Below are 223079 nucleotides of genomic sequence, written 5' to 3'. Positions count from 1 at the left end.
TTTGAGGGCATACCAGGGCTTCCCGAGGCCGGTGCCGACGCCGCGATCGGCGGGCCCGTCGACTTCGAGGCCGTAGTACTCACCGACCCGCTCGAGCAGCAGTGCCCGTTCGGCACGGTCGTAGGCGCGGCGTTCTCGGGTGAAGGCGATCACCGTGGACCAACAGGTCAGCAGCAGCACAAGGCTGAACGGCAGCGCCGTGGTGATCGCTGCGGTCTTCAACGCGTTGAGGCCACCGGTGAGCAGCAGCGCCACGGCCAGGAGCGCGGAGACGCCGGCGAAGAACACGCGGAGCCAGTTCTTTGGCTCGATATCACCGCCGGAGGCGATCATCGCCATCACCAGCGACCCGGAGTCGGACGAGGTAACGAAGAAGACCCCGATGAGCAGGATCGCGCCGAAGGTCAGCACGGTCCCTGCCGGCAGGTCACTGAGGAGAGTGAAGAGCGAGCCTTCGACGTCGACGGTTCCGTCCGCGCCGATCAGTCCGCCGCCACCACCGATCTGCCGGTGGATTGCGGCGCCGCCGAGGACGGCGAACCACAGCATGGTGAGGGCGGTCGGGACCAGGAGCACACCGAACACGAACTGGCGGACGGTGCGGCCCTTGGAGATGCGGGCGATGAAGATGCCGACGAATGGCGCCCAGGACATCCACCAGCCCCAGTAGAACGTCGTCCACGCGGCCTGCCACGCTTCACCGGCGGCGCCCTGCTGGGCGCTGACGGTGAAGGAGAGCCCGACGAGGTTCTGCAGGTACGCGCCGATCGATTGGACGAAGTCGCGGAGGAGGTACTGCGTGGGACCGACGACGAGGATGAACAGCAGCAACGCCGCGGCGAGGATCAGGTTGAAGTTCGACAGGATCTTCATGCCCTTCGTCACACCGGTGACGAGCGACACGATGGTGAGCGCGGTGATGACGGCGATGATCGCGATCTGGCTGACCGTGCTGCTGTCTGCGATGCCGGCGCTCTCCAGTCCCGCGCCGATCTGGATGACGCCGAGGCCGAGGGACGTGGCGACACCGAACAGGGTGCCGATGAGGGCGATGACGTCGATGGTGTTGCCCCAGCCACCCTCGACACGCTTGCCGAGGAGAGGCTCCAGCGCCCACCGGATGGAGACGGGGCGGCCGCGGCGGTGGATTGCGTAGGCGAGTGCGAGTCCGAGGACGACGTAGATCGCCCAGGCGTGCAGGCCCCAGTGCAGGAAGGTCTGGGTCATCGCCTGCTGCGCGAGGGACGCCTCGTTGCCGGTGACGCCCGGACGAGGATCGGCAAAGTGGCTAAGCGGTTCGGAGACGCCGTAGAACACCAGGCCGATGCCCATGCCTGCGGCGAAGAGGAGCGCGAACCAGGAGCCGGTGGAGAACTCGGGTTCGTCTTGGTCCTTGCCGAGCTTGATGTCGCCGAACTTGCTGAAGCCGACGAAGATCGAGAAGGCGACGAAGAACGCGGCGATGAGCACGTAGTACCAGCTGAAGTTGCTGACGATGCCGCTCTGCAGGGCGTTGAACGCTGATTCGGCGGATCCGGGTGCGATCAGGGTCCAGACGACGAAGCCGAGCACGATGACCGCTGCGGGCCAGAACACCCAGGTTTTCAGCCGTGGTGTGGTGGTGACGGGGACGCCGAGGGGTTCGCCGTCCGCGGTGCGCGGGGTGGTGGTGTCGGGTGTAGCCATTCATCCATGGTGCCCGGGAGCGCTACAGCGTGACCAATCCGGGTCAGGCGTCACATGCTTGCGGTTAGGCGTAGTAGCGGAGCCACAGGTAGGGGAAGCAGAGCCCGACGGTGACGACGGTCACGACGATGCCGTACTTCGTGAACTCCCAGAACGACACCGCGTGCCCGTTGCGCTTGGCGATGCCGGTCATGACGACGTTGGCGCTCGCACCGACCGCGGTGAGGTTCCCACCGAGGTCGGCGCCGAGTGCGAGGGCCCACCAGAGTGGCTGCGCGTCGGTGCCGCCGGATTGGACGATGTCGGAGGTCAGCGGTGCCATCGTCGCCACGAACGGGATGTTGTCGACAATGCCGGAAAACAGTGCCGACCCGAACAGCAGAACGCCGCTCGCTGCGAAGTAGTGGTCACCGACCGCACCCTTCGCCGCCTGCCCGATCGCCTCGATCACCCCCAGGTTCACCAGCGACCCGACCATGACGAAGAGCCCGGCGAAGAACAACAGGGTCTCCCACTCGACATCGCCGAAGACACGCTTCGGTTCCAGTCGTGCCAGCAGGACCAGCAGTCCCGCTCCGAGCAGCGCCACGATGGCCGGTTCGAGCCCGGTGAAGGTCGACGTCACGAAGCCCGCGAGGACCAGACCCACCACGACGAGCGACTTGACGAGCAAGCGAGGATCGCGGATGGCCTCGCGCTCGTCGAGCGCCAACACCCGTTCCGCGCGCTCCGCGTCGTACGTGAACGTCGATCGGAAGAGCAGCCGGCAGAGACCAATGAGGACTGCGATGAGGACCACGATGATCGGTGCGAGCTCGACGATGAAGTCGTTGAACCCGAGACCGCCGCGACTGGCGATGATGAGGTTCGGCGGATCCCCGATAAGGGTGGCGGTTCCGCCGATGTTCGACGCGAAGACCTCGGCGAGCAGGTAGGGGACCGGCGACTTCCCAAGGCGCTGTGCGACGAGGAGCGACACGGGCGCGATGAGCAAGATCGTCGTGACGTTGTCGAGGAACGCCGAGAGCACCGCGGTGATGACGACCAGCATCACCATGATCCGGAAGGGTCTGCCCTTCGCGAGCTTCGCCGCCCAGATCGCCAGGTATTCGAACACCCCGGTCTGACGCAGGATCCCGACGATGATCATCATGCCGAGGAGGAGGAAGACGACGTTCCAGTCGATTCCGGTTTCCTCCGAGAAGAAGGCCGCCGCGTCGTCGGTGGCGCCGATGAGCACCATCAGCGCCGCACCGCCGAGTGCGACGAGCACTCGGGGCAGTTTCTCGGTGGCGATGAAGACGTACGCGACGACGAAGACCGCGATCGCGAGGACGATCTGGACGCTCACGCGGTCGCACCGTCCGAGCCGTTCGAGTTCCAGTGCGCGACGATCGCGTCGAGCAGGCCCGGCAGGGTGACGAAGACCGGCTCCGTCGCGTCGGCGACCTCGACGAGTGCCACCTGGGTTCGCGCATCGACCATGCGGGCCGCGATCTCGACCGGTCCGGCAACGTCGGGGACGACGAGCACGGACCGGACGGTGATCTCGGCGTCGTTGACCAGGTCGCCGATGGTGCGGTGCTTGATCCCAAGCCGGAGGTCCTCGAGGCCGACGTCGCCGACGGTGTTGGTCAGCGAGAGGTCGTCGAGCAGGTACCCGGGCAGCAGGTACCGGACGACGTCGACACTCGACACGACCGAGGAGGGATGTCCGTCGGTCTCGGCGACGACGAGTCCGACGAGGTCGCGCTCCGCGATGAGTCGGATCGCGTCGAGTGCCGGCGTCGACCGGCTGACGATCGTCAGGGGTGTCGCGATGTCTCGTGCGTGCACGGTGGGTCTCCATTCAGAAGTCGCGGGCGGATTCGTTCGTCCGGCCCGGCGCGATGCGTCCGAGGTGGATCCGTCGGGTCAGCCGGATCACGGGGCGGATCAGTAGCTGCACGCTGCCGATGAGGAAGAACCAGGTTCCGACGGTGGTGGTTGCCTCGGAGAAGAACAGGACGCTGCCGACGACGAACCAGAGCGCGACCATGATGTCGTTGATGATGCTGACCGTCTCGTAGACGCCTCGGATTCGGAGCTCGTCCGACCCGAGGTGGATGGTCAGGTCGTGTTGATCGCCGCTCATCAGTGCATCCAACCAGCGGGCCGCAGGGGATGGTGTCGGGCGAGTAGAGCGCGGAGATTCGGGGCTGGTGCAGTGCCGTGATGGTGGCGGTCCGGCGGTCTGACGTCAGCCCACGAGCCCATCGGTGTCGTACGGTCTGCACGACGGAACAGTGCGCCCTGCCAGCTACATGGCTTCCTTGACACCGCGGCGGATGAGCCACCAGTTGACGGGGTAGGAGCAGACGAATCCGGCCGCCATCGCGAGCTGCATGAGGACCCAGAACTCGGGGGTGAGGACCGATGCACGACCGCCGAGCAAAGCGGGAAGCACAGCGAACTGGCCGATCGCCATCAGACCGTACATGCCGACCTGCCACGCGATGATCGACAGCGTGTCCGCCTTCAACGCAGCCATGAGCCCCTCGCGCAGAGACAGGCCGCGCATCGGCGCGATCGAGAAGTACTGGAAGAGGATCCCGACAGCGAAGGCGATCACGAAGTCGATGATCCACGCCGCGAACATCCGCTCCTGGTAGAGCGTGCCGAGGCCGACGACTGCTCCGAGCGTCGGGACCGCGACGAGCGTGAACTCGCCGACGAGGTCACCGACCGCGCAGCCGGCACCACAATGGCTCGTCCCCGTGGCGACGCTCGCCCACCGCCCATGATTCGGGGCGGAGGTGTCTGCACCGCGGCGGGGTGCCCGTCCGACGCGCAGGTAGAACACGAGCCACACCACGCTGCCGAACAGCATCGTCAGCGGCCAGACCGCGTTCATGACGGCCATGTGCTGCGGCCGCCGAAACAGGTCCGCGGCGACGATCAAGGTGCACGCGATCGCGACTGCCAGCAGGACGACGCACACCGCGGTGAGCAGCGGCGGGAAGTCGCCGGTCGTGAGTTCCTTCGCGTCCATCCGTCCAGATAACCAGCCCGCGCCGTCCAGGTTTTTCAATGCCCGGAAGCGGCTGTCCGCTGCGCGTCGCGGGCGGCACGTCGGGCGAAGGCGTCCGCGATGGGGACGTCGGTCGAGGAGTGCGCGATGATCGAGAGCACGACGGCGACGACGATCACGTGGAAGAGCCGATCGGCGTCGGGTACCGCGCTGCCGAGCACGAGCAGCCCGTACAGCACGCTCGCGAACCCCTTCGGGCCGAACCACGCCGCCGTCAACCGCTCCCACCGGTCCAGACCGCTGCGTGCGAGCGCGACCTCGACCGCGAGCGGCCGCGCCAGCAGGAGCAGCAGCACGGCGAACACGTAGCCGAGCACGCCCACGTCGGCGAGCAGGGACGGGCTGATCAGCGTCCCGAACACCAGGATCGCGAGGAGCTTCACGACCTCGCTGACGAGCTCGCCGAACTCCCGGAACGCATCGCGCGTCTGCGGCGCGATGCTCGCGATCGTGATGCCGCACGCGAACGCCGCCAGGTACAGGTTCGCGTCCAGCACCTGCGCCAGCCCGAAGGTGAGCAGTCCGACGGCGACGGGCGTCAGGGTCGCGTAGAGCGGGGTGGCGCGGAAGAACGGCAGCGCGAACAGCAGACGCACGGCGACGGGCACCGCGACGCCGAGCACGACGCCGAGCAGGAGCTCGACGGCGAGCACCCCCACCTCGGCGTGCTCCCCCGACGCCACCGCCAGGAACACGAGCACGAGCGGCAGCGCCAGGCCGTCGTTCAGGCCCGACTCGACGTTCAGCAGACCGCGCGTGCGCTGCGGGATCTCCTCCCGCCCCACGATCGCCGACGCGAAGACCGGGTCCGTCGGCGCCAGGACGGCCGCGACGAGCAGCGCGCTCGCCCAGTCGAGGCCGAGCAGCCAGACCCCGAGCACCGCGCTGATCACGAGCGTCAACGGCAACCCCAGCAGGAGCGCACGGCCCGGCAGCCGCCAGGCGTGCCGCAGCTGCCTGATCCCGATCTGTTGCCCGTCGGTGAACAGCACGGTGAACAGGGCGATCTCGGAGACCGTGTTCACCAGCGCGTCGTCGGGCGTCAGGTGGACCAGGTCCGTCACGCCGTCACCCAGGACGAACCCGGCGACGAGGAACAGCACGGTCGTCGACACGATCGTCCGCTTCGCGATCGCCGAGATCCCGACGGCGAGGACCAACACCACCGCGAACGCGACGAGGAGGCCCATACGTCACCGCCGCCAGGGGAGGTCGACGACGTCGAGTGGACCACCAGCTGCCACGCCGCCCGCCGGCACGAAAGCCAGGTGATCGGCGTGAACAGCTCCCGAGACGACTGACGGCCCCTGCTCGAGCGCCCGCATGCCGTCGTCCGCCTCGCATACCGGTACGACGCGCGCACCGTCAGCGCCGGGAGTGAACGGTTCTGCCGCGATCCGGCGCCGTCGCTGCGGAGCGGCGGCGCCCAGCGCCCCGGCGAGGAGTGGGAGTCCGAGTACGGTCAGCGCCACGATGGCGGCGAACGGGTTGCCCGGTAAGCCGAGGACCGGGACGCCGTCCGGTCGGCAGGCGAGGAGCGTGGGGTGCCCGGGTCTCATCGCGACGCCGCGGAACTCGACGTGAGCAGACGCCGCATCGAGCGCGCGGGTGAGGTGGTCTCCGGCTCCGTGTCCCGTGGCAGCGGCGGTGACGACCAGGTGGACACCCCTGCGGTCGATCGCCTGCCGGAGCGCGTCCGGGTCGTCGGTGACGTGTTCGACGCTCTCGACAAGGGCGCCACCAGCCCGGAGCAGGTCCGGCACGGCGATCCCGAGGGCGTCGCGCACCTGCCCGGGGCCGGGGACACCTCGCTGGACGATCTCGTCCCCGACGAGCACGACGGCCACGCGTGGCTGGGCGACGACCTCGAGCGAGTCCACCCCGGTGGCGGCCGATGCTGCGATCACCGCCGGCGTCACACGCGCTCCCTTCGAGGCGACGACGGCGCCGACCCTCACCGTTTCACCGGCACGGCGGACGTCGGTCCATGGCGCCAGTGCCGTCGAGGGGTCCGCGGTGAGGACGCCGTCACGTTCCCGACCGCGTTCCGAGCGGAGCACCGCGCTCGTGCCCGTCGGGACGGCACCACCGGTGGGGACGACGCGAGCTTCCCCCGCCGAGAGCACCCCGGGTGGTGCGCCCATGTGGACGAACCCCTTGATACACCACGGACCGTCGCCAGCCACCGCCCATCCGTCCATCGCGGACGTGTCGGTGACGGGCAGGTGGGTCGCGGCGATGACGTTCGCTGCAAGGACTCTCCCGTCCGCGGCGCCGAGTCCGACGGTCTCCGCCGGCAGGGACACGGCGGCCCCGACGGTGTGCACGAGACGCAGGGCCTCATCGAGGTTCACCGTCACCCGTGCTCCTCGATGCAGCGCTGCACGACGGCGATCGCGTCCGGGAGCGCCATGCCACGGCCGACGGCGACGCCGACGAGGTAGGCGGTGAGGGGTGCTGCGGCGCGGGTCACCCCGTGCGCGGTGTCGCGCGCCAGGTCCAGCACGGCGCCGATGTCGACGACGCTCGCGGGGAGCTCGAGTGCTTCGGCCACCCGACCGGCCCAACCGTCGAGTGCTGCCGGTTCCGTCATCTCGTGTCCCCCGTCCGTTCCGCCCGAGCGATCGGACCGCCCGCGCGCCGTCCCCCGGTGCCGACAGCGGCGTCACGCTGCGCCGGGGTGTCGATGTCCGCCGTCAGCGCGCCCGGCAGGGGCACGTCCACGAGCCGCAACCCCGCCAGCAGTTCCCGCATCGACGCGCCGTCCAGACCGTGCCGGCTGCCGTGCAGCACCGCGACCACTGCCGCCAGCGCTGCCGTGCGGTACACGGCGAGCAGTGGCTGCCGGCGGCCGTCTGGGTCGACGGCCACCCACCCGTCGATGGCCGCCGTGTCGCTCGGACCGCTTCCGCAGGGATCGTCGGGGGGACGGAGCGCCGCCCGGATAGCGTCCACGGCGGCCCCGACCGCGGGCAGGTCGGTGGCGACCACGACGACGAGCGGAGCCGGTGCGCCGGACGAGGACAGCGCCTCCAGGCCGGCGGCGAGGGCTGCGACCGGTCCGCCGAACGGCGGGTGCTCCTGTGTCCACAGGACGTCGGCGGGCAGACCGTCGCGGACCGGTCCGACGACGACCCGGCGGCGGGCGGTCGCGACGGCACCGAGGGCGTGTGCGAGCAGCGGCCGGCCGTCGAGCACCAGCATCGCCTTGTCGGTGCCGTGCAACCGTCTGGCACGTCCTCCGGCGAGGAGGACGGCGTCCACGTCGCTCACGAGCGCCCGGGCACGAGCCGCTGCAGTGCCCATCCGGCGGCGGTCACGAGGAGGACGGCTCCGACCATGTCGAGCAGCTGCACCGGGGCGCTCAGGATGCCCAGGCTCACGATCAGCGTCGACGCTCCGGCCGGCGGGTGCGGGAGACGGACGAGTTGCAGCACGACGGTGGTCACCGCGACGGACAGTGCACCGGCGGCGACGTAGGGCACGGTGAGGCCGCCGGTCGGCGCCGGCGCTGCACCGGAGAGCCCGAACACGAGGAGACACCCGTAGCCGACGGTGATGGCCACCAGGTGACCGACGAGGGTGTTGAGCGGGCGGGACGACGGCTGCCGGGGCGCGGTGAAGAACAGCATCACGGTCGGGCCGAGGCTCGGGAACAGCCATGGTTGGCGTGTGGCGAGGCCCACGGCGCCGGCCAGGACGAGCACGACCAGGCACAGCAGTCCGGCCCGGATCGCTCCGGAGGTCGAGCGACCACGGTCGGGCGCTCCCGCGGCGGGCCGGGAGGCGGTCACGACGCCACGACGAGCGCCTGTGGCGCCGCCTGCTTCATCCGGGTGCGGAGCCATGACAGCTGCAGCTCCGTCTCCTGCGCGCACCCGGCGACGACGGCGAGGAGCTCCTCGTCACGGAGCCCCTGACCCGCCTGTCGGACGACCGTCCACGTGATGTCCACGAGGGAGGCCAGCACGTACACGTCCTGGAGGTCGCGGAGGAGCCCCACCGGACCCGACCGGGTGGTCGGGAGCGCCTCGGCGTGGAGACGCTCGGGCTCGTCCTCCGTGTCCGCCTCCCCGTACCGCTCGATGACGGGGTCCAGCCGCTCAGCGTGGCCGTCGCACTGCGCCGCGAGCGTATGGCACAGGTGGAACACGTCCGGCTCGGCTGCGTGTCCCTCGGCGACCTGTCGGAACGACTCGGCGAGCAGCTGTTCCGACCGACGCAGGAGTCCCAGGTACACGGGGAGCAGCATCATCGTCCTCCTTGGTCCTCGGCGCGGGGAGGCGCGGCGGCGCGGACGCGTTCCTCGACCTCGGCATCGGGTCCGCCGACGGTCGCGGGGACACGGTCCGGCCGGGCCGGCCGGGAGGCCGCGGTCGTGGGGGCCGCGGACGGCCCGTCACCGTCCGCGACCTTCTCGACGTGCACGGCCGCGACCTTGAAGAGGGGTTGCTTGGACACCGGGTCCCACTCCGTCGCGGTCAGCTCGTTCGCCGCGGTCGGGCGGCCGTCCGGTCCGACGTCGCCTCGATCCCAGTAGCCGTAGTGGAACGGGGCGAACACGGTCCCCTCGCGGACGTCCCCGACCCGTGCAGCGACGACGATCTCACCGCGCGGGGACCGCACGCGGACGACGTCCCCCTCCTCGATGCCGAGTCGGGCGGCGTCCGGGACGGACAGTTCGACCCACGCGCTCGGCGCCGCTCCGCGGAGCTGCCGCGCGCGACCGGTGCGCGTGCGCGTGTGGAACTGGTACACCGTACGGCCGGTCGTGTACCGGAACGGGTACTCGTCGCTCGGCTCCTCGTGCGGCGGCTGGTACGCAGCCGGCTTGAGGATCGCTCTTCCGTCGACGCGCATCGCGGAGTAAGCCGTCGGTCCGACGGTGGCCCCGGTGAGCAGGTCGTGGCCGTACGTCTCGGCGTCCGCCATGCCGGTGCGGAACACGCCATCGGCGTACAGTCGCGAGGTGCCGTCCGGGTGCTCGTCGTTGCACGGCCAGGGGATCCCGCTGCCCCCGCGCAGGCGCTCGTAGGTGATCCCGGTGTAGTCGCAGAGCTTCCCGCGAGTGCACTCCTGCCACGCGCGGAACCCGTCCTCCGGACCCTCCCAGTCCAGCAACGGCGAGCCGTCGTTCCGGCGGAAGTCCATCCTCCGGGCGTAGTCCAGGAAGATGTCGAGGTCGCCGCGCGCCTCCCCCGGCGGGTCGACCGCCTTGTCCGCCAGGTGCACGGTGCGGTTGACGTTCGTGAACGCGCCCTGCTTCTCACCCCACCCGGCAGCGGGCAGCACGACGTCGGCCAGCATCGCCGTCTCGGTCAGGTAGAGGTCCTGCACCACGAGGAACAGGCCCTCCTTCGCCAGGACCTCGCGGATCCTGGCCGACTGTGGCATCGAGACGGCCGGGTTCGTCGCCGACACCCAGAGGAACTCGATGCTCCCCTGCTCCACGTACCGGAAGATCTGCATGGCGTGGGTGGGCGGCGACCAGTGCGGGATCCGGTCGACGTCGACGCCCCACAGCTCGGCGAGCTCGGCGACGTGGTCCGGGTTCTCCCAGTTCCGGAACCCGGGCAGGTCGCCGTCGGCGCCGGTCTCGCGGGTGTTCTGTGCCGTCGGCTGCCCGTTCATCTGCAGGATCCCGCAGCCGGGCCTGCCGAGCATGCCCCGCAACAGGTGCAGGTTGTTCACCTGACAGGCCGCTGCCGTCGCCTGCGACGCCTGGTAGAAGCCCTGCAACACCGTGGACAGCACGCGCTCACTGGTGCCGATGATCTGCGCGGCGCGGCGGACGTCGTCGGCGTCCACCCCGCACGTCTCCGCGACCGCCTCAGGTGTCCACTGCTCGACGGTCTGCCGGAGCTCGTCGACGCCGACCGTGTGGGCAACGACGTAGTCCTCGTCGACCCAACCGTTGCGGAACAGCTCGCGGACGAGCCCGTTCATCAGCGCCAGGTTCGTGCCGGGACGGACGGGCAGGTGGACGTCGGCGTGCCGCGCGACCTCGGTCTCACGCGGGTCGACGCAGATGACGAGCGGGCGATCGGGGCCGGCGATCCGGTCGAGGACCCGCGTCCAGAGCACCGTCTGGGTCTCGGCCATGTTGTGCCCGTAGAGCACGATCGCGTCGCAGGAGTCGATGTCCTCGTAGCTGCCCGGCTGCCCGTCCGACCCGAAGCTCTCCTTCATGGCGGCGGCGGCCGTCGCCGTGCACAGACGGGTGTTGCCGTCCATGTGCGGGGTGCCGAGCCCCGCCTTGCCGATGATGCCAAGCGCGTAGTACTCCTCGAGGTACAGCTGCCCGCTCGTGTAGAACCCGTGCGACAGGGGCCCCTTCTCGTCCAGGAGCTCACGACTCCGCGTGACGACCGTGTCCATAGCGGTGTCCCAGTCCGTCTCGACGAGTTCACCGTCGACCCGGATCAGGGGACGGGTGAGGCGGTCCTGCCCCTGCATGCCCTGCCACGAGCCGAACAGGCCCTTCGGCCCGAGCCGCCCGTGGTTCACCACGTCCGCGGTTCGCCCGCGGACGCCGACCATCCGGTCCCCCAGCACGGCGATGTCGCACGCGCAGCCGTTGCTGCAGAGGGTGCACGCCGACTGCACCCACCGGTCGACGTCGGCTTCCGTGACGCCGTCCGCGAGCTTCTGGTCGAGGCGGACCGGCCACAGCTCGTCACGCCGGAACGGGGTCCTGGTCCCCCAGATGTCTGCGATCCTGTCGGGCATACGTGGGCCTCCGTGCCTCGTTACCGCCGGAAGCTACCTCGCCACCTGTGCACGCACCCCCAGGGAACGGATGTCGCGATCATGGGTTGTCGTCGTCCGGATCGCTCGGTGCCCGGGCACCCGTTCTCACTCGAGGAGGATGTTCGCGGAACAGAGGTGCTCGATCTAGCCGAACCGCTTCCGGTGCACGCGTGGTTCCAGCTGCCCGACCGTCTGATCCGGCGAAGTGACACCCACGCCTACCGCCTCACCCGAGACGCCGTCTGGGTAGAAGCCGGTCGTGGTGAGACCAAGCTGGCTGCTTGGCTTTGACGCAGCTCAGTGAAGCACCGGCGCCAGGTCGCTGTGACGCCGACCTGATCGATTGCTCCCTGTCGCATGCGCCAGGTATAGGCGCATCGACACGAGCGTTGACACGAGCATTCGCATTGTGTCATCCTCTCCACGCCCGACCATGTGACTTGTGTCATCCGGTCGGTGGGCGTGACGACGGCCGTTGCGTCCGAGGAAGGCGACGCGATGAAGCTCGAGAGCATCCTGCTGGGTGTCCTGGCTCGGCACCCCATGACCGGGTACGACCTGAAGAAGTACCTCGACACCCACGGACGGTTCGTCCGCTCGAACACCCAGATGAGCCAGGTCTACCGGTCGCTCTCCGCCATGGAGGACCGCGGCTGGGTCACCCACGCGGTCGAGGTCCGTCCCGGGGCCACCGACGCGAAGACCTACCGGGTCACGGACGAGGGCATCACGGTCTTCCTCGACTGGTTGACCAGCCCGTACCAACCACCGACCCGCTTCCAGGACCCGGACTTCGCGGCCCGGCTCGCGTTCGCCGGTTTCATGCGCCGCGAGGAGCTGCTCCGCCTGGTCGACGTCGAGCTGGAGACCCGTCGCGACGAGGTGGCCCGGTACCGCTACCGCGACCGCCGCGAGTCCATCGAGACCTCTGCCCCCTTCGACGTCGAGCTCGCCGACTTCGTGGGCGAGTGGGCGCACGACACCGGTGCCGCCGCCATGGACGCGCACATCGCCTCGCTCGAGCGTCTGCGCGCCGCGGTCCTCGACGCCCCGGAGGGTGCCGATGCGGCGGGCCTCCGCGCACACCTCGGCACCGGGGAGGCGACCCGGTGAAGGCGATCATGGTCATGTTCGACAGCCTCAACCGCCACATGCTGTCGACGTACAAGGACACCGTCGTCGACGCGCCGAACTTCGCGCGGCTCGCGAAGCGCGCGGTCACGTTCGACGCGTTCTACGCCGGTTCGATGCCGTGCATGCCAGCTCGCCGCGAACTCCACACCGGCCGGCACAACTTCCTGCACCGCTCGTGGGGCCCGCTCGAGCCGTTCGACGACTCGATGCCGCAGATGCTGCGGGACGCGGGTGTCCACACGCACCTGGCGTCGGACCACCCGCACTACTGGGAGGACGGCGGCGCGACCTACCACACGCGCTACACGACCTGGGAGTTCTTCCGCGGGCAGGAGGGCGACCCCTGGAAGGGCGTCGTCGCACCGGGGAGCGCCGTCGGGGGAGCGGCCGGCATGAAACGGCAGGACCAGGTCAACCGGTCCTACATGCCGACCGAGGCCGAGCACACCCAGACCCGCACCGTCGACGCCGGGATCGAGTTCATCGACACGAACGCCGCGGCGGACGACTGGTTCCTGCAGCTCGAGCTCTTCGACCCGCACGAGCCGTTCTTCACGCACCAGCTCTACAAGGACAAGTACCCGCACGACTACGACGGTCCCGAGTTCGACTGGCCCGGCTACCAGAAGGTCACCGAGCCGGAACAGCAGGTCGAGCACGCACGCCTGGAGTACGCGGCGCTGGTGTCGATGTGCGACACGTCGCTCGGCCGGGTCCTCGACGCGATGGACGAGCACGGCCTGTGGGAGGACACGATGCTCATCGTGAACACCGACCACGGCTTCCTGCTCGGCGAGCACGGCTGGTGGGCGAAGTCGGTGCAGCCCTGGTTCAACGAGCTCGTGCACCTGCCGATGTTCATGTGGGACCCGCGGAACGCCGCCCGCGACACCCGTCGCGGCGACCTCGCACAGACGATCGACATCGCGCCGACCCTGCTGCGCTGGTTCGGGCAGGAGCCGACGGCCGATATGCAGGGTCACGACCTCGCGCTGCCGACGGCCGATGCCACGCACGCCGGGCACGACGGGGCGCTGTTCGGCATCCACGGCGGCCACGTCAACGTCACCGACGGCCGGTACGTGTACATGCGCGGCGCCGTCGACGGGTCGAACGCCCCGCTCGAGGAGTACACGCTCATGCCGACCCACATGCGGTCGCGCTTCGCGGTGTCCGAGCTCACCGAGTGGGAGCCGTCCGAGCCGCTGCCCTTCACCAAGGGCATCCGCACGATGCGCGTGCCGGCGACGCCGACCTGGATGAACCCCTGGCAGCACGGCACGCTGCTGTTCGACCTCGAGACCGACCCCGAGCAGGAGCACCCGCTCCGTGACGACGACGTCGAACTGCGGATGCTGCGTCTGCTGGCGAAGCGGATGCACGAGTCCGACGCGCCCCGGAGCCAGTTCGACCGCCTCGGCATCCCGTTCGACGGCGAACCCACCACGGCCCACCTGCTCGTCGCGGAGCAGGCCGGCCGGGCTGCCGAGGTCGGCGAGGCCCTGCCGCGCCTCGAGGACCTGCCCGCCCAGGACCTCCTCACGATGCCGCTCCTGGAGCTGCTGCAGGTCGACGGCGTCCGCGCCGTCGTCGAGCGGCACCTGCCCGGGCTGGTGTCGACCGAGCTCGTCTCCGTCCCATCGCAGGCCACGCTCCTCGGCCTCGCCTCGCTCGCCGTCGTGACCGCGGAGCAGCTCCGCGCACTCGCGACGGAGCTGGCCGGTCAGCCGGTCGCCTGACCGGCGCACGACACCCACCCACACCCTCACCGGACGGGAGGCGCGGCACCGACCCGCACCGCGCCTCCCGTCCGTCTCCTCACCCGACCCCACTGCCACCTGGCAACGACGACAGGAACCCACCATGAGCAGCACCCGGACCACACCGCCGACGGCGACGGAGGCCGTCGCCACGCAGAAAGCGGGCCGCGTCCCGCACCGTTGGCGCAACCTCGTCACCATCACCGGAGCGGAGGTCGTCGACAACACCGAGGCGGGCCTGCTCTCGACGCTCTTCCCGTCGATCGCAGCGGCGCTGAAGCTCGACAACGGGCACCTCGGCCTGCTCTCCGCACTCGGCAAGTTCGCGACGATCCCGCTCGGCCCGTTCTGGGTGTGGATCGCCGACCGATTCGGCCGCAAGCAGGCCCTCATCGCGAACAACCTCGTCGGCGCGATCCTCGGCATCATGGCGGGCACGTCGCAGGACTTCGTGCAGCTGCTCATCTGGAACACGCTGCTCGCCGGTGTGGTCGCCTGCGGGCAGCCGATCACCAACTCGGTGATCGCCGACTCGTTCGACGACCGGAGCCGTGCCAAGGCGACGGGCGTCTACTACGGCATCCTCACCGCGGTGTCGTCCTTCATCGGCCCGCTCCTCGCGCTCTTCACTGGCACGGAGGACGGCTGGCGGTACGGCATGTGGGTCATCGGCGGGATCTGCTTCCTGTCGTCGTTCCTGATCACCGCCTTCTACGTCGACCCGGGCGTCGGCGCGTCGGAGCGCCAGCTCGCCGACCTCGACCAGGAGAAGCGGTCGAACCGCGTCACCGTCGCCGGTGTCGTCTCGCTGTTCAAGGTCCCAACGTTCTCGATCATGATGCTGTCGCGCCTGCTCTCGGGGCACCTGCTCATCACCGTCTTCGGCATCCAGTTCCTCGTCACCGAGCGCGGCTTCGACAACGCGGTCGCCGCGACGGTGCTCATCCCCTTCGGCCTCGGCTACGTCATCGTCACCTTCGCCAGCGGGCTCGCTGTCGCGTGGTTGGACAAGGTGTGGCCGTTCCGCGGCCGCGTCACGTTCAACATGGCGGCCCAGCTGCTCTTCGGGCTCGCAGCGTTCTTCGGAACGCAGTTCGACTACGGCAACATCGGCATCTACATGGTGTTTTGGGCACTCTTCGGCGCCTTCCAGGGCATGAACCCGCCGGTGAACCGCCCGATCATCATGTCCGTGGTGCTGCCCGAACTCCGCGGCCAGGCCTTCGCGATCTTCCTGACGTTCTTCCAGACGATCGGCTGGGCGGTCTTCTCGCTGACCGCCGGATACCTCGCCGACCAGCTCGGGATCCAGGGCGTGTTCTTCTGGGTGCTCTTCGTCCTCATGATGGTCAACGGCCTCGTGCTCGCGACCCTCTACTTCACGTACCCGAAGGACGTGCGTCGCGTCACGGACGAGCTCAACGCTCGTCGCGCGGTCGCCAAGGGCCGCGCATGAGCCCGGCGGAGTCCGCACCGCGGCGGCCGAACATCCTCTGGATCACGACGCACGACATCAACCCGCACCTCGGCGCCTACGCGGGCGTCTACGCGGGAGCCGAGTACGCGGTCACTCCGAATCTCGACCGGCTCGCTGCCGAGGGGATCCGCTTCGACAACGCGTTCGCCGCTGCCCCGATCTGCGCGCCGTCGCGCTCGGCGATCATCACCGGCCGATTCCCGACCTCCATCGGGACCATGCACATGCGGACGAAGGCGGTTCCGCCGGCCGACGTGCGCATGTTCACGGAGTACCTCCGCGAGGCGGGGTACTACGTGACGAACAACGTGTTCACGGACTTCCAGATGCCGACCCCGGTGAGTGCGTTCGACGACTGCAGCGACACCGCGCACTGGCGGAACCGGGACGACCCCGACCAGCCGTTCTTCGCCACGTTCCACGGGATGACCACGCACGAGTCGCAGATCGCGCTCGATGGCGACGCCTTCGCCGAGCGCACCGCCCACGTGACGCCCGAGCAGCGGCACGACCCGGCGGCGGCTCCGTTGCCGCCCTACTACCCGGACACCGACGTGTTCCGCACCGCGTGGGCTCGGTACAACGACCTGATCACGGAGATGGACCACTGGGTGGGCGATCTCCTGGCGCAACTCGAAGAGGACGGTCTCGCCGAGGACACCATCGTCGTGTTCTGGAGCGACCACGGACTCGGCATGCCGCGTGCGAAGCGTTGGACGAACGACTCCGGCCTGCACGAGCCGCTCATCATCCGCTGGCCGGGGAGGATCGCACCGGGGTCGACGACGGACACGCTCGTGCACCTGATGGACCTCGCGCCGAGCATGCTCGCCGCGGCCGGCGTGCCGGTCCCGGCGCAGATGGACGCGGTGCCGTTCCTCACCGCCGACGGCACCGTCGTCGAGGACACGAACGAGTACCTCTTCGCGGGACGGGACCGGCAGGGCGAGGTCGAGGACACCAGCCGTTCCGTCCGGGACCGCCGCTACCGTTACATTCGCCATCACCACCCGGACCGCTCTCCGATGCAGCACTCGGACTACCCCGACCACCTGCCGACGTGGAGCGCGTTCCGGCGTCTCGTCACGCAGGAGACCGGGCAGCGTGCGCTCGGGCACCGCCGTTCCCTCCTCACGCCCCTCCAACGACAGGTCGTGGCGCCGACGAAACCCGCCGCCGAGCTCTACGACATGCAGGAGGACCCGTACGAGGAGCGGAACCTCGCGGCTGACCCCGCGTACGCCGACGTCGTCGAACGGATGTCGGGCGCCATCGACCGGTGGCAGGAACGGTACGGCGACCTCGGTCTGCTCGACGAAGACGACCTCGTCGAGCAGTGGCGGCCGGGTGGCGTGTGGCAGACCACCCCGTCGCCGACGGTCTCGGTCTCCCCAGACGGCGAGGTGCTCGTCGACGGGCCGCCGGGCGCGAGCTTGGTCTGGACGACCGACCCGCCGGCACTGGAACGGGACGGCGCGGGTGTGGCGGCGATGGGTTCGCCGGGGCCCGCCATCGGCGCCCCACCGCAGGACGGTCGTCGATGGCGGCTGGTCTGTGCGGCGACGCCGGTGCCGTCCGATGTCGCGGTCTGGGTCCGCGCCGTACGGTTGGGACACCTGCCGAGCGCGGACGTGGTCCACATGCCCGACGTCGCTCGCGCGCGGACACATCGCATGTGATGACGGAGACACGAGCTGTCTCGGCGGAGAACGCGGCACGTGGAAGGTACGCCAAGAGCACCGCTACGCGAGCCAGAGCGATCAGAGCAGCCATCGCGGCGGCAACGGCACCCGACGGACAGACGACGCTCCGCGCACTCGCCGAAGCCGCGGGCCTGACCGACGCCGGCCTCCTGCACCACTACGGGAGCCGGGACGGCCTGCTCCTCGCCGCAGCCGTGGACCTCGTGCAGACCGGACGCGGACGCAGGACCGAGCTCGCGGCGCTCACCCGCGAAGTGGTGCGGATCGCCTGCGACCGACGCAGCCCAGCGCGAGCGGAAGCGTTGATGGAACTCGACCGCCAACGAGCCGCAGGCGGTCTCGGGAGGCTCGGGCTCGTCCTCGACGCCGCGATGGGCGCGGGGACCCGGTGAGACCATCGACGACGGACAACGAGGAAGGAAGACGACGATGACGGATCACACCGCGCACGATTGCTGCGCGCCGACAGGTCGCACACGGTCCGGGGAGGACACGCGTGCGACCGCCGTCCCGGTCGCCGCCACCGAGGCGGTGCTCGTGCCCGGACACGTGGTCGAGCAGGCCCGTGTGCCGGGTCAGACGTTCCTGATGGGGGACGGGCTCGGTGACGGGACCTGGGGCGACGGCGAGACTCCGGTGCACCCGGTCACGGTGTCCGCGTTCGAGATCGACGCCACGAGCGTCACGAACGACGACTTCGCGCGGTTCGTGGCCGCGACGGGGTACCGGACCGAGGCCGAGGTGTTCGGTGACTCGGCGGTGTTCCACCTGGCGCTGGACGCGGACGAGGCGGACGTCGTGGGGCAACCACCGCAGACACCGTGGTGGTTCGGCGTCCGTGGCGCCGACTGGCGGCACCCGGGCGGGCCGCGGTCCTCGATCGAGGGCATGGGGGACCATCCCGTCGTGCACGTGTCGTGGAACGACGCGCAGGCGTACTGCGACTGGGCGGGCCGAGCGCTCCCGACCGAGGCCCAGTGGGAGGCAGCGTCCCGTGGTGGGCTCGAGCAGGCCCGGTACCCGTGGGGCGACGACCTCGGCGCTGCCGACGGCGACGGCCGGCCCTGGCGGGTGAACATCTTCCAGGGCACGTTCCCGACGGAGAACACCACGGAGGACGGCTTCCTCACCACGGCGCCGGTGCGCACCTTCGAGCCGAACGGGTACGGGGTGTGGCAGACCGTCGGCAACGTGTGGGAGTGGTGCGCCGACGTGTTCGACGTGCGGACGTACGCCCGCGACGCCGCGGCGGGCACCGTCACCGACCCGACGGGCCCGAACGTGGTCACCCCTGACGCGCCCCGGGTCATGCGCGGCGGCTCTTACCTCTGCCACGACTCGTACTGCAACCGGTACCGCAACGCGGCGCGGTCGCAGAACACGCCGGACTCGTCGATGGGCAACGCCGGCTTCCGCACGGTGTCGCGTCCTGCCAGCGGCGCGGCTGCCGACATGGCGGCGGTCCGATCTGGAGGCGCGGGGTGACGAACACCGACGGCACGCGTCCGGCGGACCGCCGCTTCCCGCGGCACGTCTACCGACACGGCTCGGAACCGGATGCCCGGTTCAGCCTTGCGAACGAGCGGACGTTCCTGGCGTGGATCCGGACGGCGCTGGCGCTGCTCGCCGGCGGGGTTGCCCTGGAGGCGCTCGGCCTGGGCATCCATCCCGGGTTCCGGCTCGCAGCGTCGCTGGTGCTGATCGCGACCGGGATCCTCACGCCGCTCCAGGCGTGGTTCGGGTGGGCCGGGTCGGAGCGATCACTGCGGAACGGGGATCCGTTGCCGTCTGCGGTGCTCGCGCTGCCGATCGGCATCGCGGTGATCGCTGTCGGGGTGCTCGTGTTCCTCGGAGTGCTGTACCGGTGACGGAACGGCGGCTGTTCGATGCGGGACTGCAGCCCGAGCGGACAGCGTTGGCGTGGCGGCGAACCGCGTTGGCGCTCGTGGTCGCGTCGCTCGTCGCGGTGCGGATCCTGCCCGAGCTCCTCGGAACCTGGGCGATCCTGCTCGCCGGGCTCGGCTTGATCGCATCGGTCGCGGTCCTCGTCGCCGCGCACCGCCGATACCGCATCGTGCACCGCACCCTGACCCGCTCTGACACCGACCGAGTCCCGCTGCCATCTGGATGGCTACCGCTCGCCGTCGCCGCTGGCGTTGTCGCCAGCGGGGTGGCAGCCGCAGTGGTGGTCACTGTGAAGGCGAGTGGCCGGTAAGTCCTGGTCGAGAGACCCGCTTGACGTGATGTGGTGCCGCGGTGGATATGGTCGGCAGGTGATCCGCCCCCTGACGCGGGTGTCCGAGAGCGGATCGGCTATCGGGACAGCGGAAGCGGTGTGTCCGTGGCTACGATCCGAGCATGAGTACGCGGGGGATCGTCTTCTTCGATATCGATGGCACGTTGGTCCCATCCATGTCGAGCAGCAGCTTTCTCGCCAAGCGCTTCGGACATGCACCTGCGCTCGATGCAGCTGAGCAGCGGTACGCCGAGGGCGAGCTGACGAACGAGGAAGTCAGCGTCATCGACGCTGAGGGATGGCGCGAAATCCCGACGCGAACCGTTGCCGCATGGCTTGAGGAGCTTCCGCTCATCGCCGGAATCGACGCTGTCGTTGCCTGGTGCGTCGAGCACGACGTCGAGCCGATCCTCGCGTCACTCGCCTGGCAGCCCGTCGCGGAAGCGATCGCAAAACGTCACGGACTCACCGCAAATGGCGGCCCGCGAGTTCAGGTCGTCGGGACTGACTACGACGGCACCGTGGCGGAGCACTTCAACGAGTACGACAAGCGAGACCGCGCCCTCCAGCTCGCCGCGGAGCGCGGTGTCTCGATCGATCACTGCTGTGCCATCGGAGACAGTCGGTCAGACCTTCCCCTGTTCGACGCCCTGCCGGCATCGCTCGCTCTGAACGCCAGCGGCCCGGCTCGGGCGGCCGCGTCCGCCGCCATCGACACAGATGACCTGCGAGATGTCATCCCCTGGCTCGAGGCATGGAAGGCCACCCTGCACTGACCCCGGGCCCTCACCGGCACAGGCGCCCGGTAGCGGACCGGCTATCGGACACAAACGCGCACGGCCCCGGGCAGTGAGTTGCTGTCCGGGGCCGTGCGGGCGTCAGAGGTGACCGTCGTCAATCGATGCTCTGTTTCCGTGGGCGGCGGGCGAGGGCTGCTGCTTGGTCGTCGCGGACGTAGTCGAGTGCGTGGATGGCGTGTTCGACGCGGGCCCTTGTGGTGGGGCGGACGTTGGTGGCGCCGTTGAGGACGCGGGAGACGGTCTGGTGGGAGACGTGCGCGGCGGCGGCGACGTCGTGGATGGTGGGTGCTTTGGTCACGGCTGGCTCCTCATGGGTGCTGAGGTGCGGGCACCGTCCATGGACGACATGACGGTGCCCGCGAGGGCCGGCGGAAAGGGGGACGCCGGCCCCGGTGCTCCGCCCGTTCACTCGGTGCCCCGGGTTGGGGCCGGGCGGAGGTGGGATGGGCTCAGTGACCGGAGCCGAGGTTGCCGGCGAGGCGGCCGTGGAAGGCCTGGCTGGCGTCGTTCATGCCGCGGATCTCGACGCGCTTGCCGTGCTGGTGGTACTTCGTCTCGATGCCGTCGAGCGCTGCGACGGTGGAGGCGTCCCACACGTGCGACTTCGTCATGTCGATGACCACGAGTTCCGGGTCGCCGGAGTAGTCGAACTGGGTAGTGAGGTCGTTGCTCGAGGCGAAGAACAGTTCACCCTCGACGGTGTAGAGCGCGTGCTGTTCACCGTCCGGCAGCGTCTCGATGGACCGCTCGACGTTGGTGAAGTGGGAGACGCGGCGGGCGAAGACGATCATCGCGGCGATGACACCGATGATGACGCCGATGGCGAGGTTGTCGGTGGCGACGACGATCACGACGGTGAGGACCATGACGATCGTCTCCCCGACGGGCATCCGCTTCAGCGTGGAGGGCGTGATGCTGTGCCAGTCGAAGGTGCCGACGGAGACCATCACCATCACGGCGACCAGGGCTGCCATCGGGATGATCGCGACGATGTCGCCGAGCCCGACCACGAGGACCAGCAGGAACACGCCGGACAGGAACGTCGAGATGCGGGTGCGGGCACCGGAGGCCTTGACGTTGATCATCGTCTGGCCGATCATCGCGCAGCCACCCATCCCACCGAACAGGCCGGAGGCGACGTTCGCGACGCCCTGGCCGAGGGCTTCGCGGGTCTTCGGGGAGCCGGTGTCGGTGACCTCGTCGACGAGCTTCGCCGTCATCAGCGACTCGAGCAGCCCGACGAGGGCCATCGCGAGCGCGTAGGGGGCGATGATCGTGAGGGTCTCGAGGTTCACCGGAACGTTCGGGATGAACAAGGTGGGGAGGCTGTCGGGCAGCTTGCCCTCGTCGCCGACGGTCGGGATTGCGATCGACGCGAACACGGTCACCAGGGTCAAGACGACGATCGCGACCAGCGGTGCGGGGATCGCCTTGGTGAGGCGGGGCAGCAGGACGATGATCGCGATGCCGGCGGCAGCGATCGGCCAGACGAGCCAGTCGACGCCGATGATGTTCGGCAGCTGCGCGGTGAAGATCAGGATCGCGAGCGCGTTCACGAACCCGACCATCACGGACCGGGGCACGAACCGCATGAGCTTCGCCGCGCCCAGCCCGCCGAGGATGAGCTGGAAGATCCCACCGAGGAGGACGGTCGCGATGAGGTAGTCGAGGCCGTGTTCCTTGACCACCGGGGCGACGACGAGCGCGATCGCGCCGGTGGCGCCGGTGATCATCGCCGCGCGGCCGCCGACGAACGAGATGACGACAGCCATCACGAACGCCGAGAACAGGCCGACGCGAGGGTCGACACCGGCGATGATCGAGAACGAGATCGCCTCGGGGATGAGGGCGAGGGCGACGACGAGCCCGGCGAGGACCTCGCGGAGCAGGATCTTCGGGTTCCGCACTGCGGACAGGACGGTGGGACTGTGGTGCGCCTGGACGGGCACGGACTGCGTGACGGTCGTCACGGTTCTCCTTCGGTGGACGGGTGCGGGCGCTGCGCCCGCGAGAGCTGTCGTGGGGCGCGTCATCGCGCACGGCCGGCGGCGTCAGAGCGACCGGCACATTCCAACCTTTCCGCTGCGGGAGGGTTGGTATGGTTCGACTCTAACGCAACGGAAGGGTTGGTGCGCAAGTGGGCAAGGATGAACGGTCGACGTCGACGGAGTACCTGATGCAGATCGGCGAGGTCGCCGAGCGGACCGGATTGAGCGTGAAGACGATCCGGGACTACGACGCCGCGGAGGTCCTGCACCCATCGGGTCGGACCGATGGCGGGTTCCGGCTGTACTCCGAGGACGACGTCGCCCGGCTGCTGATGGTGCGGCGGATGAAGCCGCTCGGGTTCAGCCTCGGTGAGGCGGGCATCCTCGTTGATGCGGTGAAGATGCTCGACGAAGCCCAGCCCGACGTCGATCTGACGGCGGTCCGGTCCCGGGTGGCGGCGTTCATCCGCGACGCCGAGACCCGCCGGGACGTCCTCGGGGAGCAGCTCGGGATGGTCGACGAGTTCCTTGAGGAACTCCGCGCCCACTGACCCGTTGCATCACGGCAGTGACAGGCCCTGCCGGGCTCAGTGCCGGAGCGATGGGTGCCGTGGTGCCCGGGCGAACACGGACACCACCGCGACGACGGCCGGCAGGACTGCGAAGAGCAGTACCGGGGCCGTGTAGTTGCCGGCGACGTCGTGGCCGAGCGCGAGGAGCAGGGGGCCGAACGCGGTGGAGGCGAGGTTTGTGCCGGTCGCGACGCCACGGATGACGCCGATGTTCGCCGTTCCGTAGTAGCGGACGTATGCGGCGGCTTCGATGCCGCGGAGCGCTCCGCCGGCGGCGCCGAGGACGAGTCCGTAGAGGATGGCGGTCCACCCTGGGTGCACGACCGGCAGGAGCAGGAGCGCACCGGCGAGGGTCGTCATCGCGATCGTGACCCCGAACTTCGGCGGGATCCGGTCCGACAGCGCCCCGGTGATGAGGGTCGCGGCGATCCCGGTGACGGTCTGCGGGAGGAAGTTCGCGGCCGCTTCCGCCGGGGTGAGGCTTTGCTCGCCAAGGACGGCGACCTGGTGGAACGCCAGTGCGGTGCTGAGCATCCCCGACACCGCAAGTCCCGCGGCGATGGTCCAGAACATGCCGGTCGACGCCGCTTCTCGGAGGGTCCACACCGGCCCGTCACCGGCCGCACTCGCGAAGGTTCCGCTCTGCGCGGTCGTGGCGGTTCGGCGGGGCAGGAGGAATCCGATCGGGACCACGACGGCAGCGACGACGATCGCCTCGACCCGCCACGCGACATGAATGTCCGAACCGGCGATCAGGCTTTCCACGAACACCGGCACCAGGGAGATCCCGCCGGAACCGATCCCGGACGCGATACCGAGCGCCAACCCTCGCCGGTTGGTGATGCTGCGGGCGACGAGCGTCGTCGCGGCGAGCGAGAGCGCGCCCTGCCCGGCCATCCGCACGCCGACGAACCCGGCGGTCAGGCCGACGATCCCGGCGACGAAGCTCAACGCGGCGAGGAACACGGCGAACGCGATCCCGATGATGATCGTCATCCGTCGGACGCCCCACCGGTCCAGCGCCCGACCCGTCAGCGGCAGAACGCACGCACCGAGCAGCGTGCCGATGAGGTAGCTCGTCGACACCTCCGTCCGTGAGATCCCGAGTTCCTGGATCAGCGGGTCCGTGAACACCGACAGCCCAGCGGTCTGCCCTGGTGCGCTCATCACCGACAGGACGCCACCAGCAGAGACGACCACTACCCACGGCAGCCAGCCACGCACCCGGGTCGAACTCGACCCGGTCGGAGTGGGTGTCAGGTCCGCCGGCGGGGCGGCGTCGGTGGTTGGGAGGGTGATCTCGGAGGTATTCGGGGAGGACGTGATGCCACGCTCGCTTTCACTAGGAACCCACCGAACCCTACCGTCGCGGAAAGGTTGAGCGGTTCAGGTGCAGGGAGCGCTGATCGGACGGCGCTACGCTCGCCACGACGCAGCAGCACTACAGGGAGGGCACTCGGGATGACGGACGACGCGGTACCGACGACGATGCACATCGGTGAGCTCGCCGACCGCACCGGACTGTCGAACCGCACGATCCGTCACTACGACGAGGTCGGCCTGCTGCACCCGTCAGGCCGGACCGAGGGCGGTTTCCGCCTCTACACCGACACTGACCTCACCCGGCTGCTCATCATCCGACGTATGAAGCCTCTCGGGTTCACGCTCGAGCAGATGGCCGAACTCCTCGCCGTCGTCGACGCACTCGAAGCTGCCGACGACGACGCAGACCGCGCGCGGCTCCGCGGGCAGCTGGACGAATACATCCGCGACACCGAGGAACGCCGCGCAAAGCTCGAACAGCACCTCGGCATGGCCGACGAGTTCCTCGGCATCCTCCGCGACCGATAGGAGCTCAATAGTCCGGTAGACCATCGGTCAATGAGACGATTCGCTACTCACGGACGGCCCTCGCCGCTGCCCTCTCCGACGTCCGCTTGCCGACCGCGGAGCGGTCAGTTTACGGGCGTCTGTAGTGCCTCGGTTTTGACACCCGTCAGGTCCCCCGCGGAGGCAGCATGGGAGGCCGAAGGCGGCAGCCGCCTGATCCGGGGGCCGGGACCGACCCGATCCCGCAACGACATTCGAGCACGTCACCCGTTGTGGGGGCAACCCGTGGTCGCGTGCGAGTCGTCCACATGAAATCCTGAGGAACCGTTCTACAACTCGTGCAGGGGGATTGACTTGGGAGGTTTGGCTTGAGTGCGCGGCTCGATGGGGGTTCGACGAGCCAGAGCGCTGCTCGCCTCTTGATCATCGTTGAGCGGCTCGGGAAGGTCGTACAGGGCCATGTCGCCGTTCCCGACACCGTCCGATGGCTTCCCTCGTTGACGAAGCTCGAGAAGCTTGACTTCTGGGTGCGCAACCCGGACTACCTCGCAGACGAGTTGCTTTCTGAATACGAAGCAGGGGATCGCAGTTTCGATGAGGTCGCCCCGGACCTGCACCGTATGCTCGGCGGCACCGCGCCAGAGTTCCACTCCTACCCCATGTCGCGTTACCTGTATGGAGCGTATGAGGTGGTCGACAACCCGTTGGCGATTTTGAAGTCTTATGGTCATCTCGCTCATCGTCGAGTCGATCCGACGAATTCGAAGTCGCGGCGAGATTACTTCCTGCTCCCGGCCGGATTGGCGGCCGTGACCGCGCTCCGAGCCGCGGTCCCAAGCGTGTCCTGGTATGACGCGCAATGTGACGCGATCGGGCTGCTCACGGGTGTGCAAACTGGGGCAGACGCGAGGCGGCGGCAATACCAGCAACCGGAGTACAAAGCCACGACACTCGGCGCTGCGATCCCATCGATCGTAGAACGGGTCCGCCGTCGTGCAACAGATCTCGGCTTCGACATTGGAGAGACCGTATGACCTCGGAAGATGACTGGGTAGCCGAGATTGCTGCGAAGACGGCGGTCGACGACGATACTGTGCGCCACACCCTGTCCCGGTACGGAATCTCCGGACGGCGCCCGACGGTTTCGAGGCGGCAACTCCGGCTGGAAGGAGTGCACTTCGCCGGCGTGAAGGACATCGCCGTGTCCAAGGAGACGCTGGATCGGGCGCTCGTGCCGTTCACGTTCACGCACCGCTTTGATCAGCTACTGACCGCGTTCGCGACTGCGAGCAGGAACGATGCAGGGAAGACGTCCGTCGTGAACGTCACGGAATGGGGGCTCAGAGGCAACAGCGGCGGTCTGCAGGCGGACGTCCGCGGCTGGATTCGTCAGGCGGTCGTCGGCTTCCGGATCGCCGACGAACGGCTTCTAGTTGCTTGGAACGTCAGGGGCGGTGCACCGTCCGGAGCGGTCGTACGTGTCACGGACGACCATGGTTTCGACTGGGGCACAGCTGACGAGCGTGCCCTGCCGGTCGTAGCCGGCGACGACACCTTCGTTGCGGCGGAAGTGGCGGAGCTTCTTGCTCATGGAGCGGAGCTGCTCAGCCACTTTGATGGCGCTGACGAGTTTCAGGCAGTCATGGGCGAGATCATGGGCCCACGGGTTGGGTTTGACGAGCGGACGATCTGGCAGCGCTTCCCGAAGGGCCGCGACGAGGATGACGGTGGCCTCGCGTCGCAGGGGTGGCCGCTGTGGTCCCAGGCGCTGGTGATCTCCGACGCAGAGAAAGCCGTCGTGCTGGGCGAGACGGCAGTTGCAGCGACGGCTGTGCTGTCGATGTACCTCGGCACCGGTTGGGGTGCGTCAGCTTCGGCTGCGGCAGCGCAGATGCGCGTCGTGCGCGGGCAACTTGCGCCCTTCAACCGACGTAGTACCCGTCAGGAGGAGTCATCCTCTGGCAGCACCGCTGAACTGGAACAGCTGTTGACGGTGCTGACCGATCGTTTAGCTGCACTACCAGAAGCGGACTCGATCGAGCAGATCCAACGGGACCTTGATCGGACCCGTGCACTCGGTGCGACGCTTGCCGCGGCGGAGCAGAGCGTAGCGGAGGCGGCCGCTTCACGGGACGAGTACGAGGTGCAACTTGTCGCAGCTGGCGCTGAACTTGCTGCACTCCGTGAAGCGGCGCAGACAAGCCGATTTTGGAACTCCCTCACCCCAACCTGCTGCCCTCGGTGCGATGCGAAGGTCGACCAGCAGCAGCTGCTTCGCGAAGCGGAGGGTCACTGCTCCCTCTGCAACTCCGAACTCGACGACGAAGGGACGTCTGCCTACGATGCTGGAAACGGGGCGGGCGTTGATGACGAGGACGAGGAGCCGGACAGCCTCACCGCGACGTCGGACCGGGTTCGCACCCTCGAGTTGGAATTGGCGACCGCGCGAGTTGCGCTCACCGTTGCTGAAGAACGCCGCGATGCAGCGCAACAGGATTACTCAGCCGCCGCGCAGGCGCTACCGATACCTACGGAGACGGTACGGCGCCGCCGGGACCTTGAACTGGAGATCGCCACCCTCCGCGGGCAGCTATCGGAGCGGCACGCGAACGCAGTTGAGGACGAGCAAGTTACCGCGCTTCGCACCGACTTCGCCGTCCTTGAGGCCGCTCAGAAGGTCATCAACGAGTGGAAGCTCGATGACCAGCGGGAGCTGCTCGTGCAGGTCAGTACGCAGGTGACCGACATCGCGCGTCGTCTCGGCGTGCTGCAGCTGGAGTCGGTGGAGCTGCGCTCAAACGCGACCCTCGTCATCCGCAAGGGTGGTGAACGAGCGACGTTCAGTGCGGTCAACGCCGGCGAGCAGCTACGGTTCAAAATCGCCGTCGTCATCGCGCTGATGCGTATCGGCGGACGGGCTGGGGTGAGCCGCCATCCTGGAGTGCTGTTCATCGACTCGTTCGCCAGGGAGGAGATGAGCGCGGACAACGCCGTCTCCGTGCTGCAAGCGCTGCAGAGCGTCGCCAAGGAGTTTGACATTCAGGTTGTCACGTCGTCGGCGAATGGGTTGCTGCTGCAGACGGTGCTCCCGGCGGGAGCGGTCAGGATGGCGACCGCGGCAGACGACGCCATGTGGTGATCGCCGCATCTGAAGCAATTCGGGAGGTTCACATGGGCGCTGTCACTGAGTTGTTAGGCAACTCCGCCGGGCTCACCGTTGCGGAGCTGGGCGGGGTCGCCGCGATCGTCGGCGACCAGGATCTCCTCAACGATGACCGCGCTCGCCTCGTCGTCGGCGCCATCTGCGATGAGTGGGACTCGCTTGCTGACGATGTACGCGGTGACGCATCCACGTTCATCGTCAACGCGGCGACCACAACAGACCCGTTCCTGATGAACGACGCCATCGACATCGCCCTGAGTTCGCTTGCCGTTCTCCCCGCGGTGTCCTCCACGTTGGAGGCCCGTTTCAAGACGGTCGTAAACGAACCCGGTATCCGAGCCGAAATCGCCCTAGAGGGATGGGTTCGACTCTGTATCGGAGGATGGGGCCGACCGTTGGCCGTCCGTGCAGCCCTCGACACTCATGTCAGCAATCTGCTGCAAGCCGGCGGCGAACCATCGCCGTATTTGATCCGCGCGTTGGGTGCGGCATTGGACGTCTGGGACGACGTCGACCTCGAGTCGTCGATGCGACGTCTCGCCGATACCGGCGAGGCCCCCGACGCTGCAGTTGAGTTGGCGTTCCGCAGTGTTCGCAACGCAGTCGAGGCGGCCGAACCTGAGACGGCCACGAGCGCGTTGCAGACCGCCATCGAGTGGTTCGATACCGCACTCGCGGATGAAGAGCGACCCGATGCGCGTGCCTTCCGGCATGCAAGCATGCTCGTGCAAGAGTTCTCCCGAGGCCGAACGATTAACTCATCGGATGCTTCATCTCTGCGCTCGGCGGTGGGCGATTACCTGACCGGGTTCGTCGGCACAGTTCCGACATGGCGCCAGCCGCGCGCGGACACCGCCCTCAGATGGCTCTCCCTGATCGAGGAGCTCGAAGGGTTGCGCGACCTCGACGACGTATGGCTCAACGCCGGTGCCGTCATCTCGTCCGTAGGACGCGTGATGCAGGCGAGCCGCACGATGCGGATCGTTGCACGCGCAGACTCGAACGCCTCTGCGACCGGGAATCGCGGACTGGTCGAGTTGGTGCGGCCTCACCTGGTTGCAGGTTTCTCAGCAGCTGCAGATGTCTCTCGGCAGCTCGACCGATGGATTCAAGACGCAACTGATGCCGCCCTCATCGAGGAGATCGCTGCGCTCCGCGAAGAGCTACGAGGCGGTGGCGACCCAAAAGCGTCACGCGGGCTTGACCGCCCGCGAGTCGGCTCGACGGCCCCCATCTCCCCTCACGTGCGGGACGTCCTCAACCTCGACGAGCCAACCTTCGCTCGCATGCAAGCCGCCGCCGCCGGACACGCCGACCTCATCGACGTGTTCGACAAGATCGCAGCACGAAATGCTGGCCTCACCGTCACGGAGGAACAGCAGGTGCAGAAGCTGCTGGATGCCATCGAGGCGATCATCGAGCAACTGGAACCGTGTCGCCTCGCGCTGTATACCATCTGCGCGGCCCTGGTTCGCTTCGCGTCAACGCACATCAACGTGAGCCAGTCCGGTGAGACCCGTCCGCAGTGGCTCGGCGAGAACGGCAAAGCGCAACCGGAAGCGAGCTTCTCGAACGCGCTTCGAGACTGGTTCCGCGCCGGAGGAATCAATGCGTTGCGGGAGGTCCCAGACACTGCCGGGGGTCGCTCGGACGTACTTCTCCTGGTCGACGGACACCAATTCGTCATCGAGTCCAAACGCGTGCAGCAGCCGCGAACGTTCGACCAGCTCACCAAAAAGTACGGCACGCAAGCCGTGCAGTATCAGGCGACTCATGCGCCGATCGCGTTCCTCGCCGTCGTCGACTACGGCCACAGAACGATTCGCACTGATCTGGCTGGCAGCTTCGATGTCCGACCCTGGACTCTGCCGCGAGCTGCCCGGACTTACGCGCTTGTCACTCTCCAAGTGCTTGGCAACGTCGCTACCCCGAGCGAGTCCAGCCGGTAACACCCTCACGAGGCCGAAGGTTGGGAACCTGACGAGGACTGGTTGCGGAGACGCTGAGCAGCGCCGTAGAGACCGCTGGCGCTGCTAACCCGCCCGAGATGCATCGCCCTGCGGGACGCGCCCACGACACAGAGCACCGCGAAAAGGACGACACCGGGCGAAGCTGCTCACACCCTTGCCCTAGGTTGCCCATCTCCGCAGTCTGCGTGAGATGCTCTCGCAATGATGGAACGCCGAGCCGGGCGGAAAGAGGTCTATACCGAGGTCGACATGCTCGCACAGTGGACGGATTGGGTGCCGTTCTTCGACGGAGCGAGGTCGATCGATCGACTTCCCGGCGTGTACTCCATGCGCAGCGGCGACCGCATCATCTATGTGGGCATGGCCGGTGAGCGCGCCGGGAGTGGCAAGAGCAAGCCCAGCGGGTTGCGCGGCCGGCTTGCCAGATACACGAGCGGCAAAGCCGCCGCATCGGGGTTCGGTGAAGCGGCCCTGGATCACGCTCTCGCTGACGTTGCGTTCGTCAAGCAGCAGCTCGCCACTCTCGAAGGCGGAGAACCCCGCCGGACGACCGAGTGGGCGAAGGAAGCGATCAGATGGCACAGAGTCGAACTCCGATGGACGATCTGCTCGGACGCCGACACAGCCAGAACCCTCGAGGACCAGGTCGTCAACTTGCTACGGCCGTACGGGATTTGGAACCGCTAGCGAAGCCAGTCCCCGCAACCGTAGGCTGAGCCAAAATCATTGAAGGGACACCGAGGGTGGCGCGACTCAGTAAGGCAGAGCAGGACAACATGGTCGTCGACCTCACCGTGTCGATGGACGGCGACTACGACGAGGAAGCGTTCGAGGCCACCTACGACAAGCTTGACGACAAGCACAAGGTCCAGGTCGACGAGGCGGCGCGGCAATTCGAAGCGAACGCCGTGGGCTGGGACGACGACGACGAATGACTGGCCGGACGCTGTGCGCCGTCAGTACGGTCGGTCGGCGCTCACGCGGTGAACGTCATCGCCACCGGTTGGTTCACCATTAGCGACGTCGGTCGAGGCCCGGAAGACCACCTCGAAGAGCACGGACGCTGCGCCGACGTGCCTCCAAATACGGACCGGCAATGCGAGGCTTGAGTTTCGAACGTCGCGCAGCAGGTTCCTGCGCGCCGAGAAGCAAGTAGCCGCCTCCGGCACTTACTTGTCGAGCAGACCCGGCACACCACTCCGTCCGCCCGGGTTCCTTGTGGGCGTGAAGCCGTCCTGTCCGAAGGCTGAACTGAGTCTCCGCGCGACATTCGGCGCAACACACCCTTGGCTGGTCGTTGCCTCGCGGCACGACTGCTTTCCTGCCGGACGCCGGACACTTCCCTTCACCCGCGGCGAGTGCGTGATCGTCGTACACCCCGTCGCGGAGCTCAACCGGCTTGTGACAAGTCCCGCAAAAAAGCGCGAAGGCCGCGAGGCGTTTCTCACATCCCTGGCCCACGGAAGCACGCTAGCTAAGCGGTAGAACGTGCGGGAGTTCTCGGCGCCCCCAAAGCGCTCGACGTCCCTATAGCCGATCGGCTATCGAGACGATTCCAAGAGCTGCTCTCATGCCAAGCTTGGGCGCGCAGGTCAGGGTTCGGAGTGGCTGAAGGCGTGCGGATGGGTCACTCGTCCGGCCCCAAGAGCTCACCACGCCTTCCGACACATTCGCCCCCGCACGACGTGGTCCCTGCGTCATCTTCTTCGTACCCTCGTGCGATGGCAGACGACCCGTTGCATGGCCTCCTTGAGGAGCCGACTACCACCATCGCAACCGGCGGCGCCTTGAGGCAAGCGGTCGGCCTCGTGAGCCTGCTGTCCGTCGTCACGACGAGTGTTGCCGCGGTCACGGCTGCCATCATCGCCCTCGTCGTGTTCCTCTTCGTACTGTCGCCGTTCGCCTTCCTGCTCGGATTCGGACTACTGCTCGGATGAACCGCGTGCCGACCCGCGATCGCCATGCGGTACGGGTCCGGATTTCGAGCCAGGTGTCACACGCGGCTGCTGTGGGCGGGGCGCACTAGTGCTGCAAACGCTGCTCGCGCCGCCGACCTTCACGGTTGGACGTTGACCACGAACCCGAGCGCCTTGCTCAATGGGCCTTTCGCTCAGCTGGTCGTCACGTAACGACGTTCGCAATACATACGCCGCCGCGCACTTCCGCTTCCTCCGCGTCCATAGGAAGTGGCACGAATCCTACGGTGCACGGCCAGCCCTGCGCCTCTGACTGGTCACGCGATAACCGGCGGGCCCGAGCATGAGTGTCAACGAACAGTCGGCTACTGGGTTGCTTTGTCTTTTGAAGGCCAGATCGCCTCGCTGAGCGGATCGAGCGCGGCCGCCGCTCGCTGGGATGACGCTCGGAGCAGATCAATGTGACGTGGTTGATCGCCAAAGAACCGACAAAGATCCGCCGTCGTCTCGTGGAGGGTAGCGACAAGCTGTCCGACCATGTCAGCGACGACGTTGCGGGGTGCCCGAAGGCCGACGATCAAGCCGGTCTCGTTCGTCGCAACGAACGTGTTGATGCCGATCCGTTGGCCATGCGCGATCGATGACAGCGCTGAGTATCGCAATCTTCCGTCATCCTCGCCGGTCGCAGCGTCGAGGAGGCCGGCGACCAGGTCGCTGAGATCGATCTTGCTCGGCGCTGGTAACCCAAGTCTCGTGAGTTCCGCCAAGTAAAACCGTCGCTGCTCGGCGGCATCGACAGGATCGCCGTTGCGGTTCCAGATCGGTTCCTCGAGCAACTCCGAGTAGCGCAGGTCAGAACGTAGAAAAGACAGCACTGTGTGAAGGAACTGTTCCGACTCCGGGCGCTGGAGAAGATGCCACGTACGAGCGAGTGACTCCAGGGCGCCGCGAGCCACGGTCGCCAAAGCGGTTGACCGCACAGTCGGGGTTCGAAGCAGCGCCACGAACCCTCGCACATGATCGAAGGCGGACATGTTTGCGTACTGCATGAGCAGGAAGCCATCGATGGCGAATTGTGGTTCAGCGCCCTGCCAAAGCTCGCTCGCAATGGACCCGGCTGGCGGCTGACGATCCGCAGTCTCGTTGGTGATCGTCTCCGAGGCCCGCACAAGTAGGAGTAATGCCTGGCTGATGGCTTGGATGTCGGCCGCGGTCGGGACGTCAACCCGCAGGCCGGCCTGCAGTTGCAAGGGTGGTGACGCCGGTCCAGCTGAGTGGCTTCGGTCCATGGAGACAGCCTGACACCTCACTCTGTCATTGCGGCGCCCGGTCGAACCGCCTGTCGAGCTCAGCGCGCCCTTCCGTGAAGACGCGGGCACTTGCGAGGCCGTTAGGACTTGGACGTCCGCCCGAACAGCGGCACCACAGTCGAGCGGTCCCGGCTGAGCTCGCTCACGGCGGCGTCGCTGAGCGCTAGATGGTGCATCGCCTTGTCTCGTTCTCTCTCGGCGAGCTTCCTCTTTTCTCGCTCCTTCTCCAACTTCCGCTTTGCGTCGTCACGCTGGCGCGTCATTTCGGCGAGTTCGCCCGACTTGGGTGGCTCCCACGACGCACGAAGCAGACGCACTAGCTCAATGACCGGCTTGTGGTGCGCGTAGAGGTTTTGGCGAGTGGTGCCTGCGATCTCAGCGACTCGTTCGACGCTTGGGCGCTGCCCGCTCAACATCATGGCGAACGCGGCAGCCGCCGCGCGGAGACTTGTTGGATGCTCGAGGAGGGCCTCGGCGTCGAAGTTGGGCAGTGGGGTACTCACGCGGTGACCAATCCGGGCAGAGCCTCGCGAATCTCTGCTGCTTGCGCGCGCATCTTCTCTCGTCCCAAATCAGGTAGCTTTCGGTCTCGAGCGCCCTCGATGAGGCGGTCATGACTGACTTGGAATCCTTGAATACCAAAGATAGTGGTTGTGTGGTTCAGGCACTCCAACGGGTCACACTGCTCGACGTTCGGCGCACCGATGCCCCCGCAGCGGGCCTGGTCTTCGTCGAAGTCACAGAAGCCGAAGACGGTCATGAACATGGACTCTGCATGCGGACGGAAAAGTTCCCGCAGCCGTCGGGAATCTTCCTCGATGCGCGGATCCGCGAGAGTCTCCGCGCGCACCGATGCGAAAACATCTATCTTCCGGCGTGCATCTTTGCCCGCGGGTAGTGACGGCACCTGGTGAGCCTCGATTGCCCGTTCCCAGACTGCGTATTCGTTTCGAAGGGCGTCAATGACGACCTCTGTTTGTAGACCTCGGACTTCTGCGTACAGTTCTCGTTGGCCAGTCGCGACGGCATCTGGGTCGACACGGAAGTAGCCGGCAGCTGTCTTGGCGTCCATCCACTTGAACTGGTCCATCGCAGAGATCGCGCCGTTCGCACGGCCCGAGATGACGACCGCGAGGTTCCGTCGCAGGGCGCGGTCGTTGGGCTCCACCTCCCCCCGTGTCGGACCCACGCCTGCCCGACTGAGGCGGTCAATGTGTGCTCCGATACGGTCGACCACTCGATCGAATCGCATCGCACTGGGCCCGTTCTGGCGGCGAAGATGCGCGAGGAGCCGCCGGTCGAACAACGGACTCTGTCCGGTGCGCAGGTCCACAGCATCGTCGGAGAGGTTCGTCTGCTGCAGCATGAACTCCATGACGCCCACCGCCTCGGCGACGATCGGTGGGATCAGCCAGTTCTCCCGTCGCGGCTGTTCCCGTTTCTTGATGAGAAAGCTCCGCAGAAGCGCGCGCCGTGCACCACGCAGGGCGATTTCATCAAGAGGCTGACGTCGCGGAATCACCTCGAATTCAGAGGTCCGCATCCCACTCATCGCAACCGTGATGAACGCACATGCTGCGGCGACGTCCCCAATCGCGCGCTGGCGGTCAAGCTTCAGATCGTCAGTAGCGATGAAGTCCATGGGCCCGGAAGATGTCGAAAGGGTCGCTACCTCACGAGGAGGGACGATGCGGGTCCGAGCGTTGCGCCACCTCCCCTTCGAATCAGCTAACGCCTCTGGCGGCTCATCGAGCGTCGCCACACGAACGATTTCCCGCCCCGAACGGACGAGGGCTGAGCATGCCGATATCCATGGCGCGAGGTCCTCGATTAGGAATAGATCGGTCGTGTTTACGCCGTCGTTGTCCGGCAACCCTCCGCCGACCGCGAGGCCTGACATACCTTCCCACGGCTCGATCGACAGCTTGTCAACCTCGGGTGACATCGCCGTCCGGTACGTGGCAAAGAGCTTGAGGGCTCCTGCTCTACGATAGTCCGGCTTGTGGTCCCGTCGGAACGTGTCGAACGCTTCCTCGTCAACTGACGACAGCCCCAAGCCCGCACTCAGGCTCGTGACTGTGATCAGGTCGACGATGAGGTTCGGGAGCGCGCGGTGCAGCGTACTGAGATTTTTACGCCGCAGCCCAAGGAAGGACGGATCAACGTCGGTTCCGAGCGCGGGTCGCGACGCGACCAGGACAAACTCCTTGATGGCGTCTCGTAGCCACGTCGGCACGTCAGTGAAGTCGAAGCTGCTTTTGCTATTCGGACTAGCCGAATCCGGGTGCCGCCGTACGTCCCAGCGATTGTCCTCGTACCGGCCAGGGATCTGCTCGTAGCCGAAGAGATCGGACAGCGTCTTCCCTCGGAATCGGCTCCTACTCGGGGGAGAGAGTGTCAGCGGCATGCTCATCGGCCGTAAGCCTCCTCAAGGGATCGAAGACGTTCTCGCGCGATTTCGAGGTCGCGAATGGCCTCATCAATAGCGTCTTGCGAAAAGACCCCGAGGATTTGGTCAACCCGTGCGGCGACTCCCGCCCAGGTCGAGATGAAAACCTCGGCGACTTGTTCCTCGCGATCATGGTCGATCCGATCAGCGAGCGCGAGGATGATCGGCAAGTGGATTTTGGTGAAGACGGCGTTCGGCAAAGCAGGCACGCGAAAGGGGTCTTGCGGCACAGAGTGCCGCGCTTCTGACCGGGCGCGGCACGCGGGTCGACACAACCCGCGGTACCGGTATCGTCCAGCGCCTCAGTCAAGACTTTGTCGATCGTGGCATTCGAGAGCCCCTCCTCTCGTAGGCGATGTCGAATCTCTTCAGGGCTCTCTGAGTCCGCGATGACATATCCGGTGGCAAGAATGCTCGCGTAATACTCATCTTGCCCCTCTGCAATGATCTCGAGTCGCTCCTCCTTGGAGAGACCGGCACCTCGATAGAAGGTCCAACTCACACGTGCAGAGTGATTCGGGTCGATCGCCCCCCGCACCCCACCCCCGACCACGCGATCGGCCCGAGCAGCCCACGTCTTTCGCATGCGCCGCGTGCTCATGCGCACGGACCCTCCCGAAGGCAGCGAAACCACGCTTGAATCGCCCTCGAGGACGATGGGCCTCGCTGGAATGGCAGTGGCGACCGGGCCTCGGAGCGTCTTGTCGGATTGTTCCGATTGCACCCAAATGAGAAGATGATCGGTTCCCGTGAAGAGCCGCAGGTGCGCCGTAGCTGCAATCCATCGTTCGATCACGCGACCGCCGCTCCACATGCTGACGCCATTACCTTTCCTGCTAACGGCCTTGTCGGCTCGCGATTTGAGGCCCCTGATCCGCGTCAGCGAGGAGTTGTCCGAAGCGCGCTCGACATCTGCGGTGTCCATGCTGATCAGCACGGATGTCTCTGCGCCGAATTCATTGACGATGAGCAGCGCCGCCGCCTGCGCATCCAGAACCGATGGGCTCAAGAGCCGCACAGCCTCGCCGTACTGGCCAGTCAAAGGCCTATCCGGCTCGAGCCCAACGACAAGCAGCCATGCCACCCAATCATGCACCGTCGCCGCATGATCACGCAGAGCTACGATCTGCCGTGCGATTTCAAATGCACGTTGTGTCGAGTTCTCGGACGCGTCCTCATCAAGCATCCGGAAGGCGGACAGTCGTCGAAGGAACAGATCATTCAGGCGACCCTTGCACCAGTCGATGATCGCTTCCAGCTCCTCGGACGTGTAGGGTCGCGATGGTTCCGAGAAGCCATGGAGCGTCAGGCGGTTGAGATAAGCGACGCTTGCATCAGCGTTCGCGGCCTTCGCCGCATCCAGTAGGAGACGCCGCGCTAAAGTGGTCCGCACGGATGCAGGAGAGCTCCTTCCCTCGAACAAAGCAGTGTGCAAAGTGGCTGGAGTCACAGTTTTGATGTCCAGCGGCTGTTCTTCCGGTAACAGGCGCGGCCGCAGCAGCCTCACTGCGTAATCGGCTGCGTCCTGATAGGCGGCGGCGCTTCCGGCTGCTCTTACGCCCCCTCCACGATCTCCCATCACGCCGAGCGCAGCGTCCCGGAGCTGCCTTGCGATAGGAGCCTCTCCGATCTTGTGGAAGTTCAGGAAATACGTACGTCCGTCCTGGAGGATCTCAATCCCGAGCGGCACATCGACGGGTTCTGATCGGATAGCGCTGCGGTGATCCCTCATTCGGGGCCACCTCGAAGAGCCGGATTGTGTTCCGGGTTGGCGGATACGGATGCGAGTAGACTCCAGAAGGCGTCCTCTGTGTACTTCAGAGTCGTTTCAAAGCTCTTATGGCCCATCGAGTCCTGCACTATCCTGAGCGGGTCGCTGCGCTCGACAAGGAGATGCCAGGCCGGCTTTCGCCCGTGTTCCTCTTCAAACTTGCGAGAAAGACTTTCCCGATTCTCGAGCCGGTTCAGGAGCGTGTGGCCGAAGGTGTGCCGGTACGAGTGCACTGTGTAATCCCACCCCTCCTCCGGCCAGAACCTGCGACAGCGCTCCCGAGCGTTGCGCGTTGCGTCGCCGATCACATCTTTGCTGAGCAACGGCGCCCCAGACCTAGTCTTGTGATCAAGCAGCACGAGCGCTGATCCTCCTCCTGGCATCACCAGCCGCGTCCGATCTTCGCGCTCAAGCTTGTTCCAGGGGACAAGCATGACTTTTCCGAGGCCTCCAACGACACCTGCGGCGGTCGAGTCGGTGGCCTGAAGGTCGAGCTCGAGGGGCCTAGACGGCTGCCAGGTTGCCCGCCTCTGAATAAGGCGCCGATCACCTTTGATGTATCGCTGGATCGACACCATCCAGTCAGAAAGGGCGACAACCCTTCGGCTTCGCCCCCGCTTCGCGATCGTCCCCGCAACTCGAACCGGGGTGAAACCGTCAGGATGCGGACTCGGCACCTCGAAGATAGTGGTGAGCAGGAGCTCCTTGTGACGAAGCCCTATGCCGACGCCGAGCCCCATGGCCGCCGCGTTGCGCTGAATCGTGCTGTACCCCTGGAAGTCAGGATCCGGTGCTCCACTCGGGACTTGTCCAAGGAGGCCAACTTGCAGGAATCGATCAAGTTGTGTGGCGAGGATCGGGCGCCCTCCGCCTTCCGTCAAGCGTCCGCCTTGCAGAAACGCGAGCGTCTCGATCGTGCCCTTTCGAGTGCTCTTCTTGATTAACGTGAACGGGAAATCTCGCAACCATCCCGTTGCCACAGCGAACTGGTAGAAGCTGAAGACTGCCGCACGAGTTTTTCCGATCGCCTCGCGGGTGGCACCAACGACCACGGTGTCATCTTCATCGTCGGGATCAGTCCTCGATCTCGCGTACCTCCGAAGCGCTTCGTCTCCGTCCTCAATGACGAACGAACCGAACAAATGCTGGCCGTAGCGCTTTTGGAGGAAGCTTTCGAACCGGGCGATCTCGCGACTGTAGTCATTGAGCGTGGTCACGGTGTACTGACCGAGACAGAAGGATACGTACTGCTGCAGAGGACGGTGCGGGCGCAACTCCTCGTCGAACCACAGAAGAAGGCCGGGCGGGTACTCCGAAGAGCCGCCGCTGGGAAGAGTTACGGCATCCGCCGCGAGCGCAGGGCGCCAGGTCATCGATCTCAGGGCCATCGTCTGCCTCCTAGGCTAGGATTCTAGTTGACAGCGCCCTCTTCCCCGCTAGAAGTGGTTGCCGGACCCGAGCGTGCCGAGCTGGTTGCGCCAGCCGCCGTGCACACCGTCGGGGTCGAACCCGGCGGTCTCGGCCATCGCCTCGAGCTCGGCGATACGGGGTGCGGCGGTCGCCACGATCTTCCGGTTCGACGCTCCGGCCGACAGCGGGATCGCGCGCTCGATCTGCTCGCGCAGCCCCTGCAGGTCGGCGGGCAGGTCGCTCGCGGTGAACTGCGTGCGGACCGCGATCATGCCGCAGCCGATGTCCACGCCGACGGCCGCCGGCATGATCGCGCCGAGGGTCGGGATGACGGACCCGACGGTGGCCCCGAGGCCGAGGTGTGCGTCGGGCATGAGGGCCAGGTGCGGGAACACGAACGGCATGCGCGCGGTCGTACGGGCCTGCTGCTCGGTGTTGTCCTCGAGCATCGAGGCCCAGCTGAGCAATCGGTCGTTGATCTTCTTCATGGAGTCGTCTCGCTTTCGTGACGGTCGAGGTGACGGTCCGAGACGGTCGTACGCCGGGCCTCCTGGTCGTCGCCGGACGTGGCGGACGGAAGGAAGCGGTGCTGACGAACGCCCCGGGCCGGGTGGGCACGGGGCGTCGTGGGACGTCGCGTGCCTACGCGGGATAGCGGAGGGACCACTGCTGCTCGGGCAGCACGGCGGCCGCGGCGAGCTGGAGCTCGACGCGTTCCTCGTTGTGCTGCACGGCGCGCATGCGCGGTCCTTCCGGTGTGCCCGGGGCGGGCGGTCTGCCGATCGGCAGGAGCACGACGCTAGTGCGACACGCCCGGGATGCGCAAGTCGCGCTGGCGTGTCGGCTGGGTGCCGGGGGTTCGCCGGCGGTTGTCCGGGGGTGCTCCGGCGGTTGGTCGGCGGTTGGTCGGCGGTTGGTCGGCGGTTGGTCGGCGGTTGGTCGGCGGTTCTCCACAGGCGGGAGGCCCGGCGTGCGTTCTCCACGAGGGGTACGCCCGCCTGATGGTCGCCACCGGGACCGGGGCAGGCTGGACGCATGACCGAGCGCACGCGAGACACCCCCGACGCGACCGAGAACGAGGAACGGACCAACGGGTACGTCCCGCTCCGTTCGTACGGCGCGATCGGCGACGGGCGGACGGTCGCCCTCATCGCGCTCGACGGCCGGATCGACTGGCTGCCGATCCCGTCGATGGACTCGCCGCCGGTGTTCGCGAGCATCGTCGACGCCGAGCACGGCGGACACGTCGCCCTGCGGCCGGTGGACGACCAGGCGCAGGTGTCCCGCGCCTACCTGCCGGGCACGAACGTGCTCGTGACGACGTGGACGACCCCGTCCGGCACCGCCACCGTGACCGACGCCATGGTCACCGGTGTGGCCGGACGCCTGCCGTGGGCCGAGATCGGCCGCTGCGTGCAGGGGATCGACGGTTCGGTCGAGATGGAGTGGGCGGTCGTGCCCGGCACGATCCTGAACACCGCAGAACCGCGCCGACTCGACACCGCGAACGGCACGGTGATCGGCGTCGACGGCGTGACCATCGCGATCGTCGAGCAGGGCTTCGATCCGGTGCACGACGACGGGCCCCGGTTCTCGGGGCGGTTCTCGACGACCGAGGGCTCGAAGTCGATCCTGACCATCGTCGGCACGTACGACGAGCCGATCTTCCTGCCCGAGCCGGAGCGCACGCTCGAAGGGGTCGACCGCACGATCGAGAACTGGTCGACCTGGTCGAAGGAGTTCAGCTACGACGGCCCCTGGTCGGACGCCGTCCAGCGCAGCGCCCTCGCCCTGAAGCTCCTGATCTTCGCCCCCACCGGCGCCATCGCCGCGGCCCCGACGACGAGCCTGCCCGAGGACCGCACCGGCGGGAAGAACTGGGACTACCGGTTCGCCTGGGTGCGCGACCTGGCGTACACGGTGCACGCGCTCACCCGCTTCGGCCTGCGCGAGGAGACGCACGCCGCCGTGTCGTGGGTGATGCGCACGATCGCCGAGCACGACGAGACGATGCCGATCTTCTACGGACTCGACGGGTCGAAGAGCGACACCGTCGAGGAGCGCGACGTCCCGGGCTGGAACGGCATCGGGCCGGTCACGATCGGCAACCGCGCCGGTGACCAGCTGCAGCTCGGGGTCTGGGGCGACGTGTTCGAGATCATGCGCCAGTACGTCCGAGCCGGCAACGTGCTCGACCGCAAGACGGCCTCGGTGCTGCAGGACCTGGCCGACGACGCGTGCCACCGCTGGGTGGAGCCCGACTCGGGCATGTGGGAGCTGCAGGAGGCGCAGCACTACACGACGAGCAAGATCGGCTGCTGGCAGGCGCTCGACGCGGCAGTCGAGCTGCACGACGCGGGGATGATCGACGGCCCACGCGAGAAGTGGATCGAGAACCGCGAGCTCATCGAGGACTGGGTCGCCGAGAACGGGTGGAACGAGGAGCTCGGCCACTACGTCATGTACCCGGGCACCGACGCGCTCGACTGCTCGATCCTGCTGCACGCGATGTCGGCGTTCGACCGCGGACCGCGCATGGAGTCCACGATCCGGGCGATCGAGGAGCAGCTGCAGCACGGCCCGCTCGTGTACCGGTACTCCGGCATCCAGGACGAGGAGTCCCCCTTCGTGGCGTGCTCGTTCTGGCTCGCCGCCGCGCTCGCGTGCGTCGGACGCATCGACGACGCGAAGCAGCTGATGGACGACATGGTCGCGCAGGCGAACGACGTCGGTCTGTTCAGCGAGATGCTCAGCGCCGTCGACGGGGACTTCATGGGCAACATCCCCCAGGGCCTGTCGCACCTGGCGCTCATCCAGGCCGCGCTGACCATCGAAGAAGTCTCAGCGGAGTCCTGACCGGGCTGGACGGCCCGTCGGGGGCGCGGGGCATCATGGTCTGACGATGAACGACGTCGATGCACGGATGGACCGGCTCCGCAGGGCCGCCCGCTACCGCTACCAGCAGCTCGTCGACCAGGAGATCGAGCGGGGGTCGCTCGATCCCGACGAGGTTCGCTCGGAACGTGAGGATCGTCGGCTGCTCAAGGCCGCCGACGTCGCCGCGCACGCCCGGGCTCAGATCGAGGAGGCCGAGCGACGCGGGGTCTTCGAGGGCAACCCGTACCACGGCAAGCCGCTGCCGGGCCTCGACGGGCAGCACGATCCGGACTGGTGGATCAAGTCGAAGATCGAGCGTGAGGACATCCGGGGCATCGCGCCGCCGGCCCTGGCGCTGCGGACCGAGGACGCCGAACTCGACGACGCCCTCGACGCGCTGTCGCTCGAGTCCGACGTGCGCGACGTCCTGGTGGACTTCAACGCGCGGGTGAAGGAGGCCCGACGGCAGCTGCTCGGCGGGCCGCCGGTGGTGACGCCGATGCGCGACGTCGAGGCTGAGGTGCTCGCCTGGCGGGAGCGCCGCGAGGTGCGCATGGCTTCGGCCGCGCGGGCTGCGGAGCAGGCGCGGCTCGAGGCGAAGCCGCGGCGGTGGTGGCGGCGGCGCTGAGCGGTGGCGCGGTGCGGTCCGGTGCGGTCCGGTGGGGTCCGGGGCGCTCCGGGGGCGGGACTTCGCGCTGAGCGACAGCTCACGCGAACGTGAGCGCGTGAGGTGTCGCCCGGCCCGTGACGACGGCGGCCGCCGGCCCGGCGTCCGCACACGTCCGTCTGTACGCCCGTTCTTTCCCATCGCGCGCGGGTTGGTTCGCAAGAACGGGCGTACCTGGTCGGAAGAACTCACCAGGTACGCCCGGTTCTGCTCGGTATGCCCGGTTCCACCAGGTACGCCCGGTTCCGCTCGGGATGCCCGGTTCTGCCCGGCACACAACGCAAGTCGGCCCGGACCGCGCTGCTGCGTGGTCCGGGCCGATCGTGGTGGTGCGGGGTGTTACTTGATCTGTGCGGTGATGGTGGCGGTGCCGACGAGCAGGCCGCGCTTGACGGCGTCGGTGCCGAAGGTCTTGTTCAGCAGGCCGGCGGCGTCTTCGGAGATGTGGACGGTGGTGCCGGTGAGGATGGCGTTGTCGCCCTCGAGCTGGAGGGGCTTGAGGGAGCCGCCGTGCAGTTCGAACAGGAACGCGTTGGCCGCGGCGACCTTGCCGTTGACGAGGACGTCGCCGTAGAGCTTGGACGAGCCCGGGTTCACGACGAAGTTCTCCAGCGTGACGGTGGTGTCGCCGGCCTTCAGGGTCAGACCCGAGTCGTCGTGGTTCAGCAGGCCCTGCACGTACGGGCGGTAGTTGCCGTCCGGCGACCAGTAGGTGACCGACCCGGCGGTGATCGGGAACGACACCGACCCGTCAGCCAGGGTCGCATCTCCCGAGACGCCGGGGGTGAGCTTCAGGGCGGTGAGGGCGTCGGTGAAGCCGGAGTCGAGCTTCACGGCGGTGGAGCCACCGAGGACCTCGGGGACCGAGGCGACGGGTGCGGGGATCTTCGACTCGGACGACGAGGACACCGTGTGCACGTTCGGGGTCGCGGCCTGGGCGGAGGAGATCCCGAACGCGGCACCGCCGAGGACGAGGGCGCCGGTCGTGGCGAGGGTGATGGAGGTCTTGAGGCTCTTACGCATCGTGATCAGTCCTTTGCTCTGGAGGCGCTCCGGCCGGTGGCCGAATGTGCACTGTGCACATACTGAGTACCGGCCAACTGTGACCGGAGAGCGCCCTGGGCTTTTGCCCTGTGCAAGTGATTCGGCACCCCCGCCCGAACGGTTTGGGACGAGTTTCCTGAGGTGCCGCAACCCGGTGTTTCGTACCGTGTACCCATGGCTCCAGTACACATCTCCACCACCGACCGGCTCCGGGCGGTCGACGCCTGGTGGCGCGCCGCCAACTACCTGACGGTCGGGCAGATCTACCTGCTGGACAACCCGTTGCTCACCAGGCCGATCGAACCCGACGACGTCAAGCCGCGGCTGCTCGGCCACTGGGGCACCTCCCCCGCACTGAACCTCGTGTACGCACACTGCAACGCGCTGATCACGGAGACCGGGCGCGAGTTCCTGTACATCTGCGGCCCGGGGCACGGCGGCCCGGCGATGAACGCGAACGCCTGGCTGGACGGCACGTGGAACGAGCTGTACCAGGACGTCGACCTGCAGCGGTTCTTCCGCCAGTTCTCGTTCCCCGGGGGCATCCCCTCGCACGCCGCCCCGGAGACCCCCGGCTCCATCAACGAGGGCGGTGAGCTCGGCTACTCGCTGTCGCACGCCTACGGTGCGGCGCTCGACAACCCGGACCTCGTCGTCGCGTGCGTGGTCGGTGACGGTGAGGCGGAGACCGGTCCGCTCGCCGGGTCGTGGCAGGCGCACACGTTCCTCGACCCGGTCTCCGACGGTGCCGTGCTGCCGATCCTCAACCTCAACGGCTGGAAGATCGCGAACCCGACCGTCCTGGCCCGCATCCCCGACGAGGACCTCACCGCGTACTTCCGCGGGCTCGGCTACGACCCGATCGTGGTCGACTCCCGCCGCGTCGACGACGACCCGTACGCGGTGCACGCCCTGTTCGACGGTGCCCTGCGACGCGCACTCGCCGGCATCGACGACATCCAGGCCGCTGCCCGCGCTCAGGCCGCCCGCGCCGCCGCGGGGCAGCCCGCCGGTGCCGCGGACCTGCGTCCGCGCTGGCCGATGATCGTGCTGCGCACCCCGAAGGGCTGGACCGGCCCGAAGGAGGTCGACGGCGAACAGGTCGAAGGGACCTTCCGGGCACACCAGGTGCCGCTGCCCGCGGTGCGCGAGGACGACGGCCACCGCGCCCAGCTCGAGGAGTGGATGCGCTCGTACCGCCCCGAGGAGCTCTTCGACGAGGACGGCCACCCGGTCGGCATCATGACCACGATCCGCCCGACCGGTGACGAGCGGATGAGCGCCACCCCGCACGGCAACGGCGGTCGGCTGCGGACCGCGCTCGATCGGCCGCCGCTCGAGCCGTACGCGGTCGAGGCCGGTTCCACGGCATCCGCCACGGGCACGCTCGGCCCCTGGCTCGCCGCACTCATCGAGAAGAACGCCTCGACCTTCCGGCTGTTCGGGCCGGACGAGACGATCTCGAACAAGCTCGACGCCGTCTTCGACGTGACCTCGCGCGTCTGGCGGGCCCAGCGCGCCGCAGGCGACGAGCACCTCGCCGCACGCGGACGGGTCACCGAGGTCCTGTCCGAGCACCTGCTGGAGGGGATGCTCGAGGGGTACGTGCTGTCCGGTCGGCACGGGATGCTCAACACCTACGAGGCGTTCGCCCACATCATCGACTCGATGGTCGGGCAGTACGCCAAGTGGCTGGAGTCGTCGACCGACATCGACTGGCGGGTGCCGGTGTCCAACCTGTCGCTCCTGCTCTCGTCGCACGTCTGGCGACAGGACCACAACGGGTTCTCCCACCAGGACCCCGGGTTCCTCGACGTCGTCGCGTCGAAGCAGCAGGACCTCGTCCGGATCAAGCTGCCGGCCGACGCCAACACGCTGCTCGCCGTCGCCGCGCACGCGATGGAGACCACGGACCGCATCGAGGTGATCGTCGCGGGCAAGCACCCGGAGCCGGTCTTCCTGTCCCTCGACGACGCGGTCGCGCACGCGCAGGCCGGACTCGGCGTGTGGGACTTCGCCGGCACGGAGCAGGCCGTCGGGAAGGTCGACGTCGTGCTCGCCTGCGCCGGTGACGTCCCCACGGTCGAGGCGATCGCCGCCACCGACATCATCCGGAAGCACGCTCCCGGCGTCGGGGTCCGCGTGCTCAACGTCGTCGACCTGCTGGCGCTCGGCGACCCGCGCAAGCACGAGCACCCGATCCCGGACGAGCAGTACGACGCGCTCTTCCTGCCCGGCACGCCCACGGTCTTCGCGTTCCACGGGTACCCGACCCTCGTGCACCAGCTGACGTACCGCCGGAACGGGCACGACGACCTGCACGTGCACGGGTTCCTCGAGCAGGGCACGACGACCTCGCCGTTCGACATGCTCATGCGCAACGAGATGGACCGCTTCGCCCTGGCCCACGACGCCCTGACGCGGGTGGACGCCGAGGCGCACGCCGACCTGCTCACGAAGCTGTCCGAGGCGCGTGACGCCGCACGGACGTTCGCGTACACGAAGGGCGAGGACCACCCGTCCCTCGCGGGCTGGGAGTTCGCGGGCTGGCCGCAGGACGAGCCCGCCAGCGGCGGGACCGGCGGCGACCCGGGTGCGGGCGAGACCGAGGCGGCCGCGCCCGGCAACTGACGCACTCCTCCACAGGCCTGGAGGCCCGGAGCGCCCTCCACAGGACCGGTCACGCCCGCCGCGTGGTCGGTTCCGTGCTGTCAGGGTTCCGGCATGGACATCGGCTGGATCAGCGCGCTCGTGTCGGTCACGAGCGCGTCCGTTGCGCTGGGTGCGCTCGTCGCCTCGGTGCTCGACGGGCGCGCAGGACGGCGAAATGCAGAGTTCTCGGTGCACCGCGACCTGTGGTGGCAGCGTTGGTCGTGGGTCGCCGACCGGGCGACCTCGGACGACGAAGGACAGCGCGCGGCCGCCGGTGTGATGTCGGCTGCGCTGGTGACCCGCAGTTGGACGACCGACGACGACACGTGGACGTCCTCGGCGCTCGCTGACTCCGAGGCAGCGCGAGCGAAAGCCCGGGGACAACAGGAAGGAGTGCTCGCAGATGATCTCGACGCTGACTGATGACGAGTTCAAGCGGTGGCTCGACAACCGAGAGATGACGACACCACGGCTCCTCGCGAGCCCCCACTACGGCCCGCTCATGCGCGCGAAGGGCGCCGAGGCGGAACTCGCGCAGATGCGCATCGAATGGCGCGAACGCCAGGAGCGCGCACGGGCGCGGAAGCTCAAGGACGAGGCGTCCTTCGGTGAGAGCTGAACCGATGCCCTGCGAGCCTGCCACGCTGGGACCGTGACCGAACTCGTCATCCCGGCCCCGAGCCTCCCGACCGTGCCCACGACGACGGGCGCGCGTTTCCCCGTCCGCCGTGTGTTCTGCGTCGGCCGGAACTACGCCGCGCACGCCCGCGAGATGGGCCACGACCCGGACCGCGAGCCGCCGTTCTTCTTCACCAAGCCGGCAGACGCGGTCGTGGTCGACGGCGCCGACACCCCGTACCCGCCGCTGACACAGCAACTGGAGCACGAGGTCGAGCTCGTCGTCGCGATCGGCACCGGCGGCACGGACATCGCGGTCGCCGACGCCCTCGCACACGTCTGGGGGTACGCCGTCGGGATCGACCTCACCCGCCGCGACCTGCAGGCCGAGGCCAAGCGGCTCGGGCGCCCGTGGGACACGGCCAAGGGCTTCGACGCCTCGGCACCGGTCGGGGCGCTCACCCCGGCGGCCGAGGTCGACCCGACCAGCGGGGTGATCGAGCTGACGGTGGACGGGGAACTCCGGCAGTCGGGCGACCTGGCCGACCAGATCTGGTCGGTCGCCGAGACGATCGCGGCCCTGTCACGGTCCGTGGCGCTCGCGCCCGGCGACCTCGTGATGACCGGTACTCCTGACGGTGTCGGCGTGCTGGAACGCGGTGCCGTGCTCGTCGGCACGATCGCCGGCGTCGGCGAGGTCCGGACCCGGATCGTCTGACGCACGTGTCGGCGATGTGTCGACGGGCTGGGAGCGTTCGCAGGCAGCACGGGTAAGTCTTGGGCATCGCCGCGGGTGGGGCCCGCGGTGGACACGGGGCGGCGCATCGCGACGGGGCGAGGCGGACACCTCGGGACTGCCGGAGGTACCACCGTGCTGGAACACGACCTGCTCGCCACGTCCTGGACGTGGGCGGGCGACGAGAGCATCCGTGACCGCGTGCACGCCGTCGGCGCCGCCGGGTTCGCCGGCCTGTCGCTGTCCCTCGACGACCTGCACGAGGTCCGCGCGACGACCGGCTTCGCCGAACTGCGGCGCATGCTCGACGCCGCCGGCATCGTCTGGGTCCAGCTCGGACCACTCGACCGGTGGTGGACGTGCACGAGCCGCACCGAGGACGAGGACGCCGACCGCGGGGTCGTGCTCGAGGCCGCGGCGACGCTGAGCGCCTGGCAGGTGGTGGCGCGCGCCGACACATCGTTGCCCGGAGCCTCCCCCGCGACGATGGCCGACGACTGGGTCGTGCTCGCCGACCAGGCGGAGGCGGTCGGAGCGCAGCTCGTGCTCGAACCGGAACCGTGGTCGAACCTGCCCACGGTCGAGCGGGCCTCCCGTTTCGTCGCCGCCACCGGGCACCCGAACGGCGGCCTGCTCATCGACGCCATGCACGCGCTCCGCGGCGGATCCACCCTCGCGTCGATCCGGCAGGGGGTCGCACCGGGGGTCCTCGCAGCCGTCGAGCTGAGCGACGGACTGCTGCACACCCCGAGCGGGATGACCCTCGCCGAGGAGTCCGGGACGGCACGGTACCTGCCCGGTGCCGGAGCGTGGGACCTGCCCGGCTTCGTGCGGACCGTGCGCGAGCTCGGGTTCGACGAGCCGTGGGGCGTCGAGGTCCGGACCCCGGCGCACCGGGCGATGCCCGTCCGCGATGCGCTCCGGACGGCCGTCGCCGCCACCCGTGCGGTGCTCGACGCCGCTGACGCGTTCGGCGCGCCGGCCGCCCCGGCGATGCCCTCGACACCCGCACCGACTTCTGCGGTGGACTTCGAGCCACCGCACACCGGCCGGCACGACCCGACGCACGGCGCCCGCCGTCGGGACGCCGACACAGGGACGCCCGCGTAGGTTCCTGGGCATGACCGATCAGGCAGCACACGACGACGACCTGCTCCGCCGTTCCCAGGAGTCCATCGACGAGGCCAAGGCCGCCGCGGCCGAAGTGGTCGAGCCGGAAGAGGACGAGCTCATCGAGGAAGACGCTCCCGTGGCCGACCACGCGGTGCCCACCGACGGCCCCGCGCCGGCGGCCTGACCCCGTCCTGCCCCGACAGGATCCCCCGCACCGACGAGATCGCCGGGTGACCATCGAGGTCGCCCGGCGATTCTTCTTGCCGCTCGTGTGACGATCCGGTCACTCGGCACGTCTCACCAGTGGACCCACCGGTTGCGCTTCGGCGAGCCCGGTGCGGGGCCTCGTGGTCGGTCTCCCTGAACGGGCTGGTCACGTGCCTCGGCGACGGTCCGTGCGCTCCCTGATCCAGCGTGCGGGCCGTCGGGTCTGCCGGGCCCGTCGAGCGGTCAGGTGTCCACGCCGTCCCGGTCAGGCATCCGGGCCGTCTCGGTCAGTCGTCGTCCTCGTCGGCGAGGAAGTCCGCGTACCGGACCTCGGTCTCCGTGGCGCCGCCGCTCGGTTCGACGGTCCGTTGCGACAGGTCGTCCCCCGTGATCGCGACGCGTTCTGCGGCCGTGTAGGGCGGCAGGTACTTGCTCGAGTTCATCCTCGGAGCCCCCTTCGTCCCGGCGAACGTAACAGCCGACGACCGATCGTGGCCAGCGGTGCCGGTACTGTCCCCCGCGCAGGCTCCGGACGGGGGACGGATGTTCGCCAGGGGCGGACCCGATGCGCACGCATGCGGGCCCGAAGGCGAAGCCCGGGTCAGGTCTCCCGCACGACGTCGTCCGGGTCCTTGTCCACTCGCCACCCGCGCCAGGACGGCTGCCGGAGCCGTCCGTCGCCGGTCCACTCGGCGAACTCGACCTCGCCGACGCGCTTCGGCGTGACCCAGTGCGCATCCCGCGCGTCAGGTCGTGGGACGTCGACGAACGGCGGGGTCTTCCGTTCCAGCGGTGCGAGGACACCGGCGATCTCGTCGAGGTCTCGGTCACGGAACCCGGTGCCGACCTTGCCGACGTACTCCAGCCCGTCGGGGCCGGGCACCCCGAGCAACAGCGACCCGATCCCACCGGCACGGCGACCGCTGCCCGGCTTCCAGCCGCCGACGACGACTTCCTGCGTGGCGTGGTGCTTGAGCTTCAGCCAGGCCTCGGACCGCCGGCCCTCGGCGTACTTCGACGACCGCTCCTTCGCGACCACGCCCTCGAGTCCCTGCTCGCGCGATGCAGCCAGCACCGCGTCGAGGTCGCCCTGTACCGCCGGCGGCACGTCGATCGCACCGCCGGGGTCCACGACCGTCTCGAGTGCCTGCCGCCGGGCGTCGTAGCCGAGCCGCGTGAGCTCGTGCCCGTCCGCCTCGAGCACGTCGAACAGCAGGAACCGCACGGGCGTCGTCTCCTGCGCGCTCCGGACCTCGCGCGCCTTCGTCAGGCCCATGCGGTTCTGGAGCAGCTGGAACGATGGTCGGCCACGATCGTCGACGGCCACGATCTCACCGTCGAACACGCCGTCCACGCCGGCCCGCTCGCCCAGTTCCTGCAGCTCGGGGTACTGGGCCGTCAGGTCGTTGTCGTTGCGGCTGCGCAGGGTCACCGACCCGTCGCGGACCGTCGCCAACGCCCGCACCCCGTCCCACTTCATCTCGAAGGCCCAGTCCGCCGGATCCAGCCGCGGCTCGCCCTTGGCCAGGGTCGCCTGCATCGTCCGGCGCTCCGACGGCGGGGTCGCGGCGTCCGCGGCCCCGCTGATCCGTCGATGCCCGGCGCGGTGTGCATCGCCGTGCCCGTCCGACGGCCGGTCCGCCCGTCGCGCCACCGCCGGCCCGACAGGGCCGGCGCCGTCCGCCAGCCGTTCGGGTTGCTCCTTCGTGCGGTGGATGAGCCAGTTCTTCTCGTCCCCGCCGCCACGGCCGCGGGTGTGCAACAGCGCGAGGCGGCGAGCGCCGCCGGCCCGACCGTGCAGCGTGACGATGACCTCCTGCCCCTCGCGCCACTTCTCGAGCTCGTAGGTGCCGTCGTCCCAGATCGTGACCGTGCCGCCGCCGTACTCGTCCTTCGGGATCGTGCCCTCGAACGCCCCGTACTCGAGCGGGTGGTCCTCGGTCTGCACGGCCAGGTGGTTCTTGCCCGGGTCGGTCGGCTCGCCCTTCGGCAGGGCCCAGCTCACCAGCACCCCGTCGTGTTCGAGCCGGAAGTCGTAGTGGTCGCGGGTGGCGTGGTGCTCCTGGATGACGAAGGTCGGTGTGCCGTCCTTCCGCACGGTGGGTGCACCCTCGGGCACGGGCTCCGGCGTCTTCGAGGCGTCCCGCTTCGCCCGGTAGGCGGCGAGCCGGTCACGTGCGGGCTGCTCGGCGTCGTTCGCACGCTCGGTCCGGTCGCTGTCCCAGTGACCGTGGTCGTCGCGCCCGACGGCCAGCGAGGCGGAGGCGACCGGGTGCAGGAAGTCCCCACGGGCCTCCAGGCGTTCGAGGACCTCGTCCAACGTGAGCTGCGCGAGCCCGCGTTCCTCGAGCTCCTTCCAGGTGCGGGGTGCCGCGACCGTCGGCCGCTCGCGACCGCGCAGCGAGTACGGGGCGATGGTCGTCTTGTTGCCGTTGTTCTGCGACCAGTCGACGAAGACCTTGCCCTTCCGCTCGGCACGGCTCATCGACGACAGCACCAGGTCCGGCAGGTCGGTCTCGAGGGCCTTGGCCAGCTCGTGGGCGACGTCGGAGACCTGCGCGGTCGTCGCCTTGCCGTCGAGGGCCGCGTACAGGTGGATGCCCTTGGAGCCGGACGTCACCGGGTACGGGTCGAGTCCCATGCCGTGCAGGATCTCGCGTGCGGCCACGGCGACCTCGACGCACTCGGGCAGCCCCACGCCGTCACCCGGGTCGAGGTCGAGGACGAGCCGGTCCGGGTTCTGCTGCGCGCCGCGGGGGCCGAACCGCCACTGCGGGACGTGCAGTTCGAGCGCGGCCTGCTGCGCCATCCACACCAGGGTCGGCAGGTCGTCGACGATCGGGTACTCGTTGTCGTGCTCCGAGTGGTGGATGGTGTGGTGCCGCACCCAGTCGGGGGCCGAGTCGGGCAGGTTCTTCTCGAAGAAGACCTTGCCCTCGACACCGTTGGCCCAGCGCTTCCGGGTCACCGGGCGGTCCTTGACGTGCGGGATCATCCACGGCGCGACCCGCTCGTAGTACTCGATCACCCGACCCTTCGTGGTGCCGGTCTCGGGGTAGAGCACCTTGTCGGTGTTCGTGAGCGCGAGCCGCCGGTCGCCGACGAGGACGACGGTCTTGCGCGAGGCGGGACTCACAGCGCCACCCCGGTCGCTCCCGCCACCGTCAGGGTCGTGCCGGACGTGTACGACGACTCGGGCCCGGCCAGGTAGACGTAGGCGCTGCCGAGCTCGACGGGTTGGGCGGGACGTCCGAACGGGGTGTCCTGGCCGTACGCCGCGATCTCGTCGCCCGGGTAGCTGATCGGCTGCAGGGGCGTCCACACCGGCCCGGGCACCACCGTGTTGGCCCGGATGCCCTTGCTCGCGAGCTGCCGAGCGAGCCCGTTCGTGTAGGTGATGATCGCAGCCTTCGTCGCCGCGTAGTCGATCATGCGGTCCTGCGGCTGGTACGCGGACACCGAGCTGGTCGTGACGATCGAGCTCCCCGGCGCCATGTGCGGGACAGCGGCGCGGACGAGCCAGAACAGCGAGTAGAGGTTGACCTTCATCGTGCGGTCGAAGTCCTCGGTGCTCTGCAGGGTGACGTCCTCGTGCACCTGCTGGTGGCCCGCGACCAGCACGAGCGCGTCCAGGCCACCGAGTTCGCTGACGGCGTCCTGCACCAGGACGTCGCAGAAGGCCTCGTCCGTCAGGTCGCCGGGCAGCAGCACCGCCTTGCGCCCGAGGTCACCGATGACGTCGCGGACCTGCTCGAGGTCCTCGCGTTCCTCGGGCAGGGCGTTCAGGGCGACGTCGGCGCCCTCCTTCGCCATCGCGATCGCCGCGGCGCGCCCGATGCCGGAGTCCGCGCCCGTGACGAGCACCCGGTACCCGCGCATCCGCCCGGTGCCCAGGTAGCTCGTCTCGCCGTGGTCGGGGGCGGGGTCCATCGCACTCGCCAGCCCGGACCCCTGCTGGGTCTGCGCGGGGAACGGCGGACGGGGGAACTGGTCGCGCGGGTCCTGCTTGTCGAGCTGGCTCATGGGCCCATCGTGCTCGCGCCGGCCTCGCGGCGGTCCAGCGAACCGGACATCCGTGGAACGATCTCCCGGACGGCGGACCTGTGGAGGAACCGACGGCTCCGGGCACGCACGCGTGCGGGCGGGCATCATGTGCGCATGAGGTCGATCTGGAAGGGCTCCATCGCGTTCGGGCTCGTCAACGTGCCCATCAAGGTCTACGCGGCCACCGAGACGCACGACGTGTCCCTGCACCAGGTCCACGACGAGGACAAGGGCCGCATCCGGTACAAGCGGGTGTGCGAGTTCGGCCACGAGGTCGAGTACGCGGACATCCAGCGCGCCTACGACGACGGCGACAAGACCGTGGTGCTCACGGCGGACGACTTCAAGCAGCTCCCCGAGGAGCAGTCGCACGAGGTCGAGGTGCTCGAGTTCGTGCCCGTCGAACAGGTCGACCCGATGATGTTCGAGAAGACCTACTACCTCGAGCCCGACTCGCGCTCGCCGAAGGCGTACGTGCTGTTGCGCGAGACCCTAGCGAAGACCGACCGCTTGGCGATCGTGCAGTTCACCCTGCGGCAGAAGACCCGGCTCGGGGTGCTCCGGGTGCACGACGAGGTCATCCTGCTGCAGGGGCTGCTCTGGGGCGACGAGGTCCGCGCCGCCGACTTCAAGACCCTCGACACGACGGTGAAGGTCAGCGCCAACGAGCTGAAGATGTCGTCCTCGCTCGTCGAGAGCATGTCCACCGACTTCGACCCCGACCGCTACACCGACTCCTACCAGGAGGAACTGCAGCAGCTGATCGACGCCAAGCTCGAGGCGGGCGACGACATCGACACCGAGAAGACCTTCGGCGAGCAGCAGGACGACGAGGACGACGACGAGGGCGGTGACGTGCTCGACCTGATGGCCGCCCTGCGTGCGTCCGTCGACAAGAAGCGGACAGGAGGCTCGGGGTCGCGTTCGTCGTCGACCTCACGGTCGTCGTCGGGTTCTGCCTCGGGCACGTCCGGCTCGGGCTCGTCCGGCTCCGGCAGGAAGGCACCGGCGAAGAAGGCGCCCGCCAAGAAGGCTGCCGAGAGCACGACGGAGAAGGCCCCCGCGAAGACGGCGCCGAAGAAGGCACCGGCGAAGAAGGCGCCCGCCAAGAAGCCCGCCGCGAAGAAGCAGGCGAGCTGACCGCTCCCGGGTCAGTCCGCGGTCGACCCGCCGCCCGCCAGGTGCTCGAGCGTGGCGAACACCTCGGCGTACTGCCGGCGGAGCGCTGCCCACCCGGCGCCGGTGTCGATCGACTCCGGGTGCTCGACGGGCACCGCGTACCCGTGCTGTGCCCGCGGGACCGGGTCGCCCGGCAGCCGGAGCTCCCGGGTGAAGGCGCCGCTCGCCGCCTCGAAGGTCAGGGTGGGTGACGCGACGTTCCGGCCCCAGTCCGCGGACGGCCACGACATGAACGCGACGTGCCGCATCCCCTCGGCGGGATCGGTCGCCGAGACGTAGCAGCCGTGGTGGTCCTCACCCGGGGACAGGATCGTGTACGTGCCGTTGTCCCGGCGGCGGCGGTGGTGATGGACATCACCGACACCGTCGGCCATCGAGCTGGAGAAGCGGTGCGCTCCGCCGGAGGACTCGTTCAGCCGGCCGACGACCGGTCGTCCGCTCGGTCGTTCGCTCGGTCGGCGTCACGCTCGGTCCGCCGCAGGCCGAAGGGCAGGGCGGTCCACAGTGCCGCCGTGCCCACGAAGACCGCGACCCCACCGATTACACCTCCTGCGCCACCGAGCACCACGTCGAAGACGAAGTAGACCGTCCCCGAGAAGAGCAACGCGCTCGCGATGAGTGCGGCGAGCAGGATGACGTTGCCGGCACGGACCAGGTCGTGCTTCTGTCGCTGCCGGAAGACCAGCCGGTGCGTCGCCACGGCCGACAGCGCCACGACGGTCACGACGACGGCCAGGACGACCAGAACGAGGTAGACCGTCTCCTGCCGGTCGGACAGGTCGGTGAACCGCTGCTGGAACGGCAACGTCAGCAGGAACCCGGCGAGGATCTGCGTCCCGGTCTGCACGATCCGGAGCTCTTGCTGGATGTCGACCCAGTTCCGGTCCCACCGTTCCGTCGGCGTCTCGTGCCGGCCGCGCTCGGTCTCGCTCATACCGCGAACCTACTCACTGGCGCGTCGACGACCGACGAGCTGCGACACGAGCCGGAAACACGGGTCCGGGACACTGGTCGGATGACTCCACAAGAGCCTGGGAGCCTGCAGTCGTCATCCGGGACAGCAGGCCCGCCCGTCACCGTCTCCGTCACCCGCCTGGTCGAACCCGATCGCATCCCCGAGGTCACCCGCTGGGTGCAGTCCGGGGTGAACCTGGCGAACCGCTACCCCGGCTTCCTCGGCTCGGGATGGGTGCGTTCCACCGCGCAGTCCCGCGAGTGGCACATGCTCTACCGGTTCGCCGACCACGATTCGCTGGCCACGTGGGAGAACTCAGACGACCGGCTGCGCTGGCTCGACCTGGGCCGTGACCTGGTGGTGGAGTCCCGCGTCGAGAAGCGCACCGGCATCGAGGGCTGGTTCGACGTCCCGCAGGACGCCCCGGCCTCGAGCGCTCCCCCGCGGTGGAAGCAGTCCGTGAGCATCTGGCTCGGCTTCTTCCCGGTGAACCTCGCGTTCACGTACCTGATGGCCTGGCTCGTCCCAGCGTTCGCGCACGTCGCGATCCTGCCCCGGGTGCTCATCACGACCGTCGTGCTCACGCCGATCATGACGTTCTGGGTGCTGCCGTTCGTGACGAAGCTGATCCGTCCGTGGCTGCTCGCTCCGCCGAGGTCCGAGCGGGTCTAGCCGACGACCCCGAGCGGTACGGGCCCGTCGTGGCCGAGGGCGTCCCATCCGATCTGCAGCATGTGCGGCCGGGCCTCGGCGGCGGAGGCTTCGGTCTCGTACGTCAGCGCGAGCATCACGATCGCACCGAACGCCCCGGAGACCCGTGCCCGCCGGTCGAGCGGGGTGGCCGTGGCGTCGGCCATGTCGATGCCGAACACGTCGAGGAGCGTCGCTGCGACCGGTTCGAGCCGGACGCCGACGTCGGCCCCGCGCCGCAGGGTGAACGCCGCGAGCGCGAGTTCCGCCCACCCCGGCCGAGCGAGAGCGAGGTCGGCGATCCCCGCGAGCGCCGCGGCGTCGCGGGCCTCCCCCGCGGGGACGGCGGCGGCAGCTGCCCGGATCGCCTCGGTCTGCGCCGTGCACTGCGCGAGCGCGGCCTCGACGAGCAGCTCCTTGCTCGTGAACCGGGCGAGGATGCCCGCCTTCGAGTAGCCGGCCTGGTCGGCGACGGCCTGCACGGCGGTGTCCTTGATGCCGCGGCGGGCGATGAGTCCGGCGGTGATGTCCAGGACGCCCCCGTTGATCTCCTCGGCGGAGGGCCGAGCGCGGCGCGGAGGGCGGCTCACGCGCGAACCGCCGAGGCCCGTGCCGTCCAGGGGCGCCGGCTCCCCGCGACCAGCAGGGTGATCCCGGTCATGAGCTCCCACGTGACGATCGTGTACACGGACGCACGCTCCCACACGCCGTCGGGGAGCACCTCGATCACCGTCGACGACGAGTCCACGACGAGCATCACGAGGGAGACGAGGCCGACGATCCCGAGCACGACGCTCGCGATCCGGTAGGCCACCGGTGCCCGCAGCGCCCCGGACCCGATGCCAGCGGTGATCGCCACGAGGTTGCCGGTCGTGATCGCTGCCGCGGCGCCGAGCACGTGGAACACGATGGTGCCACCGTCGGTGCTCGTCTGGCTGCCGTGGAACGAGCCGACCAGGACCATCCCGACCAGGTGGACCACGGCGAGGGCCGCGGTGGCCACCCGCGCACGGCGGGACGCGGCGCGGAACACCACGACGGCGAGCACCGCTGCGATCCCGAACAGGACGCCCTGCCCGATGAACGTGGTGTTCATGAGCACGTGCAGCGGTGAGTCGATCGACCGCCCCTGGAACGTGCCGACGTCGGGGACGCCGAGGTCCGAGATGTAGTTCGTCGCGTAGTTGTAGCCGGGGAACGCCGACGCCGAGACGGCTTCGCCGACGAGCCAGCCGATCCCCGCCACCGTCCAGAGCGTGGAGGGGACGAGGGTACGGCGAGTGTCCATTCCGGTCATGAACTGACCATATCGGTCACTACTGGGAGTTGCCGAGCACCGACAGCTGGTCGAGCCGCTCGAGGATGACGCCCTCGCGGAGCGCCCACGGGCAGATCTCGAGCGCCGGCAGGTCGAAGATGTCCAGGCACGCCTCGGCGACGAGCGCCCCGGGCACCACCTGGTGTGCGCGGCTCGCCGAGACGCCCGGCAGCGCCGCGAGTTCGTCGACCGACATCGTGAGCAGCTCCGGCAGGCGCTGCCGCAGCACGTCGCCGTCGAGGGCACGGGGCACGAGCGGTCCGGCGGCGGACGGCGCGGCTCCGCAGATGCGGGCGATCGACCGGAACGTCTTCGAGGTCGCCACGGCCCGGTCCGGTCGGCCCGAGCGGAGCAGCCGTCCGGCGTCGCGGGCGATCTCGACGCGGATCTCGTGCCGGATGCGGCGGACGTCGTCCTCGGTCGGGGTGCCCGCGGCGAAGTACGAGCGTGCGAGTCGTGCGGCGCCGATCGGCATCGACCACGCGACGTCCGGTGCCTCGTCGGCACCGCCGGCGATCTCGAGCGAGCCACCGCCGATGTCGAAGACCGCCAGGCGACCGGCGGACCAGCCGAACCAGCGGCGCACGGCCAGGAACGTCAGCCGCGCCTCGTCAGAACCGGACAGGACGGCCAGCTCGACCCCGGTGGACGACTCGACGTGGGCGAGCACGGCCTCGGAGTTGCCGGCGTCACGGACCGCCGACGTGGCGAACGCGAGCATGTCCTCGCAGCCGCGTTCCTCGGCGACGCGGACGGCGTCGGCGACGAAGGTGGTCAGGGCGTCGATCCCCTGCTGCGTCACCGCGCCCGAGGCGTCGAGGTGCTCGGCCAGCCGCAGCGGCTGCTTGAACGAGGACGCCGGCAGCGGCGCGGCGCCGCCGTGGGCGTCCACCACGAGCAGGTGGCCGGTGTTGGACCCGATGTCGAGGACTCCCACGCGCATGGGCTCAACGCTAGTGGGCCGCGCAGTCACCCCACGGCCGGGAGGCCCGTCCTACGCCCGCAGGAACGCCTCCAGCTCGGCGGTGGTCGGGTACGAGGCCTGTGCGCCCGGCTTGGTCGCGGCGTACGCCCCGACCCCCACGGCGAACCGAGCCGCGTCGACGAGGGTGTCCCCCGCGGCCAGACGCAGCGCCACCGCACCCATGAAGGCGTCACCGCAGCCCGTGGTGTCCACCGGCTCGACCCGGACGGCGTCGATCGACACCGGCTCGGCACCCCCGTCGTGCACGACGCAGCCGGCACCACCACGGGTGACGATCGACCGGGCGACGCCGTGGTCACCGAGCGCCGCGGCCTCGTGCTCGTTCACCAGCAGGACGTCGGTCAGCTCGAGGAGCTCGCCCGGCACGGCACCGAACGGCGACAGGTTCGTGAGCACCGTGACCCCGGCGGCGTGCGCGGCCCGGGCGGCGGCGAGGACGACGTCGATCGACACCTCGAGGCAGAGCCCCAGCACCGCGGCGCCGGCGAAGACGTCGGCCGGCACGTCGTCCGGCGTCAGCGTGCCGTTCGCCCCGGCGGAGATCACGATGGTGTTCTCGCCTGCGGCGTCGACCGTGATGACGGCGGTGCCGGTCGCGACGCCCTCCCGGATCGCGACGTGCGTCGTGTCGACACCCGCAGCCGCGACGGAGTCGCGGAGCAGCACACCGTTCCCGTCGTCGCCGACCGCACCGATCATGCGCACCGTGCCCCCGAGCCTCCCGGCAGCCACCGCCTGGTTGGCGGACTTGCCCCCGGGCAGGATCGCGAGGTCGGAGCCCTGCAGGGTCTCACCGGGCTGGGGGAAGCGCGCGGTGCGGACCACCAGGTCCGCGTTGAGCGACCCGACGACGACGATGCTCTCGGTCAACGGACGGTCTCCTTCTGCGGGGCGACGGACGTGGTCTCGGCACCCTCCGGACGGGGGATGAGGAACGAGATCGCGAGCGCGACGGTCGTGATCGCGGCCCCGAGCAGCATGCCACCGGAGTACCCGGCGGTGCCCGCGGAACCGCCGACGCCGAGCGCGATCTGCAGCGCGGGCAGGACGGCGAAGCTGACCCCGGCGCCGAGGTTGAACGCACCGGCGTTCAGGCCCGGCAGGAACCCGGGGTTCGACTCCGGCGACAGCACGATGCCCAGGCCGTTCAGGATGATGTTCGCGATGCCGGCGTAGGTGATGCCGATCAGCACCGTCGCGGTGACCAGCACGGGCAGCGAGTGCACGCCGACCAATGCCATCAGGACGGTCGAGACGATGCTGCCGATCAGCCCGACGCGCAGGACCGCGCGGTACCCGATGGTCGGGGCGAGGCGCCCGGCGAAGGGTCCGACGATCCATCCGACCAGCGCGTACGGGGTGAGGAACACGAGCGACGCCAGGTCGGGTTCCATGCCGAAGCCGGCGTCACCGTTCTGCGCGAGGCTCGTGACGAGTCCGTTGACCACGGCGAAGACGCCGGTCATCGTCAGGAACGTCGTCGCCAGGAGCGCCCAGGTCGCACGGCGCTTCAGGAACCGGGTCTCGACCAGGGGTTCCCGCACCCGCGACTCGACGGCCCAGAACACGGCGAAGGCGACGAGCGCGACGACGACGCCACCGACCACGAGCACGGGGTTCGCCGCGCCGAGCTTGCCGGCCTCGTTGAACGCCGTGAGCAGCGCACCGACGCTCACCACGAGGGGCACGACGCCGACCCAGTCCATCCGGGTGCCGGCCGAGGGCTTCGACTCGACCCCCCAGACGGCGACCAGGAGCAGGGCGATCACGGTGACGACGGCGATGACCCAGAAGATCCCGCGGAACCCGAAGTTCGTCGCGATCCACCCGCCGGCCAGGGCGTCGACGCCCGCGATGCCGCCGTTCACCGCGGTCAGCAGCCCGAGGGCGGCACCGTAGCGCTTCGGGTCGCTGATCTCGTTGCGCAGGACGAGCAGGCAGATGGGGACGACCGGACCGGTGACGCCCTGGATGATGCGACCGGCGAACAGCATCGGCACGTTCACCGCGAGCGCGGCGACGATGCTGCCGACGAGCATCACGGCGAGCATGCCGATCAGGACGCGCTTGCGGCCCACGATGTCGGACAGCCGCGGCAGGAACAGTGAGAACAGCGCCGCGAGGGTGAAGTACAGGGTCTGCGACAGGCCGATGGTGGCGTCGTCGGTGTCGAGCTCGCGCGCCATCGTGACGAGGGCGGGGCTGAGCATGCTCGCGTTCAGCTGGAACGCGATGCACGCGGCGAGGAGCGCAGCTGTGAGGGCGCCGATCGACTTCTTCGTCGAGGTGGTGGTCATGGGGGTTCAGCGCTCCGGGGTCGTGGTGATGCCGGCTTCGACGGCGTCGGCGGCGGCACGTGGGGTCCAGCCGGTGTCGGCCGTCTCGCCGATGCGCTCGAGGGCGTCGACGACGAGGTCCCAGAACCGGCCGTGGTCGAGCTCCATCGCGGCGCTCGTGCGGCAGTCCTCGGGTGCGGGGGCGCGGAAGTCGGCGACGGTCATGCCGAGGGTCAGCGCGCCCTGGGTCTCGACGTGGATCGGGACCTTCACGGCGCGGACGATCGTGGGGTCGATCACGTAGGCGACGGCGCAGGGGTCGTGGACCGGCGGGGCGTCGAAGCCCTGGGCGTCCTTGTAGGTCTGGCCGAAGAAGTCGAGCAACTCACCGACGAACGCGGCGGGGGCGGTGCCGACGCCCGCGATGCGCGCGGCGACCTCGGGGGTGGCCAGGGCCTGGTGCGTCAGGTCGAGGCCGACCATCACGACGTCCCAACCGGCCTCGAACACGATGGCCGCGGCCTCGGGGTCGATGACGATGTTGAACTCCGCGACCGGGCTCCAGTTGCCGACGTGCACGCCGCCGCCCATGAGCACGACCTGCTTGACGCGCTCGACGATGCGGGGCTCCTTGCGGGCGGCGAGGGCGATGTTCGTCAGGCCGCCGGTCGGCACGAGGGTGACCGTGCCGGGCTCGTGGGCCATCACGGTGTCGATGATCAGGTCGACGGCATGGCGCTCGTCGAGGTCGAACGACGGCTCGGGGAGCATCGGGCCGTCCAGGCCGCTCTCGCCGTGGATGTCCGGTGCGACCTCGATCTGGCGCAGCAGCGGGCGGGCGGCTCCGGCGGCGAACGGCACCCCGGTGATGCCGGCGATGCGGGCGACGGCCAGGGCGTTGCGGGTGACCTTCGGCAGGGTCTGGTTGCCGACGACGGTGGTCACCGCGAGCAGGTCGATGGCGGGGCTGCCGTGGGCGAGCAGGAGCGCCACGGCGTCGTCGTGGCCGGGGTCGCAGTCGAGGATGATCTTCGCGGCGGGCTGGGTCGCATCGGGCACGCTGGGCGCTCCACTTCTTCGGGGAATCGAGGTGAGTGCTCGACGTGGTGGGGATCCACGGGCCGGCAGAGCGCTGGCGACGCGGCGCGTCAAGCGTTTGACATCGAAACACGTCAAACGCTTGACGTCAAGTTCGACCACCACGCTCGCTAGCATCGAGGAGTGCCCTCCCCCGCCGCCCCGAGCCGTCGTGTGACCGCTGCGATGGTGGCCGAGCGTGCGGGCACGAGCATCGCCACGGTCTCCCTCGTCGTGAACGGCAAGGACCGCGGGCGGGTCTCCGCCCCCATCGCCGCACGGGTCCGCGGCGCCGTGGACGACCTCGGCTACGTCGTCGACCACGCCGCCAGCTCGCTGGCCCGCGGCAGCGGTGACCTCGTCGTGTTCATCGCCCCCGACCTGTCGAACCCGTTCTTCGCCGAGGTCATCCGTGGCGTCCGCGACACCCTGGGCGACCGGTTCCAGCTCGTGCTCTCCGTCACCGAGCGGGGTGCACAGCCCGTCGCGGCCGACGTCCGGCGCTTCGAACGGCTCCGGCCAGCCGGCATCCTGGTCGACGCCCCCGCCGCCGACGAGCCGATGTCGGCGAGCGTCCCCGTGGTGCTGCTCGACGCCCCCGGCGGCCCCGAGGCGGTCAACTACGACCTCTCCACCGGCGTGCACGACCTCGTCGCCCACCTGCACGACCAGGGGCACCGGCACGTGGGCTACCTCGACGGCACCTCGCGGGCGGCGACGTTCGGCGTGCGCCGCGAACTGTTCGAGCAGGCCTGCGCGGACGCCGGCATCACGGTCTCCGAGGTCACCGCCCGTGCCGACCTGACCGTGGAGGCCGCGGCCTCGGCCACCGAGCACGTCATCGAGGCCTGGCAGGACGACGACGTCACCGCCGTCGTCGCGGCCGCGGACACCCTGGCCTACGGAGTCCTGCGGGTCGCCGGCGCGCTCGGCATCGCCGTCCCCGGCGCACTCGCGGTCGCGGGCTTCGACGACCTGCCGTCGTCGTCGGTCACCGCGCCGGCCCTGACGAGCGTGGCGCTGCCCGGTGCCGACCTCGGTCGGGCTGCAGCACTGCGGCTCCTCGCGACGCTCGACGGCACGGCCGCCGAGCCCGCAGCCCTGCCGACGCGGCTCGTGCCGCGCGCGAGCACCGGCGCGTAGCGCCGGATCACCGCGACCTCACGCGCTCAGCGACAGCTCATGCGCGCTGGAACGCGTGAGGTGTCGCTCAGCACGAAACGCCGGCCGCGGCAGTGAGCGCGACCGGGCGACGGACGGGAGGCGCGGTGCCAGCTGGCACCGGGCCTCCCGTCCGTCGGTCGGTCGCGTCTACCGGTCGGTGTCCCGCCCCGGTGCGGAACCCTCCGGAGCCGCAGCGTGCTCCGCACGCGCCGCACGCTGCGCCCGCTCGAGCTCATCGGCCTCCTCGCCGCCGACGGCCTCGCCACGGGCGACCATGCCGGCCGTGTCGGAGAGCTTGATCTGCGGCAGGAAGAGCGCGAGCAGGAACGCCACCGCGATGAACGGCAGCAGGTACCAGAACACCGGTGCGAGCGAGTCGGCGTAGGCGTTCACGACGCCGTCCTGCACCGCCGGCGGCAGGCCCGCGACGGTCGCCGGGTCGATGCTCCCCGCCGAGGACGCCGCATCGGTCGCCGACCCACCGGCACCGCGGAACACGTCGGTCAGCGACGTCGTGAGCCGCGCGGTGAAGAGCGCACCGAAGACGGCGGTGCCGAGGGAGGCACCGACCTCGCGGAAGTAGTTGTTCGTCGACGTGGCGGTCCCGACCTGCTCGGCGGGCACGGCGTTCTGCGCGACGAGGACGACCACCTGCATGATCAGGCCGAGCCCCGCACCGAAGACGAACAGGTACGCGCAGATCAGCCAGATCGGGGTGTCCGCCGCCAGCTGGGTCATCGCGAGCATCGCGATGGCCACCAGGACCGTGCCGACGATCGGGAACATCCGGTAGCGCCCGGTCTTGGTGATCAGGACACCCGAGGCGATCGACGTGCCGATCAGGCCGGCCATCATCGGCAGCATCAGCAGGCCGGAGACCGCGGCCGAGGTGCCCGAGGCCATCTGCAGGAACGTCGGGACGAAGCCGATCGCGGCGAACATGCCGATACCGAGCACGAGGCCGATGCCGGTCGCCAGCAGGAAGGTGCGGTTGCGGAAGAACGACAGCGGGAGCACGGGGTCCTGGGCACGGGACTCGACGAACACCAGGAGCGCTGCCGAGACGACGAGACCGGCGAACCAGGCCCAGGTCTCGGGGGCGTCCCAGCCGTGGTCCTTGCTGCCACCGAACTCCGAGAAGAACACCAGGCACGTGGTCGCGGCGGACATGAACAGCACGCCGAGGACGTCGATGCGCTTCGTCGCCTTCTTGTTCGGCAGGGTCAGCGCGAACCACGCCACGAAGAACGCCGCGATGCCGACCGGGATGTTGATGTAGAACGCCCAGTTCCAGGTGAGGTGGTCCACGAAGAAGCCACCGAGCAGCGGGCCACCGATGGCGGACAGGCCGAAGATCGCACCGAGCGGGCCGAGGTACTTGCCGCGCTGCGAGGCCGGGACGATGTCCGCGATGATCGCCTGCGACAGGATCATCAGGCCGCCGCCGCCGAGCCCCTGCATGGCGCGGAACGCCACGAGCTGCGTGAAGTCCGTGGCGAACGCACACCCGGCCGACGCGATGGTGAACAGCGCGATCGCGATGAGGAACAGGTTGCGGCGACCGAGGACGTCGCCGAACTTGCCGTAGACGGGCATCACGATGGTGGAGGCGAGCAGGTACCCGGTCGTCAGCCAGGCCTGGTGCGCGACGCCGCCGAGTTCGCCGACGATTGTCGGCATCGCGGTGGAGACGATGGTCTGGTCGAGGCTGGAGAGCAGCATCCCCGCGATCAGGGCGGAGAAGATGATCCAGATGCGACGCTGCGTCAGGAGCAGCGGGCCGTCGGAGCCTGGGCGGGCACGCTTGGTGGTGCCCGGCGCGGTGGCGCTCATGTGGTGTGTTCCCGTTCGGTCGTGGTGACCGCCCTGAGCAGGCGGAGGTTCTCGGTGAGCAGCGCGTCGAACGTCGGCCCGGTGGCCTCGTCGAACGCGTCGTCGAAGTACTCGGTCGCGGTGGCCTTCATCAAGGCGGCCGCAGCCTCGGTGACCAGGCGCGGTCGGCGGTCGGCGGGGTCGTCCCACCCGAACCGTCGCCGCAGGGCCACGGTGATCCGGGCGAGCTGCACGTCGGTCGCCGACAGGAACCGTGCGACGAGTGCCGGCTCCCGCTCGAACACGCGGCGGACCAGGGCCTCGTCGGCGCGGGCGATGCCGACCCGGTGGAACTGGTCGATCGCCAGCGCGACGATCGAGCCGAGGGGATCGAGTTCGCCGGGGACGATCCCGCCTGCGGCGTAGGCGTCGATCGCCTCGACGTCGGCGTTGAGCTCGATGCCGAGCACGGCGTCGTCCTTCGACCCGAAGTGGTTGAAGAACGTGCGGCGCGACACCCCGACGGTCTCGCAGAGCTGCTCGATCGTGAACCCGTGCAGCCCGTGTTCGACCGTCGCCCGACGTGCCTCGACGATCATGCGTCGGCGCAGCGCGCGGGTGCGTTCGGTGGTGCTCACCGAGCTAGAATTGCACTCTCCTGCCGAAAGTGCAATACGGGAAGGGGCCGGGCTACAGGGCCTTCTCGAAGCAGAACGACCACGGCATGGTCGCGACGTAGGGCTCGTAGACCGCGATCTGGTCCCAGCCGGTCTTGCGGTAGAGCGCCACGGCGTCGGGCTGCTTGTCGCCGGTCTGCAGGATGAGCCGCGGGGCACCGAGTTCGCGACCGACGCGCTCGCACTCGTCGAGCAGCGCGGTGGCCGCACCCTTGCCACGCGCGGAGGCCAGCACGATGAGCCGCTTCAGTTCGACCTCGTCGCCCAGACGTCGGACCGCGATGTGCCCGACCGACTCGCCGGACTCGTCGACGGCCAGGATCGACGTGACGACGGTCGACGGGTCGACGCTCAGCGCACGACCCCGCTCGGCGGTGACCGCCGGGTCCTCGCCGGCGTTCGCCGACCCGTAGCGCTCGTGCATCTCGTCGTCCATGCGGGCGCGGAGCACCACGCTGCGGGGGTCGTCCCAGGACACGCGTTCGATCGTGATCACGAACGTCGATCCTGGCACGGGCGCCCGACGACGCGGAAACCGAGGCGCCCGTCGGGCGCAACCGGCGGCCCGTCAGGCGCGACCGGCGCCGCCCGTCGGGCGCGACCGGCACCGCCCGTCAGGCGCGCTGGCCGAGTGCCGCGATCGGGCCCTCGCCGGCGCGGAACGCCGCGAGCACGGCCGCCGCGTCGTCGTACACCTCGGCCGCCCCGGCACCGCGGAGCTCGTCGCCGCCGATGCCGCCGGTCATCACGCCGACGCACCGGACCCCCACCTTGCCGGCGGACTCGACGTCCCACATGGCATCCCCGACCATCACGGCGTCGTCGGCGGAGACCCCGGCCTTGTCGAGCGCGACCCGGATGATGCCGGGGTCCGGCTTCGCCTGCTCGACGTCCTCGGAGCTGGTCTCGGCGGTGACCCACTCGCCCGCGTCGAGCAGGTCGCGCAGGCGGGCGAGTTCATGCTCGGGCGCGCTGGTCGCCAGGACCACGGCGTGCCCGGCCTCGGCGACGGCCTGCAGGAGTTCGCGTGCACCCGGCAGCAGCCGGAGCCGCGGCATCTGCTCGGCGTAGTAGGCGGTGTGGAACTGCTTGGCGGTGTCGCGGGTCTCCTGGGACGCGTCCGGCAGCAGCGTCTCGAGCAGCTTCGCCGAGTCCATCCCGATCGCGCGGTGGATCCGCCAGGCGTCGACGGACTCCCCCGCCGCCAGGAACGCCCGCCACCACGCGTCGATGTGCGCGTAGTTCGAGTCGGCGAGGGTGCCGTCGATGTCGAAGAGGACTGCTGTCGTGGGTGCGTCGGCCATCCCACCATGCTGCTCGGGAGGCCCGGATCGCCTCCCAGGGGCCGCCCGCGTCCGTCAGACGGTGATCGTCTCCCCCGCAGGCAGGATCAGGACGGGCACCGGCCCGAGACCGTCCGGGCCGAGGAAGCGCGCGGCGGACTGCTGGCCGAGCTCGCTCAGCATCGCCTCGTGGATCTGCACGGCCCGTTCCGGCGCCACGGCGCGCACGTAGTCGACGGCCTGGGCGGTGTTCGTCCACGGGCCGCTCGTCGGCAGCAGCAGGGTCGGCACCGGGACGCCGGGCTCGAGGTACGCGTCGCCCGGGTGGAACACCGCGTCGTCCACCAGGTAGCCGACGTTCGCAGTGGAGGGGATGTCGGGGTGGATGACCGCGTGCTGCTCGCCGAAGACCCGGACGGAGAACGGTCCGACGGTGATCGTGTGGCCGGCGTGCACCGCTGCGACCCGGCCGTGGTGTTCGCCGAGATGCTCGACGACGGTCTCCGGACCGCGGACGACGAGGTCCGGGTTCGCGGCGAGCCCCGCGCGCAGGGCGTCGATGTCGAAGTGGTCGGGGTGGTCGTGCGTGACGAGGACGCCCGCGGCGCCGCGGACGAGGTCGACGGCCTCGGGCGTGAACACCCCGGGGTCGATGACGAGGGTGACGCCGTCCTGCTCGAGGACGACGGTGGCGTGGTTGTACTTCGTCAACTCCATGCACACAACTGTACAGCCGTGTTGTACTTCTGCAGCTGCCGAGAAGGTGAGGGGTCGTTCAGTCGGCCCGGCGGGCGACCCGCTCGAACAGTTCGGGCAGACGGCGCAGCAGCGCACGCTCCTCGGCGTCGGTCTCCTCGCGGATCGCGTCGGCCAGCCAGTCCGTGCGGGCGTCCATGTCCCGCTGCAGCGCGGCCCGGCCGGCGTCCGTGATCCGGATGACCGACGCCCGGCGGTCGGTGTCCGACGCCGTCCGGTCGACGTACCCGAGTTCGGCCAGTTCGCCGACCGTGCGGGACTGCCCCTGGTGCTTCACCCCGCGGCGGCGCGCGAGTTCCGCGATCGTCATCGGGCCCTCGCGGTGCAGGAACCCGAGGGTGGTGGTGTGCGTGGCCGGCAGCGCGTCCGCCGCGCGGCGTGCGGCACGCACGACCCGGCCGATGGACTGTCGGAGCTCCGCAGCGAGCTCGTCGATCGGGTCCATGCCCGGAACGCTACCGCTTCACGGACAGGAGGCACGGTGCCAGCTGGCACCGTGCCTCCCGTCCATCGGGTTCCGCTCAGCTGCTGCGGACGTCGTCCGCCGCACCCTGCGCGTTGTCCTTGACGTCGGACGCAGCCCCCTGCGCCTCGCCCTTGACCGTCTGCGCGGCGTCCTGCGCGGTCCCCTTGAGGTCCTGCGCGTGCTCCTTCGCCACGTCGCCGAGCTGCGAGCCGACGTCCTTCGCCTGCTCCTTGACCTCGTCGACGAGCGGTGCAGCCTTGTCCTTCAGCTCACCGGCGAGCTCTTCTTCCTTCTCGGTGGTCGGCAGGAGCGACGACACCAGCCAACCGGCACCGAACGCGATGAGGCCGACGGCCAGCGGGTTGCCCTTCGCCTTCTCGACGCCCTTCTGCGCGACGTCCTTCGCCTGGCCGGTCGCGCCCGAGGCGGAACCGGAGGCGCTCGAGCGGGCCGACTGGGCCGCGCCCATCACGGACTCACGGACGTCCTGGAACCGGCCCTTCACCTTCTCGCTCTGGCGGTGGGCGATGGACGACGGGCTGACCTTGTCGGCGAGGGCGTCGACGTCGGAGCCGAGTTCGCCGCGGGTGCGCTCGATGTCGGCGCGGATCTCGTCTGGGGTGCTCATGGCTTCCTCCCGGTGTTGGGCTTGAGTGTCTCGGGGACTTCCTTGGCGGTCTCGACCGTCTGCGGGGCGCCCTTGATCTCCTTGATCTCCTTGCGCCCGCGGACGGCCAGGATCGCGGCGACGATCGCGTAGACGACCGCGATGATCAGGGCGGACCAGGCGTTGCCGATCAGGTAACCGAGGCCCCACCACGCTGCGATCGACAGGAACAGCAGGGCGAACACGGCGGTGAGTCCGGCGCCGCCGAACATCCCGCCCGCCTTGCCGGCCTTCTTCGCGGAGTCGGTCAGCTCGGCCTTCGCGAGGGCGACCTCCTGCCGGAACAGGCTGGAGAGGTCACGCGACACGTCGGACAGCAGCTCACCGAGCGGTGTGGTCGCAGCGCGCTCCTCCGGCGTCGGTTCGCCCAGGGGTGTCGCGCCGGGGACGGACTGGCTCATACGCCGCTCCCCGATCCGGTGGTGCCGTCGCCGGCCTCCTTCTCGTGCTTGACCTCGGTCGCGAGCGCCTTGGTCAGGCGTCCGGCCAGCAGGCCCGCGCCGGCAGCGATCGCGATGAAGGTGCCGGGACGCTTCGCGGCGAAGGTCTTCACCTCGTCGAGCAGGGAGCCCGGGTCGCGGTTCTCGAGGAACCCGGCGGCCGAGGTCGCGCGGCCCGACAGGTCGCGGACGACCTTCGAGGCGACGCCCTGCTCGTCGTCGTTCTCGGCCATGCGGCCGAGCTGCTCGCCGAGGGAGCGGAGCCCGCCGGCAGCGCGCTGCTGCTGCTCGCCGGCCTGCTGCTTGAGGTTCTCGGACGCCTGGCCGTAGAGCTGCTTGGCGTGGTCGGTCGCCTCGGAGGCGACCTTCGACGCCTGCTCCTTGGCGGTGCCCGCGACGTTCGCGGCCTTCTCCTTGGCGTCACCGGCGACGTCCTGCGCGGCACCCTTCGCCGCGTCGGCCTTGCCGGAGCCGCTGCCCGAGTCACTGCCGGAGCCGCTGGCGCTGCCCGCGCCGCTGGCGTTGCCAGCGCTGCCGGCGGATGCGGCGGACGGGACGGCGGGGAGCTGCTCGTCGGCCGGGACGGCGTCGAGGGGCGCGTCGAACGGCACCTCGGCGGCGCTGTCGCCGTACGGGTCGTAGGTCCGGGGCGCACCGGGGTCGGTGGGTCGCGCGGCGGGGGTACCGCTGGCGTACGACGGCACCGTCACGCCGGGGGCGACCTCGTGGCCCTCGGAGGCTGCGGTGCGGTCGTGGATGGGCGTCCCGGAGTCGTTCCCGGGTGGGTTCGTGGTCATGGTCGGCCTTCCGGTTGTCGTCGTCCCCGGCGTGCACCGGGGGCGTTTCGCCATCGAACGTGCGCGCTGCCCTCTGGGTCAGGACCCAGGAATGCCGGGAAACGCGGTCCGGCAATCCGCACAGGCGACAACCGGTTGGATCGACGGATGCCCCGTGTCTCGGTCGTGATCCCCGTGCGGGACGACGCCGTGCACCTGCGCCGGTGCCTCGACGCCCTCGCGGCCCAGACCCGGCCGGCCGACGAGGTCGTCGTGGTCGACAACGGCAGCACCGACGACAGCGCGGCGGTCGCCCGGGACGCCGGTGCGGTCGTGCTCACGGAGCCGGTGCGCGGGATCGCCCGAGCCTCGGCGCGCGGCTACGACCAGGCGTCCGGCGACGTCATCGTGCGGCTCGACGCCGACTCCGTCCCACCGCCGTCCTGGATCGCCGACGCGGTCCGGTTGTTGGCCGACCCCGAGGTCGTCGCGGTCACCGGCCCGGGCCGGCCCCGGGGCGGTGGCCCCGTGGTGCGACGACTGTGGGACGCCGTGTACATGGGCCCGTACTTCGTCCTGATGTGGAGCGCGCTCGGGCACCCGCCGCTGTTCGGGTCCGCGATGGCGATGCGCCGATCGACCTGGGCCGCGGTCGGCGGGCGAGCGCATCGTGACGATGCCGAGGTGCACGACGACGTCGACCTGAGCATGCAGCTCGACCCGGCGTGGCGGGTGGTGGCCGACCCCGTGCTCACGGTGCAGGTGTCCGCGCGACCGTTGTCGGGCCTCCCGTCCGTCTGGGTGCGGACGCGACGCGCCTTCCACACGTTCCGGGTGAACGGCCGGCGGGCCAACCCGGTGCGCCGTTGGGCGCGTCGGCTGCGATCGCAGTCGCGGTCGCGGCGGTGGTGGCGCAGCCGCTGACCGACGGGGTCGGGGGACAACGAATCGGTGACGGTCTCAGCCACCGCGGCCCCCGGTCGGTACGTTCGTGAGCGACGGTCACGACCTGACGCGACCGGACGAAGGGGAACCATGCGCCACACGATCACGCTCGCTGCCCTGCTGGCGGCGGGCCTCGCCCTGACCGGCTGCGCGCAGGCCGGACCGGCCGGACCGGCGAGCGACACCGCGACCACCGCAGCCGACCCGACAACGGCGCCGAGCCCGACCGACACCACGACCGCTCCGAACCCCACCGACACCGGGGCCCCGAGCGACGACACCGTCACCGTCCCGGCCAGCTGCACCGACCTGATCACGCCCGGCAAGTGGGACAAGGCATTCGCGTCGGCACCGCTCAACGACCCATCGGTGGTCGGCGACCCGATCGCGATCCCGAAGAGCTCGTTCACCCCGGCGCTGCAGGGCGACGGCAAGCGCCTGTACTGCGTGTGGCGGGAGCCGCAGGCCGACATCTCGTACCTGTCCATCGCGGTCGACGCCGTCGACCCGACCGCAGCCCGCGACGCGCTCGAGCAGCTCTCGGCGAAGGGCTACGACTGCGGCGACGAGTCCGACGGGTACCTGTGCCAGAAGGTCTCGAAGAACTCGCAGTACCCGGTCACGGACGGTGACACGTACTTCACCCGGGGCGACATCGGCATCCACGTCCAGCAGTCGAACATCGAGACGACCGATCTGCTCGACGACGTCGTGGCGAACGTCTTCACGGACTGACGCAGCGGGTCACCGGGCGGGTCGGGACCGCACGTGCGCCCGCTCGCCCTGCGGCCCGTACAGGCACAGCACCTCGGTGACGGAGTCGGTCACGTTCCCCATCCAGTGCGGGGTGTGGGTGTCGAACTCGGCGACCTCACCGGGTCCGAGGTCGAGGTCGTGCTCCCCCAGCACGAGGCGGAGCCGTCCGGACAGCACGTAGAGCCACTCGTAGCCCTCGTGCGTCTTGAGCGACGGCTCCCCACCCGGGGTGTTCGGCGGGAACAGCTGCTTGAACGAGCGCACCCCGCCGGTCCGCTTCGTCAGCGGCACGACGACGCGGCCACCGTGCACCTCGGGCTTCATGTGCACGCGCGGGTCGCCGGTCTGCGGTGCGCCGACCAGGTCGTCGAGGGGCACCTGGTACGCCCGGGCGAGGGGCAGCAGCAGTTCCAGCGTGGGCTTCCGCTGCCCGGACTCGAGTCGCGACAGGGTGCTCACCGAGACCCCCGTCTGCTCGGACAGCGCGGCGAGCGTGACGTCGCGGTGGGCACGCAACGCGCGCAGTCGGGGACCGACCCCGTCGACGACCTCGGCCGTCGTGCGCGGGGCGGTCGCGTCCTGGCTGCCGTGTCCCATGGCGGCCATGTTGCCACAGCGGCAAACTTCGTTGCTGTTCACGCTCGACCCGCCGCATGATCAGCACATGCCTGCACACTTCGACGTCATCGTCATCGGCGGCTCGGCCGCCGGCCTCTCCGCCGCCCTCATCCTCGGCCGTTCGCGGCGCTCGGTGCTCGTCGTCGACTCCGGCGAGCCCCGCAACGCCCCGGCGGCCGGCGCGCACAACTACCTCGGTCACGAGGGCGTCGCGCCCGCCGAGCTGATCCGCATCGGTCGCGACGAGGTCGCCGCCTACGGCGTCCAGGTCACGGCGGGGAGGACCGTGGCCACGTCCGCCACGACCGGTGACGGTCACGACCCGGTCGGCTTCTCGGTCACGCTGGACTCCGGCGCGGTCGTCACGGCGCGCAGGCTGGTCGTCGCCTCCGGCGCCGTGGACGTCCTGCCGGAGGTCCCGGGCCTGGCCGAGCAGTGGGGGCGCGGGGTCGTGCACTGCCCGTTCTGCCACGGGTGGGAGATCCGCGACCAGCGGATCGGGGTCCTGGTCACGACGCCGAACGGCGCACACCACGCGCTCATGTTCCGGGCGCTGAGCGATCGGGTGACCGCGTTCCTGACCGATCCGGCCCTGATGGACGACACCGCCCTGGCCGGTTTGGCCGCCCGCGGTGTCTCGGTGGTTCAGGGACCGGTCGCCGCCGTGGTCTCCGACGGCGACCGGCTGACCGGGGTCCGGCTCGGCGACGGGTCGTTCGTCGAGCTCGATGCCCTGGCCACGGCGAGCCGGCCCGAGGCGCGGGTAGGGTTCCTGTCCGGGCTCGGACTCGCCGCGACCGACCAGTTCATGGGCGACCACCGGTTCGCGACGGCGCTGACCGTGGACGCCGCCGGGCAGACCGCCGTGCGCGGGGTCTACGCAGCCGGCAACGTGACGGCCCCGATGGCGACGGTCATCGCGTCGGCGGCTGCCGGCACCCAGACGGGCGCGGCGGTGCACGGCGACCTGGTGCAGGCCGACCTGGCGGCGGCGCTGGCGGGGGTGGGTGCCGGCTCGGGCGCGGCCGATGTTTCGCGCTGAGCGACAGTTCGCGGGGCCGGGCGGGCGTGCAGTGTCGGTGAGCGCGAAATCCGGGCTCGGTCAGTCGACGCGGTAGCCGGCCTGTGCAGCCAACAGCGGCGCGAGCGTGTACAACTGGTCGGCACCGATCGTGGCCCCGCGGAACCCCTCGAGCCGCTCGACCCGATCGAGGTCCGCTCCACGCAGGTCCACGTGGTCGATGCGGGTGTTCGACCCCTCGGCGGCGCGGATGCTGCTGCCGTCGAACGACACCCGCAGCAGCTTCGCGTCGGCGATGTCGAGCTCGTCGATGACGCAGTCGCGGAACACCACGTCGGTGATCGTCGAGCCGCGCAGGTTCACGAACCCGAACTTCATGCCGACGAATTCCACGCCGCTCAGCCCGGAGTCGTACAGCTCCGCCGAGCCGACGCGCCCGCCGGAGACCCGGACCTCGCGCCACGTGCTGCTCGATGCCCGCAGGATCGGGGCGTCGAGCGAGTCGATGATCGAGTCACGGACCCGGAGCCCGCGGAAGTCCGCGTCGTCAGCCCGGAACGTGTCGATGACGCACTCCTCGATCTCCAGGTCGGGCAGTCGCTCGCCGGCCAGGTCGAGGACGTCGATGCGCTTGCCCTCGATGCGGTCACCCGTCAGGACGTCACCGGGTGCTGGCGCCCAGTCCTCGAGGTTCGTCGGTTCGGTCAGGGTGATGCGCGGGGCGTCGGTGCCGGAGGAGCGTGCCATGCCCCCAGTCTGGCGGTGACCGCCGACCCCGCGGGTCACGACCGGGGTCGGGTGAGGACGCTGTCCAGCCGGTAGTCCTTCGCCGGACCCCGCGCTTCCCACCGCACCGTCCAGCGGTCTTCGTCGCCGTCGAATGCACCCGTGTAGTCGTCCGGGGCGCAGGCGTGGGTGACGCTCGTGCCCCAGACCCAGTCGTGGAACACCCGACCGTCGGAGAAGTGCACGGTCCAGCCGCCGTCGGCGCGGTGCGCCACGCCGGTACTCGTCCGCCGCAGGACGAGGCTCCGTGACACCGGGGTCGTCCGACCGTCGAAGGTCATCACGCCCGACTCGTCCCAGCGCACCTCGTCGTCACCGACCCGGGTCAGGGTGGTGGTCCCGGTGACGATCCCCGTGGCACCGGCGCGGTGGTCGCGCACGGTGCGGTGGAGGTCCCACTCCCCGAGCAGGTCCGTCGGCAGCAGCACCCGCCCAGGCTAACCGCGCAGAGCCTCGGCCCGCGCGGCTCGGCGCTCGTCGTCGGTGATGACACCGCGCGCGTGCAGCTCGTCGAGTTCGAGGAGCCGCTGCTCCGGCGAGCTCCGACGGGCACCGTGCGGGCGCCGGCTGCGGACGACCGCGATGCACACGGCGACGATGACCGCGATGACGACGAGCGCCATGAGCAGGGTCCAGACGAGGTCGTAGACCGGCGGGATCAGGGGGTTGTGCACTTCTTCGGAGGCGATCATCGTCCGCGCAGCGCTTCGGCTCGGGCGCTGCGGTGCTCCTCGTCGGAGATCACGCCGCGGGCGTGCAGGTCGTCGAGTTCGGCGAGCCGCTGTTCGAGCGGCTTGTCCGGTGCGAACGTGCGGCTCTGCATCGCCTGGTACGCGATGTCCTCCTGCATGGTGAGCGGGTTCTGACCACGGTCGGCCATCCGCTTGCCGCGGTAGAGCGCCAGGATGACGATCGTCAGGGTCGTGAGGATCGCCAACGCGGCGACGACCCCGAACGCGATGCCGAACCAGCCGTTGAACAGGTCGGGCATCCCCGACTCCCCCGGACCCTCGAGCTCACTGAACGCGGACCAACTGAGCACCATCGCGCTCCCCCTTCTCACAACGACGAGCGAAGCGTAGCGCGAGACGGGGAACACGAGCGGGCGTTCCTTCCCAGAACGCCCGCGATGGAATGCGGAAACGGGCGTACCTGGTCAGAACTTTCGCCCCGGTACGCCCGAAATCACCCGGTACGCCCGATTCGACCAGGCAGCGCGAGCCCCATCAGCCAGCGCGAGCCCCACCGACCCCGGCCACCCCCAGCCCGCTCAGCCGCGCAGCGGCCCGGACCCCGGAACGTTCGCACCGTCCGCGAACCCAGCCACGAGTGCACGCAACGCTTCTTCGGAGGTGTGTCGGGCCTCCCATCCGAGCACCGACCGGGCACGGTCGGTCCGCATGATCGGCACGCCGGCCGCGATGTCGATCCACCCGGCGTCCGTCGGCTGCAACCGCAGCCGCCACGTCACCGTCACGATCCCGCGCAGCAGCCGCAGCGGGATCCGGACGGCACCGAGCATGCCGAAGGCCCGAGCCAGTCGCGGCGGGTTGAGCACGGGCGACGCGGCGATGTTGAACGCCCCCGCTGCCCGTCGGTCGACCGCGCGCCAGTAGGCGTCGGCGACGTCGTCGGCGTGCACGGCCTGGAACACGAACGGGTACGGCAACGGCAGCACGAGCCAGCGGATCCACCGCACGATCGACATCGGCACGAGGTGCCCGAGGAACAGCCCGCGGATCTCGGCCGCGGCGTCCCGCTGGAAGATCAGTCCCGGGCGCAGCCGGGTGACGGTCACGGAGGGGTGGTCGGCCTCGAACGCGTCCATCGCCACCTCGTTGGCGGCCTTGTGGATCGAGTACGTCGCCGTCGGGATGCCGTCGGCGGGCCAGCTCTCGTCCACGGGGGTGTGCTTGCCGTCGACGTCCACTCCGCGGTAGGCACCGACCGACGACGCGACGACGACCTGGGGCACCTCGGCGCGCGCGACGGCCGCCAGGACGTTCGCCGTGCCGGTCACGTTCGTGCGGTGCTGCGCGGGGATGTCGTGCGTCGGCTGGAGCGCCCACGCCAGGTGGATGACGGCGTCGGCGCCCTGGAACACCGCCGTGAGCTGGTCCACGGCGTCCGCGGCACCGACGTCGACGGCGTGCCAGACGGCAGCGGCGTACGGCTCCGCGCGCAGGTCCGGCAGGCGCCGGGCGACGCCGACGATCTGGACGCCCGCGCCGTCACGGCCGGCGGCCTCACGGCCTGCGTCACCGTCGCCGTCGCCGTCGGCGCGCACGGCCGCGAGCCGACGGAGCACCGCCGTCCCCACGTTGCCGGTCGCGCCGACGACGACGATGCGCATCAGGCTGCGGCCATCGCGGGGTCGAGCACGACCTTGACGCAGTCGTCCTGCTTCTTCTGGAAGACCTCGTACATGTGCGGGGCATCCTCGAGCGAGACGCGGTGGGTGGTCAGGTCGAGCGTGCCGAGCGGGTCCGACGGGTCGGAGACGAGCGGCATGATGTCGTCGATCCAGCGCTTCACGTTGCACTGGCCCTCGCGGATGGTGATCTGCTTGTCGAACAGCGTCATCATCGGCATCGGGTCGGCCATACCGCCGTAGACACCGCTCAGCGAGACGGTGCCGCCACGGCGGACCAGGTCGATCGCCGCGTGCACGGCCGCCAGGCGGTCGACACCGGCGGTCTCGATCGCCTTCTGCGCGAGCTTGTCGGGCAGCAGGCCGGCGGCGCGCTGGGCGAAGCCCGCCATCGGGTTGCCGTGGGCCTCCATGCCGACGGCGTCGACGACCCCGTCGGGGCCGCGGCCGTCGGTCAGGTCGACGAGCTCGGGCACCAGGTCCTTCGTCAGGTCGAACACCTCGGCGCCGTGCTTCGCCCCCAGGTCACGGCGGACCTGCTCGGGGTCGACGGCGAGCACGCGGTAGCCGAGGTGTTTGCCGATGCGGGCGGCGAACTGGCCGACCGGGCCGAGGCCGAGCACGGCGAGCGTGCCACCCTCGGGCACCTGGGCGTACTGCACGGCCTGCCACGCGGTCGGCAGGATGTCGCTCAGGAACAGCCAGCGATCGTCGGGGGTGCCGTCGTCCGGCACGACGATGGGGCCGTAGTCGGCGTGCGGCACGCGCAGGTACTCCGCCTGGCCACCGGGGACCTGGCCGTACATCTTCGTGTAGCCGAACAGCGAGGCACCGGTGCCGTACTCGGTCACCTGGGTGGTCTCGCACTGCGACTGCAGGCCGTGCTGGCACATCCAGCAGTGGCCGCAGGAGATGTTGAAGGGGATGACGACCCGGTCGCCGACCTTCAGGTTCGTGACGCCGGATCCGACCTCTTCCACGATGCCCATCGGCTCGTGGCCGAGGACGTCGCCGCGGTCGATGTACGGGCCGAGCACGCGGTACAGGTGCAGGTCGGACCCACAGATCGCCGTGGAGGTGATCCGCACGATCGCGTCGGTCGGCTCCTGGATGGTCGGGTCGGGGACGGTCTCGACGGACACCTTCTCGGTGCCCTGCCAGGTCAGTGCGCGCACGTTGCGTTCCTCTCGTGGTCGCTTCGAGCCGGCCTGGAGGCACGACTCGCGTTCCCCTCCTCGGTACGCGCCCGCCCCGTGGACGCTCCCAGCCCCGCGTCCCCCTCGCGCACGTCGGCGCGGGTGGGCAGCGGCGGTCCCGACCTCAGGCGAGGACGGCCGCGAGGACCCGCTCGTGCTCGTCGCGACCGCCCGGTCCGGCACTCCCGGCGAGCATGATGAGGGCCTTCCACAGCGCCCATCCCCGTGCGCGCGCCCACGTGTCGTCGTCCAGGTCGACGGCCTGCCGGAACACCCGTCGCGCCGGGCCGTCCAGCATCGTCCACGCGAGCACGAGGTCGCACGCCGGGTCCCCCACGCCGCACGTGCCGAAGTCGATCACCGCGCAGAGCCGCCCGGTGTCGTCGACCAGCAGGTTGCCGGGGGCGATGTCACCGTGGAACCAGACGGCTGGCCCGTCCCACCGGCTGGCGAGGGCCTCGGCCCAGACCGCTTCGCACGCGCCGCGGTCGACGATGGAACCGCCGGTGCCGCCGCTGCCGCTGCCGCCGCCGCCGCCGCCGCCGAGCGTGTCGAGCGCAGCCTGCACCTCGGCGTCGTACACGGACGGGTGCTCCCCGCGGTGGAACGAGTGCGCGCCGGCGGTGGGGCCGCCCGTCGCCGGGACGCTCCGGAGCTGCCGGAGCACGGCACCGACCTCGGCCGCGAAGCGCTCGTGGTCGAGGTCGTCGACCTGCACGGCCGGCACCCCGTCGAGCCACCGTCGCACCGACCACGGGAACGGGTACCCCTGGCCCGGTTCCCCGAGCGCCACGGGCTCCGGGACCGCGACGTCCAGCCGCCGGGCGAGGTACGGCAGGACGTCCTGCTCCTTCTCGACCGCGGGCACGTAGCCGGCCGCGCTCGGCAGCCGCACCGACAGGGCGTCCCCGAGCCGGTAGGTGCGGTTGTCCCAACCCTGGTGGTCGACCTCGCGCACGGGCAGGTCCGCCCAGTCGGGGAACTGCTCCGCGACGAGTCGTTCGACGAGTCCGGCGTCGATCCGGGGCACCTCGGTGTGCATGCCCGCAGCATAGGCGTCGGACCCGGCACCGCGGTGGGGCCGGTGCGCGCCGGGGGCCGGCGGCCGGGCGGACCCGCACCAGGCCTCCCGGCCGTCGCCTCAGGCGGGTTCTGCCAGGGCGAGCAACGCGTCCCGCGCGACCGCGAGCTCCCGCTCGTCCAGGTAGGGCGGCATGCCGACCGCGGCCGCGAGGCCCTCGGCCGCGTGCCGGACCACGAGCGTGCGGTCCTCGGGCAGGCCGTCGCGCGCGAACAGCGTCCGCCAGTGTTCGGCGTCGGCGGCGACGGTCGCGGCGATCCCCGGGACTGCCATCAGACCAGGCCAGTGCGACGACGGCGCGAACAGGTCCATCGCCTGCTCGCTGCCGCCGCAGAGCGTCCGGACGTAGGCACGCAGGACCTTGCCCGGTCGGTTCTCGGCGAGGTCCACGTGCTGCATGACCTCGTCCGTGAACGCGGCCAGCCCGTGCTCGACGACCGCGAGCAGGAGTTCGTCCTTCGACGGGAAGTGGTGCAGCAGCCCGCTCTTCGAGACGCCGGCTTCGGTCGCGATCTCGGCGACGCTCACCCGGGTGCCGCGCTCGGCGAGCAATCGGCGGGCGGACTCCAGCACGGCCTGGCGTGTGCGCTCGCGGTCGCGGGAGCCGTCGGTGCCGACGCGCCCGGCAGCCGTCGAGCCGGCACCCGTGCCCGTGCTGCGGTCAGTGCTCATGTGGTCCATCCTGCCGGTTCGGGATGACCCGGAGCGCGACCACGGCGGCGACCGCGAGCAGCACGGCGGCGCAGACGGAGGCGAGCTGCATGCCGCCGGTGAACGCTTCACGGGCGTGCTCGAGCACCGGCGACCCCGGCTGCAGCACCTGGCTCGCCGACGCCAACGACTCCCGGACCCGGTCGGCGACCCCCGAACCCAGACCGTCACCGACCAGGTCGAGGTTCGACCGGTAGAACGCGGTCTGCAGCGACCCGAGCACCGCGATGCCGAGCGCGACGCCGAGCTCGTACCCGGTCTCCGAGATCGCCGAGGCGGCGCCCGCACGCTCCCGCGGAGCCGCGGCGACGACCGCGTCCGTCGCCAGCGTCATCGACACCCCGACGCCGAGGCCGACCACGGCGAGCGCGATCGCGATGCCCCAGTACGTCGGCAGCCCCTCGGCGAAGGCGAGTCCGGCCATCCCGACCGCGGCGACCGCCAGCCCGAGGCCGATCGACCGGCCGGGGCCGACGCGACGGGAGAGCAGGCCGATCACGGCGATGACCGCGATGGACGCCAGGGTGGCCGGCAGCTCCGCAGCCCCCGCGAGCAGCGGGGTGAACCCGCGCACCAGCTGCAGGTACTGCGAGAAGAAGAACAGCAGACCGCTCAGCGCGAAGACGGACAGCGAGTTCGCCACCACCGCACCGGAGAACGCCGGGATCCGGAACAGCTGCAGGTCGATGAGCGGCGTGGTCAGGCGCTTCTGCCGCCGGACGAACCACCAGCCCGACGCGAGCCCGAGCAACGCGGTCGCCGGCACCGTCCAGTCGAACCCGTGCCCGGCGACGTGCTTCACGGCGTACACCAGCGGCACGATCGCGAGCACCGAGAGCACCGCGGAGAGCAGGTCGATCGGGGTCCGGGCGCCGCCGCGGGACTCCGGCAGCAGGAACGCCCCGGCGACGACGATCACCGCGATGACGGGGATGTTGATGAGGAACACCGACCCCCACCAGAAGTGCTCCAGCAGCGCCCCGCCGACGAGTGGTCCGGCCGCGGCACCACCGGTCGCGCCGGCGGACCACACCGCGATGGCGGTGGTGCGCTGCCGCGGGTCGCGGAAGATCGTCCGCACCAGCGACAGCGTCGAGGGCATCAGGGTGGCACCGGCGACGCCGAGGAGTGCCCGTGCGGCGATGAGCAGCTCCGGGCTCGAGGCGAAGGCCGCGGTGGCCGATGCCAGCCCGAACGCGACGGAGCCGAGGAGCAGCAGGCGCTTCCGGCCGATCCGGTCGGCGACGTTGCCCATCGTGACGAGCAGTCCGGCGAGGGCGAACGAGTAGACGTCGCCGATCCAGAGCACCTGGGTCGCGGTCGGGTCGAGGTCGGCGGTCAGGGACGGCACCGCCAGGGCCAGCACGGTGCCGTCGATCGCCAGGAGCACCACGGCCAGGGTGAGGACGCCGAGGGACGCCCATTCGCGGACGGAGGCGCGGTGGGTCGGGGTGGTGCTGGTCTGGATTGGTTGCACCCACCGACCCTAACCGACCATATGGTCGGTACGGCGGACTGCCCAGTCGGTTCACAGCGGTCGCGGGGCGCCGTGGCGCGTGCGGAGGTCAGCCCCGCAGGCGGTCGCGCTCCCCCGGCGGCAGGTGTTCGGTCGCCGTCCGGCGGGCCGCCGGGCTGAGGAAGCGGCCGCTCTGCTCGAGGAACGCCACGAGCGCCGCCTCGGAGGCCCGCTTCCCCGTCTCGCGCAGGACCAACCCGAGCGCCGACTGCACCGTCTCGCTGCGCTCCCGAACCAGACGGCCGGCGATCCCGAGCGGCACCTCGGCGTCGCCCTGCTTCACGAACGCCAGGGTCGCCACGACCGCGATCCGGCGGACCATCGCGACGTCGGACTTCGCCAGCGCGAACAGTGGGCCGGTCGAAGCGCCCAGCAAGGGGGCGCCGACGAGTTCCTCGGCCGCCAGGTCCACGAGCACCGGCTCCTCGAACCGCTCGGCCTTCGCCGCGGACAGGTACTCGTCGGTGAGCTCCGGGTCCGGGTGTGCCCGCATCGCCTGCACGAGCAGCAGGACGGCGACGAGCTTCGCGCCGTCGTCCTCGCTCCAGAGCAGCGCCGAACGTTCGCCCTCGTCGAGGTCGTGGAACTGCCGCGCGACCCTGCGGGCCGCGGCGACGTCGCCGGTGGTGCGGGCGAACGCCGCCAGCACGGCTTCCGCGTCGCGCCCTGCCGGGAGGCCCCTCACGCGACCTCACCGTCGCTCGCGTCGTTCTGGGGTGCCCTCCGACGCCCGCGGCTGAGCACGATGACCGCGACGACCACCAGGAACGCCGCGAACAACCAGGTGCCCACCTGCGGGTCGAACAGGCGCGCCAGCACGGCACCACCCGGCGAGCACACCGCGGCGGTGATGCCGACCGTCAGGCCGACCTGCAGGTCGACCGCGCGACGCCGCAGGTTCGCGACCGTCCCGGACACCGACGTCGGCACCATCGTGAGCAGCGACGTGCCCTTCGCCAGCAGGTCGCCGGCGCCGAGCACGACCTCGAGCCCCGGCACGATGACGACCCCGCCGCCGACACCGACGAGGCCGGACAGCACCCCCGACAGCAGCCCGAGCAGCAGCAGGACGATCGCCTCGACGACCCCGAAGTGCACCTCGCCACCGCGGGTCGGCACCGTGGCGAACAGCGACACCAGCACGACGGCGATGAACCCGACGAAGATCCACGGCAGCACGCGGAGCGGCAGGGCACGGAGCAGCCGGGCACCGATCGGGGCGCCGATGACGCTGCCGACCGCCAGGGTCAGGGCCGCGAGCCAGTGCACCTCGCCCTGCACGCCGTAGGTGACCGCGCCGACGACCGCCGCGGGGGCGATCGCCACGAGCGAGGTGGCCGAGGCCCGACGCTGGTCCATCTGTGCGAAGGCCATGAGCGCCGGCACCACGATGACCCCACCGCCGACACCGAACAGCCCGGACAGGACGCCCGCCAGGACCCCGATCGCCACCAACACGAGCACCGTTCCGCCGCGCTTCCTCATCTCGCCCAGGCTATCCGCGGACCGGTGCCCCTCGCACGGTGCGTGGTCACCCGCGCTCGGTGAGCAGAAAAGGTCGGGTGCCCGAAGGCGAACCGACCATTTCTGCTCACGAAGCGACCGTCAGCTCGCGAATCGCTGAGTAGCTTCCCGAATCGCTGCAGCGTGCAGGTAGATGTCGTCGAGGTTCTCGATCGGGTGCTTCGTCTCAATCTTGTTCTCGTCGAACAGCCCGAGGTACTTCTGCTTCTTGCCGTTGAACCACAGGCGCGCGATGGGCTTGCGGTTGTTGTCGTCGAGCAGGACGGCGAAGTACGACTTCTGGTCGCGGTGGGCGATGCGGTCCGGCTTGACCTCGCTGCAGGCGATCGCCTTGACGATCTGGTAGCCCTCGAGTTCCTCGAGCGTGGTCTCGATCTCGGTGTCGCGGTCGAGGTCGTCCTCGGCCACCGCCGCGCTCGTCATCGCTTCGGACGGGGCCTCGGCTCCGACCGGGGCGCTGTACGAAGCGCCGAGCGCCGTCTTGAGCCGATCGTTGACCTGCTCGTTCAGGAACTGCTTCGACGCTTTCGCGACCAGCGTCGTGAACTGGGTACGGGCCTCCTGGGTGAAGCGACCGTCGTAGACGCGCGTGGTGAAGAGGCGTACGAAGTCCTCTTCCGGCTCACGGAACTGCGCAGCGATGGCTCGCTTGATGGACCCGACGTACTTCAGCTCCTCGGCGGCACTGATGACCGAGTCCAGGTCGAAGACGTCCTTGGTCAGCTTGCTGAGCTCCGGCAGCAACGTCTCGTCGATGTCGGCGAGATCGAGGACGAGGAAAGGACGGTCGTCCATCTTGTTCGGCGCATCGAGGTCCGTGTAGAAGTTGTAGACCTCACCGTTCGTGAGCACCGCGATGCGGGCGTTCGTGACGGAGAAGTACCGGAACAGCTGCGACGCGTGCTCGATCTTCAGCGGCTCAGTCGACTTCTTGCACTCGATGAGGATCTGCACCTCGCCGTCGCGCATGATCGCGTAGTCGACCTTCTCGCCGCGCTTCACGCCCACGTCCGCCGTGAACTCGGGCACGACCTCCAGCGGGTTGAACACGTCGTACCCGAGGATCGTCGAGATGAACGGCATGACGAACGCGTTCTTCGTCGCTTCTTCGGTCTGTATGGCCTCGCGCTGGTTCTGCACCTTCGTCGCCAGCGCAGCAAGACGCTCTTCGAACTCCATCGTTTCTCCCCTGTGGTCGTTTGCAACGCTAGTTGACGACCCGTCACCAATCGACTGAATGTCCCTCCCCCGTTCGCGGGGCCTCCGCCAACGTACTAGATGCAGAACATCAGAAGCGAGCGAGGAGTCAGGAGACGGTCAGCGCTGGCTCACCCTCGTGCACGAGCTGGTGCACCCGCTGGTACGAGACGCCGAGGACGACCGCGATGTCCCGCAGGGTCAGGCCGTCGTCCTTCAGTGAGACAGCGATCGCCCTGCGGAGCGAGAGCGCGCGGGCCTCCTTCACCTCGGCCTCGGCGCGCAGCGCGGTGGCCTCTTCGAGCGAGCGCGCCAGGGCTGGTTCGAGCTCGGCACGGATGACCACGGTGACGTCGTCCTGATCGACGTCGGCGACGAAGGCGATCGCTTCACGCTGGGCATCGGCAGCGAGGTCGAGCCGACGGACCTGCGAGATCGCGCCGGGGAACTGGTCGTTCTGCACGATCCACCAGTTGCCTTCGCGATGCGCACGTGACGTGTAGGTCATCGCCACCACCCCTTCCCGAGCTCCTGCTCGAACTGCTTGAAGAACGCCCGAGCGGTGCCGTCGGCGATCTCGGAGTGCCGTCCGACGGTGCTCCGGGTCGACCCGACGACGATGCCGGTGTGGTTCGTGAGTTCCACTTCGCGGTACTCGAGGCCGGCCGCTCGTGCCGCGATCTTGATGCGCTTGAGCACGGCTTGACGCTTCACAGCCTATGTCTACTGCCCTTGATCGATCAAGGCAAGCGACATAGACAAGCCGGGATACCGTCGCCCTCGCACCGTGCGAGGTGGCCAGCACTTGGAGTGCAGAAAAGGTCGGGTGCCCGAAGGCGACCCGACCATTTCTGCTCACGAAGCGAACGACGAACGCCCGCGACGCCCCGCCCCGCCCCGCCTCAGCGGAAGTGCATGTTCTTCAGCGGGTCGACGAGGGTGCCGTTCCGCCGCGTCTCGACGTGCACGTGCGGCCCCGTCGACTGCCCGGTGTTGCCGGACTTCGCGATCTCGGTGCCGAGCTTCACGATCTGCCCCTGCTTCACCTCGATCTTGCTGAGGTGCGCGACCAGCACCGACGTCATGCCGTACGTCACGACGATGTAGTTGCCGTAGGCCGCGTCGTTCGCGATGGTCTTGGTGACCGTCCCGGTCCCGGAGCCGTACACGGCCGTCCCCACCGGCACCGGGGCATCGGTGCCCTGGTGGTAGCGCGGGACGTGCCCGGCGCCGCGGTCGTCGCCGTACCGGCCGGTGATCTTCGTGCCGTTGACGGGCCAGGCCAGGCCGGTGACCGGTCGGCTCGACCAGACGCGGGTGTCCTTCGCGCCGTAGAGCACGACGTTGCCGTCGACCTGGACGAGCAGGTTGCCCGACCCGGCGGTGCTGGTGCGGGAGCTCCAGAGCGCGACCTTCTTGCGCGACGCGTCACGGGTCCAGATGACGAAGTTGCCCTTGGCCTGCAGCTCGGCCCAGGCGCCCGGATGTCCGCCGGTGCGCGACTGCCAGACGACGCGACCGCTGACCTTCTGCACCAGGTTGCCGTCGGTGCGCATGTTGAGGATGCGCGTGTTCGAGGTGTCGGATCGCAGGACGGTGCCGCCCAGGATGGTGTTCCCCGACGGGACCCGGTCCTGGTAGCCGTTCCAGCTCACGACGACGGTCTTGCCGGCGAGCAGCGCCATCGTTCCGTCGGCGCGCACCTTCAGCGCGGTCGAGTTCACGGTGCCGGCCGAGGCCCAGCGGGCCACACGCTTGCCGTTCTTCGTGATGTCGAGGGCGCGGTTCTTGCCGACCACGGCGATCGCGCCGGAGTTGCCGGCGGTGTTCGACGCCCACAGCACACGGTTGCCGATGCCGTACTCGACCAGGTTGCCGTCGCCCTGCATGATGAGCTTGAACTGGCCGTTCGGCGACGTGACCTGGTCGCCGGGCAGGATCTTGGTGCCGGCCGGGGCCGACCCGACCCAGACCGCAGAGGCCGCTGCCGGTTCGGCTGTCGCCACGAGCGCCCCCGCCGCCAGGGCCAGTGCCGTCACGGCGCCGGCGATGCGTGGGAGTCGGCGCGCACGTGCGACGGTCGACGGAGTGGTGGTCATGGATCCCCTGCCCTGGAACCGACCGTGCGAGCGCGCGGTCGTTCGGCGCTCGCCCTGCACGAGTCGCCGAACGATGTTCGCTTTTCTGCGCGGGGCGCACAACCCCTTGGACTGGGGGTGTACAGCACGGGAGCGATCGCCGCGGGACAGGATGGGACCATGTCGACGCCGAACCCCGCCTTCGTCCCGCCCGCAGCACAGACCACCCGTCCGGACCTGCAGGGCACGTTCGGGATGGCGGCCTCGACGCACTGGATCGCGACGGCGACCGCCCAGTCGGTGCTCGAGCGCGGCGGCAACGCGTTCGACGCCGCCGTCGCCGGGGCCTTCGTGCTGCAGGTCGTGGAGCCCCACCTGAACGGCCCCGGGGGTGACCTGACCGCGGTCTTCGCGACGGCCGCGAACCCCGTGCCGACGGTGCTGGTCGGTCAAGGCCCCGCCCCCGAGGGCGCGACACCGGAGCGCTACCGCGCCGAGGGCCTCGACCTGGTCCCCGGCTCCGGCGCGCTCGCCGCGACCGTTCCCGGCGCGGTCGACGCCTGGCTGCTCCTGCTCCGCGACCACGGCACCTGGGAGCTGGCCGACGTCCTCGCCCCCGCGATCGGGTACGCCCGCGACGGCCACCCGGTCGCACCTGCGGTGGTCCGGACGATCACCGCCGTGCGCGGCCTGTTCGAGCAGCACTGGCCCACCTCCGCCACGCAGTGGCTGCCGGGAGGCGCGGTGCCGGTCCCCGGGGACCGGGTCCGCAACGAGGCACTCGCCGCAGTGCTCGACCGGCTGGTTGACGCCGGCGCCGGTGCCGGCGGCCGGACCGGCCGCATCGATGCGGCCCGGTCCGAGTGGGCGGAGGGGTTCGTCGCCGAGGCGATCGACCGGTTCGTCCGCGAACCGCACCGGCACGCGTCGGGCACCGACCACGCCGGGGTCATCCGGGCGTCCGACCTGGCGGCGTTCCGGGCGTCGTACGAACCCGCGACGACCGCCGAGTTCCGCGGCCGCACGGTCGCCAAGACCGGGCCGTGGGGCCAGGGTCCGGCGCTGCTCCAGACGCTGCGGCTGCTCGAACCGCTGGACGACGCCCTGCTCGACCCGTCGACCGAGCTCGGCGCGCACACGATCGTTGAGGCGCAGAAGCTCGCCCTCGCCGACCGCGAGGCGTTCTACGGCGACGGTGAGGTCCCGATGGACGTCCTGCTCTCCGACGCCTACGCCGACGAACGCCGTGCGCTGATCGGCGAGCGGGCCTCGGCGGAGCTCCGACCCGGCACGATCGCCGGGGTCGAGCACGCGCTGCCGCCGGTTCGCACCTCGTACGACTCCGCCGGGTCGGTCGGGGTGGGCGAACCGACCGTGCAGGTCGCCCGCGACGCCGACACCGAGGTCCCGCCCGCCGCTCCGCTCGAGGACCGCGGCGAGCCGTTCGTGACCCCCGACGGCGAGACCCGCGGCGACACGTGCCACATCGACGTCGTGGACCGCTGGGGCAACATCGTCAGCGCGACCCCGTCCGGCGGGTGGCTGCAGTCGTCACCGACGATCCCCGAGCTCGGGTTCTGCCTCGGCACCCGCCTGCAGATGACCTGGCTCGAACCGGGCACGGCCTCGACCCTGCGCCCCGGCGAGCGCCCCCGGACCACGCTGACCCCGACCCTGGTGCTCCGCGACGGGCATCCGGTCGCCGCGCTCGGTTCCCCCGGCGGTGACCAGCAGGACCAGTGGCAGCTGCTGTTCCTGCTGCGCTGGATCGTGGGCGGCTACTCCCCGCAGCAGGCCATCGACGCACCCGCGCTGCACACCACGTCGTTCCCGGGGTCGTTCTGGCCGCGCACGTGGGAGCCCGCCGGACTGGTCGTCGAGGACCGCCTGGGCGACGAGGTCATCGCGGCGCTCGAGGCCCGCGGACACGTCGTGACCCGCGGCGGTGACTGGAGCCTGGGCCGACTGTCGTGCGTCACCCGCGACCCGGACACCGGGATCCTCGGTGCAGCCGCGAACTCCCGCGGCGCGCAGGGCTACGCCGCGGGACGCTGAGCCCCGTCGCCGTTCCTTCCCAGAACACCCGCACTGGAAAGTGGAATCGGGCATACCTGGTCAGAACTCCCGACCAGGTACGCCCGATTCGACCAGGTACGCCCGCGCCTCAGAGCGTCGGGACGACCACCGCGCGGCCCGAGAGCTCCCCGGCCTCGAGCTTCCGGTACGCCTCGAGGGCGTCGGACAGCGCGTACCGCTCGACGTCGGGGACGATCTGCCCGGCGCGGTACATCGCGACGACCTCGTGCAGGTCCTCGATCGTGCCCCAGTACGTGTTGGTGATCGTCGACTCGTACGGCGTCGCGAAGAAGTTCCACTCGGTGGTGCCGCCCGCGATCCCGACGACGGTGAACCGCCCGCCGACCGCCATCGAGGCCTGCGCGACCTTGATGGTGGGGGTGGCACCGACGAAGTCGAAGGCCGCGTCCACGCCGCGTCCGCCGGTGATCTCGCGGATGCGCTCGGCCTGGTCCGGGCCGCCGGGGACGGTGATCGCGCCGCGGGCGGCGGCGCGGTCCATCGCGTCCTGCTTCATGTCGGTCGCGATGACCGTGGCGCCGGTGAGCGCGGTGAGGATCTGCACGGCGATCTGCCCGAGGCCACCGAGCCCGACGACGAGCGCGAAGCGACCGCCACCGGCCAGGTTCGGCAGGGAGTTCTTGATCGCGTGGTACGGCGTGAGCGCGGCGTCGCTGAGCGGTGCGGCGGCGACCGGGTCGGCGTCACCGAGCGGCACGAGGTTCCGCGCCGGGACGCTCACGTACTCCGCCATGCCGCCGTCGCGCCCGAGGCCGATCCCCATGTACGGGTTCGTCGCGGCGTTCTCGCAGTAGGTGTCCTGCCCCTTCGAGCAGTACGAGCAGTGCCCACAGCCGACCGGCCCGTAGACGAGGTAGGCGTCACCCTCAGCGAAGCCGGTGACCCCGTCACCGACGGCCTCGACCCAGCCGGAGTTCTCGTGGCCGAGCACGAACGCGGGGGCCTGGGCTCCCGGCTGCCCCTGCTGGAACTCGCGGTACACGGCGACGTCGGAGTGGCAGGCACCGGCGCCGGCGACCTTGAGCAGGACCTCACCGGGCCCGGGTGCGGGCTTCGGGACCTCGGTCAGGGACGGGAAGGTCTGGTACTGCTCGAACACGACGGCGCGCATGGGGTTCTCCTTGTTGAGGGGCGACGGGTCGACGGGGATCCGTCGGGCGTCAGGAGGGGTGCGGCGTCGCGGCGGATCGAACGATCCGGTGATCAATCGTACACCTGTTGTTCTGCACAACACGTGTCGCTCGAACAGCACCGAACCGGAACCCTGCGTCTTCGCCGTGAGCCGGTTGCGAGAACGATCGTTCTCCGATTGACTCAGGAGAGGTGGTCCCGTTCGGGGCCGCTCCCCCACACGAAAGGAGCGGGCATGCCCACTCGCACCGCACGCACCGCCTGGAACGGCGGCCTCGAGGACGGTTCCGGCCAGGTCGAACTCTCGAGCTCGAAGGTCGGCACGTACGACGTCTCGTTCCCGAAGCGCACCGCCGAGGACGCCGGCGGCACCACGAGCCCCGAGGAGCTCATCGCCGCCGCCCACTCGGCCTGCTACGCCATGCAGTTCTCCGCGGTCCTCGGCGAGGCCGGCGGCACGGTCGAGGCCCTCGACGTCAAGGCCGACGTCTCGCTCGGCCCGGACCCGGCCGGCGGCTTCCGCCTCACCGGCATCGTCCTGACCGTCAGCGGCGAGGTCTCCGGCATCGACGAGGCGGCCTTCCTCAAGGCCGCCGAGGACGCCAAGGCGACCTGCCCCGTCAGCAAGGCGCTGGCCGGCGTCGAGATCACGCTGCACGCGACCTTCGAGCAGTAGGCGCGGAACACGCAGGAACCGTCACCATCTGACGGACTGGAGGCCTGTGGCGACCCCGCCACGGGCCTCCAGTCCGTCGCCCACCTACGCTGGGTGCCGTGCCCCGATTCCTCGCCACCCCGACCCTCGTCGCCCTCTGGCTCGGCCTGCTGGCCGTCGTCGTCGGGATCGTGTTCGTGCTGACGACTCCGCCGTCGTCCTTCGGGTGGTTCGCGTACGCCCCGCTGTCCGACTACGCGTTCGTCGCCAATGGCCGACCGTGGCAGCTGACCGCGGGACCGGTCCTCGTGCTGGTGGGCGCGGTCGTCGCGGCCTTCGCCCTCGGTCGTCTGAGCACGCGCCGCCGGGGCTGATCCGAAGGCGTCCAGCGGACGTCCGGACTCGGCCGCCGTCGACTGGCACCATGGCGTGATGGCCGAGCAGCACCCCCCGGGCCCGCACAAGCCGGGCCGCCCACCCCGGCCACGACGCCGCAGCCTCGCGCAGCACGACCTGCGCGACGCACGAGCCCGGCTGCGCGGGACGATCTACGAGCACGTCGAGCCCGACGCCAAGGGGCGTGACCAGTACACGGCGACCCAGATCGTCGACTTCTGCCTCGACCTGGCGGAGGTCATGCTCGCCTCCGGTGCCGACACCCGCAGCGTCGAGACGGCCGTCGTCGCGGTCTCGACGAAGTGGAACCTCGCACCGCTCGACCTGGACTTCTCCGGCAGCTCGGTGACGATCCAGTACGCCCCGGCCGACGTCCCGCCGCTCGTCAAGGTCCGCACCGTGCGGTCGGACGGCTCCGACCTCGACAAGCTCGCGCGGGCGAACCAGATCGTCGACGACCTGATCCACGACGACCGCGACATGACCTCGGCGGTGAACGCCCTGGTCGCCGTGCTGCGACTCCCGCCACGGTGGCCCGTGTGGCTGTCCGACGTCGGCCTGTCGATCCTCGGCATCTCGATCGCCGTGCAGGCCGGAGGCGGGTGGCGGGCCGGACTCGGGGCGTTCGTGCTGATGCTCGGGATCATCGTCTCCGGACGCTGGCTGACCGACCGGGGGTACCCGCAGTTCTTCGTGTCCGGGGCGCAGGGCGCGGTGGCGTCGGCGATCGGCACGCTGGCCATCTGGGCCGGCGTGCTCACCGCGAACGGCGCCGCGACGATGGTGGCGGCGCTCGTGGTGCTCCTGCTGCCGCACCCGTCCCTGGTGACCTGGGCGCAGGACGCCATCTCGGGGTTCCGGGCGATGGCCGTGGCCCGGGCGTTCTACATCGGGCTGGTCATCGCAGCGATCGTGGTCGGGGTGCCGGCCGGGATCGCGATGACGCACTGGCTGCGGATCGAGGTCGACCCGTCCGGCATCGTGACGCAGACCCTGCCGCTCTGGGCGTCGCTGTCGCTGACCGTGGTGTCGGCGGGCGCGAACTGCTTCGTGCAGCAGGCGAGCGCCCGGGTGATCCCGGTCGCCGTGGTGTTCTCGGTCGCCGCCGGTGCCGCGCTGTGGGCCCTGCGGCAGGCCGGGCTGCCGCTCCTCGGGGCGACGTTCCTGGCGGCGGTGCTGCTCGGGGTGCTCTCGACCTACGCGGCCGTCCGGATGCGCACGGCCGTGGCGGCGATCGCGGTGCCGGCGTTCTGCGGGGCGCTGCTGCCCGGTGTCGCCGTGTCGAACGCCCTGCTGAACTTCATGTCCGGGTCGTCGAGCGCCGCGCTCGACTTCGTGGCGGCGGTGTCCGTGGCCCTCGGGATCGGCGCGGGCCTGGTGCTCGGTGGGCTCTTCGCGACGCCCGGTGCCCGTCGAGCGCTCCGCCGGACGCGTCGGGTCGTCGTGCACTCGGTCCACAACGACACCACGGCGCTGCGGGTCATCCGTGACACCGGGTACGACCCCGGCGACGGGTCGGTGCCGCGCGGGTCGCGCTCGAGCGGCGCTTCGTGAGCTGCTCGGCCGGCACCGCTCCGTAAGGCGCGCTTCGTGAGCAGGAGAGGTCGGGTGCGATGCACGCACCCGACCTCTTCTGCTCACCGAGTGGGCCGGCCGCGCTCAGCCGGCGTCGGACACCGCGCTCGACACCGCGGTCGGGGCGTCGTACTCGCCGTCCGGGATCGCACGGAGCGCCTCGAGGACGTCGTCCGGGGCGCCCTCCTGCTCGGCCGTCGAGACCACGTCGTCCTTGGACGCCGGGTAGTCGATGCCGCTCAGGTACTTCTGGACCTGGATGGGGTTCGGTGCTGCCATGTCGGTTCCTTCCGTCAGGTTGCGCCTCCCGGAGTACCCGCGGGGCGCTGCACGACGGCGCGGGGAACGCGCTCCGCGGATGAACCGCCGGTCAGATCTCCCAGCTGCCCGAGTCGTCGTCGTCCCACATCGCCAGGCGGCGGGCGGCCTGCGGCTCGTACCGCTCCATCCAGCCGCGCTCGAGCCGGGCGACCGCGCGGTCGAACGCGGCCACCAGGTCGAGCTCCGCGCGCAGCAGGGCCTGCAGCTGCAGCCCCTCGTACAGTGCGATGAGCTGCTCGGCGCCGCGGCGGGGGTCCATCGTGTGCGGGGCACGGCCGATCGCGACGTCGTGCTCCAGGCCGCGCTTGATCTGCGCGAAGAAGAGCTGGTACCGCGACCGCAGGTAGGTCGCCATCGGGTGCGCCGGGTTGCCTGCGACGGACAGCAGGGCGACGAGCAGGCGCATCAGGGCCGGGTCATCGGCGTTCGAGGCGACGATGGCCCGGAGCAGGTCCACGGTCGAGCCGTCACCGACCTCGTGCGTGACCTCGTCCATCCGGGCACCGTTCCAGCGGTCCAGTGCGGCGAGGACCAGGCCGTCCCACGACGGGAAGTGCTGCTCCAGCTCGGCGACGCTGATGCCCATCCGCTCGGCGACCTGCACGGGCCGGGCCTCGTGGAAGGGGACGTCCCGGAGCAGGTCGACGGTGGCACCCACGATCGTGATCCGCAGGTGCAGCGTGGCCGCGGCGGCCGCAGCGGCCTGCGTGTCGGCGCTGGTGTGTTCGAGCATCGTGCCCTCCGTCGTCCCCGGACGTCCTGTCCGTGTCACCCCGGGTCCGGGGTACCTCCATCCAAACGCAGAACGGGGGACACCAGAATCCCCGGTACGGGTGTCGGCACAAGGGGGGACAGACCACGACGTCGAGCCGGTTCGCGGCGGTCCGTGCGACCATGCGGACATGACCCCGAACGACCCCACTGCCCAGGGCCTCGCGACCATGGCCTCGACCGGCTTCGAGTTCGGCGGCGACCCCGACCAGGTGGCGCACGACGTCCGGGCCATGTGGGAGCAACTCGGACGGCCCGCCGGTGCGTTCGAGGCGGCGGCTCGGGCCATCGCCGTGCTGCCCCAGCGCCCCGAGGTGCCGATCGCCGACCAGGCCCGCCGTCGCGCGTTCGAGCACGCGATCGGCATCAACCCCGTCGAGGTCGAGCTGGCCGCCGCACTGTCGGCGCGCGAGCTCCTCGAGCGGATGGCGCGCTCCGTCAGCTGCTGACGCGACCAGGCGCCGTGGGCCGGACCACACGGACGACGGGAGGCGCGGTACCCACCGGCACCGCGCCTCCCGTCGGAGCCCCGTCAGGAACGGGTGCCCTACGGCGTCGGCATCCCACCGTCGACGTGCAGCGTCTCGCCCACGACGTACGACGACTCACCGCTCGCCAGGAACACGTAGGCCGGCGCGAGCTCGGCCGGCTGGCCCCAGCGGCCCAGGTAGGTCTGCTCGCCCGCGCTCGGCAGCGCCTCCGGCGGCTGACCGCCGGCCGGCTGCAGCGGCGTCCAGATCGGGCCCGGGGCGACCGCGTTGACGCGGATCCCCTTCGGCGCGAGCTGCGCGGCCAGGCCCTTCGCCATGTTGTTCACGGTCGCCTTCGTGGCCGCGTAGTGCACCAGGTGCGGCGAGGGGGCGTACGCCTGGATCGACGTCGTGTTGATGATCGTGGAGCCGGGCTGCAGGTGCGGCACGGCGGCCTTCGTGATCCGGAACGTCGCGTAGGCATTCGTCTTGAAGGTCTCGTCGAACTCCTCGTCGGAGATCTTCGTGATGTCGTCGACGTTCTGCTGCTTGCCGGCGTTGTTCACCAGGATGTCGAGGCCCCCGAGCTGCTCGACCGCGTCGGCCACGAGCTGCTCGCAGACCTCGAGCGAGGTGATGTCGCCCGGCAGCGCGACGGCCTTGCGTCCGGCGGCCTCGATGAGCCCGACGATGCGGTCGGCGTCCTCCTGCTCCTCGGGCAGGTACGAGATCGCGACGTCCGCACCCTCGCGGGCGTAGGCGATGGCGACGGCGGCACCGATGCCGGAGTCGCCACCGGTGACGAGCGCCTTGCGGCCGGTCAGACGACCCGAGCCGCGGTAGGTGTCCTCACCGTGGTCGGCGGGGACGTTCTGCGCCATCTCCGCGTCGGTGCCGGCACCCTCGAGGTACTGCTCGTCGGGCTTCTTGTCGGCGTACATCTTCGTGGGGTCCTGCATCACGTACTGGTCAGGCCCGGTCTGGTCGTTCTGCTGGTCCGTCATGCGGCCGACGGTACGCAGGGGGTCGCTGCGGGCCGTCCAGGAGGCTGTCCCCCGTTGCGCGGAGCGGCCTGCGCCCGTCGATCGCACCGGTCCAGGGCCGCAGCTGCGTGATCCTCGTTTGTCACGGTCCGGTGACGGGCAGGCTCCGATTCGGTAACACCTGTCGTTCTGTTCCGATCGAGGCCCTACCGTCGAACGGTGACTCCTCGGACCCTGCTGGCGCTCGGCGCCGCCGTACTGGCCTTCTCGGCCGGTGCGCTCGCGTTCGACGGCACCGCCGGGCTCGGGGCAGACGTGGCCGTGGCTGCCGAGACCTCGCACGACGCCGCTCCGGTGCACGTGACGAAGGCGGAACTCCGACGGGTCGACTCGATCGAGCTCGACGCCGAGGCACTCGTGCTCCGGAACGGCGACGACACCGTGGTGGAGTCCTCCATGCGCGATTCGGGTCTGACCGTGAGCGTCCTGAACCGTCTGCTCGGCACACCGTCCCGCACGCAGACCGCCGAGGGCGACGGTGGGGCGTGCTTCCCCGCGGGCACCACCTACACCTGGGGCGGCGCCATCCGCGTCGCAGCCCTGACGACCGACGCGGCGGCTGGCAACGCCGTCGAGATCCGGGTGCTGCGCGACTCGGTCCGCAGCGTGCTCGGCCGACAGATCGAGCTGACCGGCCCGGGTGGTGTCCGGGTGGGCGACGACATCGCGGACGAGATCGCCGATGCCTCCCGCTCGGAGCGGGTGTCCTACGGCTCGGACGACTCGCGTGCCTGGCAGCTCCTGCTCCGCGAGGGGTGGGCCAACCGGCACGACGAGGACGACGAGGACGACGACGAGTCGAGCAAGCAATCCAACAAGGCCGGCACCAACGGGGTCTCCGCCCTGACGAACGAGACGACGGTCACGGTGCTCGGTTCACCGATGCCCGTCCACGCGCAGCGCAGCTGCTGACAGCAAGCAGAGCGCGGAGCTGCTGACAGCGAGCAGAGCGCGCGGCTGCTGACAGCTCCTGGCCTGTCCGGGACTTCAGACCCGCAGTGTCGCGATCACCGGGAAGTGGTCGCTGGCGAACCAGGTCTCTGGGCCGTCGTGGTCGATGACGACGCGGTCCACCGCACCGACGCCACGGGTGAGCACCCAGTCGATCCGCTCGCCCGAATCGACGGGTGGCTGCCAGTCGTTGTACGTGGCGGTGCGGTCGGCGGGGTCCCCCGCGGCGAGCCAGGCGTCGGCGAACCCGGCCTCGGCGAACACCCGTGAGGCCGTCCCGCTGCCCGCGGGTTCGTTGCAGTCCCCCGCGAACACGACCGGGCCGGTGGTGCCCGCCAGCCGTTCGGCGATGAGCGCGGCACTCCGGCCGCGGACCTCGTCACCGTGCGGACCGGGCTCGTGGTCCAGGTGCGTGGTGAGCAGGGTGAACGCGGTCCCCTCGGCGTCGAGGAACCGGGCGTGGTTCGCGATCCGCGGGTACAGGCTGCCCCACGTGTTCGAGACGGGCTCGTCCGGGGTGTCCGACAGCCAGAACGACCCCTCGTCGGACGGGCGGAACCGATCGCGGCGGTAGAAGACGGCCGCGTGCTCGCCGGCGTCACCGCCCTCGCGCCCCTGCCCGACGTCGGCGTGGTCCGGCAAGCCGGCACGCAGGTCGTCCATCTGGTGCGCGAAGGCCTCCTGCACGCAGAGCAGGTCGGGGTCGTGCCGGCGGATCAGGTCGAGCACGACCGGCAGGCGGGCCGGCCAGTCGTGCGCGGGGTCCGGGTTCTTGATGTTGTAGGTCATCAGGACGATCGGGCGTGGGGCGCTGGTCACACCGTGAACCTACCGACCGGTCGCCCGGCGGGTTCCCATCAGTAGATGCAGGTGCTGTCGTTGCCGTAGTTGTGCACGTCGGTCGACTTGGGCGTCGGCTCCTTCGCGGGCTGCTTCGTCGGCTTCGAGCCGGTGCTCGAACCGCCGGTCGACGGCGTCGAGGCTCCGGCACTCGGCTCGGTCGCGATCGGCTTCGCGGTCTTGCCGTCGGTGCCGAGCACGAGCGTGACACCGGTGACCGCGCTGGTGCGGACGGCGACGGCGCCGGGCACCGCGGAGGCGATGGCCTTCGCCTGCGACTCCCGGCCGGCGGGGTACTGCACCTGGGTCGTCTTGGTCGTCGCGGACGAGCCGGCCGGGGCGACCTGGAACCCCCGGGCGGTCAGGACCTGGCCCGCAGCCGTCGCGGCGCCCTCGACCCCGCTGCCGTTCAGCACGGTGACCGAGGTGTTCGCCGGCTGCGCACGGCCGGCCTTCGTGTACGCCTCGGGCTCGCCGACCAGGCCCTGCACGAAGGCGGGCAGGCCGACGGTGTCGACCTCGACGATCGACAGGGCGGAGCCGTTCACGTAGATGGTCGGCGTGCCCAGCGTCGGGATCGTGGCGGACTGGATGTTGCCCGGCCGCAGGTTGCGCATCTGCGAGGCCAGGGACACCAGGTCGGTGTCGGTCTGGATCGAGTCGCCGATGGCGCCGAGGATGTTGTTCATCTTCACCGGGTTGAGCAGCGTCCCCGCCGACAGGACCTTCCGGGCCTCCTGCGACAGGAAGTACTGCTGCCGCACGTTGCGGTCGAGGTCACCGTTCGGCAGGCCGTGGCGCTGTCGGACGAAGGACAGCGCCTCCTTGGCGTTGAGCGAGGACTTGCCCGCGGGCAGGTCGACGCCCGAGTACGGGTCGTTGGTGGCCTGCTTCAGGCAGACCTGCACCGGCCCGAGTTCCTTGACCACCTGGTAGAAGCCGAGCAGCGAGACGCGGACGTAGTGGTCGATCTGCAGGCCGCTCAGGTTCTCGATGGTCTTGATGAGCATCTTCGCACCGCCGGTGTCCCCACCGCCGTTGAGCGTGCCGTAGTAGAAGGCACTGTTGAGCTTGCCCTTGCCGACGTCCGGGATGTCGACGTACGAGTCGCGGGGGAACGAGATCATCGTCGCCTGGCTGCCGTCGGCGTTGATGTGCAGCACGATCATCGTGTCGGTGTTCGTGGCACCGCCGTCCTCTTCGGTGCTGAGTTCGGCGAGCTGTTCGGGCGTCGCGTTGTCCGGGCGGTGGTCGTCGCCGACGAGCAGGATGTTCTGCGCCTTGCCGTCGACGTCGTCCTTCGCGTTCTTCGTGCCGGCGATCGCGTCGATGCGCGTGACCCCGCTCTGGAGGCGGTTGTAGGCGAATGCCGCGTACCCGCCGCTCAGCAGGAGGGCCATGGTGAGCACCCCCGCGACCGCCGGGAACACGACGCCTGCGCGTCGCTTCTGGCGCCCGTGGCGCGGCGTCGCGGCACCGCGGTGTGCGGGCTCGGTCGTCTGCTCGGGTTCGTTGCTCACCGGGAAACCATAACCGCCGCGCGGGGAACGGACATGGGATGCGCCTGGAAGGTCGCCCCGGAGTGGCCGTCACCACCTGGATGACGGAACGGTGTCGGCGGCGCCGCCACGGGCCTCCTGTCCGTCACCCGGTCGCGCTCGTGACGCTAGTCGCGCGACGGGAGCAGGTGGATCGCCTCCATGGCGAGTTCGGCAGCGATGGGGTCCTTCGCGACGACGGCGTCCTTGAGCTTCGTCAGCTCGGGCAGGATCACGTCGGCCGGCAGGAGCTCGGCGAGCTCCGGCACGCGGAGCTTGAACGAGAGCCCGTCCGTCGTCGAGTTGCAGAGCTGCACGAGCGAGGGGTTGCCACACGCGTCGGCCCACATCGAGTAGATGCCGGCTCCGTCGCGCGCGACCTCGTCCTGCTCGTCGGCGCTCACCCGCGCGTGCACGTCGTCGAGCATCTTCACGATCTTCTTGCGCTGCCCGTCCGTGAACCGGGGCACCGCGAGCCGCACGACGCCGCCGTAGATCACCCCGAGGGTGCGGTACGCATCGAGGAGTTCTTCCTTCGTCGGTGCCGCGACGCGGGTGTAGCGGTTCGGCGCCATCTCGATCAACCCGGCCCGGGCGAGTTCGGCGAGCGCCTCGCGGATCGGGGTGCGGGAGACCCCGAGCCAGGCGATCAGGTCGTCGTCGTTGAGCCGTTCCCCGGGCTCGAGCGTGCCGTCCATGATGGCGTCGCGGATCTTGTCCTGCACCGTGTCACGGAGGAGCTTGCGCTCGGCAGCGGGCTGCGTGGAGGGAACTGGCATGGACCCAGCGTGTCACATGTCAGGGTTCGTGCGCGAGAGGCGCGACGGCCACCAGGCGCGGTGCCCGAGGTCGTAGGCCAGCGCCGGCACGAGCAGCGAGCGGACCACGATCGTGTCGAGCAGGACGCCGAACGCGACGACGAACGCGATCTGCACGAGGAACAGGATCGGTATGACGCCGAGGGCGGCGAACGTGGCGGCGAGCACGACGCCCGCCGACGTGATCACCCCGCCGGTCACGCCGAGTCCGCGCAGGACGCCCTCGCGTGGACCGTGTCGCAGCGCCTCCTCGCGCACTCGTGTCATGAGGAAGATGTTGTAGTCGACGCCGAGTGCCACCAGGAACACGAACGAGTACAGCGGCACGCTCGGGTCCGCGCCCGGGAAGTGGAACACGTGGTCGAAGACGAGCGCTCCGACACCGAGGGCCGCCGCGAAGGACACGATCACGCTGCCGATCAGCACGAGCGGCGCGACGATGCTGCGGAGCAGGAGCATCAGGATCAGCAGGATCACGACCAGCACCACGGGGATGATCAACGTGCGGTCACGGATGCCGGTGTCGTTCGTGTCGACCGCGGTCGCGGTGACGCCACCGACGATCGCTCCCGGGTCGACCCGTTCGACGGCGGTGCGGAGGTCGCGGACGGTCTGCTCGGCGGCGTCCGAGTCGGCGGCGTCGGACAGGGTCGCCTCGAGCAGGACGTCACCGCGGGAGACGGTCGGCGTGCTGCTGCCGGCGGCGTCCCCGGTCACCGGGACTGTCCCGGCGGGGCTGTCCTTCGCTGCGGCGACGACACCGTCGACCCCCTCCACCGCGGTGATCGCGTCGACGAGCTGGTCGAGGTCGCGCTCCGCGCCGATGACCTGCGCGGGGCTGCCGGAGCCGCCCGGGAAGTGGTCGGCCAGCACGTCCTGTCCGTCACGCGCCTGCGACGATCCGATGATGAGGTCGCTCTGCGGCACCCCGTCCGCCTTGAGTCCGAACAGTCCGGCGCCCATCGCGAGCAGGCCGACCGTGCAGACGATCCACACCACCCGCGACCGTCGGGCGACGAGCCGGCCGACGCGCGCCCAGATGCCGCGGGCGACCGGACCGGTGAGCACGGGGTGGGCGCTGCCGAACGCGGGGCGCAGCGGCCAGAACGCCGCGCGGCGGAACGCGAGCAGCAGCGCGGGCAGCAGCGTCAGGGCGGCGAGCAGGCTGAACGCGATGCCGATGGCCGCGACGGGGCCGAGCGCCTTGTTCGAGTTGAGGTCGGACAGCAGCAGGCAGAGCACCCCGACGATCACCGTGCCGCCCGAGGCCAGGATCGGCTCGAGGCTCCCCCGCAGGGCGGCCTTCGTCGCGTCCCAACCGGTGCGGTGGTCGCGCAGCGCCTCTCGGAAGCGCGAGGTGTAGAGGAGCGCGTAGTCCGTCGCCGCCCCGATCACCAGGATCGACAGGATGCCCTGGACCTGCCCGTTGACCGTCACGATGTCGGCCTTGGCGAGCCACCAGACCACGAGGATCGAGGCGCACAGGGCGAACGTGGCGGTCCCGAGCACGAGGACGGGCAGCAGGGGTGATCGGTAGACGATGATCAGGATCACGAACACCGCGGCGAGCGCCACCCCGAGCAGCAGCCCGTCGATGCCGGCGAAGGCCTCGGTCAGGTCCGCGGTGAACCCGGCGGGACCGGTGACGTAGCCGCTCACACCGGACGGCAGTGCGTAGTCGACGTCGGCCCGGATTGCCTCGACCGCGTCCCCGGTCTCGGCGTCCTGCGTGAGCGTGGCGACGATCTCGACCGCGTCGCCGTCCTTGCTCGGGAGCACCGGGCTGACGGCATCGACGTCGGCGCGGTCGGACAGCGTCGTGGCGAGTGCCTTCGCGTCGGCGAGGTCGGTCGGCGTCAGGCCGCCGTCGCGCTCGAGGACGATGATCGCGGGCGCCCCGGACTCGTCGCGGAACTCGGAGGACCGTTCCTGCACCTTGGTGGCGTCGGCCGAGGCAGGCAGGAAGGAGGTCTGGTCATTGGTGGAGACCTCGGAGATCTTGCCGAAGAAGGGACCGCCGACCGAGGCGATGCCGAGCCAGACCACGATGACGAGCGCGGGGAGGACGATGCGGAGGAAGCGGGACACGTCGGTGAGCGTACACGGATCGTCAGCATGCTGATTACTTGACGGTCGAGTGCTCCTGACGACCATAGAATCACGGCATGCAGGACACGAGCGAGCAGTGGCCCCTCGGGCGCCTGCTGTCCGCGGCTGCACGGTCCGTCGAGCGGGACTGGGACGATCGACTCCGCGCCATCGGGCTCTCGCACGCCGCGGTCGTCGCGATCGACATCCTCATCCGGACCGGCCCGACCGGCGCCGACACCATCGCCCGCACGGCTCGCGTCCAGCCACAGACGATGTCCCGCACGCTCGAGCGGATGGAGCGGGATGGCCTGGTCGAGCGCGCCCCGCACCCTGCCGATCGTCGGCGCCGCGTCGTGAGCGTGACGTCCGCCGGCCGGTCCGCCTGGGAGACCGCGCGGCACATCGAGCGCGAGGTCCTGCCGGAGGACCCCGCACTCCGGTCGGCGCTGGGCGAGCTCCTCGCCAAGCCGCAGTCCGAGTGAAACACTGTTCCTGAAATACCACATGCGATAAGATCCCGTGGTCGGTGCGTGCCGACCTGACCACAGGAGTCCCGCATGTCCGAACGCCGAGCCGCCCACGCGGCCGTTGCACACGCTCACCACGCCGCGAGCAGCAGACGGCGACGGCGGCCGTTGCTCGTCGCGCTGATCACGACGCTCGGCTCGCTCGTCGGGGTCGCCCTGGTCATCGCCGTCGTCGCGAGTGCGTTCGTCGGCGGTCTCGCTCGGAGCTTCGACGCCGGACGCGAGACCATCACCGACCCGTTCCCGAGCGGTACCCGACCGACGCCGACGGCAGGCGAGAACGTCCTGCTCATCGGTTCCGACTCCCGGGCGCAGGGCGACCCCGACGGTGGACCTGCGGCGGCCGGCGGGCGTTCGGACACCCTGATGCTGGCGCACGTGCCCGCGGATCGTCAGCACGTCTACCTGATGTCGATCATGCGGGACTCCTGGGTCGAGGTCCCCGGGCACGGGCGCGCCAAGATGAACGCCGCGTACGCCTGGGGCGGGGTACCCCTCACGGTGCAGACCGTCGAGCAGCTCCTCGACATCCGGATCGACCACGTGGCGGAGATCGACTTCGCCGGGTTCGAGGAGATGACCGATGCCCTCGGCGGCGTCACGGTCGACTCCCCCGGGGCGTTCTCAGCACGCGGCCACGACTTCACGGCCGGGGCGAACCGGCTCGACGGGGCCGCAGCACTGGCCTTCGTCCGGGAGCGCTACGCCTTCGTCGACGCCGACCACACCCGCGTCCGCAACCAGCAGGCGTTCATGCGCGGCGTCGTGAACGGGCTGCTGGCCCGTGGCACCGTCACCAACCCCGGGCGCATCCAGGACTTCGTCGCCGCGACGAGTGCGCACCTGTCGGTCGACGTCGGGTTCTCGTTCGCACGGATGGCGGAACTCGGGTGGTCGCTCCGCGCGGTCCGGGCCGACGACCTCGTGACCTTCACGGTGCCGACGGCGGGCTCCGGGACGTCACCGGACGGGCAGTCGGTCGTGACGCTGAACCAGCTCGCGGTCGGGGCCCTGTCCCAGGCGCTCCGATCCGACGACGTCGCCGGCTGGCTCGCCGACAACCCGCAGTAGCCCGGCACCGCACGCACGACGACGCCCCACGACTCGAGGTCGTGGGGCGTCGTCGTGTTCGATCTGCGGAGCGATCAGGCGGGGAGCTGGAGCTCCTGGCCGGCGTAGATCAGGTTCGCGTCGTCGATGGTCGACGTGTTCGCGGCCCAGAGCTGCTTCCAGCCGCCGTCGATCCCGAGCTTCGTCGAGATCGTGTCGAGCGTGTCACCCGAGGCGATCGTGTACGTCTTGCCGCTCGTCTTGACCGGGGCCGGCTTGCTCGGCGTCGTCGCTGCCGGAGCGGGCGTCGACTCGGTCGTGCTCGGCGCGGCCGGCTGCGGGGCGGCCTGCTCGGCAGGAGCCGGTGCCGGAGCAGCGGGCTGTGGGGCGGCCTGCTGTGCGGGCGCCGGAGCCGGTGCGGGGGCCGGAGCCGCCGCGGCGGGGGCTGCACCGCTGGTGCCGCTCAGCCCGAGCTGGGCGGAGCAGGCGGGCCATGCACCCCAACCCTGCGAGGCGAGGACACGCTCGGCGACGGCGATCTGGGCCTCGCGGCTGGCGGAGGCGGGGTTGCCCGCGCCACCGTTCGCCTGCCAGGTACCGAGGTTGAACTGCAGGCCGCCGTAGTAGCCGTTGCCGGTGTTGATGGCCCAGTTGCCGCCGGACTCGCACTGCGCGAGCTGGTCCCAGGTCGAACCGGACGCTGCGTTCGCGGGGGCTGCCGCGAGGCCGACACCGGTCGCGGCGATGCCGGCGAACGCCAGGCCACCGACGATGGTGCGGGTACGGGAAAGCTTCTTCATGTGATTGCTCCACCGGGGTCACGAGCCGCATCTGTTGCGGAATCCACTGCCCACCCCGACCGATCGCGGTCAGTTGTGGGGGTGCGCCACCGGGGGCAGTGGTCATCGGGCCGGCGGCACCTCGGTCGGCAACCATAGGAAACTCTTGACTGTTATCAAACCGAGACAAACGGTTCTACCCGTGCATGCTATGTACCCCTCCCCCGAACCTGAACGGCTCGATCCCCATGGCCATGGTGATCGAGCCGTACCCGGGTACGTGTCCTTGGCAATTCCCTGGCAATGCCGATCGACGGTCGGGATCAGGCCCGCGTGAGCAGGGTCACGGCCTCGAGGTGACCGGTCTGCGGGAACATGTCGAGCACCCTGGCCCGACGCAGCCGGAACGACGGCATGCGCGCCAGGTCCTTCGCCAGGGTCACCGGGTTGCAGCTCGAGTAGACGACGTGCTGGACGTCCGACTCCTCGAGCCAGGTCGACAAGCGCTCTCCGATCCCGCGACGCGGAGGGTTCACGACGACGAGCTCGGGCACCGCGTCCGGACGGGCCCGGAGAGCGTGCTCGGTCGCGTCGTCAGCGGCAAACCGGAGGCCCTCGAGGCCGGCCTCACGAGCGGACTGCTTCGCGGAGCGGATCGCCTCGGCGCTCGTCTCGATGCCGGTCACCACGCGGCCGGGACGAGCAGCGTGGAGTGCGAAGCCGCCGACGCCGCAGTACAGGTCCCACATCGACGTCGGATCGAGCTCGTCGATCCAGGCCGTCGCCTGCGCGTACAGCTCGGTCGCGACGCCGGTGTTCGTCTGGAAGAAGCTCTGCGGCCGCAGGTGCATGGTGATCCCGCCGAGCCGCATCGGCAGGGTCTCCTGCTCGGTCAACACGATCTCGCGGTCGCCCTCGGTGACGGCCTTGTGCTCGGGCAGCAGGTTGACGGTCACCACGACCGCGTTGGGCAGTGCGGCATGCAGGGCGTCGAGGTATTGGCGGAGCCGCGGGAGCTGCCCCTCGGAACGCAGCACGAACCGGATCATCAGCTCGCCGTCGGGCGACTCGGTGACCAGGACGTACTTGAGCTCGCCCCGGCGCGCGGCGACGTCGTACGGGATCAGCCCGGCGGTCGAGACGAACTCGGCCAGCACGGGCAACGCGTGCCGGATGCCGGGCGTGCAGATGCCGCAGTGCCGGAGGTCCACCCCGCGCTGCCGGTGGTCGAGGATGCCGACGGTGGGGTGCTGGACGGACCCGCCCACCACCATCTTCGCCTTGTTCCGGTACCCCGACTCCGGGCTCGTGATCGCGGGCGACCAGGAGACCGCTCCGGGGCCCCCGGCGGCCTCGACCGCGGCGTGCAGGAGTTCGCGCGTGCGGAGTTCCTTGTCGAGGACCTGGTCGGCGTAGGGCTGGCCCATGAGCGTGCACGACCGGCACACCCCGCGGTCGAAGTAGTCGCACTGCATGGCCGAGTCAGGATACGGCAGCGTCCCGCGTCGTCGTGGCGATCCGGTACACCGACGTCGTCGCGGTCAGGAACAGCGTCGTGCCGTCGTCGCCGCCGAAGCACAGGTTCGACGTGACCTCCGGCACGGCGACCGCACCGATCCGGGCACCCGTCCGGTCGAACACGACGACGCCGCGGTGCGAGGACGACCAGACGTTGCCGTGCACGTCGACCCGGATGCCGTCCGGCGCACCCTCTCCGGGCTCGAGCCGCGCGAACACCCGGCCGTTCTTCAGCAGGTCGCCTCGGCGGTCGTAGGCGCGGATGACCGGCTCGTCGCTCGACGAACTCGCGATGTACAGCACCCGCTCGTCCGGGTCGAAGGCCAGACCGTTCGGCTCGTCCAGGTCGGTCGCCACTGGTCGCAGATCCTCGCCCGCCGGGCCGCACCGGAACACCCAGTGGTCGCCGTACTCACGCACGCCCGGGTGTCCCTCGCGCGGCTGGGTGATGCCGTAGGCGGGGTCGGTGAACCAGACGCCGCCGTCCCGCGCGACCACCACGTCGTTCGGGGAGTTGAACCGGCCCCCGTCCCACACGTCGACGATCGGCGTGACGACGCCGTCGCGGTCCCGCTCGACCCGACGCAGCCCGTGCGAGCACTGCACGACGCTGCCGTCCCGGTCGAGCGTGCGGCCGTTGGTGAACTCGACACCGTCCGCGTACACGGAGGTCTCCCCCGAGTCCGCGTGCCACTGCAGGATCCGGTCGCCGGGGATGTCGGACCACCGCAGCGTGCGCGTCGACGGGATCCAGCAGGGCCCCTCGGCCCAGGTGCTGCCGGTGGCGATGCGCTCGATCGCGTCGGGGTCCGGTACGAGGTCGTCGAGCAGCACGGGTTCTCCTTCGAACGGGGTGCCCAGCCTACGTTCGTCAGGCCGCGGCCGCAGCCTCGCTCCGTCGTCGCACGGCCTTCTCGATCGCGGAGATCGCGAGGCCGAGCAGGATCGACGCCACGACCGCGAGGGTCGTGACGAGGAAGGGCTGCTCGCGGCTCCAGCGCCCGGTGGCCGAGGCGATGCCGACGCAGTACGCGGCCCACACGACGTCGGCGAGCACACAGCTGAGCAGGAACCGCCGGAGGTCGAGCCCGCTGTCCGCACCGACCAGGTTCGTCGTCAACCGGCCCATCGGGATGAAGCGTCCGAGCACCGCGATGCGCCCGGGAGCGGCACGGTAGCGGCCGTCGATGGCGTCCCGGGCCGCGCGGACCTTCGGACGCGCGAACCACGACCTCGAGCCGAGGTCGACCGACCGCGCCAGGTGGTAGAGCCCGAGGTCGCCGAGGACCATCCCGATCGACGCCGCGACGACGAGGAAGAGGACCGGCAGGAGACCACCGTCACCGCCCACCAGGAGCGTGCCGATCGCGACGACGAGTGCCTGGCTGGGCAGGAAGACGGCGACGCTGCCCACGGCGAGCACGAGGCCGACCACGAAGAACGCCCACGGGGTGCCGACGAGCTGGACGACCAGGTCCTGTGCTGCGTCCACGACTCACCTTCCACGGGCACCGGAGGGGCGCGCCGGGGTCCATCCTCGCAGGTCCGGCGCGCTCCGCTCACGTGCGGTCGACGATCGCCCGCATGGTCGAGGCAGCGTCGTCCGGCCGGCCGTCGAGGACGGCGTCGGCGAGTGCGAGGTGGAGGCCGACGTCGTGCCGGTCCGGGCGGATGCTCCCGCGTTCGCGCAGCACCTGGCCGACGACCTGGTGCAGGCGTCGGTACAGGGCGTTGCCGGACAGGTCGAGCACGAGCGCGTGGAACCGCACGTCCGCGGTCACGAAGTCGAGGCGGTCGTCGCGGGTCGCGGCGGCGGCGAGCTCGTCCGCGGTGGTGCGGAGGGCCTCCCGTCGGTCTGCGCACTCGTCGAGCGCCGCTCGCCGGGCCGCTGCGGCAGCGGCGGCGGGTTCGACCGCCGCCCGCAGCTCGCGGAGCTCGACCGCCACGCGCTCGCCGTCGGGTCCCCGCAGACGCCACCGCACCACGCGCGGGTCCAGGACGTCCCACTCCCGCACGTCGAGGACGGTCACGCCGACCCGGCGCCGCGCGGTGAGCAGGCCGAGGGCGACGAGGACGCGGACGGCCTCGCGGACGATGCTGCGACTGGCGCCCGTCCAGGTCACCAGGTCGTCGACGCTCCGGCGACTGCCGACGGCGACCGCACCGGAGACGACGGCGGCACCGACCTGGTCGAGGACCCGTTCGAAGGTGCTCGTCACCGCTGCGAGACCGGCGACAGCACGAGCTCGTCGATGCGCACGTGCGCCGGCGACCCGAGCACGAAGGCGACCGTCCGCCCGATGTCCTCCGGTTGGAGCATGCGCTGCCGGGCGGCCGCGTCGGGGACCTCGGGCCGTTGGTCGAGGAAGTCCGTCGCCACGTCACCCGGGCACAGGTGGGTGGCACGCACGCCGTGCTCGGCCTCCTGCTGGTTGAGCGTCCGGACGACCGACGCGAGCGCGGACTTGCTCGCCGAGTACGCGACACCCGCCCCCGGCTGGAAGGACCACCCGGCGTACGACGACACGACGACGACCACGCCGCCGGCCGCGCGGAGTGCCGGCAGCGCGGCGTCCACCAGCGAGACGACGGCGGTGAGGTTCGTGTCCACGATCGCGCGGAAGTCGGTCAGCGACTGGTCGTCCCACCGGCGCCTCGGGGCGTTGAGCCCGGCCGCCAGCACGAGCCCGTCGAGCCGCCCGTGCCGCTCGAGCACGGTGTCCCGGGCGGCTGCGACGGCGTCGGGCTCGTTCGCGTCGAGGGGCAGGACGTCCGCGGTTCCCCCGGCGCCGCGGATGGTGCGTGCAACTTGCTCGAGCCGCTCGGCACGGCGCCCGCTGAGGACCACGGTCCAGCCGTCCCGCGACGCCGCCTCGGCGCTCGCGGCCCCCATGCCGCTGCCCCCACCCGTGACCCAGAGCACACGCTGATCCGTCATGGTCGAATAGTATGCCTATTCAAGGCACCGACGACGGGAGCAACGATGCACCTCGACCTGACCGACCGCGTGGTGGTCGTGACCGGCGCAGCGCGCGGGATCGGCCGCACGCTCGCCGACCGCTTCGTCAGCGAGGGGAGCCGCGTCGTCGCGCTCGACCTGGCCTTCGAGCCGGGCTTCCCGCTCGACCACGTCGTGTGCAACGTCGCCGACCCGCGGTCGGTGCACGACGCCGTGGACGAGGTCGTCCGGCGGCACGGCACGATCGACGTGCTGGTCAACAACGCCGGCATCAACGTCACGGGCACGGTCGCAGAACTCGAGTGGGACGCTTGGCGCCGCTGCATGGACGTCAACCTCGGCGGCACGTTCCTGATGAGCCAGGCCGTGGCTCCGGTGATGCAGGCGGCCGGGCGCGGTCGGATCATCAACGCCGCATCGTTCGCGGCGATCGTGCCCAGCGTCGGGAGCGCTGCCTACGCGGCGTCGAAGGCCGCCGTCGTCTCGTTCACCCGGGTCCTGGCGTCGGAGCTCGGCCCGTGGGGGATCACCGTGAACGCCTACGCACCGGGCATGGTGCCGACGGCGATGAACGGCTTCGCGACGATGCCGGCCGAGGCGCAGGACCGCCTGCTCGACACGCTGTCGCTCCGCCGGTGGGAGACGCCGGACGACGTCGCCGACCTGCTCGTCTTCGTGGCGAGCGACGCTTCCGGGTACATCACCGGCACCCTGCTCGACGTCTCCGGCGGCAAGCTCGCGACCCAGATCCCCGCCCGCGCGCACGGCCGGACCTGAGCGGACTGCTGTCCGGCCGCACAGGTTCTCCACATGGCCTCCTCCGTAGGCTGTGAAAGCCCAGTGAGCCGGACTGCAGCCCGACCCCGAGGAGGTGCCCGATGGTCCTCGTCCTCGTCGCGTTCGCGATCGTCGCCCTGATCGTCCCCGTCCTGACCCCCGTCCTCGGCCGCCGCGTGTTCTACGTGGCGGCCCTCGCCCCCGCCGCGGCGGCGGTGCTGACGATCGCCCAGACCGACGCCGCCCTGCACGGCAGCGTCGTCGAACGGCACCAGTGGGTCCCCCAGCTCGACCTCGACGTCACGCTGCGGATGGACGCACTGTCGTGGGTGCTCGCCCTCGTGGTGTCGATCGTCGGCGCGTTGGTGCTGGTCTACTGCGCCTCGTACTTCGAGCGGGACGAACCCGGGCTCGGTCGGTTCGCCGGGGTCCTGACCGCCTTCGCCGGCTCGATGTACGGCCTCGTGATCGCCGACGACGTGATCGTGCTGTTCGTCCTGTGGGAGGCCACGACGGTCTTCTCCTACCTGCTCATCGGGCACGACGCCGCGAAGCGTGCCAGTCGCGCCGCCGCCATGCAGGCCCTCGTGGTCACCACCGCCGGTGGTCTGGCGATGCTCGCGGGCCTCGTGATGCTCTCGGTCACGGCGGGGACGACCTCGCTGTCCGCGATCGTCGCCGATCCCCCGAGCGGCACGATCGTCTCGGTGTCGGTGGTCCTGGTGCTGCTCGGGGCGCTCACGAAGTCGGCGATCGTGCCCTTCCACTTCTGGCTCCCCGCCGCGATGGCCGCACCGACCCCGGTCAGCGCGTACCTGCACGCCGCCGCGATGGTGAAGGCCGGCATCTACCTGGTGGCCCGGCTCGCCCCAGCGTTCGCGCTGCTCGACGGCTGGCGCGAGACGATCACGCTGCTCGGCGTCGCCGGGATGCTCGTCGGCGGGTACCGGGCACTGCGGCAGACCGACCTCAAGCTCCTGCTCGCCTACGGCACCGTGGCCCAGCTCGGGTTCCTCGTGCTCGCCGCCGGCTGGGGTGCACCCGCGGTCGCCCTGGGCGGGGTCGCGCTGCTCGTCGCACACGCCGCCTTCAAGTCGACGCTCTTCCTGGTCGTCGGCGCGATCGACCACGTCACCGGCACACGTGACCTCGGTCGGCTCAGCGGGCTCGGCCGTGCCCGCCCGTGGTTGGCGGTCGTCGCGGTGCTCGCGCTGGTGTCGATGGCCGGGATCCCGCCGACGATCGGGTTCGTCGCGAAGGAAGCCGTGCTGACCGGGTTCACCGAGTCCCTGCACGGCCCCGACGCCGGCTGGGCCTGGTTCGCCCTGATCGGCGTGACCGTCGGTTCGGTGCTCACCGTGGCCTACTCGCTGCGGTTCCTGTGGGGCGCCTTCGCCCGCAAGCCCGGCGTCGCGACCACCGAGCCGCACGCCCTGCACGGCCTCGCCGTCGTGCCCTCGGTGCTCGCGCTGGCCGGGCTCGCACTCGGTCTGCTCACCCCGGTGGTCGCACACGGCATCGAGCCCGCGGCGACGACCGCGGCGCTCGGCGGCCAGGAAGTCCCGCACCTCGCGCTCTGGCACGGCCTCGAACCCGCACTCGGCCTGTCCGCGATCACCCTGGTCGGCGGCCTCGCGCTGTTCGCCCTGCGCCGTCCGGTCGAGGCGCTCCAGCACCGGCTCGCGGGGTTCCCGAGCGCCGCGGGCACGTACCGGCACGGCATGCGACTGCTCGACCGCGGAGCGACCGGGCTCACCGCGAGCCTGCAGCGCGGCTCGCTCCCCTACTACCTGACCGTGATCCTGTCGGTCTTCGTCGCCGGGGCGCTCGCCAACCTGGTGCTCGGCGGGCCGTGGGAGTTCCACGTCCGGTTCGCCGACTCGTGGGGCCAGATCCCGGTGATGATCGTGATGTCGATCGCGGGCATCGCGGTGCTCACGGCGAAGACCCGGTTCGCCGCCGCGGTCCTGGTCGGCGTCACCGGCTACGGCCTCTCGGTGCTGTTCGTCCTGCACGGTGCCGTCGACCTCGCCCTGACGCAGCTCGTGGTCGAGACGGTGACACTGATCGCCTTCGTCCTGGTCCTCCGACGGCTGCCCCCGCGCATCGCCACGACCAACCCGTCGCGGTTCCGGGTCGTGCGGGCACTCTTCGCCGGTCTGGCGGGGCTGACACTGGCGATCGTCGTCGTCGTTGCTGCCTCGGCCCGCACAGCACGCCCCCTCTGGCCCGACCTGCCCGCGCTGACGAGCTCGTACGGGCACGGTCTGAACGTCGTGAACGTCGCCCTCGTCGACCTTCGCGGCTGGGACACCCTCGGCGAACTCACCGTCGTGGTCGCCGCGGCCACCGGCGTCGCGAGCCTGATCTTCGTGAACTCGCGCGAGGACACCCTGCCCCGGCTGCGCGACCTGCCGGAGACCCTGACCGCGAACGGCGAGCGCACCGACGGCGAGCCCCGCGCGTGGCTGCCAACGAGCGCCGCGATCCCGACCGGCCGCTCGGCCCTGCTCGACGTGGTCGTCCGGCTGCTGTTCCACGGCCTCATCGTGCTGTCCCTCTACCTGCTGTTCGCCGGGCACAATTCGGCCGGTGGCGGGTTCGCCGGCGGTCTGGTCGCCGGCATCGCGCTCGCGGCCCGCTACCTGGCCGGCGGCCCGGCCGAACTCGGTGCGGCGGCCCCGGTGCGTGCCGGTCGACTGCTGGGCCTGGGCGTCGCCACGGCCGCCGTCACCGCGATCGTGCCGCTGTTCTTCGGTCGCGAAGCCCTGTACTCCGAGTTCTTCGAGGCCACCGTCCCGGTCCTCGGACACGTCGAGTTCGTCACCGCCACGTTCTTCGACATCGGCGTGTACCTGGTCGTCGTCGGCCTGGTGCTCGACGTCCTCCGCAGCCTCGGTGCCGAGGTCGACCGGCAGCGCCTCGAGGACGCCTCGACCCCGACCCGCGACTCCGCCGAGGGGTCCGTCGATGACGCCCTCGATGCCCCCACCCCGGAAGGGAGCGCCACATGACCGTCACCCTCGTCCTCGTGATCGCCATGGCGGTGCTGTTCTCCTGCGGCGTCTACCTGCTGCTCGAACGCTCCCTGACCCGGATGCTCCTCGGCTTCCTGCTGCTCGGGAACTCCCTCAACCTGCTGTTGCTGGTGATGTCCGGCGCCGCGGGTGACCCGCCGATCGGCAAGAGCGCCGAGGGCATCACCGACCCGCTCCCCCAGGCGTTCGCCCTGACCGCGATCGTGATCACCTTCGCCGTCAGCGCGTTCCTGCTGGCCCTGATCCACCGGTCGTGGCAGCTGTCCCGCGCCGACGAGGTCGAGGTCGACGAGGCCGACGCCGCGATCGGCCGTGACCGCGACGAGCCGGCCGACGAGGACCCGGAGACCACCACCGACGCAGAACAGGAGGCGACCCGATGACCTGGCTCGTCCCGCTCCTCGTCCTCGTCCCGCTGCTCGGTGCAGCGGTCGCGCTCGGACTCCTCCGCCACCAGAAGCTCCAGCGTGCGATCACCGTCGTGGTCCTCGTCGTGGCCCTGGCCGTCGCCGCCACCCTCATGGTCCTGGTCGACCGGCACGGCACGATCGTGGTGCAGGTCGGCGGGTGGGACGCCCCCTACGGCATCTCGCTCGTCGTCGACCGGCTGAGCGCCCTGCTGCTCACCGTCAGTGCGAGCGTCCTGCTGCTCGTCCTGCTGTTCTCGATCGGGCAGGGCCTGGCCGCCGACGACGAGGACGCCCCGGTCACGATCTTCTACCCGACGTACCTGGTGCTCGCCGCCGGTGTGCTCGACTCGTTCATCGCGGGCGACCTGTTCAACCTGTACGTCGCGTTCGAGATGCTGCTGGTGGCGAGCTACGTGCTCATCACGCTGGGCGGCAGCGAACAGCGCGTCCGGGCCGGCACGACGTACATCGTCACGAGCCTGATCGCGTCGGCGATCTTCCTCGCCGCCATCGGCCTGGTCTACGGCGCCACCGGCACGGTGAACATCGCCCAGATCAGCGAGCGCGTCGCCGACCTGCCGGAACACGTCCAGCTGCTCCTGCACACGATGCTGCTGATCGGGTTCGGCATCAAGGCGGCCGTGTTCCCGCTGGCGTTCTGGCTGCCGGACTCGTACCCGACCGCCCCGGCGCCGGTCACCGCGGTCTTCGCGGGCCTGCTGACCAAGGTCGGCATCTACGCGATCATCCGGCTCGAGACGGTGATCTTCCCGCGACCACAACTCAACGAGGTGCTGCTCGTCGTCGCCGCACTGACGATGGTGGTCGGGGTGCTCGGCGCGGTGTCGCAGACCGACGTGAAACGGCTGCTGTCCTTCACGCTGATCAGCCACATCGGCTTCATGGTGATGGGCGTCGGACTCGGCACCGTCGCGGGGACGGCGGCAGCGGTGTTCTACACGGTGCACCACATCGTCGTGCAGACCACGCTGTTCCTGGTGTCCGGCCTGATGGAACGTGTCGGCGGGACGACCTCGACCCGGTCGCTCGGCGGACTGCTGAAGGCCGCACCGCTGCTGGCCGCCCTGTACCTGATCCCCGCGTTCAACCTCGGCGGGATCCCGCCGTTCTCCGGCTTCATCGGCAAGCTCGGCCTGTTCCGCGCCGCCGCCGAGGACGGTTCCCCGATGGCGTACGTCACCATCGGCGCCGGCGTCGTCACCTCGCTGCTCACCCTGTACGCGCTCATGCGCGTCTGGGACGCCGCCTTCTGGCGGCCGAAGCCGGCGGCCGAGGCCGCCGCCCCGCACGCGACGAGCGCCGAACCGCACGCCCACCTGCGGTCGCCGGAACCGGCGCCGCTCACCGTCTCCGAGGAGACGGGTGAGGCGTACCATCCGGGAGGCTCGGTGACGGTCACCGACGCACCGCACGCGGCCACCGCCTCCAGTCCGACCACCGGTGCGACCGAGGCGGTCGGCGAGGCTCCCGAGAAGGTGCGCCTGCCGCGCATGCTCGTCGGCGTGACGACCGTCGCGGTGCTCGGGTCCGTCGCCCTGACGGTCGTCGCCGGCCCGCTCTACGGCTACGCGACCCGCGCAGCGGAGTCGCTGGAGTCGCCCGACCGCTACGTGCAGGCCGTGCTCGGAGGTGAGCGATGACCGACGTCCGCCGCATCTCGAACGCCCGCCGGATCGCGCTGGCGTGGCGCTACGACGTGCCCCTGGTCGCGGGGCTCACCGTGCTCTGGGCGCTGCTCTGGGGGTCGTGGACCCCGCTGACGCTGCTGTGCGGCGTCGTCGTGGCGCTCATCGTCACCCAGGCGCTGCCGCTCCCGCCGGTCCCCCTGTCCGCACGGTTCTCGATCGTGCACGTGCTGCGGTTCCTGGCGGTGTGGTCTGGGCTCGTCGTCGTGGCGTCCTTCCGGGTCGCCTGGGTCGCGTTCCGTCCCCGCGGTGTGCGGCGGAGCTCGATCACGCTCGTGCAGCTGCACTCCACGTCCGAGATGACCTTCACCCTGGCCACCCTCGCGATCTCGCTCGTGCCCGGCTCGTACGTCGCCGACGTGGACCTGCGGCGCCGTCGCCTGCTGCTCCACGTGCTCGACACCGAGCGCCTCGAGCAGGTCGAGGACGAACGCCGCGTCGCACTCCGGATCGAGGCCATGGTCATCCGCGCGCTGGGATCCAAGCAGGACGTCTCCGAGCTGTCCGAGCCCCTGCCGGAGGTGACCCGATGAGCCCCGTCGTCGTCGTGATGGGCATCGCCGTCGCGCTCGTGCTCGCGCTCCTCGGGGCGACGTTCGCCCTCGCGGTGTTCCGCATCGTGCGCGGTCCGACCATCCTCGACCGCATGATCGGCTCCGACATGGTGCTGACCACCGTGCTCGTGGTGATCGCCGCCGCGATGGTCATCCGCCAGGACCTGACCGGCATCCCCGTGCTCGTGGTGATCTCGGCGACGAGTGTGTTCGCCACGGTCGCCGTGGCCCGGGCCGTCACGCCCTCGGCCGACCCGTCCGACGAGGGGCTGACCGTCACCACCCCCGAGCGCGCCGAGGAGGACCAGTCGTGATCGAGATCATCGAGTCGTTCGTCGACGACGCCGGCATCCGCGCCTGGATCGCCATCGGGCTGCTGCTCGTCGGGTCGCTGCTGTCGCTCGGTGCCGGGGTCGGCATCGTCCGGTTCCCGGACCCGCTCGTCCGTCTGCACGCGATGGCGAAGCCCCAGGTGCTCGGGCTCGCACTCGCGCTGGCCGCCATCGTCGTCGCGGTGTGGACGTGGACGGCGTTCTGGGTCGTGCTGCCGATCATGGTGTTCCAGCTGTTCCTGGTGCCGGTGTCGACGCACATGATCGCCCGCGCCGGCCTGCGCGCCGACGACTACCGGCACGAGGACCTGCTCGTCGACGACACGGAGTCCTGACGCACCGATCTGCCGGACCCGGAGGCCCGTGGCGGCGTCGCCACGGGCCTCCGCTCCGTCAGGCGGTCACGTTCGCGGTCAGCCGGTCGCGACCCGACGCGGGAGCAGCAGGTTGCAGACCGCGGCAATCACGACGATCGCGGCGGAGACCGCCGGCAGCAGCATCGCGGCGGCGGTGCCGTGGTGCTCGGCGACGTCACCGGTGATCGCGGAGGCGATCGACTGCCCGACGATCACGGCCGACCCGAGGATCGTCATCGTGGTGGCGGAGCGGCCGACGGGTGAGCGGTCCGAGCCGAGGCTGTACTGGGCGACCAGGGTGGGTCCGATCCCGATGCCCATGATCGCGAGGACGACGCCCGCGGCGACGACGGAGTCGGCGCTGGCGAACGCGACCGCACCGGCGAGGAGCACGACGCCGAACACGAGCCAGCGCCAGCCGAGTCCGAAGGCCCGGGGGAACGCCGCCGACCCGAGTGCCAGCCCGGCGGACCCGATGCCCATCAGGCCGTAGAGCAGGCCGGCCTGCGAGGCCTCGCCGTGAGTCTCCATGAACGCCGTCAGCGACGTCAGCGTCGAGCCGAAGAACAGGCCGATGCCGAGGATGCCGACCACCACCACGACGAGCCGCGGACGCAGGAGCTGCCGTGCGGGTGCCTGCGTCGACTCCGCGTGCTGGCCGACCACGAGCTTGCCGGTCGGGTGCAGCGCGAACGCCGTCACGAACACGAACGTCAGGACCGAGGCGCCGGCGACGGCCACCCACGGGGCGATCGCGCTGGCGAGGATGCCGACCAGGAACGGACCGATGATGAACACGGTCTCGTCGGCGGCGGACTCGTAGGCCATCGTGCCGCTGAGGGTCTTCTCGCGCCGCGCCGGGGCCATCCGCTGCCGGATGATCGCGACGAGCCGGGTGCGGGACATCGGGGCGACCTGCGGGGCCGAGGCGCCGATGCAGAACGCGACCGCGAGGACGGCGAGGTCGGGCGCGGTGCCGCTGACGACGAACGGGAAGAACCCGAGCAGCGCCGCGTTCACCAGGCCGATGGGGACGAGTACCGCCCGCTGGCCGTAGCGGTCGGCCGCGGCGCCGACCATCGGGCCGAAGATCGCGGAGCCGATGCCGACGGCGGCGGAGTTGATGCCGCCGAGGGCGACGGAGTCACGGGCGGCGACGACCAGGGTCAGGACGCCGACCACCATCATCGCGAACGGGAGCCGGGCGATGAACGCCACGGGGAAGAACCAGCGTCCGGCGAGGGAGACGAGTGACCGGTCCGGAGCGGGCGGGGCGTCGGTTGAGCGGGTCTGGAGCATCGGGGTTGTGCCTTCTCGGCCCGCCCGGTTCGGTGGCGGCGGACCCATCGGGTGCCGCCGTTGTCCGCCGGGAAGCCGGCGGCCGGTAGATACACACTGCGTGTTGTCGAACGCTGTCGATGGTACCAACCGGCCGCCGCGCCCCGGAGGAGTTCGCTCCGGGCGCCGTCCCGGCGGTCAGCCATGGTGCGGTCACAGACCGTCGCCTGCGGCGCCGCCAGCCGACAGTTCGTGACCGCTCGGCGGGCGACCCGCGACGGGTCGTGACCAGCCCCCGCGGGCCGGCCACGCGACGCGACCGGGAGGCGCGTGGCGGGGTGCCCCGCGCCTCCCGGCCGCCGCGCCGCGCGCCCAGGGCACCGCACCGGTCACGACACCCCGTCGGCCGTGCGCCGTGCGGTCGCAGACCGTCGCCTGCGGCGCCGCCAGCCGACAGGTCGTGACCGGTCGGCGCGCGACCCGCGACGGGTCGTGACCAGCCCCCGCATGCCGGCCGCGCGACGAAACGCGACCGGACGACGGACGGGAGGCGCGTGGCGGCGTGCCCCGCGCCTCCCGTCCGCCGCACCGCACCCCCAGGGCCCCGCAGCGGTCACGACACCCCGTCGGCCGTGCGCGGTGCGGTCGCAGACCGTCGCCTGCGGCGCCGCCAGCCGACAGTTCGTGACCGCTCGGCGGGCGACCGCGACGGGTCGTGACCAGCCGGCGGGATCCGCCGAGCGACGAGATGCGACCGGCCGAGGGACTGCTGCGGCGTGGCGCTCGGGTCAGGAGACCTCGCCCGCGCGGGCTCCCGCCCACAGGTCGACGTCGGTGATGCCGACCGAGTGCTCGTCGATGACGCGGAGCTCCTCGTCGGTGAACGAGGTGTTCGACAGCGCGGCGACGTTGTCCTCGAGCTGCGACACCCGCGACGCACCGATGACGAGCGAGGTCACCCGCTCATCACGGAGCGCCCAGGCGAGGGCGAGCTGCGCGAGGGACTGTCCGCGCGCGGCCGCGACGTCGTTCAGGGCGCGGAGGTGCTCGACGACCTCGGGCGTGATGCTCGACGCGTCGAGGGACTTGCCCGCTGCTGCGCGGGAGTCCTCGGGCACCCCGTTCAGGTACTTGCCGGTCAGCAGCCCCTGCGCCAGCGCGGTGAAGCCGATCACGCCGAAGCCGAGCTCGCCGGCGGCGTCGAGCAGCCCCTCGGTCTCGATCCAGCGGTTGAGCATCGAGTACGAGGGCTGGTGGATGAGGAGCGGCGTGCCGAGGTCGCGGAGGATCTCAGCCGCCTGCCTGCTGCGCTCGGCGTCGTACGACGAGATCCCGACGTACAGCGCCTTGCCCTGCTGGACCGCGGTGTGCAGGGCGCCCATCGTCTCCTCGAGCGGGGTGGAGGCGTCGAGACGGTGCGAGTAGAAGACGTCGACGTAGTCCAGGCCCGTGCGCTGCAGCGACTGGTCGAGCGAGGCGAGCACGTACTTGCGCGAGCCACCGCCCTGCCCGTACGGCCCCGGCCACATGTCCCAGCCGGCCTTCGTCGAGATGACCATCTCGTCGCGGTAGGGCCGGAAGTCCTCGCGCATCAGGCGGCCGAAGTTCACCTCGGCGGCACCGTAGGGCGGGCCGTAGTTGTTCGCGAGGTCGTGGTGTGTGATCCCGAGGTCGAACGCCCGGCGGCTGATGGCGCGCTGGTTCTCGAAGGGCATGTCGTCCCCGAAGTTGTGCCAGTACCCCAGGGAGAGCAGCGGCAGGTCGAGGCCTGAGCGGCCGGTCCGGCGGTACGTCATCGAGTCGTAGCGGTCGTCACTGGCGATGTAGGTCATGGGACGAGCCTGGCACTCGTTCGAGCCCTGGCCTCGCATGCTTCGCTTCGCGGACCCATGATGGGTGCACGAGACCACGAGGAGACGACGATGGCACGGACGACGAAGACCGAGACCACCTTCACCGACGAGGAGCGCGCGGCGATGCAGGAGCACGCCGCAGAGGTCAAGCGCCCCCGCGGCACGAAGGGCACCAAGGCCGAGAAGGCGGCGGCCGACGCCGCTGCGGTCGAGGCGAAGATCGCCGAGATGCCCCAGCCGGACCGCGGGCTGGCGGAGCGCATCCACCGCATCGCGCTCGAGGTCGCGCCCGAGCTCGCGCCGAAGCTCTGGTACGGCATGCCCGCCTACGCGCGGGACGGCAAGGCGGTGTTCTTCTTCCAGGACGCCGCGAAGTTCAAGGCCCGGTACGCGACGCTCGGGTTCCAGGACTCGGCCGCGCTCGACGACGGCACGTTCTGGCCGACGTCGTGGGCGATCAGCCCCGAGTTCTCCGAGGCCGACGAGGCTCGGGTGGCTGACCTGATCCGTCGCGCGGTCAGCTGACGGTGCTCGGGCTGGGCGCCGCTCCCGTCTTCGCCCTGCTGTTCCTGGTGCTGTACGTCCTGGGGCGGCGACGGGACCCGCGGATGCTCCGCAACGGGGTGTTCCTGACGGCGGCCGTGCTGTTCGGGCTCGCGACGGTCGTGGCCGTGCTCACCAGGGTGGTCCCCGGGTTCAGCCTGCTCGTCGCCGTGGTGCTGCTGCTCGTGCCGCTGGCCGTCGTGGTGCTCGGGGTCGCCCTGGTCGCGAACGGTCTGCAGATGCTCCGGGCCGAGGGGCGCAGTGTCGGCAACCTGCTGTCGCTCGCCGCCGGGGTGGCGGTGTTCGTGCTGCCGGCGGTCGCCATCGCCCTGCTCGTCTCGGGCAGCGGTGAGGGCTTCACGCTGTGGGACGGCACGAAGATCGCGATCGCCGTCCTGATGGTGTTCGTCTGCGGGTACTTCGCGCTGTCGCTGGTCGCGTTCGCCCTGTACTCCGTGGTCTACGGGCGGACGCGGCACGGCATCGTCCCCGACACGATCGTGGTCCTCGGCTCCGGGCTCGTGCACGGCGAGGTCCCGCCCCTGCTGCAGAGTCGACTCGACCGGGCGCTCGGCGTCTACCGGGCCGAACGGGCAGCCGGACGCCGACCGCTCCTCGTGCCGTCCGGCGGACAGGGCGACGACGAACCCCGCCCCGAGGGCACCGCGATGGCCGAGTACCTGGTGACGCACGGTGCCGACCCGGACGACGTCGTGGCGGAGACCGCGTCACGGAACACCCGCGAGAACCTGCGGTTCTCGCGGGACGTGCAGACGGCGGCCGGGCGGGACGGCCAGATGGTCGTGGTCACGAACAACTACCACGTACTGCGGGCCGCGACCCTGGCCCGTCGCCTCGACCTGCCGGCCCAGGTCGTCGGCGCGCGCACGGCGGCCTACTACGTGCCGAGTGCGTTCCTGCGGGAGTTCGCCGCGGTGATCGTCGAGCACCGCTGGCTCAACGTGGTCGCCTGCACGCCGTTCGTGCTGTTCACCGGGTTCCTGCTCTGGGAGTCGTTCCAGCAGTAGGATCTCCACCATGGTCGAGATCCCGGCGCCGCGGCCGACCGACCTGCTGCCCATCGGCGAGATCGTCCGCCGCACCGGCGTCGCCGCCTCGGCCCTGCACTTCTACGAGCGCAAGGGCCTGATCCACCCGGAGCGCACCGACGGCGGCACGCGGATGTACCCGCGGCACGTCGAGCGGCGGATCGCGATCATCCAGGTGGCCAAACGCCTCGGCATCCCGCTCAGCGAGGTCGCCGAGCAGTTCGAGGCCCTGCCCGCCGACCGCATGCCCTCGCTGCGCGACTGGAACCGGTTGAACGAGCGGTGGCGCGCACGACTCCGGGCCCGTCAGCTCGAGCTCGAGCGCCTGCAGCAGGAGATGACGCAGTGCATCGGCTGCGGGTGCGTCTCGCTCGGAGCATGCTCGGTCGTGAACCCGGGTGATGCCCTGGGCGACGAGGGGCACGGCGCGCGTCGCCTGCTGCCGATCCAGGACGATGCCGCCGAGGATGCCGCCGCCGCCACCGCCGAGGACGCCGTCGCCTAACCCGCGCGCAGTCCGTCGTCGATCCGCTGCAGCAGCTCGAGCGCCTCGGCCGTGCCCCGCTCGTCGCCGCCGAGTGCCGTGCGGAGCTTGCCGGACCAGTGCCGGTAGAGCCGGTCGACGCTCTCTTGGGCCAGCACGGTCGAGTGCAGCTGCACGGTCCGGGCGTCGGCGGGGTCCTGGCGCCGCTCGATCATGCCCTTCGCCACGAGCGACCGGAGTGCGACGCTGAGGTTGCTGCGCTGCAGGGCCGTGGCCTCGGCGGTGGCACTGGGCGAGGTGCCGGGGTTGCGGTTGATCCAGCGCATCACGAGCGCCTCGGTGCCGGTCAGCGGCACGATGTCGAGGGTCTCCGAGCCGTGCGGGTCGATGTCACGCGCGATCCGGAGCAGGACGTCCGCGAACTCGGCGAGGACGTGGTCGGACACGGCGGAGTGCATGACCGTACTGTACCGATCTCGGGCGATGAGTTATGCTTTCATAACAATGACCACGGACACCGGAACCATCCGCGCGACGATCGCGACACCCACGACCAAGCAGCAGGGCATCACGACCGCGCTGCTCCTGGTGCTCGGCCTGCTCAGTGCCGTCGCCCCCTTCGCCACCGACCTGTACCTGCCGGCGTTCCCGCAGATGACCACCGAGCTCGGGGCGAGCGCCACCGCCGTCCAGCTCACCCTGACCGCGTTCCTGGTGGGCGTGACCGCAGGCCAGCTCGTGTTCGGTCCGCTGTCCGACCGGTTCGGCCGCGTGCCGCCGCTCATCGCCGGTGCCGCGGTGTGCGTGCTCGCGAGCATCGCCGCGGTGCTCGCGCCGAACATCGGCGTGCTCATCGCTGCCCGCCTGCTGCAGGGCCTCGGCGGTGCGGCCGGCATGGTGATCAGCCGTGCGGTCATCTCCGACCTGGCGACCGGCAAGTCCGCCGCCCGTGCGTTCTCGCTCATGATGATCGTCGGCGGGGTCGCCCCGGTCGTCGCACCGCTGCTCGGCGGCCTGCTCACCGGTCCGATCGGCTGGCGCGGCCTGCTCTCGATCGTGCTCGGCCTGTCGGTCGTCATGCTCATCGCGGTCCTCGCCGTGATCCGCGAGACCCACCTGAAGGAACACCGCGACGCCCTGCGCGAGGAACGCCGTGGCTCCGGCTCGGCGCTCCGTGCCCTGCGCTCCCGCACGTTCCTCGGCTACACCGCCGTGTTCGGCTTCGCGTTCGCCGTCATGATGGCCTACATCTCCGCGTCGCCGTTCCTGTACCAGGACATGATCGGCTTCGGCACGGTCGGCTACGGCCTGGCCTTCGGGCTGAACGCCCTGGCGCTGATGGGCGTCAGCATCCTGTCCGCCAAGCTCACCGCGACCCGTTCGGTCACGGGCGTGCTGTCGCTCGGCATCGTGCTGGTGCTCGCGTCGACCGTGGCGTTCGCGCTGCTCGTCGTCTCCGGGGCGCCGGTGATCTGGCTCGCCGTGCCGCTGTTCACCGCGGTGGGGTCGCTCGGTCTGGTGCTCGGCAACGCCACGGCCCTCGCCCTCGGTGCCGTGCCCTCGGCCGCCGGCAGCGCCTCGGCCGTGCTCGGTGCCCTGCAGTTCGGGCTCGCGGCGCTCGTGTCCCCGCTCGTCAGCATCGGCGGCTCGGACACCGCGGCACCGCTGGCGATCGTGATGCTCGCCGCCGCCGTGGTGGCCGTCGTGGCGCTGCTCGCGGCGCGGGGCCGGACCAGCACGGCCCGCTGACGAACAACGACACCGCCCGCTGACCCCGAACGACACTGTCGACGTCGCCCGACGTCGACAGTGTCGTTCCACGTCGACCAGACCACCCGCGACCGCCCCCAGACCCAGCCCGACCAGCCCGGCGTCAGCCCCGCCCCGGCCGCAGGAACGGCACCCGCGGCATGAGCCAGTCGACCCACACCACCCGCACCCCCGGCGCCACGGCGAGCGCCCACAGGATCGAGGCAGCGGCGTCGGTCGGGTAGTGGACCGCGTCGATCGACACCGCGAAGAACACGATCACGATGGCCACGACCCCGAGCGTCAGGGCAAGCCGGTGCCACCGGGTCTCGCGGAGCAGCCAGATCAGCGCGATGACGAACGCCGTGATGTAGACCGTGTGCCCGCTCGGGTACCCGGGGTCGGGCTGCACGGGGAACGGGTGCGGCAGCACGGCGACGTCGGGCCGGGCGCGGTGCACGATCTCCTTCACGATCGCTGACGGCACCCACGTGATCGCGATGGTGCCGCCGAACGCCAGGGCCGGTCGCAGGTCTCGCGTGCGCCACCAGATCACGGCGACGACGACGACCGTGATCCCGATCGCCGGTGCCGGGCTGATCACGTGGTAGACCGCCGTGCTGAACGCCCCGATGAACCCGGTGTGCAGCGCGTTGAGGGCCTCGGACAGCCCCAGGTCCACGGTGCCGAGGGTGAACCCGACGATGGTGATGACCACGACCGCGATGACGGCGATCGCCACCGAGACGAGCGGGTACGGCGAGCGCTCGAGGATCCCGTACGCGGCGGGCTCCCGTCGGCGGGGACGGAGGAGCGGCGCGTCGTCGGTCATCCCGCCATCGTCGCAGCCCGACCCCGGCATCCCAGGACGAGTGAGCCTCACAAGACTCCGAAAGCGTTCAGCGCAGCGGTCGCGAGTAGACAGGGCACATGCCAACCGTTGCCGAGAACATCGTCGCCACCCTCCGCGCCAACGACATCCACCGGGTCTACGGCCTGCCCGGGGACTCCCTGAACGGCTTCACCGACGCCCTGCGCAAGGACGACACGATGCGGTGGGAGCACGTCCGTCACGAGGAAGCGGCTGCGTTCGCCGCCTCGGCCGAGGCCGCCCTGACCGGTGACCTGACCGTCTGCGCCGGCAGCTGCGGGCCCGGCAACCTGCACCTGATCAACGGCCTGTACGACGCGAACCGGTCGCGGGTGCCGGTGCTGGCGATCGCCGCCCACATCCCCACGGCGGAGATCGGCTCCGGCTACTTCCAGGAGACGCACCCGCAGGAGCTGTTCCGCGAGTGCTCCGTCTACGTCGAGTACGTCGCCGACCCGGTGCAGATGCCCCGCCTGCTCGAGATCGCGATGCGTGAGGCGATCGAGAAGCGCGGCGTCGCGGTGCTCGTGATCCCCGGCGACGTGCTGCTCGCCGAGGCGAAGGACGACCGGGTCACCCGCATCGAGCGGACCACCCCGCGCATCGTGCCGAGCGAGGCCGAGCTGCAGCGCACCGCCGACCTGCTGAACGGTGCCGACCGGATCACGATCCTGGCCGGAGCCGGCGTCGCGGACGCCCACGACGAGGTCGTCGCCCTGGCCGAGCGACTGCAGGCCCCGATCGTGCACGCGCTGCGCGGCAAGGAGTACATCGAGTACGACAACCCGTACGACGTCGGCATGACGGGACTGCTCGGCTTCGCTTCCGGGTACCGCGCGATGGAGGACGCCGACGTCGTGCTCATGCTCGGCACGGACTTCCCGTACCAGCAGTTCTTCCCCGCCAAGGCGAAGCACGTGCAGGTCGACATCCGCGGTTCACAGCTCGGCCGGCGGCACCCCGTCGACATCGGGCTGGTCGGCACCGTCAAGGACACCGCCCTCGCGCTCATCCCGCTGCTGACCGGCTCGCACCCGACGAAGCACCTCGAGGACTCGCTCAAGCACTACCGCAAGACCCGCGAGAAGCTCGACGACCTGGCCGTGCCCGCCGGCCGGAAGAAGCCGCTGCACCCGCAGTACGTCGCCCGGGTGCTCGACCGGCTCGCCGCGGAGGACGCCGTCTTCATCCCCGACGTCGGCTCCCCCGTCGTCTGGGCCTCGCGCTACCTCACCATGAACGGCAAGCGCCGGCTGATCGGCTCGTTCGTGCACGGCACGATGGCGAACGCCGTCCCGCAGGCGATCGGTGCGCAGACTGCGTTCCCGGACCGGCAGGTGATCGCCCTGGCCGGTGACGGCGGGCTGACGATGCTCCTCGGTGAGCTCATCACGATCGTGCAGAACAAGCTGCCGGTGAAGATCGTCGTGTTCGACAACTCGTCGCTCAACTTCGTCGAGCTCGAGATGAAGGCCGCCGGCTTCGTGAACTACGGCACCGAGCTGCAGAACCCGGACTTCGCCGCCGTCGCCGAGGCGATCGGCATCAAGGGGTTCCACGTCGACGTGTCCGACGACTTCGAGGACGCCATGGCCGCCGCGCTCGCGCACGACGGCCCGGCGCTCGTGTCGGTCCGCGCGAACCGCCAGGAACTCTCCATGCCCCCGGCGGTCACGCTCGAGCAGGCGAAGGGCTTCACGCTCTACGCCATCCGCACGGTGCTGTCGGGTCGCGGCGACGAGCTGCTGGACCTCGCGTCCACCAACGCGCGCCAGCTGCTGTAGACGCGAGCGGACGACGGCCTGGAGGCCCGTGGCGGCGCCGCCACGGGCCTCCAGGCCGTCACGACGTCACCACCCGAGCGTCTGGCCGTCCTCCAGGAACACGCCGGTGGGGCCCTCCGGGCCCGCGCTCGCGGCTGCCGCGATCGTCGCGGCGCTGACCTCGACGGGGCGACCGTGCGGGTTCGGCATGCCACCGAACTCGGTGGCCGTGTAGCCGGGCTCGATCGCGACGAAGTGCACCTCGGGCACGACGCGTGCGTACTGCACCGTCAGCATCGAGACGGCGGCCTTCGACGCGCCGTAGACCACGGCCGGCACGGTGAACGCGGGCTTCGACGGGTCGTGGGTGGCGGTGAAGGAGCCGAGCGCACTCGACAGGTTCACCACGATGGGGTTCGCGGAGCGACGCAGGAGCGGCAGCGCGGCCTCGGTCGCGCGGATCGTGCCGACGGCGTTCGTGTCGAAGACGGCGAGCGCCTCGGGCCCGCTCTGCCCCCAGACGGCGATGCCGGCGTTGTTGACCAGCACGTCGAGTCCGCCGTTCGCGTCGACGTGGGCGAAGGCCGCGGCGACCGAGTCGTCGTCGCGGACGTCGAGCTGGACGGAGCGGGTGCCGATCTCCGCGGCGACCGCGGCGCCCTGGTCGGCGTCACGTGCGCCGATCCAGACGGTGTGGCCCGCCTCGACGAGCTGGCGGGCGGCTTCCTTGCCGAGGCCGCGGGTGGCCCCGGTGATGAGTGTCGTTGTCATGGGTCCAGCGTCGTGCTCGGCGGCGACCGCAGGGAGTCACCCGGTTGTCGTAGGACCGGCAGGGCCAGGGTCAGGGTCAGGCAGACTGCCGAGCGTCGAGCGCCTCGTGCACCGCTCTGACCGTCGGCACGTAGTGGCGGCGGTTCGAGATCCGGACATCCCGCAATGCGGGCAGTTCGAGCAGCACGCGCAGGTCGCCGTCGACGATCCGAGTCGACTCGTAGAGGTGCAGCGTCTCGAGAGCGGTCAATCCCCGGAGTGGGTCGAGGGTCGGGAAGTCGCCGCAGTTCGCAGCATTGAGATGACGGAGCCGTGTCAGACCGGCCACGGGGTCCAGGTCCGGGATCTTCCGGTTGCTCTCGAGGTCCAACCGCCGCAGGTTCGCCGCGAGACCTCGGACTCCGCTGACGTCGCTGAGTCGGCGGGCGACGGCCACGGTCAGGTCGTCCAACCCGATCAGTGATTCCACCCCGTGCAACGACCGGAGGCTCGGCCAGTCGTCGAGACGGAGCTTGCGGAGCGAGGTCATCGCGGAGAGCGGCTGCAGGTCGTCCGCCGAGTAGTGCCCCGCGTACAGGTCGTCGAGCGGCGCCGCGTTCGTGACCCCGCCGTCGAGGTACATCCAGAACGCGACGGCGAGACGGCGCAGCCGCGGGAACGCCGCGAGGTCGATCCGCACCTTCAACCCGGCGTGCAGGTGGAGGAACTCCAGGTCGTGCAGCGTCCCGAGCGCCGAGACGTCGTCCACGTGCCGAGCGATCATGAAGAAGCGCCGGAGCGGGAGGTCCCGGACGAACTCGATGTGCGTGTCGGGGAACCCCGCGCCGATGCGGAGCCCCTGCACCTTGCCGGACCGGACGAGCTTGCCGATCTTCGGGTCCCACGGGCCCCGCAGCACGGCGTCCTCGCCGGGCCCGAACGGGCTCGGACCGATCGTGTACGACTTCACGGTGCTGACCTCGGGTGTTCGGGCGACGGGAGACGCTGCCGATCCTCCCATTGGTAGGACCGGCAGGGCCAGGACCCGGTCGCCCGTCGCGCGCAGACTGGGGACATGGCGGACACGGACTTCGGGCACACCCTGCGGCGGCTGCGCGACCACGTCTCCCCCGAGGCGGCGGGCATGGTCGTCGGGCCGCGTCGGCGCGCGACCGGTATGCGGCGTGAGGAGCTGGCCGGCCTCGCGGGGATCTCGGCCGACTACCTGACCCGGCTCGAGCAGGGGCGGGCGACCTCGCCGTCCGCCCAGGTCGTCGAGGCGCTCGCGCGCGCACTGCGGGTCGCCGATGCCGACCGCGAGCTGCTCTACCGGCTCGCCGGGCACGCGGTCCCCGGCGCCGACGTGGTGCCGTCGCGGATCCCGCCGAGCGTGCAGCGGCTGCTCGACCGACTGGCGGACACCCCGGTCGCGGTGCTCGACGCCGCGGGGAACCTGCTCGTCGCCAACGCCCCGTACGACGCGCTGATGGGGCCGATCGGGGCGCTGCGCGGGAACGACCGGAACACCGCGTGGCGGCACCTGGTCGGATCCGGCAGCCGCGCCGTGCACACGCCCGAGGAGCAGGCGGCGTTCGAGGCGAACCTGGTGGCGGGGCTCCGGATGACCGCGGCCCGCTACCCGCTCGACCGCCAGCTGCAGCAGCTCGTGCGAGAGCTGCGGGCGGCGAGCCCGCGGTTCGTCGAGCTGTGGGACTCAGGTGCGACCGCGCCGGGCGAGACCGCCCGCCGGAAGGTGATCGACCACCCGGACGTCGGGCTGATCACGCTCGACTGCGACACCCTGGTCGTCGGGCCGGAGGACCTGCGGATCCTGGCGTACACGGCCGAGCCCGGATCGGTGGACGCGGAGCGGCTGGCCCTGGCGATCGTGGTGGGGACGCAGTCGTTGGTGGAGTGACTCGGGGGCGGGCGACTTCTGTGTGCCTCGCACAACCGAAGGGTCCTCGAACCACGCGTCCACGTGGCGCGGATTCTCATTGGTTGCGCGGTGCGGGTCCGCAGCGACCCCGCCGCCTTCAGTCGGTGACGGCCGCGACGGCTTCGATCTCGACCAGCTGGTCGTCGTAGCCGAGCACCGTGACCCCGAGCAGGGTGCTCGGCACGTCGTGCGTCCCGAAGGCATCGCGCACCACCTGCCATGCGGCGACGAGGTCGGCCTGCCGCGAGGACGCCACGAGCACCCGGGTGCTCACGACGTCCTCGATGGACGCACCTGCGGCACGCAGCGCCTCCTGCATCGTCTCGATGCACCGGGCAGCCTGGCCCGCGTGGTCGCCGACCGCGACGGTCGACCCGTCCGGGGCGAGCGGACAAGCCCCGGCGAGGAACACGAGCCGGGTCCCGCTCGGCACCGTGGACGCGTACGCGTACTGCGCCGCGTCGCTCAGGACGTCGGACCGGATGAGGCGGACAGCGCTGGCCATCGCCCCATACTGCCAGGGGGGGGGCGGGCGCCTCGTCGTCAGGCCCCGGCGCCACCGTCCACGGGGACGATCGCTCCGGTGACCATCGACGCGCGATCGCTGAGCAGCCAGGCCGCGACCTCGGCGACCTCCTCGGGCTCGGCCATCCGACCGAGCGGCACCGTGGCGTTGATCTGGTCGACGATGCCCGGCGTCGCGGCCTCCCACGCGTCGATCATCTCGGTCGCGGTGCCGCCGGGGGTGATGCCGTTCACCCGGATGTGCGCCGGGGCCCAGGTGACGGCCGCGGTCTCGGTGATGCTGTTCAACGCACGCTTCATCGCACCGTAGGCAGGCAGCGCCGGGTTGGCACGGCGGCTGCCGATGCTCGAGGTGTTGACGATGGCGCCGCCTGCGCCGCGACGCATCAGTTCGGCTTCGGCGTTCATCGCCACCCAGTGTCCGCGGAAGTTCACCGCGAACTGGGTGTCGATGTCCTCGTCGCTGGTGGTGTCGAGCGGCCCGGGCTGCTGGATGGTCGCGCCGTTGTTGAAGGCCCCGTCGAGCCGACCGTGCAACTCGTCGACGCGGGCCACCGCCGCACGGATGCTGACAGGGTCGGCGAGGTCGAGCGCGACGGCATCGGCGGTGCCCCCAGCCGCTCGGACGTCGGCGACGACGGTGTCGAGTGCGTCGGTGCTGCGGGCGGCCAGGACGACCCGGGCGCCCTCCCGAGCGAAGAGTCGGGCGGCCGCCGCACCGATGCCGCGGCTCGCGCCGGTGATGAGGACGACCTTGTCGGACAGGAGGCCGATGGGACTGGTGGTGGTGTCGTTGTTCACGGGATCAGCGTCACGCCGGACGACCGACCGGATACAGGTACGAGCGGTACCAGGATCCGGGCCCCGAACCGGTGGAGACTCGTGCCATGGACAAGCCGGAACTCGCCGCGTTCCTCCGCTCTCGACGCGAACGCCTGCGCCCCGAGGACGTCGGGTTGCCGTCGGGACCACGACGTCGGACGCCCGGGCTCCGTCGTGAGGAAGTAGCGGTCCTCGCCCACATCTCGACCGAGTACTACGTCCGACTCGAGCAGGGCCGCGCACCCCGGCCCTCCGCCGAGGTCCTCGCGGGCATCGCCGGGTCGCTCCTGCTCACCCCGGCGGAGTCCGACCACCTGCACGCACTGGCCGGCACGGCCGCACTGCAGCTGGGCCGGGTGCGCCGCGACGTCCGGCCGAGCATCCTCGCGCTCGTGGACCGGCTGCCGCAGACCGCGGCGATCGTCCTGTCCGCGACCTTCGACGTGCTCGCGTGGAACGCCCTCGCCGCAGCGCTCATGGAGGACTTCTCGGTGCTCGACCCGGCCGAGCGGAACCTGGCCCGGCGGGCGTTCCCCGCACACCCCGGTCCGGAGACCCCGCCGCCGTACGGGATCTCCGACGGCGCCGAGTTCCGGCGCCACGTCGTCATGCAGCTCCGGGCGGCCCGGACCCGGTACCCGGACGACCCCGCCGTGGGTGATCTGATCGAGGAGCTCCGTGCGGGCGACAGCGAATTCGGGCGACTTTGGGACCAGCACGACGTGCAGATGACGCCCGTGCTCACCAAGACCTTCCGGCACCCGTCGGTCGGATCGGTCACGGTCGACTGCGACAGCCTCGCGCTCACCGACCGAGACCAGCACCTGGTGCTCTACACGGCCCCGGTCGGCTCACCCGACGCGGATGCCCTGTCGCTCCTCGGGCTGCTCGCGGCCGAGCAGGTCCGGTCCTAGGCACCCGGCCCGTCCGCGACGCCGGACCCGGCCGCAGCGATCAGTCGGCGTCCTCGACGTCGAACACGACCACCCGCGCACTCGCCGCTCCGATGAACTCGGCCACCGGCCGGTGCTCCGGGTGCGGCAGGTACCCGGCGAGCGCGGCACGATCGCGGAACCGGACGACGAGCATCCAGTGGAACCCGCCCTCCAACCCCTCGGTGCTCACGCTCGTGCCGGACTGCACCGACTCGACCCCCTCGACCCGTGGCAGGTGCTCACTCGACAGGGCCGAGGCCTCGGACGACCGGTCCTCCCCGTCCCACTCGACCAGCACGGTGTGCGTCACTCCGGACACGTGGTCCCCTTCCTCGAACGCAGAACCCCAGAACCCCAGAACCCCAGAATCAGAACGCCGGCGTCCCACCGGCGATCGTGATCGTCGACCCGGACTGGTAGCTCGACTCCGGGCTGACCAGGTGCACGTAGGCGGCACCGAGCTCGGCGGGCTGACCGGGACGGCCGAACGGCGAGCTCTCCCCGAAGTGCGACACCGTCTCGGCGTCGTCGGAACCCGGCTGCAGCGGCGTCCACACCGGCCCCGGCGCGACGGAGTTCACACGGATGCCCTTCGGCGCGAGCTGCTGCGCGACGGCCTCGGTGAAGAGCTTGATCGCACCCTTCGACACGGCGTAGTCGATCTTGTCCGGCGAGGGCGTGGACGCCTGGATCGAGCCGGTCGTCACGATGGTCGACCCGGGCTCGAGGTGCGGCACCGCAGCCTTGGTCAGCCAGAACAGCGAGTAGATGTTGGTCTTGAAGGTGGAGTCGAACATCGACGTGTCGAGCGTGAGGATGTCCTCGTTGCTCTCCATGCGCCCCGCGACCATGACCAGGGTGTCGAGGCCGCCGAACTCGTCGACGCCCTTCTGCACCAGGTCGGTGCAGTACTGCTCGTCGGAGATGTCCCCGGGGAACAGCACGGCGCGACGGCCCTCGGACTCGAGCAGGTCGCGGACCTGTTCCGCGTCCTCCTGCTCGTCCGGCAGGTACGAGAGCACCAGGTCGGCGCCTTCGCGTGACAGCGCGATGGCGGCGGCACGGCCGATGCCGGAATCCGCACCGGTGACGATGCCGCGGTACCCCTTCAGCCGTCCGAGCCCGACGTAGCTCTCCTCGCCGTGGTCGGGCTTCGGGTCCATCTTCCACGCGGCCCCCGGCAGCGACTGCTCCTGCTTCGGGTACGGCGGTGCCGGGTAGAGGGTGTTCGGATCGCGCTTCTCGTACTGGCTCATGGCCCCACTGTCGTCGCAGCGCCCGCACGGGCGCTCAGCTGGTGGGTGACGGACGCCGAGCAGGCGACCCCGGTTCTGAAGACGGGTGGGGACGCCACTGGAGGTGCGGTGCCAGCCGGCACCGCGCCTCCAGTGGCGTCAGGTGGTTCAGACGCCGGCCGTGGTCCGGATCCAGGACGAGGCCTGCGACAGCAGGGCGTAGTTGGAGCCGGCCTTGGTGTTCGCGCCGGGGTCGGCGCTGTCGCCGGTGGAGCAGACGGCGACGACCTTGCCGTTGACGAGCAGCGGGCCGCCCGAGTCGCCGTGGTTCGATGCGCCCGTCACGCCGGTGAGGTGCTGGGCACGACCGTTGAAGGCGTCGGTGCTCGCGCCGGTGAGCGAGACGGTGGCCTGGTACAGGCCGTCTGACTGGGTCGCGTTCGCACGCAGGCCGTAGCCCTGGATGGTGCCGGTGCCGCTCGACTTGGCCGTCGCGGCGAGGTCGAGGGGTGCGTAGGTGGACAGCGAGTAGGCGGTCCGCAGGTGCACGAGCGCGATGTCACCCGCCGGCGAGGCGCTGACGCGGTCGACGGCGACGGCCGTGCCGCGGTTGACGGTGGAGTTGGAGTGGTAGACGTTCATCGCGCCGATGCCGTCGATGCAGTGCCGGGCGGTCAGGATCCACGAGGCGTTGACCTGCTCGCCGGTGCAGTTGCTGACGTAGCCGGAGGGGATGCTGCCGCCGGAGGCTTCGAGCTGCACCGCCCACGAGGTGGTGGGGGCCTTCTCGCCGCCGACGACCTTCGTGCTGACGGGCAGCGCGGAGGCGGGCGAAGCGGCGAACACGCCGGCGGTGATGACGGCGACCGCGGCGAACGCGGCTGCGATGGACTTCTTCATGACGACTCCTCTGTCGGTGAAGCACCTGCCAGTTGCTCTGTGCAACTGATGCGTCATCCTGACCCCCTGTTCAGGGGTCGCACCAGTCCGCACTTCGAGGGACGCGGATTGCGGAAGGGTCGTCACGGGCATCCGGCGGTCGTCCGGTACGCGAACTGGCTGAGTCGTGCGCCATCGGTCTGGTCGTAGCGTCGACGCATGACGACCAGTGACGCGATCAACCTGCCGGATCGGTTGGTGCCGACCCTGGACCCGGACCTCGAGGTGCTCGACGCCATGGACCGCGTGATCGCGGCGTGCGTGGAGGGGACCTCGGCGACCGAGGCGGGGATCGTGCTCGCCGACCGGTCCGGTGCGCTGCAGGTGATCGCCTCGACGAGCGAGCGCAGCAGCGAGGCCGAAGAAGCGCAGCTCGGGACGAACGAGGGGTCGTGTCTCGACTGCTACCGGACCGGGAAGACCATCGACGCGCCCGACGTGTCCACGCACGAGTCGGAGTGGCCGACGTTCACGGCGACGATGCGCGAACGCGGGCTGCAGGGCACGTTCGCCGAGCCGATCCGCCTGCGGGACCGGACCATCGGCTCACTGTGCGTCTTCGCCGACCACACCCGTGGGCACAGTGACCAGGACGTCGTGCTGATGCAACTGCTCGCCGACGCGGCTTCGGCCGTCCTCGTCCGACAGCGCGACCGCGGGGTGTCGGTCACGATCGAGGACCACGTCGAGGACGCGCTCGAGGCCCGGGTACTCCTCGAACAGGCCAAGGGCGCCCTCGCCTACCGCCGGGGCATCCGGATGGACGAGGCCTTCCAGATCCTGCGACGTGCTGCTGCCGGTGCGGGCCGCGGGATCCGGGCCATGGCGGAGGACGTCGTGCACCGGGGTGCCGACCTCGGCAGCACCGGCTGAGCGGTGCTGCCGAGGTCGCGCGATTACTCCGTCGTCGTGAAGGTGCCCCGGGCCCGCTGGTCCGATCCGTACCCGCGGGCATGCACCACGTGCGCGCCCGGTGCCAGTGCCGCCACCGTCCCCGTGATCTTCAAGCGGACCTTGCCGTCGGCGTTGGCCGTCGTGCGGGTGGCCCGACCGCCGTCGACGCTGACGGTGACGGACTCGCCGGCACGGAACCCCGTCGCCGAGATCGCGACCTTGGCACCCTTCCGACTGCTCGTCGGCGTCACGGCGATGGCCGTGCTGGTCGCCTGCGCCTCGGCACACGCGTCACCCGGGGTCCCGACCGCCGGAGCGGACGCGGTCGACCGTCCGTTCACGCTGCGCACGCCGTCGTCCTCGCGGATGCGCATCGTGCCGATCGAGTCACCGATCACCGATCCGCCCCGGGTGTTGCTGAGGGTCATCGCGTAGTCCGACGTCCGCGAGAACGACGGGGTGCGGTCACCGTTCACCGAGACGGCCACCGCGCGGCAGACCTCGCCGGGCTGGAACGTGACGGGCTGCACCGCCGGACGGATGCGCCCGTCGTACGCCTGGTCGAGGTCGAAGTACACCGTCGTGGCCTGCTCGGCCGGTCGGGAGAGCACGACCGCTGCTCGGACCACCGTGCGCGTGCGGCCCTCGTCGACGAACCGGTCCGCGATGCGTGCGGCCGGACGCTTCGTGACCACCGGGGTGCCGACGGCCGAGGCCGGCACGAGCGACAGGTCACTCAGCAGGACCCCACTGTTCTTCTGCGGGACGTCGATGGTCACCTCGCGCACCGACGTCAGGTCGATGCCGGTGAACGCGTCGAGGGGGATGCGCGCCTGCTGCAGGATCGTCTTGCGCGGGGCCATCCGGGTACCGGGGAGCAGCTGTCCGGCACGGCTGGTGTCGGACACGCGTCGGGTCGCCACGGCGCCGGTCGCGTCGCGGAGGGTGATCGAGACGTTCGCGTTCGTCGTCGCGGTGTCGTCCGGGGTGAGGCGGAGCAACAGCGCCTGGAACCCGGTGAAGTCTCCGGCCGCCGGAGCCACCGGGACGTGCACCTGACCGCCGGTCGCCGCCTTGGTGGGCGAGACGTGCAGGGCGGGGGTGGCCGGCACCGACGACGCCAGGTACGCCGGGGTGTAGTCCGGGGCGTTGGACGAGATCGAGACGCACGCCGGCAGGATCTGCTTCGCGGGCAGGTAGTCGGAGCTCGCGCAGGTCTTCGCCGTCAGGGCTCCGGTCGTGGTGATCGCCGGGTTCGCGGTGTCGAACAGGGCGAGGTCCCTCCGGCTCGCGCCGGGCTGGGAGGCGCTCACCCGGATGTCGGCGGTGCCCAGGACGGCGGGCTGGCGGTTGGTGCCGTCGAACATCGGCAGGAACTGCTGCTCACCGTCGAGCGTCAGGCGGAAGAACCCACTGATCAGGCTCGTGCCGACGGCGTACTGCTGGTCGGACGACAGCCGCGTGGTGCGCTTCGCCTTCGCCCCGCAGACCGCGTCGGACTCGTCGTACCAGTCGTCCGACGACGCCTTCGCGTACTTGCCGGGCGTCCACGTCGTGTTGAAGAAGTTGTGGTTCGCACCCATCACCAGGACCGAGGAGCGCAGCACGTCGTCCCCGAAGGCGGCGCGGGAGTCGTCGTAGAAGTGCTGGCCCTGCAGGTCGGACACGTCGCCGTCGCAGTACGGCAGGACGACCGCCGTGTTCGTGTCCGGCAGGGTCATGCGCCCGAAGTCGGTCGGCGCCAGGGGCAGGACGGCACGGATGCCGAAGGGGCTGGTGCGCTGCGTGTTGAGCAGGGCCGCGCGGACCACGCCGTCACCACCGCGCGAGTGGCCCATGAGGCCGACGTCCTGCAGGTCGAGCTTGCCGGTGAGCAGCGGCGAGAGCCGGGGCTCCTGTCCGGCGTCCGCCCGCTGCAGCAGGCTGAGGTGGTCGAGGACGAGTTGCCCGCGGGCCACCGCTCCGCCGTCGTCCGAGTAGCTGCCGTCGAGGGCGTTGATCGCGTTCGCGGAGATCGACACGACGACGTTGCCGTGGCTCGCCAGCGCGGTCGCCGCCGCGTTGTAGCCGAGGTAGCTCGGGATGTCGGTCTGTCCCTTCCCGCACGGCCACGCCTTCGGGTTGTACGTGCCGCCGTAGCAGGCCTCGTGGCGGCCGTGCAGGAACACCACGACCGGGCGCTTGCCCGGAGCGTCCTTCGGCACGAAGACCGCGGCTCGCATCTCGCCCTTGCGCCCGAAGCCCTTGATCGTCTCGGCTTCGTTGCCCAGGTCGTAGTCGGCCCGGGTCACCGCGTACTGCCCCGCGGCCGCCGGGTCGTCGGTCAGGGGTGCCGGGGCTTCGGTCGGCGCCACCGTCTGCGGCGCGGTGGCGGCCTGCCGGTTGCCCTGCAGGTCGGCCTCGCCCGTCCAGCCGAGCTCGACGCTGCGGGCATCGGCGACCGCGGGGTCGGTCGTGGTGACCGTCAGCTGCCGCTGGTCGAGGCTCGTCTGCGCGACGCCGATGTCGGTGCCGTCCACGAGCAGGACGGGGGCCGCCGCACGGAGCGGCAGGGGATCGGCGAGGGTCAGGACGACGGTGTACCCGCCGTCGGTCGGCGTGACCGTCCAGTCGTCACCCTGCGCGACGGGCGTGCCCGGGGTCGTGATCGTGGCCGTCCCCGTCGCGGCGGTGGACCCGTCGCCCGGAGCGGCCGTGGCCGGGAACGCCGCGATCGTGCCGGAGACGGCGAGCGCCCCGGCGATGAGTGTCGAACACGCGATCTGCAGCGCGATGGTGGAACGGCGTCTCGGCGAACGGTTCACGTCGGATCTCCCCTGGTACGACGGGCATGCGCCTCCGCACGCTCCGTCGCCAACAGTAGGGAGCGCGCTGCTCGTCGCGGATCGTCCTGGAGGATGAGGTGGCGGCTCAGTACCTGAGGGTCCTCACGGGTGCTACGGCCGGGTGCCCGACCGCACAGACGGCCCCGCGACCAGGGTCGCGGGGCCGTCGATCGTGCGGGTGAATCAGATGCGGCCGACGGTGCGGCGACGACGACGCAGCAGGACCATGAGCGTTGCACCCGCGGCGAGCAGTGCGGCGGCGATGCTCAGCGGGACGGTCGGGTCCGAGCCGGTGAACGCGAGCTCACCGATGGGCTGGTCGGTGCCACCGCCACCGCCACCGCCGATGCCGATGCCTGCGGGGCCGCTCGGAGTGTCGGTGGGCACCACTGCAGGTGCCGTCGGGGTGGGTGTCGCGGTGGGCACCGGAGCCGGGGCGCGGACCGTGATGGTGACCGTCTGGGTGTCGTCCGGGCTGGTGCCGTTCGACGCGGTGATCGTCACGGTCGAGGTGCCCGGGGTGGTCGGGGTACCGGAGATGACGCCGGTGGTGCTGTCGATCGTCAGGCCGTCGGGCAGGCCGGTGGCGGTGAAGGTCGGGGTCGGGGTGCCGGTCGCGGTGACGGTGGACGAGTAGGGCACGTCCACGGTGCCGTCGGACGGGGTGCCCGAGGTGATGGTGGGCGACTCGGACGGCGTGCCCGGTGCGGGGCAGCCGTCGGAGGCCGTGATCGTGTTCGTGTCGAGGGTGACCGCGCCGGTGCGGGCCAGCAGTCGGCCCTGCACGGTCGCGCCGGTGGTGGCGGTCACGGACTGCTGCGCCAGGACGGTGCCCTGGAACTGGGCGCCGGTGCCGACGGTGGCGGAGCTGCCGACCTGCCAGAACACGTTGCACGAGCTGGCACCGCCGGTGATCACGATCTGGCTGGCGGACCCGATGGTCAGGGTCGACGCGGCCTGGAACACCCACACGGAGTTCGCGCTTCCGGCCAGGGTCAGCGCCCCGTTGTTCGCCAGGGCGAGGGCGCCGCCGGAGTACACGCCGGGTGAGAGGGAGAGGCCGTTCAGCTCGGTGAGACCGGTCTGGGTCGGGGAGAGCGACGCGGCGACGTCGTACGCGGTGGTGGTGTCGCGCTGGGCCTGTGCCGCTGCGGCATCGGTCTGGTGCGTGGTGCCGTTGACGACGCCGTTCGGTGCCCCGCCGAAGCCGGTGATGGACGTGCCCGGCGACAACCCGAGGTCGCCGTTGATCACCGAGGGGCCGGTGTTCGTGACCGCGCTCGCGCCGAGGACGCCGTAGGTCGATGCGGTTCCGAGGTCGACCGGACCGTCGATGACCGTGGCGGCGGATGCTCCGCCACCGGTCCCGAGGGTGACCAGCGCGGCGACGGCAGCCGCCGACACGACCAGGAGGGAACTGCGTCTGAGATGGCGAGCCTGCATGGTCCGACCGCTTCCTGCAAGGAGAGGCGGGGTGACGTCGGCGACGAGCGCGCATTCTCGGTGGCTCGAAGTATGCGCTTCTGCACAGCGTCCGCCTAGCAATGTCTGAACATTCGCTCAAAGCCTGGCAGTTGACCTGCCCCACTGGACGATCCCGGCCTGGGGGCGCATGCTCACCACAGGTTGACCAGTCGCTCTCACCAGCGGACGGGTAGGGAGTTCGGGTCTCCCGTCAGCCGGTGCGGCGCCGGTCCCGGGTAGGACCGGTCGCCCACCCCCGGACCACACGGCGAAGGGCCCCGCGATCGAGATCGCGGGGCCCTTGCTGGTGCCGGTTGCTACTTGATGACGACCGTGATGGTCGGGCTGGTGCTCGTGGTGAGCTCCGAGGTCCCGGCGAAGACGGCGTGCAGGTTGTGCGCGCCCTTCTTCAGCGCGAGCTTCGACGTGACCACGCCGTCCTCCACCGTGACGGTGGCGAGGCGCTTCGAGCCCTGGTAGATCCGGGCGGTGCCGTCGACGCTGAAGCCGGTGGCCTTCACCTGGACGGTCGCCTTGCCGCCGCTGTACTTGATGGCGGTGCGCGACGGGGCCTTCTCGACGGTGACCGTCATGGCCTTCGCCGTCTTCGAGCTCGTTCCCGAGTACACCGGGTCCGCGTTGACGAACGAGGCCGTGATCGCGTGCTTGCCGATGGCGAGCGTGCTCGGCAGCGTCATGCTGGCCGCGCCGTTCTTGACCGGGGCGGTGCCGAGGACCTTGCTGCCGTCCTTGAACGTCACCGTGCCCTGCTGGGTGCCGATGCCACCGGTGATGGTCGCGGTGACCTTGGCCGGCTTGGCGGTGCGGTAGGTCTGCTCGGCGGCCGATGCGGTGAGCGTCGTGGTGGTCGTCGGCAGCGTGGCGTGCAGGTTGAACTTGTCGACCGTCGAACCGATCGCCGCCGGGTCGGCCGTGGCCGTCGGCTGGAGGGTCACACCGCAGCTGTCGACCTTGCCGTGCTGCACCGCCGAGTTGAGCGTGGTGCAGTCGCTGGCGCGGATGTTCTCGACGGCGAGCTTGTCGTCGGTGACCGAGACCTTCACGAAGGTGCGGACGTGCTCCTGGTTCTCGACCGAGTTGGCGAAGTGACGCTGACCGGTGGGGTCGAGCGGGTCCGCGCCGTAGCCCTGGGTGGCGTCCGGGGTGGTGAGGTCGTAGTACTTCGAGCCGGAGGCCGAGTTCGCCGTCATGTAGATGACGCCGCCGGGGCCGGAGAAGACCTCGGGAGCAGCGGGCTGCTCGTTGACGTTGGCCTTCTTGCCGTTCTTGATCGCGTAGCTGCGCGAGTAGGAGTGGTCGTGGCCCTGCAGGACGAGGTCGACACCCATGTCCGAGAACGAACGCGTGAAGTCGAACCGGCGCTGCTGGTTGTCACGGTCGTTCGCGTGGTCGGCCGGCGAGTAGATCGAGTGGTGGTAGACCAACGTGGTCCACTTCGCGTCGTCGCCGTAGCGGTTGATGACGTCGCGCACGTAGTTCACGTGGGCAGCGTCCGAACCGGCCGCGTACGCGTTCGAGTTGATGTCGATGAACAGGACGCCCTTGTACATGTACCAGTAGTCGCCACCCGAGTTCGCGGTCGTGTTGCCGCCCGGGTAGAAGTCCGGCACCTTGAGGGAGTTCGGCACCTGGTTGTGCTGCTCGTAGGCCTTGCCGCCCACGTCGTGGTTGCCGATGGTGGAGGCCCACGGGTAGCGCTTCAGCACGTCGCTGCTGTCCGCGAACGCGCCCCACTCGTACTCGTTGTTGGCGTGCTCGACCTGGTCACCACCGGAGACCAGGAGCTCGGCGTCCGGCTCGGTCGACGTGGCGTACTTGAGCGTGTCCGCCCAGCCGGCACCGTCGTCGTCCGTGAAGCCGGACGAACCGATCTGCGGGTCACCGAAGAACAGGAAGTCGAAGTCGCCGGAGAAGCTCTTCGTGGTGAAGGTGTACGACGCGGACCAGGCCGAGCCGTCCGCCGCACCGACGTGGTACGTGTACGACGTGTTCGGCTCGAGGGCCGAGATCGTCGCGTGGGCGTTGATGTAGCCCGACTCGGCGGCGATGCCCGGGATGCTCTTGGTGTTCGAGTCGGTCGCGCTCGTGTCGGGTGCGGTGTTCGCGGCCTCCGAGGCGGCGACCGTCTGCTTGGCGTCGGTGAAGACGCCGTCCGTCATGGACGCGGTCTTCTGGATCTCGAGCGACTGCGCGACGTTCGTGGGGAAGTACCACGAGGCGATGCGCTGGCTCTCGGTCGCGCCGACGCCGAGCAGGATGTGGATCGGGCCACCGGTCGAGATGTTGGTGGTGGGGGTGTTCGTCGCAGCGGTGGCGGCGCTCGTGCCGACCATCGAGGCACCGGCGATGAGCGCGGCCCCGAGGACGGCTCCGCAGACGCGGAGGGTGGTGGTTCTGCGCCGGGTAGTGGCGCCGGACAGGAGACTCATGTTGGTCCGTTTCTCAGACGTGGGATGGTGCAGCACGGAAGACTCTGCATGCACTGCAAAACGTCTTGGTAAACGCTGAGTGACGGTTCGTCGCTGTTCAGGAACGAACGCGACTCGTCAGCAGGTCCGTGGAGCGTCAGCCCGCCGCGAGCCGCTCGACGAACCAGATCATCCCCATCACGAACACGCCGGCGGTCACGGCGCCCGTCACCCAGAGCGACACCCGGTGCGCCTTCCGCCGCAGCAGTGAGAGCGGCGGGAAGACGATGACGATGATCGCGAGCTGCACGGCCTCGATGCCGACGTTGAAGATGAGGAGCGAGACGAGCAGCTGCCACGAGAACGCCTCGTGGATGCCCAGCGCCCCGGCGAACCCGAGCCCGTGGATGAGCCCGAACGCGAAGACGACGGCCAGGCGGGTCCACCCGGCACGGTCGAGCGAGAAGTGTCCGTGCTCGCCGACCACCAGCTCGTCGGCCCGCGATCGACGACGCCAGAGCCGCCACAGGTACCAGCCGGCCACCGCGGCGATCGACAGGGCGATGAGCGGCTCGACGACGATCGCGGGCGGGCTGACCACACCGAGGGCGGCGAGGATGAACGTGATCGAGTGGGCGATCGTGAACGCGGACGCCGTGTAGACGACCTCGCGCAGGCGACGCGACCCGGCGATGAGCGCCACGAGGAACAGGATGTGGTCGATCCCGGTCAGCAGGTGTTCGGCGCCGAGACGGAAGAACTCCCAGAAGCGCTCACCCGCCGACTGCTCGGTCGAGAACGTGCGCTGCGAGGCGTCGAGGGTGGCCGAACCCGTCCGGTCGTCGACGTCGTAGGTGACGATCGTCTTGGTGTCGCGCACGAAGGTCTCGTCGTCGGGGAAGAGCTCCGACGACACCACGTGCCCGGACTGCGTCTCCGACGGTTCCGGGCAGGTGAAGTCCGCGGTCACGTGGGCGTACGGCACCTCGTCCTGCAGGTCGACGGTGACGGTGTCGTCGAGCGTGCCCGTGCAGGCCTGCCCGCCGGCTCCGGTCACCCGGAACCGGTCGAACACGTACTTCCCGATCGCGTCGGTGTGCGCCTCGGCAGCCGTCACCATCCCCGGGAAGTCCCCGTCGTCCCAGGCCTGCTGCCCCTGCTCGTGCAGCGCGTCGTCGTGCTCGCTCGTGGCCACCGAGACGAGCATCAGGTCGTACTCGAGCCCGAGCTTCGCCTGCACGACCGTCGGCTTCGTGGACGTGACGTCGGCGTAGACCACCGAGCTGAAGCCGTGCGCCGACGCGGGTGTCGCCCCCGCGAGCACTCCGACCACGACCACCCCGAGCAGCACGAGCGCGGCGACGACCCGCGCGACGAGCGCGAACAGGGGGAAGGAGCGGACAGGGCGGGCGCGCAGGAGCGCGGCGGTGGTTCCGGAGGGCACGCGCAGACGATCCGGCTCGGAGACGACCGGCAGGTGAACAACCGGTGACCAGCAACGGGACGGGTGTTGGACAGGTTCCCCGACCGGCCCGGGGCAGTCGTCGGGCGTGCTTGCATGGTGCCGTGATCCGCCCCGCCACCCGGACGACCTCCCTGTTGACCGCCGTCGCCCTCGCCGCGGCCGGCACTGCCCTGCTGGCCGGCTGCTCCGGGGCGTCGGACGGCGCCACCGGTACCGGCCCGAGGGCGACCGCGTCGGCGCACGCCTCGGCCGGGGTCCTGGGCACCGGGTTCTCCGACCCCGACCAGCCGCCGGCGCCCGAGGCCACGATCCACCCCGAGCCAGGTTCGTGGTCCGGGGTGCACGCCCCCGCCGACTACGACGTCGTGCTGCTCTCCGACGCGGGTGACGCCGCCGACGCTCCGACCCGGACCCTGCTCGACGCCGTCGAGTCGTGGGCCGCGGACGAGGACGTCACCGTCACCCCGGTCTCGGCGAAGGGCCCCGACGACCGGATCGCCGCGGTCCTGCGCGCCGTCGACGCCGAGCCCGACCTGGTCATCACCGTCGGCAACCACATGGTCGACCCGCTCGCGGCCATCTCACCGACCGCCCTCCACCAGCAGTTCCTGGTCGTCGGTGCCGAGATCGCCGAGCCGACGTCGAACGTCACGGCGGCGGACTGGACGGGCGGCGGGTTCCGCGGCGAGGGCCTCGGCCCGTCGAGCCACTACGACCCGGAGACCTTCACCGAGGACCGCGCGGCCCGCGGCCTGCGCGCCGGGCTCGCCGCCGTGCTCCACGACCTGCGCGGCATCGTCGTCTGGGTCCCCTGACCGGGCGCTCCCCCGCTACGCGGTCTCCGGCTCCAGCACGCGCGCTCGCACCTGCGCCGCCGCGCCGAGTGCGACGGCGTCGGGCCCGAGCGTCGACTGCGCGAGCCGGATCGTCGCCCCGCTGACCGGCGGTTCCGCGGCGATCGCCGCCGTGATGGCCGGTTCGAGCAGGTCCCAGGACCGTGCGATCCCGCCGCCGATCAGGACGGTCGTGACGTCGAGGATCCCCGCGGTCAGCAGTGCGGCACGGGCCAGACCCCACCCTGCGGTGGCGAAGACGGCGGCCGCGTCGGCGTCCCCGCCGCGTGCGGCGACGGCGACGTCCCGCGCCGAGAGCATCCGCCCGGAGCGTTCGGCGTAGCGGTCGGCGATGCCGCGCGCACCCGCGATGGTCTCCAGGTGCCCGGTCTGCCCGCAGGTGCACCGGGCATCGCCGAAGCCGGGGACGTGGCCGATCTCACCGGCGGCACCGCGCGGGCCGGCGAAGAGCCGTCCGTCGAGCACGAGCGCGCCGCCGACGCCGGTGCCGAGGGTCATCCCGAGCACGTCGGACTCCCCCACGACCGCGCCGGTGGCGATCTCGCCGAGCAGGAACGCGTTCACGTCGTTGTCGAGGGTCGCGGGGACGCCGAGGGCGTCCGTCACCGCGCGGGTCACGCCGTACCCGGCCCAACCGGTGAACGAGTTGCCCGTGACCAGGACGGTCCCCGTGGTCCGGTCGACGACGCCGGCGGCGCCCACCCCGACACCCGCCAAGGAGGCCCGGTGCGTCTCGAGCAGACCCGTCACGGCCCCGAGTGCGGCCGTCACGATCGCCGCCCCGCCCGCGTGGGCGGGCGTCGGCAGGTCGAGGCGGTCGATGACCTCGAGGTCGGGCGTGGTCAGGACGACCTTCGTGTTCGTGCCGCCGACGTCGACCCCGGCCAGGACCCGGGTCACGCGGTCACCGCCGCGAGCGAGGCGAGGCGCTCCGTCCGACGCTGCCGTTGCAGCACGGGGTCGGGCACCGGCACCGCGGCGAGCAGACGCCGGGTGTAGTCGGTGGTGGGGTGCAGCAGCGTCGTGCCGGTGGTGCCCTGCTCCTCGACGACGCCCTGGCGCATCACGACGACGCGCTCGGCGAAGTGCTGCACGACGGCCAGGTCGTGCGAGACGAACAGGCACGCGAAGCCGAGGTCGTCCTGCAGCTCGCCGAGGACCTCGAGCACGGTCTCCTGCACGCTGACGTCGAGTGCCGAGGTGGGTTCATCGGCGACGAGCAACCGCGGTTCGAGCACCAGCGCCCGGGCGAGGGAGACCCGCTGGCGCTGCCCGCCGGAGAGCTCGCGCGGGGCCCGCGAGGCCAGGGTCCGCGGCAGCCGGACGGCGTCGAGCACCTCGTCGATGCGCCGACGACGATCGGCCGAGGACATCCCGCGACGGTGCACGGCGAGGGGTTCCGCGATGCACTCGGCCACCGACATCCGGGCGTCGAGGGACGCCACCGGGTCCTGCAGCACGACGCCGATGCCGGAGCGGAGGGCACGACGGTCACGGCCCTTCGCGGTCCGCAGGTCCTGCCCGAACAGCGACACCGTGCCGGACGTCGGCTTGATGAGCCCGAGCGCCACCCGGGCCGCGGTCGACTTGCCGGAGCCGGACTCGCCGACCAGGCCGACGGTCTCACCGGCGTGCACCGCGATGTCGATGCCCGCGAGCGCGTGGACGGCGCGCGCCCCGCGCCCGAAGGTCACCGAGACGTCCCGCAGGTCAACCACCGGGGCCGCACCGGGCCTCCCGGCCGTCTCGGTCTCCGCGTCGGCGACGGGAGCCGGCGGACGGTCGCCCGCCACGTCGAGCCGCGGCACCGCGGCGAGCAGCCGCTTGGTGTACTCGTGCTCCGGGCGGAGCAGGACGTCCTCGACCCCGCCGGTCTCGACGATCTCGCCCTGGAGCATGACCGCGACCCGGTCGGCGAAGTCCGCGACGACCCCCATGTTGTGCGTGACGAGCAGCACGCCGGTGCCGGTCTCGACGGCGAGCGCGCGGAGGAGCTCGAGGATCTCGGCCTGCACGGTCACGTCGAGGGCGGTGGTCGGCTCGTCGGCGATGAGCAGCTTCGGCGCGTTCGCGATCGCCATCGCGATGACCACGCGCTGGCGCTGCCCGCCCGACAGCTGGAACGGGAACGACCGGGTGCGCGACTCGGGGTCGGGGATGCCGACGCGGCGGAGCAGGTCGACGGCCTCGGCTGCGGCGGCGGAGGCGGAGACGTCGCGGTGGTTCCGGATCACCTCGGCGATCTGCGCACCGACGCGGGTGAGCGGGTCGAGGGCGGTCGCGGGCTCCTGGAAGACCATCGAGACGGTCGAGCCGCGCAAGGCCCGGAGCGCGGGTTCGGGGGCGCCGACGACCTCGTGTCCGGCGACGACGGCGCTGCCCGATGCTGTCGCGTTGCCGGAGAGCAGGCCCATCGCGGCGAGGGCGACGGTGGACTTGCCGGAGCCGGACTCGCCGACCAGGGCGAGGGTCTCGCCGGGAGCGACCGACAGGGACACCCCCCGCACGGCGTCGACGGTGCCGGACTCGGTGCTGAAGGAGACGCCGAGGTCGGTCGTCCGCAGGATCGGTTCGGTCGTCATCAGCGGCCCCGTACGTCGAAGGCGTCCCGCAGTCCGTCGCCCACCGCGTTGAACGCGCAGACGACCAGGATCACGGCCAGACCCGGCGGCACGATGAGCCACCAGCGTCCGGAGTAGGCGGCGGTGAGGCCCGCCGAGAGCATGCCGCCCCAGTCCGTCGCGGGCGGCTGCACGCCGAGCCCGAGGTACGAGACGTAGGCGACCAGCAGGATCGCGTCGGCGACCTGGAACGTCGCCGCGACGACGATCGTCGACACCGAGTTCGGCAGCAGGTGCTTGCCGATCGCGCGTGCGTGCGAGCCGCCGATCGCGCGCAGCGTCAGCACGTAGTCGCGGTTCTTGAGCGTCAGGGTCTCGGCGCGGATCAGGCGGGACGGCACGAGCCACGACACCAGGCCGAGGATGACGATGAGGCCGCCCACTCCGGGGTTCGTGATCGCCGAGATGACGAGCAGGATGAACAGGGCCGGGATCGCGATGCCGGCGTCGACGATTCGCATCATCAGGGCGTCGACCCAGCCGCCGACGTACCCGGCGACGGAACCCCACAGCGTGCCGACGACGGTGGCCAGGACCCCGGCGGCGATGCCCACCATCAGGGAGACCTTGCCGCCGTACATCAGGCGGCCGAGGACGTCGTGGCCGACGGCGTCGGTGCCGAGCCAGTGCGCGGCGCTCGGGCCCTGGTTGGCCTGCTCGAGCAGCGTGTGGGTCTGGTCGGTCGGGTACACGAACGGGCCGACGAAGCAGAACAGCACGATGACGACGATCAGTGCGAGGCCGATCACGGCGAGGGTGTTGCCCCGGAATCGTCGGGCGGCGAGCCGGAACCCGGTGGCCGCGACGGTGACGGGGGCGCCCGGGGCTTCGGGGGCCATCTGGACGGCGGTCATGCGCGGCTCGCCTTCACTCTGGGATCGATGAGGGACTGTGCGACGTCGGCGAGCAGGGTGCCGATGACGGTCGCGATGGAGATGACGAGCACGCAGCCGAGCAGCGTCGGGTAGTCGGAGGACTGTGCGGCGTTCCAGAACAGCAGGCCCATGCCGGGGTAGTTGAACAGCTGCTCGGTCACCAACGCCCCGCCGAACAGCACCGGTAGGTAGTACCCGAGCATCGCGACGACCGGGGTCAGCGAGTTCCGGAACACGTGCCGACGCAGGATCGTCGCGGTCGAGGCGCCGCCGGCACGGGCGGTGCGGACGTAGTCCTCCTGCAGGTTCTCGAGCGTCGAGGCGCGCATGTACCGACTGAACACCGCGATCATCGCGAGGGCTCCGGTCACCACGGGCAGCACGAGTCCGGCGGGGTCCTGGAACACCTCGGCCAGGGTGGTGCCGCTCGGTGCCTGGGACGGCAGCCACGGCAGCTGCTGGCTGAAGACGATGATCAGGACGAGGCCGAGGAAGAACGCGGGCGTCGAGTAGAAGACGAACGCCAGGGCGGTGGCGGCGTAGTCGACCGCACCGTTGCGGCGGGCCGCCTGGAGCATCCCGACCGGGATCGCGACGACGAGTCCGAGCACCGCGGAGATGCCGGTGAGCACGAGGGTCTTCGGCAGGCGCTCGGCGATGAGCTGCGAGACCGGCTCGTTGAGCGTGTACGAGGTGCCGAGGTCGCCGGTGAGCAGGCGACCGAGGAACCGCAGGTACTGCACGGGCAGCGGCTGGTCGAGCCCCTGCGCCTGGTTGAACTGGGCGATCTGCGTGGGGGTCGCGGAGACGCCGAGCACGCCGCGGGCGGGGCCGCCGGGCAGCGCGTGCAGCAGGCAGAACACCACGACGGTGACGATGAGGATCACCGCGAGCGCCTGCAGGACGCGCCTGGTGAGGTAGAGAGCTGTGGTCATTCGGCTTCCGATGGTCGGATTGGAGACGTGAGCCGGGGAGGAGGCGCGGTGCGCGTCGGACGTGCACCGCGCCTCCAGGGTCGGTTTCCTACTCGGTCCACTTCCACTGGGCCGGGTGGAAGTTGGCGAGCGAGTCCTGGTCGAACCCGGACAGGCCCTTCTTGACGACCGAGATCTGGTAGTCGGGGCTCGGCAGCCAGATCACCGGCAGGTCCTTCGCGACCGCGGCGCTGTAGTCCTGCACGGCGGTGGCGTCGGTCGAGGTGGTGGTCGCGTCGATCAGGGAGTCGACCTCCTTGTTGGAGTAGCTGCCGAAGTTCGCCGAGCCGCCGGTCTGGAACAGCGACTCACCGGTCGGGTAGGCCGGGAAGTACCAGCTGCCCGCGGTGCCGAAGAACGACAGGTCCCAGTCGCAGCTGGCCTCGTCCGAGGTGCAGGTCGGGGTCTGTGACAGCACGCTCGACACCGGCGCGGTCTTGATGGTGAAGTCGATGCCGGTCTTCGCGAGCGAGGACTGGATCGCGCTCATCATGTTGTCGGTCACGGTCGAACCGGACTGCGACAGCACCTGCATCGAGAACTTCGTGCCCTGCTCGACGCCCTCGCCGCACTGGCTGGCGGACGTGCCCGGGTCGGTGCAGACCATCGTGCCGCCCTGCTCCTTCCAACCGTGGCTGGTCAGCAGGTCCTTGGCCTTCGAGGTGCTGAACGGGTACGGGTTCGACTTCTGCACGTCGGAGACGTAGTCGGACTCCTGTGCCTGCGGGATCGGGCCGTAGGTCGAGGTGGCGGTGCCGTTGAAGACGACCTTCGACAGCGAGGTCTGGTCGATCGACATCTGGACGGCCTGGCGGGCGTACAGCTGCTTGAAGACGGCGCCCATGTCGGGGTTGTTGAAGTTGTACGGCATGTACGTGATGGCCCAGCCGGTCCAGGGCTCCACGGAGTAGCCCTTCGCCGTGAACGCGGACTTCTGGTCCATGTCGGTGGCGTTGATGTACCCGTAGTCGACCTCGCCCGAGCGGACGGCGTTCACCTCGGCGTCGGCCGTGGTGAAGGGGACCAGGTTCACCGTCGTGATCGACGGCTTCTCACCACCGTCGTACTTCTTGTTCGCCGTCAGGGTGACCTTGCCGGCCGTGGTGAAGGTCTTGACGCCGTACGGGCCGGAGATGGTCTTCCACAGGTCGTCGGTGGCGTAGTCGGAGATCTTGCCGGCGGCGGTGTTGAGGTACTTCCACACCTGCTTCGCGCCGGCGGTGGTCTCGTCGGCGTCGGTCACCTTCGCGGTCGCGCTGGTCTTGTCCCAGGCGTGCTGGGGCAGCGGGATGATGTGGCTCAGCTGGTTGGCGAGCATCCAGTCCGAGTTGTAGGCCTTGTCGAACGTGATGGTGAAGTGCGTGTCGTCGACGGCCTTGAACGACGTCCAGTTGTCCGGCGCCTTGCCCTTGGAGTAGGAGCCCCACTGGTCCTTGTTCGCCTTGATCAGGTTGAACCAGAACCCGACGTCGCGGCTCGTGATCGCCTCGCCGTCCGACCAGTGCCGGTCGCCGAGCGTCATGGTGACGCTCTTGCCGTCGTCGGCGAACTCCGCGTCGGTGGCGACGGAGCCGGCCTTGTTCCACGCGATCTTGCCGGTGGAGCCGTCGTACGCGACGAGCGGCTCGTACAGCGACTGGGCGATGGAGCCGTTGTTCGTGTTGAGGTGCGCGGCGGTGCCGATCGGCAGGATCCAGTTCGGCGTGAAGTTGGCGGGGAGCGCGTAGTCGATCTCGTCGGTCGATCCCTGCGAGGCGTTGCCGCCTCCGGAACAGCCGGCGAGCAGCGCGCTCACGGCGATCGCAGCTCCGGTGAGGAGCGCCCAGCGACGGGGCTTGGACATGCGGTGTCTCCTTGTGCGAGGGACTTCGGGGAGGTGGAGCACGGGTGCCGAGCGGCACGAGGACAGTCAAGGACCAAAGCGATTGGAAAAACAAACATCTCGATGTAAAAACTGCGTTACTGCGGAACGGACGAAAGGGTGGACCGCTCGATCCGCCCCGTAGGCTCGCGGCAGAACGGACCACCGACCGGTGTTCCGCTCCCGTTCCGCCCGGATTGGAGAAAGTCGTGGCCGATCTCAGCGCCCGCGTCCTCGAGCTCGTCGCCTCGGGGCAGGCCGCCAGCCGGACCGAGATCGCGAAGGTGCTCGGAGCCGCCCCGTCGACCGTCTCGCACGTCGTCGGCCAGCTCCTGGAGCACGGGATCCTCGCCGAGGAAGGCACGGACGTCTCGACCGGCGGTCGCCCCCGCAAGGTGCTCCGCATCGGCGGCGTCGACGAGTACGCGGTCGCCGCGGACGTCGGTGGCGGGCACGCGCGCATCGGCGTGGTCCTGCCGGGAGGCGCGCTCGAGTCGGTCGCGAACGTCCCGTTCGCGCTCTCCGACGGTCCGACCGCCGGGCTCCAGCGCCTGGCCGCGCTGCTCGAGCGGCTCGCCGACGACCGTGGTCGCGAAGGGCTGCGGGGCGTCGGGCTCAGCCTGCCCGGGCCCGTCGACGTCGTCGCCGGGGTCGTGGACCTGCCGAGCCGGATGCCGGGGTGGAACGGGTTCCCCGTGGCCGCGTGGCTGAGCGACCGGTTCGGGCTGCCGGCGATCGTCGACAACGACGCGAACTGCATGGCGGCGGGTGAGCAGACCGTGCAGGATCCCGCTCGACGCCAGACCATCACGATCAAGGCCGGCTCGGCGATCGGCGCGGGCATCGTCATCGACGGTCGGCTCTACCGCGGGTCGACCGGTGCGGCCGGGGACATCACGCACGTGCGGATCGACGCCGCCGGGGACACCCCGTGCTCGTGCGGCAACACCGGATGCCTGGAGACGGTGGCGTCCGGGGCCGCCCTGGTCCGGATCCTGTCGAACGCCGGGGTCGACGTCGCCTCGACCGCCGACGTCGTCCGGCTCGCCTCGGACGCACACCCCGAGGCCACCCGTGCCGTGCGGATGGCGGGCAAGTACCTGGGCGAGGTGCTCGCCGCCAACGTGAACTTCTTCAACCCGGACGCCGTGTACCTGGGCGGCATCCTGTCGACCCTCGACCCGTTCATCGCCGCCGTGCGGAGCCAGCTCTACGAGAGCTGCCACCCGCTGATGACCCAGCACCTGGCCATCGAGCCGGTGTCACTCGGCGCCGATGCCGGGCTCGTCGGCGCCGGGCAGTTCGCGCTGCAGCGGGGCCTCGCCGCCTCGCTCGAGGAGCTCTCCGCACCCATCCCCCAGTCCACCACCAGGAACAGGAGCGTCCGTGTCTGAGACCGGTCCCGTCACCCCAGCCGTCCCCGCCGCCGACCGTCCGGTCATCGCGATCGCCGGGCTCGCCATCGAGACCTCGACGTTCACGCCGACCCGGACGCACGCCCCGGCGTTCCACCCGGACCGCGGCGACGAGGCCGTCGCCCGGTACCCGTTCCTGGCGACCATGGCCGACCGGGCGGACTTCCGCGGGGCGCTCATCGGGCACGCGCTGCCCGGCGGGATCGTCGACCGGGCGTCGTACGAAGCGCTGGCCGACGAGATCATCGAGCGGCTGGGTGCGATGGGTCCGGTCGACGGGCTCTGGTACGACATCCACGGCGCGATGGTGGTCGAGGGGCTCGACGACGCCGAGACGGACCTGCTCGGCCGCATCCGCGCGGTCGTCGGCCCAGACGTCATCGTGTCCGCCTCGATGGACCTGCACGGCAACGTCACGCGCGAGCTCGCCCACCGGGTCGACCTCGTCACCTGCTACCGGATGGCCCCGCACGAGGACACCCTCGAGACGAAGGAGCGTGCCGTCCGGAACCTCGTCGACGTGCTCACCGAACGACCCGTCGGTGCGCAACGACCCGTGAAGGCCTGGATCCCGATCCCCGTCCTGCTGCCCGGCGAGCAGACCTCGACCCGTCTCGAGCCGGCGAAGTCCCTGTACGCGCAGGTCCCGCTCGTCGAGCAGACCGAGGGCGTGCTCGACGCCGCGATCTGGGTCGGGTACGCCTGGGCCGACCAGCCCCGCGACCAGGCCGTCACCGTCGTCACCGGGTGGGACGAGGTCGCCGTCGCCGCCGGTGCCGAGCGGCTCGCCCGGGCGTTCTGGGACGTCCGCGAGGACTTCGTGTTCGTCGCCCCCACCGGCACGTTCGAGGAGTGCCTCGACGCCGCGCTCGCCCCGGGCGCCGCGAAGCCGTACTTCGTCTCGGACTCGGGTGACAACCCCACGGCCGGCGGCTCCGGGGACATGACCTGGGGCCTGACGCAGGTGCTCGCCCGCCCGGAGTTCCAGGACCCGTCCGGTCCGACCGTCATCTACGCGAGCGTGCCCGGACCGGCCGCGGTCGCCGCGGCGGTGGACGCCGGCGTCGGTGCGACGATCACCGTGACCGCCGGTGCCGAGGTCGACCACGTGCACGCGGGCCCGATCACGATGACCGGCCGGGTGCACGCGATCAAGCACGGTGACCGTGACGCCGAGACCGAGGTCGTGCTGCAGGTCGGCAGCGTCTTCGCGATCCTGACGAAGCTGCGGAAGCCGTACCACCACGAGCACGACTTCACCGACCTCGACCTGGCGCCGCGGCAGGCGGACGTGGTCATCGTGAAGATCGGGTACCTCGAACCGGAGCTGTTCGACATGTCCGCCGACTGGATGCTCGCGCTCACCCCGGGCGGTGTCGACCAGGACCTGCTGCGCCTCGGGCACCACAGGATCGAGCGGCCGATGTTCCCCTACGATCGAGTGTTCCCGACGGCACCGGACCTCCGCGCCCGCATCGTCCCCGCCTCCAACGAACCGCTCGGAGCCCCTGCATGAGCACCACCGCCGCACTCGAGATCGCCGTGACCTCTCCGGCTGGTGCGATCACCGCGCGGGACGGCGGCGCCGACCGCGTCGAACTCTGCGTCGGGCTCGAGCTCGGCGGGCTCACCCCGTCGCAGGCACTGGTCGAGACGACCCACGAGACCGGGATCCCGGCGCACGCGCTGGTCCGCTGCCGCCCGGGCGGGTTCGTGCACTCCCCCGACGAGGTCGAGCTCATGGTGCGCGAGGTCCGCACGGTCCTGCGCTCCGGGGCCGCCGGTGTCGTGGTCGGTGCCCTGCGCCCCGACCGGACCCTGGACGAGGACGCCCTCCGCCGCTTCGTGGACGCCGCCCGCTCGGTCAGCGCCACCGCCGAGGTCACCCTGCACCGCGCGATCGACCACGCGACCGACCCCGTCGCCGCTGCCGGGTCGCTCGCGGCGCTCGGGTTCACCCGCGTCCTGACCTCGGGTGCCGCCCCCACCGCGGTCGCCGGTGCCGAGACGATCGCGCGCATGGTCGAGGCCGCCGGGCCCGTGCAGGTGATGGCCGGCGCCGGGGTCACCCCCGCCGACGTCCGCGCGCTGCTCACCACCGGTGCCGCCGCCGTGCACCTGTCGGCAAAGCGTCCGGCCGCGGACAGCACGCACGCCGGGGTGCCGATGGGCGCCGGGGACGACGGCTCGGCGCACTTCGTCACCGACGCCGAGGTCGTCGCGGCCGCACGGCGCGCGCTCGACGCCTGACCCGCTCGCCGTCACACGGGAATGGCGGCCGTCGGAACCCGCTTGACGCCCCCATGACATCGTCAGCAGCGCGCCGCGGGTGGCTCAGCGTCACATCCGTCGCACTCGGGTCGTTCGTGCTCGTCCTGTCCGAGTTCCTGCCCATCGGACTGCTCCCCGCCATCGCCGACGACCTGGACGTCGGCATCGGCACCGCCGGCCTGATGGTCGTCGCCACCGGACTCGTCGGCGCCGTCGCGGCACCGGTCGTCACCGTCCTGACCTCGCGACTCGACCGCCGGGTGGTGCTCGTGTCCCTGACCGTGCTGCTCGTCGTCGCCGACGGCCTCGCCGCGATCGCGCCGTCGTTCTGGGTGCTGCTCATCGCGCGGATGCTGCTCGGTGTCGGCATCGGTGGCTTCTGGGCCATCGGTGCCGGGATCGCCGGGCGACTCGTCCGGCCGGAGCTGACGATCCGAGCGACCTCGCTCATCACGGCCGGCGTCTCCGTCGCGACCGTCGTGAGCCTGCCGCTCGGCGCCCTGGTGTCGTCGCTCGCCAGCTGGCGTCTCGGCTTCGTGATCGGTGGGGCGCTCGGTGTCGTCGCGCTCGTCCTGCAGCTGGCGATGCTGCCGAGGATCCCCGCGCAGCAGCGGGTGCGGTTCGCCACGCTCGGGTCGCTGCTCCGCGTGCCCCGTGCCCGCGTCGGGCTCATCGCCGCGGCCTTCGTCTTCGCGGCCCAGTTCGCCGCGTACACCTACATCGCGCCGTACCTGCAGCAGCTCGTCGGCGTCGGCCCCGACACCGTGACGATCGCGCTGCTGGTGTTCGGCGTCGCGGGCATCGTCGGGAACTTCGCCGCGGGCTTCACGCTCGACCGCAGTGTCCTCGGCACCATCGGCGCGTCGAAGTTCGTGCTCGCGGCGGCCGTCGTCCTGCTGCCGCTGCTCGCCCACTCCGTCGTCGGGGTCTTCGTGCTGCTCGTCGTGTGGGGCCTGGTGTGGGGTGCGCTGCCGCTCGGGATGCAGACGTGGATGTCGACGGCGTCGCCGGCCGGGTCCGAGACCGGGCTCGCGCTGTTCGTCACGACGATCCAGCTCGCGATCGCCGCCGGTTCGGTGCTCGGTGGCGCCGCGGTGTCGTCGTTCGGCCTGGCTGCCGACTTCTGGCTGGCCGGCGGGGTCGCGATCGTCGGCGCCGTCGTGCTCGTCGCGATGGGGCTGCGGAAGTCGAGTGCCGTGCCGGTGGTCGAGCCGGTCGCGGCCGACCCGACGCCGACCGGCCCGGTGGCCGTCGCCTGCCCCTGACCGCCTGAGCCCGCGTCAGCCCCGGCGACCGGACCGCGCGGCGAACTCGTCGAGCGCCGAGAGCACTTCGTCGTTGCGGTACAGGACGCCGTGCCGGTACTCGTTCTTCGACAGCAGGATGCCGGCGTCGACGAGCTTCTGGAGGTGCGGGTACACGTTCCTCGTCACGACACCCATCTCGGCGGCGAGCACCGTCGCGTTCAACACGGGCTGCCGTGCGACCACGTCGAGCGCGTCCCAGACGCCGGAGTCTCGTCGAGCCTCGATCCGGTCCTGCCAGCTCCTCCGGATCTGTCGGATGTCCTCGACGAGCTCCGTCGCGTTCCCGATCGCGGCGAACGCGGCTTCGGCCACCCGCCGGATGATCGGTTCGACATCGCCACGGCGGTACGCCGTCAGCGCCTCGACGTAGCCCGCAGTGTCGACCAGGAGACCTGCCGAGACCGGGACCGTCACGTTGCGCGTCAGCTCGTTCGACCGCAGCATGGCCTGCAACAGTGCACGCCCGGTGCGACCGTTCCCGTCGGTGAACGGGTGGATGGTCTCGAACTGCGCGTGGGCCACGGCAACCTGCGCCAGCCGAGGCAGGTCCAGTCGCCGCGCGAAGGCCATGACGTCGTCGACCAGTCCCGGAACCCGTTCCCATGCCGGGGCGACGAAGTCGGCTCCGACCGGGCTGCGACCGTCGGTGCCGATCCACACGGGTTCACGCCGGAACGCTCCAGCATCGTGATGGGGGTCGTGTTCGAGCAGGACCTCGTGCATCGCGAGCACGGTGTCGGAGGTCAATTGATCGGACAGTTCGATCGCGGTCCGCATCGCGCGCGTGTTCGAGACGATCGCGGTGGCGTTGCGCTTGCCGGGGGCACCGATCTCGGCGGCGAACACCTGCCGAGCGCTCGCCGTGAGGTGCTCGATCTGCGACGACGCTGCTGCTTCCGAGCGCAGCAGGAGCGAGGCGAACGAAGCCACCTCACCACCGAGTTCACTGTCGAACCGCACGAGCGCGGTCGAGGCTTCGTCGACGAGGGTCGCCACGTCGTCGCTCAGCTCGATCGGGAGTCCCGCGATCGCGGGCGGAACCGCTGCAGCGTACGATTCCCGAACCGTGCCGCGTCGAGCCGCCCGCGGACCGTGATCGGCGTCGCGGCGCTCCCAGTCAAGTTCCTCGTACTGCAGCGCGGGCCACGTGGTCACGATCACTCCCTGAAACCAGACTCGGTCCGTCAGATTTTCTGACATAAGCCATCATCTCAGAAAATCTGGCGCCCGCGTTCTGAGATCGACACCGTCACGCCCCCACGGGCAGGGTCAGGTCAGGGTGACGATGCGGTCGGCCGCAGCGATCGCCGCCGGGTCGTGGGCCGCGTGCACGACCACGACCCCTGCCGCGGCCTCGTCGGCGAGCGCCGCCACCACGAGCGCCGCTGACTCGGCGTCGACCCCGGCGGTCGGTTCGTCGACCAGCAGCACCCCGGCACGCTGCGCCAGCCCGAGCGCGACGAGCGTCCGCTGACGCTGCCCGCCCGAGAGCTCCTCGACGGGCCGGTCGGCGAGGTCCGTGATCGCCATCCGCACGAGCTGCGCGTCGACGATCGCCCGGTCAGCGCGTCCGAGCGGCCGCCACCAAGCGCGGTGCCGCCACCGCCCCATCGTGACGGCCGCGCGGACGGTGAGCGGGAGCGTGGTCGGCGGCACGGACTGGGTCACGTAGGCGACGCCGTCGGACGGGAGGCCCGTCACCCGCCCGGCCGTCGGCCGCACGACGTCCGCGACCACGTCGAGCAGCGTCGACTTGCCGGATCCGTTCGGTCCGGTGAGCGCGGTGACGACCCCGGCGGGGAAGACCGCGTCCACACCGTCGAGGACGGTCCGGTCGCCGAGGACTGCCGTCACCCGGTCCAGGTGGACGGCGGATCGGGACTCGGCGGGGTCGGTCGGCTCGGTCGCAGGCACCTGAGCACGCTATCAGTATCGATACTCGTTTTCATGTAGCGTCTCGGACCGTGACCTGGCTGACCGATCCGTTCTCCGTCGACTTCATGGTGCGCGCCCTGGTCGGCGGCTCCCTGGCGGCGGTCCTCTGCGCCGTGGTCGGCACGTGGGCGCTGGTCCGGGGCATGGCGTTCCTGGGCGAGGCGCTCTCGCACGGCATGCTGCCCGGCGTCGCGATCGCCACCCTGACCGGGATCCCGCCGGTGCTCGGTGCCGCGGTGAGCGCGGGCGTGATGGTGCTCGGCGTCGGGGCACTGCGTCGTCGTGCCCGACTGTCGTACGACACCTCGATCGGCCTGCTCTTCGTCGGGATGCTCGCACTCGGCGTGATCATCGTGTCGTCCTCGCGGTCGTTCGCCACCGACGTCACCGCGATCCTGTTCGGCGACGTCCTCGCCGTCACCCGAGCCGACGTCGGCGGCCTCGCGATCGCCGCAGCCGTGGCCCTGGCCGTCGCCGTGGCGTTCCACCGGCCCTTCACCGCACTGGCGTTCGACACCCGCAAGGCCACGACGCTCGGCCTGCACCCACGCCTGGCCGAGGTCGTGCTCATCGGGCTCGTCACCCTGGCGGTCGTGGCCTCGTACCGGGCCGTCGGCACCCTGCTGGTCGTGGGTCTGCTGCTCGCGCCGGCGGCCGCCGCCCGCGCGTGGACCCGGCACGTGGCCTCGACGATGCTCCTCGGTGCCGGCATCGGTGCCGCCGCCGTGCTCGTCGGGCTGCTCGTGTCCTGGCACGCCGGCACCGCCGCCGGCGCGAGCATCGCCGCGGTCGCCGTCGCCAGTGTCGTGGTCTCACGCGCCCTGGCCGCCGTCGTCCTGCGGCACACCCCGATCCCGACACCGGCGCGCGCGGCCGCGCCGGCAGCACCACGATCCGCCGCACCGTCTCGAGAGGGAGCATGAAGCACTCGACCACCAGCCGCGCCCCCGCGCGCCTCCTGTCCACCATCGGCCTCGCTACCGGCCTGGCCCTCACCGTCACCGCCTGCTCCACGGGCACCCCGTCAGCCGACAGCTCGACCGGCACCGCCCGTCCCCACGGTTACGTGGCGGGCGCGAGCGAGTCCCAGGAACCCCAGTTGCGCCTCCTGGCCGTGTCGGCATCCGGCGCGACCGCGCTGCACGACCTGCTCACCGAGGAGACCACCGAACTCGACGACGTGGACGCACCGGAGCACTCGGCCACCGACGGCCGGTTCCTCGTGACGAGCGACGCCGACCGCACGACGATCGTCGACGGCGGGTCCTGGACCGTCGACCACGGCGACCACACGCACTACTACGCAGCCGAGCCCCGGGTCGTCGGCACGCTCGACGGCGGTGGCCGGGTCGAGGTGCACTCGTCCGAGACCATGACGACGATCACCTGGCCGGACCGCGCCGAGGCCGTCGTGCTCGACCGCGAGGCGCTGGGCCAGGGCGAGGTCGACGAGACCGCACGGATCGACGCGAGCGTCCTGCTGCCGATGGGCGAGGAGCTCGTGGCGGCCGACGGCGACACGGTCCGCGTGCTCGACGCGGCCGGCGAGGCGACCGACGCCGCCGGCGCAGCGCAGACCTGCACCGACCCCGCCGGCGGGATCGTCACCCGCGCCGGTGCCGTCGTGGGCTGCGCCGACGGAGCGGTCGTGGTGGACGACGCCGGCGAGACCTCGTTCGTCGACCTGCCCGACGGCGCCGAGCGTCCGACGGCCTTCGCCGCCCGCGCCGGCCGGCCCACCGTCGCCGGACTGGCCGGCACCACCGGGTTCTGGTTGCTCGACGTGCGCGAGGGCTCCTGGCGGCTCGTGCCGACCGAACGGCCCCTGCGCGCCGTGGTCGCGGTGGACGACGAGGACGAGCACGTGGTCGGGGTCGACGACTCCGGGCGTGTGGTCGTCGTGACCGCCTCGACGGGGAAGGTGGCCACGACGAAGGCGCTCATCGACACCGGCGCAGACGGCCCCGCGCCGATGCTGCAGCTCGACGCCCAACGCGCCTACGTGGCCGACCCCGCGGACGGCACCGTGCACGAGATCGACTTCGCCGACGGCGCCCGGGTCGCCCGCACGATCGAGCTCCCCGTCACCCCCGTCGCCTTCGCCGAGGTCGGACTGTGATGCGCACCAGGGCCCTGACCGCGGGTCTCGTTGCCGCGATCGTCGCCCTCGTCGCCACGGGGTGCACCACCGCCGGCTCCGACCGGCCCCTCGTCGCGGTGACGACGAACATCCTCGGCGACGTCGTCAGCGAAGTCGTCGGGGACCAGGCCGACGTCATGGTCCTCATGCCCCCGGGCGCCGACCCCCACTCGTTCGAGGTCTCCGCGCAGGAAGCCGCACGACTGCGGAGCGCCGACCTGGTGGTCGAGAACGGGCTCGGGCTCGAAGAAGGGGTCGCCCGTCACGTCGCGGCGGCGGCCGAGGACGGCGTGCCGGTCTCCACCGCCGGGGACGCAATCGACCCGCTGGAGTGGACCACCGAGGACGACAGCGGCCCCGACCCGCACTTCTGGACCGACCCCGCCCGGATGGTCGACGTGGTCGAGGCCCTCGACCAGGACCTGCGCGACGCCGGCATCGAGCCGACCGGCACCGACGCCTACCTGGACGAGCTCCGCGACCTGGACGACACGATGACGACCGCGTTCCGGACCGTGCCCGAGGAACGCCGGGCGCTCGTCACGAACCACCACGTGTTCGGCTACCTGGCCGACCACTACGGGTTCCGGGTCGTCGGGGCGGTGATCCCGAGCGGGACCACCCTGGCCTCCCCGAGCGCCGCCGACCTACGCGACCTGGCCGACGCGATCGACGAAGCGGGGGTCCGGACGATCTTCGCCGACGCCTCGCAGCCCGCGCGACTGGCCGAGGTGCTGGCCGAAGAGGTCGACCTGCACGTCGAGATCCGCCCGCTGGCGACGGAGTCCCTCACCGAGGACGGCGACGCCTCCACCTACCTCGGCATGATGCGCTCGAACACCGAGGCCATCGTCGACGGCCTGTCGACTGGTAATTGAGAATGAGAATCAATACAGTAATCGACATGACGAACACGAAGACGCTCCGGGCCGCGTGGCCCGCCGCCCTGCTCGGCGCGGCCGCCCTGGCCCTGACCGGGTGCGCCACGAACACCGCCGACGCCGGCTCCGACAGCAGTGCGACCCCGAAGGCCGACGGGACCCGCATCACCCTGACCTACGACGGCGGCCTGCTCGTCCTCGACCAGGACCTGCGGGTCGTGGCCGACGACGCGATCGACGGCTTCACCCGGGTCAACCCGGCCGGTGACGGACGCCACGTGCTCGTCACCGTGCCCGAGGGCTTCCGGGTCCTCGACACGCAGGCCGAGCCCGCCCTGACCGACGCGGTGTTCCCCGCCGACACCGGCGGCCACGCGGTCGTCCACGGCGACCGCACCGCCCTGTTCGCCGACGGCACCGGGGACGTGACGACGTTCGACCACACCGAGCTCGACGGAGCCGACCTGCCCGAGGTCGAGACGACGAAGTCCGAGGCCGCCCACCACGGTGTCGCGATCGAGCTCGAGGACGGCACGCTCCTGACGACCATCGGCACCGAGGAGAGCCGCTCCGGCGTGCGCGCCCTGGACGCCGACGGTAAGGAGATCACCCGGTCCGAGGGGTGCCCCGACGTGCACGGCGAGGGTGCGGTCAAGGGTGAGGTCGCGGTGTTCGGCTGCACCGACGGTGCGCTGGTCTACCAGGACGGCGCGTTCGAGAAGATCGACGCCCCGACCGAGTACGGCCGCACCGGCAACCTGTTCACCACCGAGGACTCGTCCGTCGCGGTCGGCGACTACAACGACGACCCCGACAGCGAGGGCTACCTGCTCGACCAGATCGCCCTGATCGACGCGGCCTCGGGCGAGTACACCGTCGCGGACATGCCGGAGGACGTCGGCTTCACCTTCCGAGACCTGGCCCGTGGCCCCGGCGACGAGGCCGTGGTGCTCGGCTCCGACGGCGCGTTGCACACCTTCGACGAGACGACCGGCGAGCAGCTGGAGTCGTACCCGGTGATCGACGCGTGGGAGGGCCCGGCCGAGTGGCAGGACGCCCACCCGGCCCTGAAGGTCGAGGGTGACGTCGCCTACGTCACCGACCCCGCCGAGCAGAAGGTCCACGCCGTCGACCTGACCACCGGCAAGGTCATCGCCTCGAGCGACGAACTGCCGGGCGTGCCCAACGAGATCGCGGTCGCGTAGCGCCCCGTCGCAACCACAGCACGGACGGGAGGCCCGTGGCGGCGTCGCCACGGGCCTCCCGTCCGTCCGTGGGTGCGTCCCGCACCCGCTGGGTCAGCCCTGCGGCGGCGAGTAGAGCTGCAGGTCGTTGCCCTCGCTGTCCTTGAAAGGGATGATCTTGCCCCACGGGTGCTCGCTGATCTCGCCCTGGATGTCCGCGCCGCGCTCCTTGAGCGCGGCGACCTCGTCCTCGATGCTGCCGTCCGGCTGGAACGACACGACGGCGCCGCCCTCGCTCGCCTGGCTGGCGGACTCGCGCCCGTTCAGGCCGATCATCAGGCCGCCGGCATCGATCTCGCTCCAGTCGTCGGACTGGTCCTTGACGGTGAGACCGAGCGTGTCGCGGTAGAACGTGACGGCGCGGTCCATGTCGCTCACCGGGACCCAGACTGCTGCGACTCCACTTGCCATGGTGTTTCCTCTCGTCGTGGTGTGCCGTGGACGGTAGGCAGCACTCGTGCACGCCGGTACAGGGTCGGTGTCCCCCGAACGCATCCGAGCGCGACACTGCAAACCGACCGGGGAAGCGCTCCGAATGTCATGTGTGCCGCACACTGCGGCGCGTACAGAAAAGAGGGCTGATCATGACCAGCAGCGCAGCAACCGCACGCACCGCCTCCGGTTCGACGTGGACCCAGCGGGGCGCGTTCGTCTTCGGTGTCGTCTTCCTGATCGTCGGCATCGCCGGGTTCATCCCCGGACTCACCATGGACATGGGCTCGATGTCCATGGCCGGCCACGGCTCCATGGCCCTGCTCCTGGGCCTGTTCCAGGTGTCCGTCCTGCACAACATCGTGCACCTGCTCTTCGGCATCGTCGGGCTGCTCGCCGCCCGCCGCGCAGCCTCCGCACGCCTGTACCTCGTCGCCGGCGGCATCGTCTACGCGGTGCTCTTCGTCTACGGGCTCTTCACCGCGGGCATGGCCGGTGGCGCGAACTTCGTGCCGCTCAACAGCGCGGACAACGTGCTGCACGCCTTCCTGGCCGTTGCGATGATCGTGCTCGGCTTCGTCCTGCCGCGGATCGGCACGCGCACCGCGCGCTGAACCACAGCACACACCGGACGGGAGGCCCGTGGCGACACCGCCACGGGCCTCCCGTCCGTCGTCAGGGGCGTCCGTCGTCCGCGTCGACGACGCCCGGGGTCGGGGTCGTGCCCGTGAAGGCGTCGCGCATCGTGCCGACACCGCGCTGCGGGTGGGCGCGGTCCAGGTACTTCGCCCGCGACTGCTTGCGCGGTTCCGGATCGGTGCGCATCGCCTGGTTCCGGTCCTGCTGCAGCGCACTGTCCACCTCGCCCTCGCGGTTGAACGACCACATGAGCATCGGATCACCGATCGGCAGGTCGTGTGCGGGCTGCGAACCCATCGGGGTGCTGTGCCAGGTGTGCCAGGTCTTGCCGTACGAGTTCACCAGGTGCCCCATCAGCTCGGTCTCCACCGCGATCGGCAGGCCCGGAGCGACGAGTTCGCCGGAGAACACCTCGTGGTTGTGCGGGTGCCACGACGCCTGCTCGTCCTCGGGCAGGGAGTCGAACAGCCGCTCGGACACGATGTACTCGATGCCGATCAGGTTCGCGTCGGCCGTGTTGCCGTCGAAGAGCACGCACTGCAGCATCTCGGCGTTCACCACCTTGCAGAAGTGGTGCGCCTCCATCTGCACGTCGGGCTCGCCCTTCACACAGTGGAAACCGACCACGTAGACGTCGAAGCCCCGCAGCGGCGCCGAGGTCTGCAGCACGGCGGCGCCGCGGTCGAGCAGGGCGAGCTCGAAGCCGCCGGGCTCCCCGGGCGGGGTGACACCGGTCTTCCGGTCGTGCACGGTGGGGTTCAGGGGCATGCGGGCGTCCTTCCGTCCGTTCGAGGTGGGCGCCATGCAACCCGGAACGCCCTTCCTGACGTCGGAGGTCAGGTAACGACTTCGTATCGAAGTTTGATGTTCTACATATTTTGCGGGTTCTCGGCCAGGCTCGACGTTCATGAAGACCTCCGTCAAGAGCGCCCTCGTAGCTGCCGCCACCATCTCCCTGTTGCTCGCCAGCGGTACCGCAGCCGAAGCGACGCAACCGCGCGAACCTCGAGCCGCGTGGGGGTACTACAACAAGGTGGTCAACAAGTCGAAGAAGTCCCACCACACCGGTTCGCAGATCCTCGCATCCTGCGGGTCCCGCACGTCCTCGATGAACTGCGGCCTCACGAAGGGCCGCGCAGCAACACGAACGATCGGTCTGGAGTTCGGTGCGACGAGGAAGTGGGCCGCGGGCAAGCTCAACTTCAGCGCTTCCCGCACACAGAGCGTCTCGGTGACCTGCAGCAGGCAGCGTGTCCCCAAGGGACGGATGCTCGTCGCCTACCCGGTCGGGAACCGCTACAAGTACAAGATCGAGAAGCACATGACCGGCGCTGGGAAGGACTACGTCACAGGTCGTTCCGGCTGGTTGTACGCCTTCAACCCGGGCAGTGCACGCGTGACGTGCGACATCATCCGGTACCGCTGAACATGTCCGCCCTGCGCCTGAGTATCAGCGCGGTCAGCATTGCCGTCGGCGCCTTGCTGCTGGCGGGATGTTCCACAGCAGGCCACCCGGCCCGTGCGGATGTCACGGTCGGGATGACGGTCACCGAAGCCGGTGCCCTCATCCCGGACGGTGACGCGTTCGTCTGGTACGACCTGTCTCCACAGGTGCTCCATCGCCCGGCGACACTGTCTCAGGCCGACGGAGCGGACGGCGTCATCGTCGCCGTCTGCGATGGGAGTGGCCACGGGGACGTCGCGGTCGGGGTTGTTCCGGAGACGGACTTCGACGGCGCAGTGAGCACCGCTGCCCGCAAGGAGGAGTACCGGCACTTCCTCCCCGAGTGCGCGCAAGCCCGAGGACACCCGCGTTCCGCTCCGTGACCGCGGCTGAACCCGACCGGCGTACTGTCCGCTGCATGCCCGCACTCATCGACACGTTCACCCTGTCCAACGGTCTGCACATCCCGAAGATCGGCTTCGGCACCTGGCAGATCCCGTCCGGCTCCGACGCGTACGACGCCACGAAGACCGCCCTCGACCTCGGCTACCGCCACATCGACACCGCCCTGGCGTACGGCAACGAGGCGAGCGTCGGCGAGGCCGTCCGGGACAGCGGCATCCCCCGCGACGAACTCTTCATCACCACGAAACTGCCGGCCGAGATCAAGACGGCTTCGGGCGCCCGCGCCGCCTTCGAGGAGTCGAGCCGCAACCTCGACCTCGGACACGTCGACCTGTACCTGATCCACGCGCCGTGGCCCTGGAGCGACATGGGCTCCGACCACCGTGACGGCAACGTCGAGGTGTGGAAGGTCTTCGAGGAGCTCTACGACGCCGGCCGCACCAAGAGCATCGGTGTCTCGAACTTCGCCGTCGCCGACCTCGAGGACCTGCTCGGCCGCACGGACGTCGTCCCGCACGCCAACCAGATCCGCTGGTTCATCGGCAACACCCAGGACGAGACGACCGCCTTCGACCGCGAGCACGACATCCTGACCGAGGGATACTCCCCGCTCGCCACCGGAGGCCTGCTCGAGAACGAGCAGATCGCCGAGATCGCGACGAAGTACGACAAGACCGTCGCCCAGGTCGCGATCCGCTACCTGCTCGAGAAGGACGTCCTGCCCCTGCCGAAGTCCACGACCCCGTCACGCATCGCCGAGAACGCCGACGTCGACTTCGTGCTGGCCGCCGAGGACGTGGCCGCGCTCGACGCGCTCGAGGACACTGCGAACTGACACGACCCCACCCCGGACCGGAGGCGCGGTGCCAGCTGGCGCCGCGCCTCCGGTCGGTATACGGCCGAGCACGGGCGAGGCTCAGCCACCGTGCGCACGCACCGTGATCTCGGCTACGGAGTTCCGGTCCTCGTGCTCGAGGTTGTCGTCGGGGGCGTCCGTGAACGTCACGGCAATGCCGGTGCCGAGAAGGATGTTGGCGCGGGTTCCTTGGCCTTCGTCGCCCGGGGTGGCGTGTAGCGTTTGGCGCCCCTTCACCGGGCATTTTCGCGGGACAGGTATACGGGAATACCCCTGGTCAGGCGGCAGTAGGCAACGGAAGGCGTCGAAGGTGACAATTGGGGTGTAGCGGTGAACCACCGGCTATCGAGACACCGCCTGCGGTGAGTGATCTCCGGTCGAAGATGGGGTGGTCGTCAGGTAGGGGTGGGTTGCGTGGTCGCATGAAGAACCTGGTGTACGGCAGCGAACGTGTGATGACTGGTGACGCGATCGCTGACGCGGTCCTTGCGTACTCCGTCGTCCTCGCGCAGAACAGCACCACTGACGTCGTCAACGTGCCGACCTTCGACGTGGACGGTCTCGCGACCCGGATGGGGCTCGTGCTCGGCCCCGCGATCGCGGTGATGACCGAACCTGCCCCCGATGACGAGCTCGAACCCGACGATCCCGCGTTCATCGCCGACATCACCCGCCGTATCAACCGGTTCGAGCGCCACGCAAGAACCGGGCAGCATCCCGACCAGTTCGACGGGTTCACCGCCGCGCTCGACGAGATCCTCGACCCGACCCTCGATGTCCTCGACGCGCTGGACCGGGTGATCGAGATTTGCACCCGATGCACCTCCGCCAGCGAAGCCGGCATCGTCCTCGCAGACCGCTCCGGAGCCCTCCACGTGATCGCGTCGACCAGTGAACGCAGCAGCGACGCCGAGGAAGCACAGCTCGGAACAGACGAGGGTTCGTGCGTGGACTGCTACCGGACCGGCAACACGATCGACGTGCCCGACATCTCCACCCACGCATCCACATGGCCGACGTTCACCGAGACGATGCGAGACCGGGGACTCGTCGGCACGTTCGCGGAACCGATCCGACTGCGGACCGGCACGATTGGGTCGCTCTGCGTCTTCGCCACGCACAACCAGGGTCACGATGACCGCGACGTCGCACTCATCCAGATGCTCGCCGACGCAGCATCCGCGGCCCTCGTCCGACAGCGCGACCAGGGCCGGCTCCAGACGCTGGATGAGCAGGTGCACGACGCACTCGATGCTCGGGTCACGCTCGAGCAGGCCAAAGGCGCTCTCGCACACCGGCAGAGCATCGAAGTCGACGAAGCGTTCCAGCTGCTCCGCACGGGAGCACGCGCCACCGGTCGAGGACTCCGGGAACTCGCTGACGACGTCATCCGCCGCGGTGAACGACTCGACGGGCTGGTCTAACAGCCCCAAGGAGTGCCCAGCCCCCTTGGCCGCGGTGGAGGACCAGTTGCCGGAACTGGCGGCTCGGTGTGCCGACAGGTTGCTGCGTCGAGGGTCTGGGGCCGCGCCCGATGGTGCGTGTGCGTGTTCGGGATCAACGGTCCACGCACGAGTGCGTCGGACGTAGGTTCGGGCCATCGCTCGCGCTGCGTGGGGTGCTGCTGGGCATGAGCCCGGCCTCCAGGCGCGTTGGCGGCAGGAAGCACTCCATGAACGAGCTGCGAAGCAGCCTCACTCCGCTCCCCGTGTCCCTCCCGGACGCGGATCTCGCCGCTCCGTTCCTTGATGTCGTTCACGGTGATGGCGCTTCCGTGGCCTCGTTCGGCGACTTCGCCGGAAACGCGTCCATCTCGATCACTGACAGCCGTGCCGGCGGTATCGACCGGTTGCAGTTCGACCTCGACGAGGGACCCTGCTGGGACGCGCTGCAGCACGACAGGCCCGTCCTCGAGCCCGATGTGCACCATCATCCGACGAATCGGTGGCCCGCCTTCCTCGCCGCGGCCGCCGATGACGGGGTCGGCGCATTGTTCGCTGTGCCGCTTCGGTTCGGCCCGTTCCTCCTCGGCGCAGCCGACGTGTATGCGCGAACCCCGATGCAGGTACCAGCAGCTGATGCGACAGCGGCAATGACCCTCGCCGCCGCCGTGAGCCGACGGGTACTGCGCCATGTGCTGACCCGCCACGACGACGGAGCACCGCTGCGGCTGCGTGAGCGTGCTGTGCACCAGGCCGCCGGCGTTGTCCTCGCCCAAGTCGGCCTCGCACCGACCGACGCGTACCTCCTGATCCGAGGACACGCAGCAGCCCGCAACGAGACGGTCGCGGAGACCGCTGGACTGATCCTTGACCGTGAGCTCGTGGTCACACCCGCCGGTGACCTCGTCGCCCCGACAGTGACCGATCGCTCGCGGGTGTCTCCGACCAGCTAGTGCGCCGTGGAAGCACGGCACCCGCCGAGCGGTTCTGGGGCTGCCCTCATGAGCGAAGCGAGGTGAGCACTCGCGTAGGCGGCTGTAGGTACCGTGCTGGGACGCGTGCAGTCAGCGGGTACTCGGGAAGCTGTTCACGCTTCCGCTCAGGACGTCAGCGATCGGGGTAGCAGCATGGACACGGACCGCCAACGCCTCGTCGCTCTCGCGGAACGAGCACTCGCCGCCGAGCAGGATGTGATCCCCGACAGCGTCGTGTACGAGTGGGGCGACTACTACGGCGACTGGCAGCAGCCCCTCACCGTGCACTACGCCGTCACCGCTCCCACTGGCGTGGAGCACCGACATCAGCACCTCATCTGACGCCCAGCTGTCCCGAGCCTGCCCGCCTCGTCGGGTCCGTCAGAACGTTGGCGCTGCTAGCGGCGTACACGCTCCGGCGCATCGTCGCGGAAGAAGTCGCTGCCGGTACCGGAGAAGCTGACCACGCCCTCGCGGCGCCACTGCTTCCGCAGTCGCTTGAAGGTCGCGATGCGTGCCGGTTCGACGTTGTCGTCGCTGGTGTAGGTGCTCATGGCTGATCTCCCTGTGACTGCCCGTGGTTCCCGTACCCCCTGTTCGAGGGTACCGACACGACCGCCGCACGGTTACGACCACTCGGCTGCAGGTATCCGTTTTCGGAAGTTGGTTGCGCCTATTGTGGATATAGGGCTGGGGGCACATCATCAGACGGTGACCGATCCGATGCGCCGCACTCGACGCGAGACTCAGACCGCCGATCCGGATGTTGCTGCGGAGGCGATCGCTCTCACGCATGTGACGCACGGCGTCGACGTGGACCCGGAGGGTGCCGCTTTCGTGTTCGAGGAGCGGGTGCGTGGCACGCGGCTGCTGTCGTTGGAGTCGACCTCATGCACTGGAGTGGTCAGGGGCACGATCGAGCCGGACAGCGCGATGGTGCTGGTGTGGTTGAAATCCGGCCGGGGCACCGTCGACGGGCACGCGGTCCAGGTCGGCCGGCCGGTGCTGTACCGGAATGCGCCGCAACCGGTCCGGTTCGAGTCGTTCCAGAAAGATGTCATCCGCATCGACCGGACCACGGTCGAACACGTCGCCGCCGAGCGTGGGGGGTGGGCGCCAGGGCCGTTGGAGTTCCAGCCCCGGCACGTTCCGGAAGGGCCAGCGCTGGCTGCATGGTGGTTGATGGTCCGCACGGTCGCCGCGGAAGTGCTCCGCGGACCGGACGAGGTCTCGGAGGAACGGGAGCGGGAGCTGACGCGGTTCGCTGCCGGCGGTCTCCTCACCGCGATCCCGCACTGGCCTGTCGGCTCGCATGCCCCACTGGACGCTGCCGCCACCCGCTTCGCTCGTGCGGAAGCGTTCCTGCTCGAGCACGCTCGGGAATCGATCACCGTGTCGGACATCGCCGAAGCGGCCGGGCTGAGCGTTCGCGGGGTGCAGGCTGCGTTCAACCGGCATCACGGCATCACACCGTTGGCGTACCTTCGCCGGATCCGGCTGCTGCTGGCGCGCGAGCAACTCCAATCCGAGACCGACTGGAGTATCGCCGACGTCGCCCGGTGGGCGGGGTTCGCGCACCTCGGACGGTTCGCCGGCGCCTACCGGGCCGAGTTCGGTGAGCTCCCACGGCACACCAAACAGATCGCCCGAGGTTGGTGACCACGATCCCGACGCGAGCAGCACAGCACTGCCGTGAGGGCTCGGTGTCCCCCACGCGCAGGCAAGCTACCGGTCCGGAAGGCGTAGCGTCACCGGCACGCCGCTTCCGGGCGGCCCACCGTTACCGTCCCTGACAGGGAGACCCCGTATGGCGCTCATGCCGCACACTTCAAGCGATGTCGTCTGGACCGCGGTCACCGCCGACTCGTGGTCGGCGGCCCAGCCGGACGGGACGCTGCTCGGTGACGTCGCCCGCACCGACCGGTACTTCGCGCACAGCGCCGACGACACTGTCACCGGGACGCACAGCTCGCTAGAATCGGCGCGCAGTCAAATCGAAGCTCACGGTCGATGGCTGCACTCGCTCACGGGCAAATAACGCCCTTCCCGCGTACGTGCGCAGACCGGCGAAACTGAACGCAGTGCGCTGCCCGTCCGCTTCAGTGGGAAGGGAAGGAGTCCCTGATGAAGCACATTCACTACGACAGCAGCATGATCCTGACCAGCGATGACGTGGCAGATGCCGTCATCGAGTACGCCGCCGCTCTCGCCGGCGGCGACCGCGCCAACACCGTCGCTATCCCGTCGGTGGCGCATGACGGAACGATGACAACGACGAAGGTGTTGATCGGCCCGTCGAGCGAGATCGTCGTTGAGGACGCTGAGGAAGACGAGCTCGAAGTCGAGGACCGAGAGTTCGTCACACGGCTGCGTGCCGCCGCCGAGACGTTCGGGCACAGCGAGATCATCCACGCGAGCACCCGCTCCGACCTCGCCGACGCCGACTGAGGGATCCAGGCTCTGAGCCGGCTTCGGCCCGCTCAGCTCAGGGCTCAGGGATCGGGCCCCCCTTTGGTGGTTGCCGTACTGCGGCGGCGACCACAGCGAAGGACGAGCCGGCCTTCGAAGAGCGGGCGGATCGCATAGATTCCGGGCAGCGTTCAGCTGGATGGCTCGATGGTGTGGTCGTCGGATTCGTCGATGACGGTGTACTCGTCCGCCGGCTCAGGCGCTCCGGCAGTGATGAGCGCGTCGGTGATCAGCCTCAGGCACCGGGTGAGCACCTCGTTGTCCTCGGTTGAGAGATGGTCGATCACCTCGACGACGACCTGGTGGTAGCTCGTGTACGCGTCGTCGATTTTCTTCGCCGCCTGCACGGTCGGTTCCAGCACCTGCGCACGCCGATCGGTCGGATGCGGCGTGCGCGTGAAGTCACCCTTCGTGACGAGGCCGTCAACGATCTTCGTCACGGACGCATTCGACACGTTCAACATCACCGCGAGGTCTTTTGGCCCCATCGCCCGGCCATCCCGGTGCGCTTGCAGGATGTATCGGACGGCTTGGAACTCGTTCTTCGACAAGCCGCTCTCGACGCGTGCCTGCTCGAGCCGCTGCTCCTCCGCGTGCTGCAGCCGAAGGATCGCATCGGTAGCGTTCTTCGCCGACCGTGAACGCGGCTCCCGCGCATACAGGTGCATGTGTTCGCGGCGAACAACAGTCAAAGGCACAGGGCAGTGGTCCCTTCGAGTGGGGTGAACCCAGCGCTACTGGGCTGGCGCGGCGAAGAAGTCTGCGTAGGACGGCCCGATCGCCCCGGAAAGCAGCGAGGGGTCGTTGACGCGCTGGTTCACGTACGCGTCGACAACAGCGGGGTCGGTGAGACCGAACCGCTGGTGGGTTCCGGAGATGCGCCCGCTTTGGGGGAAGCCCTGGTAGGTGCTACGCACGAGAAGTCCCTTTCGTCGTTCAGCAATCGACCCCATCAGGGCCACCCCCGTCCGAGGGAGTGCCCAGACTGTTTCACAACGTAAACAATTTACGCAAGTGAACTTTCGCAGGCAGGACATTTCACGCGGTGAACTATACGTGCGCATCGAACTGGCGGTCGCCTCGATGGGGATGCGACCTGGTTTGCCTCGGTCGCGACGGAACTGGCGTGTCACTCGAGCGCAACTTCCAACCCTGGGGCTACTCACAACCCGGCTACGTGATGCAACCCGCCCGGACAAGGATCGTCTACCGGAACGCGATCACACACGGAGCGGTGCGAGAACGACGACCCCGAACGAAGCTGCTCCCACGCCCCTCATTGAACCGACCATCGTACAACCGGCATACTTTCGCTCAGGGACTGCCAGGTCTCCAACGACGTCAGGGGATCGCGTGCGCGTTGCACCACGGGTTTGGATTGGTGTTGCCGTTGTCGTCGGATATTCGGCGCTCGTCGTCGGAGTTCAGGCGGCGACAGGTATCAACTACACGACGTGGGGTGACTCGGCCAGAAACCTGTTCGTGGGCGCCGGCCTATCCCTCATCATCGCCGCGGTGGTCCTCGCCATCGTGACCAGCCTGCTCGGTTGGTGGGGTCCGGCGTTGCGGGAGCAGCACCGCAGCGCGCATCGGTGGCCGATCATCACCCCGGTCATCCTCGCGCTCATGGCCGTGGTCGGTCTTACCGCGTCCGACTGGAGCGCAGTGTCCGGAGGGTTCCTCGCTGCAGCGTTGGTGTTGGTGCTGGTCGGGTTCACGGAGGAACTCGTTGCCCGGGGCTTGTTCCTCGTTGCGCTCCGCAGCCGGCTGTCCGAGGTGTGGGTGTGGCTGATCACATCCGTCGTGTTCGGGTTGATGCACCTCAGCAACTCCCTCCTCGGACAGACCCTGGACGAAACGATCCCGCAGGTGGGGTTCGCCTTCGTCGTCGGCACCGTGTTCTACATCCTTCGCCGGACCACCGGTTCCCTCGTCCCGGCGATGGTGCTGCACGGGCTGTGGGACTTCACCCAGTTCATCGAGGGCAACGGCACCCCGGGGCCCGCCGCGGACTTCGCGCAGGCGTTCCTGTTCCCCGTAGCCGCGCTCGCGTTCATCTCCGTCGCATTCGTCATCCGTGGAGCCGATGAACGCCTCACCGGTGCCACGAACTTCCGCACCGTCGGAACCACCGCATCGTGACCGTCCCGCGCTCGCAGCGCGAGGAGCGCGTGCCAAGGACGATCTGGGTAGGCCTCCTCGCTGTGGTGGTGTACCTGCTCTTCGCCGCTGTCCTCGGCAACATCCTCGGTGACCTCGCGGACGGCGACACCGCGTCGTTCGCCCTCTCCCACCTCATCCCGCTGCCGATTGCCATCGTCCTCGCGCTGCTGTTCGTGCGGTGGTCGGGCTGGGCCGGCGTCTGGTCCGAGGTCCCCACGTTCCGGATGCAGCCTCGCCGCTGGTGGCTCGTCGTCATCCCCGTGCTCGCGGTGGCACTGCCTCTCGGGCAAGTTGCGGACATCGACTGGGGTACCCGGTCGGCCGGTGTCGTCGTAACCATCGTGGTGGGGACCATCCTCGTCGGGTTCGGTGAGGAACTCAGCCTCCGCGGCATCCTCCTCACCGCCGTCCGAGGACGCCACGGCGAGTTCGTCACCCTGGTCGTCACCGCGGTGACGTTCGCGTTGGCGCACGTGGTCGGCAGCATCTGGGGCGGCGTCCCTTTAGCGGGGATCGCCTTTCAGGTCGCCGCGCTCACCTCGACCGGTGTGACGTACTACTGGATCCGCCGCGTCACGGGGAAGTTGTGGGTTGGCATCGCGGTGCACGCGTTGACCGACTGCGTCCTGTACCTCACTTCGAGCGCGTCCAGCGCTTCCGAGGCGCTCATCAACGGCCCCGGCACCATCACCAACCAGACCTTCCTCGCAACGGTGCAGGTCCTGCTCATCATTGCGGTCCTCGTCAGCGTGGTGAGCGTCATCCGGGAGGACCGCCGATCACAGCGAGTCCGGCGAGACGCCGTCCCGGCCACGTAAGACCAACTCCTGAGGCGTCCGCGCTGGATCGAGAGGAAACGCCATGGTCACCGACCACGAACACACAACCGTCCCGACCAGCCGGAGGGGTGGCTGGCAGGGGTTCTGGGACCGCGGCGGCTGGTGGCGGGCCGTCCTCGCTGTCGTCCTGTACCTCGCCATCTACGAGGGCATCGGGTGGTTGAATGCACGCACGCTCGGCCGCGGCATCGAAGCGAACGCTCTCCTCTCGTCGCCCGGGGCGGTGCTCAACGGCCTGACGTTGCCCATCCTGGCCATGGGGATCCTGACGCTGGTGTTCGTGGCGACCCTCGGGTGGCGCCGCGAGGTGTTCGGCCGGCAGCCGGTGGAGGGACGGTGGTGGATGTGGATTGCCGTTGCCGTGCTCATTGTGCCGATCGTGATCCGTGTCGTCGCGACGAACTGGTCCGCGTACTCCGTATCGGTCGTGTTCGCGGTCCTGTTCCTCGGCCTGTGCATTGGGTTCACGGAAGAGCTCATCACCCGGGGCGTTGCGGTGAGCCTGCTCCGCCGCGGCGGTTACTCGGAGCGTGTCGTCGCGCTGCTGTCCGCGGTGCTGTTCGGGCTGATGCACGCCTCGAACGCCATCTCCGGCGCCAACCCGGTGGTCGTCGGCGCAACTGTCATTTACACGTTCGGCATCGGGATCATGCTGTACCTGTCGATGCGGGTCACCGGCAGCATCATTCCGGCCATGCTGCTGCACGCAGCGACCGACCCAACCACAATCCTCGCCACCGGCGGCATCGACGGGCAGTCCGCGTCTGCCGGCGACGCCGGGCTGCTCGGCTTCGCCGGGCTGTTCAACTTCCTCTACCCGATCCTCGGGCTCCTCGCCCTGTTCCTCATCAAGGGTCGCGTCCAGCCGAAGAAGACCGGAACCACTCGAGTTCTGGCCCCGGGTGACCGTCGAACGCAGCAGTAACCGCGGGAGTCTCGACTTTCACCGGCACGTCTGACATCGTCAGCAGCAACCGCATCACCACGCCGTCATCAGGGGAACGCATGGGTACGCAGGCGCAACACGATCAGCGACGACGTCGCAACCGCTTCACCCGGATCCTGGCACCGGTGCTGGCGTTCACGGCCGTCGTCGGAGCAACGCTCGCCACGGCGCCGGCAACCGCTGCGACCGTCGGCGCTGACGAGGACACGTACTCCATCACCTTCGCTGCCCGCGCCTGTGACTCGTACACGGATGTGTTGGCGAACAAGGCGCGGAACAACCTCATGGAGTCCCTGAAGGACCTCGGGGCGGACACCAACTACGACGCGTGGGGCATCGTTTCGGCGGAGAAGGAAGAGACCGGCAACGCGAACTGCCGACCGCTACCGAACTGGCAGATGACCACCGGCACCTGGTTCAACGGGAAGACCCCGGCGACGCAGAACCTCAGCACCGTGACCAGCCCATTTGCCACGACAATCCGCACGGGCGCGTCGACACCACTGCTCAACACGGATGGAGACCCCACTGGCGGGGTCCTGCCCGGGGCGGTGACGATGGAACTGACCGCGGATCAGCTCGCGGCCGCGAACTCCGGCGGACGACTCTGGATCCAGGGCGGCACCCCTAGCGACCCACTGAACGGGCAAGCCGACCAGTACGGGTTCGCGGCGCTGCGCTGCGGGCAGGACGCCGTCAACGGCGACAACGTCGAAGCGGTGTACTTCCCGTCCGGGCAGCACCACGTGTTCTGCTTCTACTACGCCGTCACCCCACCGCCGCAGTCCGGCACCATCGTCGTGCAGAAGCAGCTCGCCGCGGACAGTAACGGCACCGGCACGTTCCGCTTCGACGGCAACATCTCTTACGCCGACGAGAACAATGACGGCACCAACGACTTCTCCGTCACCGCGAGTCCCGGGAACCCGGCCACGACGACCTTCATCCGCGGTGAGGTCCGCGGAACGGATCCCGCGTGGAGCTTCCAGGAAGCGGCGACACCTGGCTGGGACCCGCCGACCGACCCGGTGTGCACCAGCCGGACCGGGGACAGTGCCGTCACCATCGACTCATCGACACACCGGGCGAGCGTTCGGCTCGCCGGCGGCGACACCGTGACCTGCGTCGTCACCAACAACCGCACGGCCGTCGGTGACACCTCCCTCGCCGTGGAGTCGCTCGGCGGAACCGCGGACTTCCCCGTCACCGTCACCGGTCCGACGGCTGCTCCGGCTGAGAACTTCACGGGCACGGCGACCACGACCCAGGTCGGCGCACCTGTCACCCCGTGGTCCGGGTCCGCACTGAGTCTCGGTTCCTACGTGATGTCCGAAGTGCTGCCGGCGCCGACCGCTGCTGGATCGTGGGAGGCGGAGAGCGCCACCTGCGTTGACCGCTTCGGCACCGTCGACACCTACGACATCACCGCGAGCGGGCAGACCCGCACCATCACGCTGACGGCCATCACCCCGTCGACGAACCACTGCATCTTCATCAACCGGTTCACCCCAGGCGGCTCGATCACCCTGCAGAAAACCAGCATCGGCGGGGCGGACACGTTCGACTACGACATCACCGCGCTCGACGCAGCCGGCAACCCGGACCCCGAGCAGGACTACCGTGCCACGGCGACCACCACCGCGGCTGGCACTCCGGTCATCGCCACTCCGACGGGCGCAGCCGCCGACGCCCTCGTAGTCGCACCGGCCGCCCGGTACCTCGTCCGCGAACAGGCACCAACCGGTGACCTCCTCGGGTTCTGGCGGTTCACCGGCCTTAGCTGCGGCGCGAACACCGTCGAGCGTGCCGGCGCGAACGCGTTCATCGTCACCCTCGACACCACGAACCCCGACGCGACGTGCGCTCTCGAGAACACGTACGAGCGGACCGGACGCTTCCAAGTCAACGTGCACACCACCGCTGACACGGCCCTCCGCACCGGCAACGACTTGGTCGACGTGACCTGCAATGAGGGCACCGACATCCCGGTCAGCACCGGTGCCGGCGCCGAGGAGGGCACGTCCGGCCCATACGTGGTCTTCGGTGGAGCCGAATGCTCGCTGACGCACACAGCCACGGGTGCGGCTGCCGGCACGACGGTCACGGAACACGCAACGGTCACCGTCGACGGCGGCACCGCAACACCGCTCGAGCTCGCCGACGACGTCGTCGCACTCGGCGCCGGCCGGACCGTCGTGGTCGACGTCTACACGACCATCACCGCCGCTGCGCAGCCCGAGCCCATCCCAACCGAAACGCCGAGTCTGACTCCGACAGATTCCGCATCCGCTGTGCCGGTACCGACCACCCCAACGGGCAACCCGACCGCTGTTGCGGTGACCCCGATCAGTGACCCAGATGACGGCGACCGAGGCCCGCTCGCGTTCACAGGGGCGAACATCACCGGTCTTGCAGTCGCCGCCGCACTCCTGCTGATCCTCGGCGGCGGCCTCATCGTGATCCGACGCCAGCAACGACGGTTAGAGCGCTGACGTCACAGCCCGCAGATGTCCCGGTAGGCGATCGGCTATCGGGCACCGAGACCAGCGCTCCTGTGTCCGTCGACGACGCCATCCACCTCGCAGTCGACCCTGTCTCGAAACCGATCTGGAGTGAACGGCATCAGGTCCTCGGGAGCGTGTGGCGGCGAGTTCGCTTGACGACGGTCATCGGATCGACAGATCGATCGCGACGACACCGAGTACGAAGATCAGGACGATGACCACGAGGCCGATCGCCGGCGTCACGACCCGTCGCCGCACCGTGGGAGCACCAGACGCCCCGATGACCCAGGTCGTGATCGCGACGACGAGTGCGAGGAACGGCACGAGGAACTCCGCGACATCGCCGACCGCGTACGAACACCGCATCGTCTCGTCGGAGCCACACGGCGTGTACAGCAGCTGCGCGGCGAGCATCCCCGGCAGCGAGCCGATCGTCGCGAACACCTCGAGGAACACGAGGAAACAGAACGCGAGTCCGAGCAGCCACCAACCACGTGGACGGCGCTGGACTTCGTCGATGGATGACCGCTTCATGTGAGGCCGACCGTACCGCAGGGGTGACACGGAGCACGGACTCGTAGGGTCGAGTCGTACCGACCGCACACCCGGGTGGGTCCGTGCCCCACAGCGGACCTGACGACGGGAACAGATCGTCCCTGTTGCCGGTTGCACGACACGGTGTCGCAGCCAGTGACACGAGAGCCCAGGAGGCCACCATGACCACCACCGAGACCGCCATCCTCGCCGGCGGATGCTTCTGGGGAGCGCAGCAGCTCCTCCGTCGTCGTCCCGGCATCGTCAGCACCCGCGTCGGCTACTCCGGCGGCGACGTGCCGAACGCGACGTACCGCAACCACGGCGACCACGCCGAGTCGGTCGAGATCGTCTTCGACCCGTCCCAGATCTCGTACCGGGACCTGCTGGAGTTCTTCTTCCAGATCCACGACCCGTCGACGAAGGACCGCCAGGGCAACGACATCGGTCGCAGCTACCGTTCGGCGATCTTCTACACCTCGGACGAGCAGAAGCAGGTCGCGCTCGACACCATCGCGGACGTCGACGCGTCGGGCATCTGGCCCGGCAAGGTCGTCACCGAGGTCACCGCGGCCGGCCCGTTCTGGGAGGCCGAGGACGAGCACCAGGACTACCTCGAGAAGAACCCGCACGGCTACACCTGCCACTTCGTGCGTCCGGGCTGGAAGCTCCCGCACCGCGACGAGGCGACCGCGGCCGTCTGACCTGACGGCCGCCGGGGATCAGCGCGATCCGCCGAGCAGTTCCAACCAGTCCCCGGGAAGGCGATCCGCCGGCCCGGGGACTGCCTGCGTCACGGGGTGGCTGGTGGGGGCCGCGAGCTCGAGCCCCTCGGAGCGGGTGTCGTCGCGGTAGTCCCAGGCCCAGGTCTCGCCGGGCTCGTAGCTCTGGATGACCGCGTGCCCGGTCTCCTCCCAGTGCCGCGTCGCGTGCGTGTTGAGCGAGTCGTCGCAGCAGCCGACGTGGCCGCACGCCGCGCAGCGGCGCAGGTGCACCCACCACGAGCCGGTCGCGTCGCACTCGACGCACCCGTCTCCGCTCGGTGCGATCTCGGGGTGGATCATCTCGGCCTGGTCCGTCATGGCCCCATCATGCCTGTGAAGGGCCACATGCGGTCGGGAGGCACGGGGCGGGCTCGCACCGCGCCTCCAGACCGTCATCGGGTCGCGTCCAGGGCGAGGCGTGGGGCGGTCGTGCGGGTGGCCGGGCCAGGATGGCCCTGGGGCCGACAGCCGATCGGCTCGCAGAGGGAGGACACCGTGGACACAGCGCCGTACTCGCAGCCGTTGCGGGAGTACATCGAACAGCTGCGGACCGAGGGGTACAGCGTCGCGGACGGTCAGACGGCCGACCCGGAGCTGATCGACCCGCACGGCAACCCGGTGCTCACCTGGCAGGACGACTACCCGTACTCGGAGCGCCTGCCGCGGGACGAGTACGAGTACCAGAAGTACCTGCTGCAGATCGAGCTGCTGAAGTGCCAGTACTGGCTCGAGGACACCGGCCAGAAGGTCGTGGTGCTCTTCGAGGGGCGTGACGCGGCGGGCAAGGGCGGCACGATCAAGCGGTTCACGGAGCACCTCAACCCCCGGACCTCGCGGGTCGTCGCGCTGAGCAAGCCGACCGAGCGCGAGCGCGGTGAGTGGTACTTCCAGCGGTACGTGCAGCACCTGCCGGCCGCGGGTGAGATGGTCCTGTTCGACCGCTCCTGGTACAACCGTGCCGGCGTCGAACGGGTGATGGGCTTCTGCAGCGACGACGAGTACGAGTCGTTCATGACCCAGGTGCCGCAGTTCGAGCGGATGCTCGTCGACTCCGGCATCCACCTGACGAAGTTCTGGTTCTCGGTGACCCGGCGCGAGCAGCGGACACGGTTCGCGATGCGCCAGCTCGACCCGGTGCGGCGGTGGAAGCTGTCCGACATCGACCTGCTGTCGCTCGACCGGTGGGAGGACTACACCGAGGCGAAGACGGCGATGTTCACCCGGACGAGCAAGCGCTACGCGCCGTGGACGATCGTGCGGTCGAACGACAAGAAGCGCGCCCGGCTCAACGCGATGCGGTACTTCCTGACGCAGTTCGACTACCCGGACAAGGCCGCCGACGTCATCGGCAAGCCGGACCCGCTCATCGTCCGCCGCGGCAAGCGGGACGTCGACGTCGAGTGACCCCCCGACCGGTGATCCCCCACCGGTGATCCCCCGCCGCTGATCCGCCCGCCGACTCGGAACGTTTACACGCCGAGGCCTGCCGTCACGCACTCGAAACAGACGGGCAACGGCGACGACACAGGGCCGCAAGACACTTGTCGCACTACCTGTCACCCGACAGGTACTCCGCGAAAGGTCTGCAGTCATGCGTTCTCCGCAAGCACCGCTCCACGCACCGCGCGCCACGTCCGACGTCGACACCCAGGGGCTCGCCCGCCTCGGCTACGAGCAGGAACTCCACCGCGGGGTCGGCTCGTTCTCCTCCTTCGCGGCGGGCTTCTCCTTCGTGTCGATCCTCACCACGGTCTTCCAGCTGTTCGGACTCGGCTTCGGGCTGGGCGGTGCTGCGTTCTTCTGGGCGTGGCCGCTCGTCTTCGGCGGCCAGCTGCTCGTCGCGCTGAACTTCGCGCAGCTCGCGGCCCGCTGGCCCATCTCCGGCGCGATCTTCCAGTGGTCGAGCCGCCTGGCCGGAGCCCGGTTCGGGTGGTTCACCGGCTGGACGATGATCATCGGCCAGATCCTCACCGTCGCGGTGGCGGCCATCGCCGTGCAGGCCGTGCTCCCCGCGATCTGGGACGGGTTCCAGGTCGTCGGCGGTCCGGGCGCGGACCCGTCCGTCGCGTCGCCGACCGGTGCCGCGAACGCGGTGGTCCTCGGGCTGGTGATGCTCGCCGTGACGACGATCGTGAACATCACGAGCGTCCGGCTGATGGCCCGCGTGACGAGCTTCGGCGTGCTCATCGAGATCATCGGCGTCGTCGTGCTCATCGGCGCCCTGTTCCTGCTGCCGCACCGCAGCGCCTCGGTGGTGTTCACGACCGCCGGGTCGACCAGCACCGAGCCGTACGTGTGGGCGTTCCTGGCCTCCTCGCTGATGGCCGCGTACGTGATGGTCGGCTTCGACTCGGCCGGTGAGCTCGCCGAGGAGACGCACAACCCGCGCCGGACCACCCCGAAGACGATCGTCCGGGCACTCACGGTCTCCGGCCTCGGCGGCGGGCTGCTCATCATCGGTGCCCTCGTCGCCGCCCCGAGCCTGACCGACGGCAAGCTCGCCACGCAGGGTCTCGCCTGGGTGATCACGTCGACCCTGGGCGACGTCTTCGGTCGACTCCTGCTCTGCACCGTCGCCGTCGCCGTCTTCGCGTGCACCCTCGCCGTGCAGACCGCCGGCGCCCGGATGGTCTACTCGATGGCCCGCGAGAAGGCGCTGCCCTTCCACCGCACCCTCGCCCGGGTCTCGCCCCGCACCGGCACCCCGATCGCGGCGTCGATCGTCGTCGGGGTCGGCGCCGGGCTGGCCCTCGCCGTCAACATCGGGCAGTCCGCGATCTTCACCGCCCTGTCGAGCCTGTGCATCGCGATGCTCTACCTGGCCTACCTCGGGGTCACCGGGCCGCTGCTGGTCCAGCGGATCAAGCTCCGTCGTACCGGGCTGCCGACCGGGGTGGACGAGGACGGCAAGCCGCTGTTCACCCTCGGTCGCTGGGGCATCCCGCTCAACGCCCTGGCCGTGGCGTTCCAGATCGGCATGGCGATCAACCTCATCTGGCCCCGGCCGGAGATCTACGACCTGACCGGCACCTCGTGGTGGCTGCAGTACAGCGCCCTGCTGTTCATCGGCGGCGTGCTGCTCGTCGGCTGGGCGTGGTCGAGCTGGCGGCACCGCACGCACGGGCCGATCACCCTGGCCGAGGTGCCCACCACCGCCTCGGTCCCCGCCCCCGTCGAAGCCTGATCCGGAAGGAACCCCATGCGCGACCTCCACCAGACCGACAGCGTGCTCGCCTCCCGGTCCGACGCACGCGCCCAGGCCGGCTCGCAGTCCGAGTACATGCCGTACCTGCCGGCGTCGTCGTCGCCGTTCGCCCCCGAGGGCGTCGACCCCGCGCAGCTCGTCTGGGCCGAGACGGTGGCACCGGGCGGGTACACGCACAAGGTGCTGGCCCGCGGGTCACGGCTGCGGTTCGACGACCCGACGGGCGAGGCCTGCGCCAACCTGCTGGTGTTCAACGCGCTCGAACCGTGGGAGCGGCTCAACGTCGCCGACACCCAGAAGATCCCGTGGCAGGCGTACCTGGGCCAGGGTTCGCCCCTGCTGAGCGGGGACGGTCGGGCACTGGCGACGGTGCTCGAGGACACCTCGGGGCACCACGACGCGTTCTGCGGCACCTCGACCGACGCCTGGAACGAGCGGAAGTACGGCGACGCGGCACCCGAGGGGCGCACCCCGAGCGGTCGGTCGCTGTTCGCGAAGGCCGCCGCCAAGCACGGGCTCACCAAGCGGGACCTGCCGCCGAGCATCTCGTTCTTCCAGGGCGTGCGGATCGACGCCGAGGGGGCGATGACCTTCACCGGTTCGGCCGGCGCGGGCACCCACGTCACGCTCGTCGCCGAGCTGCCGCTGCTCGTGCTGGTCGCGAACGTCGCGCACCCGATCGACCCGCGCCCGGACTACCTGGTCGGACCACTGCGGGTGCACGCCTGGCGCGGGGCCCCGACGACCGCGGCCGACGAGCGGTTCACCGCGACGCCGGAGCTCACCCGCGCCTACCTGAACTCGATCGACTACGCGGAAGCCCGAGGCCTGTGATGACCGACACGACGACCCAAACCCCCACCTCCCCCGTCCCGGTCGGAGCCGTCCACGACCCGGACGTCGCCCTCGACTGGAGCGAGTCCCTGGTGCCGGGCGCCGTGGTCCGCGACGACCGGGTCGCCCCGCTGGCGCCGTGGTCCGCCGTGGTCCGCGCCGGCGAGGTACTCACCATCGTCGACGTCGGCGGCAACCAGAGCGCCGACTGCCTGCTCTACGACGCCCACGACCCCGACGAGCGGTACAGCGTGCCGGACACCCTCGCCGCGCAGGGCAACGCGTACGTCCGGACCGGCACCGTCCTGATGTCGAACGAGGGCCACCCGCTGATGACCGTCGTCGCGAACGAGATCGACCGGCAGGACACCATCGGCGGCGCGTGCTCGAAGGAGTCGAACACCCTGCGGTACGGGCACCACACCCAGTACCAGCACGGCTGCCGCGAGAACTTCCTGGCCGAGGCCGGCCGCCACGGACTCGGTGCCCGCGACATCGTGTCGAACCTCAACTGGTTCATGAACGTGCCGGTCGAGGCCGACGGCGCCCTCGGGATCGTCGACGGCATGAGCGCCCCCGGCAAGCGGGTCGCGATCCGGGCCGAGCGGGACGTGCTCGTCGTCGTCTCGAACTGCCCGCAGATGAACAACCCCTGCAACGACTTCTCCTGCACACCGCTGCGCATGATCGTGGTCCAGCCGTGACCGCCGCGCCCGACCCCACCGGGACCGCCACCGTGAACCAGACCCCCGCCCTCAGCCCCGACACCGTCCTCGTCGCGAACCGCGGTGAGATCGCCCGCCGCATCATCCGGTCCGCCAAGGCACTCGGCATGCGCACCGTCGCCGTCTACTCGGACGCCGACCGCGCGGCACCCCACGTCCGCGAGGCCGACACCGCCGTCCGGCTCGGACCCGCACCCGCCCGCGACTCGTACCTGCGCATCGACGCGGTGGTGCAGGCCGCGAAGGACACCGGCGCCGGACTCGTGCACCCCGGTTACGGGTTCCTGTCCGAGAACACCGACTTCGCCCGGGCCTGCGAGGACGCCGGCATCCGGTTCGTCGGGCCCACCGCCGACCAGATCGTCCGGTTCGGCGCGAAGCACACCGCCCGCGAGCTGGCCGCCGCCGCAGGGGTCCCGATGCTCGCCGGCACCGGACTGCTCGCCAGCGTCGACGACGCCGTGGCCGAGGCCGAGCGCATCGGGCTGCCCGTCATGCTCAAGGCCACCGGGGGTGGCGGCGGGATCGGCATGCAGGCGTGCTCCACCCTCGACGAGGTCCGCGAGGCCTACACGAGCGTCGTCCGCCTGGCGACCGCGAACTTCGGGTCGGCCGGCATCTTCCTCGAGCGGCTCGTACGGCCCGCCCGGCACGTCGAGGTCCAGCTCTTCGGCGACGGCGAGGGTCGCGTCGCGGTGATCGGCGACCGCGACTGCTCTCTGCAGCGCCGCAACCAGAAGGTCATCGAGGAGGCCCCGGCACCGGCGCTCCCCGAGCACGTCCGCTCCGAGCTGCACGCGTCCGCCCGCCGCCTGGCCGAGAGCGTCGGGTACCGAAGCGCCGGCACCGCCGAGTTCGTCTACGACCCGCTGCGCGAAGAGGCGTCGTTCCTCGAGGTGAACACCCGCCTGCAGGTCGAGCACCCCGTCACCGAGGAAGTGTTCGGCGTCGACCTCGTCGAGCTCATGCTCCGTCTGGCCCGCGACGGTGCGGCCGGCATCGACCCCGACGTGTTCGACCGCACCTGGACCCCGAACGGCCACGCCGTCGAGGCGCGCGTCTACGCCGAGGACCCGGCGAAGGGCTCGCTGCCCTCCAGCGGCCTCGTCACCCAGGCCGTGTTCCCGAGCGCGACCACGGCATCCGGCGAGCGCACCGGCATCCGCGTCGACGGCTGGGTCGAGACCGGATCCGAGGTGTCCGCGTTCTACGACCCGATGCTCGCCAAGGTGATCGCCACCGGGGAGACCCGCGACGACGCCCTCGACCTGCTGCGCGACGGGCTCGCGGCCACCCGCATCGACGGCATCGTCACGAACGCCGGGCTGCTCCGCGCGCTGACCGACGACCTCGAGCTCCGCACCGCCACGCACTCCACCTCGACGCTCGACGCGACCGAGGACCCGGACCCGCGCATCGACGTCGTCGCCCCCGGCACGATGACGATGATCCAGGACCTGCCGGGTCGGGTCGGGTACTGGCAGGTGGGCGTCCCGCCGAGCGGCCCGTTCGACGCGGCGTCCTTCGCCGAGGCGAACCGCGCCGTGGGCAACCCGGACGGCGCTCCCGCGCTCGAGGTCACCGCCACCGGCCCGACGCTCCGGTTCTCGGCCGCCGCGGTGGTCGCGCTCACAGGTGCGCCGGCACCGGTGACTCTCGACGGCGAACCCGTGGCCCTGTGGGAGCCCGTCGAGGTCGGCGCCGGCCAGACCCTGGCGATCGGCACGGCCCCCGGGCCGGGACTCCGGTCCTACCTGGCCGTCCGCGGCGGGTTCGACGTCCCCACCTACCTCGGCTCGACGGCGACCTTCACGCTCGGCGGCTTCGGCGGCCACGCCGGTCGTGCTCTGCTCGCCGGCGACGTCCTGCGCCCGGGCTCCCCGGACTCGGACGCCCCGCACCCGGCGTTCCCGTCCGGTACCCGTCTGGGCCTGGTCGGCGGTCCGACCCCGGCCGACCGCCGCACCGCGCTGACCGACGCGTGGGAGATCGCCGTCACCGAGGGGCCGCACGCGGCACCGGACTTCTTCACCCGCGCCGACCTCGACGTCTTCTACGCCACCGACTACGCCGTGCACCACAACTCGGCGCGCACCGGCATCCGGCTCATCGGGCCGCGGCCGGAGTGGGCCCGGACCGACGGCGGCGAGGCCGGTCTGCACCCGTCGAACATCCACGACACCCCGTACGCCGTCGGTGCGATCGACTTCACCGGGGACACCCCGATCATCCTCGGACCGGACGGGCCGTCGCTCGGCGGCTTCGTCTGCCCCGCCGTGGTCGCCAGCGGCGACCTGTGGAAGCTGGGCCAGCTGCGACCGGGTGACACGGTCCGGTTCGTCCCCGTCCGCGAAGCCGACGCCGCCGCGCTCGACGCGCACCGGGCCTCCAGGACGGTGCCGCGCACCGGAGGCGACGGCGACGATGGTGTGATCGCCCGCCTGGACGCGACCGACGTGCGGCCGAGCGTCGCGTACCGACGCGACGGCGACGACAACGTGCTCGTGGAGTACGGCGACATGACGCTCGACATCGCGCTGCGGATGCGCGTGCACGCGCTCATGACGAAGCTGCAGGAGCACACGCCGAAGGGGATCCTCGACATCACGCCGGGCATCCGCGCGCTGCAGGTGCACACCGACGCGTCCGTGCTCAAGGCGCGCGACGTGGCGGGGCTGCTCCGCGAGCTCGAGGACGAGATCCCGCCGACCGACCAGCTCGTCGTGCCGTCGCGCACCGTGAAGCTGCCGCTGTCGTGGGACGACCCGGCCACCCGCCTGGCGATCGAGCGGTACATGAACGGCGTCCGGAACGATGCCCCGTGGACGCCGTGGAACATCGAGTTCATCCGTCGCATCAACGGGCTCGAGAGCGTCGACGACGTCTTCCGCACCGTGTTCGACGCGAGCTACCTGGTGCTCGGCCTGGGCGACGTGTACCTCGGCGCCCCGGTCGCGACCCCGCTCGACCCCCGGCACCGCCTGGTCACGACGAAGTACAACCCGGCCCGCACCTGGACCGCCGAGAACTCCGTCGGCATCGGCGGCGCGTACCTGTGCATCTACGGCATGGAGGGTCCGGGCGGCTACCAGTTCGTCGGCCGCACCGTGCAGATCTGGAACCGGTTCCGCCGCGGCGGGCTGTTCCAGGAGAACCCGTGGGCGCTGCGGTTCTTCGACCGGATCGAGTGGTACCCGGTCGGTGCCGACGAGCTGCTCGAGCTGCGCGCCGAGACGGACGCGGGGCGGGGTTCGTTCGAGACCGCCGAGGGCGAGTTCTCGATCGCGTCGTACAACCGGTTCCTGGCCGACAACGCCGGGTCCATCGCCGACTTCCGGGCGCAGCAGGCGCAGGCGTTCGGCGAGGAGAAGGAGCGGTGGCGGGCATCGGGCGAGTTCGACGTCCGGGACGAACCGGCCGCCGTGGTGGCCGACGCCGTGACCGTGCCCGAGGGGTCGACCGCCGTGTACGCCCCCTTCACCTCGACCGTGTGGCAGGTGGACGTCCGCCCGGGTGACCGGGTGGACGAGGGACAGAAGCTGCTGGCCGTGGAGGCGATGAAGATGGAGTCGATGGTGCACGCACCCGTTCCGGGCCACGTGCTCGAGGTGTACATCAAGCCGGGCGACCAGGTCGCGCCGGGCCAGGTCCTCGCCGCGATCGGAGCGGCAGCGTGAGCGGGGCCGTCGCGGCGAGCGCCGGCCCGACCGCCGCCACGACGTCCGCCGCCCGCGTCCGTGGCGCCTTCGCCCGCATCGACGCCGTCGACCGGCCCGAGGTCTGGATCACCCTGCGCGACCGTGCCGACGTGCTGGCCGAGGCCGAAGCCGTCGACCCGACGCTGCCCCTGGCCGGCCTGCTGTTCGCCGTGAAGGACAACATCGACGTCGCCGGACTGCCCACCACCGCAGCCGCCCGCTCCTACGCACACGACCCCGCCGCCGACGCCACCGCCGTCGCCCGGCTCCGCGCCGCCGGAGCGGTCGTCGTCGGCAAGACGAACCTCGACCAGTTCGCCACCGGCCTGGTCGGCACCCGCTCACCGTTCGGCGCGGTCCGGAACGCCTGGGACCCGACGCGGATCTCCGGCGGCTCGTCGAGCGGCTCCGCCACGGCGGTCGCCCTGGGCATCGTCGACTTCGCGCTCGGCACCGACACCGCCGGGTCCGGCCGGGTGCCCGCCGCGCTCGGCAACCTGGTCGGGGTGAAGCCGACGAAGGGGCTCGTGCCGAACACCGGGGTCGTCCCCGCCTGCCGGTCGCAGGACTGCGTCACGGTGTTCGCCCGGTCGCTCGACCTGGCGCGCACGGCGGCCGAGCTGATGGCCGGTCCGGACGGCGTCGACCCGCTCGCGCGGCCCGACCTCGCCCTCGCCGACCTGCCGGCCGTCCCGCGCATCGCGGTGCCGCTGCCGTCGCAGCTCGAGGGGCTCGCACCCGGCTGGGCCGAGGCGTTCGCCGCGGCCGTCGACCGGTTCCGTGCGCTCGGACACCAGGTGGTCGAGGTCGACATCGCACCCCTGCTCGACGCCGCGTCGCTGCTCTACGACGGCGCCTTCGTCGCCGAACGGTACGCGGCCGTGGGCGCCCACATCGAGGCCCACCGCGACGAGGTCGGTGCCGACCTCGACCCGTCGGTCGCCGCGATCGTGCTCGGTGGCGCACGACCGACCGCCGCGGAGCTCTTCGCCGACCAGGAACGACTCGACGCGTTCGGGTCAGCGGGTCGCGCAGCACTCGAGGGCACGACCGCCCTGCTCACCCCGACGACGACGTGGCACCCGACGCTCGAGCAGGTCGCGGCCGACCCGATCGGCGCGAACAGCCGGATGGGTCGGTACACGAACTTCGCGAACCTGCTCGACATGGCCTCGCTCGCCGTGCCCGCCGGCTTCGTCGACGGCCTGCCGTTCGGCGTCATGCTCACCGGCCCGGCGTTCAGCGACCGGCGCCTGGCGGCGTTGGCCGCCGCGTTCGCCGCCCCGACCGTCGACCTGCTGGTCGTCGGGGCACACCTGCGCGGGCAGCCGCTGAACGGGCAGCTGGTCGCGTCCGGCGGATCGTTCGTCCGGGAGGCCCGCACCGCGTCCGACTACCGGCTGTACGCCCTCGACACGGTGCCGCCCAAGCCCGGGTTGGTCCGCGTGGGTCCGGTCGCGTCCGGCGCTGCTGCGCCGGGGTCGGGTTCGGGCTCCGGCTCGGGCTCGGGCTCGGGCTCGGGCTCGGGCTCGGGCTCGGGCATCGTCGGGGAGGTCTGGCGCCTGCCCGCCGCCGGCTTCGGCACCTTCGTCGCAGCCCTGCCGGCACCGATGGCGATCGGCACCGTGGCGCTCGACGACGGCACCGAGGTCACCGGGTTCCTGGTCGAGCCGTTCGCGGTCGAGGGCGCCGAGGACATCACCCACCACGGCGGCTGGCGCGCGTACCGGGAGCAGTCGTGACGGACACCGGCTGTCAGGATGGGGGCATGACCCCCGACGACCGGCCCGTGCGCCCCGGCCGACCGCGGGTCGTGCCGAACGCCGACTCCGCGCTGAGCCCACGCGACCAGATCCTCGACGCCGCCGCCGCGCTGTTCGTCGAGAACGGCATCAGCGCGACCTCGACCCGGGCGATCGCCGAACGGGTCGGGATCCGGCAGGCCTCGCTGTACTACCACTTCGCCGGCAAGGACGACATGCTCGTCGAGCTGCTCACGACCTCGGTGCGCCCGAGCCTCGAGCTGGTCCGCGGCCTCGAGCAGCTCGTGCCGGAGTCGGCCTCGGCCGCCGGGGCCCTCGCCGCGCTGGTCGTCGCCGACGTGGACACCCTCGCCCGTACGCCGCACAACATCGGCACGCTGTACCTGCTGCCCGAGGTGCAGGGCGAGCGCTACGACGGGTTCCGGGCCGAGCGCGTCGAACTGCAGGAGGCCTACGGGCGCCTCGGCTCGCGCGCTGCCGCCCCGGACGTCGCCGCCGCTGTCTCGCCGTCGCGCCTCGGTGCCGTGCTCATCCAGATCACCGAGACCGTCATCCAGCTCCGCCGGTCCGGCCCCGTGCAGGACGCCGACCGCGACGCCCTCGTCGCGACCTGCCTGCGCGCCTGCGGCCTCGGCACCGCCGCCGTGGAGGGGGCCCGGCGCGACGCCGAGTCCCTGCTGGCCGCCGTCGCGGTCTGACCCCTCCGCCTCCCCAGCTCCTTCTCCCCCAGCTCCGTCTCCCCAGCTCCTTCTCCCCAGCGAGGAACACCATGACCACGATCACCCCCGCCGCACACCGTCCGCTCGCCGACGCCCTGCTCCCCCGTACCGCCGTCGGCAGCACCGCCCTGGTCCTCGGCGGCGCGCTGCTGACCGCCGGTGCCGCGCAGGTGTCCGTGCCGATCTGGCCCGTCCCGATCACCGGGCAGACCCTGGCCGTGCTGCTCGTCGGCAGTGCCCTCGGTGCCCGTCGCGGTGCCCTGTCGATGCTCGTCTACGCGCTGCTCGGTGTCGTCGGGCTGCCGGTCTTCGCGGACGGTTCGGCCGGGGTCGGCGTGCTCGTCGGCCCCTCGGGCGGGTACATCGTCGGCTTCGTCGCCGCCGCGGCCCTGGTCGGTTGGGTCGCCGAACGCTTCGGCGACCGCCCGTTGCAGAACGCGCTGCTGTCCTTCGCCCTCGGCACCGTCGTCACCTTCGTCGCCGGGATGGCCTGGCTCGCGGTGGCACTCGGCCTCGACCTGCAGCAGACCCTGCAGTTCGGGCTCTACCCGTTCGTCCTCGGTGGTGTGGTGAAGACCCTGATCGGCGCCGGCGTGATCTCCCTCGGGTGGACCGCGGCACTTCGCTCGGCCACCCGCCGGTGAGCGCTCCGTCAGGACTCCGCCCCCGGCCGTAGGGGTTCCGTCAGGAGGCCTTCCGCGCTGCTCGAGCGCGCGAGAGCGTGAGGTCGTGACACTGACTGCGATCATGCCGACGCTCCGCGCGTCGCTCCCCGATCCGATGGACCCCTTCCTCTGGCCGGCCCACACCGTCGCGACCACCGACGACCTGCTGGTCTCGGCGATCTCGATGGTCCGGCTCGCCGACCTCACCGGCACCCCGACCGTGCACACCGCCGAGCAGTCCCCGCCCCGGTACCGCCCGCGCGGCTGGGCACCCCGCGACGTCAGCGTCGCCGTCGCGTCGGTCACCCGTGTGCGGCGACCGCGCACCGGGGTGGTGCTCCTGGAACTGGACGCGGTCCTGCCGACCTGCGCCGTGCTCGACCAGGTGCGCCTGATCGGACGCCGGAGCACCGCTCCCCTCGCCCCGATGTACGTCGTCACCCGCTGTGACGGTCAGGCCGACGGTCCGTTCCACCGCCTCCCGGCTCCGTTGCCCGCCGACGTCCGCGAAGGCGACCTCGTCTGCTTCCCGTGCCTGGCGACCGTCCGGCACCGCGACGTCGTCGAGCCGGTCCGGGCGGAACTCGAGCCGGTCCGCGCCGACCTCGCGCCGGTGCGCGCGGAACTCGCGCCGGCGGATCGATGACCACGGCGCTGCCGGTCCGCACCCGGCTGCTCGACGGCACCCACCTGTGGGGCCGGTACACGATCCGACCCGTCGGGCGGACGCTGTGGAGTTCGCGGACCCTCGTCGTGTTCCCGCCCGGCACGACCACCGGCGAGCGCCTGCTGCTGCGTGCCTGGCACGTCTGGCCGGCCGTCGGGGCGGTCGTCGCCCTCGCTGCCCTGGTGCTCGCCGTCTCGGTCCCCGCCGTCGGCACGACCACCGCGCTGCTCGTCTACGGCGGCGGCTTCGCGGTCCTCGCCCGCGCCACCCGCGCGCTGCGACCACGGGTGCGGTCCGTCACCGTGACGACGTTCCTGGGCGACGGCCGCCGCGAGGTCCACGGCGACGAACGTCTGCTCACCGGCTCCCTGGACGCGCTGTCGATCCTGGAGCAGGCGCTCCGGGCCGACCGCATCCGCCCCGTCGACTTCGAGCTGATCTGGGCGGACGTGTGGAACGCCCTGGAATCCCCGGACCCGGACCACCGCGTGCAGCGGTCAACCTGAAGCCCGCTCTCGCGCCGCGCGTTTGTATGGGTTCGGGAAGGAGCACGCGATGAAGCACATCCACTACGACGGCACCACGATCCTGGTCGGTGACGACGTCGCCGATGCCGTGATCGAGTACGCCGCGGCCCTCGCAGGCGGGGACCGAGCGGACACCGTCGACGTGCCCGCCGTCGCCGGCGACGGGACGATGACCACCACGAAGATCCTCATCGGGCCCTCGAGCGAGATCGTCATCGAGGACGCGGAGGAGGACGAACTCGAGATGGACAACGGGGAGTTCGTCGGGCGGCTGCGCGCCGCCGCGAAGACCTTCGGGCACAGCGAGCCGATCCACGCGAACACGCGGACGGACCTGGCGGACGCGGCGGAGGCTGCCGAGGAGTCCTGACGCCCGGGCGTCGCGCTGCAGCGTCGAAACGGAGAGGGTCTCCTGTACTGTGGTGCTTCCGGAGAGCTTCTCCGGTTCCCGACGCCACAGCCTGGAGGCCCGCCATGCCCGAGCAGACCGCTCCCGCCGGGCGCGCACCGCGCGCTGACGCGCTGCGGAACCGGGACCACATCCTGCGGGTCGCCGAGCGCGCGTTCGCCGAGCACGGCGTGACCGGCTCGCTCGACGCGATCGCCAAGCAGGCCGGCGTCGGCGCCGGCACCCTGTACCGGCACTTCCCCACGCGCGAGGCCCTGCTCGCCGAGCTCCTCGCCGCGCGCGACGAACACCTGGTGGCCCGTCGCGAAGCACTGCGTGACGGCTCCGTGGACGCCGCCGACGCCCTGCACGGCTGGCTCGACGCGGTCACCGAGTGGGCCGGCACGTTCGACGGACTGCCCGAACCGCTCCGCGCCGCCGCGTCGTCCGACTCGTCGCCGCTCGCCCTGACGTGCCAGGGGTTCATCACCACCACGGACGAGTTCCTCCGCGCCGCCCAGCGTTCCGGTCGTGCGCGTGCCGACGTCCGCGCGCGGGACCTGTTCCTCGCTGCCCTGGCCACCAGCTGGGTCCGGGGTGCCGCGATGGCCGACGACTCGTCGTCCGCCGCGCTCTCCGCCCTGTCGCGGCGCGGCTGGGAAGCCCCGGTCCTCCCTTGACATCCACCTCCCTGAAAGGGCACCACATGAACCGCATCGGCATCATCGGCAGCGGAGCCATCGGCACCGCGATCGCACGCCTGGCCGTCGCCGCCGACCTCGACGTCCTCATCGCGAACTCGCGCGGCCCCGAGTCGCTGCAGGACCTCGTCGCCGAGCTCGGCCCGCACGCCCAGGCCGGCACCGTGCGACAGGCCGTCGAGTTCGGTGACGTGCCCGTCCTCGCGATCCCGCTCACCGCCTACCCGGCACTCGCCCCCGACCTCGACGCCTTCGCCGGGCGGACCGTGCTGTCGACGGGCAACTACTACCCCGGTCGCGACGGCCGGATCAAGCAGCTCGACACCCTCGCGACGACCACGGCGGAGTACGAGCAGACGCTCCTGCCCGGCACGCGGATCGTCAAGGCGTTCAACAACATCGTCGCGCACCACATCCCGAACCTCGTGGGCTCCACGCCCCGCACCGCACTGCCGATCGCGGGCGACGACGAGCAGGCCAAGGCCGTCGTCGCCGAGCTCGTGCAGCTGCTCGGGTTCGACACCGTGGACGCCGGGAGCCTGGCCGAGTCGTGGCGCTTCGAGCCGGAGTCCGGGGCGTACACGGGGATCTACGCGGCGAGTGCCGAGGGGTTCGTGGCGGACTACCTGGCCGATCTGGGAGCACCATTGCCCGCCGAGCGGCTGCGGGCCATACTGGCGGTGTCGCACCGGGCGGATGTGGCGAACCGGCAGTTCTGACGATCGCAGCTCCAGGGGGACCCTTGCGACGACGAAACCATCAGCTCCTCACTGCAGCGGCGGGCGTGGTGTGCATCGCCGTGGTCACCGGCTTGTCCGCATGTGCCGCGCCTGGGGGTGCCTCTGGGCCGGAGCCCGATGCGCTGAGCGCAGTGCGAGCGGAGACCATCCTCGACGCGAGTGCCGATCAGGCATGGCAGCTGGTCGTGTCCCGTCATCCGGGGCTCGAGCGGCCGGCGGTCGACCGCGTCCGGACCGTCTCGCACGCCGACTGGGCCCCGACGCAGGAACGCTGCATGACCGCCGCGGGGTTCCCGCAGGCGAAGGCGATGCCCGACGCGAGCCTTTCCTCCGGACAAGTCCCGGCGGAACAGTCCGAGCCGTTCGCGGTCGCTGAGTACACGTGCGGGGCCGAGTACCCCATGGCCGCGAAGTACCAGACTGCCTTCAACGAGTCCCAGCTGGAGTGGCTCTACCGCTACTCCACGGGCGAGCTCACGAAGTGCCTGCAGGACCGCGGCATCTCGGTGGAGCGTGGCCCGAGCGAGCAGGAGTTCGTCGACAGCGACGGGGCGTGGTCGCCGTACCGGTCGGTCGATCTGCCGCAGTCCCAGTACTACGAGCTCGTCACCGCCTGCCCGGAGATACCCGACTCGATATACGGCTGAGCGGCTCGGGAACGATCGGCGCCGAACAACGACAAGGTCCCCTGGTTAAACCGAGGGCCCTTCATCGTGTTGCTGGCGCTACCGATGGGATTTGAACCCATTGACGTGCCATTGAGCGTTCTGGAACCCACGTTCGATCGCCGTAAAGACGGCCCTTCGGTGACGACTCGAGCCCCCTGCAGCCCACCCCCGCCACGTCGTGGTGCACCAAAATGCACCACGACTTCGCCAACTGCCGCCAGTTGCCAGCACTGTGCGGCACGGACGACGTCGGTCTCTTCACGCCCTCAGGGCAAGTGGTGACAACAGCTACAGGGCCGCTCGGACGGCTAAGCGAATGCCCGTTTGCGGTCGATGTCGACCGCTGTGACCGCTGCGCCGGCGCCCTCGCCTTTGCGCCGACGTGGCCGCCGCCGGACTGAACTCCAGCTGGACCGATAAATCTGATTATGTGAGTTCATATGGTTACAGTTGTGCCATGAGCGCGCCTGCTGGCTTCGATTGGTCGTGGATCCCAGGGACGGTCGCCGCAGCGACCAGCATGATCGTTGCGATCGATGTTGGTCGGCGCGCGGAGCGGCGCGAGAAAGCCACAGCGGACCGCGAGGAGCGTCGACTCACGGACGAGAAGCACGATCGCCGGCGGCAGCTTGAGCGAGAAGCCGTGCTGCGCCTAGTCAAGCTCTTTCGTGAAGCCCGCCGGGGCACCATTGCGCCCGATGAAGTCGATGTCGCGAAGATACCTGTCAGCGAGGATGACTTCCGTTTAGTTGAATATCGCCGAGGATTCGACGACATGTTCGCCGATTGGTGGCGACAGGCCGCCGATCTGAGCGTCGACGTTGAACTTATCACCGACGAACCTACGCGCAACGCGATCCGATTGTGCGTTATGGCAATCAGCCGCGCGGACACGATCTCAAGGATTGGCGGCTGGGGGGATTCCCGAGAGATCACACGTAATGTCTCCGAGACCGCATTCGACGTCCTCGGTTTCTGGCTCCGAGAGGATAAGATGGACGAAAGCACGCGACGAAGTGTGGACTCCGTCGGAGCCATGGTGAAGGCGCACACCGAGTATGAGCGCGACCTGTTCAACGTCAATCGCCGCCCCGATCCGACCACATGACTTCCTCAGACCCAGGGGCACGGTGGTCGACGCCGGTGCAGCGCTCGCATTCAGGCCAGCGATTTAGCAACCCTGTCGGACGCAAGTAATGGCCAATAGTTTATCTTATGTCAGATTACGCTTCGGGTTCCAGGCTCGCCGTCTCCGCTTCACCACCTCTCCCTCGTCGACGCAGCTTGCGGAGGCCGGTCGAGCGCGTAGCGTTTGACGCCGCCCTCACCGGGCATTTTCGCGCGACACGTATACGGGAATCCCCTGGTCAAGTAGGGAGCGCCTGAGTTGTCGTGGTTGTCGGTGCCGGAACGTGTAGCGATGGACGACCGGCTTACGGGACGGAATCCTCGGCCCGTGAGTATTGTCCATACAGACAAGCGCGAACGCTTCTGCATCGCGCGCAGCGAGAGGATCTGATGTTCACTGGCGTGGGGTTCGAGCCCATCCCTACAGCGATCGTTGCAGTCATTGGGGTCGCGATCATCATCGTGATGATCGTCCGAGCGAAACGGCGACGATGATGCGCTCGATCGCCATCACGCTCTTCATCATCGGCGCAGTGCCGTTCGCGAGCGGCATCGTCTACTACCTCATCGACTACAAGCGAACTGGCAAGCTCTACCGCAAGAAGCTCCCGTGGTTCCCGATCATCATCACCGGTTGGGCGCTCTGCGCCGCTGGCGTGTTGACCGGCCTCATCGGCACCAGCGGACAAGGGTTCGCATGACTACGGCAGCGGCAGAATCGTTCTGACGCTGTCGCCGCACCGAACCACGTGGGCCAGGCCGCGAGCGAGCGCCAAGCTGTCTCGCTGATCGATCCTCCTCCGGGCAGGGTGCCAATAACGCAACGAGCTGCACCAGAGCGACAACGGCAGCTCTGCGGCAAACTAACGGCGGAGGTCACCGCGGATTCGCTTCCAGCATCGGGTTTAGCCATCCGTCACGGAGACTGGTGCTGAAGGAATTTCGTCGCCCGAGCTTGTGCAGAAGCGGAGCCAAGGTGGGATGTAGGCGAACTCCTCGCTTGCTGGCCGTCGGCGCAGTATGCCGAAGGATGAAGAGTGCGCTTTCCTGCTCGGCGGCGTCGCCCTGAATCAAGTCCTTCACCAGTCCGACAATGCCGTCCGGATCGGACGCGAACTGGTAGCCCACCGCAACATGGGTGGTGGAACGGAGAATACGAAAGAACTGAAGCGGCCAAGCGCGATGGTCCAGCCACCGGGCGCGCTGCAGTGCCCGGTACGCCAGTAGCGGCGACAGGTCGGCCGCTACTGACGATGCCATGGCGTCAGCAAGATGCGCAGGGAATGGTGCTCGGTCGTCTCGTCGCCCTTGGTCAGGGGTGAAAGGGACGTCGTCGGGCTGATCAAGGGGAGTGTTGCGGAAGAACTCACAGACCTCGGCAAGAGTTTCCGTGGTGCCAGCAGAAGCCACCGTTGTCCGCACCCAAGTGCGAGCGTATTCGCGCGCGGAGAGTGTGCGCTCGGAACGCTCAGCGAGCCGGAGGAGCAAGCGTCGGTCCTCGGCAGTCGCGACGTCTTCAACTTGCATGCCATGTCGAATAAACGCTCGCATAAGAGGATGCAGTCCGTTCCTGCCGATGATGGCGAAGCCGTCACCACCCCTGACCACGCTCATCCGGTCAGCGAAGCTCCAACTGTCGTCATCCGACCGAAGGCACAAACGAAGCAGTAGATACACCTCGTGCGGCGTGCGTCGGACATCCTCCGACGCGGAAGGTGTCCCGTTCGTCGTCATCGTAAGCGCTCGCGGCAACGCTCCCACGACTGAACGGTGCACTTCATCTCCGAGGAGGAGCGCGGCCGCCCAGATGCCCGCCGGATCGATTGCGGGTGAGGTCACTATCCGGTTCAGCAGCTTTTCGCATCGAGTTGCGTATGCCGAGGTCCAGGGCAGGGAGCCGACGAGGTGCATCAGCACAGCTTCGGCGAATTCTGGCTGGCACCTGCGCAGGAACGTTTGCACGGTTGTCGCGGCCTGAAGCGGTGCAATCTTCACGCCGAGATGGCCTGCCATCCTGCGAGCAACCCCAACGGCCCACAAGGCTGGGCTTCTCATGTCGATCCGTCCCTCCGGAGCGATGGCAAGCAGGTGAGCTTCGTTGAATACCTCAAGCGCGCGGGTCATGGCCTCACGAGGCAGCGGGCCGAGGTCGTCACTGGGATCCGCTGACACGGCTGCTGCGGCACTGAGAACAGCTGCCGTGGATACTGACTTGCCGCCCGTTGACGCGAACATTCCTTCGATGACACGGCGGAGCTGCACGCATGCGGCGAACTCTTCGTCCCCGACTGCGAGTCGTCGGAGGACAGCGGACCAGAAGGACTCCTCGAACGACGCCGCGGCGACGCCCAGACCGCGGACCGCATCGATGTGCAACCAGGCGTTGAGTGGAAAGTCGAGGAGTTCGGCACGGGCGACTGTCTCGGTTGCTGCGTCGCCGTTTAGCTCTCGCTCGACGATGCGAGACCCGATGCGGCGAGCAACGGTGGAAACGTCCAGGTCGAGCCACCCCGCGAGCAATCCGTCAGCGGCATCGGAGGGCGGCGCGCTCGTGAATTCCTGCCAATCCACGTCTTCATTGAGCACTCGGTCAAGCCGTGCGCTGTCCACCGACAGAACCCAACGAAGTTGGTCGGCGGCTGTGCTGTCGGCGACGGTCTGAATCAGATCCTCAAGGTCGGAACGCACCGGAACGAACCGATCGAGGTTCTCAACGACGACCAGACCGACGGCATCGGAAGCCTGCAACACGGCCGTGAAGTCATCGATGATTTGTACCGGTCGTCCAAGGGCCTGCCCGGCTTCCTGCAGAAACGCCTCCAAGAACGACCGGCCCGACTGCGGCAGCAGGCGCAGGATGACCACGTCTGGCGCGCCCACATCGGCGGCCAACTCCGCTGCCATCTCGCCTACAAGCCGGCTCTTGCCGGATCCCCACCGGCCGGTGAGCAACACCGCGGTCCGGAACGTTGGATTGCGAATCTGGATAGTCAGCCAGGCGGCCGCTCGTCGGGCGATCATACGGGCGTCGTCGTCGAGTAGCTCCGCCACCGACAGGATGAGGGCAGTGTTGCGCCGCAGGACGGAACGTACCGCGGCGTAAGGACCTTCCAACGGCAACGACCGAAGCTGATTGGCTTCAGCGACACGCCCGCCCCGCATCGCGACGTCCGCGAGGGTGTCGAGCTGGCGTGTTACCTCGACGCGCCACTGGTCTGCCGGACGCAACTGTTCGCGCAGGCAGGTTGCGAGCGAGTTGTCGAAGTCGCGTTCGCGATGCGCCGATAGCAGCGCTTCAGCCCTCGCCGACGTATGCCTGCTCAGCGCACGTCGCATCTCCACACCGGCCTGCTCCACAAACCTTCGTTGTTCGACCGCGCGGTCCCTCGCATGGAGCGTCTCGCGGTACATCCCGCGATTGGTTGCTTCGTGGAGACGCTCTCGAAAATCCGGTTCGTCCAACAGCGCTTCGAGCACCCCATCGAGTACTCGGTGGGCGATAAGTAGTTGCGCATCTCCCTGGGGGTGATGCCCGAGGATCGCGTCGCTGAGAGCCGAGATGTTGGGAAGGTGCCGAGCGGCAAGCTCGGCTAGCTCCTCCGGGGACGCCACGGCTTCAAATGCGGTTTCGACGCCGCTGAGGAGCTCATTCTCTGGCACTTTCTCTGCAGCTGCCCATGCGGTGAGCGACTTCGCTGCGACTTCCGCGGCTCGCCTCGCCTGCCGTTCCGAGCTGCGGCTCGCTTCGGACCAGAGGTCTAGACCTCCCTGCGCCGCCGTGAGCCAGTTCGCGCTCGCGAGCTCCAGTCCGATCTTTACGAGATCGACGGTAATATCCTTGCGGTTCATACTTGCCTCGCTCGATATCGGCCGGAGAGTGTCGAATCATTAGTGCTCCCCTATGTCTCGGAAGACCCTGTGGAGACCGTACTTCTTATTGCCTTCCCGAACCAGAGCAAAACTGGGTTGCTTCAGCAGGAACGTCGTCGTCCCAGCTTCAGGCAAGCGCTCCCGCCAGGCGTGAGGACGGATCCGGCGATTCGGATTCGAGTACCGAGCCGGCCGCGCCCTGGCGCAAACGGACTGGTGCTGCGGCCGAGGTTTCTGATGGCCGCGTCCCTGATCCAACAGGGTCTTGTAGATCGTTTCGTGCGACATGTGCATCGCCGGCCGATCAGGCGATAGCCGTTGGTTCACCGGTCACCGCGTCTGTAACGCGCCAGCAGCTAGACGGCTGCGTACCCTTCAGTCGTGCGCACTTTCGAGAGAGACCTTCGGCCTCGGAGGAACGGGACGATCGTGGCCTCAGGTCCTGGTCGGCGTGCTGAGCGGCGCCTTCGTCCTGGCCGGGATCGCTGTGATCGCTGGCAACGCGCCGTCCGGTAACTCGACCGCGATGTGGATCGGAGGTGGAGTGATCCTGATTGGCTCGTCTGCTGGGGTGCCGGCTTCTTCTTGGTCGTTCGAGCAGCCAGACGCAAATCGCGAAACCCGTCTTGATAACCGATGGGTCATCGAACGCCGCTGTTGACGACCTCCGACATCGCCCGCAGCGAAGTGAGGCCTACGGACCCGGCCCGGCTTGAACGGGCAGCCACCCTCGCCATGCTGCGGGCAGGACGCACCCTTACCGGGTAGATGCGCCTTGGGCGGGTTCCCGTGAAGGTTACCGTCCCTCAGCGCCCGGTCATTGTCTCGATGGACGATCGCCTATCGGGAAGAGTCGGATCACCGTGCGGGAGCGAGAACCCGCTCCGCGTGATCAGCGATCCGGTCACTGATGTCCGACGCCGTATCGCTGCTGATCGCGGCGGAACGCTGCTGCAGCGCGCGCATCAACCACAACACACCAACGTCAACATCGCGCGCAGTCGTCGCCTTCCGCGCGCAGACGGCGGCGTCCGCTCGTTCGAGTACAGCTCGCTGCCGATGAGCTTGGGCGTCAGCTCGGCCGACGTCGTAGATCTCTTGCCAGTTCATGCAGCACCTCCAATCAGGTCGCTGCTTCAGCGGAAGCTCCGCTGCACCCATGGTGCGCCACCACGAGGGCATGCGGTAGGGGTGGCGTGATGAGACGGCGCCCCACGACCGAATCAGGAAGCCACGAGACGCCGCCAGCGACGCAACCGCCATCGGCGAGCCATGATTCCTTCGGTCAGCACGTTTTCGGATCCGAGGGGCAACGGTCTACTCGGTGGCGGGAAGCTTGTTCGGTCGTAGGTCTCGTCGTGCGCGTCCTGGTCAAGGCATGGAAGGTTCGGCCCGTCGCCGCGTCGTTCCACCGAGTGCTCTGGCTGGCGGTTCTCGCCCTGTGGTCACCGATGTGCTGGAGCGGCAGCTTGCACCGCCAGCGATCGAACGTGCTGGCGCAAGTGGATGTCGTGGTCATCGCCCAGTTTTCGGAGCATCGGCCGGTGCGGATGGGATCGGCCATTGAGACGCCACCAGCGTTAGGGCCGATCGCGCTGCTCGAGGTCGGAGCGTCCGCAGGGTTGTGCTTGTACCCGGACAGGTACGCCTACCGCTTCATCACCGAGCGGGGAGTTGACGAACTGGCACCGGCAGATGGCAGCTCGGTCGTGCTCGAAACTGGAGCTGCGCGGGCGTTCGGCTCCGACGCGTCTGCCGGAGGTCGTCTGGCGGGCCGCCATCGATCTGAACCCTCTCGATGTCGCCGACCCGGTGTCCCTGGAGTGGCTGGAAACGCTTGTATGGCCCGAGCACGACGACCGCCGCCGGAACCTGCACGCGGCCGCATCCGTCGTCGCGGCGGAACGGCCGCTGCTCGTGGCCGATGACCTGAACGAGGCGTTCGAGGAGGTCGCCGCGCAAGCGCGAGCGGACGCGACGTTGGTTGTCTTCCACAGCGCCGTACTCGTGTACCTGAGCCCGGACGCGCGTGAGTCGTTCGTCGGTAGGGTGCGCGCGAGCGGTGCTGTGTGGATCAGTAACGAGGGCAAGTCGGTACTGCCTGAGCGTGTGACGCAACTACCGGCAGGCACCGAGAACGGAACGGTCCTGGCGGTCAACGGCACACCCGTTGCCATCGTTGGCCCACACGGTCAGTTCTTCCACGTTCTCGGCGACTCCTGATCGGACAACAGCCCGGCGTGCCCGTTGATGGATCGATTTTCGGACGGGACGACCGTGCCTAGGGCAGACCCCATGGCTCAGGGTCGTCGGTACGGCGCGGGCCTGGTCAGCGGGCCGTGCCGAGCGCAGACTCAATCCGACTGATCGTCCGGCGCATCGCGTACTCGTCCTGTGCCGGCTGGTCGTCGGCCACCCACAGGTGAACAGCTCCGGGCCCCAACGTTCTGGGTGCTAGGTGAACCACCATCCCCCATCGGTACGCGACGCCGCGCGGCGTGGGCTCGCTGAACACATCGAAGTTGAGCACCTCCGAACGGAGGGCGATCGGTGTCCCCTGCCCGTCGTTACGCGTCGACCAGCTCGTGATCCCCGTCCGGTCGAAACCGAGGTCGTACGGGAACCAGACGCGCAGCCTCGGGCTCCAAGCCGTGAGGTCGGCGGCCGTCGATTCTGTCGCGTGTGCGGTGACGTACACGGTGCCGGGATGGGTCTCGGCCTTCTGCTGTAAGCGCGCCCGCCGGCGGTGGTTGACCTCGGTGGTGACGCAGGCGACGCCGAACCCGAACGTGATGAGAATGCCGAGACGGAGCTCGGTGGACAGGGCCCGTCCCTCGTCGGTGCCGATCAAGACCGCGAGGACGATCGTCGCGGCGCCGAAGACGACGGTGATGGCGGCGAAGAGGATCGTCGACGGGCGCACGGCTCGACAATGCCAGAACCCGAGGTGCGGTGGATGCTCACACCGTCACAGTTAGCACTGAGTGGGACGGTTGGGGCACCTGATGCACCAGCCCGGGACGAACGCTGGTCGACCAACCTGTCGAAGAGGCGGCAGCCACGGTCGGAGTGGTGCGCCAAGGAGAGTGCACCAGAGATGCACCAGGGACGCTCCTCGAAACAAGAAAACCCCCGCGTGAACGGGGGTTTTCTGTGGCGGTACCGGTGGGATTTGAACCCACGGTGGAGTTGCCCCCACACATGTTTTCGAGACATGATCCTTCGGCCGCTCGGACACGGTACCGGGAAAGAGTTTACACGATCCGGGAGGCCCGTGATGACACCCTGGGTCGACTCCCCCTCCACAGGCGGTCACCTGCAGGGCTCTCCCCACACCCACAGGTCCTCCTCGTCTCCGGCAAGACCGGCGGGCGTACCGTCCACGGCATGAGATCCCGCACGCTCATCGCACTCCTCACCTCCGTCGTCGGCAGCCTCGGCGTCGTCGGCGCCGCAGCCGTCGGTGCCCGCGCCGGCGTGAAGGGTCAACGGGCAGCGGCGCAACGGGTCGTCGATATGCTCCCGATCCACGCCGACTGGTGGCGGGAACGACAGCAGCACGAGGGGCAGCTGCTCTACGTGGCGATCGGTGACTCGGCAGCGCAGGGCGTCGGTGCGACCGCACCCGGACGCGGCTACGTGGGGCTGCTCGCACGGCGCATCCGGCACCGTTCCCACATGTCGGTGCGGGTGGTGAACCTCAGCGTCTCCGGCTCGACCACGTGGGGTGCGAAGCGTGACCAGCTGCCGAAGCTCCGGCACTACGCGCCCGATGTCTGCACGGTCTCGATCGGGGCGAACGACATCGCCGACTTCGACCCGGACAAGTTCGAGCGGAACATCCGGGCTATCTACGGCGCGGTGCCCTCGCACGCCGTGGTGGCCGAGCTGCCGTGCATGTTCGTGCCGGACCGGGAGCGCAAGGTGGCGGTGGTGAACGAGATCGTGCACCGGGTGGCCGACGAGTTCGGGCTGACGGTGGCGCCGCTGCACACCATCACGAAGCGGGTCGGGCTCCGCCGCACCTTCTTCAACAGCTACGGCGACCTGTTCCACCCGAACGACCGCGGCTACGAGATCTGGGCGAGCGCGTTCGAGCCGGCGGTCGACGCGCGCGTCGACACCGTGGCGGCGATCCGGCACTACCTGTCCGTGCGTGAGGCCGAGAACCTCGGTCGCGAAGCCGGGGCGGTCGCGAACGCCCGCGCCGAGCAGGACACCGACGGCGCCGAGGCACTCGACCATGCTTCGCGCCAGGGGCCCGGGCCGGTCGAGCGCCTGCGCCACCGGATGACGGGATCGATCGCGGTGCCCGACGACCGAGACGAGTCGGACGAACACAGCGGACCAGACGAGCCGGGCGACCACCCCGGTGATGTCGGCCGTACGGCCTAGCCTCGACGACATGGCGCGCCCGCAGTCCCTCTACCGTTGCACCGAGTGCGGCTGGACCAGCATCAAGTGGGTCGGCCGGTGCGGTGAGTGCCAGACCTGGGGCACCGTCGAAGACAGCTCCGCGGCGTCAGCGAGCACCCGGGGCACGTCAGCGGTCGCCGTCACCGGTGCCCGCGCCGCGCGACCGATCACCGAAGCCCGCGGCACCTCGGTGCAGCGCTGGCAGACGGGCATCGGCGAGTTCGACCGCGTCCTCGGCGGCGGCGTGGTGCCGGGTGCGGCGGTCCTCCTCAGCGGCGAGCCGGGTGTCGGCAAGTCCACCCTGCTGCTCGAGGTCGCCTCCCGAGCCGCAGCCTCGGGCAAGCGCGTCCTCTACGTCAGCGCCGAAGAGTCCGTCGACCAGGTCCGACTCCGTGCCGAACGCACCGGGGCGATGCACGACGACCTGTACCTGGCGAGCGAGGTCGACCTCGGCGTGATCATCGGCCAGATCGACCAGGTCCAGCCCGACCTGCTCATCGCCGACTCCGTGCAGACCATCTCGTCGAGCTCGATCGACGGCATCGCGGGTGGCACGTCCCAGGTGCGCGAGGTCGCCTCGACCCTGATCCGCATCGCGAAGGACCGCGCCCTGCCCGTCCTCATCGTCGGCCACGTCACGAAGGACGGCACGATCGCCGGCCCGCGGCTCCTGGAGCACCTGGTCGACGTCGTCTGCCACTTCGAGGGCGACCGGCAGACCGCGCTGCGCTTCGTCCGGGCGCTCAAGAACCGCTTCGGCCCCACCGACGAGGTCGGGTGCTTCGACATGGGCGGCGACGGCATCCACGAGGTCCCCGACCCGAGCGGCCTCTTCATGTCGAAGAACGCCACCCCGGTGTCCGGCACCTGCGTCACCGTCGCACTCGAGGGGCGTCGGGCGCTGCCGGTCGAGGTGCAGGCCCTCATCGTCCCGAGTTCGGCGCCACAGCCACGCCGGGTCGTGAACGGTGTCGATGCCTCGCGTGTGGCGATGCTGCTCGCGGTGCTCGAACGCCGCGCCGGCCTCAAGCTGTCCGACGCCGACGTCTACGTGTCCACGGTGGGCGGCATGAAGCTCACGGAGCCCGGCGCCGACCTGGCGATCGCACTGGCCCTCGCGAGCGCCGCACGAGACCGTCCGTACCCGCACACGCTCGCGGCCGTCGGGGAGATCAGCCTCGCCGGCGAGATCCGTCCGGCCACGGGCACGAAGCAACGCGTGAACGAGGCCACCCGCCTCGGGTTCACGACGGTGCTCGGCTCGGACTCCGGGCACCTGCGCGAGGCCCTGCGTGTGGCGTTCTCGATGACGCAGTCCCCGCGCGAACGCGAGCTCGACCGCGCGTTCTGAGGCGCTACGCGCGCAAAGCGGCCAGCAGGTCCGCCGGCGCGGCCTGCATGGTGTGCGGGCCGGCGATGTCGAAGAACACGCCCTCGAGCATGTCGAGGTGGGCGGCCAGGAACTCCTCGAGCCGCGGCCCGTCGTAGACCATGACCTGCCGGATCTTCTCGTCCGGCACCATCGCCGTGTAGGCGTCCGCCGACGAGAACAGCAGCAGGATGCGCTTGTCCGACCCCTCACGGCCGAACACCCGCACCTGCATGTCCTTCTTGCCGGTGACGAGTCGGGGGACGATCACGATGTCGTGGCGGAGCGCGAACGCCACCGCAGCGACGTCCTGCTTCGCGAGGGCTTCCTCGAGCTGTTCGCTCCGGAAGCGCTGTTCCTTGTCTGCCATCAGCTCAATTCCACCAGATTTTCGTCGTTCCGTGACGCACGGGTAGCCAGTCGGCCCAGAGCACGCTAGCCTGATGGAACCGCTTCGGCGGCGCTCAACGTCCGGGCGAGGTGGTTTGCCCCTCAACCCGGGCCCCAGGGTCACTGGCCGACAGGCCTGGCCCCGAACCCGTCCCGCCGGCACCTGCCCGCGTGGCGCATCACCCCCGTCGACGTACGTCGGGGTCTCCGTCGGTGCATCTGCACCTTGGCGGAAGCAAGAAAGCTAAGGAAACGCCATCATGGCATCTACCGGTACCGTCAAGTGGTTCAACAACGAAAAGGGCTTCGGCTTCATCGCCCCGGACGACGGCAGCGCTGACGTCTTCGCGCACTTCTCTGCGATTGCTGGCAACGGCTACAAGTCGCTCGAGGAGAACCAGAAGGTGGAGTTCGACATCACCGAGGGCCGCAAGGGCCCGCAGGCGGAGAACATCACCGTCCTCGGCTGATCACATCAGCTTGAACAGGCCCCGTCGTCTTCGGACGACGGGGCCTGTTGCTGTTTCCGGCGCACTGCTCGGCACAGCCCAGCCGGAACGGATCGGAACCGCGAACCGCGCACCCGCCGCCTACTGCAGGATGAACTGCACCGAGGTCTTCGACTCGAGGTTCCCGACGGCGACCTGCAGGTGGTAGCTCGCGCCTCCCGCGGTGACCGCCGGCCGTGACGAGTCGCACGTCGACGTGGACGAGCGGGTCCGGTCCCAGGCGATCGCCGGGGTCGTGAGCGTCTGACCGGACTTGATCGTGACGTCCTGGTTCGTGCCGCCGGTCTGGCAGTCCTTCGACGACCAGTACTGCTCCTGGCCGGAGCTGATGGTCAGCACCTGCTGCGCCGATCCGAGGTCCAGGTGGCAGGAGTTCGTGCCGGAGTTCTTGATCGACATCGCGACCTTCGGGTCCTCGGTGGGGCCGTAGGCCGACTTGTCGAGCACGGGGGTCAGGACGATCTGGTCCTTCGTGCAGGTCGAGCCGTCGGCAGCAGCGGGCTTCGACGCAGAAGCCGAGGCGGAAGCCGCCGGCTTCGGCGCCGCGGACCGCGAGGACCCAGAACCGGACCCAGACCCAGAACCGTCAGACGACGCATCGGCACCAGACCCGGCACCAGCAGAGGCCGACGCACTCGGTGCCGCCGACGTGGCCCCGCTCCCCCGCCCGACGACGATGAGCACCACGACCAGGACGACGACCAGCAGCGCCCCGAGCACGAGCGCCCGGCGGCGCCAGTAGACGACCGGCTTCTCGGGCCCGACGGGGTGACGCAACGACGACATGCGCACAGGGTAGACAACGGCGCGGGCCGCACCCGGCCACCCCGCCGGGCGGCACGAGAAAGCGTCAGAGGTTCTTCAGCATGCGGGTGTTGCCGAGGGTGTTCGGCTTGACCCGTGCGAGGTCGAGGAACTCGGCGACCCCTTCGTCCGACGAGCGGACCAGTTCGGCGTAGACGTCCGGTGAGACGACGCTCTCGCCGATCTCCAGGTACCCGTGCTTCGCGAAGAAGTCGACCTCGAAGGTCAGGCAGAAGATCCGGGCGACGCCGAGTTCGCGGGCGTCGTGCTCGAGCGCTTCGAGCATCCGGTGCCCGACGCGCTTGTGGATCCACTGCTCGTCGAGGGCGAGCGTGCGCACCTCGGCGATGTCGTCCCAGAAGACGGCGAGCGCGCCGCACCCGATCGGGGTGCCGTCGGGCCCTTCGGCGATCCGGAACTGCTGGATCGAGCCGTACAGGGCGACGTTCTCCTTGCCGAGCAGGATGCGCCGGTCGACGTAGGGGGCAATGAGCCGCTGGATGTGCGGGACGTCCGAGGCGAGCGCCGGACGCACGAGGATCCCGTGGTCGTCGCGCTCGTGGAACGCGTGCTTGCCGTGCTCTGTCATCCGCCCCACACTACTGCGCAGCGACGGACGGACCCGCATCCGCCGAAGCCGCAGGGGGACAGCGCTGCTGAGTGCCGCCCAGGTCGATCGGCCTACCGTCCGGGGTATGCCTCAGATCATCGAAACCGTCGACGTCAACGTCCCCGTCCGCCAGGCCTACGACCAGTGGACCCGTTTCGAGGAGTTCCCGCACTTCCTCGACGAGGTCGAGAAGATCGTCCAGGTGGACGACAAGACCACCGACTGGACCGTGAAGATCGCCGGCCAGGAGCGCGAGTTCCGGGCCCTCATCACGGAGCAGCACCCCGACGAGCGTGTCGCCTGGACCGTGAAGGACGGCGAGACCGACCACGCCGGTGTCGTCACCTTCCACAAGCTCTCCGACGCCGAGACCCGCGTCACCGTGCAGATCGACTGGGAGCCCTCCGGCATCCTCGAGAAGCTCGGCTCCGCCGTGGGCGTCGGCGGCCACGCCGTCAAGAAGGACCTGCAGAACTACAAGGAGCGCGTCGAGAACGCACCGACCCAGCCGGGCTGGCGCGGCGACGTGCAGGCGTAGTCCGCACCACACGACGGACGGGAGGCGCGGTGCCAGCTGGCACCGCGCCTCCCGTTCGATCGTCCCCCGTTCGGCATCCCCCCATCGAAATGCCGACCTGACGAGCGAGCGCGAGCCTGGCAGAGTGGTGACACCGGCCGACGCGCTGGATCAGTTTTATCATGTCTGAGACAGATGTGAGAGTGGGGACACGTGATCGAGTACAACGACGACGACGCACACCGTCGGGAACTGTCGCGCAAACTGCAGCTCCTGATGGACGTCGTCGAGGCCAACTCGGGCCAGCGCCCCCCGTACAAGGAGATCGCCGCCGAGATCGAGGCGCAGGGTGCGTCGATGAGCCGACCGCGCTGGGGCTACATGCTCGGCGGCAACGGTCCGGCTGTCCGTGACCAGCGGCTCCTGGCGGCCCTGGCGACCTACTTCGGCGTCCCGGCGGAGTACCTGACCGACGCTGCCGGCAACACGGACGTGCCGGAGCGGGTGCAGGCGCAGCTGGAGCTCGTGCTCGAACTCCGCAAGCGCGAGGTCGTCGCGTTCGCGACCCGACGCCTGGGTGAGTTCGCCTCGGCGGACGAGATCCGCGACTTCACCGACCACCTGCGTCGCCTGGACGAATCGGGCGGCACCCCGTGAGCGGGTACCGCGACCGCTTCGACGCCCTGCGTCGGCAGACCGAGGCCCGTCGCCGCGTGCAGCGCCTCGGCCTCCCCCGTCGGCTGTCCCTGCCGGAGCTGACCGCCCGCGCCGAGGCGGCGCTCGGCAAGCCGATCCACGTGCGCACCACGGAGCTGCCGGGCGACCTGTCCGCGCGGCTCATCCAGCGCACCGACCACGCCCTGCTCGAGACCCGCCCCGGGCTGTCCGAGCGCTCCCGGGTGGCGTGCGTGCTGCACGAACTCGCCCACGTGTTCATGGACGACACCGGCTGCGACCACCAGGCGTACACGGGGCTGCTCAGCGGCCGGACGGCGTTCACCCGCTCGCTGGACACCCCGCACGAGCAAGCCGTCGAGCTCGTCGCCGACCAGCTCGCGCTGCGGATCGGGCTGCTCGACCCCGAGGGCCAGCCCGGGATCTTCCGGTGACGCGGTGACGCTGCACGTCTGGGGGTCGATCCCGGTCTGGCTGATCCTGGCAGTGCTGGTCGCCCGGCTGCTCCTGGTGCGCACCCAGTCGGCCAGCGTCACCTGGCTGATGGTCTGCTGCAGCTGCGTCGCCGTCGGACTCACGATCAACCAGCCCGACGTCACGACGTTCCTCGCCGGCGTGACGCACGTGCCGAACATCGCCGACCTGATCGGCCGCTGCCTGATGGTGTGCGGCATGTTCGCCCTCGCGCAGTCGGTCGAGGCCGCCGCACGCTCCGCCAAGCTCCTGCGCGCCAGCCGCATCATCGGCTGCGTGCTCGTGCTCGTCGCCCTCGTCGTGCTGTTCAGCCTCATCGACGCACCGACGCCCACGGCGCAGTTCATGGTGGCCTACGGCGACCAGCTGCCGACCGCGCTCTACTCGGCGGTCGAGATGACCTACATCGCCATCGTGATCGCCCGGTCGGCCGTCGCCGTCCTGCGCGGGTTCCGGAGCGGCGACGGGCTCGGCCGTCTGTACTGGCTCTTCGTCGTCGGTGCCGCCGGCCTCGTGCTGCTCGCCGGCATCGCGATCGCCCTCGACGCCGTGCACGTCGCCGGTGCCGACGGTGCGGTCGGGGTCCTGTCGAAGCTCTACACCCCGGTGTTCCTCGGCTCGATGGTCCTGCTCGCCATCGGCGCGGCCGGCGGCGTCCTGCCCGACGCCGCACGGGAGTTCCGCGACTGGCGGGCCGCCCGACGCCGGTTCCGCGTGCTCGAACCGGAACTCCGGCGGCTCGAGACGGCATCGGGCAACACCGGGCTCTACTTCACGATCGTGTGGCAGCGTCGCCAGTGGCGGAGTCGGCAGCACCGACTGTCCGTCGAGATCGAAGACCGCGCGCGCGAGGCCGGGCAGGACGTCCCGGCCGCTGCGACGCTCACCACGGCACGACTCAGGGAGATCACATGACCGGCGCACGCATCACGGCACTCGGCACCGCAGCAGGAGCGGTCGGCACGCTCGGACTCGGCGCCTTCGTCGCACGACGGTTGCTGTTCCCCACGCCGTACACGGCGACCGCCACGGTCCGCAGCGCCACCGACACCGAGGTCGAACTGACCGCCACCCGCGACACCCGCCTGCCGGGCACCTACGACCTGCAGCGCGACGACACCCGGGTGCAGGTCGGCGCGATCACCACCGCGGGCACAGCGACCGGGACCGGCAGCGACGGCGACACCGTCCGCCGCAGCGTCACCGCCCCCGTGGCGACCGGTGCGTGGGGCTGGGACGCCCTGCGGTACGACGGACCGGACGACGTGCCCGGCACCGAGCCCGATGCCGCCACGACCCACGTGGTCCACGTGCACGGGCAGTCCCTCGGCCCGCGCCAGGTCCTGCGCGGTGTCGGGGTCTGGCGTTCGCTCGGCGCCTCGTCCGAGGTCGTCGACACCACCGACCTGCCGCTCCGCTCCCTCGACGCCGGGGCAGCGGACCGGATCGTCGCCGCCGTCCGCGCCGCCCGGGCCCGTGGTGCTCAGCGCGTCGTGCTGCAGGGCTGGTCCGCCGGCGCGCTCGCCTGCTCCGTCGCCGCCGCACGCGTCGACGTCGACGGAATCGTGGCCGTCTCACCCCTGCTCGACGTCGCCTCGGCACTCCGCGGAGCCGTCCGTGGCGCGCACCTGCCCGCGTTCGTCGGCACGGTCGCCGCCCGCATCGCGACAACGAACGTGCTGTCACGGCTCGCCGGGGCCCCGACCCCCGTGACGACGACCACGTGGCAGGACTCGTCGACGCCGACGCTGCTGATCCACTCCGAGGCCGACGCCCTGGTCGCAGCCGACGACGTCGCCGCCGTCGCCGCGCGGCAGGGCGCCACCACGGTCACGTTCCGCACGGCACCGCACACGCTCGAGTGGAACGAGGACCCGGAGCGCTGGGAGCGCGCCGTCCGCGACTTCGCCGCACAGCTGCCTGCCGCGGGCTGACACGGCCGACCGGCCGGCCGGCCAGCCGGCACCACCCCGGACGTGCAACGGCCCCGGTCTGCGAACAGACCGGGGCCGGCTGCGTCTCGATCCGTTGGGGGGAACCGATCGAGCGCGACGCGCGAGGAGTTGGGGGGAACGTCTCGCGCGTTGTCATCACAGTACCCCCGGACGGGGGTCCGTGGCCGCAAGGGCGCGCAGATCGGCGATGCGGGATCTGAACGCGACCCGGGAACGAACAGGAGGCTCGGTGCCAGCTGGCACCGAGCCTCCTGTCCGTGGGGTGTCAGGTCCTAGGACTCGATCTCGCCCTGGGGCGTGTCGGTCGCGGCCTCGACCGCGGCTGCACCGGCGAGGACCTCTTCGCGGCCCGGCTGACGCCCGGTCTCGAAGTGGAACGCACCGTCGACGAAGTCGACCTTCACATGGTCGCCGGCGTTGAGCTCACCCTGCAGGATGTGCTCGGACAGCTGGTCCTCGACCTCGTGCTGCATCGCGCGACGCAGGGGCCGAGCACCGAGGGACGGGTCGAACCCGACCTTGATGAGCTGCTCCTTGGCCGGCAGCGTGAGCTCGACGGTCATGTCGCGGTCGAGCAGACGGTCGGCCAGACGCTTCACGAACAGGTCCACGATCTGCAGCAGCTCGGGCTGCGACAGCTGCGGGAACACGATCGTGTCGTCGACACGGTTCAGGAACTCGGGCTTGAAGTGCTTCTTGAGCTCCTCGTTGACCTTGCCGCGCATGCGGTCGTAGCCGACGGCCGAGTCACCCTCGACCTGGAAGCCCACCGGGCCACCGGCGATGCCCTGCGAACCGAGGTTCGTGGTCATGATGATGACGGTGTTCTTGAAGTCGACCACGCGGCCCTGACCGTCGGTGAGACGGCCTTCCTCGAGCACCTGCAGCAGCGAGTTGAAGATGTCCGGGTGGGCCTTCTCGATCTCGTCGAACAGGACCACGGAGAACGGCTTGCGGCGCACCTTCTCGGTGAGCTGGCCGCCCTCCTCGAACCCGACGAACCCGGGAGGGGCACCGAACAGGCGGGACACGGTGTGCTTCTCACCGAACTCCGACATGTCGAGGGAGATCAGCGCACCCTCGTCGTCGAACAGGAACTCGGCGAGGGCCTTGGCGAGCTCGGTCTTCCCGACGCCCGTGGGGCCGGCGAAGATGAACGAGCCGGAGGGACGGTTCGGGTCCTTCAGGCCAGCACGGGTACGGCGGATGGTCTTGGACAGGGCCGAGATGGCCTCTTCCTGACCGATGACGCGCTCGTGCAGTGCCTTCTCCATGAAGACGAGACGCGAGGTCTCCTCTTCCGTGAGCTTGAACACCGGGATGCCCGTGGCCTGGGCCAGGACCTCGGCGATGATGCCCTCGTCGACGGTGCCGGACGCGGCGACGTCACCCGCACGCCACTGCTTCTCGAGGCGGAGACGCTCGCCGAGGAGCTTCTTCTCCTCGTCGCGCAGGCTCGCGGCCTTCTCGAAGTCCTGCTCCTCGATGGCGGCTTCCTTCGACCCGCGGACCGTCGAGATCTTCTCGTCGAACTCGCGGAGCTCCGGCGGCGCCGACAGGATCGACAGACGCAGGCGAGCGCCGGCCTCGTCGATCAGGTCGATGGCCTTGTCCGGCAGGAAGCGGTCCTGCACGTAGCGGTCAGCCAGGTTCGCCGCGGCGACGATCGCGCCGTCGGTGATGGACACCTTGTGGAACGCCTCGTACTTGTCGCGCAGACCCTTGAGGATGTTGATCGCGTGGGGCAGCGACGGCTCGTTGACCTGCACCGGCTGGAAGCGACGCTCGAGTGCGGCGTCCTTCTCGAAGTGCTTGCGGTACTCGTCGAGCGTGGTGGCACCGATGGTCTGGAGCTCACCGCGGGCGAGGAGCGGCTTGAGGATCGAGGCCGCGTCGATCGCGCCCTCGGCTGCACCGGCACCGACGAGCGTGTGGATCTCGTCGATGAAGACGATGATGTCGCCGCGGGTGCGGATCTCCTTCGTGACCTTCTTCAGGCGCTCCTCGAAGTCACCGCGGTAGCGGGACCCGGCGATGAGCGATCCGAGGTCGAGCGAGTAGAGCTGCTTGTCCTTCAGCGTCTCGGGCACGTCGCCCTTGACGATCGCCTGGGCGAGGCCCTCGACGACGGCGGTCTTGCCGACGCCGGGCTCACCGATCAGGACGGGGTTGTTCTTGGAGCGGCGGGAGAGGATCTGCATGACCCGCTCCATCTCCTTCTCGCGCCCGATGACGGGGTCGAGCTTGCCGTCGCGCGCGGCCTGGGTGAGGTTCCGACCGAACTGGTCGAGGACCTGCGAACCCTGCTGCGCGTTCTGCTGCTGCTCGCCGCCGACGGCGACCGCTTCCTTGCCCTGGTAGCCGGACAGGAGCTGGATGACCTGCTGGCGCACCCGGTTCAGGTCGGCGCCGAGCTTCACGAGGACCTGGGCTGCGACACCCTCGCCCTCGCGGATCAGGCCGAGCAGGATGTGCTCCGTGCCGATGTAGTTGTGGCCGAGCTGCAGCGCCTCACGCAGGGACAGCTCGAGCACCTTCTTGGCGCGCGGCGTGAACGGGATGTGCCCGGTCGGCTGCTGCTGGCCCTGCCCGATGATGTCCTGGACCTGCTCGCGCACGGCGTCGAGCGAGATGCCCAGCGACTCCAGCGCCTTGGCGGCGACGCCCTCGCCCTCGTGGATGAGGCCGAGGAGGATGTGCTCGGTGCCGATGTAGTTGTGGTTGAGCATCTTCGCTTCTTCTTGAGCGAGGACGACAACACGACGGGCCCGGTCGGTGAATCTCTCGAACATGTGCTCTCCCTTGGCCCCTGATGAGCGGAGCCGACGCTGTGCCGGTCTCGTGTGAGTCCGGCCAAGTACTTCGAGAGTAACCAGCGCTCCCCCCGGGGGCTGCCCCTGTTCGCCGTGGGCGTGACCAGGGTGCGTCTTGTGCGCAGTGAGCGAACGACGAGACGGACTGGAGGCTCGTGGCGGGATCGCCACGGGCCTCCAGTCCGCTTGTCGGTCGCGCTGGGTCAGGCGCGCCGCACCGCGCGACGCAGGTCACGTCGGAAGCGGCGCGCGTCGACGCCCAGGGCGTCGAGGACGTCGTGCGCCGATCCGGCGAGCGGATCGTCGACCGAGTCGAGCACGGCGAGGACGACGTGCGGCGGTCGGATGCGCTCCGAACGGCCGGCGATCGTCGCGGCTCGGGCGAGCACGCGCATCGCGGCGGGCGTGCACGCGACGCGGTCGTGTTCGCCGGGGCAGGTGGTGTGGGCGCCGACGAAGGCGCGGATGCCGGAGCGGACGGTGTCCGGGGTGATCCGGTGGGCGTCGAGGACGGGGCGGAAGCGGGGCATGCCGGCGCAGAGCGTGACGGCGGCCAGCAGCAGGTGTTCGGCGTCGACGAAGCCGAAGCCGGACTCGTGGGATTCGAGGTCGGCGAGCAGCACGATCTCGCGGCCGTGCCGGACGGAGGGGAGGGCGACGGAGAGTTGAGCGGTCTGCATGTATTCAGAATATCGCATGCTTCCGGGAAGGGACAGCCCGCATCGGAGGTCCGCTCGGTACGATCCGCTCATGGAGCAGCCCGTCGTCGGCCTCGTCGTCCACCCGACCAAGAACGTGCAGGAGTCCGTGACGACCCTGCAGCGCTGGAACGCGTCCGGCCAGGGCGAGCTGCTCGCCCGGCGCGCGGACGCCCAGCGCATCGGCGGCGGGGTCGACGTGGTCGACGACGACGACTTCACCGACCGCGTGGACCTGGTCGTGGCCCTCGGCGGCGACGGCACCATGCTCGGCGCGATGCGGCTCGTGGCGAAGCGCCCGGTGCCCGTCCTCGGCGTGAACTACGGCAACGTCGGGTTCCTGGTCGAGATCGAGCCGCCCGAGCTCGAGAGCGCTCTGGAGCGGTTGTCCGCCGGCGAGTACCAGCTCGAGCCGCACCACGCGCTCGAGGCCCGGTTGTCCTGGGGCGGTGCCCGCACCGACTACCTGGCGTTCAACGACCTGACCATCGTGCGGCGGCCCGGTGCCGGGCAGGTCTCGGCCGACCTCAGCGTCGGGGGGCTCGGGTACGGGTACTACCGCGCCGACGCGATCGTGGCCGCGACACCCGCCGGCTCCACCGCGTACAACTACGCCGCCGGTGGGCCGGTGCTCTCCCCCGCGCTGTCCGGCTCCGTGGTGACGCCGGTCGCGCCGATGGCCGGGATCGACCGCTCCGTGGTGCTCGCCGCGCGGGAGCGCTACCGGTTCGACATCGCCGAGGGCACGAGGAGCGCAGCGCTCGAGGTCGATGGGCTCGTGGTCGGCGAGGTGGCCACCGGGGCGCAGATCGACATGCGACTCCGCAAGGACGCCGGCAGCGTGGTGCGGCTCGACGCCGAGCGGCACGGCCGGACCGGACGTGTGAAGCTCAGCCTGCTCGACCTGCCGGTGCGGCCAGACCAGCTGGTCGAGCTCATCCCGAGCGATCTGCGGCAGAAGCTCCGGCGGGAGATCGACGACTGACGCCGCCCGCCCTGGCCCCGGGAACGTGAATGGCCCGCTCGAGCAGTGCTCGAGCGGGCCGTCCCATCACCCCACCGGATCGTCTTCCCACAGAACGACCCGGTTTCCCCGCGCCGGCACGGGTGAACGTGCCGGCCGAAGTCCACTGACCTAGTCGGTCAGGTACAGCTGCATGTCCTGCGAGACCGCCTTGGCGAACAGCCGCAGCTTCGCACGCGACTCCACCCGGCTGACGGCCTGGCGGGTCGTGTGCACGATCTTCGAGATCTCGTCGAGGGTCATCGGCTTGTCGTCGTCCAGGCCGTAGCGCATGCGGATGACGTTCGCCTCGTCGCTGGGCAGCTCGGCGACGATGGAGCGGATGTCGCGGTGCAGCAGCGTCGTCTCGGTGAGCTCGTTCGGGCTCGCGGCGTCCTCGTCCTCGATGAAGTCACCGAGTTCGCTGTCGTCGGAGTCGCCGACCACGGTGTGGATCGAGACCGGCTCGTGCGAGCGGCCCTTGAGGTCGACGAGTTCCTCGACGCTCATGCTCAGCTCGGCGGCCACTTCCTCCGGCATCGGCGCACGGCCGAGGTCGACGGTCAGGTCACGCTCGGTGCGCGAGATCTTGTTGATGAGCTCGACAGTGTGCACCGGGATGCGGATCGTGCGTGCCTTGTCGGCGAGACCACGCGAGATGGCCTGGCGGATCCACCAGGTGGCGTAGGTCGAGAACTTGTAGCCCTGCGTGAAGTCGAACTTCTCGACCGCACGGACCAGGCCGAGGTTGCCTTCCTGGATGACGTCCATGAAGGGCAGGCCGCGCTGCGAGTACCGCTTGGCGATGCTCACGACGAGGCGGAGGTTCGAGGTGATCATGCGCTCCTTGGCGCGCTCACCGTCGCGGACGAGCCAGCGGAGTTCACGCTGCAGGGTCTTCGCGAGGCCCTTCTCGGTGGCGAGCTTCTCTTCGGCGAAGAGCCCGACCTCGATGCGGCGTGCGATCTGCGCTTCTTCCTCGGCGGTGAGGAGCGAGAGACGGCCGATGTGACGGAGGTAGTCGCCGACCTGGTCGACCGAGGCGCCGCGGACACCGGCGAGCTGCTCGTCGGCCTCGACCTCGGTGTCGAGGGAGGTGGTGGCGGACTCGGCGGTCGCGGTCTTCGATGCCGATGCCTTCTTGGTGGCGGTGCGGCGGGTGGTGCTGGGTGCAGCCGTTGCGATCGTCATGGTGTTTCTCCCTGCGTTCGACGGTGATGGCTTCGTGGGGCGTTGCCGGGGGGTGCTGATGAGTAAAGCGGCCCGGAGGTGTACCCCACAAATCGTTCGGAGCGATTCTCAGGGTTCTCCGTGCTTCGTCATCGAAAGCGTCCCCCGCGGGGTACAGCCCATCGACAGTCTGGTCCCCCAATCGGCCCTGGATCAAGCGGCTAACGCCGTGTTTCCGGCGTTGCAGGCGTGTTTCACCAGCGTTTCCGATCGTGTACCCCAGGCGACTGCGTACTCCGGACATGCAAAAGGGGTACGTCCGACCGGATCAGTGCGATCTGGTCGTCGTACCCCGAATACCGAATGGGTGGGGGTCACCAGGAGGGTTCGAGCCACCCGTCCCGGCGCTTGGAGACCTCGAGGTCTGCGTCTCGGTCGAACTCGTCGTACTCGCTCTCGATGTCACCGACGAGGCTGCGGCCCGTGAAGGGATGTGCGGTGGTTGCCATGCGGACGATGCTCACCCCGGCACGCGTCGGCGAGGTGAACGGTGCGTGACGGTCCGTCGGCGCTCAGACGTCGAGGTCGTCGACGTCGCCCTCGTCGTCGAGGGGTCCGTCGTCGCTGCCGACGGGCGAGACGGACGCCCCGGACGCCGGGTGTCCGAAGGCGTCCTCCACATCGAGGTCGTCGAGGTCATCGACGCCGGCGGCGGACTCCGGGATGGTGGGCATGCGCGACAGGATCACACCGCGCGGTGAACACGGGGTGAAGTGGATCGTCCGCGGGCGGCTACTCGGCCGACGTCGGAGCCGGCGCGGGGCGCCCGTGCTCACGCTCGAAGCGGGCGCGCTCCTCGGCCTCGACCTTGGCGTACGCGGCACGCTCGGTCCGGTCGGCACGCATGATCGCGCGCATCACGAACCAGAAGATCAGGCCGACGACGATGGTCGGCGTCAGGGCGAAGACGATCCCGCTTACGACTCCTTCAGGCACCCGAGCATCGTACCCCGGTGGACTCGGAGTTACTTGACCAGCGGGAACAAGATCGTCTCGCGGATGCCCAGGCCCGTGATGGCCATGAGCAGGCGGTCGATCCCCATGCCCATGCCGCCCGACGGGGGCATCGCGTGCTCCAGGGCCCGCAGGAAGTCCTCGTCGACGCGCATCGCCTCGAGGTCACCGCCGGCCGCGAGCTTCGCCTGCTCGACGAACCGCTCCCGCTGCACGACCGGGTCGACGAGCTCGGAGTACGCCGTGCCGAGCTCGAAGCCGCGGACGTAGAGGTCCCACTTCTCGACGACGCCCGGACGGGTGCGGTGCTGCCGAGTGAGCGGCGAGGTGTCGACCGGGAAGTTCATCACGAAGGTCGGGCGGTCGAGCGAGTCGATGACGAAGTGCTCCCAGAGCTCCTCGACGTACTTGCCGTGCGTGGCGTGGGCGACCTCGACGCCCTCGGCCTCGGCGAGCGCCTGCAGCTCGGACAGCGGGGTCTCCGGGGTGATCTCGCGCCCCGCGGCCTCGGACAGCGAGCCGTACATGTCGATGCGGGGCCACTCGCCACCCAGGTCGTAGGTGCTGCCGTCGGGCAGGGTGACCTCGAGCGCACCGCCGGTGACCGCGCGGGTCGCGTTCTGCACGAGCTCCTGCGTCAGGTCGGCCATCTGCTCGTAGTTGCCGTACGCCTGGTACGCCTCGACCATCGCGAACTCGGGCGAGTGCGACGAGTCGGCGCCCTCGTTCCGGAAGTTCCGGTTGATCTCGAACACCCGGTCGATGCCACCGACGACGGCGCGCTTCAGGAACAGCTCGGGTGCGATGCGCAGGAACAGCTCGGTGTCGAAGGCGTTCGAGTGCGTCACGAACGGTCGGGCCGAGGCGCCGCCGTGCTGGGTCTGCAGCATCGGGGTCTCGACCTCGAGGTACTCGTGCGCGGTGAAGGTCTGGCGGAGCGAGGCCATCACGGCAGCGCGGGCACGCACGGTGGCGCGGGCCTCGTCGCGCACGATGAGGTCGAGGTAGCGCTGGCGGACCCGCGTCTCCTCGTTGAGCTCGTTGTGCAGGTTCGGCAGCGGCAGGATCGCCTTCGCCGCGATCGCCCAGTCGTCGACCATGATCGACAGCTCGCCGCGGCGCGAGGAGATCACCCGTCCGTGCACGAACACGTGGTCGCCCAGGTCGACGAACTCCTTCCAGCGGGCGAGGGACTCGTCGCCCACCTCGGCCAGGGAGACCATCGCCTGGATGCGCGAGCCGTCGCCCGACTGCAGGGACGCGAAGCAGAGCTTGCCGGTGTTACGAGAGAACACCACACGACCCGCGATGCCCACGACGTCCTGGGTCTCCTCGCCGGTCTCCAGGTGCGCGTACTGCTCGCGCACGGCCGGGATCGTCGAGGTGATGGGGAGCTCGGCGGGGTACGCCTCGATGCCCGACTCCAGCAGCTTCGCCCGCTTGTCGAGCCGGACCTGTCGCTGCTCGCTGGTCTCCTGCTCGGCCAGTGCGGCGGCGTCGGCGATCGCGGTGTCGGGGGTGACGGTCTCGTCGGTCATGCGGGTGCGGCTCCGATGGTCGTGGGGGTCGGGGGAAATGCTACCCGCGCCGCGGTCCCGCCCCCGAACCGCTAGAGCGTCGACTGCCCGTCGGCGGCGGTGAGCGCGTTGTCGACGGCGGAGCGGACGAGCGCACCGAGGACACGACCCGGGTGTTCGACGCCGATGCCGGACAGGGTGCCCGCCGACTGGTCGACGATCGCGGTCGAGAAGCTCACGGCGGCCCGCACCGCATCGGCGTAGGCGGGCCGGTCGCCCTCGGCCACGACGAACGGTTCGGCCCCCATCTCGACCACGAGCGCCTGCGCGATCGGCAGGACGGGCGACGGAGCGGTCACCGCGCAGTACGCGTCCCGCAGCCGGGACAGGTCGACGCTCGTGCCCGTGAAGGCCATCGCCGGGTGGATCGCGAGCGGGATGGCACCGGCTGCCATCGCCGGGGCGAGGATGCCGACGCCGTGGTCCGGGCTGGTATGCACGACGAGCTGCCCCGGCTGCCAGATCCCGGCGTCCGCCAGCCCCTGCACGAGCGAGGCGAGCTGGTCGTCCGGCACCGCGAGCAGCACGAGTTCGCTCCGCTCCACCAGGTCCGGCGTCGCGAGCACCGGGGCGCCGGGCAGCATCGCCTCGGCGCGGTCACGGCCCTCGTCGGACACGGCGGTCACCCCGACGACGGCGTGCTCCGCGTTCGCCAGGGCTGCTCCGAGGACGGGTCCGACCCGTCCGGCGCCGACGATGCCGACCCCGAGACGCCCGGCCCTCATCGTGCGGCTCCGGTCGGGGGCACGTCGCCCCAGCCGGCGGGGACGGCGCCGGACCGGTGGTCCGTCGTCGGTCCGGCAGGGGCTCCGGAGCCGGGCGCGGTGTCGGCCGCAGTGTGCGTGGCGGCCGCGGGACGGGCCTCCCGTTCGCGCCAGCGGTGGGTCGTGTCGACCGCGGCCGCCTCGACGGCACGCTGCGTCGTCTCCGACCACAGGCGCTGCGCGTCCCGCGCGTCGAGCGCGCCGACGCGGGCCGAGACCGGACCAGCCACGGTGTGGACGTGGACGGCTGCGAGCCGCAGGGCACGCTCGAGGGGACCCTGCTCGACCTTGACGCTCTGCACCCGCGGCAGCGGCACGATGACGAGCGAGCGCCACACGGCACCGAGTCGCAGCAGCACCGCACCCTGCACGAACCGGTAGCCGTTGCGCCGGAACGCGAACGGACGCAGCCAGGCGCCACGGCGTGGGGAGTGCACGAAGCCGCCGCGGTCGCCCGAGGTGGTCAGGCTGTCGTCGACGACGTCCACGGCTTCGGCAGCCCCTTCGCGCAGGGCTTCCTGCGACGCCTCGGGGCCGGCGACGACGGTGCCGACGAGCCCGGGCAGGATGATGTCGAGGACCTCGCGGACGTCCGCCGTGGTGCCGACAGGCAGCACGATCGAGGACACCTGCTGGTTGCTCGACGCCCCGTTGCCGGCGCTCGTCGCACGGTTGATGCGGATGTCCCACCAGCCGAACGGGCGCCACAGCAGCGGCTGGGCGACGCTGACGGCGTGGATGCGGCCGGGCGGCAGCGTCTCGTTCGACGTCGAGACCAGCCCGAAGCCGATCCGGATGCCGTCGCGGGTCTCGGCGATCGTGTACTGCAGCGAACGGGAGAACTTGCGGACGTAGTAGCCACCGGCACCGAGCACGGCGGGGAACAGCCCGAACAGCACCGCGAACTCGCCGGTGAGGGCGACGCTGACGATCATGCCGGCGATGACGAGCAGCAGGAACAGCGTCGTGCCGGACAGCAGCATCGACGCGATGAGGCGCCCGGGGCGCACCTTGACGATGCGGGTCGCGTGCACGGCTGCCGGGTCGAGCTCGGGCGAGAACATCTCGTCGACGCGGTCCTGCAGTGCTCCGTGCGACTGCCGCGACGGACCGCCGTGGCCGTCGTCGTCCTTCGCGCCGGACGCGAGCACCAGGATCCGCTGCCGCAGGTCGTCGGCGGCGCGGGCCCCGAGGTAGGCGAGCTGCACGTTGGCGTCGTTGCCGGCCTGCGCGATCTCGAGCTTGGCGGTGCCGAACACCCGGGGCACGAGGGGACGCTGGATGTTGATGCCCTGGATCCGGTCGAGCCGGGCCTTGCGGTGGTTCCGGAACAGCACGCCCGAGCGCACCTCGACGATCTCGCCGGTGACGCGGAACTCGTGCATGCGCCAGGACAGGTAGAACAGCCCGATCAGCACCAGGAGCAGCACCACGATGCCGAGCAGGACCCAGCCGACGACGCCGTGCTCGTACACGTACCGGACCGGGTCACCGTCCTCCTGCTGCTCGCCCGGGATGAAGAACTCGACGAGCTGGTCGCGCAGGCTGTTCAGCACGTAGCCGAGGATGACGATGAGGAAGATCCCGCCCTTGAGCAGCGGGGTGAGCGGGTGCAGGCGGTGCCACTCACCGTCGGTCAGGGGTGCCGCGGCGGCCGCGTTGCCCCGGGTGGGCGGGGCGGGTGGAGCGGGTGGCGGGTGCCCGGTCGGAAGGTCACGGACGACCCCTACAGTCCGGCGCGACGGGACTCGGCGAGCTCGACGAGGCGGTCGCGCAGCTCGTCGGCGTTCGCTGCCGGGACACCCGGGATCCGCACGTTCGTCGCGGCCGCGGCGGTGACGAACTTCAGCTCGCTCATGCCGAGCGCCCGGTCGAGCGGCCCCCGGGCGACGTCGACGAGCTGCATCCGGCCGTACGGGACCGCCGTGAACCGCTGCCACATGAGGCCACGGCGCACGACCAGGTCGTCGTCGCGGAGCGCGTAGCCGATGGCCCGGACCCGTCGGGGTGTGAGCGCCGCGGTGATCGCCGTGGTGACCGCGACGACGATGCCGATGGAGAGCCAGACGGTGCCGGCCCCGGAACCGAAGCCGTCGGTGACGATCCCGATGAGCACGCAGCCCGCGGTGAGCACGACACCGATCACGAGCGTGGTGATGAGTTCGGTCCACACGAGCTTCGCGGACACCCGCTGCCAGGCGATCCCACCGAGGCCGAGGCCGGGCTCGTCGAGTCGTTCACGCGGCATCGCGGGCCTCCTGGGGTTGCTCGGTCAGTTCACCGTCGTCGAACCGTTGCGGGGATCGTCACGGTCGTCGTCGTCACCCGGAGGTGCGATGCACATGCGCTCTGCCACGAGTGCGCAGACCGTCAGGACGATCCCGCCCCCGACGGCGATCACGTTCGGCAGGGTCGAGCCTAGCGAAGGCGTCGCGGAACGGGTCAGCAGGTACAGCACGAGGCCGAGGGCGAACCCGCCGAGCAGGGTGCCGCAGATGCTGGACGCCTTCGCGAGCACGACGACCCGCGTTGCGTAGAGCGGGTCGACCGGCCGCTGGCGTCCGGCGCCGTCGCGCGCGTGCCGGCGCACCGGGCGCGCCATGAGCACGACGGCGACGCCGATGAACGCGAGCGTGACGCCGAGCGGGATCGAGAACAGGAACGTCGGCAGCTGGCGCGACGCCAGGACGGCGTCGACCGCGAAACCGGCGACCACCGTCACGACGGCGATGCTGATCAGCGTGGAGGCACGGGTGGGCTTCATGCGCTGGTCGCGCTCCCCGCCGGCCGGGAGGCCCGTGCCGGCTCCGCGAACAGGCGCGGCTCGTCGACGCGCTCGGTGTCGTCCCCCACGGCGGCGAGCAGGTCGGCCACCGGTCCGGCACCGGGCAGGACGGCCTCGGGGTCGGCGTCGAGCCACGGGGCGAGCACGAACGCGCGCTCCGCTGCCCGGGGGTGCGGCACGACCAGGGTGTCCGTGGCGATCCGCAGGTCGTCCACCGCGACGACGTCGAGGTCCAGGGTGCGGTCGCCCCACCGGACCTCGCGCGTGCGGCCGTGGGCGTCCTCGATGCCGTGCAGGGCATCGAGGAAGGCCTGTGGCTCGAGGTCGGTGTCGACGACCACGACGGCGTTCCGGTAGCGGGGCTTCGACGTGTCGAGGCCGTCGAGGGTCACGGCGACCGACTCGACCTCGCGGCTCGAGGCCACGGGCTCGACCCCGGGCAGGGCGGCGATCGCGGTGGCGGCGGCGCGGAGCGTGCTCCCCCGGTCGCCGAGGTTCGCTCCGAGGGCGACGACGACCCGGTGGATCATTCTTCTTCCTCGTCCGGCACCGTGGCGCCGCGGGTGCGCCGGATGGTGATCGAGACGTCGGTGAACGGCACGGTGATCGGAGCCTGCGGCTTGTGCACCGTGACCTCGGTCGCGAGTGCGGCACGGTGGGTGAGCACGGCCGCGGCGATGCGTTCGGCCAGGGTCTCGATCAGGTCGACCGGGTCGCGTTCGATCTCGGCGACGACCTGCTCGGCGAGGACGCCGTAGTGCACGGTGGCGTCGAGGTCGTCGCTGCCCGAGGCGACGCGGGCATCGAGCTCCACGGCCACGTCGACGACGAAGTCCTGGCCGTCCTCGCGCTCGTGGTCGAAGACGCCGTGGTGTCCGCGGGCGCGGACCCCGGTGAGTCGGATGGTGTCGTTCACGATCGAGCTGCCCTCCAGGCGTCCCAGACGTCGAGCACGGCACGGGTCGGTGCCGGGTCGTGCACGCGCACACCCCACGCGCCGCGTTCGGCGGCGAGCAGGCTGATGGCGGCGGTGGCGAGGTCGCGCTCCCTGGGCGGGGCGCCCTCGGGGCTCCCGACACCGTCGAGGAACCGCTTGCGTGAGGCGGCGACGAGCACCGGCAGGCCGATCGAGGCGAAGCGTTCGTAGCCGGCCAGGATCTCCCAGTTCTGCACGCCGTGCTTGGCGAAGCCGAGACCCGGGTCGATCACGACCTGCTCCTGCCGGACGCCGAGCACGATGAGTTCGGCGACGCGGAGCTCGACCTCGCGCCGGACCTCCTCGACCGCGTGGGTGTACTCGGCGTTGCGGTACATCCGGTCGCTGTGGCCGCGCCAGTGCATGACGACGAAGCCGACGCCCGTCGACGCCACGACCCGGGCCATGTCCGGGTCGGCGAGCCCGCCGGAGACGTCGTTGACGATGGCAGCGCCGAGGTCGACGGCACGTTCGGCCGTCGCGGCGTTCATGGTGTCGACGCTGACCGGGATGCCTTCGGCGACGAGCTGCTGCACGACCGGTAGCACCCGTTCCTGCTCGACCGGCACGGGCACGCGCTCGGAACCGGGGCGGGTGGACTCGCCACCGACGTCGATGACGTCCGCGCCGGCGGCGACGAGGTCACGTGCGTGCTGCACGGCGGCGTCGTAGGCCTGGTGCAGTCCACCGTCGCTGAACGAGTCGGGGGTGACGTTGAGGATGCCGAGCACCCGGGTGCGCTCCTCGGCCGGTCCACCGCGGTCACGGCGACGGCCGGTCACGACCTCCGGCACCGGCTGGGGTGCACGGAGGTCGATCGCAACCGTCGCCGGTTCGGCGGCGGCGGCGCGGGCACGACTCACCTCGGCGAGTCGACGCTCTCGTCGCGTCGGCAGCTCGGTCATGCCGGCCTACGCGGGGGCGATACCCGGGTTGCCGAACGGGCGACGACGGGTCTTCGAGGTCGACTCGGAGTCCGACGGGTCCGCTGCGGTCGAGGCGGCCTTGCCGGGCACGTCGATCGCGGGCAGGTTGCTGACCGGGCGCTTGTCGCTGGAGAGCCACTGCGGGCGCTCCGGCAGCTTGCGGACGTCCTTGAAGATCTCCACGAGCTCCGGGGCGTCGAGCGTCTCCTTCTCGAGGAGCTCGCCGGCCAGGCGGTCGAGGATGTCGCGGTTGTCGTTGAGCACCTGGTAGGCCTCGTCGTGCGCGGCCTCGAGCAGGGCACGGGTCTCGGCGTCGACCGTCTGGGCGATGGTCTCCGAGTAGTCGCGACCGGTGCCACCGCTCATGTCACGACCGACGAACGGTTCGCTCGAACCGGACCCGAGCTTGACGGACCCGACGGCCTGGCTCATGCCGTACTCGGTGACCATCTTGCGGGCGGTGCCGGTGGCCTTCTCGATGTCGTTCGAGGCGCCCGTGGTGGGGTCGTGGAACACGATCTCCTCGGCGACGCGACCACCCATGGCGTAGGTGAGCTGGTCGAGGAGCTCGTTGCGGGTGACCGAGTACTTGTCCTCGAGCGGGAGCACCATCGTGTAGCCGAGGGCACGGCCGCGGGGCAGGATCGTGATCTTCGTGACCGGGTCGGTGTGCCGCATCGCCGCTGCCGCCAGGGCGTGGCCGCCCTCGTGGTACGCGGTGATCAGGCGTTCCTGGTCGGACATGATCCGGGTCCGGCGCTGCGGGCCGGCCATCACGCGGTCGACGGCCTCGTCCAGGGCACGGTTGTCGATGAGCTGCGCGTTCGAACGGGCGGTCAGCAGGGCTGCCTCGTTCAGGACGTTCGCCAGGTCGGCACCGGTGAAGCCCGGCGTCTTGCGGGCGAGCAGCTCGAGGTCGACGCTCGCGGCGAGCGGCTTGCCCTTCGCGTGCACCTCGAGGATCTGCTTGCGGCCGGCGAGACCCGGGGCGTCGACACCGATCTGGCGGTCGAAGCGGCCGGGGCGCAGGAGCGCGGGGTCGAGCACGTCGGGACGGTTCGTCGCGGCGATGAGGATGACGTTCGTCTTGCCGTCGAAGCCGTCCATCTCGACCAGGAGCTGGTTCAGCGTCTGCTCGCGCTCGTCGTTGCCACCGCCGATGCCGGCACCACGGTGACGACCGACGGCGTCGATCTCGTCGATGAAGACGATGGCCGGCGAGTTCGCCTTGGCCTGCTCGAAGAGGTCACGGACACGGCTCGCACCGACACCGACGAACATCTCGACGAAGTCCGAACCGGAGATCGAGTAGAACGGCACGCCGGCTTCTCCCGCGACGGCGCGGGCGAGCAGGGTCTTGCCGGTTCCGGGAGGGCCGTAGAGCAGCACGCCCTTCGGGATCTTCGCCCCGACGGCCTGGAACTTCGCGGGCTCCTTGAGGAACTCCTTGATCTCGTGCAGTTCCTCGATCGCCTCGTCGGCACCCGCGACGTCGGCGAACGACACCTGCGGGTTCTCCTTGTTGTTGATCTTGGCCTTCGACTTGCCGAACTGCATGACCTTCGAGCCGCCACCCTGGGCGCTCGAGAGCAGGAACCAGAACAGGGCACCGATGATCAGGAACGGCAGCAGGATGCCGAGCAGCGACAGGAACCAGTTGCCCTGGGCGACGCGGTCGTTGTAGCCGTCCGGCAGGTTGGCGTCGTTGACGGCCTGGACGACCTCTTCGCCGCGTGGCGTGGAGTAGTAGAACTGCTCCTGCTTGTCGCCGTCCTTCAGGACGAGGTCGACCCGCTGCTCGGTGGAGTTGATGGTCGCGGACGAGACCTTGTCATCGGAGAGCTGCTCGAGACCCTTCTGGGTGTCGATCTCTTGCGTGCTGCCCTGGCTGATGACGCTCCAGCCGATGAAGATGCCCGCCAGCGCGATCAGCACGTAGAGGTACGGGCCGCGGAAGATGCGCTTGAAGTTCATGTGATCCGGGCGCGAGTGCCCGACACCTTTCTCTGCCGAAGTTGCGTGCAGGTCAGCATACGGCCGCGATTCTGTGGCGAGAATGGGTGTCCTCTGCGGGCGAACTCACCCCCGGGCCAGAGTCGGCCGAGTGCGACCCGAGCGCGGCGGGCCGCCCGTCAGGAGTAGACGTGCGGAGCGAGGACGCCGACGCCGCGCAGGTTGCGGTAGCGCTCGTCGTAGTCCAGGCCGTACCCGACCACGAAGGCGTCGGGGATGTCGAAGCCCACGTACTTCACGTCGACCTCGACCTTGGCGGCCTCGGGCTTGCGCAGCAGGGCGACGATCTCGACGCTCGCGGCACCACGGGACTGCAGGTTCTGCTTGAGCCACGACAGGGTCAGACCGGAGTCGATGATGTCCTCGACGATCAGGACGTCGCGGCCGTGCAGGTCGGTGTCCAGGTCCTTGAGGATCCGCACCACGCCGGACGACTTCGTGCCGGAGCCGTACGACGACACCGCCATCCAGTCCATCCGCGCCTGCATCTTGAGGTGGCGCGAGAAGTCCGCCATCACCATGACGGCACCCTTGAGCACCCCGACGAGCAGCGGGTCGCGGCCCGCGTAGTCGGCGTCGACGACCGCCGCGAGCTCGGCGAGCTTCTCGTCGATCTGCTCGGGGGTGAAGAGCACTTCGGACAGGTCTGCCTGGACGTCGGAGAGTTCCACCACGCCAGCCTAACCGGCGCTGAACTCGATGCGGTCGCCGGTCCGCGTGGCACGGACGCCCGGCAGGTCGATCG

At 70.2% G+C, this 223079-nt stretch carries 227 protein-coding genes, 1 tRNA gene and 2 pseudogenes (2 of these 230 running past the window's edge); 105 read left to right on the top strand and 125 right to left on the bottom strand.

The genetic code is table 11. The features are described 5' to 3' along the window. The 12 genes from DEJ20_RS01960 to DEJ20_RS01905 all read right to left on the bottom strand — a co-directional run. Positions 1 to 1686 carry the 5' portion of a BCCT family transporter gene (locus DEJ20_RS01960; RefSeq protein WP_258375104.1) on the bottom strand. It extends 156 nt beyond the left edge of the window, so only the first 1686 of its 1842 coding nucleotides appear in the window; it begins with the start codon at positions 1684 to 1686; its stop codon lies off the left edge, out of view. Positions 1687 to 1750: 64 nt separating this feature from the next. Further along, positions 1751 to 3037, bottom strand: coding sequence for an ArsB/NhaD family transporter (locus DEJ20_RS01955; protein ID WP_220034971.1), 1287 nt, complete (start codon positions 3035 to 3037; stop codon positions 1751 to 1753). After that, positions 3034 to 3522 (bottom strand): CBS domain-containing protein, encoded by a 489-nt coding sequence (locus DEJ20_RS01950; RefSeq protein ID WP_181431508.1) that lies wholly within the window; start codon positions 3520 to 3522, stop codon positions 3034 to 3036. The genes DEJ20_RS01955 and DEJ20_RS01950 overlap by 4 nt, the downstream gene beginning before the upstream one ends. A gap of 13 nt (positions 3523 to 3535) precedes the next feature. After that, positions 3536 to 3820 (bottom strand): YrhK family protein, encoded by a 285-nt coding sequence (locus tag DEJ20_RS01945; RefSeq protein WP_111225214.1) that lies wholly within the window; start codon positions 3818 to 3820, stop codon positions 3536 to 3538. Positions 3821 to 3985: 165 nt separating this feature from the next. Then, positions 3986 to 4717 carry a DUF4396 domain-containing protein gene (locus DEJ20_RS01940; RefSeq protein ID WP_111225213.1) on the bottom strand — a complete coding sequence of 244 codons (732 nt, stop codon included), beginning with the start codon at positions 4715 to 4717 and terminating at the stop codon, positions 3986 to 3988. A 35-nt stretch (positions 4718 to 4752) separates the two neighbouring features. After that, entirely contained in the window at positions 4753 to 5946 is a 1194-nt protein-coding gene (locus DEJ20_RS01935; RefSeq protein WP_111225212.1) for a cation:proton antiporter, read from the bottom strand. 3 nt (positions 5947 to 5949) lie between these two features. Continuing rightward, positions 5950 to 7110, bottom strand: coding sequence for a molybdopterin molybdotransferase MoeA (locus DEJ20_RS01930; protein ID WP_181431474.1), 1161 nt, complete (start codon positions 7108 to 7110; stop codon positions 5950 to 5952). 2 nt (positions 7111 to 7112) lie between these two features. Continuing rightward, positions 7113 to 7349: a DUF6457 domain-containing protein gene (locus DEJ20_RS01925; RefSeq protein WP_181431473.1), complete on the bottom strand. Its 237-nt coding sequence runs from the start codon at positions 7347 to 7349 to the stop codon at positions 7113 to 7115. Next, positions 7346 to 8062, bottom strand: a complete 717-nt coding sequence (mobA, locus tag DEJ20_RS01920; RefSeq protein WP_111225210.1) for a molybdenum cofactor guanylyltransferase — start codon at positions 8060 to 8062, stop codon at positions 7346 to 7348. The genes DEJ20_RS01925 and mobA overlap by 4 nt, the downstream gene beginning before the upstream one ends. Beyond that, positions 8026 to 8550: an HPP family protein gene (locus tag DEJ20_RS01915; protein WP_220034970.1), complete on the bottom strand. Its 525-nt coding sequence runs from the start codon at positions 8548 to 8550 to the stop codon at positions 8026 to 8028. The genes mobA and DEJ20_RS01915 overlap by 37 nt, the downstream gene beginning before the upstream one ends. Beyond that, entirely contained in the window at positions 8547 to 9011 is a 465-nt protein-coding gene (locus DEJ20_RS01910) for a hypothetical protein (RefSeq protein ID WP_258375102.1), read from the bottom strand. Before DEJ20_RS01910 ends, DEJ20_RS01915 begins: the two co-directional genes overlap by 4 nt. Then, positions 9008 to 11485, bottom strand: coding sequence for a molybdopterin oxidoreductase family protein (locus DEJ20_RS01905; protein WP_111225209.1), 2478 nt, complete (start codon positions 11483 to 11485; stop codon positions 9008 to 9010). The genes DEJ20_RS01910 and DEJ20_RS01905 overlap by 4 nt, the downstream gene beginning before the upstream one ends. 519 nt (positions 11486 to 12004) lie before the next feature. Here DEJ20_RS01905 and DEJ20_RS01900 point away from each other — a divergent pair. The 9 genes from DEJ20_RS01900 (at position 12005) to DEJ20_RS01860 (ending at position 20592) form a co-directional block, all read left to right on the top strand. Then, positions 12005 to 12619, top strand: a complete 615-nt coding sequence (locus tag DEJ20_RS01900; RefSeq protein ID WP_111225261.1) for a PadR family transcriptional regulator — start codon at positions 12005 to 12007, stop codon at positions 12617 to 12619. A gap of 14 nt (positions 12620 to 12633) precedes the next feature. After that, positions 12634 to 14379 (top strand): sulfatase, encoded by a 1746-nt coding sequence (locus DEJ20_RS01895; protein WP_258377106.1) that lies wholly within the window; start codon positions 12634 to 12636, stop codon positions 14377 to 14379. A gap of 124 nt (positions 14380 to 14503) precedes the next feature. Beyond that, the gene (locus tag DEJ20_RS01890) at positions 14504 to 15856 is read left to right on the top strand and encodes an MFS transporter (protein WP_111234734.1); all 1353 of its coding nucleotides are present in this window, start codon (positions 14504 to 14506) and stop codon (positions 15854 to 15856) included. Further along, positions 15853 to 17556 (top strand): sulfatase family protein, encoded by a 1704-nt coding sequence (locus DEJ20_RS01885; protein ID WP_111225206.1) that lies wholly within the window; start codon positions 15853 to 15855, stop codon positions 17554 to 17556. The genes DEJ20_RS01890 and DEJ20_RS01885 overlap by 4 nt, the downstream gene beginning before the upstream one ends. Next, positions 17556 to 17972 carry a TetR family transcriptional regulator gene (locus DEJ20_RS01880; RefSeq protein ID WP_181431472.1) on the top strand — a complete coding sequence of 139 codons (417 nt, stop codon included), beginning with the start codon at positions 17556 to 17558 and terminating at the stop codon, positions 17970 to 17972. Before DEJ20_RS01885 ends, DEJ20_RS01880 begins: the two co-directional genes overlap by 1 nt. A gap of 37 nt (positions 17973 to 18009) precedes the next feature. Then, positions 18010 to 19065, top strand: coding sequence for a formylglycine-generating enzyme family protein (locus DEJ20_RS01875; protein ID WP_111225204.1), 1056 nt, complete (start codon positions 18010 to 18012; stop codon positions 19063 to 19065). Further along, positions 19062 to 19448, top strand: coding sequence for a YidH family protein (locus tag DEJ20_RS01870; protein WP_111225203.1), 387 nt, complete (start codon positions 19062 to 19064; stop codon positions 19446 to 19448). The genes DEJ20_RS01875 and DEJ20_RS01870 overlap by 4 nt, the downstream gene beginning before the upstream one ends. Beyond that, positions 19445 to 19795 carry a DUF202 domain-containing protein gene (locus DEJ20_RS01865; protein ID WP_111225202.1) on the top strand — a complete coding sequence of 117 codons (351 nt, stop codon included), beginning with the start codon at positions 19445 to 19447 and terminating at the stop codon, positions 19793 to 19795. The genes DEJ20_RS01870 and DEJ20_RS01865 overlap by 4 nt, the downstream gene beginning before the upstream one ends. 143 nt (positions 19796 to 19938) lie before the next feature. After that, positions 19939 to 20592: an HAD family hydrolase gene (locus DEJ20_RS01860; protein ID WP_111225201.1), complete on the top strand. Its 654-nt coding sequence runs from the start codon at positions 19939 to 19941 to the stop codon at positions 20590 to 20592. 118 nt (positions 20593 to 20710) lie between these two features. Here DEJ20_RS01860 and DEJ20_RS01855 read toward each other — a convergent pair whose 3' ends face one another. Continuing rightward, complete coding sequence (locus DEJ20_RS01855; RefSeq protein ID WP_111234733.1) at positions 20711 to 20914, bottom strand: LacI family DNA-binding transcriptional regulator; 204 nt, start codon at positions 20912 to 20914, stop codon at positions 20711 to 20713. 151 nt (positions 20915 to 21065) lie between these two features. Continuing rightward, positions 21066 to 22649 carry a SulP family inorganic anion transporter gene (locus DEJ20_RS01850; protein WP_111225199.1) on the bottom strand — a complete coding sequence of 528 codons (1584 nt, stop codon included), beginning with the start codon at positions 22647 to 22649 and terminating at the stop codon, positions 21066 to 21068. A 104-nt stretch (positions 22650 to 22753) separates the two neighbouring features. On the opposite strand from DEJ20_RS01850, the gene DEJ20_RS01845 reads away from it, so the two are divergent. Continuing rightward, positions 22754 to 23155 carry a MerR family transcriptional regulator gene (locus DEJ20_RS01845; RefSeq protein WP_309146992.1) on the top strand — a complete coding sequence of 134 codons (402 nt, stop codon included), beginning with the start codon at positions 22754 to 22756 and terminating at the stop codon, positions 23153 to 23155. A gap of 36 nt (positions 23156 to 23191) precedes the next feature. Here the strand turns inward: DEJ20_RS01845 and DEJ20_RS01840 are convergent, their stop codons facing one another. Beyond that, positions 23192 to 24343 (bottom strand): MFS transporter, encoded by a 1152-nt coding sequence (locus DEJ20_RS01840; protein ID WP_111225259.1) that lies wholly within the window; start codon positions 24341 to 24343, stop codon positions 23192 to 23194. A gap of 294 nt (positions 24344 to 24637) precedes the next feature. On the opposite strand from DEJ20_RS01840, the gene DEJ20_RS01835 reads away from it, so the two are divergent. The 7 genes from DEJ20_RS01835 to DEJ20_RS01805 all read left to right on the top strand — a co-directional run bounded on the left by DEJ20_RS01835 (position 24638) and on the right by DEJ20_RS01805 (position 32076). After that, positions 24638 to 25027: a MerR family transcriptional regulator gene (locus DEJ20_RS01835; protein WP_111225198.1), complete on the top strand. Its 390-nt coding sequence runs from the start codon at positions 24638 to 24640 to the stop codon at positions 25025 to 25027. 476 nt (positions 25028 to 25503) lie between these two features. Beyond that, positions 25504 to 26040: a hypothetical protein gene (locus DEJ20_RS01830; protein ID WP_146245365.1), complete on the top strand. Its 537-nt coding sequence runs from the start codon at positions 25504 to 25506 to the stop codon at positions 26038 to 26040. Beyond that, on the top strand, positions 26037 to 28145 hold the full coding sequence (locus DEJ20_RS01825) for a hypothetical protein (protein ID WP_111234732.1): 2109 nt from the start codon (positions 26037 to 26039) through the stop codon (positions 28143 to 28145). The genes DEJ20_RS01830 and DEJ20_RS01825 overlap by 4 nt, the downstream gene beginning before the upstream one ends. After that, entirely contained in the window at positions 28142 to 30118 is a 1977-nt protein-coding gene (locus DEJ20_RS01820) for a hypothetical protein (RefSeq protein ID WP_146245364.1), read from the top strand. The genes DEJ20_RS01825 and DEJ20_RS01820 overlap by 4 nt, the downstream gene beginning before the upstream one ends. Before the next feature lie 222 nt (positions 30119 to 30340). Next, entirely contained in the window at positions 30341 to 30826 is a 486-nt protein-coding gene (locus DEJ20_RS01815; RefSeq protein ID WP_220034969.1) for a hypothetical protein, read from the top strand. An 89-nt stretch (positions 30827 to 30915) separates the two neighbouring features. Next, positions 30916 to 31074, top strand: a complete 159-nt coding sequence (locus DEJ20_RS01810) for a hypothetical protein (protein WP_181431471.1) — start codon at positions 30916 to 30918, stop codon at positions 31072 to 31074. A 786-nt stretch (positions 31075 to 31860) separates the two neighbouring features. Then, positions 31861 to 32076 (top strand): hypothetical protein, encoded by a 216-nt coding sequence (locus tag DEJ20_RS01805; protein ID WP_111225194.1) that lies wholly within the window; start codon positions 31861 to 31863, stop codon positions 32074 to 32076. A 344-nt stretch (positions 32077 to 32420) separates the two neighbouring features. On the opposite strand, the gene DEJ20_RS01800 is transcribed toward DEJ20_RS01805, so the two are convergent. From DEJ20_RS01800 to DEJ20_RS01775, 6 genes and pseudogenes are all read right to left on the bottom strand, one after another. Then, entirely contained in the window at positions 32421 to 33344 is a 924-nt protein-coding gene (locus DEJ20_RS01800) for a hypothetical protein (RefSeq protein ID WP_146245363.1), read from the bottom strand. Positions 33345 to 33445: 101 nt separating this feature from the next. After that, positions 33446 to 33868 carry a hypothetical protein gene (locus DEJ20_RS01795; RefSeq protein ID WP_111225192.1) on the bottom strand — a complete coding sequence of 141 codons (423 nt, stop codon included), beginning with the start codon at positions 33866 to 33868 and terminating at the stop codon, positions 33446 to 33448. Next, on the bottom strand, positions 33865 to 35778 hold the full coding sequence (locus tag DEJ20_RS01790; RefSeq protein ID WP_111234731.1) for a hypothetical protein: 1914 nt from the start codon (positions 35776 to 35778) through the stop codon (positions 33865 to 33867). The genes DEJ20_RS01795 and DEJ20_RS01790 overlap by 4 nt, the downstream gene beginning before the upstream one ends. Continuing rightward, complete coding sequence (locus DEJ20_RS01785) at positions 35744 to 37546, bottom strand: hypothetical protein (RefSeq protein WP_146245362.1); 1803 nt, start codon at positions 37544 to 37546, stop codon at positions 35744 to 35746. The genes DEJ20_RS01790 and DEJ20_RS01785 overlap by 35 nt, the downstream gene beginning before the upstream one ends. Further along, entirely contained in the window at positions 37543 to 38973 is a 1431-nt protein-coding gene (locus tag DEJ20_RS01780; protein WP_111234729.1) for a site-specific integrase, read from the bottom strand. Before DEJ20_RS01780 ends, DEJ20_RS01785 begins: the two co-directional genes overlap by 4 nt. A gap of 51 nt (positions 38974 to 39024) precedes the next feature. Beyond that, positions 39025 to 39483, bottom strand: a pseudogene (locus DEJ20_RS01775) (RtcB family protein); the annotation flags it as partial. 547 nt (positions 39484 to 40030) lie between these two features. Here DEJ20_RS01775 and DEJ20_RS01770 point away from each other — a divergent pair. Then, entirely contained in the window at positions 40031 to 41851 is a 1821-nt protein-coding gene (locus DEJ20_RS01770; RefSeq protein WP_111234727.1) for a glycoside hydrolase family 15 protein, read from the top strand. A gap of 46 nt (positions 41852 to 41897) precedes the next feature. Beyond that, the gene (locus DEJ20_RS01765; protein WP_111234726.1) at positions 41898 to 42500 is read left to right on the top strand and encodes a DnaJ family domain-containing protein; all 603 of its coding nucleotides are present in this window, start codon (positions 41898 to 41900) and stop codon (positions 42498 to 42500) included. Positions 42501 to 42878: 378 nt separating this feature from the next. Here DEJ20_RS01765 and DEJ20_RS01760 read toward each other — a convergent pair whose 3' ends face one another. Next, positions 42879 to 43562 (bottom strand): hypothetical protein, encoded by a 684-nt coding sequence (locus tag DEJ20_RS01760; protein WP_110865654.1) that lies wholly within the window; start codon positions 43560 to 43562, stop codon positions 42879 to 42881. A gap of 195 nt (positions 43563 to 43757) precedes the next feature. On the opposite strand from DEJ20_RS01760, the gene DEJ20_RS01755 reads away from it, so the two are divergent. From DEJ20_RS01755 to DEJ20_RS01730, 6 genes are all read left to right on the top strand, one after another. Continuing rightward, positions 43758 to 46214 (top strand): phosphoketolase family protein, encoded by a 2457-nt coding sequence (locus DEJ20_RS01755; protein ID WP_111236132.1) that lies wholly within the window; start codon positions 43758 to 43760, stop codon positions 46212 to 46214. A 93-nt stretch (positions 46215 to 46307) separates the two neighbouring features. Continuing rightward, complete coding sequence (locus DEJ20_RS01750) at positions 46308 to 46658, top strand: hypothetical protein (RefSeq protein ID WP_071404872.1); 351 nt, start codon at positions 46308 to 46310, stop codon at positions 46656 to 46658. Then, positions 46639 to 46854 (top strand): hypothetical protein, encoded by a 216-nt coding sequence (locus DEJ20_RS01745; RefSeq protein ID WP_071404871.1) that lies wholly within the window; start codon positions 46639 to 46641, stop codon positions 46852 to 46854. Before DEJ20_RS01750 ends, DEJ20_RS01745 begins: the two co-directional genes overlap by 20 nt. Before the next feature lie 33 nt (positions 46855 to 46887). Next, complete coding sequence (locus DEJ20_RS01740; protein ID WP_111236133.1) at positions 46888 to 47571, top strand: fumarylacetoacetate hydrolase family protein; 684 nt, start codon at positions 46888 to 46890, stop codon at positions 47569 to 47571. Between the two features lie 153 nt (positions 47572 to 47724). Further along, on the top strand, positions 47725 to 48699 hold the full coding sequence (locus DEJ20_RS01735) for a sugar phosphate isomerase/epimerase family protein (protein ID WP_181431611.1): 975 nt from the start codon (positions 47725 to 47727) through the stop codon (positions 48697 to 48699). A gap of 10 nt (positions 48700 to 48709) precedes the next feature. Further along, a complete protein-coding gene (locus DEJ20_RS01730; RefSeq protein ID WP_155896953.1) occupies positions 48710 to 48886 on the top strand; it encodes a hypothetical protein in 177 nt (58 codons plus the stop codon). 310 nt (positions 48887 to 49196) lie between these two features. Here DEJ20_RS01730 and DEJ20_RS01725 read toward each other — a convergent pair whose 3' ends face one another. The 3 genes from DEJ20_RS01725 to DEJ20_RS01715 form a co-directional block, all read right to left on the bottom strand. Further along, positions 49197 to 49352 carry a hypothetical protein gene (locus DEJ20_RS01725; RefSeq protein WP_181431612.1) on the bottom strand — a complete coding sequence of 52 codons (156 nt, stop codon included), beginning with the start codon at positions 49350 to 49352 and terminating at the stop codon, positions 49197 to 49199. A gap of 158 nt (positions 49353 to 49510) precedes the next feature. Further along, positions 49511 to 52045, bottom strand: coding sequence for an ATP-dependent DNA ligase (locus DEJ20_RS01720; protein WP_111236135.1), 2535 nt, complete (start codon positions 52043 to 52045; stop codon positions 49511 to 49513). Further along, positions 52042 to 52932 (bottom strand): SDR family oxidoreductase, encoded by an 891-nt coding sequence (locus DEJ20_RS01715; protein WP_111236136.1) that lies wholly within the window; start codon positions 52930 to 52932, stop codon positions 52042 to 52044. The genes DEJ20_RS01720 and DEJ20_RS01715 overlap by 4 nt, the downstream gene beginning before the upstream one ends. A gap of 135 nt (positions 52933 to 53067) precedes the next feature. On the opposite strand from DEJ20_RS01715, the gene ku reads away from it, so the two are divergent. Continuing rightward, positions 53068 to 54093 carry a non-homologous end joining protein Ku gene (ku, locus tag DEJ20_RS01710; protein WP_111236137.1) on the top strand — a complete coding sequence of 342 codons (1026 nt, stop codon included), beginning with the start codon at positions 53068 to 53070 and terminating at the stop codon, positions 54091 to 54093. 11 nt (positions 54094 to 54104) lie between these two features. Here ku and DEJ20_RS01705 read toward each other — a convergent pair whose 3' ends face one another. Further along, entirely contained in the window at positions 54105 to 54506 is a 402-nt protein-coding gene (locus tag DEJ20_RS01705) for a hypothetical protein (RefSeq protein WP_111236138.1), read from the bottom strand. 38 nt (positions 54507 to 54544) lie between these two features. After that, positions 54545 to 55066: a DUF6328 family protein gene (locus DEJ20_RS01700; protein WP_111236139.1), complete on the bottom strand. Its 522-nt coding sequence runs from the start codon at positions 55064 to 55066 to the stop codon at positions 54545 to 54547. A gap of 81 nt (positions 55067 to 55147) precedes the next feature. On the opposite strand from DEJ20_RS01700, the gene DEJ20_RS01695 reads away from it, so the two are divergent. Further along, complete coding sequence (locus DEJ20_RS01695; RefSeq protein ID WP_111236140.1) at positions 55148 to 55759, top strand: antibiotic biosynthesis monooxygenase; 612 nt, start codon at positions 55148 to 55150, stop codon at positions 55757 to 55759. Here the strand turns inward: DEJ20_RS01695 and DEJ20_RS01690 are convergent. From DEJ20_RS01690 to uriH, 6 genes are read right to left on the bottom strand one after another with little or no spacing between them, the layout of a single operon-like run. After that, positions 55756 to 56367 (bottom strand): TetR/AcrR family transcriptional regulator, encoded by a 612-nt coding sequence (locus DEJ20_RS01690; protein ID WP_181431613.1) that lies wholly within the window; start codon positions 56365 to 56367, stop codon positions 55756 to 55758. The two genes, DEJ20_RS01695 and DEJ20_RS01690, sit on opposite strands and share 4 nt — an antisense overlap. Further along, positions 56364 to 57074: a DUF998 domain-containing protein gene (locus DEJ20_RS01685; protein WP_111236142.1), complete on the bottom strand. Its 711-nt coding sequence runs from the start codon at positions 57072 to 57074 to the stop codon at positions 56364 to 56366. The genes DEJ20_RS01690 and DEJ20_RS01685 overlap by 4 nt, the downstream gene beginning before the upstream one ends. 19 nt (positions 57075 to 57093) lie before the next feature. Further along, positions 57094 to 58038 (bottom strand): Ppx/GppA family phosphatase, encoded by a 945-nt coding sequence (locus DEJ20_RS01680; protein ID WP_111236143.1) that lies wholly within the window; start codon positions 58036 to 58038, stop codon positions 57094 to 57096. Positions 58039 to 58089: 51 nt separating this feature from the next. After that, complete coding sequence (locus tag DEJ20_RS01675; RefSeq protein WP_111236144.1) at positions 58090 to 58950, bottom strand: ribokinase; 861 nt, start codon at positions 58948 to 58950, stop codon at positions 58090 to 58092. Beyond that, positions 58947 to 60377, bottom strand: a complete 1431-nt coding sequence (gene uriT, locus DEJ20_RS01670; protein WP_111236145.1) for a uridine transporter UriT — start codon at positions 60375 to 60377, stop codon at positions 58947 to 58949. The genes DEJ20_RS01675 and uriT overlap by 4 nt, the downstream gene beginning before the upstream one ends. A gap of 6 nt (positions 60378 to 60383) precedes the next feature. Beyond that, positions 60384 to 61415 (bottom strand): uridine-preferring nucleoside hydrolase UriH, encoded by a 1032-nt coding sequence (gene uriH / locus DEJ20_RS01665; RefSeq protein ID WP_027467145.1) that lies wholly within the window; start codon positions 61413 to 61415, stop codon positions 60384 to 60386. Between the two features lie 162 nt (positions 61416 to 61577). Between uriH and DEJ20_RS01660 the strand changes: the two genes are divergently transcribed. Next, positions 61578 to 62576, top strand: coding sequence for a LacI family DNA-binding transcriptional regulator (locus DEJ20_RS01660; RefSeq protein ID WP_258377227.1), 999 nt, complete (start codon positions 61578 to 61580; stop codon positions 62574 to 62576). Between the two features lie 168 nt (positions 62577 to 62744). On the opposite strand, the gene DEJ20_RS01655 is transcribed toward DEJ20_RS01660, so the two are convergent. From DEJ20_RS01655 to DEJ20_RS01615, 9 genes are all read right to left on the bottom strand, one after another. Next, positions 62745 to 64430 (bottom strand): MDR family MFS transporter, encoded by a 1686-nt coding sequence (locus DEJ20_RS01655; protein ID WP_111236146.1) that lies wholly within the window; start codon positions 64428 to 64430, stop codon positions 62745 to 62747. Beyond that, positions 64427 to 65047, bottom strand: a complete 621-nt coding sequence (locus tag DEJ20_RS01650) for a TetR/AcrR family transcriptional regulator (protein WP_220035020.1) — start codon at positions 65045 to 65047, stop codon at positions 64427 to 64429. Before DEJ20_RS01650 ends, DEJ20_RS01655 begins: the two co-directional genes overlap by 4 nt. A 52-nt stretch (positions 65048 to 65099) precedes the next feature. Next, on the bottom strand, positions 65100 to 65582 hold the full coding sequence (locus DEJ20_RS01645; protein WP_220035021.1) for a GNAT family N-acetyltransferase: 483 nt from the start codon (positions 65580 to 65582) through the stop codon (positions 65100 to 65102). Between the two features lie 118 nt (positions 65583 to 65700). Next, positions 65701 to 66390: an HAD family hydrolase gene (locus DEJ20_RS01640; RefSeq protein WP_111236147.1), complete on the bottom strand. Its 690-nt coding sequence runs from the start codon at positions 66388 to 66390 to the stop codon at positions 65701 to 65703. Between the two features lie 54 nt (positions 66391 to 66444). Then, on the bottom strand, positions 66445 to 67086 hold the full coding sequence (locus tag DEJ20_RS01635; protein ID WP_111236148.1) for an MBL fold metallo-hydrolase: 642 nt from the start codon (positions 67084 to 67086) through the stop codon (positions 66445 to 66447). 58 nt (positions 67087 to 67144) lie between these two features. Then, positions 67145 to 67570 (bottom strand): MarR family winged helix-turn-helix transcriptional regulator, encoded by a 426-nt coding sequence (locus DEJ20_RS01630; protein WP_111236149.1) that lies wholly within the window; start codon positions 67568 to 67570, stop codon positions 67145 to 67147. Between the two features lie 76 nt (positions 67571 to 67646). Further along, on the bottom strand, positions 67647 to 68219 hold the full coding sequence (locus DEJ20_RS01625) for a DUF3618 domain-containing protein (protein WP_111236150.1): 573 nt from the start codon (positions 68217 to 68219) through the stop codon (positions 67647 to 67649). Next, positions 68216 to 68659 (bottom strand): phage holin family protein, encoded by a 444-nt coding sequence (locus tag DEJ20_RS01620; RefSeq protein ID WP_051597109.1) that lies wholly within the window; start codon positions 68657 to 68659, stop codon positions 68216 to 68218. Before DEJ20_RS01620 ends, DEJ20_RS01625 begins: the two co-directional genes overlap by 4 nt. Next, the gene (locus DEJ20_RS01615; RefSeq protein ID WP_111236151.1) at positions 68656 to 69495 is read right to left on the bottom strand and encodes a hypothetical protein; all 840 of its coding nucleotides are present in this window, start codon (positions 69493 to 69495) and stop codon (positions 68656 to 68658) included. Before DEJ20_RS01615 ends, DEJ20_RS01620 begins: the two co-directional genes overlap by 4 nt. Positions 69496 to 69642: 147 nt before the next feature. On the opposite strand from DEJ20_RS01615, the gene DEJ20_RS01610 reads away from it, so the two are divergent. Next, on the top strand, positions 69643 to 70398 hold the full coding sequence (locus tag DEJ20_RS01610; protein ID WP_111236152.1) for a glycosyltransferase family 2 protein: 756 nt from the start codon (positions 69643 to 69645) through the stop codon (positions 70396 to 70398). Positions 70399 to 70509: 111 nt separating this feature from the next. Beyond that, on the top strand, positions 70510 to 71154 hold the full coding sequence (locus DEJ20_RS01605; protein WP_111236153.1) for a hypothetical protein: 645 nt from the start codon (positions 70510 to 70512) through the stop codon (positions 71152 to 71154). A 9-nt stretch (positions 71155 to 71163) separates the two neighbouring features. On the opposite strand, the gene DEJ20_RS01600 is transcribed toward DEJ20_RS01605, so the two are convergent. Next, entirely contained in the window at positions 71164 to 71781 is a 618-nt protein-coding gene (locus tag DEJ20_RS01600; RefSeq protein WP_111236154.1) for a helix-turn-helix domain-containing protein, read from the bottom strand. Positions 71782 to 71839: 58 nt separating this feature from the next. Here DEJ20_RS01600 and DEJ20_RS01595 point away from each other — a divergent pair, with 58 nt between their 5' ends. Continuing rightward, positions 71840 to 72835 carry an NAD(P)/FAD-dependent oxidoreductase gene (locus DEJ20_RS01595; RefSeq protein WP_111236155.1) on the top strand — a complete coding sequence of 332 codons (996 nt, stop codon included), beginning with the start codon at positions 71840 to 71842 and terminating at the stop codon, positions 72833 to 72835. Positions 72836 to 72895: 60 nt separating this feature from the next. Here DEJ20_RS01595 and DEJ20_RS01590 read toward each other — a convergent pair whose 3' ends face one another. The 15 genes from DEJ20_RS01590 to DEJ20_RS01520 all read right to left on the bottom strand — a co-directional run bounded on the left by DEJ20_RS01590 (position 72896) and on the right by DEJ20_RS01520 (position 85295). Beyond that, complete coding sequence (locus DEJ20_RS01590) at positions 72896 to 73561, bottom strand: pentapeptide repeat-containing protein (RefSeq protein ID WP_111236156.1); 666 nt, start codon at positions 73559 to 73561, stop codon at positions 72896 to 72898. 35 nt (positions 73562 to 73596) lie between these two features. Then, complete coding sequence (locus tag DEJ20_RS01585) at positions 73597 to 74028, bottom strand: DUF6314 family protein (RefSeq protein ID WP_111236157.1); 432 nt, start codon at positions 74026 to 74028, stop codon at positions 73597 to 73599. A gap of 9 nt (positions 74029 to 74037) precedes the next feature. Then, a complete protein-coding gene (locus DEJ20_RS01580) occupies positions 74038 to 74274 on the bottom strand; it encodes a hypothetical protein (protein ID WP_146237773.1) in 237 nt (78 codons plus the stop codon). A gap of 14 nt (positions 74275 to 74288) precedes the next feature. Then, the gene (locus tag DEJ20_RS01575) at positions 74289 to 74645 is read right to left on the bottom strand and encodes an SHOCT domain-containing protein (protein ID WP_111236158.1); all 357 of its coding nucleotides are present in this window, start codon (positions 74643 to 74645) and stop codon (positions 74289 to 74291) included. A 225-nt stretch (positions 74646 to 74870) separates the two neighbouring features. Continuing rightward, positions 74871 to 75953, bottom strand: coding sequence for an NAD-dependent epimerase/dehydratase family protein (locus DEJ20_RS01570; RefSeq protein WP_111236159.1), 1083 nt, complete (start codon positions 75951 to 75953; stop codon positions 74871 to 74873). Beyond that, on the bottom strand, positions 75953 to 77146 hold the full coding sequence (locus DEJ20_RS01565) for a zinc-dependent alcohol dehydrogenase (protein WP_111236160.1): 1194 nt from the start codon (positions 77144 to 77146) through the stop codon (positions 75953 to 75955). Before DEJ20_RS01565 ends, DEJ20_RS01570 begins: the two co-directional genes overlap by 1 nt. 145 nt (positions 77147 to 77291) lie before the next feature. Next, on the bottom strand, positions 77292 to 78209 hold the full coding sequence (locus DEJ20_RS01560; protein ID WP_111236161.1) for an aminoglycoside phosphotransferase family protein: 918 nt from the start codon (positions 78207 to 78209) through the stop codon (positions 77292 to 77294). Between the two features lie 99 nt (positions 78210 to 78308). Continuing rightward, positions 78309 to 78920, bottom strand: a complete 612-nt coding sequence (locus tag DEJ20_RS01555; protein WP_111236162.1) for a TetR/AcrR family transcriptional regulator — start codon at positions 78918 to 78920, stop codon at positions 78309 to 78311. After that, the gene (locus DEJ20_RS01550; RefSeq protein ID WP_258377228.1) at positions 78910 to 80436 is read right to left on the bottom strand and encodes an MFS transporter; all 1527 of its coding nucleotides are present in this window, start codon (positions 80434 to 80436) and stop codon (positions 78910 to 78912) included. The genes DEJ20_RS01555 and DEJ20_RS01550 overlap by 11 nt, the downstream gene beginning before the upstream one ends. Positions 80437 to 80524: 88 nt before the next feature. After that, positions 80525 to 81160 carry a DNA alkylation repair protein gene (locus DEJ20_RS01545; protein ID WP_111236163.1) on the bottom strand — a complete coding sequence of 212 codons (636 nt, stop codon included), beginning with the start codon at positions 81158 to 81160 and terminating at the stop codon, positions 80525 to 80527. Continuing rightward, positions 81157 to 81960 carry a sulfite exporter TauE/SafE family protein gene (locus DEJ20_RS01540; protein ID WP_111236164.1) on the bottom strand — a complete coding sequence of 268 codons (804 nt, stop codon included), beginning with the start codon at positions 81958 to 81960 and terminating at the stop codon, positions 81157 to 81159. Before DEJ20_RS01540 ends, DEJ20_RS01545 begins: the two co-directional genes overlap by 4 nt. A gap of 120 nt (positions 81961 to 82080) precedes the next feature. Then, entirely contained in the window at positions 82081 to 83178 is a 1098-nt protein-coding gene (locus DEJ20_RS01535) for a type I restriction endonuclease (protein WP_111236165.1), read from the bottom strand. Between the two features lie 127 nt (positions 83179 to 83305). Further along, on the bottom strand, positions 83306 to 83704 hold the full coding sequence (locus DEJ20_RS01530; RefSeq protein WP_146245479.1) for a hypothetical protein: 399 nt from the start codon (positions 83702 to 83704) through the stop codon (positions 83306 to 83308). After that, on the bottom strand, positions 83701 to 83910 hold the full coding sequence (locus tag DEJ20_RS01525; protein ID WP_258377229.1) for a ribonuclease PH: 210 nt from the start codon (positions 83908 to 83910) through the stop codon (positions 83701 to 83703). The genes DEJ20_RS01530 and DEJ20_RS01525 overlap by 4 nt, the downstream gene beginning before the upstream one ends. A 188-nt stretch (positions 83911 to 84098) precedes the next feature. Next, a complete protein-coding gene (locus tag DEJ20_RS01520) occupies positions 84099 to 85295 on the bottom strand; it encodes a peptidoglycan DD-metalloendopeptidase family protein (protein ID WP_111236167.1) in 1197 nt (398 codons plus the stop codon). Positions 85296 to 85454: 159 nt separating this feature from the next. On the opposite strand from DEJ20_RS01520, the gene DEJ20_RS01515 reads away from it, so the two are divergent. Continuing rightward, positions 85455 to 87329, top strand: a complete 1875-nt coding sequence (locus DEJ20_RS01515) for a gamma-glutamyltransferase (RefSeq protein WP_111236168.1) — start codon at positions 85455 to 85457, stop codon at positions 87327 to 87329. A gap of 109 nt (positions 87330 to 87438) precedes the next feature. Here the strand turns inward: DEJ20_RS01515 and DEJ20_RS01510 are convergent, their stop codons facing one another. After that, positions 87439 to 88482, bottom strand: coding sequence for an NAD(P)-dependent alcohol dehydrogenase (locus DEJ20_RS01510; protein ID WP_111024593.1), 1044 nt, complete (start codon positions 88480 to 88482; stop codon positions 87439 to 87441). Between the two features lie 255 nt (positions 88483 to 88737). Between DEJ20_RS01510 and DEJ20_RS01505 the strand changes: the two genes are divergently transcribed. The 3 genes from DEJ20_RS01505 to DEJ20_RS01495 all read left to right on the top strand — a co-directional run bounded on the left by DEJ20_RS01505 (position 88738) and on the right by DEJ20_RS01495 (position 91107). After that, complete coding sequence (locus DEJ20_RS01505) at positions 88738 to 89178, top strand: OsmC family peroxiredoxin (protein WP_111236169.1); 441 nt, start codon at positions 88738 to 88740, stop codon at positions 89176 to 89178. Between the two features lie 98 nt (positions 89179 to 89276). Then, entirely contained in the window at positions 89277 to 89531 is a 255-nt protein-coding gene (locus DEJ20_RS01500) for a hypothetical protein (protein WP_111047698.1), read from the top strand. 58 nt (positions 89532 to 89589) lie between these two features. After that, a complete protein-coding gene (locus DEJ20_RS01495; RefSeq protein WP_111236170.1) occupies positions 89590 to 91107 on the top strand; it encodes a threonine/serine exporter family protein in 1518 nt (505 codons plus the stop codon). A gap of 105 nt (positions 91108 to 91212) precedes the next feature. Here the strand turns inward: DEJ20_RS01495 and DEJ20_RS01490 are convergent, their stop codons facing one another. Together DEJ20_RS01490 and DEJ20_RS01485 are read right to left on the bottom strand one after the other, a co-directional pair. Further along, complete coding sequence (locus tag DEJ20_RS01490; protein WP_027467172.1) at positions 91213 to 91407, bottom strand: DUF2795 domain-containing protein; 195 nt, start codon at positions 91405 to 91407, stop codon at positions 91213 to 91215. Between the two features lie 91 nt (positions 91408 to 91498). Continuing rightward, entirely contained in the window at positions 91499 to 92182 is a 684-nt protein-coding gene (locus DEJ20_RS01485; protein ID WP_111236171.1) for a TetR/AcrR family transcriptional regulator, read from the bottom strand. 169 nt (positions 92183 to 92351) lie between these two features. Between DEJ20_RS01485 and DEJ20_RS01480 the strand changes: the two genes are divergently transcribed. Further along, positions 92352 to 92669, top strand: coding sequence for a hypothetical protein (locus DEJ20_RS01480; protein WP_111236172.1), 318 nt, complete (start codon positions 92352 to 92354; stop codon positions 92667 to 92669). A 98-nt stretch (positions 92670 to 92767) separates the two neighbouring features. Here the strand turns inward: DEJ20_RS01480 and DEJ20_RS01475 are convergent, their stop codons facing one another. Continuing rightward, the gene (locus tag DEJ20_RS01475; protein WP_110858602.1) at positions 92768 to 93694 is read right to left on the bottom strand and encodes an SDR family oxidoreductase; all 927 of its coding nucleotides are present in this window, start codon (positions 93692 to 93694) and stop codon (positions 92768 to 92770) included. A 198-nt stretch (positions 93695 to 93892) separates the two neighbouring features. Between DEJ20_RS01475 and DEJ20_RS01470 the strand changes: the two genes are divergently transcribed. After that, positions 93893 to 94645, top strand: coding sequence for a hypothetical protein (locus DEJ20_RS01470; RefSeq protein ID WP_111236173.1), 753 nt, complete (start codon positions 93893 to 93895; stop codon positions 94643 to 94645). Between the two features lie 75 nt (positions 94646 to 94720). On the opposite strand, the gene DEJ20_RS01465 is transcribed toward DEJ20_RS01470, so the two are convergent. The 4 genes from DEJ20_RS01465 to DEJ20_RS01450 form a co-directional block, all read right to left on the bottom strand. Continuing rightward, on the bottom strand, positions 94721 to 95503 hold the full coding sequence (locus tag DEJ20_RS01465; protein ID WP_111236174.1) for an endonuclease/exonuclease/phosphatase family protein: 783 nt from the start codon (positions 95501 to 95503) through the stop codon (positions 94721 to 94723). A gap of 38 nt (positions 95504 to 95541) precedes the next feature. Beyond that, positions 95542 to 97044, bottom strand: a complete 1503-nt coding sequence (locus tag DEJ20_RS01460; RefSeq protein ID WP_111236175.1) for an LCP family protein — start codon at positions 97042 to 97044, stop codon at positions 95542 to 95544. 146 nt (positions 97045 to 97190) lie between these two features. Beyond that, a complete protein-coding gene (locus DEJ20_RS01455; protein ID WP_111236176.1) occupies positions 97191 to 97841 on the bottom strand; it encodes a GntR family transcriptional regulator in 651 nt (216 codons plus the stop codon). A 12-nt stretch (positions 97842 to 97853) separates the two neighbouring features. Continuing rightward, on the bottom strand, positions 97854 to 99968 hold the full coding sequence (locus DEJ20_RS01450; protein WP_111236177.1) for an MMPL family transporter: 2115 nt from the start codon (positions 99966 to 99968) through the stop codon (positions 97854 to 97856). A 77-nt stretch (positions 99969 to 100045) separates the two neighbouring features. Between DEJ20_RS01450 and DEJ20_RS01445 the strand changes: the two genes are divergently transcribed. Further along, positions 100046 to 100453 carry a MarR family winged helix-turn-helix transcriptional regulator gene (locus DEJ20_RS01445; RefSeq protein WP_111236178.1) on the top strand — a complete coding sequence of 136 codons (408 nt, stop codon included), beginning with the start codon at positions 100046 to 100048 and terminating at the stop codon, positions 100451 to 100453. A 75-nt stretch (positions 100454 to 100528) separates the two neighbouring features. Further along, on the top strand, positions 100529 to 101569 hold the full coding sequence (locus tag DEJ20_RS01440) for an LCP family protein (protein WP_111236179.1): 1041 nt from the start codon (positions 100529 to 100531) through the stop codon (positions 101567 to 101569). Positions 101570 to 101643: 74 nt separating this feature from the next. Here the strand turns inward: DEJ20_RS01440 and DEJ20_RS01435 are convergent, their stop codons facing one another. The 6 genes from DEJ20_RS01435 to DEJ20_RS01410 form a co-directional block, all read right to left on the bottom strand. Beyond that, positions 101644 to 102348, bottom strand: coding sequence for a LysM peptidoglycan-binding domain-containing protein (locus tag DEJ20_RS01435; protein ID WP_071404824.1), 705 nt, complete (start codon positions 102346 to 102348; stop codon positions 101644 to 101646). A 302-nt stretch (positions 102349 to 102650) separates the two neighbouring features. Continuing rightward, the gene (gene rlmC, locus DEJ20_RS01430) at positions 102651 to 103802 is read right to left on the bottom strand and encodes a 23S rRNA (uracil(747)-C(5))-methyltransferase RlmC (protein WP_111236180.1); all 1152 of its coding nucleotides are present in this window, start codon (positions 103800 to 103802) and stop codon (positions 102651 to 102653) included. 7 nt (positions 103803 to 103809) lie between these two features. Beyond that, complete coding sequence (locus DEJ20_RS01425) at positions 103810 to 104676, bottom strand: SMP-30/gluconolactonase/LRE family protein (RefSeq protein ID WP_502866600.1); 867 nt, start codon at positions 104674 to 104676, stop codon at positions 103810 to 103812. A 40-nt stretch (positions 104677 to 104716) separates the two neighbouring features. Beyond that, entirely contained in the window at positions 104717 to 105337 is a 621-nt protein-coding gene (locus DEJ20_RS01420; RefSeq protein WP_071404822.1) for a DedA family protein, read from the bottom strand. 67 nt (positions 105338 to 105404) lie between these two features. Then, entirely contained in the window at positions 105405 to 106064 is a 660-nt protein-coding gene (locus DEJ20_RS01415; protein ID WP_111236181.1) for a FadR/GntR family transcriptional regulator, read from the bottom strand. Continuing rightward, on the bottom strand, positions 106061 to 106783 hold the full coding sequence (locus DEJ20_RS01410) for an SDR family oxidoreductase (protein ID WP_181431614.1): 723 nt from the start codon (positions 106781 to 106783) through the stop codon (positions 106061 to 106063). The genes DEJ20_RS01415 and DEJ20_RS01410 overlap by 4 nt, the downstream gene beginning before the upstream one ends. Positions 106784 to 106828: 45 nt before the next feature. Between DEJ20_RS01410 and DEJ20_RS01405 the strand changes: the two genes are divergently transcribed. The 7 genes from DEJ20_RS01405 (at position 106829) to mnhG (ending at position 113956) form a co-directional block, all read left to right on the top strand. Then, positions 106829 to 107581, top strand: a complete 753-nt coding sequence (locus tag DEJ20_RS01405) for an SDR family NAD(P)-dependent oxidoreductase (protein ID WP_111236183.1) — start codon at positions 106829 to 106831, stop codon at positions 107579 to 107581. A gap of 101 nt (positions 107582 to 107682) precedes the next feature. Next, complete coding sequence (locus tag DEJ20_RS01400; protein WP_111236184.1) at positions 107683 to 110595, top strand: Na+/H+ antiporter subunit A; 2913 nt, start codon at positions 107683 to 107685, stop codon at positions 110593 to 110595. Further along, entirely contained in the window at positions 110592 to 111002 is a 411-nt protein-coding gene (locus tag DEJ20_RS01395; protein WP_017887553.1) for a Na(+)/H(+) antiporter subunit C, read from the top strand. The genes DEJ20_RS01400 and DEJ20_RS01395 overlap by 4 nt, the downstream gene beginning before the upstream one ends. Continuing rightward, positions 110999 to 112690, top strand: coding sequence for a Na+/H+ antiporter subunit D (locus DEJ20_RS01390; RefSeq protein ID WP_017887554.1), 1692 nt, complete (start codon positions 110999 to 111001; stop codon positions 112688 to 112690). Before DEJ20_RS01395 ends, DEJ20_RS01390 begins: the two co-directional genes overlap by 4 nt. Then, positions 112687 to 113268, top strand: a complete 582-nt coding sequence (locus tag DEJ20_RS01385; protein ID WP_111236185.1) for a Na+/H+ antiporter subunit E — start codon at positions 112687 to 112689, stop codon at positions 113266 to 113268. The genes DEJ20_RS01390 and DEJ20_RS01385 overlap by 4 nt, the downstream gene beginning before the upstream one ends. Continuing rightward, positions 113265 to 113603 (top strand): MrpF/PhaF family protein, encoded by a 339-nt coding sequence (locus DEJ20_RS01380; protein WP_111094365.1) that lies wholly within the window; start codon positions 113265 to 113267, stop codon positions 113601 to 113603. The genes DEJ20_RS01385 and DEJ20_RS01380 overlap by 4 nt, the downstream gene beginning before the upstream one ends. Further along, a complete protein-coding gene (gene mnhG, locus DEJ20_RS01375; protein ID WP_071245814.1) occupies positions 113600 to 113956 on the top strand; it encodes a monovalent cation/H(+) antiporter subunit G in 357 nt (118 codons plus the stop codon). The genes DEJ20_RS01380 and mnhG overlap by 4 nt, the downstream gene beginning before the upstream one ends. 78 nt (positions 113957 to 114034) lie before the next feature. Here the strand turns inward: mnhG and DEJ20_RS01370 are convergent, their stop codons facing one another. Together DEJ20_RS01370 and mgrA are read right to left on the bottom strand one after the other, a co-directional pair. Next, positions 114035 to 115276: an MFS transporter gene (locus DEJ20_RS01370; protein WP_111236186.1), complete on the bottom strand. Its 1242-nt coding sequence runs from the start codon at positions 115274 to 115276 to the stop codon at positions 114035 to 114037. Positions 115277 to 116043: 767 nt separating this feature from the next. Next, positions 116044 to 117087, bottom strand: a complete 1044-nt coding sequence (mgrA, locus tag DEJ20_RS01365; protein ID WP_071245810.1) for an L-glyceraldehyde 3-phosphate reductase — start codon at positions 117085 to 117087, stop codon at positions 116044 to 116046. A gap of 90 nt (positions 117088 to 117177) precedes the next feature. Between mgrA and DEJ20_RS01360 the strand changes: the two genes are divergently transcribed. From DEJ20_RS01360 to soxR, 3 genes are read left to right on the top strand one after another with little or no spacing between them, the layout of a single operon-like run. Further along, a complete protein-coding gene (locus tag DEJ20_RS01360) occupies positions 117178 to 117633 on the top strand; it encodes an iron chaperone (RefSeq protein ID WP_181431615.1) in 456 nt (151 codons plus the stop codon). 2 nt (positions 117634 to 117635) lie between these two features. Next, entirely contained in the window at positions 117636 to 118679 is a 1044-nt protein-coding gene (locus tag DEJ20_RS01355) for a YdcF family protein (protein ID WP_258377231.1), read from the top strand. 10 nt (positions 118680 to 118689) lie between these two features. After that, positions 118690 to 119205: a redox-sensitive transcriptional activator SoxR gene (soxR, locus tag DEJ20_RS01350; RefSeq protein WP_111236188.1), complete on the top strand. Its 516-nt coding sequence runs from the start codon at positions 118690 to 118692 to the stop codon at positions 119203 to 119205. On the opposite strand, the gene DEJ20_RS01345 is transcribed toward soxR, so the two are convergent. Beyond that, positions 119202 to 119642: a MarR family winged helix-turn-helix transcriptional regulator gene (locus DEJ20_RS01345; RefSeq protein ID WP_258377232.1), complete on the bottom strand. Its 441-nt coding sequence runs from the start codon at positions 119640 to 119642 to the stop codon at positions 119202 to 119204. The genes soxR and DEJ20_RS01345 overlap by 4 nt on opposite strands. Positions 119643 to 119688: 46 nt before the next feature. On the opposite strand from DEJ20_RS01345, the gene DEJ20_RS01340 reads away from it, so the two are divergent. Beyond that, positions 119689 to 120933: a multidrug effflux MFS transporter gene (locus DEJ20_RS01340; RefSeq protein WP_111236189.1), complete on the top strand. Its 1245-nt coding sequence runs from the start codon at positions 119689 to 119691 to the stop codon at positions 120931 to 120933. 124 nt (positions 120934 to 121057) lie between these two features. On the opposite strand, the gene DEJ20_RS01335 is transcribed toward DEJ20_RS01340, so the two are convergent. Beyond that, positions 121058 to 121765, bottom strand: a complete 708-nt coding sequence (locus tag DEJ20_RS01335) for a phosphatase PAP2 family protein (RefSeq protein ID WP_181431616.1) — start codon at positions 121763 to 121765, stop codon at positions 121058 to 121060. 98 nt (positions 121766 to 121863) lie between these two features. Here DEJ20_RS01335 and poxB point away from each other — a divergent pair, with 98 nt between their 5' ends. Next, on the top strand, positions 121864 to 123588 hold the full coding sequence (gene poxB / locus DEJ20_RS01330; RefSeq protein ID WP_111236191.1) for a ubiquinone-dependent pyruvate dehydrogenase: 1725 nt from the start codon (positions 121864 to 121866) through the stop codon (positions 123586 to 123588). Positions 123589 to 123654: 66 nt separating this feature from the next. Here poxB and DEJ20_RS01325 read toward each other — a convergent pair whose 3' ends face one another. Together DEJ20_RS01325 and DEJ20_RS01320 are read right to left on the bottom strand one after the other, a co-directional pair. Then, positions 123655 to 124338, bottom strand: coding sequence for an SDR family NAD(P)-dependent oxidoreductase (locus DEJ20_RS01325; protein WP_111236192.1), 684 nt, complete (start codon positions 124336 to 124338; stop codon positions 123655 to 123657). Between the two features lie 76 nt (positions 124339 to 124414). After that, the gene (locus tag DEJ20_RS01320; RefSeq protein WP_111236193.1) at positions 124415 to 125287 is read right to left on the bottom strand and encodes a leucine-rich repeat domain-containing protein; all 873 of its coding nucleotides are present in this window, start codon (positions 125285 to 125287) and stop codon (positions 124415 to 124417) included. A gap of 105 nt (positions 125288 to 125392) precedes the next feature. Here DEJ20_RS01320 and DEJ20_RS01315 point away from each other — a divergent pair, with 105 nt between their 5' ends. Then, complete coding sequence (locus tag DEJ20_RS01315; RefSeq protein WP_111236194.1) at positions 125393 to 126235, top strand: helix-turn-helix transcriptional regulator; 843 nt, start codon at positions 125393 to 125395, stop codon at positions 126233 to 126235. Between the two features lie 118 nt (positions 126236 to 126353). On the opposite strand, the gene DEJ20_RS01310 is transcribed toward DEJ20_RS01315, so the two are convergent. Together DEJ20_RS01310 and DEJ20_RS01305 are read right to left on the bottom strand one after the other, a co-directional pair. Beyond that, the gene (locus DEJ20_RS01310) at positions 126354 to 126761 is read right to left on the bottom strand and encodes a RidA family protein (RefSeq protein ID WP_111236195.1); all 408 of its coding nucleotides are present in this window, start codon (positions 126759 to 126761) and stop codon (positions 126354 to 126356) included. 38 nt (positions 126762 to 126799) lie between these two features. Then, a complete protein-coding gene (locus tag DEJ20_RS01305; protein WP_111236196.1) occupies positions 126800 to 127582 on the bottom strand; it encodes an SDR family NAD(P)-dependent oxidoreductase in 783 nt (260 codons plus the stop codon). 86 nt (positions 127583 to 127668) lie between these two features. Between DEJ20_RS01305 and DEJ20_RS01300 the strand changes: the two genes are divergently transcribed. Further along, the gene (locus tag DEJ20_RS01300; protein ID WP_111236197.1) at positions 127669 to 128517 is read left to right on the top strand and encodes a helix-turn-helix transcriptional regulator; all 849 of its coding nucleotides are present in this window, start codon (positions 127669 to 127671) and stop codon (positions 128515 to 128517) included. Between the two features lie 40 nt (positions 128518 to 128557). Here the strand turns inward: DEJ20_RS01300 and DEJ20_RS01295 are convergent, their stop codons facing one another. From DEJ20_RS01295 to DEJ20_RS01285, 3 genes are all read right to left on the bottom strand, one after another. Next, the gene (locus DEJ20_RS01295) at positions 128558 to 128857 is read right to left on the bottom strand and encodes a Dabb family protein (RefSeq protein WP_181431617.1); all 300 of its coding nucleotides are present in this window, start codon (positions 128855 to 128857) and stop codon (positions 128558 to 128560) included. Between the two features lie 49 nt (positions 128858 to 128906). Beyond that, entirely contained in the window at positions 128907 to 129794 is an 888-nt protein-coding gene (locus DEJ20_RS01290; RefSeq protein ID WP_110858568.1) for an SDR family oxidoreductase, read from the bottom strand. A gap of 147 nt (positions 129795 to 129941) precedes the next feature. Then, positions 129942 to 130673: a S1 family peptidase gene (locus tag DEJ20_RS01285; RefSeq protein WP_111236199.1), complete on the bottom strand. Its 732-nt coding sequence runs from the start codon at positions 130671 to 130673 to the stop codon at positions 129942 to 129944. Between the two features lie 198 nt (positions 130674 to 130871). On the opposite strand from DEJ20_RS01285, the gene DEJ20_RS01280 reads away from it, so the two are divergent. Further along, positions 130872 to 131585: a GAF and ANTAR domain-containing protein gene (locus tag DEJ20_RS01280; RefSeq protein WP_111236200.1), complete on the top strand. Its 714-nt coding sequence runs from the start codon at positions 130872 to 130874 to the stop codon at positions 131583 to 131585. A 23-nt stretch (positions 131586 to 131608) separates the two neighbouring features. Here DEJ20_RS01280 and DEJ20_RS01275 read toward each other — a convergent pair whose 3' ends face one another. From DEJ20_RS01275 to DEJ20_RS01260, 4 genes are all read right to left on the bottom strand, one after another. Beyond that, on the bottom strand, positions 131609 to 134410 hold the full coding sequence (locus tag DEJ20_RS01275) for an alpha/beta hydrolase (RefSeq protein ID WP_111236201.1): 2802 nt from the start codon (positions 134408 to 134410) through the stop codon (positions 131609 to 131611). Positions 134411 to 134614: 204 nt separating this feature from the next. Then, complete coding sequence (locus tag DEJ20_RS01270) at positions 134615 to 135835, bottom strand: ice-binding family protein (protein WP_258377233.1); 1221 nt, start codon at positions 135833 to 135835, stop codon at positions 134615 to 134617. A 377-nt stretch (positions 135836 to 136212) separates the two neighbouring features. Beyond that, positions 136213 to 138345, bottom strand: coding sequence for an Ig-like domain repeat protein (locus DEJ20_RS01265; protein ID WP_111236203.1), 2133 nt, complete (start codon positions 138343 to 138345; stop codon positions 136213 to 136215). 136 nt (positions 138346 to 138481) lie between these two features. Further along, positions 138482 to 139768, bottom strand: a complete 1287-nt coding sequence (locus DEJ20_RS01260; RefSeq protein WP_111236204.1) for a HupE/UreJ family protein — start codon at positions 139766 to 139768, stop codon at positions 138482 to 138484. Between the two features lie 122 nt (positions 139769 to 139890). Here DEJ20_RS01260 and DEJ20_RS01255 point away from each other — a divergent pair, with 122 nt between their 5' ends. Next, complete coding sequence (locus DEJ20_RS01255) at positions 139891 to 140604, top strand: type 1 periplasmic-binding domain-containing protein (protein WP_111236205.1); 714 nt, start codon at positions 139891 to 139893, stop codon at positions 140602 to 140604. A 15-nt stretch (positions 140605 to 140619) separates the two neighbouring features. Here the strand turns inward: DEJ20_RS01255 and DEJ20_RS01250 are convergent, their stop codons facing one another. The 5 genes from DEJ20_RS01250 to DEJ20_RS01230 all read right to left on the bottom strand — a co-directional run bounded on the left by DEJ20_RS01250 (position 140620) and on the right by DEJ20_RS01230 (position 146956). Further along, positions 140620 to 141543 carry an ROK family protein gene (locus DEJ20_RS01250; protein ID WP_111236206.1) on the bottom strand — a complete coding sequence of 308 codons (924 nt, stop codon included), beginning with the start codon at positions 141541 to 141543 and terminating at the stop codon, positions 140620 to 140622. Next, positions 141540 to 143225 (bottom strand): dipeptide ABC transporter ATP-binding protein, encoded by a 1686-nt coding sequence (locus DEJ20_RS01245; RefSeq protein ID WP_111236207.1) that lies wholly within the window; start codon positions 143223 to 143225, stop codon positions 141540 to 141542. Before DEJ20_RS01245 ends, DEJ20_RS01250 begins: the two co-directional genes overlap by 4 nt. After that, complete coding sequence (locus DEJ20_RS01240; protein ID WP_111236208.1) at positions 143225 to 144118, bottom strand: ABC transporter permease; 894 nt, start codon at positions 144116 to 144118, stop codon at positions 143225 to 143227. The genes DEJ20_RS01245 and DEJ20_RS01240 overlap by 1 nt, the downstream gene beginning before the upstream one ends. Next, entirely contained in the window at positions 144115 to 145074 is a 960-nt protein-coding gene (locus DEJ20_RS01235; RefSeq protein WP_027467218.1) for an ABC transporter permease, read from the bottom strand. Before DEJ20_RS01235 ends, DEJ20_RS01240 begins: the two co-directional genes overlap by 4 nt. A gap of 88 nt (positions 145075 to 145162) precedes the next feature. Continuing rightward, complete coding sequence (locus DEJ20_RS01230; protein ID WP_111236209.1) at positions 145163 to 146956, bottom strand: peptide ABC transporter substrate-binding protein; 1794 nt, start codon at positions 146954 to 146956, stop codon at positions 145163 to 145165. 227 nt (positions 146957 to 147183) lie between these two features. Between DEJ20_RS01230 and DEJ20_RS01225 the strand changes: the two genes are divergently transcribed. From DEJ20_RS01225 to DEJ20_RS01210, 4 genes are read left to right on the top strand one after another with little or no spacing between them, the layout of a single operon-like run. Continuing rightward, positions 147184 to 148368 carry an ROK family protein gene (locus tag DEJ20_RS01225; RefSeq protein ID WP_083404204.1) on the top strand — a complete coding sequence of 395 codons (1185 nt, stop codon included), beginning with the start codon at positions 147184 to 147186 and terminating at the stop codon, positions 148366 to 148368. After that, a complete protein-coding gene (locus DEJ20_RS01220) occupies positions 148361 to 149905 on the top strand; it encodes a M81 family metallopeptidase (protein WP_111236210.1) in 1545 nt (514 codons plus the stop codon). Before DEJ20_RS01225 ends, DEJ20_RS01220 begins: the two co-directional genes overlap by 8 nt. Beyond that, entirely contained in the window at positions 149902 to 150639 is a 738-nt protein-coding gene (locus DEJ20_RS01215) for a copper homeostasis protein CutC (RefSeq protein ID WP_111236211.1), read from the top strand. Before DEJ20_RS01220 ends, DEJ20_RS01215 begins: the two co-directional genes overlap by 4 nt. 53 nt (positions 150640 to 150692) lie before the next feature. After that, positions 150693 to 151925, top strand: a complete 1233-nt coding sequence (locus DEJ20_RS01210) for an MFS transporter (RefSeq protein WP_111223547.1) — start codon at positions 150693 to 150695, stop codon at positions 151923 to 151925. A gap of 15 nt (positions 151926 to 151940) precedes the next feature. Here DEJ20_RS01210 and DEJ20_RS01205 read toward each other — a convergent pair whose 3' ends face one another. Together DEJ20_RS01205 and DEJ20_RS01200 are read right to left on the bottom strand one after the other, a co-directional pair. Beyond that, the gene (locus tag DEJ20_RS01205; protein WP_258377235.1) at positions 151941 to 153122 is read right to left on the bottom strand and encodes a Fic family protein; all 1182 of its coding nucleotides are present in this window, start codon (positions 153120 to 153122) and stop codon (positions 151941 to 151943) included. Between the two features lie 114 nt (positions 153123 to 153236). Continuing rightward, entirely contained in the window at positions 153237 to 153881 is a 645-nt protein-coding gene (locus DEJ20_RS01200) for a metal ABC transporter ATP-binding protein (protein WP_258377236.1), read from the bottom strand. A 50-nt stretch (positions 153882 to 153931) separates the two neighbouring features. On the opposite strand from DEJ20_RS01200, the gene aztB reads away from it, so the two are divergent. Genes aztB through DEJ20_RS01180 form a run of 4 tightly spaced genes read left to right on the top strand, consistent with a single transcriptional unit; the run spans position 153932 to position 158128 of the window. Then, positions 153932 to 154825 carry a zinc ABC transporter permease AztB gene (gene aztB / locus DEJ20_RS01195; protein WP_111236213.1) on the top strand — a complete coding sequence of 298 codons (894 nt, stop codon included), beginning with the start codon at positions 153932 to 153934 and terminating at the stop codon, positions 154823 to 154825. Continuing rightward, on the top strand, positions 154822 to 156021 hold the full coding sequence (locus tag DEJ20_RS01190; protein WP_111236214.1) for a YncE family protein: 1200 nt from the start codon (positions 154822 to 154824) through the stop codon (positions 156019 to 156021). Before aztB ends, DEJ20_RS01190 begins: the two co-directional genes overlap by 4 nt. Further along, positions 156021 to 156920: a metal ABC transporter substrate-binding protein gene (locus tag DEJ20_RS01185; protein ID WP_111236215.1), complete on the top strand. Its 900-nt coding sequence runs from the start codon at positions 156021 to 156023 to the stop codon at positions 156918 to 156920. The genes DEJ20_RS01190 and DEJ20_RS01185 overlap by 1 nt, the downstream gene beginning before the upstream one ends. Before the next feature lie 26 nt (positions 156921 to 156946). After that, on the top strand, positions 156947 to 158128 hold the full coding sequence (locus DEJ20_RS01180) for a hypothetical protein (RefSeq protein WP_111236216.1): 1182 nt from the start codon (positions 156947 to 156949) through the stop codon (positions 158126 to 158128). 93 nt (positions 158129 to 158221) lie between these two features. On the opposite strand, the gene DEJ20_RS01175 is transcribed toward DEJ20_RS01180, so the two are convergent. Further along, positions 158222 to 158578: a VOC family protein gene (locus tag DEJ20_RS01175; RefSeq protein ID WP_111236217.1), complete on the bottom strand. Its 357-nt coding sequence runs from the start codon at positions 158576 to 158578 to the stop codon at positions 158222 to 158224. Positions 158579 to 158751: 173 nt separating this feature from the next. Between DEJ20_RS01175 and DEJ20_RS01170 the strand changes: the two genes are divergently transcribed. Then, positions 158752 to 159213, top strand: coding sequence for a DUF4383 domain-containing protein (locus DEJ20_RS01170; RefSeq protein ID WP_111088312.1), 462 nt, complete (start codon positions 158752 to 158754; stop codon positions 159211 to 159213). Between the two features lie 61 nt (positions 159214 to 159274). On the opposite strand, the gene DEJ20_RS01165 is transcribed toward DEJ20_RS01170, so the two are convergent. Further along, positions 159275 to 160006 carry an OBAP family protein gene (locus DEJ20_RS01165; protein WP_110863531.1) on the bottom strand — a complete coding sequence of 244 codons (732 nt, stop codon included), beginning with the start codon at positions 160004 to 160006 and terminating at the stop codon, positions 159275 to 159277. A 139-nt stretch (positions 160007 to 160145) separates the two neighbouring features. Between DEJ20_RS01165 and DEJ20_RS01160 the strand changes: the two genes are divergently transcribed. The 6 genes from DEJ20_RS01160 (at position 160146) to DEJ20_RS01135 (ending at position 164701) form a co-directional block, all read left to right on the top strand. After that, on the top strand, positions 160146 to 160664 hold the full coding sequence (locus DEJ20_RS01160; protein WP_071251735.1) for a hypothetical protein: 519 nt from the start codon (positions 160146 to 160148) through the stop codon (positions 160662 to 160664). A gap of 2 nt (positions 160665 to 160666) precedes the next feature. Continuing rightward, entirely contained in the window at positions 160667 to 161065 is a 399-nt protein-coding gene (locus DEJ20_RS01155; protein ID WP_111236218.1) for a hypothetical protein, read from the top strand. A gap of 35 nt (positions 161066 to 161100) precedes the next feature. Next, complete coding sequence (locus tag DEJ20_RS01150; RefSeq protein ID WP_111236219.1) at positions 161101 to 161922, top strand: aldo/keto reductase; 822 nt, start codon at positions 161101 to 161103, stop codon at positions 161920 to 161922. A 443-nt stretch (positions 161923 to 162365) separates the two neighbouring features. Next, positions 162366 to 163367 (top strand): GAF and ANTAR domain-containing protein, encoded by a 1002-nt coding sequence (locus DEJ20_RS01145; RefSeq protein ID WP_284183364.1) that lies wholly within the window; start codon positions 162366 to 162368, stop codon positions 163365 to 163367. Between the two features lie 248 nt (positions 163368 to 163615). Beyond that, positions 163616 to 164338 carry an ANTAR domain-containing protein gene (locus DEJ20_RS01140; protein WP_146245528.1) on the top strand — a complete coding sequence of 241 codons (723 nt, stop codon included), beginning with the start codon at positions 163616 to 163618 and terminating at the stop codon, positions 164336 to 164338. Between the two features lie 174 nt (positions 164339 to 164512). Further along, positions 164513 to 164701: a hypothetical protein gene (locus DEJ20_RS01135; protein ID WP_111236842.1), complete on the top strand. Its 189-nt coding sequence runs from the start codon at positions 164513 to 164515 to the stop codon at positions 164699 to 164701. Between the two features lie 56 nt (positions 164702 to 164757). Here DEJ20_RS01135 and DEJ20_RS01130 read toward each other — a convergent pair whose 3' ends face one another. After that, complete coding sequence (locus tag DEJ20_RS01130; RefSeq protein WP_181431670.1) at positions 164758 to 164913, bottom strand: hypothetical protein; 156 nt, start codon at positions 164911 to 164913, stop codon at positions 164758 to 164760. Between the two features lie 157 nt (positions 164914 to 165070). Between DEJ20_RS01130 and DEJ20_RS01125 the strand changes: the two genes are divergently transcribed. From DEJ20_RS01125 to DEJ20_RS01115, 3 genes are all read left to right on the top strand, one after another. Continuing rightward, positions 165071 to 166018, top strand: coding sequence for an AraC family transcriptional regulator (locus DEJ20_RS01125; protein WP_284183363.1), 948 nt, complete (start codon positions 165071 to 165073; stop codon positions 166016 to 166018). A gap of 157 nt (positions 166019 to 166175) precedes the next feature. Then, a complete protein-coding gene (locus tag DEJ20_RS01120) occupies positions 166176 to 166397 on the top strand; it encodes a hypothetical protein (protein WP_146245349.1) in 222 nt (73 codons plus the stop codon). An 86-nt stretch (positions 166398 to 166483) separates the two neighbouring features. Beyond that, positions 166484 to 166807, top strand: coding sequence for a hypothetical protein (locus DEJ20_RS01115; RefSeq protein WP_111234364.1), 324 nt, complete (start codon positions 166484 to 166486; stop codon positions 166805 to 166807). Between the two features lie 152 nt (positions 166808 to 166959). On the opposite strand, the gene DEJ20_RS01110 is transcribed toward DEJ20_RS01115, so the two are convergent. Together DEJ20_RS01110 and DEJ20_RS01105 are read right to left on the bottom strand one after the other, a co-directional pair. Next, positions 166960 to 167496: a MarR family winged helix-turn-helix transcriptional regulator gene (locus DEJ20_RS01110; protein WP_111234365.1), complete on the bottom strand. Its 537-nt coding sequence runs from the start codon at positions 167494 to 167496 to the stop codon at positions 166960 to 166962. 66 nt (positions 167497 to 167562) lie between these two features. Further along, entirely contained in the window at positions 167563 to 167745 is a 183-nt protein-coding gene (locus tag DEJ20_RS01105; RefSeq protein ID WP_111234366.1) for a hypothetical protein, read from the bottom strand. 436 nt (positions 167746 to 168181) lie between these two features. Here DEJ20_RS01105 and DEJ20_RS01100 point away from each other — a divergent pair, with 436 nt between their 5' ends. The 4 genes from DEJ20_RS01100 (at position 168182) to DEJ20_RS01085 (ending at position 173268) form a co-directional block, all read left to right on the top strand. Next, entirely contained in the window at positions 168182 to 168970 is a 789-nt protein-coding gene (locus DEJ20_RS01100) for a CPBP family intramembrane glutamic endopeptidase (RefSeq protein WP_111234367.1), read from the top strand. After that, the gene (locus tag DEJ20_RS01095; protein ID WP_284183362.1) at positions 168967 to 169809 is read left to right on the top strand and encodes a CPBP family intramembrane glutamic endopeptidase; all 843 of its coding nucleotides are present in this window, start codon (positions 168967 to 168969) and stop codon (positions 169807 to 169809) included. Before DEJ20_RS01100 ends, DEJ20_RS01095 begins: the two co-directional genes overlap by 4 nt. Positions 169810 to 169852: 43 nt before the next feature. Continuing rightward, positions 169853 to 170755 (top strand): CPBP family intramembrane glutamic endopeptidase, encoded by a 903-nt coding sequence (locus tag DEJ20_RS01090; protein ID WP_111234369.1) that lies wholly within the window; start codon positions 169853 to 169855, stop codon positions 170753 to 170755. An 80-nt stretch (positions 170756 to 170835) separates the two neighbouring features. Beyond that, positions 170836 to 173268, top strand: a complete 2433-nt coding sequence (locus DEJ20_RS01085) for a prealbumin-like fold domain-containing protein (protein WP_111234370.1) — start codon at positions 170836 to 170838, stop codon at positions 173266 to 173268. Positions 173269 to 173442: 174 nt separating this feature from the next. Here DEJ20_RS01085 and DEJ20_RS01080 read toward each other — a convergent pair whose 3' ends face one another. Further along, on the bottom strand, positions 173443 to 173814 hold the full coding sequence (locus DEJ20_RS01080; protein ID WP_181431446.1) for a hypothetical protein: 372 nt from the start codon (positions 173812 to 173814) through the stop codon (positions 173443 to 173445). Positions 173815 to 173996: 182 nt separating this feature from the next. Here DEJ20_RS01080 and msrA point away from each other — a divergent pair, with 182 nt between their 5' ends. After that, the gene (gene msrA / locus DEJ20_RS01075) at positions 173997 to 174518 is read left to right on the top strand and encodes a peptide-methionine (S)-S-oxide reductase MsrA (RefSeq protein WP_071245202.1); all 522 of its coding nucleotides are present in this window, start codon (positions 173997 to 173999) and stop codon (positions 174516 to 174518) included. A gap of 18 nt (positions 174519 to 174536) precedes the next feature. Here the strand turns inward: msrA and DEJ20_RS01070 are convergent, their stop codons facing one another. Then, positions 174537 to 174896 carry a UBP-type zinc finger domain-containing protein gene (locus DEJ20_RS01070; protein ID WP_071404761.1) on the bottom strand — a complete coding sequence of 120 codons (360 nt, stop codon included), beginning with the start codon at positions 174894 to 174896 and terminating at the stop codon, positions 174537 to 174539. Between the two features lie 177 nt (positions 174897 to 175073). Here DEJ20_RS01070 and ppk2 point away from each other — a divergent pair, with 177 nt between their 5' ends. The 16 genes from ppk2 (at position 175074) to DEJ20_RS00990 (ending at position 191707) form a co-directional block, all read left to right on the top strand. Then, positions 175074 to 175982, top strand: coding sequence for a polyphosphate kinase 2 (gene ppk2 / locus DEJ20_RS01065; protein ID WP_027467245.1), 909 nt, complete (start codon positions 175074 to 175076; stop codon positions 175980 to 175982). Positions 175983 to 176169: 187 nt separating this feature from the next. After that, positions 176170 to 177762 carry an APC family permease gene (locus tag DEJ20_RS01060; protein WP_111234372.1) on the top strand — a complete coding sequence of 531 codons (1593 nt, stop codon included), beginning with the start codon at positions 176170 to 176172 and terminating at the stop codon, positions 177760 to 177762. Positions 177763 to 177777: 15 nt separating this feature from the next. Continuing rightward, a complete protein-coding gene (locus tag DEJ20_RS01055) occupies positions 177778 to 178617 on the top strand; it encodes an urea amidolyase associated protein UAAP1 (protein ID WP_111234373.1) in 840 nt (279 codons plus the stop codon). After that, positions 178617 to 179321, top strand: a complete 705-nt coding sequence (locus DEJ20_RS01050; protein ID WP_111234374.1) for an urea amidolyase associated protein UAAP2 — start codon at positions 178617 to 178619, stop codon at positions 179319 to 179321. The genes DEJ20_RS01055 and DEJ20_RS01050 overlap by 1 nt, the downstream gene beginning before the upstream one ends. Continuing rightward, positions 179318 to 183019, top strand: a complete 3702-nt coding sequence (gene uca, locus DEJ20_RS01045; protein WP_502866591.1) for an urea carboxylase — start codon at positions 179318 to 179320, stop codon at positions 183017 to 183019. Before DEJ20_RS01050 ends, uca begins: the two co-directional genes overlap by 4 nt. After that, entirely contained in the window at positions 183016 to 184782 is a 1767-nt protein-coding gene (atzF, locus tag DEJ20_RS01040) for an allophanate hydrolase (protein WP_111234375.1), read from the top strand. The genes uca and atzF overlap by 4 nt, the downstream gene beginning before the upstream one ends. 26 nt (positions 184783 to 184808) lie before the next feature. Further along, positions 184809 to 185501, top strand: coding sequence for a TetR/AcrR family transcriptional regulator (locus DEJ20_RS01035; protein WP_111234376.1), 693 nt, complete (start codon positions 184809 to 184811; stop codon positions 185499 to 185501). 71 nt (positions 185502 to 185572) lie between these two features. Then, on the top strand, positions 185573 to 186166 hold the full coding sequence (locus DEJ20_RS01030; RefSeq protein ID WP_111234377.1) for a biotin transporter BioY: 594 nt from the start codon (positions 185573 to 185575) through the stop codon (positions 186164 to 186166). An 85-nt stretch (positions 186167 to 186251) separates the two neighbouring features. Further along, positions 186252 to 186833 carry a hypothetical protein gene (locus tag DEJ20_RS01025; RefSeq protein WP_111234378.1) on the top strand — a complete coding sequence of 194 codons (582 nt, stop codon included), beginning with the start codon at positions 186252 to 186254 and terminating at the stop codon, positions 186831 to 186833. Continuing rightward, on the top strand, positions 186830 to 187360 hold the full coding sequence (locus tag DEJ20_RS01020) for a DUF6611 family protein (RefSeq protein ID WP_111234379.1): 531 nt from the start codon (positions 186830 to 186832) through the stop codon (positions 187358 to 187360). The genes DEJ20_RS01025 and DEJ20_RS01020 overlap by 4 nt, the downstream gene beginning before the upstream one ends. A 49-nt stretch (positions 187361 to 187409) precedes the next feature. Then, entirely contained in the window at positions 187410 to 187751 is a 342-nt protein-coding gene (locus tag DEJ20_RS01015; RefSeq protein ID WP_111234380.1) for a hypothetical protein, read from the top strand. 104 nt (positions 187752 to 187855) lie between these two features. After that, complete coding sequence (locus DEJ20_RS01010) at positions 187856 to 188449, top strand: TetR/AcrR family transcriptional regulator (protein WP_111234381.1); 594 nt, start codon at positions 187856 to 187858, stop codon at positions 188447 to 188449. A 26-nt stretch (positions 188450 to 188475) separates the two neighbouring features. Further along, positions 188476 to 189189, top strand: a complete 714-nt coding sequence (locus DEJ20_RS01005) for an NADPH-dependent F420 reductase (RefSeq protein WP_111234382.1) — start codon at positions 188476 to 188478, stop codon at positions 189187 to 189189. Positions 189190 to 189341: 152 nt separating this feature from the next. After that, positions 189342 to 189857 carry a hypothetical protein gene (locus tag DEJ20_RS01000; protein ID WP_111234383.1) on the top strand — a complete coding sequence of 172 codons (516 nt, stop codon included), beginning with the start codon at positions 189342 to 189344 and terminating at the stop codon, positions 189855 to 189857. A 478-nt stretch (positions 189858 to 190335) separates the two neighbouring features. Continuing rightward, the gene (locus tag DEJ20_RS00995) at positions 190336 to 190986 is read left to right on the top strand and encodes a hypothetical protein (RefSeq protein ID WP_111234384.1); all 651 of its coding nucleotides are present in this window, start codon (positions 190336 to 190338) and stop codon (positions 190984 to 190986) included. Between the two features lie 511 nt (positions 190987 to 191497). Continuing rightward, entirely contained in the window at positions 191498 to 191707 is a 210-nt protein-coding gene (locus DEJ20_RS00990) for a hypothetical protein (RefSeq protein ID WP_111234385.1), read from the top strand. A 175-nt stretch (positions 191708 to 191882) separates the two neighbouring features. Here the strand turns inward: DEJ20_RS00990 and DEJ20_RS00985 are convergent, their stop codons facing one another. Both DEJ20_RS00985 and DEJ20_RS00980 read right to left on the bottom strand, forming a co-directional pair. Continuing rightward, on the bottom strand, positions 191883 to 194855 hold the full coding sequence (locus tag DEJ20_RS00985) for a hypothetical protein (RefSeq protein WP_111234386.1): 2973 nt from the start codon (positions 194853 to 194855) through the stop codon (positions 191883 to 191885). Positions 194856 to 195734: 879 nt separating this feature from the next. Beyond that, complete coding sequence (locus DEJ20_RS00980) at positions 195735 to 195986, bottom strand: hypothetical protein (RefSeq protein WP_111234387.1); 252 nt, start codon at positions 195984 to 195986, stop codon at positions 195735 to 195737. A gap of 89 nt (positions 195987 to 196075) precedes the next feature. On the opposite strand from DEJ20_RS00980, the pseudogene DEJ20_RS18055 reads away from it, so the two are divergent. Together DEJ20_RS18055 and DEJ20_RS00975 are read left to right on the top strand one after the other, a co-directional pair. Next, positions 196076 to 196537, top strand: a pseudogene (locus tag DEJ20_RS18055) (DUF2332 family protein); the annotation flags it as partial. Between the two features lie 13 nt (positions 196538 to 196550). After that, positions 196551 to 197099: a DUF2332 family protein gene (locus tag DEJ20_RS00975; RefSeq protein ID WP_258377073.1), complete on the top strand. Its 549-nt coding sequence runs from the start codon at positions 196551 to 196553 to the stop codon at positions 197097 to 197099. 106 nt (positions 197100 to 197205) lie between these two features. On the opposite strand, the gene DEJ20_RS00970 is transcribed toward DEJ20_RS00975, so the two are convergent. Both DEJ20_RS00970 and DEJ20_RS00965 read right to left on the bottom strand, forming a co-directional pair. Then, positions 197206 to 197799 (bottom strand): hypothetical protein, encoded by a 594-nt coding sequence (locus DEJ20_RS00970; RefSeq protein WP_111234388.1) that lies wholly within the window; start codon positions 197797 to 197799, stop codon positions 197206 to 197208. Between the two features lie 231 nt (positions 197800 to 198030). Next, positions 198031 to 198120, bottom strand: a tRNA-Ser gene (locus tag DEJ20_RS00965). Positions 198121 to 198263: 143 nt separating this feature from the next. On the opposite strand from DEJ20_RS00965, the gene DEJ20_RS00960 reads away from it, so the two are divergent. Next, entirely contained in the window at positions 198264 to 199271 is a 1008-nt protein-coding gene (locus DEJ20_RS00960; protein WP_220034959.1) for an SGNH/GDSL hydrolase family protein, read from the top strand. A gap of 10 nt (positions 199272 to 199281) precedes the next feature. Then, a complete protein-coding gene (gene radA, locus DEJ20_RS00955; RefSeq protein WP_027467076.1) occupies positions 199282 to 200643 on the top strand; it encodes a DNA repair protein RadA in 1362 nt (453 codons plus the stop codon). A 4-nt stretch (positions 200644 to 200647) separates the two neighbouring features. Here radA and DEJ20_RS00950 read toward each other — a convergent pair whose 3' ends face one another. Beyond that, a complete protein-coding gene (locus DEJ20_RS00950; protein WP_017887661.1) occupies positions 200648 to 201031 on the bottom strand; it encodes an SseB family protein in 384 nt (127 codons plus the stop codon). A 280-nt stretch (positions 201032 to 201311) separates the two neighbouring features. On the opposite strand from DEJ20_RS00950, the gene cspE reads away from it, so the two are divergent. Next, on the top strand, positions 201312 to 201521 hold the full coding sequence (gene cspE, locus DEJ20_RS00945) for a transcription antiterminator/RNA stability regulator CspE (protein ID WP_017887662.1): 210 nt from the start codon (positions 201312 to 201314) through the stop codon (positions 201519 to 201521). Between the two features lie 120 nt (positions 201522 to 201641). Here cspE and DEJ20_RS00940 read toward each other — a convergent pair whose 3' ends face one another. Beyond that, positions 201642 to 202346: a hypothetical protein gene (locus DEJ20_RS00940; RefSeq protein ID WP_111234389.1), complete on the bottom strand. Its 705-nt coding sequence runs from the start codon at positions 202344 to 202346 to the stop codon at positions 201642 to 201644. A 64-nt stretch (positions 202347 to 202410) separates the two neighbouring features. Then, positions 202411 to 202953, bottom strand: a complete 543-nt coding sequence (locus DEJ20_RS00935) for an amino-acid N-acetyltransferase (protein WP_071245253.1) — start codon at positions 202951 to 202953, stop codon at positions 202411 to 202413. A 106-nt stretch (positions 202954 to 203059) separates the two neighbouring features. Here DEJ20_RS00935 and DEJ20_RS00930 point away from each other — a divergent pair, with 106 nt between their 5' ends. From DEJ20_RS00930 to DEJ20_RS00910, 5 genes are all read left to right on the top strand, one after another. After that, positions 203060 to 203512 (top strand): SRPBCC family protein, encoded by a 453-nt coding sequence (locus tag DEJ20_RS00930; RefSeq protein WP_027467072.1) that lies wholly within the window; start codon positions 203060 to 203062, stop codon positions 203510 to 203512. Between the two features lie 192 nt (positions 203513 to 203704). Beyond that, positions 203705 to 204148 (top strand): hypothetical protein, encoded by a 444-nt coding sequence (locus tag DEJ20_RS00925; protein WP_035809351.1) that lies wholly within the window; start codon positions 203705 to 203707, stop codon positions 204146 to 204148. Next, the gene (locus DEJ20_RS00920) at positions 204145 to 204600 is read left to right on the top strand and encodes a hypothetical protein (RefSeq protein ID WP_111024020.1); all 456 of its coding nucleotides are present in this window, start codon (positions 204145 to 204147) and stop codon (positions 204598 to 204600) included. Before DEJ20_RS00925 ends, DEJ20_RS00920 begins: the two co-directional genes overlap by 4 nt. Before the next feature lie 4 nt (positions 204601 to 204604). After that, the gene (locus DEJ20_RS00915; RefSeq protein ID WP_111234390.1) at positions 204605 to 205555 is read left to right on the top strand and encodes a hypothetical protein; all 951 of its coding nucleotides are present in this window, start codon (positions 204605 to 204607) and stop codon (positions 205553 to 205555) included. Beyond that, entirely contained in the window at positions 205552 to 206574 is a 1023-nt protein-coding gene (locus DEJ20_RS00910; protein ID WP_111234391.1) for a DUF8805 domain-containing protein, read from the top strand. The genes DEJ20_RS00915 and DEJ20_RS00910 overlap by 4 nt, the downstream gene beginning before the upstream one ends. A gap of 293 nt (positions 206575 to 206867) precedes the next feature. Here DEJ20_RS00910 and DEJ20_RS00905 read toward each other — a convergent pair whose 3' ends face one another. Together DEJ20_RS00905 and DEJ20_RS00900 are read right to left on the bottom strand one after the other, a co-directional pair. Next, entirely contained in the window at positions 206868 to 209387 is a 2520-nt protein-coding gene (locus tag DEJ20_RS00905) for an ATP-dependent Clp protease ATP-binding subunit (RefSeq protein ID WP_027467068.1), read from the bottom strand. 224 nt (positions 209388 to 209611) lie between these two features. Beyond that, positions 209612 to 210088 (bottom strand): Clp protease N-terminal domain-containing protein, encoded by a 477-nt coding sequence (locus tag DEJ20_RS00900; protein ID WP_181422596.1) that lies wholly within the window; start codon positions 210086 to 210088, stop codon positions 209612 to 209614. 70 nt (positions 210089 to 210158) lie between these two features. On the opposite strand from DEJ20_RS00900, the gene DEJ20_RS00895 reads away from it, so the two are divergent. Continuing rightward, a complete protein-coding gene (locus tag DEJ20_RS00895; protein ID WP_027467066.1) occupies positions 210159 to 211091 on the top strand; it encodes an NAD(+)/NADH kinase in 933 nt (310 codons plus the stop codon). Between the two features lie 150 nt (positions 211092 to 211241). Here the strand turns inward: DEJ20_RS00895 and DEJ20_RS00890 are convergent, their stop codons facing one another. The 15 genes from DEJ20_RS00890 to tilS all read right to left on the bottom strand — a co-directional run. Continuing rightward, positions 211242 to 212300: a sigma-70 family RNA polymerase sigma factor gene (locus DEJ20_RS00890; RefSeq protein ID WP_035809350.1), complete on the bottom strand. Its 1059-nt coding sequence runs from the start codon at positions 212298 to 212300 to the stop codon at positions 211242 to 211244. Between the two features lie 353 nt (positions 212301 to 212653). Further along, positions 212654 to 212788: a hypothetical protein gene (locus DEJ20_RS00885; RefSeq protein WP_258320880.1), complete on the bottom strand. Its 135-nt coding sequence runs from the start codon at positions 212786 to 212788 to the stop codon at positions 212654 to 212656. 63 nt (positions 212789 to 212851) lie between these two features. After that, positions 212852 to 213013 carry a hypothetical protein gene (locus tag DEJ20_RS00880; protein WP_163343079.1) on the bottom strand — a complete coding sequence of 54 codons (162 nt, stop codon included), beginning with the start codon at positions 213011 to 213013 and terminating at the stop codon, positions 212852 to 212854. Positions 213014 to 213071: 58 nt separating this feature from the next. Next, positions 213072 to 213275 carry a hypothetical protein gene (locus DEJ20_RS00875; RefSeq protein WP_071245264.1) on the bottom strand — a complete coding sequence of 68 codons (204 nt, stop codon included), beginning with the start codon at positions 213273 to 213275 and terminating at the stop codon, positions 213072 to 213074. Between the two features lie 29 nt (positions 213276 to 213304). Continuing rightward, positions 213305 to 214831, bottom strand: a complete 1527-nt coding sequence (gene lysS / locus DEJ20_RS00870) for a lysine--tRNA ligase (protein ID WP_111234393.1) — start codon at positions 214829 to 214831, stop codon at positions 213305 to 213307. Positions 214832 to 214902: 71 nt separating this feature from the next. Beyond that, the gene (locus DEJ20_RS00865) at positions 214903 to 215595 is read right to left on the bottom strand and encodes a Rossmann-like and DUF2520 domain-containing protein (protein ID WP_181431447.1); all 693 of its coding nucleotides are present in this window, start codon (positions 215593 to 215595) and stop codon (positions 214903 to 214905) included. Next, positions 215592 to 217190 carry a PH domain-containing protein gene (locus DEJ20_RS00860; protein ID WP_284183361.1) on the bottom strand — a complete coding sequence of 533 codons (1599 nt, stop codon included), beginning with the start codon at positions 217188 to 217190 and terminating at the stop codon, positions 215592 to 215594. The genes DEJ20_RS00865 and DEJ20_RS00860 overlap by 4 nt, the downstream gene beginning before the upstream one ends. Positions 217191 to 217360: 170 nt before the next feature. Beyond that, on the bottom strand, positions 217361 to 217882 hold the full coding sequence (locus tag DEJ20_RS00855; protein WP_111234395.1) for a PH domain-containing protein: 522 nt from the start codon (positions 217880 to 217882) through the stop codon (positions 217361 to 217363). Between the two features lie 24 nt (positions 217883 to 217906). Next, positions 217907 to 218398: a DUF3180 domain-containing protein gene (locus tag DEJ20_RS00850; protein ID WP_111234396.1), complete on the bottom strand. Its 492-nt coding sequence runs from the start codon at positions 218396 to 218398 to the stop codon at positions 217907 to 217909. After that, a complete protein-coding gene (gene folK / locus DEJ20_RS00845; protein WP_111234397.1) occupies positions 218395 to 218949 on the bottom strand; it encodes a 2-amino-4-hydroxy-6-hydroxymethyldihydropteridine diphosphokinase in 555 nt (184 codons plus the stop codon). Before folK ends, DEJ20_RS00850 begins: the two co-directional genes overlap by 4 nt. After that, on the bottom strand, positions 218946 to 219335 hold the full coding sequence (gene folB / locus DEJ20_RS00840; RefSeq protein ID WP_111234398.1) for a dihydroneopterin aldolase: 390 nt from the start codon (positions 219333 to 219335) through the stop codon (positions 218946 to 218948). The genes folK and folB overlap by 4 nt, the downstream gene beginning before the upstream one ends. Next, on the bottom strand, positions 219332 to 220300 hold the full coding sequence (folP, locus tag DEJ20_RS00835; protein WP_173032459.1) for a dihydropteroate synthase: 969 nt from the start codon (positions 220298 to 220300) through the stop codon (positions 219332 to 219334). Before folP ends, folB begins: the two co-directional genes overlap by 4 nt. Before the next feature lie 6 nt (positions 220301 to 220306). Then, positions 220307 to 222295, bottom strand: a complete 1989-nt coding sequence (gene ftsH, locus DEJ20_RS00830; protein WP_027467057.1) for an ATP-dependent zinc metalloprotease FtsH — start codon at positions 222293 to 222295, stop codon at positions 220307 to 220309. 158 nt (positions 222296 to 222453) lie between these two features. Continuing rightward, the gene (gene hpt, locus DEJ20_RS00825) at positions 222454 to 223005 is read right to left on the bottom strand and encodes a hypoxanthine phosphoribosyltransferase (RefSeq protein ID WP_017887686.1); all 552 of its coding nucleotides are present in this window, start codon (positions 223003 to 223005) and stop codon (positions 222454 to 222456) included. 9 nt (positions 223006 to 223014) lie between these two features. After that, positions 223015 to 223079, bottom strand: partial view of a tRNA lysidine(34) synthetase TilS gene (gene tilS, locus DEJ20_RS00820; RefSeq protein ID WP_111234399.1) — the 3' portion only. 955 nt of this gene lie beyond the right edge of the window; only the last 65 of its 1020 coding nucleotides appear in the window; its start codon lies off the right edge, out of view — the gene reads right to left on this strand; its stop codon occupies positions 223015 to 223017.

The organism is Curtobacterium sp. MCSS17_005 (assembly GCF_003234225.2).
GTDB classification, from domain to species: Bacteria; Actinomycetota; Actinomycetes; order Actinomycetales; family Microbacteriaceae; genus Curtobacterium; species Curtobacterium flaccumfaciens.
Note: the sequence above shows the minus strand (reverse complement) of the source record. Positions and strands in the feature narration are given on the sequence as shown.

What these genes read in the sequence shown, in the direction of transcription:
- DEJ20_RS01945 (WP_111225214.1), bottom strand. Translation starts at nt 3,820, where the DNA reads ATGAGCGGCGATCAACACGACCTGACCATCCACCTCGGGTCGGACGAG.
- DEJ20_RS01940 (WP_111225213.1), bottom strand. Translation starts at nt 4,717, where the DNA reads ATGGACGCGAAGGAACTCACGACCGGCGACTTCCCGCCGCTGCTCACC.
- DEJ20_RS01935 (WP_111225212.1), bottom strand. Translation starts at nt 5,946, where the DNA reads ATGGGCCTCCTCGTCGCGTTCGCGGTGGTGTTGGTCCTCGCCGTCGGG.
- DEJ20_RS01925 (WP_181431473.1), bottom strand. Translation starts at nt 7,349, where the DNA reads ATGACGGAACCGGCAGCACTCGACGGTTGGGCCGGTCGGGTGGCCGAA.
- mobA (WP_111225210.1), bottom strand. Translation starts at nt 8,062, where the DNA reads ATGGGCACTGCAGCGGCTCGTGCCCGGGCGCTCGTGAGCGACGTGGAC.
- DEJ20_RS01910 (WP_258375102.1), bottom strand. Translation starts at nt 9,011, where the DNA reads ATGATGCTGCTCCCCGTGTACCTGGGACTCCTGCGTCGGTCGGAACAG.
- DEJ20_RS01905 (WP_111225209.1), bottom strand. Translation starts at nt 11,485, where the DNA reads ATGCCCGACAGGATCGCAGACATCTGGGGGACCAGGACCCCGTTCCGG.
- DEJ20_RS01900 (WP_111225261.1), top strand. Translation starts at nt 12,005, where the DNA reads ATGAAGCTCGAGAGCATCCTGCTGGGTGTCCTGGCTCGGCACCCCATG.
- DEJ20_RS01895 (WP_258377106.1), top strand. Translation starts at nt 12,634, where the DNA reads ATGTTCGACAGCCTCAACCGCCACATGCTGTCGACGTACAAGGACACC.
- DEJ20_RS01890 (WP_111234734.1), top strand. Translation starts at nt 14,504, where the DNA reads ATGAGCAGCACCCGGACCACACCGCCGACGGCGACGGAGGCCGTCGCC.
- DEJ20_RS01885 (WP_111225206.1), top strand. Translation starts at nt 15,853, where the DNA reads ATGAGCCCGGCGGAGTCCGCACCGCGGCGGCCGAACATCCTCTGGATC.
- DEJ20_RS01880 (WP_181431472.1), top strand. Translation starts at nt 17,556, where the DNA reads ATGACGGAGACACGAGCTGTCTCGGCGGAGAACGCGGCACGTGGAAGG.
- DEJ20_RS01875 (WP_111225204.1), top strand. Translation starts at nt 18,010, where the DNA reads ATGACGGATCACACCGCGCACGATTGCTGCGCGCCGACAGGTCGCACA.
- DEJ20_RS01860 (WP_111225201.1), top strand. Translation starts at nt 19,939, where the DNA reads ATGAGTACGCGGGGGATCGTCTTCTTCGATATCGATGGCACGTTGGTC.
- DEJ20_RS01850 (WP_111225199.1), bottom strand. Translation starts at nt 22,649, where the DNA reads ATGACGCGCCCCACGACAGCTCTCGCGGGCGCAGCGCCCGCACCCGTC.
- DEJ20_RS01840 (WP_111225259.1), bottom strand. Translation starts at nt 24,343, where the DNA reads ATGAGCGCACCAGGGCAGACCGCTGGGCTGTCGGTGTTCACGGACCCG.
- DEJ20_RS01835 (WP_111225198.1), top strand. Translation starts at nt 24,638, where the DNA reads ATGACGGACGACGCGGTACCGACGACGATGCACATCGGTGAGCTCGCC.
- DEJ20_RS01825 (WP_111234732.1), top strand. Translation starts at nt 26,037, where the DNA reads ATGACCTCGGAAGATGACTGGGTAGCCGAGATTGCTGCGAAGACGGCG.
- DEJ20_RS01815 (WP_220034969.1), top strand. Translation starts at nt 30,341, where the DNA reads ATGATGGAACGCCGAGCCGGGCGGAAAGAGGTCTATACCGAGGTCGAC.
- DEJ20_RS01810 (WP_181431471.1), top strand. Translation starts at nt 30,916, where the DNA reads ATGGTCGTCGACCTCACCGTGTCGATGGACGGCGACTACGACGAGGAA.
- DEJ20_RS01805 (WP_111225194.1), top strand. Translation starts at nt 31,861, where the DNA reads ATGGCAGACGACCCGTTGCATGGCCTCCTTGAGGAGCCGACTACCACC.
- DEJ20_RS01800 (WP_146245363.1), bottom strand. Translation starts at nt 33,344, where the DNA reads ATGGACCGAAGCCACTCAGCTGGACCGGCGTCACCACCCTTGCAACTG.
- DEJ20_RS01790 (WP_111234731.1), bottom strand. Translation starts at nt 35,778, where the DNA reads ATGAGCATGCCGCTGACACTCTCTCCCCCGAGTAGGAGCCGATTCCGA.
- DEJ20_RS01785 (WP_146245362.1), bottom strand. Translation starts at nt 37,546, where the DNA reads ATGAGGGATCACCGCAGCGCTATCCGATCAGAACCCGTCGATGTGCCG.
- DEJ20_RS01780 (WP_111234729.1), bottom strand. Translation starts at nt 38,973, where the DNA reads ATGGCCCTGAGATCGATGACCTGGCGCCCTGCGCTCGCGGCGGATGCC.
- DEJ20_RS01770 (WP_111234727.1), top strand. Translation starts at nt 40,031, where the DNA reads ATGACCGAGCGCACGCGAGACACCCCCGACGCGACCGAGAACGAGGAA.
- DEJ20_RS01765 (WP_111234726.1), top strand. Translation starts at nt 41,898, where the DNA reads ATGAACGACGTCGATGCACGGATGGACCGGCTCCGCAGGGCCGCCCGC.
- DEJ20_RS01760 (WP_110865654.1), bottom strand. Translation starts at nt 43,562, where the DNA reads ATGCGTAAGAGCCTCAAGACCTCCATCACCCTCGCCACGACCGGCGCC.
- DEJ20_RS01755 (WP_111236132.1), top strand. Translation starts at nt 43,758, where the DNA reads ATGGCTCCAGTACACATCTCCACCACCGACCGGCTCCGGGCGGTCGAC.
- DEJ20_RS01750 (WP_071404872.1), top strand. Translation starts at nt 46,308, where the DNA reads ATGGACATCGGCTGGATCAGCGCGCTCGTGTCGGTCACGAGCGCGTCC.
- DEJ20_RS01745 (WP_071404871.1), top strand. Translation starts at nt 46,639, where the DNA reads ATGATCTCGACGCTGACTGATGACGAGTTCAAGCGGTGGCTCGACAAC.
- DEJ20_RS01730 (WP_155896953.1), top strand. Translation starts at nt 48,710, where the DNA reads ATGACCGATCAGGCAGCACACGACGACGACCTGCTCCGCCGTTCCCAG.
- DEJ20_RS01725 (WP_181431612.1), bottom strand. Translation starts at nt 49,352, where the DNA reads ATGAACTCGAGCAAGTACCTGCCGCCCTACACGGCCGCAGAACGCGTC.
- DEJ20_RS01715 (WP_111236136.1), bottom strand. Translation starts at nt 52,932, where the DNA reads ATGAGCCAGCTCGACAAGCAGGACCCGCGCGACCAGTTCCCCCGTCCG.
- ku (WP_111236137.1), top strand. Translation starts at nt 53,068, where the DNA reads ATGAGGTCGATCTGGAAGGGCTCCATCGCGTTCGGGCTCGTCAACGTG.
- DEJ20_RS01705 (WP_111236138.1), bottom strand. Translation starts at nt 54,506, where the DNA reads ATGGCCGACGGTGTCGGTGATGTCCATCACCACCGCCGCCGCCGGGAC.
- DEJ20_RS01700 (WP_111236139.1), bottom strand. Translation starts at nt 55,066, where the DNA reads ATGAGCGAGACCGAGCGCGGCCGGCACGAGACGCCGACGGAACGGTGG.
- DEJ20_RS01695 (WP_111236140.1), top strand. Translation starts at nt 55,148, where the DNA reads ATGACTCCACAAGAGCCTGGGAGCCTGCAGTCGTCATCCGGGACAGCA.
- DEJ20_RS01685 (WP_111236142.1), bottom strand. Translation starts at nt 57,074, where the DNA reads ATGACCGGAATGGACACTCGCCGTACCCTCGTCCCCTCCACGCTCTGG.
- DEJ20_RS01680 (WP_111236143.1), bottom strand. Translation starts at nt 58,038, where the DNA reads ATGCGCGTGGGAGTCCTCGACATCGGGTCCAACACCGGCCACCTGCTC.
- uriT (WP_111236145.1), bottom strand. Translation starts at nt 60,377, where the DNA reads ATGACCACCACCTCGACGAAGAAGTCGATCGGCGCCCTCACAGCTGCG.
- DEJ20_RS01655 (WP_111236146.1), bottom strand. Translation starts at nt 64,430, where the DNA reads ATGAGCGCCACCGCGCCGGGCACCACCAAGCGTGCCCGCCCAGGCTCC.
- DEJ20_RS01640 (WP_111236147.1), bottom strand. Translation starts at nt 66,390, where the DNA reads ATGGCCGACGCACCCACGACAGCAGTCCTCTTCGACATCGACGGCACC.
- DEJ20_RS01635 (WP_111236148.1), bottom strand. Translation starts at nt 67,086, where the DNA reads ATGGAGTTGACGAAGTACAACCACGCCACCGTCGTCCTCGAGCAGGAC.
- DEJ20_RS01630 (WP_111236149.1), bottom strand. Translation starts at nt 67,570, where the DNA reads ATGGACCCGATCGACGAGCTCGCTGCGGAGCTCCGACAGTCCATCGGC.
- DEJ20_RS01625 (WP_111236150.1), bottom strand. Translation starts at nt 68,219, where the DNA reads ATGAGCACCCCAGACGAGATCCGCGCCGACATCGAGCGCACCCGCGGC.
- DEJ20_RS01620 (WP_051597109.1), bottom strand. Translation starts at nt 68,659, where the DNA reads ATGAGCCAGTCCGTCCCCGGCGCGACACCCCTGGGCGAACCGACGCCG.
- DEJ20_RS01615 (WP_111236151.1), bottom strand. Translation starts at nt 69,495, where the DNA reads ATGACCACGAACCCACCCGGGAACGACTCCGGGACGCCCATCCACGAC.
- DEJ20_RS01610 (WP_111236152.1), top strand. Translation starts at nt 69,643, where the DNA reads ATGCCCCGTGTCTCGGTCGTGATCCCCGTGCGGGACGACGCCGTGCAC.
- DEJ20_RS01605 (WP_111236153.1), top strand. Translation starts at nt 70,510, where the DNA reads ATGCGCCACACGATCACGCTCGCTGCCCTGCTGGCGGCGGGCCTCGCC.
- DEJ20_RS01600 (WP_111236154.1), bottom strand. Translation starts at nt 71,781, where the DNA reads ATGGCCGCCATGGGACACGGCAGCCAGGACGCGACCGCCCCGCGCACG.
- DEJ20_RS01595 (WP_111236155.1), top strand. Translation starts at nt 71,840, where the DNA reads ATGCCTGCACACTTCGACGTCATCGTCATCGGCGGCTCGGCCGCCGGC.
- DEJ20_RS01590 (WP_111236156.1), bottom strand. Translation starts at nt 73,561, where the DNA reads ATGGCACGCTCCTCCGGCACCGACGCCCCGCGCATCACCCTGACCGAA.
- DEJ20_RS01575 (WP_111236158.1), bottom strand. Translation starts at nt 74,645, where the DNA reads ATGGTGCTCAGTTGGTCCGCGTTCAGTGAGCTCGAGGGTCCGGGGGAG.
- DEJ20_RS01570 (WP_111236159.1), bottom strand. Translation starts at nt 75,953, where the DNA reads ATGCGCATCGTCGTCGTCGGCGCGACCGGCAACGTGGGGACGGCGGTG.
- DEJ20_RS01560 (WP_111236161.1), bottom strand. Translation starts at nt 78,209, where the DNA reads ATGCACACCGAGGTGCCCCGGATCGACGCCGGACTCGTCGAACGACTC.
- DEJ20_RS01555 (WP_111236162.1), bottom strand. Translation starts at nt 78,920, where the DNA reads ATGAGCACTGACCGCAGCACGGGCACGGGTGCCGGCTCGACGGCTGCC.
- DEJ20_RS01540 (WP_111236164.1), bottom strand. Translation starts at nt 81,960, where the DNA reads ATGAGGAAGCGCGGCGGAACGGTGCTCGTGTTGGTGGCGATCGGGGTC.
- DEJ20_RS01535 (WP_111236165.1), bottom strand. Translation starts at nt 83,178, where the DNA reads ATGGAGTTCGAAGAGCGTCTTGCTGCGCTGGCGACGAAGGTGCAGAAC.
- DEJ20_RS01530 (WP_146245479.1), bottom strand. Translation starts at nt 83,704, where the DNA reads ATGACCTACACGTCACGTGCGCATCGCGAAGGCAACTGGTGGATCGTG.
- DEJ20_RS01520 (WP_111236167.1), bottom strand. Translation starts at nt 85,295, where the DNA reads ATGACCACCACTCCGTCGACCGTCGCACGTGCGCGCCGACTCCCACGC.
- DEJ20_RS01515 (WP_111236168.1), top strand. Translation starts at nt 85,455, where the DNA reads ATGTCGACGCCGAACCCCGCCTTCGTCCCGCCCGCAGCACAGACCACC.
- DEJ20_RS01510 (WP_111024593.1), bottom strand. Translation starts at nt 88,482, where the DNA reads ATGCGCGCCGTCGTGTTCGAGCAGTACCAGACCTTCCCGTCCCTGACC.
- DEJ20_RS01505 (WP_111236169.1), top strand. Translation starts at nt 88,738, where the DNA reads ATGCCCACTCGCACCGCACGCACCGCCTGGAACGGCGGCCTCGAGGAC.
- DEJ20_RS01495 (WP_111236170.1), top strand. Translation starts at nt 89,590, where the DNA reads ATGGCCGAGCAGCACCCCCCGGGCCCGCACAAGCCGGGCCGCCCACCC.
- DEJ20_RS01490 (WP_027467172.1), bottom strand. Translation starts at nt 91,407, where the DNA reads ATGGCAGCACCGAACCCCATCCAGGTCCAGAAGTACCTGAGCGGCATC.
- DEJ20_RS01485 (WP_111236171.1), bottom strand. Translation starts at nt 92,182, where the DNA reads ATGCTCGAACACACCAGCGCCGACACGCAGGCCGCTGCGGCCGCCGCG.
- DEJ20_RS01480 (WP_111236172.1), top strand. Translation starts at nt 92,352, where the DNA reads ATGACCCCGAACGACCCCACTGCCCAGGGCCTCGCGACCATGGCCTCG.
- DEJ20_RS01475 (WP_110858602.1), bottom strand. Translation starts at nt 93,694, where the DNA reads ATGACGGACCAGCAGAACGACCAGACCGGGCCTGACCAGTACGTGATG.
- DEJ20_RS01455 (WP_111236176.1), bottom strand. Translation starts at nt 97,841, where the DNA reads ATGCCAGTTCCCTCCACGCAGCCCGCTGCCGAGCGCAAGCTCCTCCGT.
- DEJ20_RS01445 (WP_111236178.1), top strand. Translation starts at nt 100,046, where the DNA reads ATGCAGGACACGAGCGAGCAGTGGCCCCTCGGGCGCCTGCTGTCCGCG.
- DEJ20_RS01440 (WP_111236179.1), top strand. Translation starts at nt 100,529, where the DNA reads ATGTCCGAACGCCGAGCCGCCCACGCGGCCGTTGCACACGCTCACCAC.
- DEJ20_RS01435 (WP_071404824.1), bottom strand. Translation starts at nt 102,348, where the DNA reads ATGAAGAAGCTTTCCCGTACCCGCACCATCGTCGGTGGCCTGGCGTTC.
- rlmC (WP_111236180.1), bottom strand. Translation starts at nt 103,802, where the DNA reads ATGCAGTGCGACTACTTCGACCGCGGGGTGTGCCGGTCGTGCACGCTC.
- DEJ20_RS01410 (WP_181431614.1), bottom strand. Translation starts at nt 106,783, where the DNA reads ATGACGGATCAGCGTGTGCTCTGGGTCACGGGTGGGGGCAGCGGCATG.
- DEJ20_RS01405 (WP_111236183.1), top strand. Translation starts at nt 106,829, where the DNA reads ATGCACCTCGACCTGACCGACCGCGTGGTGGTCGTGACCGGCGCAGCG.
- DEJ20_RS01400 (WP_111236184.1), top strand. Translation starts at nt 107,683, where the DNA reads ATGGTCCTCGTCCTCGTCGCGTTCGCGATCGTCGCCCTGATCGTCCCC.
- DEJ20_RS01395 (WP_017887553.1), top strand. Translation starts at nt 110,592, where the DNA reads ATGACCGTCACCCTCGTCCTCGTGATCGCCATGGCGGTGCTGTTCTCC.
- DEJ20_RS01390 (WP_017887554.1), top strand. Translation starts at nt 110,999, where the DNA reads ATGACCTGGCTCGTCCCGCTCCTCGTCCTCGTCCCGCTGCTCGGTGCA.
- DEJ20_RS01385 (WP_111236185.1), top strand. Translation starts at nt 112,687, where the DNA reads ATGACCGACGTCCGCCGCATCTCGAACGCCCGCCGGATCGCGCTGGCG.
- DEJ20_RS01380 (WP_111094365.1), top strand. Translation starts at nt 113,265, where the DNA reads ATGAGCCCCGTCGTCGTCGTGATGGGCATCGCCGTCGCGCTCGTGCTC.
- DEJ20_RS01370 (WP_111236186.1), bottom strand. Translation starts at nt 115,276, where the DNA reads ATGCTCCAGACCCGCTCAACCGACGCCCCGCCCGCTCCGGACCGGTCA.
- mgrA (WP_071245810.1), bottom strand. Translation starts at nt 117,087, where the DNA reads ATGACCTACATCGCCAGTGACGACCGCTACGACTCGATGACGTACCGC.
- DEJ20_RS01360 (WP_181431615.1), top strand. Translation starts at nt 117,178, where the DNA reads ATGGCACGGACGACGAAGACCGAGACCACCTTCACCGACGAGGAGCGC.
- soxR (WP_111236188.1), top strand. Translation starts at nt 118,690, where the DNA reads ATGGTCGAGATCCCGGCGCCGCGGCCGACCGACCTGCTGCCCATCGGC.
- DEJ20_RS01345 (WP_258377232.1), bottom strand. Translation starts at nt 119,642, where the DNA reads ATGCACTCCGCCGTGTCCGACCACGTCCTCGCCGAGTTCGCGGACGTC.
- DEJ20_RS01340 (WP_111236189.1), top strand. Translation starts at nt 119,689, where the DNA reads ATGACCACGGACACCGGAACCATCCGCGCGACGATCGCGACACCCACG.
- DEJ20_RS01335 (WP_181431616.1), bottom strand. Translation starts at nt 121,765, where the DNA reads ATGACCGACGACGCGCCGCTCCTCCGTCCCCGCCGACGGGAGCCCGCC.
- poxB (WP_111236191.1), top strand. Translation starts at nt 121,864, where the DNA reads ATGCCAACCGTTGCCGAGAACATCGTCGCCACCCTCCGCGCCAACGAC.
- DEJ20_RS01325 (WP_111236192.1), bottom strand. Translation starts at nt 124,338, where the DNA reads ATGACAACGACACTCATCACCGGGGCCACCCGCGGCCTCGGCAAGGAA.
- DEJ20_RS01315 (WP_111236194.1), top strand. Translation starts at nt 125,393, where the DNA reads ATGGCGGACACGGACTTCGGGCACACCCTGCGGCGGCTGCGCGACCAC.
- DEJ20_RS01310 (WP_111236195.1), bottom strand. Translation starts at nt 126,761, where the DNA reads ATGGCCAGCGCTGTCCGCCTCATCCGGTCCGACGTCCTGAGCGACGCG.
- DEJ20_RS01300 (WP_111236197.1), top strand. Translation starts at nt 127,669, where the DNA reads ATGGACAAGCCGGAACTCGCCGCGTTCCTCCGCTCTCGACGCGAACGC.
- DEJ20_RS01290 (WP_110858568.1), bottom strand. Translation starts at nt 129,794, where the DNA reads ATGAGCCAGTACGAGAAGCGCGATCCGAACACCCTCTACCCGGCACCG.
- DEJ20_RS01285 (WP_111236199.1), bottom strand. Translation starts at nt 130,673, where the DNA reads ATGAAGAAGTCCATCGCAGCCGCGTTCGCCGCGGTCGCCGTCATCACC.
- DEJ20_RS01280 (WP_111236200.1), top strand. Translation starts at nt 130,872, where the DNA reads ATGACGACCAGTGACGCGATCAACCTGCCGGATCGGTTGGTGCCGACC.
- DEJ20_RS01265 (WP_111236203.1), bottom strand. Translation starts at nt 138,345, where the DNA reads ATGAGTCTCCTGTCCGGCGCCACTACCCGGCGCAGAACCACCACCCTC.
- DEJ20_RS01245 (WP_111236207.1), bottom strand. Translation starts at nt 143,225, where the DNA reads ATGACGACCGAACCGATCCTGCGGACGACCGACCTCGGCGTCTCCTTC.
- DEJ20_RS01240 (WP_111236208.1), bottom strand. Translation starts at nt 144,118, where the DNA reads ATGACCGCCGTCCAGATGGCCCCCGAAGCCCCGGGCGCCCCCGTCACC.
- DEJ20_RS01235 (WP_027467218.1), bottom strand. Translation starts at nt 145,074, where the DNA reads ATGACCACAGCTCTCTACCTCACCAGGCGCGTCCTGCAGGCGCTCGCG.
- DEJ20_RS01230 (WP_111236209.1), bottom strand. Translation starts at nt 146,956, where the DNA reads ATGTCCAAGCCCCGTCGCTGGGCGCTCCTCACCGGAGCTGCGATCGCC.
- DEJ20_RS01215 (WP_111236211.1), top strand. Translation starts at nt 149,902, where the DNA reads ATGAGCACCACCGCCGCACTCGAGATCGCCGTGACCTCTCCGGCTGGT.
- DEJ20_RS01210 (WP_111223547.1), top strand. Translation starts at nt 150,693, where the DNA reads ATGACATCGTCAGCAGCGCGCCGCGGGTGGCTCAGCGTCACATCCGTC.
- DEJ20_RS01190 (WP_111236214.1), top strand. Translation starts at nt 154,822, where the DNA reads ATGAAGCACTCGACCACCAGCCGCGCCCCCGCGCGCCTCCTGTCCACC.
- DEJ20_RS01185 (WP_111236215.1), top strand. Translation starts at nt 156,021, where the DNA reads ATGCGCACCAGGGCCCTGACCGCGGGTCTCGTTGCCGCGATCGTCGCC.
- DEJ20_RS01180 (WP_111236216.1), top strand. Translation starts at nt 156,947, where the DNA reads ATGACGAACACGAAGACGCTCCGGGCCGCGTGGCCCGCCGCCCTGCTC.
- DEJ20_RS01175 (WP_111236217.1), bottom strand. Translation starts at nt 158,578, where the DNA reads ATGGCAAGTGGAGTCGCAGCAGTCTGGGTCCCGGTGAGCGACATGGAC.
- DEJ20_RS01170 (WP_111088312.1), top strand. Translation starts at nt 158,752, where the DNA reads ATGACCAGCAGCGCAGCAACCGCACGCACCGCCTCCGGTTCGACGTGG.
- DEJ20_RS01165 (WP_110863531.1), bottom strand. Translation starts at nt 160,006, where the DNA reads ATGCCCCTGAACCCCACCGTGCACGACCGGAAGACCGGTGTCACCCCG.
- DEJ20_RS01160 (WP_071251735.1), top strand. Translation starts at nt 160,146, where the DNA reads ATGAAGACCTCCGTCAAGAGCGCCCTCGTAGCTGCCGCCACCATCTCC.
- DEJ20_RS01155 (WP_111236218.1), top strand. Translation starts at nt 160,667, where the DNA reads ATGTCCGCCCTGCGCCTGAGTATCAGCGCGGTCAGCATTGCCGTCGGC.
- DEJ20_RS01150 (WP_111236219.1), top strand. Translation starts at nt 161,101, where the DNA reads ATGCCCGCACTCATCGACACGTTCACCCTGTCCAACGGTCTGCACATC.
- DEJ20_RS01145 (WP_284183364.1), top strand. Translation starts at nt 162,366, where the DNA reads ATGAAGAACCTGGTGTACGGCAGCGAACGTGTGATGACTGGTGACGCG.
- DEJ20_RS01140 (WP_146245528.1), top strand. Translation starts at nt 163,616, where the DNA reads ATGAACGAGCTGCGAAGCAGCCTCACTCCGCTCCCCGTGTCCCTCCCG.
- DEJ20_RS01135 (WP_111236842.1), top strand. Translation starts at nt 164,513, where the DNA reads ATGGACACGGACCGCCAACGCCTCGTCGCTCTCGCGGAACGAGCACTC.
- DEJ20_RS01130 (WP_181431670.1), bottom strand. Translation starts at nt 164,913, where the DNA reads ATGAGCACCTACACCAGCGACGACAACGTCGAACCGGCACGCATCGCG.
- DEJ20_RS01120 (WP_146245349.1), top strand. Translation starts at nt 166,176, where the DNA reads ATGCCGCACACTTCAAGCGATGTCGTCTGGACCGCGGTCACCGCCGAC.
- DEJ20_RS01115 (WP_111234364.1), top strand. Translation starts at nt 166,484, where the DNA reads ATGAAGCACATTCACTACGACAGCAGCATGATCCTGACCAGCGATGAC.
- DEJ20_RS01110 (WP_111234365.1), bottom strand. Translation starts at nt 167,496, where the DNA reads ATGCACCTGTATGCGCGGGAGCCGCGTTCACGGTCGGCGAAGAACGCT.
- DEJ20_RS01090 (WP_111234369.1), top strand. Translation starts at nt 169,853, where the DNA reads ATGGTCACCGACCACGAACACACAACCGTCCCGACCAGCCGGAGGGGT.
- DEJ20_RS01085 (WP_111234370.1), top strand. Translation starts at nt 170,836, where the DNA reads ATGGGTACGCAGGCGCAACACGATCAGCGACGACGTCGCAACCGCTTC.
- DEJ20_RS01080 (WP_181431446.1), bottom strand. Translation starts at nt 173,814, where the DNA reads ATGAAGCGGTCATCCATCGACGAAGTCCAGCGCCGTCCACGTGGTTGG.
- msrA (WP_071245202.1), top strand. Translation starts at nt 173,997, where the DNA reads ATGACCACCACCGAGACCGCCATCCTCGCCGGCGGATGCTTCTGGGGA.
- DEJ20_RS01070 (WP_071404761.1), bottom strand. Translation starts at nt 174,896, where the DNA reads ATGACGGACCAGGCCGAGATGATCCACCCCGAGATCGCACCGAGCGGA.
- DEJ20_RS01060 (WP_111234372.1), top strand. Translation starts at nt 176,170, where the DNA reads ATGCGTTCTCCGCAAGCACCGCTCCACGCACCGCGCGCCACGTCCGAC.
- DEJ20_RS01055 (WP_111234373.1), top strand. Translation starts at nt 177,778, where the DNA reads ATGCGCGACCTCCACCAGACCGACAGCGTGCTCGCCTCCCGGTCCGAC.
- DEJ20_RS01050 (WP_111234374.1), top strand. Translation starts at nt 178,617, where the DNA reads ATGACCGACACGACGACCCAAACCCCCACCTCCCCCGTCCCGGTCGGA.
- DEJ20_RS01035 (WP_111234376.1), top strand. Translation starts at nt 184,809, where the DNA reads ATGACCCCCGACGACCGGCCCGTGCGCCCCGGCCGACCGCGGGTCGTG.
- DEJ20_RS01030 (WP_111234377.1), top strand. Translation starts at nt 185,573, where the DNA reads ATGACCACGATCACCCCCGCCGCACACCGTCCGCTCGCCGACGCCCTG.
- DEJ20_RS01020 (WP_111234379.1), top strand. Translation starts at nt 186,830, where the DNA reads ATGACCACGGCGCTGCCGGTCCGCACCCGGCTGCTCGACGGCACCCAC.
- DEJ20_RS01015 (WP_111234380.1), top strand. Translation starts at nt 187,410, where the DNA reads ATGAAGCACATCCACTACGACGGCACCACGATCCTGGTCGGTGACGAC.
- DEJ20_RS01010 (WP_111234381.1), top strand. Translation starts at nt 187,856, where the DNA reads ATGCCCGAGCAGACCGCTCCCGCCGGGCGCGCACCGCGCGCTGACGCG.
- DEJ20_RS01005 (WP_111234382.1), top strand. Translation starts at nt 188,476, where the DNA reads ATGAACCGCATCGGCATCATCGGCAGCGGAGCCATCGGCACCGCGATC.
- DEJ20_RS00995 (WP_111234384.1), top strand. Translation starts at nt 190,336, where the DNA reads ATGAGCGCGCCTGCTGGCTTCGATTGGTCGTGGATCCCAGGGACGGTC.
- DEJ20_RS00990 (WP_111234385.1), top strand. Translation starts at nt 191,498, where the DNA reads ATGATGCGCTCGATCGCCATCACGCTCTTCATCATCGGCGCAGTGCCG.
- DEJ20_RS00985 (WP_111234386.1), bottom strand. Translation starts at nt 194,855, where the DNA reads ATGAACCGCAAGGATATTACCGTCGATCTCGTAAAGATCGGACTGGAG.
- DEJ20_RS00980 (WP_111234387.1), bottom strand. Translation starts at nt 195,986, where the DNA reads ATGAACTGGCAAGAGATCTACGACGTCGGCCGAGCTGACGCCCAAGCT.
- DEJ20_RS00960 (WP_220034959.1), top strand. Translation starts at nt 198,264, where the DNA reads ATGAGATCCCGCACGCTCATCGCACTCCTCACCTCCGTCGTCGGCAGC.
- radA (WP_027467076.1), top strand. Translation starts at nt 199,282, where the DNA reads ATGGCGCGCCCGCAGTCCCTCTACCGTTGCACCGAGTGCGGCTGGACC.
- DEJ20_RS00950 (WP_017887661.1), bottom strand. Translation starts at nt 201,031, where the DNA reads ATGGCAGACAAGGAACAGCGCTTCCGGAGCGAACAGCTCGAGGAAGCC.
- cspE (WP_017887662.1), top strand. Translation starts at nt 201,312, where the DNA reads ATGGCATCTACCGGTACCGTCAAGTGGTTCAACAACGAAAAGGGCTTC.
- DEJ20_RS00940 (WP_111234389.1), bottom strand. Translation starts at nt 202,346, where the DNA reads ATGTCGTCGTTGCGTCACCCCGTCGGGCCCGAGAAGCCGGTCGTCTAC.
- DEJ20_RS00935 (WP_071245253.1), bottom strand. Translation starts at nt 202,953, where the DNA reads ATGACAGAGCACGGCAAGCACGCGTTCCACGAGCGCGACGACCACGGG.
- DEJ20_RS00930 (WP_027467072.1), top strand. Translation starts at nt 203,060, where the DNA reads ATGCCTCAGATCATCGAAACCGTCGACGTCAACGTCCCCGTCCGCCAG.
- DEJ20_RS00910 (WP_111234391.1), top strand. Translation starts at nt 205,552, where the DNA reads ATGACCGGCGCACGCATCACGGCACTCGGCACCGCAGCAGGAGCGGTC.
- DEJ20_RS00905 (WP_027467068.1), bottom strand. Translation starts at nt 209,387, where the DNA reads ATGTTCGAGAGATTCACCGACCGGGCCCGTCGTGTTGTCGTCCTCGCT.
- DEJ20_RS00900 (WP_181422596.1), bottom strand. Translation starts at nt 210,088, where the DNA reads ATGCAGACCGCTCAACTCTCCGTCGCCCTCCCCTCCGTCCGGCACGGC.
- DEJ20_RS00895 (WP_027467066.1), top strand. Translation starts at nt 210,159, where the DNA reads ATGGAGCAGCCCGTCGTCGGCCTCGTCGTCCACCCGACCAAGAACGTG.
- DEJ20_RS00890 (WP_035809350.1), bottom strand. Translation starts at nt 212,300, where the DNA reads ATGACGATCGCAACGGCTGCACCCAGCACCACCCGCCGCACCGCCACC.
- DEJ20_RS00885 (WP_258320880.1), bottom strand. Translation starts at nt 212,788, where the DNA reads ATGGCAACCACCGCACATCCCTTCACGGGCCGCAGCCTCGTCGGTGAC.
- DEJ20_RS00880 (WP_163343079.1), bottom strand. Translation starts at nt 213,013, where the DNA reads ATGCCCACCATCCCGGAGTCCGCCGCCGGCGTCGATGACCTCGACGAC.
- lysS (WP_111234393.1), bottom strand. Translation starts at nt 214,831, where the DNA reads ATGACCGACGAGACCGTCACCCCCGACACCGCGATCGCCGACGCCGCC.
- DEJ20_RS00865 (WP_181431447.1), bottom strand. Translation starts at nt 215,595, where the DNA reads ATGAGGGCCGGGCGTCTCGGGGTCGGCATCGTCGGCGCCGGACGGGTC.
- DEJ20_RS00855 (WP_111234395.1), bottom strand. Translation starts at nt 217,882, where the DNA reads ATGCCGCGTGAACGACTCGACGAGCCCGGCCTCGGCCTCGGTGGGATC.
- DEJ20_RS00850 (WP_111234396.1), bottom strand. Translation starts at nt 218,398, where the DNA reads ATGAAGCCCACCCGTGCCTCCACGCTGATCAGCATCGCCGTCGTGACG.
- folK (WP_111234397.1), bottom strand. Translation starts at nt 218,949, where the DNA reads ATGATCCACCGGGTCGTCGTCGCCCTCGGAGCGAACCTCGGCGACCGG.
- folP (WP_173032459.1), bottom strand. Translation starts at nt 220,300, where the DNA reads ATGACCGAGCTGCCGACGCGACGAGAGCGTCGACTCGCCGAGGTGAGT.
- ftsH (WP_027467057.1), bottom strand. Translation starts at nt 222,295, where the DNA reads ATGAACTTCAAGCGCATCTTCCGCGGCCCGTACCTCTACGTGCTGATC.